Source organism: Dehalococcoides mccartyi 195, assembly GCF_000011905.1.
Classification (GTDB): domain Bacteria; phylum Chloroflexota; class Dehalococcoidia; order Dehalococcoidales; family Dehalococcoidaceae; genus Dehalococcoides; species Dehalococcoides mccartyi.
In genome coordinates this window covers 230,687-460,767 of record NC_002936.3, presented here as the reverse complement: position 1 = coordinate 460,767, position 230,081 = coordinate 230,687, and the positions used below count along the sequence as shown (strand labels likewise).

Genomic DNA, 230,081 nt, shown 5'->3' with positions numbered 1-230,081 from the left:
TTTAACCCGCCCTTTATCTTGTCCAATCCCAGTGAAGATTCCGAGAGGTAGCTGACTACCTGGTAAGCCGCGTGTACCCCGGCATCAGTTCTTCCGGAACCGCTCACTCTGGTCTGTTCACTTGTTAATTTCCGGATAGCTGTTTCCAGCTCTCCCTGTATAGTGGCCCCTTTATCCTGAACCTGAAAGCCTGAATACCGGGTACCCTCGTATTCAATTACCAATAACACTCTGGGTGAGATAATACCCCTCCCAAAAGTTACTTGACAAGTTCCAGCTTAACCATCTCCGCACCGTCACCCTGACGGGGACCCAGCTTGGTCATTCGGGTATAACCACCGGGACGCTCGGCATACCGCTTTGACAGGTCTTCAAAAACCTTATCTACAATACCGGGTATGTATACAAAAGCCAAAGCACGGCGGCGGGAAGCCAAAGTACCCTTTTTGCCCAGAGTAATCATCTTTTCGGCCATGCTCCGTATTTCCTTTGCCCGGGGCTCGGAGATAGTAATCTCCTCATAATTTAAAAGATCCGTTACCAGATTGCGGTAAAGTGACATCCTCTGGCCAGTGGGTCTATCAAATTTTCTACCTGATACGTTGTGTCTCATATTTCCTCACCTTATGTGCAAGTACAAGTTTTAGGCTTCGTCCATGCCCTTGTTTTTCTTCTTGCTGTTTTCAGCATCCTCAAACAACTCTTCTTCGGGGTTCAACGACAGACCGATAGTCTTAAGCCTGTCTTCAAGCTCGGTCAGAGATTTAAGACCAAAATTCCGCAGAGTCAGCAGCTCTTTGGTACCCCTGTTTATAACTTCACCCACCGTTGTTATACCGGCATGCCGCAAACAATTGACAGCCCTGACGGACAAATCCAGCTGCTCAATGGGCATATTATATTTTTCTTCGGGTATAGCATATTTAACCGGTTCGCTGGCCTCTACTTCAGCCACTACCTTGTTATGGCTGACCAGAGCCGCAAACTGTTTAACCAGAATATCCGCTGAGCGGCTGACGGCAGTAGCCGGTTCTATAGTTCCATCAGTCCAGACCTCAAGCACCAAACGCTCAAGGCTGGTTTCACGGCCTACGTGCATAGGCTCAGTGGTAAAGTTCACCTTGCGGATGGGAGTGAAAATGGCATCTACCGGAATAGTGCCTATAGGCGTATTCTCGGTGCTCTCAGGAGCCCGATAGCCCCGGCCAAGTTCCACCTCAAGTTCCACATTCAAAACTGCATCATCTGAATCAAGGGTAAGCAGGTACAGCTCCGGGTTTACTACCTCAAAATCATTTGAGGGTTCAATATCAGCTGCTGTAACTACCTTTGCACCTGAAGCCTTCAGGTATAAAATACCCTCAAGCCCGGACAGGCTTTCCACCCTTATATTTTTAAGGTTCAGCAAAAAATCCAGTGTATCTTCCTTGGCTTTCGGCAGAGCGCTAAACTCATGCTGAATGCCGTCTATCCTGACGCGGGTAATGGCAACCCCGTCCAGATAGCTAAGAAGTATACGGCGAAGTGAATTACCCATAGTAGTCCCGAAACCTTTTTCCAAAGGTTCTACCACAAAGCGCCCGTATTTACCGTCGCTTTCGGTGCAACTAATTGTGGGTATAGCTAGATCAGACACGAAATACCTCCTTATACTAGTTACCTGGAGTAGTACTCAACTACGGTCTGAGCATCGAATCTAGCGTCTATATCACCGGCAGCGGGCAGACTAATAACCTTGCCGGAAAGGGTTTTTCGATCCAAGCTTAACCAACCAGGAATTGCCTTGGCTTCAATATTTTCAGCTAAAGTCTTGAAATATGCAGTAGCTTTACTGGTTTCGCGGACAGTTATTTCCTGACCCTCTTTAACCAGATAGGACGGGATATCGGTTTTCTGACCGTTTACCAGTATATGTCCGTGCATAACAATCTGTCTGGCCTGAGCCCGCGAAGTGCCGAAACCCAAGCGGAATAAAACGTTATCCAGACGGCGTTCCAAAAGAATCATCATGTTGTCACCGGTAACACCGGGCTGAGCAGTAGCCAAGCCAAAGAAACGGCGGAACTGACGTTCAGTCATACCATAACTCCAGCGGATACTCTGCTTATGCCGCAGCTGCTGACCACGGTCAGACAAACGGCGGGGTCTGCCCAGCTGCGGGCCGGGTGCTTTGGGGCGTTTTTCAAACACACACTTGGTAACACATTTATCGCCCTTTAAAAATAGCTTATCGCCGCTACGGCGGCACATTCTGCAAACTGCACCTGTTTCTCTAGACATATTCTACCTCTATACCCTCCTTCTCTTGGGAGGACGGCAACCATTATGCGGAATGGGAGTTACGTCCCTGATTGCGGTCACATTGATACCTGACGCCTGAAGAGAGCGGATAGCAGCTTCACGGCCACTGCCCGGCCCCTTTACCAATACCTCCACCTGCCTGAGGCCGCTTTCAGCAGCCTTGCGGGCGGCAGCCTGAGCAGCCATCTGGGCGGCATAGGGAGTACCTTTGCGTGAGCCCTTGAAACCGGCAGTACCGCAGCTGGCCCAGGCAATTACATTGCCCTGCAGGTCAGTCAGAGTTACGATAGTATTATTAAAGGTAGCCTGTACGAAGGCTTTACCTACAGGTATAACTTTCTTCTCTTTTTTCTTGGCACCGGCACGTTTTTTAACTGCCATTATATCCTCCTACGCTACTTAGCGTTTATTTCTTAGTTGCACCGCGTTTTTGTCCACGCCCGGCCACAGTCTTGCGCGGGCCACGACGAGTACGCGCGTTAGTTTTAGTGCGCTGGCCACGTACCGGCAAATTGTGCTTATGGCGATTACCACGGTAACAGCCAATATCAATAAGCCTCTTGATATTGAGGGCGATTTCTTTGCGAAGATCCCCTTCTACCCGATACTCTTTATCAATAATTTCCCTAAGGCGGTTGATTTCCTCATCGGTCAGTTTATTGACCCGAATCGCTTTATCCACACCCGCCTGAACAAGTACTTTCTCACTGCGAGCAGGGCCTATGCCGAATATATACTGCAAAGAGAAATAAACCTGCTTGTTATCGGGTATATCTGTACCCGCTATGCGAACCATAATGCCTCCTTAACCCTGCCTCTGTTTATGTTTGGGGTTGGTGCAAATATTTCTAACCACCCCGTTACGTTTCACTATTTTGCACTTTTCGCACATTGTCTTTACCGAAGCTCTAACCTTCATTTGCTGTTCTCCTGTATCCTTCCCAAACCTATGACTTGAATCGGTATGTAACCCGGCCGCGGGTCAAGTCATAGGGAGATAACTCCACCAGTACTCTGTCTCCGGGCAAAATCCTTATGTAATGTACCCGCATCTTGCCCGAAATATGCGCCAGGACTTCATGCCCGTTTGAAAGCTGAACACGAAAAGCGGCACTGGGCAAAGCCTCCAGCACTGTCGCTTCAACTTCTATTGCATCTTTTTTAGGCATAAATCCCCGCTATCCTTCTATCACGGTGAGTATTTCCGGCTCACCATCGGTAATGGCAACTGTATGTTCAAAATGAGCCGACAAACTGCCATCCGCAGTATACACTGTCCAGCAGTCAGGGGCTACTCTTGTCTTTTCAGTGCCCAGATTTAACATTGGCTCTATAGCCAGTGTCATACCCTTTTTTAATTCCGGGCCTTTACCCCGGCGGCCAAAGTTCGGTATCTGGGGGTCTTCGTGCATATCCCGGCCTATACCGTGTCCGGTATAATCCCTGACTACCCCATACCCTCTGCTTTGGGCATATTCCTCAACTACCGCACCTATGTCACCCAGATGCCCGCCTGCCCTGGCTTGAGCAATCCCGGCCACCAGTGAGGCCTGAGTAGCAGATAAAAGCCGCGTGGCCGCGGGAGATATTTCACCCACCCCCACTGTCACAGCCATATCCGCCTGGAATCCTTCTAATATATTGCCTATATCCAGCGATATTATGTCGCCTTCTTTTAATACCCGGCCACCGGGTATGCCGTGAACAATCTCTTCGTTTACAGACGCACAAAGACTGGCCGGGAAGCCCTGGTAACCTTTGAACGAAGGAGTTGTCCCCCTGCGCCGCAGTTCCCTCTCGGCTATCTCGTCCAGCTCCCGGGTAGTTACCCCCGGTCTGACATTCTTCTTAACTTCTTCTAAAGCAGCTGCCAGTATATGACCGGCCCGCCGCATTATAGCAATCTCTTTTTCGGTTTTCAGTATTATGGTCATAAACCGGTTATTTACCGCACTTTATAGCTGATACAATCCGCTTGGTCACCTCTGTTATCTCAGCCATACCATCAATCTCACTCAGCTTGCCCTTTGAGCGATAGTACTCAATAAGCGGTGCCGTTTTGCTAAAATACACCTTGAGCCTTTCCTTTACGGTTTCGGGTGTGTCATCAGGGCGCTGATACAGCTCACCCTGACAGCGGCTGCACTTCCCCTCGGCTACCTCAGCACAGCCACACTGATAAGGTGACTGACAGCTCCGGCAAACCCAGCGTCCGCTTAAGCGCCGGACCAGCTCATCTTCCGGCACATTTATATATATTACTCTGCCGATTCCCTCTCCCTGCTTTACCAGCGCCTCATCCAGCGCCTCGGCCTGACGCAGGCTCCGGGGGAATCCGTCCAGAATAATCCCGCTAACATCTTTCAAGCCAGCAAGGTGCTTAAGGACTACACTAATGGTAATCTCATCCGGCACCAGCTCGCCCCGTTCCATATAGGACTTAACCGTATCACCCAGCTCATCACCGCGCTCTATAGCCTTACGAAATAAATCACCGGTGGCCATATGCGCCAGCCTAAGCTCTTTAGCGACTACTTCACCTTGTGTGCCTTTACCCGAACCCGGGGCGCCAAGGAAAATAACATTATACACTATTCTTGCCTACTTAATAAAGCCCTCGTAACGCCGCATTACAAGCTGCGCCTCGAGCTGTTTCATAGTATCCAGAGCTACACCGACCACAATCAGCATACCGAAGCTGGATAGCTGAATAACCTGTATGCCGGTAACCTCACGGGCAATGAAAGGCATAATAGCTACAAACCCCAGGAATAACGCACCAGCCCAGGTAATCCGGCCGATAACGCCGCTTAAGTACTGGTCAGTCATCTTGCCGGGACGAATGCCGGGTACAAAACCGCCCTGCCTCTGAAGAGTGCCGGGTATATCCTGCTGTTCAAAGGTCACCATAGTATAGAAGAAGGCAAAGATTATAGTCATAAAGAAGTAAAGACCCCAGTATACCAACCCTCCAGGCATGGAGGCGCTGGAACTGAAGATATTATAAATAGTATTCCAGAAGTTAGGGTCTTCAGTTGAGCCTGCCATGAAATAACTGGCCACCAGACCGGGCAGCATCACCAGAGCAGACGCAAAGATAAGGGGTATCATACCGGCAGAGTTAACCCGCAGGGGTATATGGCTCTCACCGCCGCGGCGGTACATCTTGCCGCTGCGGATAACAGTCTGGGCATACTGAACAGGTATCCTGCGGTGTGCCTCAGTAAAGATAACTATTAGAACTGTGGTCAGAAGAGCCATAATAGCATATACAGCCAAACCGGCAAACTGGTCAGAGGCCATCAGGCCACGCCCAATCGTATCCGGCAGACCGGCTACGATACCGGCAAATATAATCAGCGAAATACCGTTGCCAATACCATAATTGGTAATCTGTTCACCCAGCCAGACCATAAACATTGTGCCGGCCACAATGGACAAAACTATGGCAACTGCCGCCAAAGGTTCAGTCTGAGCTACCGCCCCTTCTCTTTGCAGAAGAAGCAACTGGCTGTAACCGGCTAAGGCCGCTGTCGGCACTGCCAGCCAGTGAGTAATAGTATTGATTTTATTGCGCCCGGCTTCCCCCTCTTTTGAAAGGGCGGTAAGCTTGGGGATAACGGGCGTAAGCAAAGTCATGATGATGGATGCGGTAATGTAGGGATAAACACCCAGAGCCGCCACGCTGAAGTACCGCATAGCACCGCCGGAAAACAAATCCAGCATACCCAAAGCTCCGTTCTGGTCGAACAAATCCTGCAGGGCAGCTGAATCAACACCAGGAAGCGGCACATGAGCAATAAAACGTGCCGCAACCAATATTCCCAAAGTAATAAGTAACCGACGCCTTAAATCAGGCAAGCTGAAAGCGTCAATCATCGCCTGCAAGAGGCGTGGTCTACTCGATTTCTGCCGCATAATCTATTTCCTGTACCTTACCGCCAGCAGCTTCAATCTGAGCTTTGGCTGCCTGCGAAAATTTATGGGCGCTTACTTCCAGAGCCCGGTCAATATGCCCGGCTGCAAGTATTTTTACCGGCTTTACAAAATTCCTTATTAAGCCTGCCGCCAGCATGGTCTCAGGAGTGACCTCGGTGCCAGCTTCAAATATGTTCAGTTGTTCAATATTTACTACAGTGTATTCAATCCGGAAAGGATTAAAGAAACCGCGTTTCCGGGGAAGACGCAGATATATGGGCAACTGGCCGCCTTCAAAACCGGGGCGGGTCGCTCCGCCTGAACGGGCTTTTTGCCCTTTCATTCCGCGTCCCGAATAGTTACCCCTTCCGGCGTCACCGCGGCCTACCCGCTTGCGGTCTTTTTTAGAACCGGGGGCTGGAGAAAGTTCATTCAATCTCACTTAGGTCACCTCTTCCAGAACAACAAGATGCCTTACCTTGAGTATCATGCCGCGTATAGCAGCAGAATCATCCTGTATAACACTCTGATTTAATTTTTTAAAACCAAGCGCCTTGATAGTGGCCGCCTGATCAAATTTATAACCGATAGCACTTTTTACCCAGGTAATCTTAATCTTAGCCACCAGCAGCCTCCTCTTTCAAAGAAGAGCGCCGTTTGGTAACCGTAGTTTTGGGATCCCGCATGGCAGTCAGCCCGCCCAGAGTAGCCTTGGCAACATTGGCCTTGTTACTGCAACCCATAGACTTGGTCAGAATATCCTTAATGCCGGTGGATTCCAATACTGCCCTGACACTGCCGCCGGCAATGATACCGGTACCGGGAGCAGCCGGCTTCAGCAAAACCTGAGCGGCGCCGTATTTAAAAACTATTTCGTGGGGGACGGTAGTCCCGTTTAGAAGTATACGGGAAAGATTGCGCTTGGCATTGGCACTGGCTTTGGATATAGCCGAAGGAACTTCCTTGGCCTTGCCTACGCCGATACCTACATGATTTTTACCGTCTCCGGTTACCACCAGAGCCGCAAAACCCATGCGCTTACCGCCTTTAACCACCTTGGTCACGCGGTTAATAAATATAAGCTTGTCATTCAGTTCAAGCTCAGAAGGATCGATTCTTTCTACCTTAGCTAACACGTCTTTTCCATCCTCCTTAGAATTTCAGGCCGCCGGAGCGGGCAGCCTCAGCCAAAGCTTTAACCCGGCCATGATATTTGTAACCGCCGCGGTCAAAAACTACTTCTGAAATGCCGGCTTCAAGAGACCGTTTCGCAATCAAGTTGCCTATAACAACTGCCTGTTCGGTTTTAGTTTTACCGTCCAGCTCAGCCTTCAGCTCGGCATCCTTGGTGGAGGCCTGAACAAGGGTTGAACCACAGTTATCATTAATTACCTGAGTATAAATGTTTTCGATACTCCGGAAAACGCACAGTCTGGGGCGGGCTTCAGTGCCGCTTACCTTTTTGCGTAACCGTTCGTGCCGTACAATTCGCGCTTCTCTGGCATTTACTTTAGCCATTACTTAGCACCCTTTCCGATAGCCTTGCCGGGCTTGATGCGTACATATTCACCGGCATATCTGATACCCTTGCCCATATAATGGTCAGGCTTTCTGATAGACCTGATTTCAGCAGCCATCTGGCTCACTTCTTCTTTATTTATACCGGATACCTTGACTTTGGTGGTACCGTCTACACTCAAAGTGATGCCCGCCGGAGGGGCTACCGTAACAGTGTGCGAATAACCTACTTTAAAGATGATATTGTTGCCATCTTTGTCAGCACGCATACCCACGCCCACTATTTCAAGGTTCTTGTCAAAGCCGTCTTTGACACCCACAATCATATTATCCAAAAGGGTACGGCTAAGGCCGAAGAAAGACCTGGCGGCCTTGTCTGTACCTACCGGAGCGACAACCAGATAATCCCCGTCACGGGTAATGGTTACTTCCGGTCTGAAGGTCCTGTTAAGAGTGCCTTTAGGCCCTTTAACAGTTACATCATTCCCTTTTATGTCCACCGTTACGCCGGGTGGAACCTTTATCGGCATTTTACCTATTCTAGACATATCAAAACCTCTAGTTTACCAGACTTTGCAAAGCAGCTCGCCGCCGAGCCCCTGGCGCCAGGCCTGCGAACCGGTCATCACACCCTTTGAGGTGGAGACAATGGCAATACCCAAACCGCCGTAAACACGGGGTATTTCGCCCCGCTGTACGTAAACCCGAAGACCGGGTTTGCTGATTCTTTCCAGCCCGCTGACAAAGGAAGCACCACCTTCGTCATAACGGAGGACTATTTTCAGCTGACGTTTGGGCTTAGCGCCAATTACTTCATAACCGGCAATAAAGCCTTCCTGTTTCATGACCTTGGCAAGGTATTGTTTCATCCGGGAAGCCGGCATGATTACTACCTCGTGTTTGGCCATTACGCCATTCCGTATTCTTGTTAACATATCTGCAATCGGATCAGAGATCATCGTAAACCCCCGTTATTAAACCTCAATTATACCCTACCAACTGGACTTTCGGACACCGGGTATCTGCCCCTGTAATGCCAGCTCGCGGAAACAGATGCGGCATAAACCAAACCTGTTAATATAGCCCCGGGGACGACCACACCGGCTACAACGGTTATGGTGCTGCACCTTGAACTTGGATGCGCGCTGGGATTGAACAATTTTAGATGTTTTAGCCATAGTCTCCTCTAATCCTTACTGAAAGGCATGCCCAAGAGTTCCAGGAGCTTCTTGCCTTCTTCAGGTGTGTTGGCGGTAGTTACAATACAAACTTCAAGACCGCGCGGTTTCTCAATCTTGTTAAAGTCAATCTCAGGGAAAACCGAATGGTCTTTAAAACCTAAAGTATAGTTGCCGTGTTCGTCAAAAGCGGTATTTGAAACACCCTGAAAATCACGTACCCGGGGCAGCGTAATGAAGAAGAGTTTATTCAGGAAATCATACATTCTCTGTCCGCGCAGGGTGACCTTTAAACCGATGGGCATACCGGCTCTCAGCTTAAAGTTAGCCACAGAACGCTTGGCACGGGTGATTACCGGGTGCTGGCCGGCTATAGCTACAATGTCCGCTTCCGCAGTTTCCAGTGCCTTGGAGTTGGACACAGCCTCACCTACACCGGTGTTTATAACTACTTTGACCAGCTTGGGCACCTGCATAATATTTTCGTACTTGAAAGCCTTCTGAAGTTCAGGTACGGCGTTAGTGTAACGTTCCTCTACCTTAAGCATTAGTCAATTACCTCATTGCAGGATTTGCAGTAGCGTACACTTTTACCGTCCGCCAGTTCCCGGCTGCCGATGCGAGCCGGTTTGTTGCATTTACTGCAAAGCAACATCAAATTTGAAACATGCAAAGGAGCTTCACGTTCAATAATCCCGGCCTGTTTGGCCTGACCCCTGGCACGCGAATGCCTTTTTATCATGTTCACGCCTTCCACCAGCACCCTGTCGGTGCGGGGAAAGGCATAACGAACCTTACCGGTTTTACCCTTGTCTTTACCGGCAATTACCAGCACGTTATCGTTTTTCTTCAGTCTCATCTAAGTACCTCTACAATACCTCAGGCGCCAGCGACAAAATCTTGGTGAATTTTTTATCACGAAGCTCGCGGGCCACCGGGCCAAAAATACGGGTGCCTTTGGGCTCCATTTTGTCATTCAGAATAACAGCAGCGTTATCATCAAACTTTATATAAGAGCCATCCGGGCGGGCATAAGGCTTGGTAATGCGTACCACAACGGCCTTTACCACAGTGCCGGATTTAGCCTGGGCATCAGGGCTGGATTTTTTTACCGCAGCTACTATAACATCACCAACTTTGGCCTGCAGCTTGCGGCTGCCGCCCAAAACGTTGATGCACATTATTTTCTTAGCGCCGGTATTATCTGCTACGTTTAACCTGGTATACTGCTGAACCATCTCTTCTCTCCAGAACTATGCTTCCTAAGCCGCAACAATGTGGCCCTTGGTGATTATCCGGTTGAGCCGCCAGTATTTCCCCTTGGAGATGGGGCGGCATTTAACTATTTCAATCATATCACCAATTTTAGCTTCGTTTTTTTCATCATGAACCAGATATTTCATAGTCCGGCGATAAGTCTTTTTGTAAAGGGGATGGCGCTTGGCAACATCAATACCCACTACAATGGTTTTTTCCATCCTATCGCTGATCACATGACCGATTCGGGTTTTATTTTTTTCCATATCAGTCCTACCTTATCTGCAGTTCGCGCTCACGCATTACGGTTAGAATGCGGGCAATATCATTTTTTACCCTGGGAAGCTCTCGGTGATTCACTAACTGCCTGGTAGAAAGCTTCAGTCTAAGCTCAAAAAGTTCCTTGTGGGCATCTTCAAGCTTTTTCTTTATTTCAGTATCAGAAAGGCCGCGAATATCATTTATATTCATCTTATTCAGCCTCCGCTACTTCAGTTTCTTCTGCAGCCGCAGGTACATCCCGGGCTACAAACCGGGTCTTAACCGGCATTTTATAAGACGCAAGCCGCATAGCCTCTTTGGCAGCTTCGGGGGTTACCCCGCCGATTTCAAACATTATCCGGCCGCGCCTTACTACCGCTACCCATTCTTCCGGAGCACCTTTACCGCCACCCTGACGGGTTTCAGCCGGTTTCTTGGTAATGGGTTTATCAGGGAAAATCCGTATCCATACCTGCCCGCCGCGGCGGATATAACGGGTGATTGCCCGGCGTGTAGCCTCTATCTGGCGGGCGGTAATCCAGCCGGCCTCAAGAGACTGCAAAGCGAATTCACCAAAAGCAACTGTGTTGCCTTTATGGGCAGCCCCGTCACGACGCCCGCGCTGTACCTTTCTAAACTTAACACGCTTGGGTTGGAGCATATTATTCCTCTTCCTTGGTTATGTTCTCAGCCTTTTTGGCTGCGCGCTTCGGTTTTTCCTCAGCGGAAGCCTCAGCTTCGGCCTTTTTTGTAACCCTCTTGGGTTTGGCCACAGTATCAGCAACCTTGGCTTCGGCAACAGCGGCAGCAGGAGCATCAGCCATAACAGCAGCCATTTCCGTTACTTCGGGTTCAGATTGTTCTTTTGCTTCAGGCAGGATATCACCGCGGTATACCCATACCTTTATGCCTATATCTCCAAGGGCGGTGTGAGCCCTGGTGCAGCCGTAATCAATGTCAGCCCGAAGAGTATGCAAAGGAACACGCCCTTCGTGCATTACCTCACGCCGGGCAATTTCAACGCCGCCCAAACGTCCTGAGGCACATACTTTAATACCCTTGGCACCAGCCTGCATACTGCGGAAGATAGCCTGCTTCATGGCACGCCGGTAAGCAACACGGCGTTCAATCTGCTCTGCCACACTCCGGGCAACCAGGAAGGCGTCAAGCTCAGCCTGAGATATTTCAACAATATTCAGCTGTACCTTTTTGCCGATAAGCTCCTCAAGGAAATGGCGCATTTCATCAACACGCTGACCGCCCCGTCCGATAACAATACCCGGCCGGGCTGTCCGGACAGAAACAGTCACCTTGTTGGACTGGCGCTCAATATCTACCTGAGAGATAGCGGCATCTACATACTTCTTGGCAATAGCCTTGCGAAGCTTAAGGTCTTCGGTGAGGCATTCGGCAAAACCCTTATCACTGGCATGCCATTTGGCACTCCAGTCTTTAATAATGCCAAGTCTAAACCCGATTGGATGAACTTTGCGTCCCATTAACCCTCCTAGTCAGCCACGACAACAGTTATATGGCTGGAGCGCTTTAATATTGGCGAAACCCGGCCTCTGGCCTGAGGACGCATCCGCTTAAGCATTCGCGCTTCATCTGCATAAATCTGTGATATTTTTAAGTCAGCCGGATTCATCTGGAAATTATTTTCCGCATTAGCCGCGGCTGATTTTATAACCTTGGATACAACCTTGGCCGTAGGCGAGGTCATAAAGCGAAGCATGGTAATAGCTTCACTTACTTTCTTGCCGCGAACCATATCAACGCACAGCCTTACCTTGAGCGCTGAATATCCCGTGTCCTTTACTATTGCTTTTACTTCCATTTTATAACCTACCCTAACCGGTTAACTTCACTATTTTACCTGAGATACTTTTTCCGCTTTGGCATGACCGCGGAAATTTCTGGTGGTGGTAAACTCTCCCAGTCTGTGCCCGACCATGTTTTCGGTGATGTAGATGGGCACGTGACGCCTGCCGTCATGCACACCCACATTCAAACCAACCATCAGCGGGGTGATAGTAGACCAGCGAGCCCAAGTCTTGATGATGGATTTCTGGTTGGTAGCACTGGCTACCTCTACCTTTTTCATAAGTTTAGGGCAAAGAGCCGGCCCTTTTTTAACGGAACGTGACATTATTCCTTACCCCCTCCGCTTCACAATAAGTTTGTCAGAGTATTTGGCCTTGCGGGTACGATAACCCAGAGCCGGTTTACCCCAGGGGGTTTTCGGCCCGGTCATACCAATAGGACTGCGGCACTCACCACCGCCATGGGGATGGTTGTTAGGTGACATGGCCGAACCTCTGACAGTCGGTCTCCAACCCAGGTGGCGGTTGCGTCCGGCCTTACCTATTTCAAGAGTGCCATGCTCTATATTGCCAATCTGGCCTACGGTAGCAGAGCAGTCACTCCGCACCTTGCGCATTTCACCGGAAGGCAAACGCACCAGAGCATAATCACCCTCTTTAGCCATCAGCTGAGCGGCAGCACCGGCACTGCGTACCATTATGCCGCCACGGCCTTTGATAAGCTCAATATTATGGATAAATGTACCGGTGGGTATAGCACTGAGGGGCAAAGCGTTACCGCTCTTGGGCTCAGCATTCTCACCCGCCATAATTACATCACCAATCTTCAAATCTGAAGGAGCTAAAATATAGCGTTTCTCACCGTCAGTGTAGAAGACCAGAGCTATACGGGCAGTCCGGTTAGGATCATACTCTATAGCCGCTATTCTTCCGGGCACATCCAGCTTATTACGTTTGAAATCTATAACGCGAATCTGTGTTTTGCTACCACCACCCCTATGGCGAACGGTTACGCGCCCCTGATTATTCCGGCCTGAATCATTCTTGACCGAAACCAGCAGCGCTTTTTCCGGCCGGCTCTTGGTAATTTCCTCAAAAGAGGAAACACTGTGATGCCGGCGGCCCGGGGAAGTAGGGCGATATATCTTTATTGCCACTTTATATCAACCACCCTTTCCTTGACTAAACACCCTCAAATAGAGTTATTTTATCACCCTCTTTGAGAGTGATGATGGCTTTACGCAACCCTGCGGTCTGGACCAGATTGCGCCCCATCCGCTTTTGTTTGCCCGGTATGTGAAGCATGTTTACATCTTCAACAGTTACATTAAAAGCCTGTTCCACTGCCAGCTTTACCATACGTTTGTTGGCACCTTTGGCTATTTCAAAAACGTATTTATTCTGGACAGCTTGAACACTGTTCTTTTCAGATATTAACGGCCGGCGCAATACTTCGTATAAATTCATTGTTCTTTCTCCTTAGCGTGAGCGCTGACCCCAGAGTTCTTCAACCTGACGTACCGCTTCTTCAGTCATAACCAGCTGCTTGTTCCTGAGCATATCAGATATATTCAGAAGATTAGCCGGAGTGGTTTTGACTGCCGGTATATTGCGGGCAGACTTTATAAAATTGGTATCAGGATTATCTACCGCTATAAGCGTGGGAGACATTACCTGAAGAGCCGCAAGTATCTTGGCCATATCTCTGGTCTTGGGTTCATCAAAGCTAAGCTGATCAACAACCTTCAGTTCGCCGCTTTCCAGTTTGAAGGACAGCACGCACCTGATGGCCTGACGGCGCATCTTCTTGGGCAAATCCTTGCTGAAGTCCCTGGGGCGGGGGCCAAAGGCTACGCCGCCATGCCGCCTGACGGGTGAGCGGTTGGTACCCATACGGGCATTACCGGTACCCTTCTGGCGATATATCTTGCGGCTTGAACCCTGTACTTCACCTCTGGTCTTGGTGGACTGAGTACCCTGGCGGGCATTCGCCTGCTGGGCTACAAAAGCCTGATGAACCAGAGCTTCATTGAAGGGCACGCCAAAGACGTCTTCGCTGATGCTGATATTCTTAATGATTTCTCCGGATGCGTTATAAACAGGAATTTCCACGTTTATTTACCCGTTTTCTTAATTAATATTATTGTATTCTTGCCGCCGGGGATAGCACCCTTTACCATCAGCAGATTTTTCTCTGCATCAGTTTTGAGCACAACCAGATTGCGGATAGTCACCGCATCATTCCCCATGTGGCCTGCCATGCGCTTGCCCTTATAAATACGGCCGGGAGTGGTGGTGGAGCTGATGGAACCCGGAGCCCGGTGACGGTCAGACTGACCGTGGGTCTTGGGACCACCGGCAAAATGCCAGCGTTTAACTACACCGGCAAAACCACGCCCTCTGGAGACGCCGCTGGCGTCTATCTTTTCGCCGTCCTTAAAGTCACTGACCGTAATCTGGTCACCGACATTAACCGCCGCAATATCATCCACGTCTACTTCGCGCAGCACTTTGAATTCACCGAATCCTCTGCACTGACCTTTGACAGCCGAAGTGATATGCTTGGCCTTGCCGTAACCCAACTGAACAGCCTCATAGCCGTCCTGCTTTTCGGTCTTGACCTGGACCACTACACACGGACCAGCTTCTACCAGAGTGACCGGCTGAGCCTTGCCGTCCTCCTGGAATATCTGGGTCATACCGATTTTTTTACCGATAATACCTTGAATCATATTCGTTCCTAAAGTTTAATATCTATGCTTACGCCAGCCGGGAGGTTCAGGTTGGTCAGGGCGTCAATGGTCTTGGATGTAGTTTCCACTATATCAATAAGACGTTTGTGAGTCCTGATTTCAAACTGCTCCTGTGAATCCTTATCAATGAAGGATGAGCGTATGACGCTGTAACGCTGGATACGGGTAGGCAGAGGAACCGGCCCAGATATGGTAGCCCCTGTCCGTTCCAGAGCCTCTACAATCTGCAGCGCAGACTGGTCAAGTATCTTGTGGTCAAAGCCCTTTAGTTTTATCCTGATTTTTTGTTTAGTCATACAATATCACCCTAACCAGTATACTTATTTCTTGCCGGCAGCTTCAACGACCTGATTGGCCAATTCACCCGGCATTTCACGGTAAGATTCAAACTCCATAGAGAAAGTTGCCCGTCCCTTGGTTACTGACCGAAGGTCAGTAGTATAACCGAAGCTTTCAGCCAGCGGCACATTGCCGGTGATAACCGTAGTCTCCGGGTTAGGCTCAACCGAGATAATCTGGCCGCGGCGTGAGTTAAAGTCACCGATAACATCACCCATGTATTCTTCGGGGGTAACCGCTTCCAGTTTCATAATAGGCTCAAGGAGTATAGGCTTGGCCTTGGCAACAGCGGCTTTGATAGCCATGGAGCCGGCCATTTTAAACGCATTTTCGTTAGAGTCTACATCATGGTAGCTGCCGTCAACAGCGGTTACCTTTACGTCAACCATGGGGTAACCGGCATATACGCCCGTCTCCAGGGTTTCCCTGATACCGGCTTCGGCCGCCATCAGGAAGTTACGGGGTACAGCACCGCCCTTAACATTATCAACGAATTCATAACCGGCACCGCGTTCACGGGGCTCAACCTCAATGGTAACATCGCCATACTGACCGCGGCCGCCGGACTGGCGGACAAACTTGCCCTGAGCCTTGGCATGGGCGGTAATAGCTTCCCGATATGCAACGCGGGGTTTACCCACGCTGGCATTAACCTTGAACTCAGACAGCAAACGGCTGACCAGTACGTCCAGGTGAAGCTCACCCATACCGTATATAACCGTCTGGCCGGTTTCATCATCAAACTTAACCTTGAAAGTAGGATCTTCCTCAGCCAGTTTCTGGAGACCTTCGGTCATTTTATCCTGATCAGAACGGGTCTTAGGCTCAATGGCCAGATTGATAACCGGCTCAGGGAATTTTATGCTTTCAAGCAAGATAGGCGCACTCTGGTCACACAAAGTGTCACCGGTAAAGGTATTGCGCAGGCCTAAACTGGCCACAATTTCGCCCGCATCAGCATATTCTATCTCTTCGCGGTCATTGGCATGCATGCGGATAAGGCGGCCGATACGTTCCCGTTCGCCGCGGGTGCTGTTATACACACCCGAACCGGCTGAAACATTACCGGAATAAATGCGGAAATATACCAAACGTCCCACAAAGGGGTCAGATACAATCTTGAAAGCCAGAGCCGAAAACGGCTCGGTGTCGCTGGCATGGCGTTCCATAGGTTCACCGGTTTTAGGGGCAGTCCCCTTGATAGCCGGGATATCCACAGGAGAAGGAAGATAGTCACAGACCGCATCCAGCAGCCTTTTTACACCCTTGTTACGAAGTGAAGTGCCGCAGAATATGGGGATGGCCTTGTTAGCCAGACATACCCGGCGGATAGCGGCTTTCAGCTTTTCTACCGGCAGTTCTTCACCGGCCAGATAGGCTTCCATAACTTCGTCATCTTCTTCGGCCAGGCGTTCTATCATTGTATTGCGGAATTTTACTGCCCGTTCTTTGTCAGCATCGGGCAAATCAAATGTCTCAGCGGGTTCTTCAGGGCTGTTATCCATACCGTAACACTGGAAGTCAAGCAGGTCACAGCTGCCGCGGAAGGTTTCAGCACAACCAATGGGTATCTGAAGAGGCAGGCACTTAGCCTTGAGGCGCTGGGTAATCATACCCAAAGTACGCTCGTAGTTAGCACCGGTGCGGTCCATCTTATTGATGAAACAAATGCGGGGTACACCGTAGCGGCTGGCCTGACGCCAGACTGTTTCAGACTGGGCTTCAACACCGGCCACACCGTCAAATACCACCACACCGCCGTCAAGCACCCGCAGACTGCGCTCTACTTCTACCGTAAAGTCAACATGTCCGGGAGTGTCAATAACATTCAGGTGATGCCCGTTCCAGTAAGCAGAAGTAGCGACAGAAGTAATGGTAATACCTCTGGCCTTTTCCTGCTCCATCCAGTCCATTACGGTAGTACCATCGTCAATATTGCCGATTTTATGGGTACGTTTGGTAAGGTAAAGGATACGCTCGGTAGTAGTCGTCTTTCCGGCGTCTATGTGGGCAATGATGCCTATATTCCGAACCCTCTCCAGAGGGTATTTCCTGTCGCTCATATTATCTAAAATCTGGCTAACCCGTCAGGGCTATCCAATTCCCCCTATTTTCTCTCTACCACCTGTAATGGACGAAAGCACGGTTGGCCTCGGCCATCTTGTGGGTCTCTTCCCTTTTCTTAACAGCAGCACCCTGCTCGCGTGAGGCTTCCAGCATCTCAGCTGCCAGCCGCTCAGCCATGGACTTGCCGGTCCGTTTGCGGGCAGCTTTGATAATCCAGCGCATAGCCATAGTCTGGGCGCGGTCAGGGCGAACCTCAATAGGCACCTGATAAGTAGCACCGCCTACACGGCGGGGTTTAACCTCAATAAAAGGAGTGGCATTTTTGAGACCCTGCTCAAACACAGCCAAACCTTCTTTATTTTCCTGTTTACCCATTATGTCAATTGCATCATAAACAATCCTCTGGGCGGTGGCCTTCTGGCCGTGCATCATAAGCTTGTTTATAAAATTGGAAAGCATCAGGCTGTTATACCTGGAATCCGGGGCAACTGCTCTTTTAAATTTTCGTGCTCTTCTAGGCATATCTTATCTCCGGTTATTTCTTCTTGGCAGGAGCGGCTTTGCCCTTTTTGGCGCCGTATCTGCTGCGGCCCTGCTGCCGATTTGCCACACCTGCGGTATCAAGGGTACCGCGAATGATGTGATAACGAACACCCGGTAAGTCAGGAACGCGGCCACCACGTATCAGAACCACAGAGTGTTCCTGAAGGTTATGGCCTTCACCGGGGATATATGCGGTAACTTCCATATGGTTGCTCAGCCTTACTCTGGCAATCTTGCGCAAAGCCGAATTCGGCTTTTTGGGGGTAGTGGTCTTTACCTGGGTGCAGACGCCCCTCTTCTGGGGGGAACCGTCACCGAAGGCTACCTTGTTGCGCAGAGAATTGAAACTGTAATGCAGCGCAGGTGCTTTGTACTTCTTGGCCGCACTTGAGCGCCCTTTTCTTACTAGCTGATTAACCGTTGGCATAATGTACCTTCCTGTTAACAATTGCTGTTTTAATAAATTTCCCGTTTTCAATCAATAAGGATGAGCCAGGCCCATCCTTAAAACCCATAAGGCGACCATAACGGATATGGTCAAACCTGAAATCTAACCACAAACAGAAAGTTAGTCTAGCACAGCAATATATGGATGTCAACTCCACCCATCACTGAAAACCCGCTGGTTTAAAGCTGGGGGATATCCCCCGTCTGCCTCAGGGCACTTATCCGCTGCCCGACCGATAACAACCACCAGGAAAAAAGACCCCATATAATAGCACTAAATAGTTTTCTTGACAAACCCTTTTCAGCTATGCTATTGTCATGCAAGTATGTTAAACGTTAAATCCTTTAAGAACTATTATTACTTTACCAAGACAAGTTTGCTTGGGAGATAACGTTTTACTAAAAAATCAATAACCCTCAGTTAGTAAGTTAGAAATCCTCCCAGGCAACGGGAGGATTTTTGATTTATACGGGTATAAAAAGCAAAGGAGAAAGCAAACAATGATTATCATGAAAAAGGATGCCACCCCGGAAGAACTAGAAAACGTAATTGCCGAAGTTCGCCGCTGCGGTCTCAAGACCGACATCTCAAAGGGAGAGTTCCGGACTATTATCGGCCTGATAGGAGATGAAAAATCAATCCCGTTTGCTTACTTTTCCAGCTTGCCCGGCGTCAAGGAAGCCCGTATGGTAGAAACCCCTTACAAGCTTATCAGCCGCGAGTACTCAAACCTGTGGCAGGCTGAGGGGCTGACCCGTGAAATAAAAGTAAAAGATATAACTATCGGCGGGGACGAGCCGGTCTTCATTGCCGGGCCTTGTGCAGTGGAAAGTAAGGAAGCCCTGATGAAGATAGCTGAAGGGGCAAAGATGGCAGGTGCCCAGATACTCAGAGGCGGCGTTTACAAACCCCGTTCATCTGTCCACTCTTTCCAGGGGCTGGGCTCTGCCGGCAAGGATGAAGCCACCGAAGCCCTGTCCTGGCTGAAAGAGGCCGGTGAACGCTTTGAGATGGCGGTAATGACCGAGATACGGGGCGAATCCCAGGCGGATTTGGTTGCCGAATATGTAGATATACTCCAGGTGGGTTCACGCAATATGTATGACCAGGACCTGCTGGCCACAGTGGCCAGAAAAGGCAAACCGGTGATGTACAAACGCCACTTCGGGGCCAGCATGGAAGAATTCCTTTCTTTTGCCGAATATATAGCCGCAGAGGGAAATAAGGATATAATATTATGCGAAAGAGGCATAGTGCCGGTGGGCAAAGGCAAAAACTTCACCCGCTACAACCTGGATTTGGCAGCCGTGCCGGTAGCCCTGAAGGAAACCTATTTGCCCATAATGGTTGACCCCAGCCATGCCACCGGGCGGCGTGACCTGATATACAGCATGAGCTGTGCCGCCATGGCCGCCGGGGCTAACGGACTGATGATTGAGGTACATACCAACCCGGCAGAGGCTCTGGTGGATGCTTCGCAGATGATTACTCCGCCGGAACTGAAAGAGCTTATAAATACCTGCCGCCAGATAAACAAACTGGTGAAAAAACACTAATATATATAAGGAAAGAACCTTGAAAAGTATAGGGCTTAATCTAAGCGGGCGTGAATACAAGATACTCATAGGAAGTGATTTGCTGGCTGAAACAGCAGACCTGCTGAAGCAGGCCATACCCTGTGACCGGGTAGTGGTCATAACCAATATAGATATAAACAGGCTTTACGGCAAAAAGCTGAAAAAGCACCTTGAATCAAAGGGCATAGGCAGCCTGTTTCTGGAACTGCCTGAGGGCGAAATACATAAGTCACTGGATATGGCTTCCCATATATATCCCCAGCTGATAAACCACTTTGCCGAAAGGAATACTCCCATACTGGCTTTGGGCGGCGGGGTCATAGGCGACCTGAGCGGGTTTGTGGCGGCCACCTACCAGCGGGGCGTTCCGCTGGTACACCTGCCTACCAGTTTGCTGTCACAGGTAGATTCCAGTATCGGCGGCAAAGTGGCAGTCAACCACGGCGGAATCAAAAATATTGTGGGCAGTTTTTATCAGCCGAGGCTGGTTATTTCAGATATAAGCTGCCTGAAAACCCTGCCCGAAAAAGAGTTTGCCTGCGGCATGGCGGAAATAATAAAGAGTGCGGCTATTGGCAGCAGTGAACTGTTCAAGCAGCTTGAGACAAACACCCCGGCTATCAAAGACCGCTCTCCGGAGATAATGGAAGATATAATAAGCCAGACTGCCGCCATCAAAGCCGGTATAGTCTGCCAGGACGAAACTGACCGCGGCATCAGAAACATACTGAATTTCGGTCACACTTTGGGGCATGCTTTGGAAAGCACTTCTTCTTTCAGCCAGAGCCACGGGGCAGCGGTAGCTATAGGTATGTGCTTTGCCTCAAGGCTTTCGGTAAAACTGGGTTTATGTGAAAATGAGACTGTACTGCGGCTGGAAAAACTGATAGCTGATTTCGGTCTGCCCACCCGCCCCCAAGATATAGACCCCGAAAAAATTATAGATGCCATGCACCATGATAAAAAGGTATCTGACGGACGTATCCGTTTCATCCTCCTGAAAAGGCCGGGAGAACCTTTGATAGCTGAAAACATTTTGAGGGCAGACGTCATTTCCATACTGGAGGAGATGAAATGAAAAACCCGCCCGTCTGCTGCGTAATCACCCGGCTGCCGGAGGCCGAAAGCCTGAAAAAAAGCGAAGGTGCGGCCTTTTATGAACTAAGGCTGGACCTGCTGGGTGAAAGCTGGCGGGAAGCTGCGGCTATGCTTGATAAACCATTTATGGCCACCTGCCGCAGGTCTGCCGAAGGGGGCAGTTTTAGCGGCAGCGAAGAAGAACGGATAGGGCTGCTTGAAAAAGCCGCCGCAGCCGGTGCATTTATGCTGGATATTGAGTACTCCACCCCCCATCTGGGTGAAGTACTTAAGCGGCTCAGAACGCAATCAAAGTGTCTGGTGTCCCACCATAATTTTGCTGACACTCCCTCCGCCGGTGATTTGAAGACACTGGTAAAGGATATGCTCAACTACCCGGCGGATATATATAAGGTAATTACCACTGCTACCTCAATAAATGATAATATAAAGCTGCTTAATCTGATAAAGGAGATACCGGATAAAAAGATTGTCGCTTTTGCTATGGGGAATCTGGGCATTCTGAGCCGCATACTCTGCCCGCTGGCCGGAAGCCCTTTTACCTACGCCAGCCTGAATGACAGCAATCAGTCAGCATCAGGTCAGATGACCCTGGCGCAGATGATTGAAATCTACCGGTCAGTGAACTATGAAAACCATACCTGATGCATTATTCGGGCTTATTGGTTTCCCGGTAAGTCACTCCGTCTCACCTGCCATGCAGAATGCAGCCTTTAAACACTGCAAGCTGGATTACCTGTATCTGACCATTGCGGCCAAACCTGAGGAACTGCAAAACGTAATTGCCAGCATGGGGCCTTTAAATATACGCGGCTTAAATGTGACCATACCCCATAAAATAGAAGTCATAAAGTATATTGACAGCCTTGACCCGGCCGCCGAAAAGATAGGTGCGGTAAATACCATTGTGAATGAAAACGGCCGGCTGAAGGGGTATAACACCGACTTCGGCGGGTTTGTGCGCTTGCTGGAGCATAACCGTATAGCCCCCGCCAAGCAGCGTTTTACCCTGCTGGGGGCAGGAGGCAGCGCCCATGCTATTGCCCTGGCTGTTTGCAATCTGGGCGGACACCTGACTGTACTTGCCCGCCAGGAGGAAAAAGCCAAAGATTTGGCTGGTAAAATGTGCCTGCGTCTCAGCGGCAAAACCCAGGGGCTGGAACTGAACGATACAAATCTGGAAGAAGCCTTAGCCGATACTGATGTTATCGTGAACTGCACGCCGGTGGGCATGGGAAATCTGGCAGGCCAGAGCCTTGTACCCCCCCGCCTCCTCCGCCCTGACCTGACCGTCATAGATGCTATTTATAATCCCTGCAAAACCCGCCTGCTGGAAGATGCCGAAAAGAGAGGCGCCAGAATAATAAACGGGCTGGAAATGCTGGTCTGGCAGGGGGCTATGTCATTTGAAATCTGGACAAACCAGAAAGCCCCTTTCCGGTTAATGATGAAAGAAGCAGAGCTGGCCTTAGATGAAAATAAAAAATAATATTGCCCTGATAGGCTTTATGGGTGCCGGCAAAAGCAGCGTATCCAAACTGCTTTCTGAAAGGCTGGGTAAAACGCTGGTCAGTACTGATGCCTGCATAGAAACACGCGAAGGCTTAAGCATAATCAGCATATTCAAAGAAAAAGGCGAAGACTATTTCCGCCAGATGGAAAGCCGGGTACTGGAAGACCTCTGCCGGCAATCAGGCCAGATTATAGACTGCGGCGGCGGTATAGTAATGCGCCCCCCTAATCTCAGCCTTATGCGTCTAAACTGTCTGGTAATCTATCTGGAAAGCCGGCCTGAAGATTTGGAGGCCAGGCTGAAAAACCATACCAACCGCCCTTTGTACAATGCCGAACGATTGGATAAAATGTTAAAATTGCTGGAAAGCCGGTTGCCTTTATACCGGGCGGCAGCTAATATTACTATTTCCACCCATAACAAATCATGCCATGAAGTCTGCGAAGAAATAGAAGACAAACTGAGGGAATATGAAAATACGTCTGGATAAAAGCCTGCCCGGCGGAGAAATTGCCGTGCCTTCTTCAAAAAGCTACACCATACGCGGCTTGATAGCGGCTGCCCAGGCAAACGGCCAAAGCCGCATTATAAGCCCGCTGGCTGCAGACGATACCCTGGCAAGCAGACAGGTTCTTTCAGGGCTGGGCATAGATATAAATACTGATGCAGAGGCTGAAAGCTGGCAGCTTACCGGCAATACCTTTAAAAAACCGGCCGGCAACCTCTTCTGCCGCGAATCTGCCGCCACCCTGCGCTTTATGTCAGCTGTATGTGCCAGACTGCCCTTTGAGTGCCGCCTGCTGGCGGGGCATTCCCTTATGAGACGCCCTATGCTGCCCCTTATTCAAGCCCTGCACCAGCTTGGCATAGAAATAGAAACCCGCGGCAATACCACTGTCATCAAGGGCGGTGAAATAACCCGTTCAAAGGTCAGCCTGCCCGGCAATATAAGCTCCCAATATGTTTCGGCCCTTATGCTTATGGCGCCTGCCTGTAAAAGCGGGCTTGAAATTCATCTGGCCACCCCGCCGGCTTCACTGCCCTATTTGAAAATGACCAAACAAACGCTGGAAAGCTTTGGTATAAAAGCCTATACATCTATAGACTGGCAGGAAATAAGTATTCCCCCTCAACCCTACCTGCCTGCCAGATACCGGGTAGAGGGAGACTGGTCTTCGGCCTCCAGCTTTCTGGCACTGGGGGCTATTGCAGCCCCGCTGTTTATATCCAACCTGGATACAGAAAGTTTTCAGGCTGACCGCATAATGATAAAATTCCTCAGTGAGATGGGAGCGGAAGTAGAAAGCGGACAAAACTGGGTAAAGGTAAGCCCCAAACCGCTCACCGCCATACAGGCAGACCTTACCCACTCTATAGACCTGCTGCCCGCTCTGGCCATAACCGCTGCCTGTGCCAAAGGACAAAGTATTTTAAGCGGAGTCCGTCAGGCACGTATTAAAGAATCTAACCGTATCCGGGCGGTAAGCCAGGGGCTAAGCGCCATGGGGATAAACGTTACCGAAGAAGATGACCGCCTGATTATAGAAGGCGGAATGCCCAGAGGCGCGGAGATTGACAGCTTGGGAGACCACCGCATTGCCATGGCTTTCGGCGCACTGGGTGCAGTTACCGGGGAAACCTGTATTTCAGAGGCTGAGTGTGTATCCAAGACTTATCCTGATTTCTGGCAGAAACTGGAAAGCCTCGGCGGAAAGGTAATAAAAGATGTCTAACAGTCTGGGAAAACTGTTTCAGATTACCAGTTTCGGTGAAAGCCACGGAGACTGCGTGGGAGTAGTTATTGACGGCGTGCCGGCAGGCCTGGCCATAAATGTAGATGAAATCCAGGTGGAAGTAGACAAACGTAAATCCAGAGCCAAAGCCCATGCCACCCCCCGCTGCGAAGATGACCGGATAGAAATTTTTTCCGGGATACTCAACAACTTCACCACCGGCGCACCTATCTGCTTGGTTATCTGGAATAAAAATATAGACTCAAGCGAATATGAACGCACCCGCAGCAAAATCAGGCCGGGGCATGCGGATTTTACCGGTTTTGTAAAATACGGCGGGTTCAATGATTTCCGGGGCGGAGGGCGTTTCTCCGGGCGGATTACCGCCGGACACGTTATGGCCGGGGCTATTGCCCGCAAACTTATTTCCACTATCGGTATTGAGGTGATTGGCTATACCGCCGAACTGGGCGGCATAGTGGCTAAACTGCCCAAAACCAAAGATATCCGCCAGAATATCAGCCAGAGTGATGTAAACTGCCCTGACCTTACAGCCACCAAGAAAATGCTGGCACTTATCCAGCAAGCCGCCGAAGAGGGTGACAGTCTGGGCGGGGTGGTAGAGTGCTTAGGGCTTAATCTGCCGGTTGGTCTGGGAGAGCCGGTGTTTGATACTCTGGAAGGCGAACTGGCCAAAGCCATGTTTGCCATTCCGGCGGTAAAAGGGGTGGAATTCGGGGCAGGTTTTGAAGCTTCACGCCTGCGCGGTTCAAAAAACAACGACCCTTTTAGTATTCAGGCTAACCACATACGCACCACCAGCAACAAATGCGGCGGTGTACTGGGCGGAATCTCAGACGGTATGCCGCTTCAGTTCAGGGTAGCCGTAAAACCCACCCCCTCCATATCTTTATCCCAGCCTACCGTAAATATTGATACCATGACCAATACCAGTCTGGAAATACGCGGCCGCCATGATACCTGCATTGTACCCAGGGCAGTTTCCGTAGTGGAAGCTATGACCTGTATAGTGCTGGCTGATCTGGCGCTGAGAGCCGGAATGATACCGAGGGTAATAAAACAATGAACCTTTCAGACCTGCGCAAACAGATAGATGAACTGGATGCCGAGCTGGTCAAGCTGATGGCAAAGAGGCTTGAGGTATCCGACCAGATAGGCAAAGTCAAAGAAGAAACTAACTCCCCTGTTCAGGACCTCTCACGTGAATCAGAGGTTTTAAACAGGGTTCAGTCACTGGCCCGGTCTCTGGGTCTTGACCCGCAGGATATTGAATCCCTGTACCAGGAAATACTGTTTATATCCAAGAAACAGCAGCGGTTCACCGTAGCCTTTCAGGGAGCGGCCGGTGCTTACAGTGAGGAAACTGCCCTGAAAATATTCGGCCCCAACACCCTCGCCCTGCCTTACGAACAGCTGGACGGGGCTTTTGAGGCAGTGGAAAAAGGAATGGCCCGCTTTGCGGTAGTGCCGGTGGAAAACTCACTTGAGGGCTCTATTTCCCGCACCTATGACCTGCTGTTTGATTCTAACCTTATGGTTGCCGCCGAACATGAGCTAAGGGTTTCCCACTGTCTGATAGCCAACCCCGAAACCACTCTGGAAGGGGTAAAAACCATTTATTCCCACCCCCAGGCACTGGGGCAATGCCAGTCATTTTTAAAACACCTGCGGGCAGAGCTGATACCGGCCTACGATACCGCCGGCAGTGTCAAAATGATTAAAGAAAAACACCTTTTAGACGGGGCGGCCATCGCCTCTGAAAGAGCGGCCGTAATTTATAATATGAAAGTGCTGGAACGGGAAATAGAGGATAATATAAACAACTACACCCGTTTCTTCGTCCTTGCCAAGCAGGATTCCGCACCCAGCGGCAATGATAAAACTTCGGTGGTCTTCGCCGTCAAACATGAGGCCGGGGCGCTGTATGACTTCATAAAGGAACTGGCCTCCAGAAAAATAAATATGACCAAGCTGGAATCCCGTCCCACCCGCCTTAAACCCTGGGAGTACAACTTTTACCTGGATATAGAAGGCCACCGCCAGGACGAAAACATTAAACAGGCGCTGGCAAAAGCCGAAGACCATGTTATATTTATGAAAGTGCTTGGGTCTTACCCCAAAATGAAAAAACGAATATGAAAATAGGCATACTGGGCGGCAGCGGCAAGATGGGACAGTGGTTCAGCCGCTTCCTTACGGAAAACGGACATCAGGTTTGGCTTTGGGGGCGAAACCCCTCCAAACTTGCACCCGTAGCCAGCCGCTTAGGCTCTCAGGTGATTACCCAGCCTGACCAGCTGACCGAAATGGACTGTCTGGTGATATCCGTACCTATTGACGCATTTGAAGACACCCTGAAGGAGATTGCCCCGTTTACCAAACCGGAGCAGATGGTTTTTGACCTGTGTTCGGTAAAAGAACGCCCGGTGGAGCTGATGCACCAGTATTTGCCCCACTGCCGCACACTGGGCACCCACCCGGTATTCGGGCCGGGGGCAAAATCACTTAAAGGCTATAACTTTATACTGACACCCACTACCGGGGCAGAAACTGAACTTGCCGAAAAGGTAAAAATCTGGCTGGAAAAACACGGCAGCACTGTCAGCTTAATTAGCCCGGAAGAACATGACCGGCTGATGTCAGTGGTGCTGGGGCTGGCTCATTTTATAGCTATAGTGTCAGCTGATACCCTGCTGGGGCAGAACCTGCCCGGTATAGCCGGTGCCGGCGGCACTACTTTCCGCCTGCTGGACACCCTGACCAAGAGCGTTTTAACCGAAGACCCGAATCTGTATGCCTCACTCCAGGTAAATATGCCAAAGCTGCCGGGGCTGGAAGCCGACTTTATAAAGAGAGCAACCGACTGGGCTGAGCTGGTAAAAAACGGAGACAAAACCGGGTTTGCCCACCGTATGCAAGCCATTAAGGATAAGCTTGCCCAAACAGAGCCCGGGTTTGAAAAAGCCTATCAGGATATGTATCACTTAAAACAGCCCTGATAAATGCACTCCGTACAGAATATGATTTGAACTTTCGGTATTTTATGGTATTCTATATACTTAGTATTTGATTTTGAACCTGCAGGAGCATTATGAAAGTTGGCCCTATAGAAATACTCTTGATAGGCGGCCTGATAGCTATTGTCTGGGCAGTCAGCAAATTCGGCAAGCTAGGCAAAAAGTCAGATACCACTGAAGATGACAAACCCAAGCCGGTGCGGACCGCTCCCAAAGCGCCCCCCCGCAGCCATGTATCATATCGCCTGCAGTACTTGGGTATTATTGTATTATTCATTGGCCTCCTTCTGGGTGCCATTACGTTCCTGCTGGTAAAACAGCTGGCCTACGGAATTGTCTGGGGTGCAGCCATTGCCTGTGTCGGCCTTTTGCTGCTGTTTTTCTCCAGGCGCAGGTAAACTTTCCTCTGTTTGACACCCGCACTTAGGGTTGTTACACTCATTTTGTCTTTACTTAAGGATTTTCTGTTATGTACAAAAAGATTGGCATTATATATCACCCCTTAAACCCGGCTGCCTGTGAGCTGGCTGTCAGGCTGGCCGCCAAGCTGGACTCACTGGGAATTGAAAACTGGTCAGACTCCGCCTGGCAGGCAGACAAGCTGGCCTCCAAAATACAAAACACCCAGCTTATTGTGACTACCGGCGGTGACGGCACTATTTTACGTACCGCCCATGCCATTTTGCCCCACGAGATACCCATTTTAAGTATAAACCTGGGCAAAGTGGGCTTTATGACCGAGCTTTCACCTGAAGATGCCATTTTGGGGCTGGAAAAGGTACTGGCCGGTAATGGCTGGATAGATGAACGCAACCTGCTTGAGGCAGAGTATCTGCCCCACAACTCCGCACCCGCCCGCCAGTTTTTTATTATGAATGACGCTGTAGTAGCCCGCGGGCAGATTGCCCGGGTTATCTGCGTTTCGGTAGATATAAACTCACATCCGTTCACTACCTATAAAGCTGACGGGGCTATTGTTTCCACCGCCACCGGCAGCACCGGCTATTCGTATGCCGCCGGAGGGCCTGTCCTCCAGCCAAACTCAGCTGATATTATTCTTACCCCTATTCTTCCCCACTTGGGGCGAGGCTATAGTCTGGTACTTCCGGCAGACAGTACTATAGATTTAAAGGTAAATACCTGGCACGAAGCCACCCTGAGTATAGACGGCTTTATCAATATGCCGGTATCAAGCGGAGATATCCTTCGTCTCAGGCGAAGTGCAAAGAAGATAAACTTCATAAGGCTGAGGCCGGATAATTATTTCTATAAAGAGCTTGATACCAAACTGAAAGGTAATAACGAAAGTGTATACGATAGATAAAGCCACCATAAAAGACGCCACCACTATTCACAAGCTGGTAAACAATTTTGCCGACCATGGCCAGATGCTGGCCCGCTCTCTGGCTGAAATATATGAAAATCTGCGGGATTTTTATGTAATCCGGGGTGATAACGGTGAGGTAATTGCCTGTGCCGCCCTGCATATCAGCTGGGCAGATTTGGCGGAGGTAAAATCTCTGGCTGTTTCCGAAGAACGCCACCGCCAGGGGCTGGGTGAAATGGTGGTCAAAGCCTGTCTGGAAGATGCCAAATCCCTGCAGATACCCACCGTATTTTGCCTGACCTATAAACCGGCTTTCTTTGCAAAATGCGGCTTCCACCAGGTGGAAAAGAATGCTTTGCCCCACAAAATATGGGGGGAATGCTACCGATGCCCCAAATTCCCCAACTGTGATGAAACTGCTATGATGCTATCCCTAACCGAAGCAAATATTGCCTAAACTCAGGAGACCTGTAACATGGTAGAAAAGATACTTTCAAGCCAGTATATATACTGCGGCAACCTGATTAAAGTCCGCAAAGCGGCGGTGGAACTGCCTTCGGGCAAAGTTGCCCCGCGTGAGCTGGTGGAACATAACCCCTGCGTGGTAGTAATAGCAGAAGATGCGGACGGCAAACTGCTGATGGTAAAACAATACCGTTTGGCCGCTTCCCAAGATATGCTGGAACTGGTGGCAGGCAGCATGGATGCCGGGGAAACACCGGAAGAAAGTGCCAGCCGCGAACTGCGGGAAGAAGCCGGCTATAAACCGCACAAACTCAAGCGGCTGGGCGGATTTTATTCATCACCGGGCTTTCTGACCGAGTATCTGCACGTTCTGGTGGCAAGTGACCTGGAATACGCCCCCCTCACTGCCGAAGATACCGAGGATATAGAGGTTTTCCGCTATACCCCGGCGGAAGTAAAAGCCATGATTGCGGGGGGGCAAATAACAGACTCCAAGACACTGGCCGGGCTGATGCTGTATTTCAGCCGGACTTCTGTCTAACCCAGCTGTCCGCCAAGCTGGCGGCCGCCTAAAAGGTGTAAATGAAGGTGATTAACTACCTGCCCGCCTTCACGCCCGCTGTTAATCACCAGCCGGTAACCGCTTTCGGCAATATCCATCTCACGGGCAAGCTTGCCGGCCAGTAAAATCATTTTACCCGCCAGTTCGGTATCAGCTTCGTCCAGCTCAGTCAGATTGGTAATATGCCTGCGGGGGATAATAAGTATATGCACCGGTGACTGGGGATTTATATCTTTGAAAGCCACCAAATCTTCATCTTTGTAAACTATCTGGGCAGGTATCTCCCCTTTGACAATCTGGCAAAATATACAACTCATATCAGGCCTCCTTAGCCGTGCGGTAAATGGACTGACCAAGAGTAAAAGCGTTGTTCCCCTGAGAGTCAATAGCCACTATAGCCGGAAAATCCTCCACCTTTAGCGCCAGTATAGCTTCCGCCCCAAGTTCAGGGTAAGCCACCATCCGGCTTTCTTTGATACGCTGTGAGAGAAGTGCCCCTGCCCCTCCTATAGATATGAAATAAACCGCCTTTTTGCCTACAATAGCCCGGCTGACCTCAGCCGAACGGTTGCCCTTGCCGATAATAGCCAGCAACCCGGCATCCAGCAGTTCCGGGGTATAGCGGTCCATCCGGCTACTGGTGGTAGGGCCAGCTGAACCTATAACCTCACCCGGTTTGGCAGGCGAAGGCCCCATGTAGTAAACAGTCTGGCCTTTAAGGTCAAAAGGAAGCGGTTTGCCCTGATTAAGAGCTTCCACCAGCCGCTTATGGGCGGCATCACGGGCGGCATATATAACACCGGATATCAGCACCCTATCTCCGGCTTGCAGCTTTTCCAGTTCAGCAGGGTTAAACGGGGAATTCAGTTTTATACCGGATATCACAGCACCACCTCACCATGGCGGGCGCTATGGCACTGCAGGTTTACCGCCACCGGCAAACTGGCAATATGGGTGGGTGCGGCTTCTGCCATCACTCCCAGGGCAGTCACCCTACCGCCTAAGCCAAGCGGACCTATACCCAGGCCATTTACCCGTTTCAGCACCTCGGCTTCCAGAGCCGCCACCTCAGCCTCAGGGCTGGATACGCCCAGCGGCCGAAGCAAAGCCTTTTTAGCCATAAACATGGCCTTTTCGGCAGTTGCCCCTACCCCCAACCCGATAATAATAGGCGGACAGGGACTGCCGCCGGCATTTTCCACTGTTTCCAGCACCGCCTCTATCACCCCTTCATGCCCCACCCCGGGCTTAAGCATGAAAAGGCGGCTCATATTCTCCGCTCCGCTTCCCTTAGCCATAAAACTGAGCTTCAGACGGTCACCGGGAACTATTTCAGTATGAATAACCGCCGGAGTATTGTCTTGGGTATTTACACGTTCGGAAAACGGCTGGGAGACAATAGATTTCCTGAGGTAAGCCTGCTCGTACCCCTGCCTGACACCCAAATTTATAGCATCAACAAGATTGCCATTTATATGCACATCCTGCCCTGCTTCGGCAAAGACAATGGCCGTACCGGTATCCTGACAGAGGGGTATTTTTTTCTCCCCGGCAATACAGGCATTTTCAAGCAAACTCAGAAGTATATCCCGCCCGGCAGGAGACACTTCAGCTTCATATGCTTTATGTAAAGCTGTTAAAATGTCATCACCCAAGCTGGTACTGGTTTTTACAATAAGCTCCGAGAGAGCCGCACTTATTTGGGATGAATCTATCTCCCGCACTTATTTACCCTCTAAATACTCGCTGGCCTTTACAAACAGGTCTCCGGCCTGTTTCATTTTGTAAGCACCATCTTTACCCTCTTCGCGGTTCTGCTCGGTCAGGAGTTTCACGTAATGCCCGCAGGCCTGCTGATAAAGCTGCATGGCTTTTTTATATGAATCCCGTGCATTCTTGACACTTTCAGCTTCGGGTTCGGGCAGGGTATCAAATCTTTCAAGGGAGGGAAGCAAAGTTTCTTCCGCTTCCTTCAAAGCGGCAACTTTCTCTTCCAGATTGCCGTTTATGACCACATCTTCAAGCTTGTAAACCGTATCATCCAGCTCGGTTTTGAGCTTTAAAAAAGCATCCAGAAATTCTTTATCATTACTCACTGCATTGTCTCCTTTAAACTTATTAAAGCGAAAGGGCGGCTATCTGCCCTTTCACTACTTCGGCAGATGCTAAAAGGCGGGCGTTTTCCGTCCCATCCAGCGGCAAGGTGATAATTTCCTGTAGGCCGCCTTTGCCCAGCTTTACCGGCACGCCCAGCACAATATTTTTCAGGCCGTATTCGCCATCCAGCACCGCGGCACAGTTCATAACCTTTCCGCTGCCCGTAAAAATAGCCTCCGCCATGGCAGCTATGGAAGCAGACGGGGCATAAAAAGCGCTGCCGGTTTTAAGGAAAGCCACTATCTCGGCACCGCCGTTGACTGCCCGTTTGGCCAGTTCATCTGCTTTTTCAGCCGAAACCAGTTCGGACAGGGGTTTGCCGCTTACCAGGGTAAAACGGGGCATGACCACCATGCTGCCGCCGTGTTCGCCCATTACGCAGGGCGTAACAGCCGAAGGTTTTACCCCAAGCTCACGGGCTACAAAGGTAGCCAGACGCCCTCCGTCCAGCACGCCTGAAAGACCCACCACCCGTTTCCGGGGCAGGCCTGAAAGTTTCCAGGCCAGATAGGTCATGGTATCCACCGGGTTGGAGACGACCACCAAGGTGGCTTCGGGGGAGTATTTAAGGCAGTTTGAAACCACATCGGTCATAATCTTCTGGTTTATAGCCAGCAGTTCCTCACGGGTCATGCCCGGTTTGCGGGCAATACCGGCGGTTATCACCACTATTTCAGAGCCGGCTGTTTCGGCATAATCATTGCTGCCGGTAATGGTATGGCTGAAACCAAGTACATTGGCAGACTGGGAAATGTCCAGAGCCTTACCCTGGGGAATACCCTCCACCACGTCCAGCATGACCACATCTGCAAAGTCTTTTTCTATAAGGCGCTGGGCAAGTGTTGCCCCCACATTGCCGGCACCTATGACACTAATTTTGGGCATTTATTTTCTTCCTCACCTGTTATCAATTCAGGCAGCTAAGCCTGAGGGTACAATACCCATAAGACTAGCCGCACTTTTATTTCATTTTGGCTATTATGGCGTCTGCCACCTGCGAAGTGCCTACCGCCGCCGCCTGTTTGTCAGGTGAAAGCATATCATAGGTAACACTCTTGCCTTCGGCAATAACAGCTGCAATAGCATTTTCCAGCTTATCAGCGGCCTTTTCCTCTTTCAGGTAGCGAAGCATCAGCACCCCGGAAAGCATCATGGCCATGGGGTTTACCTTATTCATCCCCTTGTACTTGGGGGCAGAGCCATGGGTAGGCTCAAACAGGGCATACTCATCACCGATATTAGCACCCGGTGCAACCCCCAGGCCGCCCACCAACCCGGCACACAAATCAGACAGAATGTCCCCGTACAGATTTGGGCAGACCAGAATATCAAACTGGGAGGGGTTTTTGACCAGCTGCATAGTCATATTGTCTACAATACGGTCTTCAAACTCTATCTCCGGGTATTCCTCGGCCACTTTGCGGCCTATAGCCAGGAAAAGCCCGTCAGAATATTTCATGATATTAGCTTTGTGGACAGCCGTAACCCTTTTGCGTTTGTTGTCCCGGGCATATTTAAAAGCCCAGCGGAATATGCGTTCGGTGCCGAACACGCTGATAGGCTTTATGCTGATACCCGAATCCGCCCGTATTTCAACCTTTTTATTCTCTTTGATAAACTCTATAAGCCTTAGGGCTTCGGGGCTGCCCTTTTCAAACTCAATACCGGCATACAGGTCTTCCATGTTTTCCCGCACGATAACAATATCCACATTGTCATAGCGGGAGGGAACACCGGGATAGGTCTTGCAGGGGCGCAGGCAGGTATAAAGATTAAGAGCCTTGCGCATACCCACATTTACACTTCTAAACCCTGAGCCGACCGGGGTAGTCACCGGCCCTTTGATGGCAACCTTGTTTTTACGAATGGATTCAAGCACCATATCCGGTAGAGGCGTGCCATATTCGGCTACCACATCCGCACCGGCATTTACTATCTCCCAGTTAAACTTTACACCGGTAGCTTCCAGTACCCGGCGGGTTGCCTCAGATATTTCAGGGCCAATCCCGTCACCGGGTATAAGGGTTACGTTATGAGACATCAGAATAAAACTCCTTAAACTTCGTTAAGCTTGAAATCACCGTATTTCTTTATATAGGGCATGACACCTCCCTCATCAAGTATCTTCAGCATGGCGGGGGGTATCTTGCCAAATGTCAGCTCTGCCCCGTTAGTACGGTCATATATTTTGCCGCCCGTAAGGTCTACTTCCAGTTCATCCCCTTCGGCAATTTTATCGGTATCACATATAAGTACGGGCAGACCCAGATTTATGGCGTTGCGGAAGAAAATGCGGGCTACCGACTTTGCCAGTACCGCACTCACCCCGGACATTTTAATAATCAGCGGGGCGTGTTCACGCGAAGAACCCAAGCCGAAGTTGTTGCCGGCTACCACAAAATCACCCGGTTTTACCCTTTGGGCAAAAGTGGGGTCTGCATCTTCCAGCACGTGCTTGGCCAGTTCCGGCAGATTGCTCCGCAGGTGCACCAGACGGCCGGGTGCAATATGGTCAGTGGATATGCTATCACCAAACTTAAAAGCTTTGCCCTTAAGCATTACATTACCTCTCTGGGGTCTGAAATTTCACCCTTGATGGCTGATGCCGCAGCCGTTGCCGCACTTGCCAGATAAATAAACCCTTCGGGGTTGCCCATCCGGCCTTTGAAATTGCGGTTGGCAGTGGAAAGACAGACTTCGCCGTCTCCCAAAACACCCTGATGGACACCCAGACAGGCACCGCAGCCGGGCGGCATAACATTCGCCCCGGCCTGCACCAGTATTTCTATATATCCCAGGCGGATAGCTTCCAGATATACTTTCTGAGAAGCAGGCGTGACTATCAGGCGGGTTTGGGGATGGTGTCTGCGGTTCTTAAATATAGCCGCTGCCACCGCCAAATCATCCAGACGCCCCCCGGTACAGGTACCGATAAACACCTGGTCTAATTTAGTACCTTTCAGCTCGCGGGCAGTAGCGGTATTGTCTACAGTGTGGGGTTTGGCAACCATAGGTTCAAGGGCGGTTGCGTCTATTTCTATCACCCGTTCATACACTGCATCTTCATCAGCCGCCAAAGGCTGGTAGTCAGCCTCACGCCCTACCGAACGCAGGTATTCAAGTGTCTGGCGGTCAGATGGGAAAAGCCCTACTTTAGCCCCGGCCTCAACCGCCATATTGGCGATAGTCAGCCTTTCAGCTATCGTCATATTATTCACCACATTACCGGAGAACTCCAGAGCTTTATAGGTAGCCCCGTCCGCCCCGATAAGCCCGATAAGATACAAAATAAGGTCTTTGGCATAAATCCCGTGCTTAAAACGCCCGCTGACTACTACTTTAATAGTCTCCGGCACCCGGAACCAGGTCTTGCCCAGGGCAAAGGCCACCGCAATATCAGATGACCCCATGCCGGTGGAAAAAGCGCCCAGACCGCCGGCGGTAACCGTATGGGAATCCGCCCCGACAATCACATCACCCGGTCTGGCCAGCTTTTCGGCTACCAGCTGGTGACAGACACCCTCGCCTACATCAAAAATGAGCGCCCCGGTATCCCGGGCAAACTTGCGAAGCAGGATATGGTCTGTTGAAAGCTGTCTTTGGGGGCTGGGTGCGGCATGGTCCAGAAAAAGGGCTGTCCGTGACGGATTAGCCAGTTTGGTAAAGCCGTTGTCCCAAAATTCCCTGACAGTCAGAGGACCGGTGGTATCCTGAACAAAGGCCAGGTCCACCTTGGAGACTACTATGTCTCCGGCGCTGGCATCACTGCCAGACTTCAGGCTGAGTATTTTTTCTGCTAGTGTTTTCCCCATGTTTTGTTTATGCAACCTTCCTTTACAAAGGTATATTCCCGTGTTTCTTAGGAGGATTTGCCAGCACCTTGTTTTCCAGAGAGCGCAGGGCTTTTATTATTTTGCTTCTGGTATCCGCCGGGTCAATTACGTCGTCTATATAGCCCAGCTGAGCCGCCTGATAGGGGTTGGCAAAGTGTTCCCGGTATTCGTCAAGCAGTTTCTGGCGGGTTTCTTCGGGATTAGCTGCCTCAGCTATAGCTTTGCGGGATATGATATTTACCGCCCCTTCCGCCCCCATGACCGCCACTTCACTGGCCGGCCAGGCATAGTTTATATCCCCCCTGAGGTGCTTGCTGCTCATAACAATATACGCACCCCCGTAAGCCTTGCGGGTGATAACCGTTATCTTGGGCACAGTTGCTTCCGCATAAGCATAAATCAGCTTGGCACCGTGCTTGATAATACCGCTGTGCTCCTGGTCTGTACCCGGCATAAAACCCGGCACGTCTACAAAACTTACCAGCGGTATCTCAAATGCATCACAAAAGCGGATAAACCGGGCTGCTTTGAGTGATGCATTTATATCTATAACCCCGGCCATATGCGAAGGCTGCTGGGCGACAATACCCGCAGGCTGCCCGCCCATCCTCACAAAGCCGACTATTATATTCTGGGCAAAATGCTTGTGAACCTCAAAAAACTCCTTCTCGTCCGCTACTTCGGTAATCACTTTTTTCATATCGTAAGCCCGTTTGGGATTATCCGGTATAATATCCCTGAGGTCACGGGTTTTGCGTTCTTCATTATCCTTGTTTTTGCCGCGGGGAGGTTTGTGGCGGTTGCTCTGGGGCAGGAAACCCATCAGCTCCCTTATTTGCTCAAAACACTCCTTTTCATTTTCGCACAGGAAATGGGCTACCCCGCTTTTCTTAGCGTGGATTTCCGCTCCCCCCAGCGCCTCATGGCTGATATCTTCACCGGTGACCGCTTTGATAACATCCGGCCCGGTAATATACATCTGGCTTATGCCCTTAACCGCAAAGATAAAGTCTGTCAGAGCCGGGGCATAAACCGCCCCCCCGGCACTTGGGCCTACCACTACCGATATCTGGGGAATAACCCCGCTGGCAATGGTATTCCTAAGGAGTATATCCCCCACCCCGCTCAGACTGGCAACCCCCTCCTGTATACGGGCACCGCCTGAGTCATTTATGGCAATAAGGGGCGCACCCGCCCTGATAGCCATATCTATAACCTGGGCTACTTTCTGGCCTACCACTTCGGAGATAGAGCCGCCTAGGACAGTAAAATCCTGTGAGTAGGCAAAAACCAGCCGTCCGTTCACCAGACCGCTGCCGGTTACCACCGCATCCCCCGCATTCCGCTGTTTTTCCAGCCCGAAATCACGGCAGCGGTGGGCAGCAAAAGCCCCCAGTTCGTTAAATGTTCCTTTGTCAAAGAGCAAATCTATACGTTCACGGGCAGTTAACTTGCCCCGTTTATGCTGAGCATCTATCTTGGCTTCCCCGCCACCCATTTCCGCCTGTTTTTTAAGACGGTTCAGGTTATCCAGTTGTTCCTGTACAGCCACGCACTTCCTCCACCCAAAACTCCCGTAATGATAACACAGCCCACTACCAAGGGCAACTTAACTCACGTTTGCATTGTACGTAGATACAGGTGCAAACTGCCCTTAAGTACATCTCTATATATCATAAGTATTAGTACTTATTTTTATCAAATCCATTGCTAATCAAGATTTATCTGGGATATAATTTTTTTCAGTAAGGGTAATTTGTGCCGGCCAAGTAAATCTTGCGGAGGTGCATTATGGACAAACCCGTAAACCAGGCATACACCCCCGTACTCTCCCTGTACGAAGCAAAAAAGGAAAACCTTATCCCCATTCTGCTGGCTTTCCAGCGCAAGTTTTCGTATCTTTCCCGTGACATGATGCAATCGGTATCTGTTTACGTAGGCGTACCCGAAAGCTCTGTTTACAATATAGCCACTTTTTACAGCCAGTTCCGGCTGGAACCGCCGGGAATTCACAAGGTGCATGTTTGCCGGGGAACAGCCTGCCACGTAATGGGGGCGGAAAGACTGCTTAGGAATATTGAAAAACGGCTGGGCATCAAAGCCGGCGAGACCACCCCTGATAATGAAATCAGCCTGGATACTATAAACTGTGCCGGTATCTGCGGTCTGGCACCTACCCTGGAGGTAGACGGCAAACTTTATACCCGCCTTGACGGCAGCAGCTTAAACCGCATACTGGGCAAAAAGAAAAAATAGACCTCGCCAAGTGCGCTGACAGCCGTTATAATAAAGCCGTTATGCTTTATACAGGTACGGATATTATTGAAATCCGCCGCATCAAAGCGGCCCAAGCCCGCTGGGGCAAGCGCTTTTTAAACCGCATATTCACCCCGGCCGAACTGTCTTTATGTAAAGACCGTCTGCCTTCACTGGCAGCCCGTTTTGCGGCTAAAGAAGCGGTCATAAAAGCCCTCAGCCTGCCTAAAAACCAAAGCTACTCAGAGATAGAAACCCTGAACCTGCCTGACGGACAGCCGTCAGTAAATCTGTACGGGCAGGCACTGGCAAAAGCCATCACACTTGGTATCAAACAGATATCTGTCAGTCTATCCCACTGCCGCGAATACGCCATTGCAATGGTAGTTGCCCAGGACTGAAAAACCCCCACCTTCCGCCTGACAAATTTTGCTTTTTACATTTTCCCCAAACACTTTATCCCAAATTGTAAAAAGTGCTAGAATGGTAGCAGCTAGACAACAGGAGAGATAATATATGTCCGGACATTCCAAGTGGGCTACCATCAAACACGCCAAGGGTGCGGCTGACGCCAAACGGGGACAGCTGTTTACCAAGCTTTCACGTGAAATCATCTTCGCTGCCAAACAGGGCGGCCCCAGCCCCGAAGGAAATGCCCGCCTCCGCCTGGCTATACAAAAAGCCAAAGACAACCGCATGCCTTCAGACAATATTGAACGGGCTATCAAAAAAGGCTCAGGTGAACTGGAGGGGGCGACAGTTATTGAAATAATTCTGGAAGGTTATGGGCCGGGAGGCGTTGCCGTACTGGTAAACGGTATGAGTGACAACCGCAACCGCACCGTTTCAGATGTCCGCCATATGTTCTCCAAAAGCGGCGGCAGTTTAGCCGAATCCGGGGCAGTATCCTGGATATTTGAAACTAAAGGGGTTATAGGGGTGGAAACGGTGGGGCTTGATACCGATGAACTTTCCTTAAAAGCCATAGATATGGGAGCAGAAGACGTAAATATAGAAGAAGACTATATGGAAATCTATACTGCCATGCCGGATATGGAAAAAGTCCGCCAGCAGCTGGAAGCCCAAGGCGTAACTGTAGATTCAGCCGAAATAAATATGATACCCAAAAATACTGTCAAGCTGGACGAAGAAACCTCTCTGCAGGTTTTAAAGCTGCTGGACAAGCTTGAGGAACTGGATGATGTCCAGACCGTTTCTTCCAATGCAGATTTTGACCCCGAAGTAGTGGAGAAATACCACTCTCAGGCTTAGTTTATGAGAATATTGGGAATAGACCCCGGCACAATGGTAGTGGGATACGGCGTTATTGAAGCCGCAGATGATGAGCTGTCACTGATAGGTTTTTCCAGCCTTACCCCCCCTGCCAGCGCACCCATACCCCAGCGTCTGGCTTACATATATAAAGGACTGGTAGAAGTGATTGAGCTATACCAGCCGGACGAAGTAGCGGTGGAAAGCCCGTTTGCAGATAAAAATATCAAGAGCGCCCTGGCCATTGGCAAAGCTCAGGCCGTAGCCCTGCTTGCGGCTGCCAACCACAGCCTGTCAGTTACCGAATACAGCCCCGCTTGCATAAAAAGCCGGGTAAGCGGCTCAGGCACTGCCTCCAAAGAACAGATACAGGAAATGGTGCGCCTGCTGTTAAATCTGGCTGAAATACCCCAGCCCAATGACGCCGCTGATGCCCTGGCAGTAGCTATCTGCCACCACAGCCACAGGGCTTTTGCAAATATAACATCACAGGGAGACTGAAATGATTTCAAGTCTGAGCGGTATTCTGGAAGCCAGCGGCAAAGACTGGGCGGTAATAAATGTATCCGGAGTGGGTTTCCGCACCTATATGCCGGCTTCCTCGCCTGCCCTTATCGGCGAACTGGGGCAGAGAGTACGGGTATTTACCCACCTCCATGTCCGCGAAGACGCCCTGAACTTGTTTGGTTTCGGCACAGCCGAAGAGCTCTCCCTGTTTGAAACCCTTATAGACGTAAGCGGCATAGGCCCCAAGCTGGGTTTAGCCATGCTTTCCGCCATGAATGCCGAAGCTCTGGCCTCCGCCATTATAAGCGGTAATACAGAGCTTCTTTCCACTATACCGGGTGTGGGCAAAAAAACCGCCAGCCGTATTGTGCTGGAACTTAAAGACAAGATAACTAAAAGCTGGGAGGCAGGTGTACTCATCCAGGTTACCGAAGCCAATTCCGACATATTAGCCACCCTGACCGCCCTGGGATACTCTGCAGGCGAAGCCGCCAAAGCTATTGCCAGTCTGGAAGATATCACCGGCATGCCTCTGGAAGAACGGATAAAACTGGCGCTTAACTATTTCAACAATAAGTGACCTCCCCGGATTGCCCCTATCCCCCCAAACGTTTATAATTTTAATATGCCTGATTTCAAAATAGTCTCGGATTTTGCACTTACCGGTGACCAGCCCCAGGCGGTGGAAAAACTCTCTGAGGGGCTGGCACATGGCCTTACAGACCAGACCCTGCTGGGGGTTACCGGCTCCGGTAAAACATTTACCATGGCAAATGTAATTGCCAGAGTAAACCGCCCCACCCTGATAATCAGCCACAATAAAACTCTGGCTGCCCAGCTTTACTCCGAAATGAAAGAATTCCTGCCCGAAAATTCGGTGGAATACTTTGTAAGTTATTATGATTATTACCAGCCTGAAGCTTATGTCCCCCAAAAGGACATGTATATTGAAAAAGACGCTGACATAAACGAGGAAATTGATAAACTCCGCCATGCGGCCACCCGCGCCCTGTTTGAACGGCGGGATGTGGTTATAGTAGCCTCGGTTTCCTGCATTTACGGTTTGGGTGAACCCGAAGAATACCGCAGTTTTGTACTCCCTTTGAAAAAGGGCCAGTCCCTGAGGCGTGACCTTATACTGCGGCGGCTGGTGGATATGCAGTATGAGCGGAATGACATAGATTTCTCCCGCGGCAAGTTCCGCCTGCGGGGAGACACCCTTGAAATCCAGCCTGCCTACGAAGAACTGGCTCTCAGAGTGGAGTTTTTCGGTGATGAGATAGAACGGATAGTCAGCCTTGACCCGGTAAGCGGCGAACTGCTGGCTGACATAGATGAGATAAATATCTACCCCGCCAAGCATTTTGTAACCTCAGCCGAAAAAATGGCCGAAGCTATAAAGGGCATTCAGGCCGAGCTTGAAGACCGCCTGAAGGAACTGGAAGCCGAGGGCAAAATGCTGGAGGCCGCCCGCCTGAAGCAGCGCACCAATTATGACCTTGAAATGATGCAGCAGGCGGGGTATTGCTCCGGGGTGGAAAACTATTCCCGCCACCTGGCAGGACGGAAAGCAGGCAGCGCCCCCTGGACACTGCTGGATTACTTTCCGGAAGATTTCCTGCTGATAGTAGATGAATCCCATATGAGCCTGCCCCAAATACGGGGTATGTATGCCGGAGATGCCGCCCGCAAGAAAACCCTGGTGGACTACGGCTTCCGCCTGCCCTCAGCCATGGATAACCGCCCCTTAAGCTTTGATGAATTTAAAGCCAGAGTCAAACAGGCTATTTACGTATCAGCCACACCCGGCCCATATGAAAAAGAACACTCCCAGCAGGTAGTTGAGCAACTGGTACGCCCCACCGGGCTGCTTGAACCGGTTATAACCGTAAAACCCACCGGCGGCCAGATAGATGACCTGCTGGAAGAAGTAAAGAAACGGGTAGATAAAAAAGAACGGGTGCTTATCACTACCCTTACCAAAAAGATGTCTGAAAAACTGGCAGATTATCTGGTGGAAATGGGAATAAAAACCCATTATCTGCATTCGGAAGTAGACACGCTGGAACGGGTGGAAATCCTGCGTGATTTGCGGCTGGGGGTTTATGACGTTATAGTAGGTATAAACCTGCTCCGCGAAGGGCTTGACCTGCCTGAAGTCAGCCTGGTGGCCATACTGGATGCCGACAAAGAGGGTTATCTGCGGAGCGAACAGGCCCTTATCCAAACTATGGGGCGGGCTGCCCGCCATGTGGACGGGCAGGTTATCATGTATGCAGATAAAATCACCGGGTCTATGCAGCGGGCTATGGACGAAATCAGCCGCCGCCGCAAAATACAGGAAGACTATAACCGCCTGCACAATATTACCCCGCAGGGTATCCGCAAGGCTATCAAGGATATAAATGAACGTATCCGCTCAGTCACCGCCGAAGTCAGCGGCCCTGAATTCAGGCCTGCCCCCACTCTCAGGGAAGACATTGTCCGTTTGATAAAAGAACTGGAAAGCCAGATGAAAAAAGCGGCCAAAAATCTGGAATTTGAACGGGCTGCCCTTATCCGTGACCGGGTGGTAGAACTGCGGGCGGCACTTGAAACAGACCCCGTAAATAAAAATGAAAGAACCAAGTAAAAACCCCTTAACCCGTCAGGAACGGCGCGAAGAAAAGCTGGAAAGCCGCCGCCGCAAGATGACCCAGCACGGCAAAGGTCTGGCCAGAGTTTACAAAGACGCTGTTGAAAAAAAGACCAAATAAAAGCCCTGATTTAAGTCAGGGCTTTTTTAATACAGAGTAAGCTGTTTATTTAATACTCATCTTTAGGCACTTCGGCTTTGCCGTCATCACCCTCAATAGCTTCCCGCAGTTCATCTGCCAAACGGGCGGCTCTGGGGTAACCGATATGCATCTTCCTCTGTAAAAACGAGGCTGAAATAATATTGTTATGCTCTGATATAAGTGCCATAGCCTCATCAAACAAAGGGTCTTTGCTTTTACTTTTTGGGGCGGGCGGCGGCGCGGTAATCTCCTCAACCTTCAAAGCCTCAGACGGAGAAATATCTTTCTGGTTGGTCCAGAAATATATCAGGCGTTCACTCTCGGCATCCGAAACATAACAGCCCTGCAGGCGTTTGGGTTTGGCTGCCTCGGTGGGCATATAAAGCATATCGCCCCGCCCCAGCAGTTTTTCCGCCCCCACCATATCCAGAATAGTCCGCGAATCCACCTGAGAGGTAACCGCAAAACTGATACGGGTGGGGAAGTTAGCCTTAATAAGCCCGGTGATAACATCTACTGACGGGCGCTGGGTGGCCACCACCAGGTGAATACCCACTGCTCTGGCCATTTGGGCCAAACGGCAGAGGATATGCTCAACCTCATCAAAACCGGCCATCATCAGGTCAGCCAGCTCATCTATTATCAGCACAATAAACGCCATCCGGTCAGAACCCATGCGGGTCTTGTTGTAACCCTCTATATTACGCGAACCGGCGGCGGCCAGTGTCTGGTAGCGGCGGTCCATTTCGGCCGCCAGCCAGCGCAGGGCGGAAAGGGCTTTTTCCACGTCTACAATCACCGGGGTAGCCAGATGCGGCAAGCCGTTAAAGGGGGTCAGCTCTACCCGTTTGGGGTCTATCATAATAAACTTCACGCTGGAAGGCGTATTGTTAAGCAGCATACAGCAGATAATAGAGTTTAAACAGACTGTCTTACCCGAACCGGTAGCACCGGCAATAAGCAGATGGGGCATCTTGGTAAGGTCTCCCGAAACAGCCTCACCGCCTGCACCTTTGCCCAAAGCCAGAGCCAGGGGTGAACGGGCCAGTATCTTCTGAAAAGTATTGGTCTCCATGACGCTCCGCATAGATACCACCCCGAATGAAGTGTTGGGCACTTCTATACCCACTATGGATTTACCCGGCACCGGGGCTTCTATGCGTAAACTGGGGGCGGCCAAAGCCAGAGCCAGGTCATTTGCCAGAGAGGCAATCCTGTCAACCTTGACCCTTGTCTTGGAAACCTCCACCTGGCGAGAAACAGTCTCCCCGTCTTTGTCACGCTCTTTAACTTCTTTAAACTTGCGGTCCCAGCCCGGTTCAACCCCGAATTGGGTAACGGTAGGACCGGCATTTATCTGGATAACCTTGCCCTCCACCCCGTAGCTGGCCAGGGCTTCTTCAATAGCCCTTGCCCGCTGCAGATTATCCGCTTCCGAAAAACCTATTTCGGTAGTTTTATCCAGCATTTCTATAGGCGGCAGTTTCCAGCCATCCACCTCGGCTATCCCCTCAGCCTCACCATATTTCTTCCAGACTTCGGAAGCTATCTGTTTGCGGTCTGCATCAGTGCGCTCATCAACCGATTTAGGTTCTTTAGCGGCAGTCTCCGGCGGCATATTGGGAAGCTCGGTCTGGGGAGTACTTTTAGCCGCCAGCGGGTTTTTTACTTCTACTACCCGTGATTCAGCTTTGCCGAAAGACGGCAGCTTTATAGAGGGTAGTTCTATCTTCGGGGCAGCTTTTTCAGGCAGAGGCCTGCGGGCCTCTTCACCCATATCAATACGGTCTTCATCACCGCCGAATACAGGGCGGCTGACTACCGTACGGTCAAGGCGGGCCACTTCGGGCATATTAGAGCGGCGGGAGGGGCTGAAAATACCCCTGAAAAGCCCGCTGAGGCTTCGCCAGACTGCACCCGGAGCTATAAGGATAACCCCCAGTACAATCAGGGCCAGCACCCGCATAAACCCGTTTATATCAGCGTTACCGCCAAGTATGCTTAGACCTATATCACCGCCGGCATCCATCATGCCCAGCATACCCCAGGCCGCCAGAATCAGCACCACCCCGCCCAGCCATTTGTTCCAGAGATTTAAGCGGTAGCGGTGAGCCCATTCGGACATCTGGTCAAACCTGAGAGCCACAATAGCTATGATAATACCCAAAAGAATAAGCAGCAGCCCCCAGCCGAACAATCCGGCCGTACCGCTGCCGAAATTGGCAAAAAAGTCCATTACGCCTTCCCACTGCCAGACCACAAAGGCCATAGCCGAGGCTATCAGCATAACCCAAAGCCAGGAAGCCCCGCCTCTGACCGGGGTATTTGAAAAAGCCTTCTTAGCAGCTGTTTTTTTAGCCTTGCTGCGTACCGGAGCGGTTTTCTTAAACGGACGGGCAGTTACCTTAACCGCAGATTTAGCTCTGGGGCGGGCATTCCGCAGGGTGTCTCTGGGGTCTTCTTTTTTAGGCATATTAACCTCGTCTGCAAACCTACACTTTTACCATAACCGGGATAACCATGGGACGCCGTTTAGTCTGCTCGTAGTAAAACTTGTTCAGCGTTTCTTTGACGTCATTATACATAGCCCCTTCGGGAATATCCTTACCGTCATGGTCAAGCAGCTTGATTATAAGATCACGGCTGGCATCAAGCATGGCTTTAGATTCATCAGGATCAACAAAACCTCTGGAAACAATATCCGGCCTGCCTACCAGCATACCGGTTTGCTTGTTGATAGCTACAATCGCCACCACAATACCGTCCTGCGAAAGCATACGGCGGTTGCGGAGTACCACCCCGCCCACATCACCCACGCTCAGGCCGTCTACATAAACATTGCCGGAAGGAACTTTGCCGGTAATACGGCCGGACTTGGTATTGAGTTCCAGTATATCCCCGTCTTCCATGATAAAAGTATTCTCCGGGGCAACGCCCATAGTCCGGGCCAGCTCCGCATGCATGGTCAGGTGGCGGTATTCGCCATGTACGGGTACAAAATACTTGGGCTTAACCAGATTAAGCACCAGCTTCAGTTCTTCCTGGCTGGCATGCCCGTGCACATGCACCTTGGCTATGCGGTCATAAAATACCTTAGCCCCCTGGCGGAACAAACTGTCTATAGTACGGCTCACCAGTGACTCGTTGCCGGGTATGGGCGAAGCCGAAATAATTACGGTGTCACCTTTCATTATATGGACATGGCGGAAATCACGGTTGGCTATCCGCACCAGAGCGGAAGTAGGCTCACCCTGAGAACCGGTGGTCATCAAAACCACTTTTTCCGGAGGCACACGCTGAAGCTGGTCTATATTGCAGACCAGACCTTCGGGCACTTTAAGGTAACCCAAATCAGCCGCCATTTTATGAATCTCAGTCATGCTGCGGCCGGCAAAAAAGAGCTTCCGCCCGTATTTGGCGGCGGCATCAATCACCTGCTGCTGGCGGGAAATAAGCGAAGCAAAAGTGGTTACCAGTACCCGCCCCGTAGCCGCCCCGATAATGCGGTCAATATTTTCACCCACCACAGTTTCCGAAGGGGTATAACCCGGCAGCTCCACATGGGTGGAATCTGACATCAAAAGCAGTACTCCACGCGAGCCCAGCATAGCCAGACGTGACAGATTGGTGGGCTTGCCGTCTACCGGCGTATAGTCCAGTTTGAAATCCCCGCTGTGGACTACCGCCCCGATAGGCGTCTGAATAACCAGCCCCACCGAATCCGGCAGGCTGTGGCAGACCGGGTAAAAGTCCACTTTGAGTTTACCCAGCTTGAAAGTGCCGTCAGACGGGATAACATTTATCTTAGTCTGGTGCAGCAGCTTGGCTTCTTTCAGTTTTACCGAAATAAGCCCCTGTGTTAGTTTGGTGCAATAAATAGGCACATTTATCTGGGGAAGTATATAAGGTAACGCCCCTATATGGTCTTCATGCCCGTGGGTGATTACAATACCCCGTACTTTCTCGCGGTTTTCCAGCACGTATGAAATGTCAGGTATAACCAAATCTATACCCAGCATTTCTTCTTCGGGGAACATCAGCCCGCAGTCTATGAGGATAATATCCTCCCCATATTCTACAGACATCATATTCTTGCCTATCTCACCCAGGCCACCCAGAGGTACAATCTTAAGTTTAGGTTTTGCCATAGTTCGTCAGAACAGGCCTAGCTGGCGGGCAGGAGGTTCTTTGGGGACTAAAGGCGCTTCAGCGCGGTTCAGTTCTTCAAGCAACCCCGGTATCCGGAGCATATCCTGCTCAATCTCCTTACGTAAGCCTCCCTGGTGCAGGGCTGCGGCCGGGTGGTACATAGGATAATAAATTACCCCGTCCCGTCTCATCGGCTTACCATGAATTCTGCTGATGGTGCTGCCGGTGAAATACCTGGCCATAGAATACCTGCCCAGAGTGACTATGATTTTTGGTTTTATTATTTCTATCTGGCGGTCCAGAAAATTGCGACAGGCAGAAATCTCGTCCGGCAGGGGGTCACGATTGCCCGGCGGACGGTCTTTGACTACATTAGTAATATATACATCTTCCCGCCTGAGCCCTATGGAGTGAATAAGCTCAGTCAGGAATTTGCCGGCTGCCCCTACAAAAGGACGCCCCTGCTGGTCTTCGTTAAAACCCGGGGCTTCGCCAATAAACATAATTTTGGCATCGGCATTTCCTTCGCCGGGGACAGCATGAGTGCGGGTGGTATGAAGGTTAAACGTACACACTGGGCTATTTCCGAATATATACCCTTGAGTAATTCTTCTTTATCGTGCATTATATTATTTATCTGACATCTAGCTGCCTAATAGAGCTATGATAACACTGTCAATATGTCAAGTCAATTTGATATAATATTCCTTGCGTTGTAGACTTAGCCTGATTGTTTTTTTACACCTGAAAGGAGAGCCATGAGCTTTTTAAAGACCTCGGACCCGGCAGTTTATAATGCCATAATGCAGGAAACCACCCGCTTAAAAGAAACAATTGACCTCATTGCTTCGGAAAACTATACCAGCAAAGCTGTTTTAGAAGCTCAGGGTTCCGTTTTCACCAATAAATACGCCGAAGGTTACCCCGGTAAAAGATACTACGCCGGATGTGAATATGCAGATGCCATAGAAGAGCTGGCTATAGACAGGGCCAAGACCCTGTTCCATGCCGAACACGCCAACGTCCAGCCCCATTCCGGGGCTCAGGCTAACATGGCTGCCTATTTCGCCATGGTAAAACCCGGTGATACCATAATGGGTCTTACCCTTTCCCATGGGGGACACCTGACCCATGGTTCAAAGGCCAATTTCACCGGTAAACTTTATCACGTAATTGAATACGGGCTGAATGCCGAAACCGAACGGATTGATTATGACAATCTGGAGAAACTGGCTTTGGAGCATCGCCCCCGCCTGATTGTTACCGGCGCTTCGGCCTATCCCCGGATACTGGATTTTGAACGTTTCAGAGCTATCTGTGACAAGGTAGACGCCAAGCTGATGGTGGATATTGCCCATATTGCCGGTCTGGTAGCCGCCGGGCTTCATCCTTCACCCGTACCTTACGCTGACGTGGTTACCTCTACCAGCCACAAAACCCTGCGCGGCCCGCGGGGCGGCTTTATCCTCTGCAAAGAGCAATACGCCAAAGCTATTGACCAGGCAGTATTCCCGGTAATACAGGGCGGACCCCTCATGCAGGTAGTTGCCGCCAAAGCAGTGGCTTTTCAGGAAGCTATGCAGCCCGGTTTTGTTACTTACCAGAAGAAAATCCTTGAAAATACCCAGGTAATGGCTGAGGAACTCCGCAAACTGGGGCTTCGCCTGGTTTCAGGCGGCACTGACAACCATTTGGTGCTGGTGGACCTTAGTCCCATCGGGGTAAACGGTTATGATGCCCAGCTGGCACTGCGCAGAGCCGGTATTGTAATCAACCGCAATACCGTACCCTTTGCCGAAAACCAGACCGCCAATGTTCCGGCTGGTATACGCCTGGGCTGTCCGGCGGCCACCAGCCGCGGATTCGGTCCGGCTGAAATCCGCCAGACGGTAAGCTGGATTGGCAAGATACTCAAAAATATAGGCAACGAAGATATAGAGAAACAGGTGCTGGCTGAGGTAATTCACCTATGCCGCAAATTCCCTGTTCCCGGCATAGACGCATAAAAAGGGGGACATACGTGTTGGCTAACGGTAATTTGACAGACGAATTGAAAATCTTCACCGGTAATGCAAACCCTGACCTGGCCAAGGCGGTAGCAGACTACCTGAAGGTGCAGATGGGCAAATGCGAAGTTTTCCAGTTTTCAAACGAAAACATATTCGTCCGCATACAGGAAAGCGTCCGCAAGAAAGATGTCTACGTTATCCAGCCGACCTGCTCACCCGTAAACCAGAGCATAATGGAGCTGCTTATCATGATGGATGCCCTGAAGCGGGCTTCATCAGAGAGGATAACAGCCGTACTTCCGTATTACGGTTATGGACGCACTGACAAGAAAGACCAGCCGAGGGTACCCATTACCGCCCGTCTGATTGCTGATCTTTTAACTGCCGCCGGTGCCAGCCGTATCCTCACTTTAGACCTGCACGCCCCCCAGATACAGGGATTCTTTGATATGCCGGTAGACGAACTGACCGCCGAAAACCTGCTGGCTAACTATTTCAAGAAAAAGAAGCTGGAAGACCTGGTGGTGGTAGCCACCGACGTGGGCATTTCCAAAAAAGCCCGTGACTTTGCCGCCAAGCTGGATGCCCCTTTGGCCATTATAGAAAAACGGCGGATGGGCAATAACGACATAACCCGCACTATAAATATCATAGGTGATGTAGAGGGCAAAAACGCCCTGACCTTTGATGATGAAATAGATACTGCCGGCTCGCTGGTGGGCAACGTAAACATACTTATAAACAAAGGGGTAAAGGAAGTATATTCCTGCGCCACTCACCCGGTGCTTTCCGGCCCGGCCATCCAGCGCATTGCCGCCTCCCCCATAAAGGAACTGGTGGTAACTGACTCAATACCCCTCACTCCCCCCAAGAAAATAGATAAAATAACTGTTCTTTCCATCGCGCCTCTCATCGGTGAGGCTATTTACCGGATACATACCGGTAATTCCATCGGCGAGATGTACGATCAGATGCAAATGGAGTAAACCATGTTTAAATTTTTTTCCGGCTTCGGAGACTCAAACGAAAAAGAGATCCGGGCACTTGAACCGCTGGTAGACAAAATAAACCAGCTGGAAAGCTCTTTTTCCGCCCTCAGTGATGAAGCCCTGAAGGCCAAAACTGCCGAATTTAAGGAACGGCTGAAAGAAACTTTTGAAACTACCGCCTCCGCTATCCTGAAAGATATCGCCGGTACTACCGCCGAACTTGAAGAAGCCCAGAAAACGGCTGACAACAGCAAACAAAGCCGCCTCAAGGCTAAGCTTGAGTCTTTAAATAAAGACCTTTCCGTTAAAGAAAACGCCGCTCTTAACGCCATTCTGCCCGAAGCCTTTGCCGCTGTCAGGGAAGCCTCCCGCCGGACTATCGGCCTCAGGCACTATGACGTTCAGCTTATCGGCGGTATGGTGCTTCACCACGGCAAAATAGCCGAGATGCGCACCGGTGAAGGTAAGACCCTGGTAGCCACTCTGCCCCTTTACCTTAATTCCCTGCTGGGAAAGGGTGTCCATCTGGTAACAGTTAATGATTATCTGGCCAGACGTGACGCTTACTGGATGGGGCCGGTCTACCATGCGCTGGGGGTCAGCGTTTCCAGTATTTACCCCATGCAGACACCCACCGAAGAACTGCCTTCACGGCTGTTTGACCCCACTTATACCTCTGAAACACCTAATGACCCCTGGATGCATTTCCGCCCTATATCCCGGCAGGAAGCCTATAAAGCAGATATTACCTACGGCACTTCCACCGAATTCGGCTTTGATTACCTGCGGGATAATCTGCGGCCTGACCTTGCCCAGTGTGTCCAGCGGGAAATGAACTATGCCATAGTAGACGAAATTGACAACCTGCTTATAGATGAAGCCCGCACCCCTCTTATCATATCCGCTCCGGATACCGAGGCAGGTAAACTGTACGAGGTCTTTGCCCGGCTGGCTCCCCGTTTGGCGGCAGGGAAAGACTACGAGATAAACGAAAAAGACCGTAATGCCGAACTGACCGAAGACGGCTGGGCAAATGTGGAAAAACTGCTTTCACGCGAAGGAGTTATGAAGGGCAGCAGCCTGTATGACCCCCAGAATGCCCCCCTTATCCGCCATCTGCGTAATGCCCTCTCCGCCAAGGAGTTTTATAAAAAAGACCACCAGTATGTAGTCAAGGAAAATGAAGTTATCATAATTGACGAATTCACCGGCCGCATGATGCTGGGACGGCGTTATTCCGAGGGCTTGCACCAGGCTATCGAAGCCAAAGAACACGTAAAAATCCAGCAGGAAAGCAAGACCTATGCCACCGTGACCATCCAGAATCTGTTCCGCATGTACCGCAAACTCTGTGGCATGACAGGTACGGCGGCCACCGAGGCAGAGGAATTTTCCAAGATTTATAAACTGGAAGTAGTTATTATCCCTACCAACAAACCTGCCATCCGCGAAGATTACGGTGACCAGATATATAAAGACCAGTCCGCCAAGTTTAAGGCAGTGGTCAATGAAATAAACGAGATGCGGAATCTGGGACGCCCGGTGCTGGTGGGTACAGTTTCCATTGAAAACTCTGAAATGCTCTCAAACATGCTTAAACGGCAGGGTATTGAGCACAAGGTACTTAATGCCAAACAGCATGAAAAAGAGGCTCAGGTGGTAGCCGAAGCCGGCAAACCGGGGGCGGTAACCGTAGCTACCAACATGGCCGGACGCGGTGTGGACATACTGCTGGGCGGCAAAGAACCGCCTAAAGATGATGACAAAGCCTATAGCCAGTGGCAGGTCCACCACCAGCAGGTGCTGGAAGCCGGCGGCTTACACGTAATAGGTACAGAACGCCACGAATCCAGACGGATTGATAACCAGCTTCGGGGACGCTCAGGCCGCCAGGGAGACCCCGGTTCTTCCCGTTTCTACGTAGCACTGGATGATGATATTATGCGCCGTTTCGGCAGTGAACGCATACAGGGCATTATGGAATGGGCCGGCATGGACGAAAACACCCCCATAGAAAACGGGCTGGTCAGCCGTACTCTGGAAAACGCCCAGAAACGGGTGGAGGGTTACCATTTTGATGTGCGCAAACACCTGGTGGAATATGATGACGTAGTTAACAAGCACCGCGAGGTTATCTATGCGGAACGCCGCAAGATACTCCTGGGGGCAGACCTGAAATCAAACATACTGGATATGATTCGGGAAGAGATAATGACCCAGACTGCCGAACATACCCAGGGATATGACTCTTCCGAATGGAATCTGGAAGGGTTAGTCACCCATATAGGCGGCATTTTTGCCCTGCCCGCCGAAATAAATGCAGAGGCACTGGCAAAACTTTCCCAGGAGGAAATAACCGAACTCCTTACCCGTACCGCCGAAGAGCTTTACCAGAAGAAAGAAGCTGAAATCGGGGCAGGCTCCATGAGGCTGCTTGAACGGATTATTATGCTCCACACCCTGGATTCCCTGTGGGTGGAACACCTGACAATCATGGAAAACTTAAGACGGGAAATAGGACTTCAGGCATTTGCTCAGCGTGACCCGCTGATAGCTTACAAAAACGAAGGCCACGTCCGTTTTCAGGAATTGCTGGAAACTATCAAACATGATGTAGTGCATAATATTTACCGGGTGAATATCCAGATTCAGCACCAGACTGAATCTGCCACCGCCAAGGCTGCCTCCCGCCCGGTGCAGCAGCAAAAACCCCTGCCAGCCGCACCCGCCGCCGCTATACCCGGTGTCTCCGCCAAAGCCGCTACCCAACCGGCCGCACCTGCTGCTAAAGAAGTAGGCCGGAATGACCCCTGTCCCTGCGGCAGCGGCAAAAAATACAAAAAATGCTGCGGCAAATAGCCACCCGGCTAGTGGGTAAATAATTGACTGAAGTACTAAGCGGACAAACCCCTGAACTGGTCATTGCCCGCCTCAGGGCGGCTATAGAAAACGGACAGGCGTGGTATCCGGCTATGCTGGAAGCGGCCGCCGCCTGGCCGCTGGAAAGTGAAGAATACGCCGGACGTCACTACCAGTACCTGATTGGCAGTGAAGCACTGGATTTGATACTCCTGTTTGAACGCTTCAGCCGCGAACTGGAAGACCTGATACCTGCCCAGGAAAGGGATAACCTTCTTTTCAGGGGAATTGCCCCCCAGGAACTCACCTCTGACGAACTGCTGGCATTTCTGGGGGAAGTGCGTTACCGCCAGTACCTGAACTATTTTTACGGTATTACGGTAGAAGAAGCATTGCTGGTAGTCACCCAGAGTGAAGTCCGCAAAGAGCACCGTTCTCTGGGGGTACGCAGAGAAGGCACAGTTATAGACGAGGCTTTCGTCCAGCTGTATGAACGCACCCATGACGAAATGCTGGACCAGTTCCGCCGCGAAAAACGTTACTCTAAAACCAGTACTATAAAAATCCATCAGCTGAAAGAATTTACCTACTGGCTTTTTAAATACCGCCTACTCCACAGTGAAAAAGCCAGAGTTGCTTCTGATACCAATAAATCCCTGAACTATCTCAAAAAATATGCCCGGCGGCTTCAGCAAAAATCGGGCTAAGCCGGCCATTTCGGGCATTTAACCAAATGATGTATTGCCATAGTCCCAAAGATATAATACAATCATTTAACAGTACTAATTCCCCGCTCACGGAGGCTTAACATGGCAAAAACCAAAGTCCTGATAGCTGATGATCATGCAGTCCTTAGAGAAGGTATGAGCCGATTGTTAAGCCAGGAAAAAGACATTGAAGTAGTCGGCGAAGCCGGAGACGGGCAGGAAGCCGTTGATATGGTAGGCCAGTTCAAACCGGACGTAGTCCTTATGGACATAGTCATGCCCAGACTAACCGGGGTGGAAGCAACCAAGCTTATCAAAAAAAATAACCCTTCCACCTGTATCCTAATACTTACGGCATATAGCGATATCCGTTATATACTGGGCCTGCTTGAGGCCGGGGCCAGCGGTTACCTGCTGAAAAGCGCCAAAAGCGACGAGATTGTAGGGGCTATCAGAGCTATAAAAGCGGGTGAATCCGTACTGGATTCCATAGCCACCAGGAAACTGCTGGAACGGGTGGTAAACGTAAGCAAGGAAACTGATGAAGATAAAGTCCGCGGTCAGCTCTCCCCCCGGGAGATTGAAATACTCCAGCTGGCATCTAAAGGCCTTAGCAACCGCGAAATAGCCGATAAACTAGAACTGTCCATGCGGACTGTAAAAGCCCACCTTTCAAATATATTTAACAAAATGCGCTGCAGCTGCCGTACCGAAGCTATTGTCAAAGGTTTTCGCGAAGGTTATGTAATGCTGGAAGACGTACCTCAGGGGATAGACGGATATGACCGAAACACGCTTTAAACCACCGGCCCTCTGCCACCGCTGTTTATTTGAAAATGCCTCTGATGCTATCTGGTTTTACGACCGGAACGGGCATATTGTGTACGCCAACCGGGCTTCTGCCGAACTGACCGGCTACACCCGGACTGAACTTAAACAGAAAAACCTGAAAGACCTGCTGACTACCGCCTCCGAATATGACCAGATAATGGACATCAATTCCCGTATAGCCTCCGGTGAAGAGGTAAAGATGCCTTACGAACAAAAAATCCGCCGCCATGACGGTTCGATAGCGGTGCTGCGTATGGCAACCACTCTGGTAAAATCAGCTGACGAGGTACTGGGTTTTCAAAATATAGCCCGGGATATCACCGAAGAAATACGCCGCCAGCAAAACATGAAATCATTCGTGCAGGACGTTATACGGGCACAGGAAGCCGAACGCAAACGTATTTCCCGTGAACTCCATGACGAAGTAGCCCCCCTGCTCTTGCTGCTGATGCAGAAAATAGACAACCTGAGTAAACAGTCTGAACGGGATATTGCAGACTGCAAGCCCCAGCTTGATGCCCTGCGCAGCCAGTCTGAAGAAGCACTGGAAAGCTTACGACGGATAGCCCAAGACCTGCGTCCGCGTATACTGGATGACCTGGGCTTAATACCTGCCCTGGAGTGGCTAACCGAGAAACTGGCACAGGACGGGCAGATACATGCCGAATCAAGTATAAAAGGACGGGAAGTAGAGCTGACGGCTGAAATCCAGCTGCTTGTTTTCCGTATTGCTCAGGAAGCCTTTAACAATATCCGCAAACATTCGCTGGCTACCTGGGTAAGGCTGGAACTGGAGTTCAAACCCAAGACCATTTTACTGACTATCCAGGATAACGGCAAAGGGTTTAACCTTTCGGAACAGACTGACAATCTGGCTCAAAACGGCAAACTAGGACTGGCAGGTATGCACGAACGTGCCCAGCTGATTGGCGGGCATATACATATACTCACCCACCCCGGACAGGGAACTACCGTAATTGCCGAAGTGCCCACCGTCAGTACAGACATAAAGCAGGCCTCCTAGACCGCTTTCAGGCGGCTTACTTTCTCAATATAGCCTTCCAGCTTGGTGCGTTCTTTGTCTACCACCGCCTGGGGTGCTTTGGCAAGGAACTGGGTATCTGACAGCCGGGCAGAAAGCCGCTCTATTTGGGTTTCCAGTTCAGCAATTTCAGCTTCTACCCGCTTGGCCTCTGCCTCAAGGTCTACCATGGTAGACATGGGCACCACCACTTCAATTCCATTAAGCACCAGAACCACCTCAGTGGCAGTAGACGCACCGCTATAGTGGCCGGGCAGGATATTCACCGGGCGGGAGCGGGAAAGGGTTTCTACCGCCCCTAAGTAATTACTGAGAACCTCTGCCATATCTCCGGCATATATGTTGGCCTGTATGTAACGGGAAATCTCCACGTTATGTTCCGCCCGCAGATTACGCAACGAACGGACTACTTCAACCAGACTGCCCATAATACTTTCGGCCTGTTCATCAAAACAGGTCTCGTCAGCCTGAGGGAAAGGGGCAACAATAATATCAGTTTCGCCGAGTGATTTCGGCAGGTACGGTCTCAAATAGCTCCAGAGCTCTTCGGTAATAAAAGGCATGTAGGGGTGAAGCAACCGCAAAATGGTGGAAAGCACCTTAACCAGCACCGGGCGGGGGGATACAGACGCTTCGTCACGCAGCCGCACTTTGGCAAGCTCAATATACCAGTCACAAAATTCACCCCAGACAAAATCCTGTAAAACCCTCTGGGCTTCGCCAAACTGAAACTCCTCCATCAGGCGGATTACATCTGCCGTAACCCTGTTCATACGGCTAAGTATCCAACGGTCTTCAAGGGGCAGTCCGGCCTCCGGCAAAAGTTCCTTTTCTTCACCCAGATTCATGATTACAAAACGGCTGGCATTCCAGAGTTTGTTGACAAAGTTACGGGCGGCCTCAAGCTTGGTCTGCCCCAGTTTGGAGTCATTCCCCGGTGAAGTGCCAAAGGTAACCGCAAACCGCAGGGCATCTGTACCGTACTGGTCAATAACCTTAAGCGGGTCTATTACATTCCCCTTGGTTTTGCTCATTTTTTCGCCCTTATCATCCCGTATCAGGCCATGCAGGTAAACAGTGCGGAAAGGGACTTCTTTCATGTCCTCTATACCCATGACAATCATCCGGGCCACCCAGAAAAAGATAATGTCATAGGCTGTTTCCAGAACCGAACCGGGGTAAAAGCGTTTTAAATCTTCGGTTTGGTCAGGCCAGCCCAAAGTAGAGTGCGGCCACAAACCCGAAGAAAACCAGGTATCCAGCACATCCGGATCCTGCTCCAGCTTGGTGCTGCCGCATTTGGGGCAAGCAGTCGGGTCTTCCTTGGAAACTATCATCTCGCCGCAGGGGCAGTACCAGACAGGTATGCGGTGCCCCCACCAAAGCTGGCGGGAAATGCACCAGTCACGTATATTTTCCATCCAGTTCTGGTAAACTTTGGTAAATCTTTCGGGCAGTATCTGGATACGCCCGCTGTTTACCGCCTCCAGAGCCGGTTTGGCCAAAGGTTCCATCTTAACAAACCACTGCTTGCTGACCATAGGTTCAATAACCGCACTGCAGCGCTGGCAATGCCCCACCGAATGGGTATAATCCTCTATCTTAAGCAGCAAACCCAGTGACTTCAGCTCCGAGACCACGTACTCACGGCAGGCTTTGGCTGTCATGCCGCTGCAGGGGCCGGCATTTTCATTCATGGTAGTATCACGGTTCTGAATGGTAATCATGGGCAGGCTATGGCGAAGCCCCATTTCAAAGTCATTGGGGTCATGGGCAGGCGTAACCTTGACCGCACCCGTACCGAACGCCATATCTACCGCTTCGTCAGCAATAACAGGTATGCGGCGGTTCATAATGGGCAAAAGAACATTCTTACCCACCATGCCTGTATATCTGGCATCGTCAGGGTGAACAGCCACCGCCGTATCCCCCAGCATGGTTTCAGGACGGGTGGTCGCCACGGTGACAAACCCGCTTCCATCTTCCAGAGGGTAACGCAAGTGCCAGATATGCCCGGCTAAATCCTTATGGTCTACCTCAAGGTCTGACACAGCCGTAGCACAGCGGGGACACCAGTTTATTATCCGCTCTCCCCGGTAGATGAGGCCTTTTTGGTAAAGGTTGGTGAATATCTCCCGCACCGCTTTGACAGGGCCGGGGTCCAGAGTAAAGGTCTCCCTGTCCCAGTCACACGAAGCACCCAGCCGCATATGCTGGTGGCGGATTCTTTCCCGGCAGGGATTAACCCACTCCCACATCTTCTCCAGAAAAAGTTCCCGTCCCAGCTCCTGGCGGGTTTTGCCCTGTTTGGCCAGCATCCTTTCCACCACTACCTGAGCGGCAATACCGGCATGGTCAGCACCCGGCAGCCACAAAGCCGGCTCACCCAGCATGCGGTGCCAGCGAATCATAATGTCTTCCAGCGTAGCCGTCAGGGCATGCCCAAGGTGGAGCTCCCCGGTAACATTGGGCGGGGGCATTATTATAACAAACGGTTTCTTGTCTGAATCAGGGTTTGGCTTAAAATAGCCCTTTTCCATCCAGTACTGATACCATTTTTTCTCAACCTCGGCGGCTTCATAAGCCTTGGCCATTTCAGGCAAACCGGAACACTGAGCCATACTAATTAACCTCACAAACTGCGGCCGGGTAAACACCCCGCATCTGACTTGAACAATATAATCTTATTTTGAGCGTATTAAATCAAATTTTAAAGCAAAGCTGAAAGTTCATCAAGAAGTCTCACGGCCGCTTCCTGTTTGGACATAAGCGGCATTTCCTCTATCCGCCCGTTTTTAAAGAAGAGGGTCAGGCGGGTGGTATCTGAACCAAAGGTGCTGTCCGGCTGGCTGATATCGTTAGCCGCAATAATATCCAGATTTTTGTCAGCCATTTTTTTGACGGCATTTATCATAAGGTCACGGCTTTCAGCCGCAAAACCCACCTTTACAAAATCACCCTGCAGCGAGGCCAAAATATCAGGGTTGGCTACCAGGTGCAGGTCAAGCTCCCCGTCCCCTTTTTTAATCTTATCCGCCGCCGGTTTTTCCGGGCGGTAATCTGCCACAGCCGCTGTCATAATGAGGGCATCTGCCCCTTTGACCGCTTCTCTGAGGGAGATAAACATTTCCATAGCGGTTTCTGTATACTTTATGTCAACCCCAAAAGGGGCAGGTTTATCAACAGCCCCTGAAACCAGCCTTACGCTGGCACCCCGTCTGACAGCTTCCTCGGCCAGAGCATAGCCCATTTTGCCAGAACTGCGGTTACCCAGATAACGCACCGGGTCAACCGGCTCACGGGTGCCCCCGGCGCTGATAACCAGTTTTTTCCCGGCCAAAGGTCCGTTTTTACCTAAAACCTGGGTAACCGAACCCAGTATTGTATCTACGGAAGCTAAGCGCCCCTGCCCTGTTTTGCCTGAGGCCAGGCGGCCTGATTCGGGTTCTACAAATACAAAACCCCGTTCCTTCAGCTTTGCAATATTCTGCTGGGTGGCAGGATTGGAATACATATTGTCGTTCATGGCCGGGGCTATTATAACCGGGGCTTTGCTGGCTAAAATAGTTGATGAAATCATATCGCCTGCCAGCCCGCAGGCCAATTCGGCAATTATATTGGCGGTAGCCGGAGCAACCAGAATAACAGCCGCTTCCTCTGCCAGAGAGACATGCTCCACGCTGTATTCGGAATTCATATCCCACATACCGGTCACTACCTGCTGACGGCTAAGCGTCCGGATAGTCAGGGGAGATATAAAACGGCAGGCGTTTTCAGTCATGACCGCTTTAACCGTATACCCTGCGGCAACCAGTTTGGAGGCAATATCTGCCGCTTTATAGGCAGAAATACTGCCGGTTATGCCCAGAACCACTGTCTTTTTCTTATCCATATCCGTCTGCACTCCCCCCGGCAAGTCTTTTCAGCTAGTATCCCTTAAGCAGTAAGGCTCTTACCGCAGCCTACATTCCTGCTTTTAATATACACCGATAACTAAGCCTGATTCATCTGGTAAATAATCCTGAGTCCCTGAAGGGTAAGGTCAGGGCGGACAATATCAAAAATACGGCTGCCTTCGGCTATAAGCGCGGCATAACCGCCGGTAGCCACAACTCTGGTTTTCTGCCCCAATTCAGTTTGAATCCGCCTGACCAGCTCTTCCACCAGCCCGATATAACCGAAGTATATACCTGACTGCATAGCCGACACAGTATTAGAGCCGATAACTTTGGCAGGACGGATTATCTCAATCTTGGGCAGTTTTGAAGTCTTTTCCGCAATAGCCTGGGCTGAGGTGGCAATACCGGGTGCAATCGCCCCGCCTATATATGCCCCACCCTCGGAAAGGGTATCAAAGGTAGTGGCCGTACCCATGTCCACTATTATGCACGCCCCCGGATAAAGCACCCTGGCGGCAGCGGCATTTACTATGCGGTCAGCCCCAACCTCACGGGGGTTATCCATGCGCACCTTAACCCCGCTCTTTATACCTGCACCCACTACCAGAGGAGCAGCCTTGAAATAGCTTTTAAATACCTCTTCAAAAGTAGTGGTCAGGGGCGGCACAACACTGCACATGATTACCCTGTTTAGCTCTTCCGGGTGTATACCGGCGTGCTGCAACAGGCCTAAGAGCAGACTGGCATATTCATCAGCCATACGCTGGGCAACCGAACCCAGATGCCAGTTTGCCAGCAGTTTTTCGCCCTCAAATATACCTATATTTACGCTGGTATTGCCGATATCTACCGCCACCAGTTTTTCAGACATTTGTTTATCCATCTCTCAGCTCTGTTTCAATTCTTTTATAACCGCAGGCAATTTTAACAGCAGATCCGAAGCCAGTACACCGGCATCACCCATTTCACTCCGCAGAGTTGCCCCAGCTAGCGAGTGCAGATAAACGCCTAAACCCGCCGCCTCAAACAGGTTCAAACCCTGCCCCAAAAGACCGCTTATTATTCCGGCCAGTACGTCACCCGTTCCGGCCGAAGCCAGTACCGGGTTAGCCGCCGGGTTGCACAGGGTTTCACCCTCTGGTGATGAAACTATTGTTCCGGCACCTTTAAGAATAATGGTCTTACCCCATTTGCGGGCAGATTCACGGCAAATGCCGAAGCGGTCAGACTGGACAGCCTCAGCTGTGGTTTTGGCTAGGCGGGCCATTTCACCCGGATGCGGAGTGAGTATAGCATCAAAACTATATTCCAGCCACCACCGGGGTATAGCGGCAAGTATATTTAAAGCATCAGCGTCTATTACCACTTTAAGCTCCTCAGGCAGGTTAGACAGCACTTCGGTAACCAGCCTGGCGGCATATGGACTTTGCCCCAGGCCCGGCCCTATCAGAAGCACGTCATATTTGACCAGTTCACTCAGGATAAGGCGTGAAGCAAAGCTATCCGCAGTGCCGCAAGATACTTCGGGCAACGGCAGATAGGTAGCTTCGGGTATTTTGGCGGCTACCGCCCCGGTTAAACTTTGAGGCAGCGCCAGGGTAACCAAGCCCGCACCAATACGCATGGCGGCACTTCCGGCAAGCATGGCCGCCCCGATGTAAGGGTCACTCCCCGCCACAATCATCACCCGGCCGAAACTGCCCTTGTTGGCATGAGGGGAACGGACAGGCAAAACACCCTTTGCCCAGTCTTTTTCAATCAGACGGGTATGGATATCAGCTGTAAGTCCCAGCGGTATGCCGATATCCGCCACCGAAACCGCCCCGCTTAATTCCAGCCCGAGGTGGGTAAAAAGCCCCTGCTTGGCAATACCCAGTGACAGGGTAAAATCAGCTTTCAAACAGGCTTCGTCCGCCTGCCCGGTATCGGCATTCAGGCCGGAGGATAAATCTAAGGCCAGTATTTGCATTTCGGGTCTGGTATTTTTGACATCAGCCGTCATCTGCAGGGCTTGCCTGTACACCCCTTCCAAGGGGCGGTTTACGCCTGTACCCAGCAAAGCATCTATTACCAAATCTGCTTCCCTAAGATGATCCTTAAGTCCGGTTAAATCCGTAAATATGTTTTCAGGGGTTTTTAAACCACCCGAAGCAGTTTTATTTTTTGAAGCACCCGCAAAGGGTTCGAATATGCTCACCTTTTTATCCCAGGCCGCCAGATAACGCCCGGCAACCAGCCCGTCACCCCCGTTATTGCCCGCACCCGCAAGTATCACCACCCGGCAGCCGTTTTGCTTTTCCAGCAGGTGGCGGGCCAATACAGCAACCGCCCTGCCGGCATTGTCCATCAGGGTTTCGGTGGTGATACCCTGTTTCACGCAGGCCTCTTCTATTTGCCGCATCTGGGTAGTTGAGACTATATACATTTATTACCGGCTTTCGCTAAGCTTAAGACGAGTTTATCAGCAAGAGGGGTTATTATCAACACCCGGCCTTTTTCATGCTTCCCTGATAGCCTGCCCGCATTCTGGCCCGCCGGAAAACCCGGCAGCTCAGAGGCAGCCAAAGTACCTTACTCTCCCAGCCGGAGTTTAAGCCCCTCACTGGCCATAAGTATATCGGTATGCAGTCTTTCAGCCACTGCCTGTATCTCGGTTTTGATTTCAGCCTCAAACAAGGGTGTGGTATGCAGGGTGACTATCCTGGGCAGATAGCCTTTTAGCTCCCGAAAGAGCCTAAGCTCTGCCTCCAACAGTTCAGACGAAAGGTGCTTGGAACTTAAAGCCAGCTCAGTAAGCCTGTTCGGCATGGTCAGCTCAATAATCAGCAGCTCCGGATTAATCTGCTGCCAGACATCCCCCAGGCCTGAGCCGGTATCCGAGGTATAAAAAAACGAATGGCCGCCTGCATCTTTTACCAGAAACCCGGTGGTATCTCTGGAATGGGGTACAGACAAAGGCAGTATCTGGTAGTTTTCACAGCTAAATTCCAGACCGGGGGTTATTTCATGAAAGCGCAAGGCCGGGGCAGATGGGGGGCGGGTGAAAAAATCGGGGTAGAAACCGCCGGAAAAAGGCGGCTGGGTAACTACTTCCTGAACTGCTTGGCTTCCGTATATATCCACGCTTTTCAGCCCGTAAGCCAGGTTCATAGCCAGCAGCGGTACGTCTTTTATATGGTCATAATGGGCATGGCTCAGTATAACCGCCCTAAGCTCATAAAGCTCGTCCAGAGTCAGGCTTGAGGTAATAGCCCCGGCATCCAGCACCACCCCGCCGGAGAGCATCAGGCAGCTGGGACGGGTGGTTTTAGTTTCGCAGTTGTGAGCGCCTAAAAATACTATCTCCACCTTTACCCCTTAAACATTATCTAGAGCCGGAAAGGGCTGAAATTGGTAGATGTATCAAAGTAGTCACTTTTTTCAGCTTTTTTCAGATAATTCACCAGCTTGTAAGTAAGAGGTGTAGCCGCTGCTTCAATAATAACCTTTGAACCCCAGTGATAGAGTATCATCATCGGCACAAATGCCGGCGTACCCAGAAAAGCCACCAGAATAAATATGGAAGTATCCAGCCCCTGCCCGGCCAGAGTAGAGCCTATAGTACGCACCCAAAGGTAACGCCCTTGTGTCCGCAGCTTCAGCTTGGCCATTATAAATGAGTTTACAAACTCACCCACCAGATACCCCAGGAAAGATGCCAGCAAAATCCGCGGGGTATAACCCAGTATGGTCTCATAGGCCCCCTGCCCTTCCCAGAAGGGCGCACCCGGCAGTACCTGACCCAAAGCCACAAAGACCACAAAAATAAGGTTGCAGATAAAGCCCAGCCAGATAATCCGCCTTGCCCAGTGGAAACCGTAAACCTCGGTCAGGACATCCCCGAAGATATAGCTGAACGGAAAGACTATAACCGCCGCCGGCAGAAATATATCCCCCAGGGCAATAATTTTCACCGCTATAAGGTTAGCGGTGATAAGGCAGGTAATATACAAACCACTGACAACAAGCAGACGGCTGGAAACATTCATAATAACTTTTCTCCGGCAGAATTAAATAAGGCGTATCCGGCGGAACATATACAGCATAAAACCCACAATAATAGCCGTAATAACCGCCACAAAGTAAATGGCATTTTCCGAATTCTGGAAAGGCAAGGGAATATTCATGCCGAAGATGCTGGCTACCATAGTGAACGGGAGTAAAATGGTAGCCACAATGGTTAAAATCCGCATGGCACGGTTAGTCCGGTGGGAAGACATGGAGTCAAAAGTAGAGCTTAGACCCTCAATAACTTCTTTGGTTTCGTCCAGAGTATCCCATACTTTATCCATATGGTCTGTCATATCTCCGAAATAAACAGACATATCCTGATTGATAAATTTCCTGAGCTTATTCTCCAGACAGCCGATAACTGCCCTCATCGGCCAGATAATCCGGCGGTTGGCAATAATATCCCTGCGCAGCAGGGCAATATCTTTGACAATGTTAAGGTCACTGCCGGAGCCGGTAAAAATGGTATCTTCCACTTCTTCCAGGTTGTCCAGCAGCTTTACGGTAATAGGCAGACAGTAGTCTACCAGCCGGTCTACAATGCGGTACATCAAAAAGCCTGAACCGTGGCTGAAATATTCGGGGCGGGCATCCTCATCCAGCTCCATCTCCCGGTACAGCTTGACCAGCGGTTTCAGGTTACCGGAATGCAGGGTGATAATATAATTCTCCCCGATAAATACCGAAAGCTGAGCCGGCACGGTTGTCCGCAGTTCCTTATTGTAAAAAGGAAAGTGAAGCACAAAGAAAAGGTATTCTTTGTATTCGTCAATCTTGGGCCGCTGACGGCGTGAGAGCACATCATCAAGGTCCAGCGGGTGGAAAGGATAGTTCGCCGCCAGATACTCGGTGTCAGGCTCTTGGGGATTCTCAATATTTATCCAGGTAAGTTTGCCATAGGTAATGGATTCTATATTGGAAGTATTATTTTTAACTTGAGTCAGCGCCATGCTACGCCCCCAAAGTTTATTCGCAACGCTGCTATTTTAGCATAAAACGCTAAAACAACACCAAAATCTAACACTTTTCGGTACATTTTAAAAGCCCTATGCTTTTCCAGCTTACGTATTTGCCAGATTTTGACCGCAAATACCCTTAAACACCTTTGCCCGCTGTTTAGCCCTGCCTTATGCTTTACTTTGGGTTATTTGACAAATACTCCTTGCAGATTTTACAATACCTTTTTAGTGGCAGCGTAGCTCAGTGGCAGAGCAGGGGACTCATAAGCCCTTGGTCGGTAGTTCAAATTCTACCCGCTGCCACCAATTATTTTCCCCCCAGGCTTATTTTCATTCTGCCATTTCATCACTTCATATTTCAGTCATACCCTGTTTACCCGACATCTGGACTGCCCTTTTCATTTTGGCATATCCCTGCCGTCATAATACACAGCCATTTTTTCCGGCAGCATCTTCCAAACTTGTGTGTTTTTTCAAAAACCCGCCTGCAAGGGCCTGATTATGTCTAAATTTGACTTTTTTTATATTTTATAAGAAACTGTAAACATTATAAAATTTACCCCGTTATTACAGCTGCCAGGCAGATACAGTAAGCACCCCAAGGAGGTCAGATGGTCTAAGGCGGGTACACTCCCCGGGGATTTTCCGGAATATACCAGACAGCATCAGGGTAATTATCGGAGGAAGATTTAATATGGCAATCAAGATTGTAACAGACAGCACAGCAGATATACCTCCCCAACTGGCAGAATCTCTGGGAATAACCATAGTCCCCCTGTATGTACGCTTCGGAGAAAAAGCCCTGAAAGACGGGGTGGAAATAACCCAGGACCAGTTTTTTGAAAAACTCCAGACCTCAACAGTTCACCCCAATACTTCACAACCCTCACCCCAGGACTTTATAGATGTATACCAGAAACTGGCACAGGACTGTGATGGAATTGTCTCGGTACATATCTCTTCCAAACTTTCCGGCACATATGACTCCGCTGTCCAGGCCAAAAAACTGCTGGGCAATGATGCCCCACCTATAGAAGTTATAGATTCCCGCTCGGTCTCCATGGGGCTGGGACTGCTGGGTCTGCTGGCAGCAGAAGAAGCTTCTTCCGGCAAAAGCCTGAACGAAGTAGCCGATACCGTACGCAGCGCCGTAGACAAAGTCCAGATGATGGGCTTTTTTGATACTCTCAAATACCTGGCTCTGGGCGGGCGTATAGGCAAATCCAAAGCCCTGCTGGGGGCGCTCCTTTCGGTAAAGCCGGTGCTGGTTGTGGGTGAAGGCGAGCTTTTGCCTGCCGGACAGGTACGCAGCCGGAGTAAAGGTATGGACAAACTGGCTGAATTTACGGCCGGGGTAAAAAATCTGGCCGCCCTGTCAGTGGTTTATACTACTACCCCGGATGAAGCCGTTGCCTTGGCAGACCGTCTGGCAGAGTTTTTCCCGCGTAAACAGATAATAATATCCAGACTGGGAGCGGCCTTAGGTGTACACGCCGGTCCGGGTACCCTCTTTGTGGCTACCCGTTCAAAATAAAGGCCACTAAAATTTAATCACAAATGCCCTCTGCCGGGCGGTTTTCAGATGCAAATAACTCCCGGCCGGGCATTATTTTTTCAAATCAAACTCCAAAAACATGGACACACGGACATAAATATTGTAGACTTTGTTCGCAATCTTTTTAATCTGCGTTAATTGTAAAGCTCTAAATCAGGCTTTAATAAATCTAGGAGGAAAGATGAAGCGCTTAAGTACTATCCTTATGTCCCTTATCCTGTCGGGCGCATTGCTGTTTTCAGGCTGCCAAAGCTCCACTGACGACACCGATGACAATGATGACAGCACTGCCAAAATACAGGTTACGGTAGTAACCGATGCCACCTGGCCGCCTTTTGAGTATGTTAATGAACAAACTCACGCCATAGAAGGTTTTGACATAGACCTGATGAAAGCCATTGCCGAAAAGGGCAACCTGGAAGTTACTTTCCAGAATGTGGCTTGGGATGCTCTGCTGGCAGGTCTGGCTACCGGCCAGTACAAAGTAGCCATTTCTTCAATTACCATAAACGCCGAACGGGCTGAAAAATGGCTCTTTTCAGACCCCTATTTCAACGCCGGCCAGATGGTCTGTGTACAGAAAAACAATACCACTATCCTGAGCCATAACGACCTCACCGGTAAAAAGGTTGCAGCCCAGACCGGAACCACCGGGTTTATAGAAGCCCAGAAAATAGAGGGTGCCACCGTTAAATCGTACGATGAAATCGGCCTGGCTTTCCAGGACCTTATGAACGGCCAGATTGACGCCGTTATCTGTGATACCCCCGTTGCCATAGATTATGTAAATGCCAACCCTGACAAAATCAAAAAAGTGGGCACGGCTTTCACTGACGAATTTTACGGAATCTCGGTAGCCAAAGGCCAAACAGAAATACTGGCCAGAATTAACCAGGGTCTGGCAGCCGTCATAGCTGACGGCACCTTTGACCAACTGGTAGCTAAGTGGAACTTAAATCCCTAAGCAGTAAAGAACACCGAGGGGGGCTTTTCTAAAAGCCCCCCTCTCTTGTATGGAGCAATGGCAGAAGACAAGCTTAAACAATCTGAAAAAATGAATTTGATACCGGGGGCTGAACCGTCCAGCCGGATGGACCCCTGGTGGTGGCTGGTAGCCGGTGTTTTTGTCCTGACCGGCGGCCTTATGCTGTTTCAGCCTGACCCTTTTCTGGATATTTTCAAATACGTATGGGTAGGTATCGGCATAACGGTCCTGGTGGCTGTTGTATCTTATTTCCTGATGCTTATCCTGGGCATGTTCGGCGCTTTAGGGCGTTTATCCAAAAACACCATTTTGCGCGGACTGGCTACATTTTATGTTGAAATAGTACGCGGCATTCCTTTGCTGGTGCAGCTAATCTGGTGGTATTTCGCCTTCCCGGTCATAATTCAAAGCATAGGGCAAGGCCTGAATTTCGGGCCGATGATGAATTATCAGGCAAACCCCATTGTGATGGCTATCTGGGGTATGACCTTCTGCTACGGGGCATACATGAGCGAAATTTACCGGGCGGGTATCCAGAGCATACCCAAAGGGCAAATGGAAGCGGCCCGCAGCCTTGGTATGAGCCATACCCAGGCCATGAGGTATGTGATACTGCCGCAGGCACTCAGGGTGGTTCTGCCCCCTATGGGCAATGAATTTATCGCCCTGCTCAAGGATACTTCTTTGGTATCCACTGTAGCCGTAGCTGACATGGTAAGGCTGGGGCGTGAATTTACCGCAACCAATTTCAATCCTATTGAAGTCTGGACTATGATTGGCCTGCTCTACCTGATACTGACACTCCTGTCCAGCCGTCTGATAAACTACATAGAAAAGAAAACTGCGTTTTCAAGATAATGAATAAAAAACAGACCGCAGCCGAACAACCTATTATCAAGATTGAAAACGTCCAGAAGCATTTTGGACGGGTAAAGGCCCTGCGCGGGGTCAGCCTTGATATCAAACGGGGCGAAGTAGTGGTGATTATCGGCCCTTCGGGTTCGGGTAAATCTACCCTGCTCAGATGCATAAACCGGCTGGAAGAATATGACTCCGGCAAAATAACCGTAGACGGCATCCCCCTGGACAGCACCGAAAATATCAATCATGTCCGCCGTGAGGTAGGCATGGTTTTCCAGTCATTCAACCTCTTTTCCCACCTGAAGGTCATTGATAATATCACCCTTGCCCAGTGCCAGGTGCGCAAACGCACTAAAGAGGAAGCGGCCGAGATTGCGGCAGATTTGCTTAAAAAAGTGGGCATACCGGACAAGGCCCATGCCTTCCCCGTTCAGCTTTCAGGCGGCCAGCAGCAGCGGGTCGCCATAGCCAGAGCCTTAGCCATGAACCCCCAGATAATGCTCTTTGACGAGCCTACTTCCGCCCTTGACCCGGAGATGATAAAAGAAGTCCTGGACGTGATGACCACTCTGGCCAAAGAGGGTATGACTATGGTGGTGGTATCTCACGAAATGGGCTTTGCCAGAGCGGCGGCTGACAGGGTGATTTTTATGGACGAAGGCCTGATAGTGGAGAGTGCCGCACCGGACGAATTTTTCACCAACCCCAAGCACGAAAGAACCAAGCTCTTCCTGTCTAAAATCCTGCACAACTCCTAGATATAAAAAAACACAGACTCACACTTGTAAGAAACCCTTGCAAGCATGAGTCTGATTTAATTTTACCGGGATAAAAGGGAGACTATTCGCTTTCTTTTGTTTTAGCGTAACAGTCTTTGCAATAAACCGGGCGGCCCTCAGTAGGCTCAAAAGGAACGGTTGTCTGAACGCCACACGCGGCACACACTACTTCATATGTCCTTCTTTCACCACCTTCACCCCTGTTTTCAGAGCGGCGGGCGGAACGACATGCGGGACAGCGTTTGGGTTCATTTTTCAGGCCGCGGGAAGCATAAAACTCCTGCTCACCGGCGGTAAAAATGAACTCATTGCCGCAATCACGACAGACCAAAGTTTTGTCCTGTGCCATGACTGCACCTCCTTGATATAAATTGCTTTGTTTCCAGCGCAGTCTATGGACACAGACTCCCAATTAACCGCCTCGGAACCAAGCTAGCTTTAATACGTATACAATAAATAGTAGCGCAGTGTCAAGTGCTTTTTTATGTTAACGCCAAAATAAATTTGCCGAAGTGCCTGTATTGTGTTAAATTCACTTAAAAAAATATACGGGAGAAACGCCAATGACGGCCTTAGCCAGAGAAGAAATACTCCGTCTTATAAAGTCAGCCAAACCCCTGCTGGAAAATTACCCTGATTTGGAAAACCAGCTGCAGCCGAACGGATTTGACCTGAGCCTGAAACAGGTACGCACTCTGGAAGGCGAAGGCGTTTTGCCCACAGACAATGCCCGCCGTAAACTGCCCTCAAATAATCCCCTTGAATTTGACTGCAATAACCAGATAAAGCTGATGCCCGGCATCTACTCTGTGGTATACAACGAAGTAGTAAACATTCCCAAAGACGTGATGGCCCTGGCTACTCCCCGCTCATCACTTTTGCGCAGCGGCTGCACCGTCAATACAGCGGTATGGGATGCCGGTTATTCCGGCCGGAGTGAGTCTTTGCTGGTGGTCTATAATCCAGCCGGGCTGATACTGGAACGGAATACCCGCCTGATTCAGCTGGTATTTTTCAAGCTGAATGCCGAAACCGGCGGCTACTGCGGCATTTATCAGAACGAAAATAAAAGCTAGCATAAACAGAGAACAAGACAGATAGTCCCGGTTTTTAGTGAAAGAGAAAAACAGCAGGGGCGAATCTAGAAAACCATGGTAAGTGCCTGAGGCAAGACCTCAAAGGTTGCCGGGGTTTTACCTAAAAGCTCCCCATCTGCCTGAAGATACAGCCCCTCTTCAGAACTAATACTCACAAAACGGGCGTGTTCGGTTTTTACCTTGGGATGGGTAATATGAGTACCCTTGTAGATTTTGGGGAAGGTTTGCAGGATTTCCAGCTTGTTTACGTCACCCAGAGTGATAACATCAAACCGGCTGTCAGTAATAAGGGCGGACGGGGCTACCTTCATGCCGCCGCCGAAATAACTGCCGTTGGCTACAATCACGCTTAAAACACGCCGGGTATAGTTATCTTCATCCAGCCCTATATCTACAGTTTTATTACGGTATCCAAGCAGGGTTTTTGCCAGAGCCATGACAAAGGGGATAGTGCCGCCCAGAGCTTTAGGCATATGTTCGGTCGTAGCTGCCACCTCGGCATCAAAGCCCACCCCTGCTCCGTTTACAAAGAAGCGGCTGACCTGACGGCCGTCTTTTTGAAACGTTACCAGACCGGCATCCACCAAAGTGTGCTTGGGGCTGAGCAAATGCTGGCAGGAATGGAGATAATTACCGTCAAGGCCCAGCGAACGCACAAAATCATTGCCGGTGCCGGTATCCACCACCCCCATCAGGGTTTTTTGGTCATGGCTGGCGGTCAGAATACCGTTAACTACTTCGTTAATAGTGCCGTCACCGCCCACCGCTACCAGATAAGGATAACCGTTTAAGGCGGCATCACGGGCAATCTCAATAGCGTGCCCCTGGCTTTCGGTGTACTGAAAATCATAAGAAAAGCCCATATCACACATAAGCCTGCTGATATGCGGCCATTTTTGTTCAGTGGACTTTGCCCCCGCCACCGGGTTAACTATTACTTTTGCTACCAAATACTTTAACTCACATTGATATGCACTAATTATAACACTGCAATACCGTTTTGGCTATTCCGAATTTTTGACCATTTTTGATACTTCTTAGTCCAGATATTCTACTATGCCGGGGGGGCGGTCTTTTATAACTACCTCTATCCCCGCCTGTTTGAACATATCTATAAATGAATCATCTGCGTATTTGCCGTAGCTGACGTAGCGTTTGATACGGGCATTGGTCAGCATTTTGGCACACAGCACACAGGGGGTATGGGTGGCATATACTGTTGCCCCTTCCAGACTGGTGCCATGCAAAGCCGCCTGGATAATAACATTTTGTTCGGCATGGACTGCCCGGCAAATCTCATGGCGGGTACCCGATGGTATGCCGTTCTGATTACGCAGGCAGCCCAGTTCCAGACAGTCTGTCAGACCGGCCGGTGCCCCGTTGTAACCGGTGGAGAGAATATGTTTATCCTTTACGGCTACCGCCCCGACATGATGGCGGACACAGGTAGAACGTTCGGCAACCACCGCCGCTATCTTAAGGAAATATTCGTCTGCATTCGGGCGGCTCATACGTCTGCCCGCAGTTCCAAGCTAAGCTTCTTTACCTGTTTTTCCATATCTTTTAAATCCAGTTCGTTAAGAAGGGTAATATCCGCCATGACAATCGGCCCGGCCTTGTTTATATTTTCTATTTCAGAGTAATCACGGGAAACGGCATTTTCATAATTCAAAGGGCGGTCTGCCCTTTCGCACAAACGGGAATACCGGGTGGCGGGTGAAGAAGAAATGGCAAGGACTATCAGCTTGTCTTTATAGTAGCTCTTTAAAAACTTGTACTCTTCCCACGAATACAGCCCGTCTACCACCACGTTGTCTTTCTTCAGGTTTTCATCAATACGGCTAAGGTTCAGCACCGCATAAGCCTCCATGCCGTACTGCTTACGGAGCGATTCCCGCACCTTGCGTTCATTTTCCTCGTTCAGGGGCAGCCCAAGCTCCCGAAGTTTCTCATCAGTAATGTCTCCGAAACGTATCCGTATAAAACCGTTTTTACTGAACATACGCGAGGCCTCGGTCTTACCCGCCCCCGGCATGCCCACCAGGGCAATTACCTTCATCTACCGCTCCTTTGTATATTATCCAAAAACTCCAGACTACCTAAAGGGTTATTCCATAACCCGGCGTTTCATGCTGAACAGGGTAGCTATATAAAAGGCGGCTGACACCCCGATAACCGCCAGCAACGAGATTACCACATTTACCCCCGCAAAGTCACCACTGACCGCCCCCCGTATAAGGCTGACCGCCGGGGTAAGAGGCACAATATTTGAAATAACCTGAACCGTCTCCGGAAAGCTGGAGACCGGGAAAAAAGCCCCGCTGAAAAAAGTCATCGGGCCGATAAACAGGGTAAAATAATAATTAAAACTGTAAACAGAGGGGACTATAGAAGCAAAGAAAACACCCATACTGGCAAACATGATACCTTCCAGCACCGCAAAAACAGGCGCCAGCAGAGCCAGCGGCGAATGGATGACACCGAACAGGGCCGCCACCAGCAGGATAATGCAGGCTGTTATGATGGAGCGGGTAGCTCCCCATAAAACCTCCCCGGTTACCACGTCACTTATATTCATAGGGGTAGCCAGTATGGAGTCATAGGTTTTTCGGAAGTCCATACGGAAAAAGACGTTATAGGTACATTCAAAGGTAGCGCTGGTCATGGCGTAGCTGGCAATAACACCCGGTATTATAAACTCCATATACGGCTGGCCGTTTATATCCCCTATAAATGACCCGAAGCCAAACCCCAAAGCCACCAGCAGCACTACCGGCTCAATAATAAACCCCGGAGCTATAGACCAGAACAAACGGATAAAAACATCGTAGTTCCGAAGCCACATATAAAAGGCGCGGTAGGTAGGCCAGTTCATTCCACCAGCCCCTTCCCGGTCAGACGCAAAAATACGTCTTCCAGTGTGCCTATCCGCTGCCATACATTCCAGCCAAGGGCCTTAAGTTCATCAAGCAGGCTATCCTCGCCGCAGCGGAACACCTGGATAATAAGGCCGGAATCTTCAAAATCCAGCCTCCGCCGCATACACTCAGCTGTGATGGCCTCATGTTCACCCGGGCGGACTTCTATCTCCATAAGGCAGTGACCTACATGATTGTCCACCAGCCCCTTGGGGGTATCCATGTCCAGCACTCTGCCCTGATGCATTATGGCTATCCGGTCACACAGCACCGCCGCTTCATCCATATTCTGGGTGGTAAGGAGCTGGGTTATTCCGCCGGCTTTTAATTCCTTCAGCTTCTGCCAGACCAGATATTTGGACTGGGGGTCAAGACCAACCGAAGGTTCGTCCAGAATAATAATGCCGGGGTTATTCATAAGCCCCCTGGCCAGCAGCAAACGCCGCCGCATACCGCCCGAAAGGGCCTTCACCTCGGAATTAGCCTTTTGTTCCAATTTAAAAAGATGCAGTATCTCAGAGGCTCTTCGGCGGGCATCAGCTGCTTTTATATCAAAGAAACGGGCGAAGGTAACCAGATTTTCAGTTACCGAAAGCTCAGAATCCAGATTGTCCAGCTGGGGTATTACCCCGAACATGGCCTTTATCTGCCTCAGGTGGTCTGCCAGGTCAAGCCCCATCACCTCCACTTTACCCGAATCTGAGGGAGTAAGTGAAGTCAGTATGCGTACCAGAGTGGTTTTACCCGCTCCGTTCGGCCCTAAAAGGCCAAAGCACTCTCCCTGCTCTATCTCCAGGTTCAGCCCGTCCAGAGCAGTGCAGTCTTTGTACCTTTTAACCAGATTGGAAACTTTGATAGCAGGAGTACTCATAAAATTACTTAAAATGATACCAGTAACTGCTCATCTCGGCAATAAAATCAGGCAGGAAGCTGTGCTATAATTGGCTTTAAATGAACACTGAAAAACTGAGAAGTTTTTTAAAAAACCGCCTGCCGCCGGAAATAAACCGGCTTATCCTGGCGGCAGCTGAACTGGCCGCCAGCCAAGAGGCATCTCTTTATCTGGTGGGCGGGCTGGTACGGGACTGCCTGCTGGACAAAACCCCCAAAGATGCAGACCTGGTAATTACCGCAAACGCTATCCGGTTCGGACAAGACCTGCTTCAGGGCACTTCATACAAAACCACCCTGCACCACCGCTTCGGTAACCTTTCGGCAGATATAAACGGCTTCAAACTGGATATTACTACCGCCCGAAGCGAAGTTTACCCCGCTCCCGGCAAACTGCCGGAAGTAGGCGCAGGCGATATCAAGGCAGATTTGTTTCGCCGGGATTTCAAAATAAACGCCATGGCCATAAGCCTTAGCCAACAGAATTCCGGCTGCCTTGTAGACCCCTATGACGGGCTTACAGACCTGAAACAGGGTAAACTTAGCGTACTCCATCCGAAGAGCTTCCAGGATGACCCCAGCCGCATCTGGCGGGCTTTGCGTTACTCGGAGCGGCTCGGTTTTGATATTTCGGCTGAGACTCTTGCCCTGCTTAAGCGTGATATGCAGCTAATTCCGCTGATAGGTGCTGACAGATTGCGTTATGAGATAGAATGTGTTTTGGAAGAAGCCAAACCTGAAAATATCTTCCTGAAAGCAGAGGAAACAGGCGTCCTCAGATACAGCCTGCCGGGTGTAAAGGCTGATGGCTGGCTGGTGGGAAAATTTGCCGAAGCCAGAAAAATATACGGCACATGTATACCCAGGGTAATATATTACTGCCTGCTCTCTGCCCGTCTGAATAAACTTCAGGCAGAAAACCTGGTAACCGGGCTTAACCCCGGTAAATATATTACCGGCTGTCTGGGTGATTACCGGTATCTGGCTGAAAATCTACCCGAACTGGAAAAAACCGGCCTTAGACCCAGCCATTTGTACAAGATACTGGTAAAGTGCCGGAAAGAAGCCCGGCAGAGTTTTTATATAGCGTCAGACAACCCTCTGGTCAGGCAAAATATCTCACTTTTTGAGGAAGAACTTTCAAATATAAAGCCGCATTTAAAAGGAGCAGACCTGATTGCCCTCGGATTTACACCCGGCCCGGCTATCCAAACTATACTAAGAGAACTGCTCTTTTTGAAGCTTGACGGCCAGCTAACCAGCCGGGCAGATGAAATAGATTATGTAAAACGGAGACAAGCAGATGACCAGTCATGATACTATGAAAAAGGTGCACGACCTGCTGACCTTTGGCTTTGAAAGCCAGCCCCGCAAGTTTATCAGCTGGTTTATCATCAGCCTTATCTGTTTAAATGTGCTGGCGGTTATACTCGGTTCGGTAGATACCATTGCACGTGATTATCATACCCTGCTTCATAGTTTTGAAATATTTTCAGTGACAGTATTCAGCCTGGAATATATTTTGCGGGTGTGGAGCTGTACCGTTGAGCCGAAGTATTCGCACCCTTTTACCGGACGGATACGCTTTGCCTTATCCCCGCTGGTGCTGATGGATTTACTGGCTATCCTGCCCTTCTACCTGCCGTTCCTTATACGCGTAGACCTGCGTTTCTTGAGAACCCTGCGGCTCCTGCGGTTATTCCGCTTAAGCCATCTGAAGCGCTTCAACGAAACCTCCCACATGATTCTAAACGTACTCCGCGAACGCAGAGAAGCCCTGATAATATCTTTTTCCATTATTTTGCTGCTGGTTATTATTACTTCCAGCCTGATGTACTTCGTGGAAAACCCGGCTCAGCCGGAAGTGTTTAAAAATATACCTGATGCCATGTGGTGGTCTGTTATGACCATGACTACGGTAGGTTACGGTGATATTTACCCCATCACCGCACTGGGGAAATTTCTGGGGAGTGTTATCGCTGTACTGGGGCTGGCTGTCTTCGCTTTGCCGACCGCCATTTTATCCGCTGGGCTGCTGGAAGAATTCCGCAGGAAAAAGGAACTGAACGAACACATCTGCCCCGTCTGCGGGCAGGAAATACCAAAACACTAAAAGCCCTTAGTCTAATTCCGGGGATACCCTAAATGTCTCTAGGAGTATATACTAAATGAACAAACAAAGAGGGGAAACTATGATATGCAGATAAAAAAGGATTTGGCGCTAACCAACAAGCTTTTATCCCAGGGACTGGTCTCCAGCCGTGACCCCGAAACCGGGTTCAGATATATACTCTGTGCCACCTGCCCCAAGGACGGCGGAGACGGAACAGTAGCCCGCATTGACCGCAAAGATAACGAAGTAGAGCGGGTACTTTTCTGCTGCAGTATCTGCGGGCAGGAATTTGCAGCCAAACCGGAGGATATTTTTCTTACCTGACCTTAGCACAAAAGCAGTCCTGAAAATACAAAAGGGGGCAGATATCTGCCCCCCTGGTTTTGTAAGAAAGATTTTCCTAGACAGCCTTGAAACTGGAGGCGGGTGCCCCGCAGATGGGACAGCGGGCAGGAGCCTCACCCAGCACGGTATTACCGCAAACCTGACATACATAGTATACCTGGTCCGGGGCTTTGACACCGGACTTTACTTCTTCCAGTGCTTTTTCAAAAAGCCCGTGATGAATTTTCTCTACCTTGTTGGCGTGGTTAAAACTAAGCAAGGCTGCTGAATTTCCTTCGGCCTCAGCTTCTTTGATAAAAGGCGGATACATACTGGTAAATTCATAACTCTCACCCTCAACCGCCGCTGAGAGATTAGCCGCAGTATCACCCACCCCTTTCAGAGCATTAAGGTGGTTTCGGGCATGGACAGTTTCTGCCTCGGCTGCAGCCCTGAATAAACGGGCTACGTGAGCAAAACCCTCTTTCTCAGCTTTATCAGCAAAAAACAGATATTTACGGTTGGCCTGGCTTTCACCGGCAAAAGCAGCCGACAGATTTTCGGAACTGGACATCAAAACACCTCCCTGATATTTGAATGATATTTATATGATACCTCTATGCCACCCATCAATCCAGTGGCCCTAAAGTGGATACCAGATAAGCCTGATGCCCCTTCTGGCACAGATTATGGTATATCTTCTCAGCCATATTTTTATCTTTAAGCAGGGTAAAGAGGGTCGGGCCTGCTCCGGCTAAAAATATCTGGTAAGCCCCGGCTTCCAGAAATTGCCAGCGGTATTTGGCCAAATCAGGGAAAAGGGTGAAGGCTATTTTTTCAAATACATTGAAACACGAACTGTAGCTTAGCTTACCCTGACATATATCTTCCAGCAGTTTATCGCTTATTTCCCCGCTGCTAAAGCTATCTGCATGCAGATTACGGTAGAGAGCGGCAGTTTTATCCGGCGGCATTTCTATTTCAGGAACCAGCAAAACCGCCCACATTTGATTGAGAGTGGGCAGGGGGGTTACGGTTTCTCCACGTCCTTCCATCATAGCCGTACCGCCCATCATGAAAAACGGCACGTCAGAACCCAGCTCTGCCCCCAGTTCCATAAGCCGCCAGCGCGGATAACCGCACCCCCACAGCTTGTTAAGCCCTTTTAAAACAGCCGCCGCACAGGAACTGTCTCCCCCCAACCCCGAAACCAGGGGAATACGCTTGGCTATAGTCAGGTTTACCCCGCGTCCCTGCCCGCACTTTTCACTAAATAAGGCCACAGCTTTGGAAACCAAGCTATGTTCAGCCTGCCAATCCGGGCTGTCTGAGCTTATTTGCACTGTTTTGGCCGGGCTGAAAGACAGGCGGTCACATAAGCTGAGTGACTGAATAATACTCCGCAGCTCATGGTACCCGTCATTCCGGCGGTAGAGGACTTCCAGACTAAGGTTGACTTTGGCCGGAGCCAGCAGTGTCAGCATGGGTTCTCCGTGTACACCAGGCATAACATTTTCCACTCCTCCATACTCAAGGTCTCTGCCCGGCGGGCGGGTTCTATGCCTGCCCTGTTCAGCAGTGCCAGTACACTCTGCTTGGATACACCCAGTCCCTGTGCCAGAGCGTTAAGAAGGGTTTTACGGCGGGTGCCGAAACCGGCTCTGGCCAGTTTAAAAAAATCAGCCTCAGACACCCCCTGCATAATGGCTGCCTGGGGGATAGCTACCTTTACAATAGCCGAATCCACTTCCGGCGGAGGATAAAAAGCCCCGCCCGGCACTACTGATACCAGCGAAGGGTTGCCGTAAAAACGCACACTCAGGGTTAAAAGACCCATGTCCCCTGTTTGGGCGACCATATTTTTGGCCACCTCTTTTTGTACCATGACCACCATAAGTTCCGGCTTGGCCTCAGCTTCCAGAAACTGGCGAAGTACGGCTGAGGTTATGTAATACGGAAGATTGGCCACCAGCTTATAGGGAATATTTTGACCCAGTATTTCCGCCGGGCTGGTTTTAAGTATATCTGAATGGATAATCCTGAAATTAGGATAGGCTTTAAATTTTTCGGTCAAGGCAGTTACCAGCTTGTCATCCAGTTCTACCGCTATAACCTGCCCGGCCCTTTTAATGAGTTCTTCGGTAAGCACTCCAAGCCCCGGCCCCACTTCAATAACCGTATCCGTGGGTTTCAAATCTGCAGCCAGTAGTATTTTGTTAAGCACGCCCTGGCTTATCAGGAAATGCTGCCCCAGCCCTTTGCGGGCCCTGAGGGTATAGCCCTCCATCATCTCTTTGGCCTGAGCCATAAGTGAAGGGGTACCAGTAGCTGCCAGAGGTGCGTCTTTCTCCATGTACCCCTATTATAGGGATTTAGCTCCCTTTGCTCAATCGTGCTGACAAAAACTGGGGCAATTTGGCTTTTTGCATCTTTTTCTGGGTAGCCGTTATGTTATAAGACACCCTGTACAGACAAAAAGTACGGGCTTCTTCGTTGTAAATACCGTAACTGGCCTGCGGGTTGCCGTCCCGGGGCTGGCCGACACTGCCGGGGTTGATTATCAGACTGGTCTGGCGGAGCGGCTGCATACTGCCTGCCATAAGCGGCATACCCCGGCAAATACCCCTTTGGCCGGGGGTAAAGACATAAGGCATATGGGTATGCCCCACCAGACAATAAGGGGTACTCATAAGCCCGAAATTTTCAGCCGCAATCTGGGGGGTACTTATATACTCCCAGTCCGGGCGGCGAAGACTGCCATGCACCAGGGTAAAATCACCCTCAACTACAACCTCTGGCAAAGAGGCCAGATAATCAATCATCGCGCTGGACAGCTGGTTTCTGGTCCAAACCAGAGCGCGGGCAGCTTCCAGCGCAAACAGAGAATGGTTTATCTTACCGGCAACCGCCAGGTCATGATTACCGGCTACAGCCAGATGTTTGCGGCTTTTCAGTATTTCCAGACAGGCCACCGGGTCAGGGCCATAATTTACAATATCCCCCAAACACCATATCCCGGCAGCACCCCTTTTATCGGCATCTTCCAGAACGGCATTTAAAGCTTCCAGATTAGCATGTATGTCCGCCATAACAGCATAACGCATACCTAATGATACCATAAGGTACTATTTTGTTAAGTGCCCACTGTCCATTTTTAGCTATACCTGTTGCGGAAAAATAAAACAGGCCTTGCATAAGGCCTGTTTGTAATATATCTATAACTTTTTACTGTTTAAACAGGTTTACGGGCCCGCACAAATACAAATACCCCCCGCACAGCTTCCAGCTCCTCTACCTCAAAACCGGCTTCGGTCAAAAGCTTGCGCCATTCCTCCAGCGTATGCACCCACATAATATTATGCTCAACAGGATAACGGTATATAGTATTGACTATCAGGGAATAAAACTTGTTTTTGGGCTGGTAAATATCATAAACAGCCACCTTACCGCCGGGCTTCAGGGTACGGAAGCATTCCGCCAGTACTTTACCGAAGAGTTTAAACTCGTGGCTGGCACTGGAGCAATAAATACGCTCAAACTCCCCGTCTTCAAACGGCAGATGGTAAGCATTTCCCCGTACCAGAGTTTTGTTGGGGCGTTTGGTGCGGTCATTAAGGGCCATCATCTGGACAGACTGGTCTAAACCTACAATCCGCTTTGCTTCTATCTTGTTGGCAATATACCCGGTACCGGTACACAGGTCAAGAACACTGAAAGCCGAGGTATCTTCATTCAGCATTCTGTCACGGGCACTTTCAAATGTACCCAGCATAAACATACGGGTTAAAAATTCGTATACCGGGGCAACTTTTTCAAAAAAACTGGGGGCTACCATTATGTCAACATCCCTATGGCCACCGTAGCAGTTGTGACCGAATATATTATGACCATCAATTTATTGGCCATGGCTACCTTTATGGGGTCATTATAATAGCGGTGGGCAATCCTGACAGCCATAACTGCCAGAGGGATACCGCCTAAGGATATGGCTGAAAGCGGGGGCATCACCCCGGTAAATACAAGTGCCAGTATATAGGTGTAAAGGCCTGCCAAAGAGATACTGAAAAGATTTTTGGCATTTTTAGGCCCCAGGCGATAAGTCAGGTTACGTTTACCGGCGGCCCGGTCTTCCTGATAATCAGGTATCTCATTTATAAGTATCATTGCCCACATGCACAAACCCGGTATAACACCTATCAGCAGCACATCCCGGTTAACCATACCGGTATGCACAAAATACCCCCAGGCTGTCAGCACCGGCCCGTAACCGATAAGCATCATCAGCTCACCCAGGCCATGGTAAGCCAGACGCATGGGTTTAGCAGAATAGAGTATGGAAATAGCCGCCCCGATAACGGCAATCCACATAACCCCCCAGCCCATATCCAGCGCCATATAAATGGCACACAGCAGGGCGAAGAAATACAGAGAGAAGATAACCAGGAGGGACTGGCGGGGCTTTATAACCCCACAGGTAAAAACCCCGCTCCCGCCGGAAAAAGGGTTTTTGGCATCAGCATGTTTGCAATCAGTGCCATAAACATAATCAAGGGTGTCATTAAACATGGTAAGGCCAATCTGAACAGCGGCAGCGGCTGAAAAGGCCACTACAAAGTTGACTACGTCAAAGGTATCTTCAGAAAAAGCCAAAGCGCCGGCTATTACCACCGGCATTACACCCTGGGGCAGGAACTTGAGACGGGCAGCCTGTATCCAGTCCTGAAAATCCGGACGTTCGCTAGTAAGCGCTTTCAAGAACTTTCTTCAAAACCTCTTCAGAAACCTTGGTACCTATTTTACCATTTTCCTTGTGGAAACGGGTAAAATCCTCAAGCAAAAAGAAGTCTGTACGGGCAGTACGGCGTTTGTTATCATAGCGCAGGGCTTCCAGCACCCCTTCCAGAGGAACATCCGCCGGAATACGGGTGGGCAAACCCAGCTTCTTGAAAATACGCTCTATTTTAGCGGCCAGTTCGGGCTTCATATAGCCCATCTCACAGGAAAGGGCGGCCTCAGCCACCATGCCGATAGCAATGGACTCACCATGCAAAAGCTGGCCGTTTTTAATAATCTCTACCGCATGGCCTATGGTATGCCCAAGCTCCAGCTGGGGGTCAAGCTTGCCCTCAAAGGGGTCAATCTTAAGCAGCTCCAGCTTAAGCTCTATGGTATGGCGGGAGATATAATCTATAACTTCCGGCGAATAATCACCGGCGTGTTCTTCTATATAGTCAAAAAAGGAGGATTCCTGGCACAAGCCGTGTTTTACAGATTCGGCCAAACCCGCCCGTATCTGGCGTTCGGGCAGAGTCCGCAGGAAATTAAAATCTATAAAGACAAACTCAGGGGCATAATACTGTCCGAACAGGTTTTTACCCATTTTGTAGTTAACGGCCTGTTTCTGGCCAATGGCACTGTCTATCTGGGCAACCATGGTGGTAGGAATATGGAAAAAGCGCAAACCCCTGAAAAGGAGTGCGGCGGTAAGACCGCCCAGATTCCCTACTACCCCACCCCCCAAACAGACGATAACGCTTGATTTGGTAGCCCTGAGGTCAAGGATTTTTGAGCCTATGTCTTCCAGAGTAGACAGAGTTTTTGAGGCTTCACCGGCCGGGAAAGCCAGCAGGTGGGTTTCGGTCACCCCGGAAAGCAAATCTTTTATTTTATCTTTTAGAATATTTTCCAGATTGGAATCAGTTATTATAAAAAATTTGTCCGCATTTAGCTGTTTTGCATATTCGGGCAGACTACCCAGTATGTCACTGCCTATATATACGTGGCGGGTACGGTTATTCCCAATGTCATAAGCCAGTGTATCCACTTTACCCATTTTAATTCTCCGGCTTATAGGCCACGGTCAGTGTACCCATACCACCGCTCTGATAGCGGGATTTGATATTTATAAAACCCTGATTCTGGAGGATAGACATTATTTCCGCGTTACTGGGCATGGCCAGCACCGAATTTGCCAGATACCGGGCTGATTTGCGTTCTGTGCCTATTATCCGAGCCATGATGGGCATCAAGTTTTTCAAGGCAAACAGGTAAATACCGCGGAAGGGCTGTTTTTCGGGTTTGGTCATATCCTGCAAAACCAGCAGACCGCCCGGTTTAAGTGCTTTAAAAATATTAGAGGCCGCCAGATTTTTGTTGGCAAAATTGCGGAAGGCAAAGCAGGTGCCGATAACATCGTACTTGGCATCCCCGTAGGGTACCTCGGCATCACCCACCCAGAACTTTACATTGCGGTCAGGGTAGTTTTTCTTGAGCCGCCCCTTGGCTACTTCCACCATTTCGGGGGTAATATCAAAGGCGTCTATATCCACATTATTCATGTAACGCAGAGTGTTAAAGGTAACAAAACCGGTCCCGCAGGCCAAATCCAGCATTTTCACCTGGGGCATATTGCGGGTATAGGTCAGTATCTCTAAAACCATCTCTTTGCCCCAGCGGCGGTGAATACCCATACCTATAATATCATCGTGCAAATCATAGTGTTTGGCCTGAAAGCCAAACAGCTGGAGCATATAACGCTTGCGGGCCTGAGCCTCTTCAGACTCAAAACCGGGGTCTTTTACGCTTACATTCACACTGCTCATCTTATTCTGATTTCTCCGGCTTGAAACCCCAGATTACGCAGGCAATACCCAGTGACAGGCTCTTGTACTGGCATTTCTCAAAGCCTTTACTTTCCATCAGTTTTACAATCTGCCCGTTAGTGGGCATCATCATGGCAGACTTGTAAAGCCAGCGGGCAGCGGATTTTTCGGTGCCCAGAATGCCGGTAAGCACCGGCAGGATATACTTCATGTAGAATATATACAGCCCGCGCATGGGGTGGCGTTCGGGTTTGGTAAGGTCCTGAATAATAAACAGACCGCCCGGCTTCAGGGCATTGAAAACGTTTTCGGTGGCAATGCCTTTGTTGGCAAAGTTGCGGTAAGCAAAACTGGTAGTTACCAGGTCATATTTCTCTTCGCCAAAGGGAACTTCGGCATCACCCCGCCAGAACTTGATGTTCCGCCCTTTGAAATACTTTTCGTAGCGTTCTTTAGCAACGGCCAGCATATCCGGGCTGATATCAAAGGCCTCTATGTCAACATTGTCAAAGTTTCTGGCTGTATTGAAGGTAACAAAGCCGGTGCCGCAGGCCAAATCCAGCATATCAACATGCTTCCGGTCTTTCAGAAACCGCCCCATTATCTTAAGAACGGTCCGCATCCAGAAACGGTGGGCATAAAGCCCGAAAACATCATCATGGAAATCGTAGTTTTTTGCTTGGACTACGAACAAGTCAACCATATACTGTTTACGTTTATGCGCCTCTTCAGAGTCAAATCCGGGGTCATGGATAGGCGCTTCGGCCAAACTACTCATCAGCTATCACCTTTTGAAGCATTTATTTAGACATATTCCATATCTGAAGTCATTGAAACGGGGAACCCACCAATGACAAAACTCAGCTTTTTTGAGTAAGTGCCAAACAAAAACGCCACACTAATGGCGATTTCAAAAATCAATAATATTCCTCAATGTACTAATTGTCAAGGTTAATTCCCATCGCAGCCCATACGTAAGCCAAAGCTAAAAAATCCCCTCCTTGAATTTTAGAAAACGCTTGTTTTAGACCCTGCAGGCGATAGCTGAAAATGGTATAATCCTTGCATTATGAAGGTTTCTGACATAGGCGAATGCCAGCTGATAGACCAGCTGAACAAACTTCTGCACCAGGGAACAGATGAAACCACCCCTGCCCGTCAAAACCTGATACTGGATATTGGTGACGATGCGGCTGTTTTCCGGCCTCAGGGATACCAGCTGGTCACGGTGGACAGCCTTATTGAAAACGTACATTTCAACCGCAGTATGCTTAACTGGGCAGACTTAGGTTACAAAGCCCTGGCGATAAACCTAAGCGATATTGCCGCCATGGGGGGAGTCCCCCAATATGCTATTGTGAATATTGACCTGCCGCCGGATACGCTCGTTTCCAGCGTGACAGACTGCTATAACGCCATGCGAAGCCTGGCTGACAAATACCAGACGGCCATAATAGCCGGGGATACCAACCAGTCCTCCTTAATAAATCTGGCGGTTACCCTGCTGGGTTCGGCAGAAAACCCGGACAAGCTGCTTACCCGGAACACGGCTTTGCCAGGGCAAAAAATAGCTGTTACCGGTTATCTGGGCAATGCCGCCGCCGGGTTGGATATGCTTTTAAACCAAACCAAAGTTCCAGACGAAAGCCGGGAGATATTTTGCCGCTCTTTTTACCGCCCCGAACCGCGGATAAATGAAGCCCGGCTGCTGGTAAAAGAGGGGGCTCGCTGCTGTATAGATATCAGTGACGGGCTGGCGGCTGACCTTTTGCATATACTAAGGCAGAGCCGGGTGAGTGCCCGAATTGAGCTTGAGAGGCTGCCTGTCCACCCCAGCCTGCGTCTTTGCTACCCTCTCCAAGCCCAACACATGGCACTTTACGGGGGGGAAGATTACGAGCTGCTATTTACCGCCCCGGCCAAAGTGATAGAGCAGATATCAGCCCAAAGCGGAATACCGGTTACTATTATAGGTGAGATTATTCCGGGTAAACCGGATGAACTGAAATTAGTGGATAAAGATGGGAGGGCCCTTCAGCCGGAAAAGAACGGCTGGGAGCATTTTAAAAAACCGAAATGAACCAACTTGAACTGGTGAGTCACAGTACCCGGCAAACCCAAGACCTGGGCAAGATAATAGGCGGACTGGCATCAGCCGGGGATATTATCTTCCTGGTGGGGAACCTTGGAGCAGGCAAAACGAACCTGACCCAGGGAATAGCCAAGGGGCTGGATGTTACCGAAAATGCCCTGAGCCCTTCGTTTGTACTGGTGCGTGAGATGTACGGGCGGTTACCTTTGTATCACATAGATTTATACCGTTTGGACCTGAGCGAAGAAATAGAGGAACTGGGACTGGATGACTATTTTTACGGCAGCAGAGTAACGGTGGTTGAGTGGGCTGACAAAGCCGATGAGCTGCTGCCTACGGAAAACCTGCGGATAGAAATAGCCTATCTGGATGAAAATAAGCGGAAACTGACCCTGTCTGCCTGGGGTATCCGCTATGAAGAGCTGCTAAATGAGATTGCACAGAGGGTAAAGGATGCCGGTTTTAATAGCCATTGATACAGCCACCCCGGACACCGGGCTGGCTGTCCTTAAAGATGATGAAATAGTGGCCCAGTACAACTGGCTAAGCCACCAAAACCAGACGGTAGAGCTGCTGCCCCGTTTGGAGTGGCTGCTTGAGTCAGCCGGGCTAAGCCTTAAAGATGCCTCAGCCATTGCGGTTTCCATAGGGCCGGGCAGTTTTAACGGCTTAAGAGTAGGCCTGAGCACCGCCAAAAGCCTGGCTTTTGCTCTGGATATCCCCCTGTGCGGTATCGGCACACTGGAACTGGCCGCCTACCCCTATCTGGCAAGCGGCCTTAAGGTGTGGGCATTACTGCCCTCAGGACAGCAGGAATATGCCGCAGCGATCTACCAAAAGAACGGAGACGGCTTAAAAGAAGAGGTTAAACCCTATATCACCAATCTGGCTGATTTAGCCGCTGAAGTCAGTGAACCCTGTGTTATCTGCGGGCCGATAAGCCAAACCAGCCAAACCGAGCTTAAAGCCCTGCTTGGAGATAAAAAAGCAGTATTTGCCCCGGCTGATATACGCCCTTCAAGGGCAGCCTCGCTGGCACGGCTGGCTAAAAAGAGGATTGAAGACGGCCTGACTGACAGCCCTGCCGGTTTGCAACCGCTTTACCTGCGCCGCCCCCAGATATCCCCCCGCAAACACCGCACCGGCCTGCCGCTCTCCCAAAACAAAGCCGTTATCTGGGATATGGACGGGGTAATTGCAGATTCCGCCCCCTTTCATATGCGGGCATGGCAGACTACTTTTGCGGAGATAGGTTATACTTTTTCCGAAGCAGATTTTTACCGTACCTTCGGCCTGCGGAATGACATGATAATTTATTCGGTGCTGGGTGAGAAGTCAGACGCGGATACTATCCACACTCTGGCTGACCGCAAGGAACACCTTTTCCGTGAATACGCCGGGCAGGAGATACAGCTGTTTCCCGGTGTGATAGAACTTTTAAAATCCCTGAAAACAGCCGGTTACCGCATGGCCATTGCATCTTCGGCACCGCTGGCCAATATCAAGCTGGTTATGACTAAACTGGGTATAGGGGACTACTTCCTGGCTACAGTCAGCGAAAAAGATGTCACCAAGGGCAAGCCCAACCCCCAGATATTCTTACTCTCGGCCGCCAGACTGTGCGCCAGCCCGGAAGAGTGCCTGGTAATAGAAGACGCACCCGCCGGAGTGGAAGCCGCCAAGAAAGCCGGTATGAAATGCATAGCTGTTACCAACAGCCAGCAACCCCAGGCCCTGAGCGAAGCTGATATGATAGTTGACACCCTGGGCAAGATTAGTGTAGAAGATATAGCCGGTTTTATAGGTTTGGCCGGCGCTAAATAAAGGAGAAATATGGAAAGAACACTTTTACTGGTTAAGCCTGACGGCGTTAACCGCGGCCTGTCCGGCGAAATACTGGGCAGAATGGAAAAACTGGGGCTGAAAATGATTGGCCTGCGGATGCTCCAGATGGATGCCGTTTTAGCTGACAAGCACTATGCCCCCCACCGGGAACGCCCCTTTTTCAAGGATTTGGTCACTTACATTACCTCCGGCCCTATTGTAGCCGCTGTTTTTGAGGGCGAAAATGCCGTTGAGAAAATGCGCAAGGCTATGGGCGCCACTGACCCTGCCAAATCTGAAAAGGGTACGGTACGGGGAGATTTGGGTATAAATATAGAGCAGAATACCGTTCACGGCTCAGACTCGGCTGAAAACGCCAAACATGAAATAAGCCTGTTTTTCAGCGAAAGCGAACTGGTAAACTACGACCGCCGTTAGTTACTGGACAGAAACCAGTTTGGGGGCATTCTCCCAGAGACGGTCAAGCTTATAATAAGAGCGTATTTCGGGGGTGAATATATGGGCAATCACCCCGCCGAAATCAAGCAGTATCCAGCCTGAATCCGCGTCACCTTCACGGTGGCGCGGCCCTATTTTAAGAGGTTTAAAGGTCTTTTCAACCGTATCCGCAATAGCCGAAAGCTGACGGCCGGAAGCGCCGCTCATCAGCACGAAATAATCACAGTAACTAACCAACTCCCTGACATCCAAAAGGACTATATCTTCAGCCTGTTTCTCACTGGCTATACTTACCATCTGCCGGGCAATATCTATTGATTCCAAGTGCACCCTCCCCAAAAATCTGTTTTTAGTATAGCATACAACCCGCTGCGGGCTGTAATAAGGCTAAAACAGGCCTTAGGTTTTTTAAATGCCGAACACATCTGATATACTTATACCCTATGGCAGGTTTACTTTTCGGCACCGCCGGCATTCCCTATTCCACCCCCAAACACACCACCCAGAACGGTATCCACCGGGTGGCAGAGCTGGGGCTGGATGGCATGGAAATAGAGTTTGTCCGCGGGGTATATATGAAAGCCCCGGATACCAATCCGGTACGCATACTTTCAGAGCTTCTCCGCATAAAGCTGTCCGCCCATGCCCCGTACTACCTGAACTTTAATGCAGTGGAAGAAAACAAGGTTAAAATGAGCCAGCACCTGCTCTACCAGTCCGCCAAAACGGCATCTCTGTGCGGGGCGGGGTCACTGGTATTTCACCCAGGTTTTTACCTGACGGATTCGCCTTCTGCCGCCTACGAAGCCATACGGGATAATATCCGCCCGGTGGCTGAACGTCTTCAGAAAGAGGGCTTTCCGATAAGCCTCCGCCCCGAAGTAAGCGGCAAAGTCACCCAGTTCGGAGACCTTAAGGAGACTATGGCACTTTGCAGCGAGATACCCGGCCTGCTGCCGACTATAGATTTTTCCCATTACCATGCCCGCACCGGCAAATTCAACTCTTATTCCGAGTTTAGTTTTATGTTAACCACTATGGCTGATTACCTGGGTGAAAGCGCCCTTAAAAATATGCATATACACATTTCCGGTATAGATTACTCACCCCGCGGCGAAAGACAGCACCTGAACCTGGCTGAGTCAGATTTCAATTATAAAGAACTGCTGCTTTGCCTTCGTGACAAAGGCTGTGCCGGGCTGGTAATCTGCGAAAGCCCTAATCTGGAGGAAGATGCCCTGCTTCTTAAAGAGACCTACTTCTCTCTGGCCTGAAGACGACGCAATCCTTATATGCTATAATTTACTTAATATGTCCCATATTACATGAAATTTTGAGGTACCAAATGAATTCAAATTGGAAACGCAGCACCATTATTTATATCGTGATGCTGGTGGCTATCATAGCAATCTTTTCGTTTCTGGTGCCGAACTCCCAGAAACCGGAGGAAGTGCCTCTGAGCCAGATAATAACCCTGTCTCAGGAACACAAGATTGCCGAAATTACAGTTGACAGTGAAAATATAGAGGTAACTACCACTGACGGCACAAAACTGTCCACCGTAAAGGAATACATTGCCAGTATTTACGACATTGAAGGCCTGGACCTGACTGATGTCAAGGTAAATATCCAGCCGGCAGGCGGACTGGACTGGGGCACTATGATTCTTACCTATCTGCCCTTCCTGATATTCGGCGGCCTGCTCATCTTCATCTTTACCCAGGCCAGGGGCGCCAACAATCAGGCCGTCTCTTTCGGCCGCTCCAAGGCCAAGCTCTTTAATATGGACAAGCCCACCATTACCTTTGCCAACGTGGCCGGGGTAGACGAAGCCAAACAGGAAGTAGGCGAAGTAGTAGAGTTCCTGAAATCCCGTGAAAAGTTTCAGGCGCTGGGTGCCCGCATTCCCAAAGGTATTTTGCTGATAGGCCCCCCCGGTACGGGTAAAACTTTGCTGGCCAAGGCTATTGCCGGAGAAGCCGGAGTTCCCTTCTTCTCTATAAGCGGCTCCGAGTTTGTAGAAATGTTTGTGGGCGTGGGTGCTTCCAGGGTGCGTGATTTGTTTGACCAGGCTAAAAAGAATGCCCCCTGCATTATCTTTATAGACGAAATAGATGCTGTCGGACGCCAGCGCGGTGCCGGACTGGGCGGCGGGCATGACGAACGCGAACAGACCCTTAACCAGATACTGGTGGAAATGGACGGGTTTGATACCGATACCAGCGTAATAGTTATTGCGGCTACCAACCGCCCTGATATCCTTGACCCCGCCCTGCTCCGCCCCGGCCGTTTTGACCGCAGAGTAGTGCTGGACAAACCGGATATAACCGGGCGTGAAGCCATACTGAAAATACATGCCAAGGGCAAACCCCTGGCAGATACGGTTAATCTGGAAAATCTGGCTAAGCAAACAGTCGGCTTTTCGGGTGCGGACCTGGCTAACCTTCTTAACGAGGCCGCCATACTGGCTGCCCGCAAGAACCGCAAAGTGGTTGAGACCGAAGACCTTGAAGAGTCCATTGACCGGGTTATTGCCGGGCCGGAACGCAAGAGCCGCCGCATAAGCACCCAGGAAAAAGAGGTCACCGCCTACCACGAAACCGGACACGGGCTGGTGCTTCGGCTGGTACAGGGGGCTGACCCTGTTCACAAAATATCCATTGTGGCCAGAGGCATGACCCTGGGGCATACCCGCCAGCTACCCAACGAAGACCGCTACCTGATGACCCGCTCCCAGTTCAAGGCCATGATGGCCGGGCTGCTGGCCGGGTATGTAGCGGAGGAGCTGACCTTTAAAGAACTTTCCACCGGTGCTTCAGATGACCTGCGCCGGGCTACCGATATTGCCCACAAGATGGTCACCAGCTATGGTATGAGTGACAAACTGGGGCCGCGCACCTTTGGCAACAAAGAAGAAATGGTTTTTTTGGGGCGTGAGATATCCGAACAGAAAGACTACGGCGAAAAAGTAGCCGATATGATTGACGAAGAAGTCCGCGGGCTGATTGAAGAAGCCCATCAAAAGGCTAAAACTATACTCACCGAAAATAAAAACCGTCTTAAGTTCATTGCCGAGAAGTTGTTTGAAAAAGAAACCCTGGAAGGGGCTGAACTGGAAAACCTGTTTGTAGGTGAGTTTCCCGTATCTGAATCCGCCTGATATCCTGCCTGAATAATCAAAAAGCCACCCCTAAAAAGGTGGCTTTTTTGTTTGCGGTAAAAAACCTGCCTGCCTTATCAGGCGAAAATACCTTCCAGCCAAGACCATATTTCGCTCAAATGGGTAAGGACAAAGACAATCACAATAAGAGCCAGAATACTCCCCAGACAACCCATCAGTTTCATCTTCTATCTCCTTGTCAAATTTTGCGTTTAAAAATACCTTCCAGCCAGTGCCAGACTTCACGCAAATGGGTAAGGACAAAAATAACCAGAATAATGCCGATAATATTTATAAAAAGTTTCACGTTGAACCTCCTTGTCAGTTCTTGCGTTCAACTATAAATTCAGCCAGCTGGTAGAGAGATTCGCGGGCAGCCGTTTTGGGGAGCTTTGACAAATCTTGGCAGGCTAAATCAGCATAGCGTTTAGCTTCTTTGTAGCTAAGGTCTATGATGTCTGACGAATTTATCATCTCCACCGCTCTGGCCACATGAGCGGAACGGTCTGTAGCCCCCAGCATGTCTTTGATAGGGTTATTTTCCGGATAACGGTCCATCAGGAGAAGCGCCGGCAGGGTAACTGTGCCGTTATTCAGGTCTGAACCTACCGGTTTGCCCATATCTTTGGCGTTGCCCACAAAATCCAGTATATCATCTACTATCTGGAAACTTAAACCCAGATTATAGCCGTAAGAACGCATTATTTCCTCATCAGAGGGCGAAGCGTCTGCCAGTATAGCCCCGCCCTTGGTAGCCATTACAAAAAGGGCGGCCGTCTTGCCGGATATCCTTTCAAGATAATTTTCATAGCTCTGGTCAGGGTTGAAACTGGCATAAGCCTGTTTCAGCTCCCCTGAGGCAATTATCTGCAGAGTCTGGGCAAACAGGGTAACTATACGCATATTGTCGGTCTCTGCCGCTACTTCGGCGGCATGGGCAAACAGGAAATCACCCAGGAGTATAGCCTTTTCCAGCCCCCATACGGAATTGACAGTGCGGCGGCTGCGGCGGGTATCAGCCTTGTCAATGGCATCATCATGCACCAGGGTTGCTATGTGCAGCATTTCGGAAGAAGTGGCCAAAGGCAACACTTTTTTTATACCCGTACCGAAACACATGGCCGACAACATGGAAAGGGCCGGTCTGAGTACCTTGCCCCCCACCAGAATATAATCCAGCATTTCCGCCATTTCGGGAAAAGACTGCTTCCGGCTTTCGGATACCAGCTTAAACTCGTCCTCAACCCCTTTGAGGCCCTCATTTATAGGTGCGTAGATAGAGCTAAGTTTCAACAAGACCTTGCCTCCTGGTAAATACTAAAGCCCCATGCGGGCGGTTTCTTCTTCTACAACCGAATCTTCCAGTTTCTTGAAAAGCGGCTCCGGCGGTATCATTTCCTGCCCGGCTACCGGCATTTTAAGCACCCAGCCGTCTTTTTCTATTTCAGAGCCGAAACCCAGGTAAGTACTGAGCCTGCTTGAACTTTCCGGCAAAAACGGATAAAAAGCCACCCGAAGCCCGGAAAGAGCCGCCATGGCCACGTATAAACTGCGGGCAGCGGCAGCTTTGTCCACCTTTATTTCTTTCCAGGGGGCTTTTTCATCCAGATAGCGGTTTGCCTCCTGGGCCAGTGACATAGCCAGTTTAATAGCCTCACGGAAATTACAGCCGTGCAAAGCCTTGTCTGTTTCAAACAGCATGGCGCTGGTTTTCTCAATAAGGTTCAGGGAACGTTCGTCCAGCTCACCGTATTCGGGTACTTTGTTGTCAAAATTACGGCAGACCATAGTCAAAACGCGCTGGGCCAGATTGCCGTAAGTGGCTACCAGTTCGTCATTATTGCGGCGGACAAATTCCCTCCAGGAGAAATCCATATCAGAACTTTCAGGCATATTAGCCGAAAGAAGGTAACGCAGGGTATCCACACTGTAGCGTGAAAGAACATCATCCACCCAGATTGCTTTATTACGGCTCTTGGAAAACTTCTGGGCTTCTATAGTAAGGTATTCGTTTGAGGGGACGTCATACGGCAAATCAAGCCCGCCCCTACCCATCAGCATAGCCGGCCAGATAATAGTATGGAACGGGATATTGTCCTTGCCTATAAAATAGTAGCTTTTGGTATCTCCGCCCCAGTATTTCTGCCATTCATCCGGCTGGCCTTTAGATGCCGCCCACTCTATACTGGCAGACAGATAACCGATTACCGCTTCAAACCAGACATACAGCCGTTTGCCCTCATAACCCGGAAGCGGCAACGGCACGCCCCAGTCCAAATCACGGGTAATAGCCCGGTCTTTAAGCCCCTCTTTTAAATAACGCAGGGTGAAATTCAGCACATTGGTACGCCAGTAGGTCTTAGTTTCCACCCAGTGGGTAAGTTCTTCTTCAAATGCCGAAAGTTTCAGGAAAAAATGCTCGGTCTCACGGAATTCAGGAGGATTGCCGCAGTTTTTACAGCGGAAATTTAACAGTTCGGCCGCATTTAAGGGTTTGCCGCAGTTGTCACACTGGTCACCGCGGGCGCCTTCATATTTGCAGTGGGGGCAAGTCCCCTCTACATAGCGGTCAGGCAAAAAGCGGTTGCAGTGGGGGCAAAACGGCTGGCAAACCGTATCTTTATAAATATAACCCTTTTCATACAGGCTGAGGAACATCTGCTGAGCGGTGCGGGCGTGGTTGGCAGTGGCGGTTGAGGTATAGCAATCCCAGCTTATACCCAGCTTCGGCCACGAGGCCATAAACAGCCGGTGATAACGCTCTGCCACCTCGGCAGCCGTAATGCCCTCCTGCTCCGCCCTTATGGTAATGGGAGTGCCATGCATATCCGAACCGGATACCATAAGCACTTCATCCCCGCGGGTGCGGTGGTAACGGGCAAAAATATCTGCCGGCAGATAAGCGCCGGCAACATGACCCAGATGCAACTGGCTGTTGGCGTAAGGCCAGGCCACACCTATAAATATTCGTTCGCTCATTTATATCCTCAGGGCAGAAAGGTTAGAATTCTCTCGCCTTTTTCTTCTTTGTAGCTGGCATACCCTTTCTTCAGGGCGCATTCCACACAGTAATGAACGGTAGTGCCTTTGTCTACTTCTTTGCCGTCTTCTTCGTCTACAGCCAAATAACGCTCAGGATAGGGAATATTATTGTTGCAGCCAGTGCAAACCACATCCCCCAGTGAAATACATCCTCTCCTCATGAAACACCTCGCAAATTTTACCTATTATAAGGTTTTGTTAATTTTAAGCCAAGCCCGGTAGATTTCTTTTTTGGGCAGACCGCTTTTTTGGCTCACCAGAGCCACCGCTTCTTTAGCCGGTTTGCCCTGTTTTTTGAGCATGCCCAGTTCCTTTATTATATCATCCGTCAGCTCCGGCTGAGACACGGGCACTTTACAGCCCTCCACCACCAGCACAAATTCACCCCGCGGCTGGTCAAAATGGCTGATAGCCTGGCTGATACTGCCCCGGAATATTTCTTCATATATTTTGGTAAGCTCACGGCAGACGGCTATCTCACGGTCTCCCAGCACATCTTTTATGTCAAGCAAACAGCCCTGCAAACGGTGGGGTGCTTCCAGTATAACAATGCTTGCACCAAGTGATGCCGCTTCCGAAAGGGCTTTCCGGCGTTCAGTTTTCTGGCGGGGCAGAAACCCCAGATAGCTGAAACTGGCACAGTCCAGCCCGGATACCGCCACCGCTGTTATCACGGCCGAAGCCCCCGGCACCGGCACAACCTTTATGCCGTGCTCATGAGCAGCCTTTATAAGCTCGTAACCGGGGTCTGAAATACCGGGCATACCGGCATCTGAAACCAAAGCCACATCCCCCTCCCCCAGCACCTCCAGAATATAATCCAGCTTTGACAGGCGGTTATGCTCAAAGTAACTGGTCAGGGGGGTCTTTATATTATGGGCGGAAAGCAGTTTACGGGTACGGCGGGTATCCTCCGCTGCAATCAGCTTTACCTCTGAAAGCACACGCAGTGCCCGGAGGGTTATATCCTCCAGATTACCTATAGGCGTTGCCACCACATATAAAGCCATAACCTTATTATTGTAGCAGAATAAGCCTGAAGGCTAAACTGGCTAAGAAAAAAACCAAATCCCGAAATACTGTATAATAAAAGGGTGATAACACCCCGCCCTGACTGCCATGGTATTTCGGGCCGGAAACTATCCCCATTTCTATATATTTTTTGGCCTTATGCAAGGTTATAATAGAGCTAAATAACTTGCCTTGACTTGACTTTGCCGGCTCTGATATAGTTCATGTTTAATAGTAAGGAGAGCTGAGATGACAGTACCAGAATTTAAAACCCTCAGGCGTACCTACGGCTTTGACGAGGTAGCCATTGTCCCCGGCGGGTTAACCGTTAACCCCGAACAGGTAGAAATTGATTTCAAAATCGGCAATATTAACTTCTCCATCCCCTTTATTGCCTCGGCCATGGACGCCGTAACCAACGTGGATACTGCGGTTGCCATGAGCAAAATGGGCGGTTTGTCCGTTTTGCATCTGGAGGGTATTTATACCCGTTATGAAAACCCCCAGGAAATTCTTGACCAGATTATATCCAAACCCATTGACGAAGTAACTGCTTTCATGCAGAAGGTTTATACCGCCGAACCTATAAAAGAACATTTGATTGCCAAACGGGTAAGCGAAATAAAAGCCAAAGGTGGCATCTGTGCCGTCTCCATTATGCCTGCCAACGCCAAAAAACTGGCTCCCGTAGCAGTAGAAGCCGGAGCGGATATTATCTCCGTTGCTTCCACCGTCACTTCAGCCCGCCACGTCTCCAAGAGCAGCCACGGGCTTATCTTTGAAGAATTTGTAAAAATGATTAAAGTACCGGTGCTGGTTGGCAACTGCGTCAGTTATCAGGCCTGCCTTGAGCTTATGCGTACCGGTGTTCACGGTGTAATAATAGGCGTAGGCCCGGGTGCCGCCTGCACCTCACGCGAGGTTTTGGGTATCGGCGTTCCCCAGATAACCGCCAGCATGGATTGTGCCGCTGCCCGTGAAACTTATTATAAAGAAACCGGCCGCTATGTACCCATCATTACCGACGGCGGCTTTAAAAAGGGCGGCGATGTCTGCAAGGCTATCTGTGCCGGTGCTGATGCCGTCATGCTGGGGTCACCGTTTGCCAAGGCTGCCGAAGCTCCCGGACGGGGTTATCACTGGGGTATGTCTCATCCCCACCCCTCCCTGCCCAGAGGTACCCGCATCAAAGTGGGAACTACCGGCAGTCTGGAGCAAATACTGTTCGGCCCCACTTCCGTTACTGACGGCACTCAAAATATGGTGGGCGCACTTAAGACATCCATGGGTGTTTGCGGTGCTTCCAACATCCGCGAAATGCAGCAGGTTGAAATGGTTATTGCCCCGGCTATTACCACCGAAGGCAAAAGCTACCAGCTCTCCAAGTGCCAATAAAGTATTTGGTCTAAACTATAAAACAAAAAGCCGGTTTAAACCGGCTTTTTTTATTGGCTGAAATTCAAATCTGAAAAGAAGCGCCTACTCCTCGTCACCTTCGTCAGGTTCTTCCGGCTCTTCAGGGGCAACTGATTCGGACGCAGGCATTTTCAGAGACGGCACAATGGCACTCATGTGCCCGCGTTTGCGTTTAGGAGTCCACTCCGCCTTGTCTATCAGTGTGTGCAGTTCTTTCAAACCTGCGCTCCCGCTTACCAGTACCCCGTCTATACCCAAAGCCCAGAGTGACTGAAGCTCCGAAAGCGTGATATTTGAACTTACCCTTACCAGAAAGGGTTTTGACAATATATCCGCAAAACGCTGGTAGAGCATAATCTTCCGCCAGCTAAGAGTAGCCGTATCTGCCTGCTCACCCACGATAACCGCCCCTACGGACAAACAGTCCGCCGCCCTTATCATGAAATCAGTCAGATTGGTTTCAAGAATTATTATCTTGCCGGTTTTTTCAAGAGCGGTCAGGGGTGATACTTCGGCATCCGGGCTGAAGACCACAAAATCTGCCCCGGCCTTGGCCATTTTTGCGGCATCGGCTGCTTTATCACCCAGCATAACACCCCAAACAGTCTCTCCCAGCAAATCAGCCGCTTCTTTCAGCTTTTTGGCACTGGCTTTACTGGCAGAGACAAGCACCACGTCTGCCCCGCCAAATGCTTCTTTATCCGTCAGGTTTTCAATATCCAGCTCGGCTGCCAGCAGCATTTTGGGCGGGGGAGCAGAGGCAACCGCGTTAAAGCCCATGGGACGCACATAGCCTTTGGAAACATTTTTAAGCCTGTCTACAAATTTGCTCATTTAGTCTTATACCTCGTCATAAATAAATGGAGCCAGCGAGAGGATTCGAACCTCCGACCGGCGGTTTACGAAACCGCTGCTCTACCTCTGAGCCACGCTGGCGCAGGCAACAGTATAGCATAACGGATATTTCCGTCACTACCGATAGCAGTTCCGCAGAGTTTTTTAAACCCGGATATTAAAGGCTGATAAGGAGTTTCCCGTCAGCCTGGCTGGTCAGCAAACGCCTTAGTTCATGCTTATGCTGGGCAGGCCCGGAAAGAACCTTGCCGTTATAATCAAAGGTAGAGTGGTTTACACTGCAGCAGCGGAGTCTGGCTTCGCCCTGTACGGGGTCAATTTTGCGTCCGCCATGGGGGCAGGCATTTTCATAAGCATAAAGGTTATTATCCTGACCGCGTACCACCAGCACCGGCTTGGCAAGGCCTTTGCCCGCCATATAACCAGCCCCGCCCTTTAAAGACAGCCCCGGCAGCTTTTCCAAATCAAGGGTAATCTGGCTGTCCATCACACTCCAGACATCGTCAGCTAAGGGTGCGGTATCACATTTACCCATGATAGCTTTAAAAATATTCACCAAAGCCTCCCTGTTTTTACTTTAAAAACTTCCCGTTTGACTACAAAAGTATAGCACAAAGATCAGGCCGGATCAACAGATACCTGCCGTAATAATATACAATTATGTTTGCCCCGAAGGGGCATAAATAGTAGAATATAGCCGAATAGGACAGGAGGGAGAACCCTCAGGGGAGATTAGATATGGAAACCGGTACTTTCAAAGTAAAATCTGGCCTGGCTCAAATGCTCAAAGGCGGGGTGATTATGGATGTGACCACCCCCGAACAGGCTAAAATAGCGGAGGAAGCAGGCGCCTGTGCCGTTATGGCGCTGGAGCGCGTACCTTCGGATATAAGGGCGGCCGGCGGCGTTGCCCGCATGGCAGACCCCACTATTATTGAAAAGATTATGAAAGTAGTCAGCATACCCGTTATGGCCAAGTGCCGCATAGGTCACTTTGTAGAAGCCCAGATACTGGAATCCATGGGGGTTGATTACATTGATGAGTCCGAGGTGCTTACCCCGGCGGACGAAAGTTTTCACGTCTGGAAACATGATTTTAAAGTCCCCTTCGTTTGCGGCTGCCGTGATTTGGGTGAAGCCTTAAGGCGGATTGGCGAAGGTGCAGCTATGATACGCACCAAGGGTGAGGCCGGTACCGGCAACATTGTGGAAGCGGTACGCCATATGCGTTCCGTTATGGGCTCTGTCAGACGGGTACAGTCTATGTCCGCTGACGAACTTTCCGCTTATGCCAAAGAGATAAATGCACCTTTGGAACTGGTGCTTGAACTTCACAAGACCGGTAAACTGCCGGTAGTAAACTTTGCCGCCGGCGGGGTGGCTACCCCGGCTGATGCAGCCCTGATGATGCAGCTTGGGGCGGACGGGGTATTTGTAGGTTCAGGTATATTTAAATCATCTGACCCCGCCGCCATGGCCAAAGCCGTAGTCAAAGCGGTAACCCACTATAAAGATGCCAAAGTACTGGCCGAAATATCCAAGGGTCTGGGTGATGCCATGCCCGGTCTGGATATAAAACAAATAGAACCCGATAAACTGATTTCCCGCAGGGGCTGGTAAAAAGTGCACAGGATAGAAGTCTCCCTGAAACCGGAGTGGCCAGACCCGAAAGGCAACAGCATTTGCCGTGATATACAAGACCTTGGCATTACCTCAGTTAGCGAAGTGCGGGTAATAGACGTTTTCTGGCTGGAGGGACAGCTTTCAGACAGTGAAGTCCTGACCATTTCCGGGGAGCTTCTTTCAGACAAGATAATCCAGACCTTTAAATATGACGCCAACTGCCCGCAGGCGGAAGCTGACGGCTTTTCGGCTATAGAAGTCACCTATAACGCCGGGGTAACCGACCCGGTTCAGGAAACTATCCTCAAAGCCATTTCTGATTTGGGCATAAAGGGCGTAACTGCCGCCAAAACGGCCAAACGCTATCTGCTTAAGGGGGAAATTTCGGCTGACGAACTGGATACCATCGGCAGTAAGCTTCTTATAAACCCCATTGTCCAGCATGTGGTTAAGAGCGGTTCAAACCCCTTCCCCCCTAACCCGAAGTATACTTTTAAACTGAGGAAGATTGACCTGCTGGCCGAAAAGCTGAAGGACAACATGGCCTCGCTGGGCAAGGAGTTCAGCCTGAGCCACCAGGAACTTTCGGCTATTTATGAACATTACCTGAAACTGGGGCGGGCACCCACTGATGCCGAACTGGAAACCCTGGCCCAGACCTGGAGCGAACACTGCTGCCATAAAACATTTAAGGCTATGCTGGATTATGACGGCCAGATTATAAATAACCTGCTGAAGCAGACTATAGCCAAAGCCACTGCTGAACTTAACAAACCCTGGTGCTTATCTGTTTTTGTAGATAACTCCGGCGTAATAGAGTTTGATGATAAATGGGGGGTCTGCTTTAAGGCTGAAACCCATAATCACCCGTCAGCGGTTGAGCCATACGGCGGGGCGGCTACCGGCATTGGCGGGGTAATCCGTGACATACTGGGCACGGGACTTGCCGCCAAACCCATTGCCAATACAGATGTATTCTGTTTCGGCCAACCTGACCTGCCAGAAAATGAACTGCCCCCGGGAGTGCTTCATCCCCGCCGTGTTTTCAAAGGGGTACGCTCCGGCGTGGCAGATTACGGCAACCGTATGGGCATACCCACAGTTAACGGGGCAGTCCTTTTTGATGAACGCTATACCGCCAACCCGCTGGTTTACTGCGGTACTATAGGCCTGATACCCAAAAAATACGCCCTGCCGGGCAAGCAATCTGCCGGTGATTTGGTGGTGCTGATTGGCGGGCGTACCGGGCGTGACGGCATACACGGGGTAACCTTTGCCTCCGGCGAACTGAATGACCGCTCTACCGAGCTGTCTTTTACCGCCGTCCAGATAGGCAACCCCATTGTGGAAAAGCGGATGCTGGATACTTTGCTTGCCGCCCGTGACCGTGAGCTGTTTGTACGCATTACAGACTGCGGCGGCGGGGGTTTAAGCTCTGCCATAGGCGAAATGGCTGAATCTACCGGGGTAAAAGTCTATCTGGATAAAGTACCCTTGAAATACTCCGGCCTGACCTACTCTGAAATATGGATATCCGAAAGCCAGGAACGGATGCTGCTGGCAGTTAAAAAAGAAAAACTGAGTGAGATTATGGCACTCTTTGAAAGCGAAGGGGTAGAAGCGTCGGTCATAGGCGAATTCAGCAATGACCGCCACCTCAAGCTTTTTTACGAAGACAATCCGGTAGCTGACTTGCAGATGGACTTCCTGCATAACGGGCGGCCTCAGCTGGAATTAACTGCCACCCGCCACAAACACCGCCACCCCGAAGCTGACTTTGACTGCCCGGAAGATTTGGAAACCGAGCTTAAAAATATACTTTCCCACTGGAATGTGTGCAGCCGGGAGTGGATAATCCGCCAGTATGACCATGAAGTACAGGGCGGGAGCGTCCTCAAACCCATGGCGGGGGCTGAAAATGACGGGCCGGGTGATGCCGCCGTTATCCGCCCGGTGCTTGGCTCAAAGAAAGCGGTAGTAATATCAAACGGCATTAACCCCAGCTACGCTGACGTAGATGCCTACAATATGGCCGCATCGGCTATAGACGAAGCCCTGCGGCAGATTATTGCGGTAGGCGGCAACCTGGACAGGGTAGCCCTGCTGGATAACTTCAGCTGGGGCAATGCCAGCCGCCCCGAAAGCCTGGGGGATTTGGTACGTGCCTGTCAGGCCTGCCATGACCTTTCCCTGGTCTTTGAAACCCCCTTTATTTCAGGCAAAGACAGCCTGAATAACGAATTCCGTTATAATGACAAGCTGATTACCATTCCCCACACCCTGCTTATTTCCGCCATAGGGGTAATGGAAGACGGTGAGAAGGCCGTCAGTATGGATTTCAAAAAAGCCGGAAACCTTATTTATCTTGTGGGCAAAACCGCCGAAGAACTGGGCGGTTCCCATTACTTCAAAAACCACAGCTTTATAGGCAACCGGGCACCCGCCGTAAATGCAGAGCGCGCCAAAGAAAACATGCAGGCCCTTTCTTCCGCTACCGCCAAAGGGCTGGTGGCTGCCTGCCATGACCTGTCCGAAGGCGGGCTGGGAGTTGCGGCGGCCGAAATGGCCTTCAGCGGCAAACTGGGGGCAAACATACGTCTGGCAGATGTACCTCTTTCTGAAAAGATAGAGCGGGAAGATTACATACTCTTTTCAGAGTCCAACAGCCGTTTTCTGGCAGAAGTATCACCCGAACATAAGGCCGAATTTGAAAAGCTGATGCAGGCGGGAGACTTCGGGCTTATAGGTGAGGTCACCGCCGAACCCCGTCTGAAAATAAGCGGGCTGGGCGGCAGGGAGATTATTATAAACACCCCGGTTAGCGAACTGAAAGAGGCCTGGCAAAGGCCGATGCGCTGGTAGGTAGAGATGAGCAAAGTAAAAACCCTGATACTCCGCACACCCGGTACTAACTGTGATATTGAAACGTCTTATGCCTTTGAGCTGGCCGGCTCCGAAACAGAGATGGTGCATATAAACGAACTCCTGGCCAAGCCTTCGCGCTTAGCCGAATTTCAGATAATGGCTTTCCCCGGCGGCTTCGGCTACGGTGATGACCTGGGGGCGGGACGGGTACTGGCTAATGAAGTACGCCTGAAACTGGGTGAAAAAATAAACCGTTTCCACGAAAGCGGCGGGCTTATTATAGGTATCTGCAACGGCTTTCAGGCACTGGTCAAAACCGGCATACTGCCCGGCCCTATGAAAGACGGGCAGAAAATAACCCTGACAGAAAACAACTCCGGCCGTTTTGAATGCCGCTGGACATACCTTGCGGTAAACCCCTTTTCCACCTGCGTGTTCACCCAGGGTATAGACCGCCTGTATCTGCCGGTAGCCCACGGCGAAGGTAAACTGCTGGGCAGCCCGGAAGTAATAAACAAGCTTAATTCAGTGGTTTATTATACCGACAAAGACGGCAAACGCAACTCCCCCTACCCAGCTAATCCGGCCGGCACCCTGATGGATATTGCCGGTATTGCAGACGAAAGCGGGCGGATATTTGCCCTTATGCCCCACCCGGAGCGGTTTGTCCGGGGCAGCCAGCACCCGCGCTGGCCGGCGGAAGGCCTTAAAGAAGAAGGCGACGGGCTGAAAATATTTACCAATGCCGTAAAATGGGCACGCCAGGTCTGAGACCGGAAAATATAGCTGGTGCGCTCCATTTTTGTAATAAATACATGACATCAGCCGCAGCTTTTAGCCGCTTCGGCACCGGAAGCGGTGTTGCTGGCTAATTGGGCTTGTGTTATACTTCTGTGTTATCATCATGCAAATATTGCTATTAAACGGTTTTTAACTAACTAGGAGGGGATAGAGCTTGCCAACTACAAACATCAAAGAGCTTCTGGAAGCCGGGGCGCATTTTGGTCACCAGACCAGCCGCTGGCATCCGCGGATGAAGAAATATATCTTCACCAAACGCAACGGTATTCACATTATTGACCTTGAAAAGACCGTAGTCATGCTGGACAAAGCCTGCAATTACATTAATCAGGTTGTCAGTGAAGGCGGTAAGGTTCTTTTTGTCGGTACCAAAAAACAGGCCCAGGAAATTTTGGCTGAAGAAGCCAAGAGATGCGGCATGTATTTTATCAATCAGCGCTGGACCGGTGGCATTTTAACCAATTTCCATTCCATCCAGTCACGGATTGATTATCTGGTACGGCTGGAAGACCAGCAGGCCAGGGGTGATTTTAACCGTCTGCCCAAGAAAGAAGCTCAGAAACTGGCAGAAGAGATTGCCCGTCTGAACCGCACTATGGGCGGCTTCAAAGAAATGACCCGCCTGCCGGATGTAATCTTTGTGGTAGACCCCACTAAAGAAAAGATTGCTATGGCCGAAGCCAAACGGATGGGTGTCCCGCTGGTGGCTATGGTTGATACCAACTGCAATCCTGACGAAGTTGACTATCCTATTCCTTCTAACGATGACGCTATGCGGGCTATCAAACTCATCTGCTCCAAAATGGCTGATTCCGTTATCGAAGCCCAGAACGCCCTGAAGGTTACCGAAGTTGAAACCACCGGCGAAGCTCAGGCTGAAACTGCCGGTTAAATAATAAACACTGGAGTTAATAAATTGGCTATCAATGCTGAACAGATAAAGGAACTCCGCGAGAAATGCGGCGCAGGCGTTATGGAATGCCGCAACGCTCTGATGGATTCAAATGGCAATGTTGAAAAAGCCCAGGAGATTCTCCGGGAGAAAGGCCTGGTAAAAGCCGCCAAGAAGGCTGAACGTGAAACTGTCCAGGGTATTGTGGAATCCTATATTCATACCCAGGGACGGATAGGTGCGCTGGTTGAGCTTAACTGCGAAACTGACTTTGTTGCCCGCACTGATGCCTTTAAGGAACTGGCCCACAATCTGGCCATGCAGGTTGCGGCCATGTGTCCGCTTTACCTGTCTGAAGAAGACCGCCCGGCCGAATGTGAAGTTGAAGCCGAAAACGCCTGCCTGCTGCTTCAGCCTTACATCAAAGACCTCTCCAAAACCATCAACGGTCTCATTATTGAGACTGTTGCCAAGGTTGGAGAGAATATCCGCCTGAAGCGGTTTGCCCGATTTGAGCTTGGAGGCTAGTACCGGTATTTTTTATGGCTGAAATAAAATATAAACGTATCCTGTTAAAACTCAGTGGAGAGGCTTTCAAAGGAGCCACCGGATACGGTATTGATATCCCTACCGTAAGAAGTATTGCCCACGAGATTAAGCATATCTGCCTTATGGGCGTGGAAGTGGCCATTGTGGTAGGGGGAGGCAATATTTGGCGGGGGGCAACCGCCGCCAAAGAGGGAATTGACCGGGTTTCAGCCGATTATGCTGGTATGCTGGCCACTATTATAAACGCCCTTACCCTGCAGGATGCCCTGGAACGTGAGGGCATCGTAACCCGCACCCAATCCGCTCTGGCAGTACAGCAGGTAGCCGAGCCGTATATCTGCAGACGGGCTATCCGCCACCTGGAAAAAGGGCGGGTAGTAATATTTGCCGGAGGCACCGGCAACCCCTATATGACCACCGACACTGCCGCCGCTTTACGGGCCATAGAGATAGAAGCCGATGTGCTTCTTATGGCCAAAAATAAGGTGGACGGCGTTTATACCGCTGACCCCAAAAAACACCCCGAAGCTACCCTTTTCCAGCACCTTACTCATATGGAAGCTATAAATAAGCGCCTCCAGGTTATGGATGCAACGGCCCTTTCACTTTGTCTGGATAATAAATTGCCGATTATTGTGTTTGACCTCCAATCCTCCGAAAGCCTGGTGAGCGCCATTTCCGGTCAGCCGATAGGTACATTAATATCCAGCGAGAGTTAAAATGATAAACGAAATTTTACAAAAATCTGAAAAAAAGATGGCTGCTTCGCTTGATGTGCTTTCGCAGGAACTCTCCGGCATACGCACCGGGCGTTCGTCCCCGGCCCTGGTTGAACATATCAAAGTGGAATATGCCGGCGTACCCACCCCTATTAACCATCTGGCCAGCATTGCCGCTCCTGACCCGCGTTATATTACTATTCAGCCCTGGGACAGAAGCTGCCTTTCCGCTATTGAGAAGGCCATTATGAAATCTGATTTGGGTCTTATGCCCAATAATGACGGCAATATTATCCGCCTGAATATACCCCCCCTGTCTGAAGAACGCCGCCAGGAAATGATTAAAATGGTCAGCAAAAGGCTGGAAGAAGACAAAATAGCCATGAGAAATGTCCGCCGTGATGCAATGGACGAAATGAAAAAACTGGAAAAGTCCAAGGAAATCTCCCAGGACGACCTGAAACGCGGCTCTGACCAGCTTCAGAAGATAACAGACAGCTTTATTGCCAAGGCTGACAAGCTGGGAGCGGATAAAGAAACTGAACTAAAGCAAGTTTAACCCCCTATTCTCCGTCAAACTCAAAGGATAGTCCGGCAACCCCCTGTTGCGATAGAGGTTTTTATCTTGGACACAACAGTTAGAATAAATAATACCCCCCCGAACCACATCGCAATAATAATGGATGGAAATGGCCGCTGGGCGGAACGCCGCGGCCTTAGCCGTTTAGATGGGCATAAAGCCGGCCTTGAAAACGCCAGACAAATTATCCGCCACTTAAATTCGCTGGGGGTCAAATACGTTACCCTCTACAGTTTTTCCACTGAGAACTGGAAACGCCCGGATACCGAGATAAAAGGGCTTTTCGGGCTGATAAATGACATTATGTCATCTTATATCCCGGAGCTGGTGGAAAACAACGTCCGTTTAAAACATCTGGGGCATCTGGATAAACTGCCATCTGTACTAAAAGATAAACTGGCAGACCTGCTGTCCCGTACCAGCCGGAATACCGGCCTGACCCTGTGTCTGGCCTTTGATTACGGCGGGCGGGATGAAATTATTCAGGCGGTAAAAAAGCTGGTTAAAGACGGATTAGCCGCTGATAAAATAACCGAAAATGTATTTGACGGCTATTTGTATACCGCAGGCATACCGGAAGCTGATTTAGTAATCCGCACCGGCGGCGAAATGCGGCTTTCCAATTTTCTCCTGTGGCAGTCAGCCTACAGCGAGTTGTATTTTTCGGAAGTAATGTGGCCGGATTTCGGTGAAAAAGAAATTGATAACGCTATCTCTGCCTTTAATCAGCGGCAGAGACGTTTTGGTGGTTTGTAAATTATGCTTAAAAAACGCGTTTTAAGCGGCTGCCTGCTGGCCATTATTGCTCTGGCAGTTATCTGGATTGACCAGCCCATAGCCTGGCTGACCCTGGCTATGGCGGTGGTAGTCGCCCTGGCCCTAAATGAATTTTACAATGCCGTTACCGTTTACCTTAAATCCCAGCCCTTCAAGGCGCTGGGCATTTTCTGGGGTATGCTTATCGTAATCAGCCCCCATCTGCAAATAGAAAGCGTCTTGCCGTTCTTACTGGGGTCTTTCAGCCTGACCTCACTCATATACCTGCTGACCCTGAAAGACCGCACAGATGCCTTTCCCCGCTGGGCTTGGACACTCTCCGGGGTAATTTATATCGGTCTGCTCTCCAGTTTCTGGGTGGCCCTGCGCGAACTGCCCATGGGACGCGAATGGGTGCTCTGGACGCTGATTCTTACCGCCGCTACCGATACAATGGCTTTTTTCATAGGCAGCCGTTTCGGCAAACAGAAAATGGCACCCTCCATCAGCCCCAACAAAAGCTGGCAGGGAGCTATAGGCGGGGCGGTATTCAGTATTATAGTCGCCCCCATTTTTGCTGACTTGCTGGGACTGCCTATAAATGTATTTGTGGCCATGCTGATAGGTCTTTTGGTCAGCGTAGCCGGACAAACCGGGGATATCGCCGAATCTCTGTTTAAACGCAATATGCACTGTAAAGATTCCGGGAATCTGATACCCGGACACGGCGGAATTATGGACCGCCTGGACAGCCTGCTTTTTACCGGCATAGTGGTATACTACTACGTGATATGGTTCATTCAATAAAAAACATTGTCATACTGGGGTCTACCGGTTCTATTGGCCGCCAGACTCTGGAGGTTATCCATTCACTGCCGGACCGGTTCAAGGTACTGGGACTGGCTGGCGGAACGAATGCAAATCTGCTTAAAGAACAAACCGAGCAGTTCCGCCCCAAATACATCTACTGCCAAAACTGCCATGATACTAACGCCTGTACCGCCCGTTTTATCCCCATGGAGGAAATGGCCGCCCTGCCCGAAGCCGACATAGTGGTAGTGGCCACCCCCGGCAGTGCCGGTTTGCAGCCGGTGCTTGCCGCTGCCAGAGCCGGCAAGGTAATAGCTTTGGCCAACAAGGAATCCCTGGTTTCAGCCGGGGAGATAGTAACCGCCACCGCACAGGAAAACAGAGCTAAAATACTGCCGGTGGACAGTGAACACAGTGCCATCTGGCAGTGTTTGTCAGGTGAGGTCACACCCCCCGCCCGGATTATCCTGACCGCCTCAGGCGGACCTTTCCGTTCCTTAACTAAAGACGAAATAGCCAAAGTCACCCCTGAACAGGCACTTAAGCACCCCTCCTGGAAAATGGGAACCAAGGTTACCATAGACTCAGCCAGTCTCATGAATAAAGGGCTGGAGATAATAGAAGCCCGCTGGCTGTTTGATATGCCGGTACGGAATATTCAAGTGGTTATCCATCCCCAGAGCATTATTCACTCCATGGTGGAGTTTGCAGACGGCAGCCTTAAAGCCCAGCTGTCACGGCCGGATATGCGTTTCCCCATTCAGTGTGCTCTCACCTACCCCGAAAGGCTGACCAACCTCACCCTACCCCGCCTAAACTGGGCGGAAATAGGCAAGCTGGACTTTGAAATGCCGGACATGGACAGATTTCCCTGCCTGAAGTTAGCCATATCCGCCGGAGAAGAAGGCAAAACCTTTCCGGCAGCACTGTGCGCCGCAGACGAATTGGCTGTTGAGATGTTCCTGAAGGGTGAGATAGGATTCGGGCAGATACCCCAACTGATAGCCAAAGTACTGGATGCCCATCAGGCTGTTGCCAGCCCATCTCTGGATGATATTCTGGCCGCAGATGCCTGGGCACGCCGCAAAGTAACCGAACTGGCAGGTAAACTATAAATGCTGTTAACCATTGTTTCTTTTCTGATTATATTTTCCATAGTAGTTATCTCCCATGAGCTTGGCCATTTCTTTTCCGCCAAAGCTATAGGGGTAAAGGTGGAGGAATTCGGGTTTGGCTATCCGCCTAAAATATTCGGCCGCAAATTCGGACAGACTGAGTACAGCCTTAACTGGCTGCCGCTGGGCGGTTTTGTAAAAGTAGAGGATGACCCCGTAAATAATAAAGGCCTTTCCTCAAAAAGTGCCGGGAAGCGTCTGCTCTTTTTCAGTGCCGGAGCTTTGGTAAACGCTGTTTTACCCATTATTCTGTTTGCCTTTGCCCTGATGGTGCCGCATGACGTGCTGGTGGGCAGGGTAAACGTGGAAGAAGTAGTGCCGGATTCACCTGCCGCTTTAGCCGGGCTGGTAGCGGGTGATACTATTTTAAGTGTAAACGGCACTGAAATACGGAACACCTCCGAATTTTCCCGTATTTCCCAGCTGAATCTGGGGCAAACCATAGAAATAACCGTACTCCATGCTGACCAGACCCAAAGTACTGTCAGTTTGTCTCCCCGCTGGCAGCCGCCGGCCGGTGAAGGCCCGGTGGGTATTTCACTGCAAACTCTGGACTACCAGATAATAAGCGAAAGCGAGTCTGTTCTGGCTTCCATTCCCCTGTCTATACAGCAAAATTTTGAAACCCTGGTGCTTTTTAAAAACTCCATACTGGGCCTTATCATGGGCAGTGTACCCTTTGACGTAGTGGGGCCGGTGGGGCTTGCCCAGATGACCGGGGATGTGGCACGTGCCGGGATTGGCCCTCTGCTGGAGTTTACCGCTTTCCTCAGCCTGAATCTGGCTATTATCAATTTGCTGCCCCTGCCCGCCCTTGACGGCGGACGGATATTGTTTGTATTTATTGAGTGGATACGGGGCGGCAGACGCATCTCTCCCAGAGTGGAAAACCTTATCCATATGACCGGGTTTTTCCTGCTGATAGGGCTTATGCTGGCGGTAACCTTTCAGGATATTATACGCATTGCCCAAGGCTAGTTTCTGATATACTCTCTACGAAGAGGCTTTTAAAATATGATTATGCGGCGTAAAAGTACTGAAATCCGGCTGGGGAATATAACTATCGGGGGGAATGCCCCGGTATCAGTCCAGTCCATGACCAAAACAGATACCCGCAATATCCCGGCTACAATTTCCCAAATAAAAGAGCTGGAAGAATGCGGCTGTGAAATAATCCGGCTGGCTATACCGGATATGGAAGCCGCCACTGCCCTGAAATCTATCCGCAAAGAAGTCAGGATACCTATTGTGGCGGATATTCATTTTGATTACCGCCTGGCACTAGCAGCACTCTTAGCCGGGGCAGACGGCCTCAGGCTCAATCCCGGCAATATCGGTGACCCGGAACGGGTTAAAGCGGTGGTCAGGGCGGCAAAAGAACGGGAAATCCCAATCCGTATCGGGGTAAATGCCGGCAGCCTGCCCAAAGACCTGCCCCCAGAGCTCACCACTGCCCAAAAGATGGTCAAAGCCGCCATGGGGCATATAAAGATACTGGAAGCCCTGGATTTCAGCCTGATTAAGGTTTCACTGAAGGCTTTTGACGTGCCTACCACCGTTGAAGCCTACCGCCAGATAGCTTCCCTTATACCCTACCCGCTTCATGTGGGCATTACCGAAACAGGCACCCCCAAAACCGGTCTGGTGCGAAGTGCGGTGGGCATAGGCAACCTGCTGTATATGGGTATCGGGGATACTATCCGGGTTTCCCTGACTTCCCCGCCCCAGGAAGAAGTATTTGCCGCTTATGAAATACTGAAAAGCCTGAACTTAAGGCAGCGCGGCCCGGTGCTGGTCAGCTGCCCTACCTGCTCCCGGACCGAAGTGGATATTGTGGGTATTGCCGCCAGGGTGCAGGAAGCCCTGAACAAAATAGATAAACCGATCAGGGTGGCCGTAATGGGCTGTGCCGTAAACGGCCCCGGCGAAGCCAAAGAGGCTGATTTGGGCATAGCCTGCGGCAAGGGACAGGGGCTGCTATTCCGCAAGGGTGAAAAGATAGCCTCCTTTCCCGAAGATGAGCTGGTAAATGCCCTGCTGCGGGAAATAGCTTCCCTGTAGTTTATATGCCCCCGCTTTCAGGCTTCTTTGGCAGATGATTTTAGGGTATAATCCTTCTTGGCAAGCCGTTATTTACAAGGAGCTTTTAATATGCGTTATTCCAGGTTATTTGGCAAGACCCAGCGTGAAATCCCGTCAGATGCCGAAACTATAAGCCACCAGCTGCTGCTGCGTTCGGGTATGATAGCCCAGCTGACCGCCGGAGTATATTCGTTTATGCCTCTGGCCTGGCGGTCTATCCAGAAAATTGAAAACATTATCCGGCAGGAAATGAATAAATCAGGCTGCCAGGAACTGGCCATGCCGGTACTCCAGCCGGTGGAAATATGGCAGCAAAGCGGACGCGAAGCCCCCTTCGGGCAGACCCTTTTCCATTTGAAAGACCGCAAAGACCGTAATCTGGTGCTTGGCCCTACCCACGAGGAGGTTATAACCGACCTTGCCAGCCGCTATATCCAGAGCTACCGTGACCTGCCCCAGCGGCTTTACCAGATACAGACCAAATTCCGTGATGAGCCACGCCCCCGCGGCGGGCTGATACGGGTACGCGAATTTATTATGAAAGATATGTACAGCTTTGATGCCAGCCCCGAAGGGCTGGACGAAAGCTACCAGACTATGAAACAGGCCTATGAAAACGTATACCGCCGCTGCGGTCTGGAATCTATGGTAATAGATGCGGACAGCGGGGCAATAGGCGGAAAGGCCTCACACGAATTTATGATTGTGGCCGAAAGCGGCGAGGACAGTATTATCTACTGCCCGAAGTGCAATTATGCCGCCAATGCCGAAAAAGCAGTGTTCAAAAAGAAAACCCTGCCCAAAGAACCCCCGAAAGACTTAGAAGAAGTAGCCACCCCCGGCCAGAAGACTATTTCAGAGGTAGCCGCTTTTCTTTCGCTCAAACCGGAAAATACCCTCAAAGCAGTCTTTTACATGGCAGACGGAAAGTTTGTGATGGCGGTCATACGGGGAGATTTGGATATAAACGAAATAAAGCTGAAAAATCTGCTGAAATGCAATGATTTGCGTCTTGCGGAAGACAGCGAAGTAAAAGCCGCCGGGATAGCAGCCGGATTTGCATCACCCGTGGGGCTGAAAAATAGCCTGACAGTGGCTGATGACTCTGTTGAAAACGGCTCTAACTTTGTAGCCGGGGCTAACAAAGACGGCTTTCACCTGAAAAACGTCAACTTCGGGCGGGATTTCAAGGCAGATAAAATGGCGGATATTGCCCTGGCGGCAGAAGGTGCTGCCTGCCCCTTCTGTGACGGCACTTTTGCCTCCAAACGGGGGGTGGAAGTGGGGCATATTTTTAAACTGGGAACATTCCTTTCAGAACGTTTCGGGGCAAACTTCACAGATGCCGAGGGCATCAGCCACCCGATAATAATGGGGTGCTACGGCATGGGGGTAGGACGGCTGCTGGCCGCCGCCATAGAGCAAAACCATGACGAAAAAGGCATTATCTGGCCTATGCCTATTGCCCCTTATCAGATATATATCTGCGGGCTTTTCCTGGATAACCCGGCAGTCAGCCAGGCGGCTGAAAAAATATATACCGAACTGGAAGCCCAAGGGGTGGAAGTGCTGTTTGACGACCGCGAACTTACAGCCGGGGTCAAATTTAACGATGCAGACCTCTTAGGTATCCCCCTGAGGCTGACTATAAGCCCCCGCAATCTGGATAAAGGCGGAGTGGAACTCAAGCTCCGCCGGAACAAAGAATCCGAACTTGTTCCGCTTGAAAGCATAATGGAAAGGGTAATCACCTGCATCAAGAGCCAGAGTGATTTATAACTGCCTGTTTTGCCCAAGAGCTGTCTAAAGGTAAAAAATCAGGGGGGCTAATAGCCCCCCTGATTTTTTATTTCTGTTCCGGCTTGTTTTTAAGTGAATCCAGATATCTCTGGTGAGATTCCCAGTAAGTCTTAATGGCTGACTCACGGTCTTCCCAGCCTTCAACACCGGTTTTCTTGGCTTCCAGTTCTTTATAGATGTTAAAGAAATGGAATATTTCTTTAAGCAGGTGGGGAGGCACGTCCGAAAGGTCACGGATAAAATTAAAGTGGGGGTCACCAATGGGTACGCACAGCAGCTTGGCATCCGGGCCTTTTTCATCGTACATTTTGAAAAGACCTACCGGCTTGGTCTCTATCAGACAGCCGGGGAAGGTGGGCTCCCAAACCAAAACCAAAGCATCAAGCGGGTCACCGTCTTCGGCCAGAGTATCCTCAATAAAACCGTAGTCACTGGGATAATGAACGGCCGAGAAAAGCATACGGTCAAACTTGATTACCTTGCGTTCTTTATCATATTCGTATTTATTTTGGCTACCCTTAGGTATTTCTATCATAACCTTAAGGATAATATCCGGGGTACTTGCCAGTTTCAGTCTTTTAAGTTTGGGGCATTTTGACTCACCGCAACCCACTATTGTCTTAAAATCTGAATTGATGGCTTCAACTTCTTTTTTAATCTGCTTTGAACTATCGCTTAACATTTTTCCTCCGCATTTATAATACCTCATTCGGGCTTAAAAACCAAAAGGGGCTTCTACCCAAAAGCCCCTTTTGCAATAACCGGATAAATACACTCAGGAACGCAGAACCGCCCCCGTTTCAGTATTAAGCCGTTTAAGTATCTGGTTCATTACACTGTCTACATCCGCATCTTTCAGGGTATGGGTATCAGACTGAAACAGCAGATGATAAGCCAGTGATTTTTTGTCCTCGGCTACCTGCTTGCCCTGATACATATCAAACAGCTCTACATTTTTAACCAAATCAAACTCGGAAATTATATCTGTAACCTGCCGGTTGGTAATACTGCGGTCAAGCACCAAAGCCAAATCACGTTCCACTGAGGGGAAGCGGTTAATCTGGGTAAATTTGCGCCGAACCGTAGCCCGGGTAATGAGCTTGGAAAGATTGATTTCAAACATATATACCGGCTCTGTTATGCCGAATTTATCTGCAGTCTGGGGGCTTAGCTGCCCCAAAACACCCACCGGCATGTCTCCCACCAGTATACCGGCCTGATACCCCGGAGTCAGACCCGGTTCATCAGATACCGCAAAATCAGCTGCAATACCCAACCGGCTGACCAAAGATTCCACAATGCCTTTGGCATCAAAGAAGTCAAAACCAGCGGTATTTCTCTGCCACCAGGCTTCAGAGGCACTGCCCGCTATAAGGGCGCACAGCATTTCGGGCTCATCTTGCTTATTATTCTCTTTCGGCAGGTAGATGCGCCCAAGCTCATACAGCCTGAGGCCGTTTTTTTCAAAACGGCGGTTTGCCGCTAAAGATGCATACAGGGCAGGACGCAAGCTGGTACGCATAACTTCCTGCTCACTGCTCATGGGGTTGCTGATAGCCAGACATTCGGGCTCAGCCCCTGAAAAAACACGGGAAAGCATTTCGCGGCTGGTGAATGAATATGATATAAGTTCCTGAAAACCATACCCTGATAATATCTGCCGTAAGAAACGCTTTATGCCCGGCAGAGGGGGTGTTTCTATTTTAGGAATGGCTTTATCCAGAGGCAGACAGGGTATAGTATCGTAGCCGGCTATCCTGGCCACCTCCTCAATCATATCAATATCACTTTCAATATCCATCCGCCAGTAACCGGGGAAAAACCGCATTTTATCATCAACGGAACCGTAGCCGAATTCTTCCATACCGGGTACATATTCGGGCATCCAGGCAAAACCCAGCCTTTTGGCTATTTTACAGCTGTCAAATTTCTCTCCCTCAAGCCCTAATACCCGGTTGACCTTTGAAAGAGATAATACAACGCTGTTTCTGTCTTTTTTAACCGGCATGACATCCATTAAGCCCGAAGCCGCCTGCCCGCCGGCTATTTCCAGTATCAGCTGGGTGGCGCGTTTCAGGGCAACAGGCGCAAGCTCAAAGCTAAGCCCTTTTTCAAAACGGGCTGAAGCCTCACTCTGGAGTTTCAAAGCTTTAGCAGTCCTGCGGATGCTGTGCTTGTCAAAGGTAGCCGACTCCAGCAGTACGCTGGCAGTTTTCTCAGTAACCTCGGTATTTTCACCGCCCATTACCCCGGCCAGGGCAATTATTTTGTCCGGTTCGGTAATAAGGAGCATATCCGGGCTGAGTTTGCGTTCAACCCCGTCCAGAGTAGTTAAAACCTCACCCTCCGCTGCGGGGCGGACAATAATATGTTTTGACTTAATCTGGTCATAATCAAAGGAGTGCAGGGGCTGGCCGAATTCCAGCATAACGTAATTGGTAGCATCTACCACGTTGTTTATCGGGCGCATACCGCAGGCAATCAGCCGCTCTTTAAGCCAGTCCGGTGATTCGCCGATTTTTATTCCCTCTATCAGGCTGGCGGTATAACGGGTGCAGAGTTTAGTGTTTTTTATCTCTATATTTATTTTGTCCTTGATATCCTTACCGGTGGCCTTGAAATCCGGCGTGCTTATAGAAGGCAAACGGTCTATTAAAGCGCCCAGTTCTCTGGCCACACCGGTTACACACATCAAATCACCCCGGTTAGGTGTAAGCTCAAGGTCAAGTATTATCTCACCCAGATATTCACTGGCCAGCATACCCACCGGAGCATCAGCCGGCAGTATCAAAATACCCTCATGTTCGTCAGACAGTCCCAATTCCCTTTCGGAACAAACCATTCCGCAGGATTCCACCCCCCGCAAAACAGCCGGCTTAAGTACCATTTCTTTGCCGTTGTGGCCATCTATCAAAACTGCACCGGTACGGGCAAAAACGACCTTGTCACCGGCTTTGCAGTTAGGCGCGCCGGTAACCACTGTCTCCTGCCCCTGCCCCCAATCCACCTTAACCAGTACCAAACGGTCAGCGTTGGGGTGACGGTTTACTTCCATTATCTGGCCTACATATACGTTCGGCCATTTATCTTTGCGGGAATTCAGTACTGTCACCTCAGTACCGGCCATAGTCATCCGTTCGGCCAGTTCGGCCGGCGACATATCTGTGGGAAGATATTCTTTAAGCCACTTCAAAGGTATTTTCATATTAAAACTGCCTCAAGAATCTAGTATCGTTAGAGTAGAACAGACGGATATCATCAATCCCGTATCTCAGCATGGGCAATCTTTCCAGCCCCATGCCAAAGGCAAAGCCGGTATATTTTTCCGAATCTATACCTACCCTCTCCAGCACCCTGGGGTGTACCATGCCCGCCCCCAGTATTTCCAGCCAGCCGGAACCATGGCAGACGCTGCATTCTTTTTTGCCCCCGCAAGTACAGCTTACCGCTACCTCCACACCCGGCTCTACAAAGGGGAAGTAGTCACAGCGGAAACGCACCTTGCGGTTAGCCCCGAAAAAGCGGCGGCAAAACTCCATCAAAGTGCCTTTCAGGTGAGCCATGGAAATGCCTTCGTCCACCACCAACCCTTCCACCTGGGTAAACATGGGAATATGGGTGGCATCGGTAGCTTCATACCTGTAAACCTTGCCCGGAACAACTATCCGTATGGGGGGTTTGTTTTTCTCCATATAGCGCACCTGCATGGGAGAGGTATGGGTGCGAAGCAAAGTATCCAGCCTGCCGTCTTCATTAGGCCGGTCTATCCAGAAGGTCTGCATATTTTCTCTGGCAGGGTGGTCTTCCGGAATATTAAGAGCCTCAAAATTATGATAGTCATCTTCTATTTCCGGCCCTTCCAGTACGGAAAAACCCAGAGTGGAGAAGATAGCAGTCACTTCATTGGTAACCTGGGTCAAGGGGTGTATCCGGCCGATAGGCCAGGGTCTGCCGGGCAAAGTAATATCCAGCCCCTCACTGCGGCTGGCAAACTGTTTTTCTTTAGATAGCTGCTCTTTCTCTAAAAAAGCAGCTTCAAGTGCGGCTTTGGCCTCGTTGGCTGCCGCTCCGGCCGCTTTGCGTTCTTCTATAGGCAAACTGGCCAGATTCCGGAGTGCCCCGGTCAGCAGGCTTTTCTTGCCCAGATACCGGACACGCCACGCTTCAAGGTCTTTAAGTTCCGTTATGGCTTCCAGTTCGGCAAGGGCACTTTGGGTAATTTCGGTGATATTCTTAATTTCTTCCATAGCCCAGCTTCACATCAAAATTTTTATAAAAATTATATGCTATTAGCTTTGAATGGTCAACACAAACTAACATTATGTCAGGTATATCCGCCTTAATCAGCTTTCCGGAATAATTCAGGTGTCCCCATGCAGGAAACCTAATGCCCAGCTGACAGCCTCATCCCCGGTCAGCTCCAGCTCTATATCCGGGGTAATACCCTGCCCTTCTATCATCCGCCCGTTGGGTGTATACCAGCGGCCTATAGTCAGGTAGATACCCGTATCCGGCGTTACATTGAAGGTGCGGTTTACGCTGCCTTTGCCATAGGTGGTTTTTCCCGCAATAGTTGCCCGCCCGTAGTCCTGCAAAGCACCGGAAAGGGCTTCCGAGCCGCTGGCGCTGTACTGGTCTACCAAAACTACCATGGGCAAACTGGTCGTTACCGTTTTAGGCACTACACTATATTCAGAGGAGTTTCCTTCATTGTCCACCGTAGTCAAAACCACCCCGCTGCTTACAAAGCGGCTGGTTACGTTTATAACCGAGCTTACCAGACCGCCGGGATTACCCCGCAAATCCAGCACAATACCTTCCGCACTGCCCAGGTTTTTAAGCACCTGCTCCAGTTCCTCATCTGTTCTTTCGCTGAAACGGCTGATACGTATATATGCTATATCACCCATCATCTCGGAGGTAACGCTGGAAATCAGTATTTCATCACGGGTGACTTCAAACAGCAGCGGCTGGTCAGAGGAGCTTCTTTCCACCAGCAGGGTTAACGAAGTCCCCTTTTCTCCCCTTACCAGCGGGGACAGGTCTGCCAAACTGAACCCGGCCACTGACTGCCCGTCCACTTCCAGCAAAATATCACCGGCCTGTATACCGGCCAGAGCTGCCGGAGAACCATCATAAGGAACCAGGACAATAGCTTCATCTTCTATCTGGACAGTAGCACCTATGCCCACATACTTTCCGTCATCATATTCCAGGCTGGACTGGTAGTCTTCGGCATTCAGATAAACGGAATGAGGGTCATCCAGTTCATCCATCATGCCCTTTATGGCCGCTTCAGCCAGAGCTGCCTGGTCAATACTATCCGGCTCTACGTATTCGGTAGTGATAATCTGCCAGGCATTTACAATGCTGGACAGGTTTTCATCGCTATTTAAGGCGGCTATCCCGCCGCTTAGATAACCCACCCCGAAAGAAACCAGCAAACCGACCATAGCCAGAATAGTACCCAGCAATACTTTTATTCTCAAAGTCATAGACATCTCCCTGTAAAATATCCTGTCCTAATCATAAAACAAAAGGCACGGAAGTACTACTTTCGTGCCTGCGGATAACGCTTGATATAAAGTGCCGCTAAGAGCACTTCTGATTTGATTTATACTGATCCACCAGAGCCAGCGTACTGTCCAGATTAGCCAGGTCCAGCGGAATGCCCAAGTTATTCAGTTCGTAATAACCCATTCCCCGGTAGAGCCGTCTCCCAGCTACCCGGCACATTTCATCATAAAGTTCAGGCCATTCCTGCCCGCAACGGCGGTGGCAGAAACTGACAAAATCCAGAGCAGAAACATTCAGGTCTTCCATAACTGCACCCATTATAACCCAGCGCCACCTAGAAAGCGGCAAACCGCCTGAGGAGGGTTGCGGGGGATAATTTATAACCAGTCAAACCCTTTGGCTAACCTCAATAATGGCTGATATCTTTATATTTTGAGCCTCTTAAGCCTTGAAAACAGGCCTGTTTGAAGCCTTAAGAGCAGCTGATTTTATTACTAAAGAAAACCATTTAGCGCAGCCAAAATCCGGATAAACTGATATTGATTGCTATATTTGTCTTTTTATTATACATTTATATATATGTTTCCAAACAAACAGGCACTGACTTGCTGAATACCGGCCAACATAAAAAACTTACCCGGCTAAAAATACTGGGCTGGCTCTTGCCGGTGCTGCTGGGGTTATGTGTATTAAGCAGCATATATCTGGCTGCCCAGCAAGCAAACTTAAGCAGCTATCTGGACGATATCAGCCGGACTGGTTTTGTTATTCCGTCTTATGTGCATCTCTGTGAGGAGGCAATAGACCAAGCTATTATAGGCTTAGACATACTGCTGGCCGCCAGCTTTGTATGCGGTATGTTTTACCTGCATCTGAGCCACGCCTATTATGTAAACTTGTACCTTATCACCCCCAGATACAGATCCAACCGCGCATTTTCAGGATTTTTGATACCAGTGGTAAATGTGGTATTTCCGCTGCTGTTTACTGCCGAGACATGGCAGCTAAGCAAGCTAACGCCCGAAGCCCAAAACGCCCTGCCTGAATATAAAATAAATTTGCTGCTTAAAATCTGGTGGATACTCTGCCTGCTGGCAGTTACCTTTTTTATTTTACCCCAGGTATTATCTCTGGTACTGCCTGACTCCGCTCCGGCCAGAGAATACGTAGCCAACCTGTTTACGGCAATGACGGTAATGGCCGCAAGCGGAAGCAGCCTTTTGCTGTTTTCCTATCTAAACACCCGGCTTAAATATACCAGCTGAATCCGGCCTGGATAGTTTTTAAATAACAAAACCACCCCTTAAAAAGGAGTGATTTACTAATAAAATTTAAGCCAAGCAGACCTGTAAGCCGAGTTCTGTACCCTTGCCCGAAGGCAAAGGCGATGACCATCTATCTAGACCAGCTGTTACCAACTGGTTCATGCGGCCAACCCGGGAACAGGCCAGACTGCCTTAAGTTCCCCTATTTGGCCTTGCTCCGGACGGGGTTTACCCGGCCAGCCGGTCACCCGGACTGCCGGTGAGCTCTTACCTCACCATTTCGCCCTTACCTGTTTGCACAGGCGGTATGTTTCTGTTGCACTTTCCGTAGGGTCGCCCCCCCTGGGTGTTACCCAGCATCCTGTCTGGAGGAGCTCGGACTTTCCTCCCGCCATAAAAGCGGGCAGCCATCCGGTCTGCTTGGCAAGCTTAGTATAGCAGAGATATACCCCGGCCGCACAAAACATATACCCCAAAAAAAAGGGGCAGCGCCCCCCTTAACTGTAGCTGATTCTTAACTCCCGCCGTCCAGAGCCTTGTTTGCCAGAGCATCTGCCTCGGAGTTTTGGGCGCGGGGTATATACTTTATGTGGTAGCTCTCAAACCGCCCCAGCAATGACACCGCCTTGCTGAACAGGGGTTTAAGCCCCTCGTTCTTCATGCGGTATTCACCTTTTATCTGTTTTACCAGAAGCTCGGAATCAGACCGTATTTCCAGTTCCTTTGCGTCCAGTGAAGCCGCCTTTTCCAGCCCGGCCAGCAGGGCCTGATATTCGGCCTGATTGTTGGTGGTATGGCCGATAGCCCTGGATATACAGGCAACCAGATTATATTTTTCGTCTTTAAGGGTTACGCCAATGGAAGCCGGGCCGGGATTACCCCTTGATGCCCCGTCTGTGTTTATAATGATTTTGCTAATCTTTCAGATACCTTTCTTTCAGTCCAGATATAGTATGCGCTGGCAGCCGCTGCACTGCACCAGAGTACCGGCTCTGGCACGCTGTATCCAGGCTGGCGTAAGCTTCAAGCCGCAGCCGCGGCAATTACCCTGCTCTACCCTTGAAACGGCTTTGCCCTTACTCTTCCGCAGAGCCTGAAAAAGCTCTAAATCCGAAGGGTTAAAGCGGGATATAAATTCCTGCCGCTCACTTTTAAGTTTTTCTATCTCCGAAAGGATAGCGTTTAAGGCTTGAGTATTTTGAGACTGGCTCTGCTGCCAGAGAGTGCGGACAGATTCCAGGTTTTCCATCATCTGGTCACATCTTGCCTGCAATTCCTCCAGATTATCCATCCCCTGAAGTGCCTGGTCATCTATCTGGGCACGCTTGGCCTCAAGGAGCTCCTGCTCCTTACTCAGATTGGAAAGCTCCTTGGGGTTGCTGATACGCCCGGAATAAAGGCTTTTTTTGACCTCATTTACCTTGGCATCCAAATCAGCAGATTGGTCTTCAAGCGCGCGCAGTGAAGCCTGCTGGTCTTTCAAGTGCAAAGCGGCTTCTGCCAGACTATTTTCCGCCTGCCGGAGAGCAGAATCATCCTTAAGGGTTGCCTGTAATTTGGAGGCCTGTAGCAGGTGAGACTCCAAATCCAGTTCCAGTTCTTGCAGTTGATAAAGCTCTTTCGCTAGTTGCATACTTGCCCACTATTGTAAGTCCTTAGTAACACTTTGGCAATAACTACCTGAAGGAGTGACAGATAGTCATAGCTAATATTAGAACATTTGTGCTATTATTTTGCCACTATGACACAAGAATTTGTTGAACGGAAAAAAGGCGCTCCCTACGGCAACCAGAATGCCCGCAAACACGGCTTCTATTCACGTGTGCTGGATACTGCTGAACTGGAAGACTATGAGCAGGCCACTTTGGCGGAAGGCATTGACGAAGAAATTGCCCTGCTGCGGGTAAAGATAAAATCTGTCCTCCGCCATGACCCGGATAACTTAAAACTGCTCATGCAGGCCATAACCACCCTCTCACGCCTGCTTTCTGCCCGCTATAACATCAGCCGTCAGGACAAGGGAGGGTTAAAGGAAGCTATTTTCAATGTCCTGCGGGACGTGGCAGTACCGCTGGGCATTATAAAGGCTACCTTTGATAAATAAACTGCGCCCCTACCAGCAGGATATTGCCAAAGCGGTATTGCAGAGTATATTTAACCGGCAGGGACAAACCTTCAGCGTGGAAATAGCCCGGCAGGGAGGGAAAAATGAGCTTTCGTCTCAGCTGGAGCTTCTGCTGCTGACTCTTTTCATGTTTGAGCCCAAAAATCTGGTTAAATGTGCCCCTACCTTCAAACCTCAACTGAATATCTCCATGATGAGACTGAAAGACCGCCTGAACGAGGCCGGTTTTGGAGACATATACCAGACCGAAGGCGGGTATATCATCAGGCTTAATCAGGCCAGAGCGGTTTTTCTTTCCGCCGAACCCAGTGCCAATGTGGTGGGCAATACCGCCCACCTGCTGCTTGAAGTAGACGAAGCCCAGGACGTAAACCAGGAAAAGTACAGCAAGGAATTTAAACCTATGGGTGCCACCACCAATGTAACCACCGTTCTGTACGGCACTACCTGGGACAGCTCCAGCCTGCTGGAAGAGATAAAAAGGCAGAATATAGAAAAAGAACACAAGGACGGTCTGAAACGGCATTTCCGTTATGACTGGGAAGAAGTTGCCGCCCACAACCCGGCTTATCTGGCTTATGCCCTGTCTGAAAAAGACCGGCTGGGAGAAAATCACCCCCTGTTCCTCACCCAGTACCGCTTGCTTCCGGTAAGCGGCGGCGGGGGCATGTTCAGCAGCGAACAGCTTGGCTTGCTTAAGGGCAGCCACCCCTGCCAGTTATACCCGGAGAATGGCAAGGTGTACGTAGCCGGGCTGGACCTGGCAGGTGAGGACGTACAATCAGCCGCTGATTTGCCCACAGCCGTAAACCTGCGGCGGGACTCAATCGTGCTTACCATTGCGGAGCTGGACTATACATTTGCCAAAGCACCCTTTAACCTGCCTCAGGTCAGGCTGGTCTGCCACTGTAGCTGGCAGGGAGCGCGCCATGCCTTGCTTTATGAAAAACTAGTGGAACTGCTGGGCAAGGTCTGGAAATGCCGCAAAGTGGCCGTGGATGCCACCGGTTTAGGGCAGCCGGTAGCCTCATTCCTGAGGGAATCACTGGGCAGCCGTATTCTGCCGTTTGTTTTCCAGCCGTCTTCAAAATCACGGCTGGGCTTTAATTTGCTTTCGGCTGTAAATTCAGGCAGATTGAAGATGTATGCGGCCAACGGCAGTGCCGAATATGCCCTGTTCTGGCAGGAAATGGAGCTGGCACGGGCAGACTACCGCCAAAGCCAGCAGATGAATTTTTATGTGGAAACCGCCCGCGGGCACGATGACTACCTGATGAGTCTGGCACTCTGCCTGGAGGCAGCCGAAGCTTATCACCCCAGAAGCGCCAAAGGCTCAAGCTGAGATAAAACACACCCCTAAAACCCTTTTATCCTGATAATAAAGAGGTGCAAGCCAAAAACCAGCCTGCACCTCTTAAAAAACGGATTCAATCAACCCGTGCCTATCCCATTTTAGGAATAAACTGCAATTACCAGCGTATCTTTGGTATTGTGGTCATCAAAAAACCAGACCCCCAGATTCCGCCCGGCCAGCATTTCGGCGGCAGGTATATTCCGGGCCACTTTTACTTCTTCCAGCATAGATTTATAATCACCCGCCAGCTGGATAGAGGCGGTATAAGCTACAGAATTAAAAACCTTCAGGACTGCCCGTTTTATCTCCATTTTATATTTAATTACACCTTTCCCAAACTTAATTCCTGGCGGTATATTCCTTTGCCCGGCTCGTAAACCACACGGATACCGTTAATGCGCCGGACCAGCCCTTCCAGACCGCTTTCCGGCTGGCTGATTCTTACCACGTCAAAAAGCTGCTGCCCGCAATTTACGGGCGTCACTATCCGCCCCGTTTGCTGTTTCAATGCCGCTTTTCTGAAATAGCTATCCAGCCTTTCCCTTGCCTGGGCAAGTGTGTTTATGTTGCGGTCATAAATCCTTAGAGTACGGTCATGGTTCTGGTAAATCTCATCCCAGAGGAAGCCCTGAACCATAAAGATACGGGAAGAAGAATCCACCCCTTCCAGCACCACCCGGTTTACTTCGGAAAAAGTATCCGCATAAACTCCGCTGAATACAGGGTGATTAAGCCCGTAACTGTACACCGGGCTGTCTGTTTCCCGGGGATAAACGCAGTAAATGCAGTGGCCCTGCAAAAAGACCAAATCAGGCACAAAACTAAGCAGCTTCTCCAGCAGCTCATACCCGTCATCACCTACGTGTATAGTAAAATCCGGGTAAAAACTATCCAGCTGGGCGGATGCGCTCAGCACTTCCATGCGGATACCCGCTTTGCTTAAGACATACCCCAGTATCCCTCTGACCGAAAGCTGAGAGGAACTGCGGTTCCAGCGCATCTGGTTGGTTGCCCGCCACCTTTTCAAACGGCAAAAAGTATCCTCCGCCCGTATCAACAGGCTTGATTTACCGCCCGAAATACGCTTTTCCAAACTTTGGATAACATATAACTGACCCGGCCCGTATTCGTTACCGTTGTCTGTCCCGCAGCCGGGGGAAAACTGGATTTCACTGCCGGGGGTAAGCATATCCAGCTCGCCACTGCCCGCCCGGTTATAACGGCCGCTTGAGTTATCCAGCTCTACTGTCAAACTGCCGCTCAGGCTGTCGCAGACAGTTTCAAACTTAAGTATATCTGCCCCTATTTCCAAACTGCTCTGGGCAATTTTGGCACGGTAAATACGGTTCACCCCGTCCAGATATACATACTGCCCGTCATGTTCCATAGCAAAGCCAAATTCACTGCTCATGCTGGTAGGCACGCTTTCGCACCAGATATTATCACTAAAACTGTTATCCGCTACCAGATGGCTCAGGAATGCCCGTTTATCTGCCACACTGCCGGTATAGCTTTCCAGATAACACACCCGGAATACATCCGGGCAGTCCATAGAAACCGCACTGTAGCTGTAAAGCCCCCCGGCCGCACCGCAATATCCTCAGACTGTTCCACATTTTCCAGCACTGCAATCGGGTTACCCGAAAGCTCCAGAATACGGGAAAGCTGGCTTAAGGCGCGGTTAAGCTCACGCTGGGGTTCCATAATCTCATCCAGATCAGACACCCCCCAGAAACGCTTGGGTTCACGCAGATTAGGGTAAATAACAAACGGGATAAAGCCGTAAGGATTGGGTTTGCTCTCAAGCAGCTTTTCATCCTGCCAGAGTTCAAAGGTTTCTTCTGTCCAGACCTCTGTCAGGAATGACTGCCTGGACGGAAGCTCCAGCCCGTAGCTCACCTCCGCTTCTTCACTGTTTAAGGCATAACGGGAAGCCACCCGGTAGATGCGGGACATATCATCCGGTGACCACCAGGCGTAAATACCCTGTATATCAGGCGCACTTACCCTAACCCTGCCCGAAGCTGCATCCCAGATAACCTTGAAACAGCCGTCTCCCAGTACCGCGCAATCTATCTCAGTCTCAAGGTCCAGCTGTTCCAGATTATTCTGCTGGTAAACTTCGTTAAGCATAGAGCGGGCAGTCACCGCTTTCTCAATATCTTCTTCATTCAAAGCTTCCGCCCCGAAATTGACCCCGCTCATCAGGTATGAACACAGCTTGTCCACTATCACTCTGGCATAGTTGAAGGTAAGCTGTTTTTCATTTCGGGACGGGCGGCCATCCCACTGTTTACCCTGATAAAAATCCAGCAGATTTACATACCTTTTTAACCTGTCCAAATCACGGCTTTTCAGTTCATTCGGGTTAAAAATCTGTACCATTACTATTTTCTAAAACCTCCGTTTTTCTATTTATATTTACCCCGGCCAGACTCTTCTTAAGCACCCTCTGGATAGTACGGATACTCAGCCGGAATCTGTCTGCCAGTTCCCTCTCGTCCTGACCGCCCTGAAACAGGCTTACTATTTCCTTATCCCTTTGCCTTTTCAGCCACCTCTGGCGGCCGCGCGGCTGGTCAAAGACACACACCGGCAGAGGACAGTCCAAACAGGTTTTTGAAAACTCACAACCCTGGTCAGGGTATGAGGTAAGTTCAGGCAGCAAATCTGTTTCTTCCGTTTTCAAATCATGGTCTGATAGCGTCATCTCTCCAATCCTTTTTAGCAAAATCTGCGCTTAGCGTGGTTAAATTTAGCACATATGTTCTAATATCTTCAAGACCTTTTTGTCGTTTTAGTAGATAGATATAATCAGCTTGCAAATTGTTTGAATAGGAGGGCTTCTGTGGTATAATTGCCCCAAGTTTAGAGGGTACGTTATTTTCAAATAAGGAGGCTTGAAAGAACTCAGATAATGAAACACAAATTTTTACTTCGCGTATTAGGGGTGTTTTCCACCCTGGCCTTGCTGATTGCGGCCTTGCCGCTTGCCCCGGTTTCGGCAGCCACTCTCACTCTCTCCCCCACTTCCGGCCCGGCCGGTTCAATGGTAAGCGTTACAGGCACTTCTGTTGCTTCGTCAGGTTCACTTGTATATATTTTATTCAATGGCGCTAATGTAGCCACCGCCACTGTAGGTGGCAGCGGCGTAGTCAGCGGCACCTTTACCGTACCTACCAACCTTACCCGGGGTACTTACACCGTATCTTTCCTCTTCACCGGGGGAGACAGTGCCGCATCTCAAGCATTTACCATTACCCCCAGCATAACTCTTGCCAGCGGCACCGGTTATGTGGGTGACAGTGTAGCCGTAACCGGCAGCGGGTTTACCCCCAGCACCACTGTCAATTTCTATCTGTCCGGCAGCACCACTCCCTTTGCCACCACCTCTTCAAGCAGCACCGGCACAATCTCCACCACTATCACCATCCCGGCTGCCAAAAAGGGCACTCTGAGCATAACCGCTAATGACGGCGGCGCTACCGGCACCGCACCGGTTAACTTCATTATCAACCCCAAGATAACCCTCTCGTCCAGCAGTCCCGGTGTAGGTGACAGCATAACCATAACCGGCACCGGTTTTTATGACGGAGCTGTTCAGATAGCTATAGATTCAGGTGCGGCTGTTAATGCCGGCGTATCCGTAGGTTCAAACGGAAGTTTCACCGCAACTTACGAAATACCCGCACTCACCCGCGGTTCACACACTCTGAAAGTTAATGATGCCTGGAACAACAACGCTCAGGTCACTTTTGATATAGCTCAGAAAATCACTTTAACCCCCAACACCGGCAATGTGGGTACCAGTGTTACCGTAAGGGGCAGCGGTTTTAACACCACCGGCACCATTACCCTGACCTACTTCGGCCAGAGTGTTACCGTCACCCTGTCTAACGGCACTTTTACCACCACCTTTGTAATACCCGGTGTTCAGGCTGGCGCTTACACTATCTCCGCCACTGACGGCAGTGTTACTTCCACCGCCACCCTGACAGTAACTACCAATATCACCATGTCCCCCACCAACAATGCCTCCACCCCCGGAAACGTGGGGCAGGAAATAACCATAAACGGCTCGGGGCTTAAGGCCAATGATACCGTACTGGTCACCTTTGACAGCGCCCAGGTCACCATAACCCCCAGCCCCATAGTTGATTCTAACGGGGATTTCAGTCTGAAATTCAATGTCCCCGCCACCACTGCCGGACCTCACACCATTACCGTTATCTCCGGCACTACCAGCAAGACCTTTACCTTCTTTGTTGAAGGCACTGCTCCGGCCACCCCCGCCCCCCTTACCCCCGAAATGGGGCTTAAGGCTAAGCAACCGGTGGTCTTTGACTAGGATGACGTAACTGACCCCAGCGGTGTTACCTATGTACTGGAAATTGCCGCTGACCAGAACTTTACCAACATTCTCTACCAGATAAAGGACCTCACCGAATCCGGCTACACCATGACTGACGCCCAAAAACTGGAGAGCGTATCTTCAGACAGCCCTTACTGGTGGAGAGTCAAGGCGGTTGACGGTGCCGGAAATGCAAGTGCATATACCGGTGCCGGCAGTTTCACCGTTGGCTTCAGCCTGGACCTGCCCACCTGGGCTACCTACGTCTTGATTGGTATCGGTGGTCTCTTGCTGCTGGCTCTGGGCTTCTGGCTCGGCCGCCGCAATGCTGACTACTAAAAAACCCCTGTTTTAAAAGTATTCTTAAGAAGCCCTCTCCCTGAAAAGAGAGGGCTTCTTCTTTGTTTTTCTATTCTCCGAAGCCGCTTCAGATTGCACATCTTGACTTAGACACTCTATCCAAGTAGAATAATCCTCCAGGTCATTTTTTCAAAGTAAGGGGGTGATATACAAATGGCAGACGTTAGACCCGAAAATAACGAGAGCTTTGAGAGTATGCTCAAACGCTTTAACCGCAAGGTACAGCAGGACGGCATTCTTTCTGAAGCGCGTCGCCGCACCCGCTTTGAACGCCCCCCGACCCGCCGCAAGCGTAAGGATGCCGCAAAAAGGCGTTTGGCAATAAAAGCCGCCAGAAAGGCTACCTAAAAATGCCCAATTTGAAAGAAAAGCTTGGCGAAGAGGTCAAGCTTTCTCTGCGACAAGGTGAAAAACTGAAGTGCTCTGTCCTCCGGATGCTGGTTTCAGCCATCAGCTATGCTGAAATAGCCAAGCAGAAGACCTTTACAGATGAGGAAATCTTCGGGGTAATAGCCAAGGAGATAAAGCAGCGGCGTGAAAGCATAGAAGCATATAAGCTGGCAAACCGGCCTGAGCTGGTTGAAAAAGAACAGCAGGAAATGGAAATCCTCCAGTCCTATATGCCGGAACAGATGGGCGAAGCCGAACTGACCCTGATTATTAAAAAAGTAATCTCGGAAACAGGTGCCAGCACCCCTCAGGATAAGGGGAAAGTAATGGGCAAGCTGATGCCGCTGGTAAAAGGTAAAGCGGACGGGCAAATGGTGAATAACCTGGTCACCGCACTTCTGAATAATTAAACTTAATACCCTCTAAACTAAAAAGGGAGACTTTTAAAAGTCTCCCTTTTATATTTCCTTAGTAGCCGCTTTATACTCCGCTTCCAGTCTTTGTCTCTGCTTCGGGTTTTCCAGCATATGCCAGGGCAGTTTATCTGCCAAATCAAACCTTGTTTTAGCCAAAGATGGGCTGTCCACCTCAAGTAACTTGGCTGCCCGCTTCCAGCAGGCCAGAGAGTCACCCCCCGCAGCCGCCAGCAGTTTTGAAAGACTAACATCACCCCGGGAAAGCACCGCCTGTATCTGGGACATCTCCGGGCTTTCAGCCCTGACCTCTATCCCCTGACCCTCCAGACGGAGGCGTATTATATCCAGCCGCCTTTTTACCAGCACGGCATCTTCCATACCCAGCCACTGAAACGGGGTGGAGGGCTTGGGCACAAACGGGGCAATATTCAGGCTTAATCTTACTCCCCGCCCCGCAGCAGACATAACCTGCTGGGCTTTCTCGGCCAGCTTTATCATCTCTTCTATATCTTCATCGGTCTCACCCGGCAGCCCCAGCATGAAATAAAACTTCAGCTGACGGAAGCCTTTTTCCGCCACCAAAGCCGCTGCCCGTATTATGTCATCTTCGGTTATCCCCTTGCGGATAATCCGCCGCAGCCTCTCTGAACCGGCCTCAGGTGCCATAGCCAGACTGGAAACACCCGAAAGTGCCAGTTCGCCAAGCATTTTTTCAGGCAACGGCTTTATCCGAAGTGAACTGATGCTTAAACCTACACCCATGCCCCGCAAACGGGAAATCAACTCCGTCGCCTGAGGGTGATCACTCACTACCGGCCCTACCAGGCCTATCCTCTTTCGCTCAAGCATGCCCTCTTCTGCCTGCTTCAAAAGAAGTTCCAAAGGGTGGTAACGCAGAGGGCAAAACACGCCGGCCACCAGACAGAACCGGCACTGGTGTCCGCAGCCGCGTTCCACCTCCATCAGGTACATCTCCCCCAGTTCGGTTGCTTTGCTGAAAACCGCTGTCCCCGCCCCTTGAGTAAGTTCTGCCGGAAATACCCTTTCCACCGGTTTCTCCGGGGGCACAGACGGTACATATAAACCGGGAATTTTGGCCAGCCGTTCCAGAACCAGCCCTTTGGGTTCGCCTGCTGTTTCGGCAAGCACAGGCAGCAGCTCCGGCAAAATAGCCTCAGCCTCACCTATACAAAACACATCAAAAAAATCAGCTGCCGGTGCGGGGTTAGACATTATGCAGGCCCCCCCGCCGATAACCAGCGGAAAAGTCTCGTCCCGTTCACGGGCATAGAGCGGCATACCGCAATCTGCCAGCATAGAGGGGATATTCAGAAAATCCAGTTCATAGGAAAGGGTGAATAAAACCGCCACATAGTCAGTAAAAGGGCGGCGTGACTCCACACTCAGGGTCGGGCGGCCTTTGGCGGCGCCGCCTTCCCAGAAAAACCTCTCCGCCAGATATTGAGGATAGTTATTTATCAAACGGTAAAGGGTATGAAGCCCCAGGTTTGACATCCCCACGTAATAAGAGTTGGGATAAGCAACTGCCAGCGGCAGTCTACCCCCCCAGTCCTTGATAACAACCCCGCTTTCACCGGCTACCCTCTCCGAGGAGGCATAAGAAACCCGGGTGCGTGAAAGCTCTTTACGATTCTTGAGGCGGTCTTTGCGTGCCATAATTGTTTCTTTGCTGTTTCCAGCAGTTACGCAGCAGACGCCCGTCTATAGTAATAGTTTTATCTGCTACTTTACGAAGTTCCATGGAGGTTGTTTCCTTGCCGAAAAGGGCTACCTCCACATTTTTACCGTTATCCTTGACAGCCTGCAGGGCACTTACAAAATCACTGTCACCTGCCACCAGTATAGCCGTATCAAAGTTGTTCTTGAAGCCGTGGCTCAGCATATCGGTAGACAGCAGTACATCCACCCCTTTTTCATACGGCGGGGTGGACGGCCAACCCGAATATACCAGCCTGCCCAGCCGAAGCTCCATATAGGATATCTTTTCCGGACTGCTAAAAAACTTCTTCTGGTCATTAAAGCGTTCCGGTTCTTCCTTACGGCCTACTTCGGCATTGTAATAGTAAATACGCACTAAACGCCTGCGTCCGGCAATCTTAGAGCAAAAACAGCCAAAATCTATATCAGTCCTTTGAAAATGGGACTTCAGATAATGGTACATATTGCTGCCATCTATAAATATCATCACTCTTTCAAGTGTATCTGTCATCAATCACCACCCATGTGCAATCTTAGTTCTATAATATATTATTTGAGATAAAAAAACACCTATCCTGTTTGTTGGGCAGGAGAGGTGTTTTAATACCAGAACTAATTAAACTAAAGTTAGGCCAGCAGACCGGCTACCATGACTATCATAAGATACATAAATCCAGCAGCCACCAGTACCAGAGCCAGCATATCCTTAACGTTTTCCATTTTATATTCCTCCATTATTTTTTAGCATTTAGTATAACCGCAACCGGGACAAATAAAACACCCTTCCTGATACACCAGAATACTGCCGCATTCCGGACATTGCCCGGCTATATTCCGAACCAGAGCATTAGCGCTTACGGTCTTTGCCGAACCTGCCACCGGCTGGGTATAACCATCCACATGTTTTTCCAGCACGCTGGCAATAGCATCAGCACAGCTTAACACAGCTTTGCTGTCATCCCAGGCAATGGATGGGCAGCGGATACCTCTAAGCTGTTTAACCACCGAAGCCACTTCCATACCGGAACGCAAAGCCAGCGAAATAAGCCGGCAGGTAGATTCCAGCTGGGCAGAGGCACAGCCTCCCGCTTTGCCCAGCGAGGAAAATACCTCACAAATTCCATGCTCGTCAGAGTTTACAGTAACGTAAATATATCCGCAACCCGTCGTGACCCTTTCGGTAATACCCTGGGTTACTTTGGAACGTTTGCGCGGTGCCAAATTGGGGTTAACAACCGCCGCCGGGGTCTCAATTTTATTTTCAGCCTTGCCGGTAGACATAGGCTGGTCTTCACGGCTGCCGTCACGGTAGATGGTAATGCCCTTAAGGTTGCTGTCATGAGCCATCTTGTAAACCTCAGCTACGTCACCTTCAACCGCCTCACGCGAGAAGTTTACTGTCTTGGACACAGCGTTATCAGTGCACTTCTGAAAGGCTGCCTGAATACGAACATGCCACTCCGGCACAATCTGGTGGGCAGTTACGAACAATTCTTTGGCTTCGGCCGGCACATCAGCTTCGTCCAGATGAGCCCCTTCCGCCAAAGATTTAATAAGCTCCTCGGAATAATACCCGCCTTCTTTAGCCGCCCGCTCAAAATACGGGTTAACCTCTATCATCTTGGTACCGTCCAGTATATTGCGGGTGAAGCACAGGGCAAAATGGGGCTCAATACCCGAAGAACAGCCGGCTATAATAGACAAAGTACCGGTGGGTGCAATGGTTGTGCAGGAAGCATTCCGCATGGGGCGGCCGCTCTTTTCATAAATACTCCCGCGATAAGCCGGGAACACCCCCCTCTCCACCGCCAGCTCTGAAGAGAACTTGTGGGCTTCCTCATTTACAAAGCACATTATCTCTTCTGCCAGCTTGATAGAGTTTTCCGAATTGTAAGGTATGCCCAGTTCCAAAAGCATATCCGCAAAACCCATTACCCCCAGACCAATCTTGCGGCTTTTCTTGGTCATCTCCTCAATCTGGGGCAGGGGAAATTTATTAACATCAATAACATTATCCAGGAAACGGACCGCACTCTTTACAACCCGGCTGAGCTTTTTATAATCAACCACCGCTTGGCCGCCGCTTACGGTCACCATGCGGGACAGGTTTATAGACCCCAGATTGCATGACTCATAAGGCAGCAGAGGCTGTTCACCGCAGGGATTAGTGCTTTCAATCCGCCCCAGCTGGGGAGTGGGATTATAAGCATTTATGCGGTCTATAAACACAATACCGGGGTCACCCGTCTTCCAGGCCATGTGGACAATCTTGTTAAACACCTCGGTAGCATTCAGGCGGGAAACCACCTCGCCGTTGTGGGGATTAAGCAAATCATAATCAACCCCGTCTTTGACCGCCTGCATAAATTTATCAGTAATAGCCACCGACAAATTAAAGTTTGTCAGCACCCCGGCCTTATCTTTGGCATGGATAAATTTCATGATGTCCGGGTGGTCAATACTCAAGATAGCCATATTGGCGCCCCGTCTGGTGCCGCCCTGCTTGATAACATCAGTTGCCACGTCAAAGGCACGCATGAAGGATACAGGCCCGCTGGCCACCCCTCCGGTAGTGCCCACCCGGTCCTGTTCGGGACGCAGGCGGGAAAACGAAAAGCCGGTGCCGCCGCCGCTTTTATGTATCATGGCAGTATGCTTTACGGCATCAAAAATAGACTCTATGGAATCATCTACCGGCAGCACGAAACAGGCCGAAAGCTGACCCAGTTCACGTCCGGCATTCATAAGGGTGGGGGAATTGGGCAAAAACTCCAGCCGGGTCATAATATTATAAAACTCATCCTCGCGGCTTCTTACGTCTGCCTTGGGGTTATAAATAAGCTCACCCATGGCAATAGTGCGGGCAACCCTGCGGAACATATCTTCCACTGTTTCAGAGGGTTTCCCCTGCTTGTCTTTTTTCAGATAGCGGCGTTCCAGCACGCACATGGCATTATCTGTAAGCTTCAGCCCCTCAGTTTTGGCATCAGCCTTAATTTCAGATTTAACTTGTACTTTTACCGGCATTGGTTCTTCCTCCTTGGCTTGGGTATTATTTTGGGCTTGCCTGTCCTTGCCGCCTTCCTCCAGCACCTCTTTGACCATTAAATCTATTTCGTCATCGGTGGCCAGTACCGCAGGGGCTTTTAAATCACTGGGCAGCAAATCTTCCATACCAGGTAAACCTACCGGTTTTTCCAGCTTCTTTATAAGCTGGCTGATAAGTGTTTCTATCTGGGTTCTGTCGGAAATACCCATTGAGGCCGCGGCTGCAAACATAGCCCTGGCCACGCGGTTACGATTAACCGGAGTTGGTTTCTTACCGCTTATGTGATTTACCATGTCATCTCCTCTGATATCTGGTCTTGGGGGAGACCCTGTCTTCAGGCAGCAGGCTCAGCTGCCCTTTATGTATGCCCTCATCCTGCCCGCTTACCAGATTGTCCACCACTTTTTTAAGCTGGGTAATATCGGTAAACTCGCGGTAGACACTGGCAAAGCGCACATAGGCAATATTATCCAGTGCCTTAAGCTTTTCCATAACCATATCCCCCAAAAGGGTACTGGGTATTTCAGCCTTACCCATATTGTAAAGTTCGGCCTCTATATCTCCGGCTATCTTATCCACCGCTCCGGCCGGCAAAGGGCGTTTTTCACAGGCACGCCTGAGACCGCTCAGCAATTTTTCTTTATTAAACTCCTCACGCCGCTGGTCTTTTTTCACTACAAAGAGACCGGCCGGCTGAAACCGCTCATAGGTGGTAAAGCGCTGCCCGCAAACTACACATTCGCGTCTTCGTCGTACCCCGTCATCAACATCTCTTGAGTCTATAACCTTGGTATCAGGATGGCTGCAATAAGGACAATTCACTACGCCCTCCAACACTGTATATTGTGTTGCGCAGATAGATTAACACAAGGGATAGTGGTAGTCAATACGTAAATAGTCCTATTTTTTACAAAGAAACAGGGCTGCGGTCAATGACCGCAGCCCTGCAGCAATAACTATGCCTTATTTACCAGGAAATCCTGGATGAAGGCTTGTTAGAATGGGAATCTACCGGAGGAGCAACCGGGCGGGCCCGGTTGAAAAGCGGTCTCCTCAGGAAGGACGGAACGTCCAGCTCGTCTTCTGTTTTTATGCCCTTCAGCTGGCGGGTAATGGCATCATCGCCCTCTTCTTCGGCCATGCCCATCTTGGAGACAAAACCGGTAGCAATCAGGGTGATTTTTACATTGGAACCCATGGAAGCATCAGAGGCCACACCAAAGATAATGTTGGCATCAGGGTCAACGGCCTGTTTAATTACATCCGCCGCTTCGTTAACTTCCATAAGGCTCAGGTCAGGGCCGCCCACTATATTAAAGAGAACACCCTTGGAGCCGGTGATGGAAACATCCAGCAGGGGGCTTGCCAGAGCGCTCTTGGCGGCATCTGAAGCCCTGTTTTTACCGGAACCATAACCTATAGACATCCAGGCCGGGCCGGCATCCTTCATAACGGCACGCACATCAGCAAAGTCCAGGTTAATCAAACCGGGTACGGTGATTACCTCGGAGATAGCCTGTACGCCATGGCGGAGTACATCATCAGCCATCTTAAAGGCGGCATCAACGCCGGTCTTCTGGTCACAAAGGTCCAGCAAACGGTCATTGGGGATAATAATCAGGGTATCTACCTTGCCCAGCAGACGGTTAATGCCTTCTTTGGCGGTAGAAACCCGGTGAGCGCCTTCAAAAGTGAAGGGCTTGGTAACAACGGCAATGGTCAAAGCGCCGCTTTTCTTGGACTCTTCGGCTACTATGGGAGCAGAACCGGTACCGGTACCGCCGCCCATGCCGGCAGTTACAAAAACCATATCCGCCCCGTTGACTATCTCGCGGATTTCATCACGGCTCTCTTCGGCCGCCTTCTGACCCATGTTATGGTCGCCGCCGGCGCCCAAGCCGCGGGTAACCCTTTCGCCTATCTGAAGGCGGATAGGGGCTTCGGTGATAGCCAAAGCCTGAGCATCAGTGTTGATAGCAATAAACTCAACACCCTGTATTTCTTCACGGACCATGCGGGTAACAGCATTGCAACCGCCGCCGCCACAGCCGAATACTTTAATTCTGGCGGGATTGGGAACGAAACTTGTTTTAGCCATTTTTATATTCTCCTTATATCACTCTAAATATTTACTTTACTTAGTTAGACCCGAACAAACCGGCAAAACCCTTGAGCAAGTTACGCATTCGGCCAAAGAAGCCGATATTATCCAGCCAGGATTTTTTAACCGGCTGGTGTTTGGCACCCCAGATGAGCAGGCCCACACCGGTGGCATAAGCCGGGTCATGAAGTGAATCTACAATGCCGTAAACTTTGTCAGGGTTTCCTACCCTTACCGGTATGCGCAGGATATCCCGTCCCAGAGTTTCCATACCCGCCAGATTAGAGCTGCCGCCGGTCAGTACCAGCCCTGCCGGTACCAGGCTGTCATAATCAGAGTTAGGTATCTCCAGCATGATAAGGCGGAGAACTTCCTCAACCCGGGCGCGGATAATGTCACAAAGGTCCTGATAAGAAACGCCATGGCCATCTTCGCAGATAGGGCTGGGAGATTCCATTTTAGTTTCATATACGGGCAGGACGCTGCCGTAGCGTTTCTTCATTTCCTCGGCAACGTCAAAGGGAAGGCCCAGGCCAATAGCCACATCCCGTGTCAGCTGGTAACCAGCCACCGGGATAATAGCCGTGTGCCAGATACTACCGTCTTTGAAGATGCAGATATCAGTGGTGCCGCCGCCAATATCGGCCAGGATAACACCCACCTGCTTTTCGTCTTCAGTCAGCACAGCTTCACTGGAGGCAATAGGTTCAAGCACCAGGTCATCAATATCAATGCCCAGCCCCCGAATGCACTTTACCAGATTCTGTACCGAGGTAGCGGCCGCAGTAATAATATGTGTTTCCACATCCAGCCTGAAACCATGCATACCTACCGGGTTTTTCACCCCGGATTGGCCGTCTACTGCATAAGTTCTGGGGATAACGTGGAGCAGTTTGCGGTCATTGGGGACGCTGATGTTCTGAGCGGTAGCCATAACCCGCTTCAGGTCATCACTTCTTACCAGACGGTCATTCCTGGTAATAGCCACCACACCCCTGTTGTTCATAGAGGCCACGTGGCGTCCGGTTACGCCTACATAGGCGGACTCAACCTTGTATCCGGAAGCCTGCTCCGCTTTACGGATAGACTCCCTGATGGACTCCCGTGCGTCATTGATGTTTACTACCAAGCCTTTATGTAAACCCTGCGAAGGGCCTATGCCAACACCCACTACGTTGACACCGCCCACAGGATTTACTTCGGCAATTATGGTACAGATCTTGGTAGTGCCGACATCAATCGCTGTAACGATTCTGTTTTTCATATATCTCCCTCCATTTGCAAAACCGTGTATCTAAAAATCCCTTACGGGAACGTTATTCCTTTGCGCACATCAGCTGCCTCCCCTCTGGACCACCCCCTTATGTTTAGCCTGTCCGTACCGAACAGAGCCAGTTTCGCTGACATGATTAACTAATCCCTTAGCCCGGCTGTGAAAAAAACGCCCCTCGCCGGGTTGTATAATCCGTTCCGCCACCCGCATCTTGGCACTCCGGCTACGCGGGTTTCGGGATATTTCCTCATCCGAAGGGGTAATTACCCTGCGGTTTATCAGCCTAAGTGAAGGCTTGTGGTTGCAAACACACTGGGGTATATCATCAGGGCAGATACAGCCCTTGGCTTCTTTCTGGAAATACTGCTTTACAATACGGTCTTCAAGCGAATGGTAGCTTATCACTACCAGCCGCCCGCCATGTCCCAAAAGGCTCTGAGCCTGTGCAAGGGCACTCTCAAGGTGCGAAAGCTCTTCGTTTACCGCTATCCGCAAAGCCTGGAAAGTCCGGGTAGCAGGATGAATCCGCCCGTGACGCCCCCCAACCGCTTTTTCTATGACAGACGCCAATTCGGTAGTTGTTTTAAACGGTCTTTTCTCTAAAATAGCCCTGGCAATCCGCCGGCTGAAAGGCTCTTCACCGTATTTCCAGATTAAATCTGACAGCCCGGCAAGGTCATAAGTATTAACGATATCCGCCGCCGATAGCTCCTGGCCGGGTGAAAAACGCATATCCAGCGGGGCTTCGGTCTGAAAACTGAACCCGGATTCCTCCCGGTCAAGCTGCATGGAAGAAAGCCCCAAATCAAATAAAATGCCATGCACCGGCATATATTCATACCGCTGGCATATATCTTTCAGATTGGCAAAGTTGTCATTTACCAGTAAAACCGAACTGCCGAAACACTTAAGCCGTTCGGCAGCCAAAGCAATAGCCTTGGGGTCTGCATCTATAGATAAAAGCTGTCCGCCGGGGTAACTGTGCTCCAAAATAGCTTCTGAGTGACCGCCAGCCCCCAAAGTGCAATCCACATAACGGCCGCCGGGTATAACCCCCAGCCCCTGTATGGACTCCTCCAGCATAACCGGTATGTGAGGATACTCAGTCACTTCCGCCTAGTTCCCCTCAAGCGTTTCTATTATCTGCCAGGCCTGCTCCTGGCTGGCCTTCTTCTCAGACTCCCAGGTCTCTTTATCCCATATCTCTATATAATTGTTGACACCCGCCACAATAACCTCTATATTAACCCCAGCATAGCTTTTTAAGGGTGCAGGCAGGGTCAGGCGGCCTTGGGCATCCAGATTAACATCAAAAGCCAAAGCGAAAAGAGCCCTGTTTAGGCGGCGCATCTTGCTGGGAGCAACTGTAGTACTCTTCAGGCTTTCAGACAGTTTTTTCCATTCACACAGGGGGTAAGCGTAAATGCATTTCTCACCGGTGCCGGGGGCAAGTATCAAGCCGTCCTTCATGCTGGGCCTGATGCCCGGAGGCAAAGGGAAACGCCCCTTTTCGTCCAGCTTGTACTCAAATTCTCCAAAAAACATTCTCTTAAGTACTCTCTCCCCGACTTACCACATTACCCCACTTTTTCCCATTCTATAAGCCAACACCCCCATTGTCAAGCCTTTGAAAATATATTTTTATATACCTTTTTGGCTTTTGGGTCTGGCCAAAAGGGTATGCTAAAATAGAACAGCGTCAAGGGGTAAAAATAGGAGAGAAAAGCTTGAAAATAGACGTGTTAACCCTTTTTCCGGAGATGTTTCAGTCCCCTTTTGAAGAGAGCATTTTCAAGCGGGCAGCGGACAAAAATCTGGTAAGGTTAGAAATACATAACTTCAGGGATTTCAGCCATGACAAGCACCATGCGGTAGATGATACCCCTTACGGAGGCGGTGCCGGCATGCTGCTTAAGCCCGAACCTTTGTTTGAGGCAGTAGAGGCGGTCATGGAAAAAGACCCCACCCCTGCCCCGGTAATTCTCCTTTCCCCGCAGGGACGCACCTTCAACCAATCTGTCGCCCGCGAACTGGCAAACCACCAGCGGCTGATTATAATCTGCGGCCATTACGAGGGCTTTGACGAACGGGTGCGGGAGCATCTGGCCACCGACGAAATAAGCATAGGTGATTTTGTACTGACCGGCGGGGAACTGGCCGCCATGGTAGTTATAGATGCGGTTTCCCGCCTGATACCCGGCGTACTTGGTTCAGACGACTCCTCAGAATCAGACTCGCACTCAAACGGTCTTCTGGAACACCCCCATTACACCCGTCCCCCGGTATTCAGGGGCTGGGATATTCCGGAGGTACTTCTTTCCGGCAATCACGCCCGGATAGACCGCTGGCGGCGTAAAGAATCTCTGCGGCGTACCTTGAAAAGACGCCCGGATATGCTTGAAAAAATAACCCTTTCTAAAGCAGACCGCAAGCTGATAGATGAAATACTGGCCGAAGAAAACCCCAAAGATTAAAACCCGGTATTATATATAAGGTATGCAACCACCCCGCATCCCCCCTGCCAAACCCGCGCACTTGATTATGAAATGGGTTTGTGTTTTAATATTCCGTTGATATTTAAAGGAGTTTTTACCGCCATGGAAGAGACTGTTAATAATCAGGAAACCCCTGAAACCAGTGAAGAAGAAACCGCAGATGAAGAAACAGTTGCTGTAGAAAATACCGCCGCCGGAAAAGTTCTGCCGAGCTTCGGCCCCGGTGATACCATAAAAGTACACGCCCGCATCAAAGAAGGCGACAAAGAGCGCATTCAGATGTTTCAGGGCGTAGTCCTCAAGGTCAAGCAGGCCGCTGACGGCGGCAATTTCACCGTCCGCCGCATCAGCTACGGCGTAGGCGTTGAGCGCACCTTCCCCTTCCTCTCACCCAATGTTACCAAGGTGGAGGTTATTAAAAGAGGCAGAGTACGCCGTGCCCGCCTGTTCTACCTGCGCAAGCTTTCCGGAAAAGCCGCCCGCATTAAAGAAGTTAAACAAACACCCTCTTAAGCTCTCTTAGGGGGTATAAAATTGGCTTTTGCCGAACTGGCCGTACACACTCCGGTACTTAGACCGGGCAGTTTTTCCTACTCTATACCAGCGGGGTTAGAAATAAAACCCGGTCAGGCAGTCTGGGCTCCTTTCGGGCCTAAAATAGTTCAGGGCATAGTCCTTGAAGTAACTGAAGAGCCGGCATTCGGGCAAACACGTGAAATCTGCGGCGTTATCTCTGATACGCCGCTTCTTTCTTTTCACCAGCTGAACCTGGCCAAGTGGATAAGCCAAACCTATTTATCCAGTATTTACGAAGCAGTAGCCCTCATGCTGCCGCCGTCTTTTGAACGCCAAAGCCTGGCCTATATCAGCCTGGAGTCCAGCCCGCCGGCTGCAGCAAAAAACCCGTCTGAAACCCTAAGCCCAAACATGCAAAAAATATTTGACCGGCTAAAGGCCAAAGACATCACCCCCCAAAACGAACTGGAAAAAATATTCGGCAAGAAAACCGCTCAAAGTGCCATACTTAAACTTATAAACCAGGGGCTAGTCAAACGCACCTACCGGATAAGCCCGGTCAGGGCAAAGACCAAATTTGAAAAACATTTCCGCCTTAGCGTGCAGGCACTGGCATTTATTAAAAACCAGACCCTGCCAAAATTACCCCCCCGCCAGACTCAGGTTTTTAATCATATTAAAGAAAACCCCGGGGGCATTTCCAAAAGCGGGTTAAATCTGCTGGTGAAAAATAATTCGGCCGTCTTAAAGACTCTTGAGCAAAAGGGTCTGGTAAGTACCGAGGAACGCCAGATATTCCGCCATCCTGTAGATTACAGCCGGATACCTCCTCTGCCGCACCTTGAGCTAAGCCCACCCCAGAAAAAGTGCCTTGAGTTCATCACCCGTTCACTGAATACCCCGCCCGAAGATGACCAAAATCCCCGTACCTTTTTACTGCATGGCATAACCGGCAGCGGTAAAACCGAAATATACCTGCAGGCACTAGCTGAAAGCCTGCGTCTGGGCAAAAAGGCTATAGTACTGGTACCTGAAATCTCCCTTACCCCCCAGACTATCGCCCGTTTTGCGGGGCGTTTCCCCGGCCAAATAGCCGTTCTTCACAGCCGCCTCAGTCCCGGTGAACAGTTTGACGAATGGCAAAGGATAAAAAACGGTCAGGCTGACATTGTAATCGGACCCAGAAGCGCCCTGTTTGCCCCGCTGGACAAACCGGGCATTATTATCATAGACGAAGAGCACGAATGGACCTATAAACAGCAGGACCCCCAACCCCGTTATCATACCCGTACGGTGGCTAATAAAATGGCTGAAGAGTACGGTGCAGTGCTGGTACTGGGGAGTGCCACCCCGGATGTTGACAGCTATTTCAAAGCCCAAAAAGGAATCTATCAGTTACTGGAACTGCCCGAACGCCTGACCCCCTACCGGGGTGCTTCCCTGCCTAAAACAGAGCTGGTAGATATGCGTACCGAACTCTCCGAAGGCAACCGCAGCATCTTCTCCCGTAACCTGCAGACCTCTATTGAAAAAGTACTGGCAAACCATGAGCAGGCCATTTTATTCATAAACCGCCGGGGCGGTGCCAGTTTTATCCAGTGCCGTGACTGCGGCTATGTAGCTATGTGCAAAAGCTGTGATGCCCCGCTTACATACCACCCCGACCAGGAAAATCTGGTCTGCCACCAGTGCGGCAGGCACTACCCAAACCCCCTCACCTGCCCGGTCTGCGGCAGCCGCCGGATTAAATACCTGGGAATGGGTACCCAGAAACTGGAGGAAGAAACAAGACTGGCTTTCCCCCAGGCAAGGCTGCTTCGCTGGGATAGTGATGTCATAAAAGGCAAAAACACCCACCAGCAAATAATGGATAGATTCAGCTGCCACCAGGCAGATATACTTATCGGCACACAGATGGTAGCCAAAGGGCTGGACCTGCCGGATGTTACTTTAGTAGGGGTAATAAATGCGGATATCAGCCTGAACCTGCCTGATTTCAGGGCAGGCGAACGCACTTTTCAGCTGCTGGCCCAGGTAGCCGGGCGGGCAGGCCGGGGTATATCAGGAGGGAAAGTAGTCATCCAGACCTACAGCCCTGAAAACTATGCCATCCGGTCAGCTGTCTGCCATGACTATCCGGGTTTTTATGCCAAAGAAATAGTCTACCGCCAGGCACTGAATAACCCTCCCTTCCGGAAACTGGCCTGTCTGGTATTCAGCCATTTGAACCATGACTTTTGTCAGCAGCAGGCCAAACTTATGGCTAAAACCCTTCGGGAAAAAGCGGAGGCCGTTGGGCTAGGCAATCTGGAAATTTTAGGACCGGCACCTGCCTTTATCCAGCGTCTGCGGGGACGTTATAGATACCAGCTAATCCTGCGTTCGCCCAACCCGTCAGAGTTCCTCAGAGAGATAAATCCGGGACAGGGCTGGAGTATTGATATTGACCCTTATGGTTTATGTTAAATATTTTAAAGCCCTTTAAAAAAGACAGGGAGGTCTTTTTTGCCATGAAATAAGCCTTAAATACCCTCAAACAGTATGCAATTTGTATAAATATGCAGGTAAAGAATACATATTTTGACACTTGCCTTTCAGTGGTATACATTGTACAAAGCTCATATATTGACATCTGGCATATAAGCGGCCGTTATCGTATAATACTATTGTATCTTTATCATATTCAGTCCTTACCCGAATTATATCTAAGGCAGGAAGATCATGAGTAAAGCCACATCACCAAATGGCTGGGCAGACCTTGGAGAGATAATCCGCCAGCAAAGGGTAAAAATACCGCTTACCCTGCAAGAACTGGCTTCTAAAACCAGCGTCTCCCCCTCGCATCTGGGGCGCATTGAGCGCGGCGAGCGTTTTCCGTCTGCCAGAATACTCAAACGAATTGCCCGTCCGTTGGGTTTTGAAGAGGACGAGTTATTCACTCTGGCCGGATATCTTACCCCCCAGAAGGACAGCATCTCGGAAATGGAAGCGGAATATATCTCTACCCCCAGACAGCTTGACCCTTACGTAGCCAAAGTACTGGCCCAGGAGCCTATTGAACTGCAAAGGGCGGTTATTGCCATTCTGGCCATGCTGAAAAGTATCTCCAAATCCATGACCTAGCCGGATAAATTTGTCCCGCAAAATACAGGTCTGCTGCTATCAGCCAGTAAAGGCTCTTCCCGGCGGCTACCCAAAGCTATCCAAACGTAATTTTCTTGATATTGAAGATACGTTCGGAGTATAGTTTAGTAGATTTTTGGGTGAAGGCCGTGACGAATAAAAACCTGCTGCTCCGTATTGATAAAAAAACCGCCGCCCTGCTTGAAGACCTCCGCCGTTTATTTTCAGAAGAAGCTAGCGAAGTCTATCTGGTAGGCGGTTTTTTGCGTAATCTGATACTTAAAAAACCCACTGCCGATATTGACCTGTGCATCACCGGCAGCGGACAAGCCGCTTCTGCCAAAATCTCCGGTTATTTCAAAGCCCCTCAGGTGGTGCTGGATGCCGGAAATGACGTCTTTAGAGTAATCCTGCCCGCTTTTCAGCTGGATATCTCCGGCACGGCAGATATTACTGCCAACCTCACCCGGCGTGATTTCAAACTTAACGCCATGGCCGCACCCTTGTCGGCGGTACATCAGGGCAGCCTGCCGGTACAGGCCATAATTGACCCCATGCAGGGGCTGCCGGATATTGAAAACCGGGTTATACGGGTAACCTCAGCAGATGTATTCAGTGCTGACCCCATCAGGCTGTTAAGGGCTATCCGCTTATCAGCCGAACTTGGCTTTGCACTTGACGGGCAAACCCAAAGCCTTATCACCACCCATGCCGCCCTGATATCAACCGTTGCCGGTGAGAGAATTCGGGAAGAACTGCTGAAACTGCTTGAAACCAGCCAGCCCGGCATCTGGGAAAAGTGCCTTGAGCTGGGGCTGCTGCTAAACATATTCCCTGAGCTTACTCCCTGCTGCCGCCACCCCCAGCCCTATGAACACACCTGGGATGTGCTGGAACACTCCATAAAAACCATTTATGCACTTGATGCCATACTGGGCAGGTCTGTCTGGCCTTACCAGAACCCTGAAATCATCACCGCAATCTACCGCGAAAGCGGCTTTAAAAAATATTTTGCAGGGAAAATAAGCGGCACTTCCAGTATCCGCACCTTAACCAAACTGGCCGCTCTGCTGCACGATATCGCCAAACCCCAGACCCGCAGCACCGACCCGGACGGGCGGATACGTTTTACCGGACACCCGCTGGAAGGCAGCCGCTTAAGCAGCCAGATACTCACCCGCCTGCGTTTTTCAAAAAAAGAAATTTTAATGGTAGAAAAAATGGTTTGCTACCATCTGCGCCCGGTTCAAATGAACCCTGACGGCCAGTTACCCTCCGCAAAAGCTATTTACCGCTATTTCCGTGACCTAGGGGAAGCCGCCGAATCTACCCTTTATCTGAGTCTGGCAGACCATTTGGCAACAGACGGGCCGAATTTGATGGTGGCAAATTGGCAAGAACATGTTAATATAGTAGCGCATATTTTATCGGAGCAGAAAAAACAGCTTACCAGGCTTGTTCCGAAACGTCTGGTGACCGGCACCGACCTGATAGAGCGTTTTAACCTCAGGCCGGGACCCCGGATAAAAACCCTGCTGGGTGAAATTACCGAGGCCCAGGCGGCCGGTGAAATAAAAAACCGCCAGGAGGCCTTTAAATTTATCAGCCAAAGGCTTGAAGGACAAGCCTGAAAATAATCTAAATTAGCTTGGGGAGAATTATGCGAAGGAAAAACGGGCTCGTGTTTTTGGCCATACTGGCCGCCATGATCCTTGCCTTTACCATAGTGCTGCCAACAGACAAAGGCGCACTTCTGGGCAAGGGAATCCTGTTTGGTCTGGACTTAAAGGGAGGCCTGCACATGGTATATCAGGCTGACTTGTCCAATGTAGATGAAAGCAATATTGACAGCGTAATGGATGGCGTGGTGGAGGTTATCTCCAACCGCATCAACCCTCTTGGTGTCACCGAAGCCTCAATCCAGCGTCAGGGAGATGACCGGATAGTGGTTGAACTGCCGGGGCTGGATATTACAGATGAACAAAAAGCCCGCATCGGCCGTACCGCCCTGCTGGAATTCGGCGAACTGGCGGCTGAAGGCGAAGATTATAAATGGGAAAACAGTCTGGGCAAATGGAAACCGGCCACCGCCACTATTGACGGGGTTGAGTATGCCCTGACCAGTGCCTATTTCAAAGACAGTACTTATGTAAACCGGGACCAGTACGGCAATATTTTACTGGTATTTGAATGGGATGACATCGGGGCCCAGTTATCCAAAGAAATCACCACCCGCCTTTTAAGCCAGCAGCTGGGTATCTTTGAAGGTGATGAAGCCCTGGCCGGTGATGATGGCGTACCAATTGCCCCCTACATAAACAATGTTATTGAAACCAGCGGCGTGATAGAAGGCTTAAGCTACAACGAAGCAGAAATGCTTTCCAACCAGCTGAATGCCGGCCGCCTGCCGGTGCCGCTTGAGCCCATATACGAGCAGACCGTTTCACCTACCTTGGGTCAAAACTTTGTTGACCTGGCCGTAAAAGCCGGTCTGGCAGGCATAATCCTGGTTATGATATTCATGATAGCCTTTTACCGCCTGCCCGGTCTGCTGGCCAGTATAGCTCTGGTATTTTACGGAGTAATTGTACTGGCTCTCTTTAAACTGGTACCGGTTACCCTTACTTTGGCGGGTATCGGCGGTTTCATTGTATCAGCAGGTATGGCAGTAGATGCCAATATCCTGATATTTGCCCGTTTGAAAGAGGAACTGCTGGCTGGCAAGACACTGGGAGCGGCGGTGGAAGCCGGCTTTTCCCGTGCCTGGTCTGCCATCTGGGACTCCAACGTTACCACCTTTATAGCCTGCGGAATCCTGTTCTGGGTGGGCGGTACTATTGCGGCCGGGGCACCGGTCAAAGGTTTTGCCGTAACCCTGTTCCTGGGTGTGGCGGTCAGTATGTTCACCGCTATCTTTGTCACCCGCACCTTGCTCAGGCTTTTTGTAGGTACTAAAACCGCTAAAAAGCTTGCCCTATTCACCACCCAGACAAGAGGCAAAAATGAATAAGATAATCCAGCACCGACCCCTGTTTATATTTATATCAGCCCTGATTATACTTGCCGGGCTGGCTTCGCTGCTGATATTCGGGCTGAAACCCGGCATAGACTTTTCCAGCGGCTCCATTCTGACCATCAAATTTGACCAGACAGTCAGCGTGGATGAGCTTACCCAGGAGCTTAGAAGCCTGGGGCAGAGCGAAGCTATTGTTCAGGTAACCGGTGACGGAGACTTCCTTATCCGCACCAGCGAGCTTGATATCAGCCAGAAGGTCACTCTGGAAACCGCTCTGGAAGAAGCCTTCGGCAACCTAACTGAACGCGGCTTTGAAAATGTAGACCCCCTGATTGCCAAGCAGACCACCCAAATGGCCCTGATAGCTATCGGAGCGGCTCTGGTAGGTATTCTGCTGTATGTTACCTGGGCTTTCCGCCGTATGCCCAAGCCGTTCCACTACGGCACCTGCGCAGTCATAGCCCTGTTCCATGACGCACTGGTAGTGCTGGGCATTTTCGCCCTGCTGGCCGGCATATTTGGCTGGGAAATTAACCTCATGTTTGTTATCGGCATCATGGCGGTTATCGGCTACAGTATAAATAACACCGTGGTAGTCTTTGACCGCATACGGGAAAACCAGCTTAAAGGCATTCACCCCAGCTTTGATGTAGTAGTAAACCAGAGCATTATGGAAACGATAGTCCGTTCTATCAACTCCAGCTTTACGGTTATCATTACCGTAGTAGCCCTTATGCTTTTCCTGGGGGCATCTATCCAGAATCTGAGCGTAGTCCTGCTTATCGGTCTTATTGCCGGTACTTATGACTCACTCTTTGTCGCCCCTTCCCTGCTGGTCACCTGGGAAAACGGTGACTGGGGCAAACTACTTAAGCCCTTTAAGAGAGCTTAACAGATAACAAGGATAAACTATGGCTACCAGAAAAACCAGGGCGGCTTCATTTTCGATAGCTTCTAACTCAACGCTTATAGTTATGAAGGCGGCGGTCGGTTTTGTTACCGGCAGCGTGAGTATACTAGCAGAAGCTATCCACAGCACTCTGGATCTGGTAGCCGCAGTTATCGCCTTTTTCGGCGTCAAAGCCTCTGACAAACCGGCAGATGCTACCCACCCTTACGGACATGGCAAGTGGGAAAACGTAAGTGGCACAGTAGAAGCAGTCCTCATCTTCGTAGCCGCTATCTGGATTATCTACGAGGCAATAAACAGGCTTATAGAGGGCTCTGCCCCTGAGATGCTGGAATGGGGCGTGGTAATTATGGGCGTATCCGTAGTTGCCAATACCTTAGTCTCCAGTTACCTGAAAAAGATAGCCCGCGAGACTGATTCAGTGGCCCTAGAGGCAGACGCCTCACACCTCACCACAGATGTAATCACCTCAGCCGGAGTACTGCTGGGTCTGCTACTGGCAAAACTGACCGGCTGGAGCGTACTTGACCCCATCGTAGCCTTGCTGGTAGCCCTGCTTATCATCAAAGCCGCCTGGGATATACTCAACAAGTCTTTCGGGGCGCTGGTAGATGCCCGTTTGCCCAAAGAAGAAGTAGATGCCATCAGCAGTTTGATAAATGAACATACCTCAAAACTGGTGGAGTTTCACAACCTGCGCACCCGCAAAGCCGGCAGTTACCGGTATGTAGACCTGCATCTGGTTATGCCCAAAACGCTTTCGGTGGAAAAAGCCCACTCCATATGTGACCATCTGGAAAAAGACCTCAAAGATAAACTGAAAATAGACTACGTGACTATCCACGTAGAACCCTGCACCGAGGAAAACTGCCCCGAATGCCAGATAAACTGTAAGAAACGCCCTTCGGACTTAGCTAATCCCGAAAATACCCCGTAACTCCAGAATCAGCCCGCTGATATCAGGCGTATCCGCAGTCTCTTCGGGGGCTTTGGTATTAGGGGGAGGCAAAGCCTCATCTAATAAAACCGCAAGGCTAGCCCCCACGCTCTCTGCCAGACCCAGATAATGGTAGCCGCCCTCCAGACTGAAAACCATTTTTCCCCCGCAGACCTCATCCGCCGTCTTTTTCAGGGCACGGGTTATACCGGCAAAACCCTGCTGTGAAAGGCACATCTCACCCATATCATCAGCAAAATGGGCATCATAACCGGCACATACCAGTATCAGCTCAGGTGATAGTTTCCGAAGGTACGGGCAAATCAGCTGGTCAAATACTTTCTGGTAATGGCTGTCCCCGCAGCCGGCAGGCAGGGGGATATTTAAAATATTCTGAAACGGGCCGTCTTCACAGCTGTCCCCCGTAAAGGGGAAATGGTGAATCTGGTGGGTGGAAATATAGGTCACCCGCGGGTCATTCAGGCAGACATGCTGAATGCCATTGCCATGGTGAACATCAAAATCCACCACCGCCACCCGCTTGAGTCTATGTTTATTAAGGGCATGCAAAGCCCCTAAAGCCACATTATTAAAAATACAGAAACCCATGGAAGCCTCCGGCAGGGCATGGTGACCCGGCGGGCGGCACATTACAAAAGCACTCTCCAGTTCACCTGAAAGCACCTTGTCCACCCCCTCAAGCACCCCGCCCACCGCGTACAGGGCTGTTTCGTAGCTATCCACCGAAATCACCGTATCCTGGTCCAGCCAGCCGCCGCCGCTGAAACCCACTTCCTCCACCCGGCTGATATACTTGCGGGTATGAAAACCCTCCAGTTCACCCAAACCCACCCGTTTCGGCTCAACATGTACCAGACGGTCTTTCAGCCCATGCGTATTTATGTATTCCATAATCGCCAGCAGGCGGTCAGGGTTTTCCACATGGGTACCCGTTTCGTGGTTCAAATATATATGGTTATAAACCAGCCCCACTGCCATTAAAATACCTTCTCCGTATTAAGATACCGCTAAAGCCACAGCTTCAGCCCGGAAACAATGAAATACACCCCGAAAGCCGCAAGCAACAACCCGCAGCCTATAAAAACTATCTCCCGCACCCTGCTCCCCCACAGGCGGTGGGTGCGGTACACAATAAACGAAACCAGACAAAGCCAGGCTAAATCCACCAGCCAGTGGGTAGCCGCCAAAGCCCCCAGCCCCCCAAGCCCGTAGTCCGATACCTTCATAACCAGCATCGCCCCTACAGTTGCCCACCAGACCAGAAAAAACGGGTTCAGGGCGCTCATGGCCGCACCTGACACCACTGTATTATATTTAAAATTAGCCTTATCCTGAGCGGCTTCACGGCGGGCTTTTATCATACCCAGCCCCATGTAAATAATCATAATTCCGCCTGCCAGACTGAGCAGTATCTGCACCCAGACAAGCTCAAAAAAACCGGCAAAACCGAAATAAATAAGCAGAATAATGGGCAGTTCCACCAGCACATGCCCCAGCACAATCTGGGCACCTGCCCAGGGGGTATGGTAACTCCGTGAAAGAGTCAGAGCAAACATGGGGCCGGGCATCAGCACACCTGAAAAAGATATAACCGTAACACTAAGCAGAGTGGCTAACATAAAATCCATTATAACACTTCTCCCGTTAGGGGCAAAAACCCGGACGCACCCCGGCATAAATGCCATTTGTTGCTTGTGGGAATACATATCTTGTTTTATACTGAAGCAAATGCAGAAACAAGGAGACAAACGGTATTGTCTTTAAACCTGGACAAAACCGCCCTTCAGATACAGAGCATGGTCTCAGACTTAAAAGGCCGTGACCTGGAACACCAAAAACACCTTGAGGCCGGGCTGAACGGCATGAAACGCACTCCGGCTGAATACCAGCATTTGCTGGATAAGGCCGAACGCAGCCAGACCACTTTTCTTTTGGCACACCCGGAAGAAATACCGGATGCCACCCACCCGCCGCCTGCCTTGCCCCAAAGCTACCGCATACTGGCCACAGACGGCTCGCAAATAGACGTAGACCGCCACCAGCTTAGCCGCTGTTACCTGATAAATATCGGCAGGGTTCGGCTGGAGTACGGCCAATCCCCGTCTGCCGCTCTGGAAAGCCTGCCCGCTCTGTATGCCCGCCCCGAAGATATGGTAATCTCCTGCGGCAGCAAAGAAGTAGCCGTAGAAGGCACTCTGCTGGGAATAAAAAGAAGCGTAGAAGAAACCCGCCATCTGGCTGAAATGGCAGATGCCGCCTCCCCCAATCTGCCCACTTTGGCTTTGGCAGACGGCACTTTGATACTCTGGTCACTCCTTTCCAAAGAGTTCCCCGAATACGTGGTTGAAGACCTGCTGGTAAACGGTTACCTGAAATATCTGGGCAAAATACAAAACCTGAACACCAAAGACAGACAGGTGGCTTTAGCCAGCTATATCAGCTACCCCGGAAGCACAGACGTAGTCAATACCCTCCGCCTGCTTTACTGCCCGTACGAACCGGCAGACTGCACCAGCCAGTGTGACCAGCTGCCAAACGGCAAACGCCCTTGTGACATACTTTCCGGCGTCACGGACAGCATGCTGTTTGAGCGCATATTGAAACCGGGTGAACGCTCCGCCCTGTTTGCCAGCTCATCTTCCATACTGGAAAAATATTACGGGGAACACAGGGTCTATTTTTACTACTTGAAAACCAGTGAAGAAATAGCCCGGGTGGAACTGCCCGGCTGGACTGCCCGCTCTGAAGAGCTGTTAAGCTTAAGCCACAGCCTGATACTGGAACAATGCCGCTTGGGGCATGGCTACCCCGTCTCCCTTTCCGAAGCCCACGAACAGGCAGTAGTCAGCGGTCAGGACAGGCGTATTTTCAACCAGCTGGTAGAAGAAATGCTGACCGCAAGCAAAATAAACCCCAGCAGTTCGGCCAAAAGCCTTAGCAAGAAAACCCGCTGGGTATAGTTTATGTAAACTAGCACCGCCAGTCTGTTTAACAGATCGAAATATACCATTAACCGCAGGGGGTAAAAAAATTGGACAACCTAAATACAAACCGTATCGGCGAGGTTATAGATACCAGCACCACTGACTTTACCGCCCAGTCTTACCAGCTTTATAACACACCTGCTCTGGGGGCGCTGGTAAAAACCGGCGAAGGCGAAAATACTATTTATGCCGCCGTCTATCATGCCACCACCTCTTCCATAGAGCCGGGCAGAAAACCCATTGCCCGCGGACAGGACGCCGCAAGCGAAGAAGATATATATGCCCAAAGCCCCCAGCTAAGCAAACTCCTGCGGAGCGAATTTTCCTGCCTGATACTAGGTTACCGGGGACAGGGGCAAATCTGCCACTGGCTGCCGCCCCGCCCTGCCCATATCCACAGTTTTACCGAAACCTGCACCCCTGAAGAAACCGCCGAATTCAGCCGCTCGTTCGGCTTTTTAAACATACTAATAAACTCCGAACTGCCCGTACCGGCAGACGAAGTAACCGCCGCCTGCCTGCGTCAGCTTGCCGCCGCCGCACCTGATAAACAGTCATTTTTAGTAAAAGCAGGCAAAGAGCTGGCCAGAATCCTGCCCGGCCAGTACCAGCGGCTTAAAGTAATCCTGGAGAGGATACAGCTATGACAAGCGAAAACAAACTGGGTATTGTAATAGGGGGTTCACTCTCCGGCGGAATATATGTCCGTCTGGATGGCGAAGCTCTGGTGGAGGACATGGCAGTTGGCCGTTATGTAACTATACAGGGAAAAACCAAACGTTTTCTGGGTATGATAACCGATGTTTCTCTGGGGGTAACCGACCAGCGTCTTACCCTTACACCCCCGGCCGCAGACGAAAAGTTTCTGGCTGAAATACTCAGCGGTACAGCCGCTTACGGAGACCTCAAGGTAATACCCTATCTGGTACTGGGAAATGACGAAAAAAGCCTTCTGGACGGCCCTCAGCCGGTCAAGACCATACCCAGTCACTATGCCCCGGTAGATATTGCCTCCAACGAAGATATAGAAATGGTCTTCGGCAAGGAAGACGCCTCCCATTTTTACGTGGGCAACCCGCTGGATATGGAAACCCGCCTCTGCCTGAACCTGCCCGAACTGGTCAAACGTTCAAACGGCATCTTCGGTAAAAGCGGCACCGGCAAAACCTTCCTCACCCGCACCCTGCTGGTGGGTATGCTCCAGAAAGGGTCTTGCGTAAATCTGGTGTTTGATATGCACTCCGAATACGGCTGGGAAGGCACCAGTGAGAAAAAACACAAAGTCAAAGCCTTAAAACAGCTCTTTCCGGACAGGGTAGCCGTATTTACTTTGGACGGGGAAAGCTCCCGCAAACGCAAAGTCAGCGTGGACTTTGAGGTAAAGATAGGCTATGACGAAATAGAACCGGAAGATATCAGCCTGCTCCGCCAGACCCTGAACCTGACCGAACAGGCAGTAGAAGCCGTTTACCAGTTACGCAAATATTTCAAGAAGAACTGGATAAAAGAAGCCAATAATATCGGTGATGAAGAAGATGATAAAAAACTGCTGGACAGTTTAAGTATCCATGAAAGCACCTTCCAAAACCTGAAACGGGGCTTAAACACCCTTACCCGCCTGCCCTTTATCGTGGAAAACGCCCCGGTCAAAGCGGTAGACCGGGTGCTTGAGTACTTAAACCGGAATATAAATGTAGTGTTGGAGTTCGGGCGGTATACAGATATCACCGCTTACATACTGGTGGCCAATCTGCTCACCCGCCGCATATATACCAGCTACCGTGACCGCATGGAACAGGCCATGGCCGAAGACGCCGCCAAACCCACCCCGCTGGTCATCACCATAGAGGAAGCCCACAAATTTTTAAACCCCGAAGTTGCTTCCCGCACCATCTTCGGCACTATTGCCCGTGAAATGCGCAAGTACAATGTCACCCTGCTTATTATAGACCAGCGGCCTTCGGGCATAGATACAGAGGTTATGTCTCAGCTGGGCACTAAAATAACCGCCCTGCTGGACAATGAAAAAGATATAGACGCCGTACTCTCAGGAATCTCCGGCAAAAACGAACTCAAAGGCGTACTGGCCAAACTGGCTTCACGCCAGCAGGCACTTATATTCGGTGCGGCCGTACCCATGCCGGTAGCCTTTGTCCCCCGTGAGTATGACCAGTCTATATACAACGAAGTCAGCCGTAAAAAAATCAGCACCGAAGAGATAGAGGAACTTTTCTAAATCTATATGGGAAGAAAACCCGGGGCATACTGCCCCGCAAGCAGAGGAGGTTATTCATGCCCGCATCCAAACCGCCTAAAATAGGTATCGCTCTTGGCGGAGGCGCCGCCAGGGGTATTATTCATATCGGGGTGCTGGAAGTACTGGAAAAAGAAGCCATACCGCTGGATTTAGTCACCGGCACCAGCATGGGTGCTATTATAGGTGCTTTATACGCCAGCGGCCATACACCGCCGGAAATGAAAGAAATAGTAAGCAACCTGAGCTGGAAACAGCTTATGCCCCTGCTGGACCTGGCTGCCCCCAGAGCAGGCTTCCTGTCATCCCGCAAGATAAAAGACTATCTCAAAGGACTTATCGGGGATGTTACTTTTGCCGAACTTAAGAAGCCCTTTGCCTGCGTAGCCGCAGACGTTAAAACCGGACAGGAAGTGCTTTTCAGGGAAGGTCCGGTTATTGACGGGGTAATTGCCAGTATGTCCCTGCCCATCATCTTCCATCCGGTAAAAAACAAAAACCGTTTCCTGGTGGACGGCGGTCTTATTACCCCCATTCCGGCCCAGATTGTACGGGATATGGGAGCAGATTTTGTAATTGCGGTAAATGCCATTTATCACCATGATTATATAAAACCAGACAAAGATTCCGCCCCATCCATCTTTGATACCGCTTTCCAGATAGTAAACATTATGTCAATACATATGGCCAAGGAAAATCTCCAGGCCGCAGATATTGCTATAGAACCAGACCTTTCCGGCATAGGACCGGGTGATTTCCTGAAAGCACCGGAAATAGTCCTCCGGGGGGAACTGAGCGCAACTGACGCCATACCTAACTTGAAACACCTGCTGCTTCGAAAATACAGCTATACCCCCACTATTTAACACTTTAACTCAAACTTGGTATAATGGTGCTCCGTGGGGCTGTAGCTTAGTCGGGAGAGCGCCTCCTTTGCAAGGAGGAGGTCAGGGGTTCGAATCCCCTCAGCTCCACCATCCAATGTCCTGTCTCAAATACAAAAGCCCGATTTTCCAAACGTAATGGAAATTCTGGAGGCTCTCTTGGACGAGAAGACAAAACGCCGACTTTCGCATAAAAAATTAACTACTGATGAACTCTTCACCGGCTACTATGACCTGCTAAAAATCCGGATAACGCCAAATCAATACCTCCAGTACAAAGCCTTACTTGATAAATTCCAGGCTTTCTTAGGCGGCATGCCACCATCCCAAGCATTAGCCCTGAAGTTTTTAGGCCTGTACCACCATAGAGCCCAGGCTACCATTTTCCGTTATACCGGTATAATCCGCGGGTTTATGGATTGGTATGGCGAAGGGTTGGATGTTAAAGTGAAAAAACCCAAGCACCTGCCGGAATATGTTGAGCCTGCTGATATTGAAAAACTTGTTGATGCCATTACTTGCAAACACAATCATAAAGATACAATTGCCCGGGATGAGATGTTAATACGTTTCGCCCAAATGACCGGTTTGAGACGGAGTGAATTAGCCAACCTTAAAGTAAGCGATATACAGCTAGAGAAAAGAACTGTGTTTGTTCGTCAAGGTAAAGGGATGAAAGACAGAGCTGTGCCTATACCTTTGGGTTTAATCTCAAAACTTACCAGCTTTTTGGCACATAAACAGCCTTCTGATAGCTTATTTAATCTTACCAGCAGATCTATTACTGATAAACTTTCCACTTGGAGCAAGAAAGCCGGAGTTAAAATTCACCCTCACCAGTTACGCCATTCATATGCTGAGCAATTATTAGAAAAAGGCGCCGCCCTTACTTCTGTACAGGCATTATTAGGACACGAAAGCCTCCAAACAACTTCTGTGTATCTGGGTATAAGACCTAACGCACTCAGAGAAGCTGTGGATAAGTTGGATATGGTAAAGCCAATGCCCGAACAAACATATCTAAAAATTAAAATACATGATAATGATAATAACTTAGCAGATAATATTGAGATCCAGGGAGAAATTCCTATTAATTCTGTCCAAAATTCTGTCCCTAATTTCTTTAAACAACGCATCCAGTTTGAAAAAGATAATCAGGAGAATACTTAAAGTGATTTAAATGCTATAAACAGCCTGTTATCATTCATAACCATATGACAAATATGACAAAAATACAGGAAAACACGTATGTTTTCGGCCTAAAATATATTATTTTATAACACTATTTCGGTAAAATGCCCTAATTTTTCATTAAGCATTTTATATGGACAAAAATACCGAAAAATTCCCGGATTACGATTTCTGGGATTTTACCCAGTTAATCAGATCCTCTTTTATGAATACCCGTTTATTCCCCAGCTTATATGAAGGCAGGCCTTTCTTAATCAGATTATAAATCGTCAATTGAACGTTTCAATCCACGCACCCGCATGGGTGCGATTGGATTTCCTATTTAACCATAAAATCCAATCGCAAATATTCACTTATGCCTATGTAAAGAGCGACCTGATAATTACCCAGCTCAAACCCACCTTCTGGTCTTTCCAAAAAGGCAGTATGCACACAAGTAGATGGATCCATAAGAGAGAGATGCTGTATTTCCTCTCCCTCAAAATACCAGATTACTAGCGTAGCCGCACAGCATACATCCAATGAGCGTGGCTGCCATGTAAAGTAAATAATGGGAGTATCGGTAGTGAATGCGCTGCATTCATCCGCAGGCAAACCATCAGCGTCAATTGAAGAAAAAGTATAGGACCTGAATATTTTAGTATAGTCAACAACGTAAGGAGTATCATCAATTTTTTCTTCACTGCCACTGCAGCCACTGCCGGTGATTAATAGCCCACTCAAAGCCAGTAAGCCAAGCAAAATATTTACGATACGTAAAGCCGGTATCATATTGGCTTCTCTTTTGATTTTCTAAAGTAGTTGGTACTGAAATCCGGTATAAATCTATAAATATCAGTCTGCTTCCAGCCGCTCATACCCCAGAGTTTCTTGTCGCGGCTCTGTCGATCATCCCAACATTTGATTATTTTGGCATCATCCGGCCTAACAGGGTGAATAAAGCAAGTTTTCTTGTCTTTATCAAAAAAGATACAGTACCCGCGGTCATAAGTCCTTCTGGGTGGTATTCGGGCACCAGTGATATCCTCCTGCCCTGCCTTTGCCCACCTGAGAAAAAAGGTCTGGCAGTCCGCCGTATCCACCACCATGTACCTGTCTATTAGCTCCTTGACCGAGATATTCAAGTATTCAGCCACAGGTGAAATTTCATCAGGACGGGGCATGCAGGGGTAACACAGACAGCAATATCCGCAGCACTGGCATTTTTTAAAGTTAAACTTGGAGGCCATAAAGTGCTTACCCGCCTGTTCACGGCAGTAGCTTTCATACTCGGCCGTAAGAGCACGATAATTTGAAATATCACCAGAAGAAAGGTCAGACATAAAAGAACGATATTCTTGCAAGGTTTATCTCCGAACCAATTATAAGTTGCAGAGGGTACATCTTAGATGTACCCTCTGACTCTCCAAAAAGTTATATGGACTGCTTATGCCGTCTTAACAATGTCCAAGTAATTACCAGCAGCAGAACCGACAGGATAAATAACACTAGAAAACCCATCCAGGCAGATTCGGGTTCGTTTTCTACCAGAGACCCAAAATAATGCTGAACAGCACCTATTCCTGACAACAAACCCAGCGCTCCTATCAGCCACTCATACCACCTTACCACTACCTTGGCTCTAAGCCAGTTTACCAGTAAGGTTAAAGCTGCTCCGAAAAGTGCACCTATCCAAAAAATCATTTTATATCATCTCCCATACTAAAGTTGTTTTAGTAACTGGTATCGACCCCATAAGGATAGTCATCCACTTCGTCCCACCAGGTAGCCGGATTTTTCCGCCCGTACTTGAAGGTTTTCTCCATATTTTTGAAGAAGCTGTTAAATATCGGCGTGGTGGAAACAGTGCCCTTGACTACGTCATGTATGAACGAACCGGGGTGGGAATTGAAGGGGCAGGTACCCTGGCAGATAGGACAATGGGGACACTTGGTATAGTCACATCGCCAGCCAAGGAAACCAGGGTTACCAAAGGCATTATCATCCTTCCAGGTAGGTTCACCGGGATTGATAGCCCCGAAGGGACAATTCTCGGCACAAATACCACAAGTTTCGCAGAACTTGCGGGCACCAAAATCAATGGGGCGGCTGGGTGGCAGCGGCATATCAGTCAGGAATCCCCAGGTGACTCTGACCGTAATACCATAGAGCGGGTGGTTTACATAAGAAGCCCGAGATAATTCACCCAAACCGCCCAGAACTGCCCAGGCACCAGCCGGAGAAAGACTATTGTTGCCGGCACTTATCATTTGATAACCCAAACCACGAACAAAATCCTGGAAATGAGCTTTGGTATTGTAAGCACGTTCGTAACTGGTTTCGGTTGCTGCGCCCTCAAACCTGCCGGATTGACGACGGGTCCATTCGTATGGTTGGCGCATGGTCCAGAGGAAAATATATTTACATTTATTTGGAATGGTAACCTGTTTAGGAGTCTCTATACATTCCTCAACATCCCCGAATTCCAATGCTTTACCGTACTGGTCAACAGTAAAGATGAGTTTTTTAAGCTTATCATCAAGCTCAAGTGCTCCCACATCTTCACCACCGAAGTATCGGATACCGGCTTTCAGAGTCCTCAGATTATCTTCGGGAGTACCCTGATACTTAGTGCCGCCCATCTCTTCCGGTGTGTGCACCATTTTAGGTCCGGCATAGCTATCCGTACTCCCCAGATAGCCACCAGCCGCCCTGACCGCTGCTACTAAATCCACCATATTACCGCCCAGATTCATCCTAGTAGGGAAGTTTCCGAATGAAAACATTTCTGATGCATGAGTAAGAGCGGTAGTTCTAATATCCCCGAACCCATCTAGACCTGGTTCCCATCCGGGAAAATCCTCACGGGCTTTGGCATACAGGATTTCATCTTCGGCTTTTTTATCTTCCCAATCCAGCCACCTGGATACCGGTGCACCAATAGACTTTAGATTATCATAAACTGGTAGAGTAGGATCCATACGCACCCAAGTGTAAGGGCGTCTTTGAATCATATCCCAGTCTATAGGAGTAGTGGGATCTCCGTGTTCCCTTTCTTTTACAAACCAGGGTAGATTGCGGGTACTGGGTGTTGAAGCTACGAGTTCATCAAGGTCATGGAACATAGGGGCTACAGCTGAGGCGGCACCCAATCCAGCTCCGGCCATACCTATTCCTTTCAGGAAATCCTTACGGGTAAGTGTACTGTGAAAATTCAGCATGTTAACCTCCTCTAATGATTACTTGGACATAAACTGTATTCAATTCTGCTTTTGCTTTCTGTCACCTCTTTTCAGTCTTTAAACCACATAATAGGTGAAGATATTTTTGACATGGGCAAAGACATAAGTTTCGCTCTGAATGACAGTTTAATGATAAGTGAAGACAGGTAAGCATTCGCATAAACGAATACCCGAAATAATAAGGATTTTCTTATAAACGCATTAGAGTTTACTTATGAAGAGGGGAAACCGAGCATAAAGCATAAAAACGAAGGATTTTTCTGAAAAAGGAGGCTAACACGGGTATTTACCAGTTGCCAAGATAATAACCCAAACCATACTTAGTCAGTATCAAATCAGGCTGGTTCAATGATGAATCAAGCTTCTCTCTCAACTGATTAACCATCACCCGTATTGCTTTATGGCAACCCGGATATTCATCACCCCAGATGGCCAAGGCAAGGCTTCGGTAGGTAACATAATTCGGCCGCTGATTAGCCAGATAAAGGAAGATGATATTTTCAGTAGGTGAAAGCTTAAGTTCAAGACCTTTAGAATCTATTTTGTTCAGGGCGGGATAGTAGGTCAGGTTACCTATAGCGTATACTTCACCCTCCGAAGGATGTGACCGCTTTAAGACATTTTTTACCCTGGAGATTAGTTCCATTTGGCGGAAAGGTTTGCTGATAAACTCGTCAGCTCCCTTGCTGAGTGCCACTACCACATCCATCTCATCTTTTTTTACAGTCAGCACTAAAACGGGCACCTTGGAAAAACTGCGTATTTCCTGAAGTACTTCTATACCGCTCATATCCGGCAGACCAAGGTCAAGTATAATAAAATCTGGCGCTTCGGTTTCAGCTAGCTCTATGCCCTCTTTGCCAAGCTGGGTTCTAACTATCTGGATATCTGGCCAGGCTACCGAAAGGGTAAGCACTACCAGATCAATTATGGATAAATCATCCTCTATTATCAGGGTCTTCATCCCATTCGCTCCTTATCGGTAGTGTAAAGTAAAAGGTACTGCCATGGCCGTATTCACTGGTAAACCATATCTCACCCCTGTGCAGTTCAATAATCATCTTAGAAAGAGCTAGTCCCAAACCCAACCCACCGTACCTGTCCCGCTTGGTCTTGATACGATAATAAGGAGTAAAAATTCCCTGCTGCTTGTTCTTGGGTATACCAGTACCCTGGTCTTTGACCGAAACTTTGATTTTATCCCCTGATTTCACGGCCTCAATACAAATTTCACTGCCGGTACGGGAAAACTTAAGTGAGTTGCTGAGCAGATTAAGCACCACCTGATAAATCATTTTTTTATCAAATAATGTCAAGGGAATATCCACGCTAACATTCAGTGCTATCCGTTTTTGCATCTTCTGGGCCTGAGGCTGGAGGTAATCTACACAATCCCCGATAACTTTTCTGATACTGGCATACTCAGGGTCTGTTTGCAGCTGGCCTATTTCCCCCTTGGCCAAGTTCATAAGGTCATCAATCTTGTTATTCAGATTAATAGCCCCATTCTGCATGTTTCGTGCATAACCTAATAAAGCACTGTCCGAAAGTTCAGATACCAAATACTCACTAGCGGCAAGCAGCGGAGTAAGAGATGTTTTAAGCTCATGCACCAGTGCCCGCATAAAATAATTGCGCTGGTTTAGCTGATCTTCAACCTCCGCATGGGCCTGAAGTTCCCGCTCATAGGCTTCACGAAGACTTTGTTCCAAGCGCTTGGTTTCCGAAATATCCCGATATACTACTACCGCCACTTCCCGTCCAGATAAATAAACAAAACTGGCATTTATTTCGCAATCCAGCCGCCTGCCATCTTTGGTAATATATACATTCGGGAAACGGAGTACCGCATATTCAGACTCCAACACCAGTTTTGTATTTCCCAGCGCATAATCTTTCATCTCCGAAGCGGTAAGGTCAATCGGGGTCAACTGAAGAAGCTCTTCCCGTGAATAATTAACCATCTGGCAAAACGCCTTGTTTACTTCAATATATTTACCGGGCGGTGTTCCACCTGAAAAATCAATCAAAGTTAACCCGTCATTGCAGTTGTTGAAAAACATTGAATAACGGGTAAACAGTTCGTTTAATTTACGTTCGGTTTTCTCATGGTTTTTTATCTCCTGAACGAGTTTGCTGTTTATTTCGGCCAGCTCTTTGGTACGCTCCGCCACCTGTATCTGAAGCTGTTTACGGAGATTAACCGGGTCAGTCACATCCTGAAGGACTTCATACAGAAAATCCCTGCCATTTATGGTAACCTTGCTTGCAGTTTTTAAAATAGTAATCAGCTTGCTACTGCTGGTCAGCAGCTGCCTTTCAGCATTGTCTATTGATTGCCCCATATCAAGTATCGGGCATTTACCCTCTTCCGCCGGGCAAATGAACTTATGGCAGGAATGGCCTATAATCTCGGATGCCTCTGCCCCGATAAGATTCTGGGCCGCCTGATTTATATTCATGATTTTTCTGGACAAAACATCTATCACTACAATACCTACAGGCAAGGTATCGATCTGAATCGTATCCAAGTTATCAATCATGGCTAGAGTCCCCCACAACAATCCGCTACTTATAGCCATACTAATATTACCATACAAAAAAAACAAGTACAATTGAATAATACGGCTAACATTTGTGTAAGATTTTATAGACAATGGGGTTACATTCTATATTCCGGCAGTTAAAGCCTTGCTGAAGGTAATAAAAGAGTTTATAAGAGTATAAGAATATTAAATAATGAAGAATCGGATATTTTATTTGGTAAACTGGCACGGGATTTACCGTATAATTAACATCAATTTATTTTATAAGATCACCCTCCTGATATTATAAGTTGTCTTAATAGACCTGCCAAGGTATACAACGACTACCTAATCCATACCAGACCGGCTATGACATTAGCTTGATAATTGAGGGCGTTTGAGAATAAATAACTATAAAACGAATTCAAGATATTAATAAGTAATCTGGAATCTATATTAACATTACTAACTATTCGGCTATGAATATTTAATAAATAGCGACTATCTAGTATCCCCGGCAGTTTCTGACGGCCTGTTTGACTGCCTGAGTTGCAGCTTTGGCCATCATCTCCCCCAGTTTGGTATGACCACCCACATAAGTATATTTATCATCCCCGCCTGATACGCTGATTATCTGGTCTGTTCCCGTTCCGGTTGCCTGCCATTCGGGGTGTACCGCACTCCGTATATCCAGTTCCTGTAAAGCTACATTCTTAGCCTCGGTCAGTGTGATATACGACGAAGCAAGCGTGGGTGTCTCCAGAGTAGAGCCGGTAAGCAGGATAATATTTATCGTGCCTATCTTCTCAAACTTGCCATTTCGCTCTATACCGCTTGCGGCATCACAGCCTATCCGCATGGCGTTGGTCTTGACCCCGGCAGTAGCAAAGGCAAGTACCCAAAACTCTTCATAACTTTCTTCCGCCCAGGCTATTTTGTCCTGGTCTACTCCAGTAGATAAAAATGAGACTTTATCCAGGTCTGTGCCGTATCTCTCAAGGACTTCTTCCAGCACTACCGAATAGGCTGTCTGCCAGTCTGATGAGTTGTCGTGCATGAAATCCCAGAGTTCAGGGGGTATGTGGGTGTTTAAGATATATCTGGCCTTACCCAGCCCGGTGCGGGTGGAGAGTATATTCCTTTCCTCCGGCAGTTCTATTACCAAAGTATTGGTGGACGCACCCAGTGCCTTATGATAGACAATGCCTGCTTTTACCCCGTGAAAACTGCCCAGTTCTTTATAACAGGTATCTGTTTTCAGTTCAGATATCACCTTTGTTCCCTCCATATCAGCCTTATTCCCTTTCCCCGTAAAATATGCCCCCTCCGGAATACAGGAGGGGGCTAATTATCTTTAACTCCGCACCTGCTCTTTCCGTAGTCACCGGAAGGGCAGTACCTGAATCCGGGCGCTTTGCTGGCTTGCTCTTTTCCCCGCTCACAGTAGGCGCTACTGCTCCGGATTTTCACCGGCTTTCTTTCCCGTTTCCCCCTTTGAATCCAAGGGGATTTCAGGTAATACTTATATTAACTTTGGGCCTTGATACGTCTGGTAACTAACTGCCAGCTGACCAGCATAAGGATTATCGCCGGTAAACCGGTAACCAGCAGGAACATATAGGCTGCCTGAGAATAAAACTCTTGGAAAGCTGTATAGAAATTCTGAATAGTAAATAGGAATAGTATCAGCCCGGCTATACCTATAATCCATTCATAAAGGCGCAAAGATATCCCTTTCTGGCCAAGTTTATTAATCAGAAATGTAAAACCTACGCCTAAAGCGATACCTATGAGCATCCATATGAGAGTATACAGAGACCACATATTTCTAACTTCCTTTCTAGAAAATAAGGCTATTGCCAGTCTTTATAAATTGGTTTCAATACCTTCAAGCGGCCAGTATTTATCAGGTTCAAACCAGAAGTTGTCCCACATATTCTGGTCTTTGACTATGCCGTAACCAAAGGCATGGTCCATATTGGCAAAAAAGCCGTTGAAGATACCTGTCTGAGAAACTACGCCTTTAACTACTTCGTGGATACTGGACTTGATATCCTTGCTAAATACGCAAGAAGCTACGCAAGCCGCACACCCATGTTTACCAGAAGTCACCCAGAAATTGTGGCAGGCAAAGTCGTTGTTAGGCCAGACCTTTTTACCGGATAGATTAAAGTATTCCGGTATAAGCTTGGTCGGATTGGAATTAGCATCATCAGCGGGAGTAATCTCATAGGTCGGTTCACGGAAAGTCGGTATAGCTGAAGCAGGGCAAGCTTTGGCACATAATCCGCAATCCCTGCAGAAACGATTAGCCCCGAAGTCTATGGGATTAGTAGTGGGTAACGGGAGATCAGTGAAAAACACCTCCACCTTACGAATTAATGGACCACAAGATGGGGTTATTTGCCCTCTCATACGCCCCAACTCACCTATCCCAGATAGTACTCCGAACGGCACGTTATTCCAGGGGCCCCAGCCTGAACCTGCAGTAGTATAGCCAATGGCATGAATAAATCCTCTGAAATGGATATCAAATGCAATTGAACGAGCATAAGATTTGGCAGTGGTAGCATCCGCCCTATAGCTCGGCGCCATCAAAGCCGGATTTCTAGCCTCGCGTATTACAACTACTATTATGTTGTTGCACTTTTCTGGGATAACCATTTTTTTATCTGTTTCGTATGGCTGATCAACATCTTCCCAAACTACTTCTTTGCCATTCTTATCTGCCAGAATCGGTAAAACGCCGCATGTCTTATGTACAAGTTTCTTGGTATATTCATCTGCCTTCAAGTAGCCCACTTCAGCCCCGCCGCACCATCTAGCAGCCATGCGGATTAAAGCTGCATTCTGTTCGGGTGTGCCTTCCCACCGGGGCACTCCCATATTATCAGGTGTGATTATCCCAAAAAGATCGGTAGCCCATACAGGGCTGATAACGCAATGCCCTGACTCAGGATCAAAACCCATTTCAAAACCAGGCGGAGTATCCTGCTGAATACCCTCCACCCCAAAAAAATAATCCATGTTACGCCGGACAGCTGTCCAAGCCGGGTGACGTATAGCAACATCAAACATAGTATTACCTGGATTATTTTCCAAAACCATCTGCTTTGTGTTGTCATAATACATGTGCGCGCGTTTATCTTTTTCAGCCTGGTCTAGATGATCTTCCCAGTTGTTATAATGAGTTTGGCGCTGAATGACATTCCAATCTATTTCCACTGTGGGTTTGGCATATTCCAACTCACGCACATACCAGGGGCGTTTTTCAGTTACTCCACCAATCTGAGAAACTTCGTCCAGATCATGAAACACAGGTGATGCGGCAGTTACCGCACCGACCCCAGCACCGGCCAATCCAACCGCCTTCATAAAATCACGCCGGCTGAGTGTTGAATGAAATTTATCCATAATAGTCTCCTCCTTTACCTTAGTTAAAATCCAAATGGGGTTATCCGGTCTCTCCCGAAAGTCAGTCCCAGTTACACCTCCTCTACTATAGTTTTATTGAAGAGCAGAACTCCTATTGATACTTAGAAACCAATGAGTAATCCTCTATATCCAAATACCAATTGGAGCCCCATTCATCTCTTCTAAAAACAGCCGATACCTTTTCAAGGTTTAATCTCTTTTGGAAGATAGGCCCATCGACAACCAGAGTATGATAATAACCAACTCTCCCATCCTCTGATTTCTCAAATCTGTTTTTCAATTCGGCTAAGACATCCAAATCTAGCTTTTTCCCCAGCCATTCTTTGCCCAGTTTAGAGTCATCCGTTACTATCATCAGAACTTCAAACCCATAATAAATAAGCATCTTAAGAATATCTTCCCGATTGATGTTCCATAGCGGCAAATGAGCCTGTATACCAGTAGAATGGCAAATATTCTTCACCCAACTTTCATGCAGACTGGCCTCTTCATTACCAATGCTTACATCTCCAAAAACGCCACCTTCAATATCTACTTGGTTCTTGAGGTGATTTACAACCCTGCAATAGTCAGAGTCGTACCTGGAAACTTGGACTTGCCTTTTAATCAGGGGTATACCAATTGTATTCCATAAATCCCTCCCTTTACGCCTAACTATAAGGACTATATCCATAAAAGCTCCCACCGGACAAACATAAAAACACCACGCATTATAAATAAAAAATCCACTAGCTACGGATATGCCTAATAATACCCATTGATCAAAAGACCCTTTCATACTGAAAAGTGTACCCCAAGGCTCAAAGACTGTTATAGATACACTCCCTAACAGAATAGTAAAAAATAAGGCAAACCAAAGTATAAAGTACCGAACATTCCTTAAACGTTTATGCCACTTGGCACTGGGTCTTAATCCTACCTGTCCAAGTTTATAGGCAATTTCCTGCACTGCTGAGTAAGGGCACAACCAGTAACAATAAAAGTTTTTGCCGAATATTAAAGCCAGTAACACCACCCCGATTACCAGTATGTACAGAAACAAATTAGTGTTTAGATGGGGGGGTGAACCCATTATCCAGACAGCAAAATTAGTCAGACTTAATGGCCTTGCTAACCAGATACCCAGTACACCAAGCCCGAAAAATAAAGTAACGTAACGAACCCATCGAAATCTAGCTAAAACTGAAAGCATCCTAAATAAAACTACAGTGCATAAGCCCCCAATTAGCAACGCTTCACTTAAGCCAAATTTGATTTTTTCTTCAGGAATCGGATACGGCTTAGCCAGTTGCTCAGCTACCAAAGCCCGCCCAGCGTGCACCCCCAAAGCTACCCCGTTACATGATATTGTAGAACCACTGATTGCATTTATATCTGCCCCCAATACCAATGCGTCATCAAATTTACGCCCTATGTATTGGTCAAAGAAATCCCCTGTTATCAACTGATCCCACCAGGCTTTGTCATCACTATTCTGAGGTATAGAGATTGATTGAATTTCCCCATCCAGTGACCAATTTAAGACAACAGTCAGAAGTCCTCCATAGCCTTGTCCAGTAGTGATAGTGACATATCCGGCAAGCAGATCGTCATTATCTTCCACCGCATATATGTAACCTAAATTTGTGGGATCAACTTTCAGAAGAGAATAATCAGCAATGCCTGTAAATGCATCTGCCAAATAGTTTTCATATAACGCAGATTTATCTTCACCGTGAGATTCTGATAAATGCCCCACTAAACCTGCTATTAGCAAGCTCAAGCCTGCTAATAAAATAAGCACACGCTTCAGATTAAATTTAAATAACATCGTATTTCCTTGCAGAACATAATAGCTGGTCTATACCCGGTTTTATGTCTGAATAAAATCACGGGTATAGACCGCCAGAATCACCAAAAAGGCAACCACTAGTACAAAAATGTAAAAACAGCAGATAGTGAGGCGTTTCCCCCCTCATCCTCTGTTAAATGCTATAAGTTAGATTCTCCTTTAAAAATCAAACTACTTGTATTTAATTTAGCGTTCCTGAAGTATTTAGGATCAAAATCAGGCAAAAAAGCGAATATATCATCTTTCCCCCAACCGCTCATGCCCCAAAGCTTTTTATCCCGGCTTTGGCGGTTATCCCAACACTTTATCAGCTTAGCTTCAGAAGGGCGGACAGGGTGTATCCGGCAGGATTTCTTTTCCTTGTCAAACAATACACAGTAACCTCTGTCATAAGTTCTCCATGGAGGAATTCTGGCACCGGTTATATCTTCTTGCCCCTCCTTAGCCCAACGAAGAAAAAATATTTGACAGTCAGCTGTATCTGCCACCATATATTTATTAACAAAGTCGGATATAGTCATCTCAAGATATCGGGCAGCAGGCGCAATTTCATCCGGTCGGGGGATACAAGGATAACATAGGCAGCAATATCCACATCGCTGGCAGCTTTTAAAATTAAACTTAGCGGCCATAAAGTGATTATCCATTTGTTGCTGGCAATAAGCTTCGTATTCAGCAGTTAACCGTCGATAGTAAGAAATGCTCTCTGGAGACATCGACTGGGAAAACGGCCTAAGCGCGTCCATGTCTGGTCACCTCCTAATAAAACAGGGGCATAGGGTGATTTCTCAACCCTAGCCCCTACTGATTAATTTATCTTGTGCGGTTATGGCTTCTAACTAACTGCAAGGATACCCCAAGCATAATCAAAGCTAATAACCCAAAAACCAAAGCTCCCAGCCAAGCCGAAGTATGCTCATACTCTCTGACCGAAGCGAAATAATGCTGAACCGCTGCAAAAGCTGATGTAAACCCAAGGGCAGCTAGAACCACTTCGTACCAGCGGAATTTAAACTGCTTCTGCATCACCAGCCATCCTATCCAGACAGCTAGAGCAATACCGACAATCAGACCAACCCAATACAACATTAGTATCTCTCCTTTCTAAATATGGATTCTTCTTAGTAACTTGTATCAATACCAAACGGGAAATCTTCTTCCTTCCACCAGTCACGTTGGTCTTTACGCCCGTAATCAAAGTTAAGGTCCATATTACGGAAGAAAGTGTTAAAGACAGTGGTATGACTGGCTGAAATACGGACTAATTCATGGATAAATGACTTGTCATCCCGTATAGTATTAAAAGGACAAGTACCCTGGCAGACAGGACAATGGGGGCACAAATCATAATTGCAATGCCAACCCAAAAATCCGGGATTGCCATAAATCGTATCATCTTCCCAAGTGGGGTCACCGGTTTTTATCGCTCCAAACGGGCAGGCTTCGGCACAGATTTTGCAAGTCTTACAGAATTCACGGCTGCCGAAATCTATTGGTTTGGTAGGTACAATTGGGAAATTTGTTATATGCATCCACATAGCGCGGTTAGTCAAACCATACTTGGGATGAATAACATAAGAAGCCCGGCCAAGTTCACCCAAGCCTGATAAAGCGGCAAAGCCGCCAGTAGGTCCGATACAACCTATACCGGTACCTCCAGCTCCTACCATTGTATAGCCTAAACCCCGGACAAAGTCTTTGATATAGCAGGATAGGAAATGACCCCGCATATAAGCAATGTATGTAGGCGCATTTTCCTTACGCCCGGCCTGATGTCTGGTCATGTTAGGGGGCTGGCGCATACTCCAGGTGAAGACGTATTTGCAGTTATTCGGTATAACTCTCTTGGTCGCAGTTTCGTAGGCTGCGTCAACATCTTCAAATACATACTTCTTACCATCCATCTCGGAATCAAAGACCATCTTCTTGATATCATCATCTAATTCTATGCAACCCACATCTTCTGCCCCAAAAAGTCTGGCTACCGACCGCAGAGTCATTAAATTTTCTTCAGGTGTACCCTGCCACTTGGGGATACCCATTTCTTCAGGGCTTTTTACTCCTTCATACATCGGGGGTAAAAAGCCGTCAATCCGGTCACCCCCGCCTGCATCCGCCACCAATTGGGCTAAGTTGATAATTTTGCCATTAGTTTGAAAACGGCGAGGGAAACGGGTAAAACCAAAGAACTCACTTACTTGGGCCAAGGCTGTATTTCTTAAATCCCCAAAACCATCTGGACCAGGCTCCCAACCCGGAAATTCATTCTTGCAATAATCAATAACAACCTGATTTCTTGTTTCCAGTTCTTCAGCCGTCAATATCCGCTGTACCTGATAAGGCAGGTCTTCAGGTTTCATTAGACCCTGAATTATAGCTTCCTGATGAGCAGTCATAGGATAAGCCCAGAAGTAAGGACGCCTTTGCACAGCAGACCACTCAATGGGAGTGGTAGCATCTTTAATATTTCGTTCCTTAACCCACCATGGTCTTTTGTTTATGGGGCCAGAGGAAGCCAATAATTCATCCATATCATGAAAAACTGGGGAAGCTGCACTAGCTAAGCCAATTCCAGCCCCCGTCAAACCCAAACCATTTAAGAAATCCCGACGGGAAACTGTAGAGTGCTGTTTGCTCATTTTAATCTCCTTCTAATAAATTTATGAAAAACCCATTGCCAAGTTATAAATTCAAAATTACACATCACCTCCTTAAACCTCAGAAAACCAATGACGCTTCTGCAACCCATCAGCTAATTCTAAAATCCCGTAGTTAAAAAATAATAAGAATAGTTAATAAAAAGCATTGGGATAAGTGAACAGATTAAAAATGAAGAAAAATACCCTTAAGCAGATAAATCTGTTGTATAATTATCCAGCTTAAGCACACATTAGTTGGACTGGAATTACTTTATATGCACGTCTGGGGATAGAGCCATGAGAATATCAAAACTCAATACGAGCCCTGGATCAACAGCTGAGAGGCATCAAACTCGACCTGTTTCCAGATTGAATTCTTTAGCAACTAAATACAAAATGACTCGCCGGATGATAAATCTAAATCTTTACCGCCAGAATAAAGAGCAAAAATCACAAAAACTTAACTGTCAGAAACTTTATCGTAAGTACAAGACCATTTTTGATTTAAGCAGCGACCCAATTGTTATCGCTGAAGTTAAAGGCACCGGGCCACATGACAGAATGATAGTGGAAATAAATGAAGCCGCTATTAAACATTTTGGATATTCTAGAAGCGAATTGCTAATGCATGATACTTCATTCCTGCACCCCCCGGAGGAAGTAGATGCGCTTTTATCCTGGGTTGGCACAGAAATGAATAAGAACCACCACGTTTTTTTTGAGGCTAAGCATCTTAGAAAAGACGGCAATGTATTGGATGTGGAAATTCACGCTACCCAGATAGCCATAGACAATTCGCCTATTTCGATTGCTGTAATACGTGACATATCCGAACGGAAAAGCCTCGAAAAGCGAGCTATAAAGTTACACCAAGCGGAACAAAAATTCCGTATAGAACTTGAAAGTCAAATATACCAAAGAACCGAATTTTATAAAGCCTTAGTACATGAACTAAAAACCCCGCTTACACCCATAGTACTAAATAGCGAAATGCTGGAAGACAACTTGGAGGGTAAGCACAAGAAATTAGCCGATAACATTAAACTATCCAGCTTAGAACTCTTAGCCCGTATAAATGAACTTTACGATATGGCTAAAGGGGAAGTGGGTACTTTACAAATAAACCGCACATGGATTTCATTATTTGACTTGATAAATGAGATAGCTTCTGTGCTTAGCCCCAGCCTTAACTCTAAACAGTTAAGGCTTCATCTTTTCTTCAGGCCTCACTTACCCCCAGTATACGCAGATCAAAACCGGCTTAAACAGGTCCTTGTAAATTTGCTGAATAACGCAATAACATTCAGTCTGCCCAAGAATAAAATCACAATGATATGCGGTTTCAATCAAAAATACGTAACCATTGAGATAATGGACGAAGGCACAGGTATTTCAGAAGATGACCTGCATAAACTATTTAAACCGTATGTACTTACCAAATCAGATGGACTGGGCTTAGGTTTGGCCTTATCCAAGAAGATTATTGAACTCCATAGCGGTAAAATACGGGTTAAAAGCATCAAAGATACAGGCAGCAAATTTTCAATCATACTGCCTGCCAATAATACGGACTGACAAATGGAACGAATACTTATTGTTGAAGATGACTTTAAAACCGCTGATGCGTTTGTCTCTATTTTCAAGTTAACATGGCCAAACGCTGAAATCTTTACAGCTCAGACTGGCTGGGAGGGAATTAGATTATTAGAAGAATACTCCCCTCATATAATTATTCTGGATATCGGGTTGCCAGATATCAACGGATTTGAAGTAATTTCAGAAATAAGGCATTTTACTGATATTCCTATAATGGTTATTACCGCCCGCACCGATGAACTAGATGTTGTAAAAGCCCTAGAATTAGGAGCAAATGATTTTATTAGCAAACCACCCCGTAAAATGGAACTCATTGCCAGAATAAAAGCTTTAATCCGCAAGAAAAGTGTTGATGATCTTAGCTTTGGCAATATCAATTTTGATAAAATTCAAAGAACAATCCATATTAATAACAGCAAAGTTGACCTGAGTGTTTACGAAAGCCTCCTATTTGAAAAACTTATCCTTGCAGCACCTAATACAGCCACTTATACTCAACTCACTGAACACCTATGGGGAGAAGACAACGAAGAAAATATAAAGAAATTGAAGGTCCATATACAATACCTTAGAACTAAGATAGAGAAATCTACAGGTAATTCCTCAGTTATAATAAACAGATCTGGCTTAGGTTATTTTCTAAGAAATCCGTAGCTAAGAGTACGCTAGAAAAATAAAAGGGGAGAAACCGGCGGTTTCTCCCCTTACGAATATATTCAGTTGCTTACACTAAGACTGTTTAGCTCTTCTGGCTAATAGTTGCCAGACAACTGCCAGCAGGATAACGGCAGGTAAACCTGTAACCAACAAAAACATATAGGATGCCTTAGGCTCTCCTTCGGCTACAGATGCAAAATAATTCTGAACAGTAAAAAGTAACATAGCCAAACCTGCAAGACCAATGACCCAGTCATACCATTGCAAGCTTGTATTACTCTTTTTAGACCACCAGACTAATCCCAAAGCGATTATACCTAGCAGAATACCCAGTAATAACCACATATCAAACTCTCCTTTCGTCTTTCTTAATACCCACCGTAGTAAGAACCTATGGTGCTATCCTGACCGAGTACCGGATAATCTTTATCCCACCATTCTTCCCATTTCTCCGGAGGCACCAGCCCATAACCAAACGCTTTATCCGCATTCCAGAGAAAACCGTTAAAGAGACCGGTGGTACCCACAGTAGCCCGAACCACGTCATGCACCATGGCTTTCATATTGGTATTAAACACACAAGTACCCATACACCGGGCACAACCATGCAGGCCTATCCATCTTGAATAACAGGCAGGTGAATCTGTGTGGAATACTTTCTTACCTGGAGTAGAGTATTTAGTTTCCTTAGCCGGGTCTACAGAAGACGGGGGTATTTCCCAACTAGGCTCACTATCAAAAGAGATAGCCTGAGAGGGACAGGCTTCCGCGCATTTACGGCAGGTATGACAAAAACGGAAATAGCCCGCATCTATAGGTTTATCTGGAGCCAGCGGCAGGTCAGTAAGAATACTGTAGTAGCCAACCACCGTTCCGAATTCCGGGCTTATGCAATAGTTGTTATTCCGGGCCATTTCGGCAAAACCGGTGAGAATAGCATCCGCCTGAGATGGCATCATACCATGGAAAAGTGATTCGGAAGGATAGCCAATACCCTGATAACCGATACCCTTCAAAAACGACTGGGTAGCCACCTGTACCACATTGTTAAGACGATAACGCATATTATTGGCGGCAAAACGGATGCCGGCATTACCCTGGCGGTACATTTCTTTGCTCATTTGAATGGCAACGCTGATTATATAGAGCGGTTTATCTGGCAGGACAAATTTCTGACCGGCAACTTCGTATGCCCGGTCCACATCTTCAAATACGATAGGCGTATTATGAACATGGTGGGTGAAAATAAGCTTCTTGGTTTTCTCATTCAGCTCGGCAAACCGCACTTCGGAAGCCCCAAAGAAACGCATGGCCGAACGTAGCATACGGGAATTTTCTTCAGGTGTACCCTGCCACTTTGATACTCCCCAAAAGTCCGGCGGAGCAGAAGCTACCCAGAAAGACGAGGCATTAGGCCAAGCGGCGGCGGTAAAACCAAACTGGGCCAGCACCTCATTCTGGTCTATTTCAGGCAACACAAAATTAACTACCTTGTTTAAGCCCATAAGTAATGGAGATGCGCCGCCCTCAAGTGCCATATCCCTAAGGGTAAGACCAGGTTCATTATTCTTCACCCCGTTAAAAGCCAGGTCAGAACCTTCTTTCTGCCAGTCAAGGTATTTCTGGCCGGCAAAGAGATAGCCGCCTTTTACCCCGTTCCTTACACCGTGCATAGTCCACGAATTATCAGACCGCTCTATCTGATTCCAATCTACTTCACAAGTAGGATCTTCATATTCGCGTTCCTTAACCCACCACGGGCGTCTAAAACCGCCGGCTACAGGTGCAGAGGCCGCTTCATCCAAATCATGGAAAACCGGTGCTGCCGCCGCTGCTGCTCCCAACCCCGCCCCGGCTAAACCTAGTCCTTTCATGAAATCACGCCGGCTTACAATTGAATGGAATTTATTCATTTTTCCTCTCCTTATATTCAGACAACAAATACCAGTGAATTGCCAGTCAGATAAAGTTTTTTACTCTGTTCTCACCTCCACTTTATTTACTTGAAAGGTTGCCTGGGAATCAGGGCAATAGATAATACAGGCAACCGAAAAAGTACGGTTTAGTGGAGTTTACCAACCAGGCAGTGACAGGAGAATTCAATTATGGTTATAAATAATGAAGTTGCGGTAAAAAATTGTAACAGCCGTTGTCCTTCGAAAATAAGGGGTATAAAATTAAATTCAAGGAGCACCGGATGAAAATGCCTTCTTCAGAACGGATCGGGACAGCGGACTATTGCAGCCAGATTGTCAAGATAATGCAGCGCAACACTCTGGTCGGAATGGCTATTGTCGATCAGAAGATGCACCAGATAATCCACGTTAATCAAGCTTTATGTAAAATGCTTGGTTACCGTAAAAAAGAACTCATTGGTAAAACCATGTTCGATCTTACTCACCCGGATGATTTGGAAATCAGCTATCAGCACGCCATGAGAATCTGGGATGACGAACACTGCTATTCAAAGATTGTTAAACGTTATTCTAAAAAGGATGGCGGGTTCATTTGGGCAGAATCAGAGGGTTTCCTTTTGAAGGACAACTCCGATAACGGAATACTGAGTATCACTTTTATAAAAGATGTAACCAGAGAAATCTCCTTTTCGGCTGCAGCACCTGTCAACATTTCCGGCAACCCGGCCTTATCCGGCCAGGAAAACCTCGCCATTGACGTAAAAAAGCTACTATCAGACGAAATCAATAAACGCAAACTGGTCTATAACCAACTACTGGCATCTTATGAGAATGAAAAGAAACTCCGGAAGTGCATACAAACAGAAATGAAAAGCCGGCTGGAATTTACCCGAATAGTAGTCCATGATTTGAAAACACCCCTTACTTCCATAATCTCATCCAGCGGAGTACTCTCCAATATAGCGGCTGACGGTAAATATAAAGCGCTGGCTGCAAACATTTACGAGAGCACCATGAATTTAAATACCCGCCTTGACGAACTACTGGATATGGCCCAGTGTGAAGTCAGAGACCCCAAACTGAACCGAAGCCGCTTTAATATTAAAGAAATGCTTGACCATATCATCTCCATACAGCATGGTATGTACAATACCAACCATATTGATTTCAAGATAATTATCGCCCCGGAAGTAAGTTTTATAATTGCTGATGAGGACCGTTTAAGGCAAATCCTGGACAATCTGATAGATAACGCTATAAAGTACTCCCCAGATTCCGGACTGATATCCATTAATATCAGCCGTGACCAGAATAACGTTCTTTTCTCTGTTTCAGACAGCGGCATTGGGATAGAACCGGGAGAGATTAAAAATATATTCAAACCTTATTACCGGGTGGAGAGCAGACAGAAAAAGCTGCAAGGGCTGGGACTGGGGCTCAGCATTGTACGAACATACGTCAAACTGCATGGCGGACGTATCTGGGTAGAAAGCGAATACGGGAAAGGCACTACCTTCCTGTTTACCATACCTCAACCGCCTTTAAAGGTATCTTCGACATGAAACTTCTATTTATAGAAGATGATAAAAAGATAGTTGAATCCGTTTTCTTACTCTTCAAGTCTTTTTGGCCGGATATGGAAACCAAGGCTGTACATCTGGGTAAAACAGGCATTGAGGCTGTCTATAAAGACGATTTTGACATTGCTATTATAGATTTGGGTCTGCCGGATATTGATGGCATAAACGTCCTTAAGCAAATACGGGCATTTTCCAGTCTGCCCATACTTATTCTAACTGCCAGAAACAACGAACAGGAAATTTTTACGGCTTTTGAACTAGGTGCAGATGATTACATTACCAAACCCTTTCAGCCGCTGGAACTGATAGCCAGAGTAAAATCTCTACTGAAACGGCTCAATAAAACAAGTCAGGACCTGGGAATCAAGTACGGACATTGGAGATTTGGTAACAGTCTGAAGGAAATATCCTACAAAAACAACCGCGTAAATTTAACCGTTACGGAGGGACAGCTACTGCATATACTACTGAGCAAAACCGGAAGTACTGTAAGTTACGCTGATATATCCAAATCAATTTGGGGACGCAATGAATATTATGCCAAAGAAACTATTAAAACCCATATTATGCGAATAAGACAAAAATTAAGCAGGATTGACGGTGCGAAAGAATTCATCATTAACATACCCGGAGTAGGCTATCAGATTACCGAATAAACCGCTATATAGTTATAACAAAAAGACCTGAAGCGCCTCTTCCCCCTGAAAGATGCATTAAACATTTACTGCTAAGATACTTATTCGCCGGGTTTCGGGAAACACTTGCAGGCGCTTGAATCTTTTCTGATAAATTTGGGCATTTCATCAGAAAAATCATTCAGAAACCACTGGCTGACCACCAGCTTATGGTCAATATCATCTTTGATTATGCCGGATTTTTTCAGGGATTTTATAACATTAGTCACCATCACCCGGGATGCCCCCACTAAAGAACCAAGGTCATCGTGGGTTAAACGGAAATTTAGGCGTCTGCCATCACCTACATCTTCGCCGTGTTCTTTAGCCAGCCTGGCCAGAGTGCGCGCCAGCCGGTTTTGGATATCGTAAATAGCCATATCCGCCAGAGTTTCGGTAATGTTATTTATTTTTTCACTGAGGGTGCGGATAACTTTAACCGCTATCTGCGAATTTTGCGAAAGCAAATTTTCAAAGTCACTTTTATAACAGGCACACAGCCGGGTATCTTCCATGGCCACGGCGGTAATAGTCCGGATAGCATCATTAAACAAAATCTCTTCCCCGAAGAGCTGGTTCTGAGTCAAATAAGCCAGAATAATCTCCCGCCCATTTTCAGCCGTTTTAAAGAGCTTCACCCGGCCTTTAGCCACCACAAAAACGGCACTGGCCGGTTCGCCTTCGCTGAAAAGATACTCATTCTTTAAATATTCCGGACGCCTGAAAAGGCGGCTTATCTCGGTCTTCTCCTGCGGGTTAAGGGAGTCAAACAGCCACAAATCCATCATGCAGTTCAAATATTTCACCTGAGTCCTCCCCGTTTTCGGTTTATACCTAGATTATACAAAAAACCGGACGCTGAATATGTAATAAATTTTACAGACTAAGCCGCCCTGAGTATGCAAATATTAAGCTGCACAAAAACTAAAAGGAGGCTATTTTATGTCTACCTGGGCACTTATCTTCATTCTGGCAACCGGGATTTGCGGCTTTACCCTGAAAACCCCCCATAACCCGCTTAAGGGCTTTATTACCATAAAGCTGTTCTGGGTGCACCTGCTGCTGGGTATAACCGCCATCGTGCTGGCTGTTCTGGTCCTGCTAAGCTAAGACAGCACACAGGAACCTTACCGTGAATTTAATACCTTTAGCCACCAGTTTTTAACCCTGTGTCACCAAAATAGACACCGCCGCTTGGTATTATTAATAGGAGGAGTATATACGGACTAAATATTTTCAGACGTAATCTTCTTAGAAATTTATTTTTATTCAAAAAGGACGGAAATCTAACATGGGCAAAATGTCACAAGAAGTAATCAACCTTTTTCAGGACCCCAGTGTCCCCAAAATGGTAGCCACTATAGATAAAAAGGGTGAACTGAACGTTACCCCCAAAACCAGCATGACCGCAGTGGACGCAGAAACACTGGCCTTTGCTGATTTATACGGCCGCACCACCCGCACTTTTAAGAACCTTGAAGAAACCAAGAAAGTGGCTATTGTAGCCGTGAAAGTACCGGTTGCCCCTCCCTTCACCACTTATCAGGTAAAAGGCACTTTCCTCAAATACCACACCTCCGGCCCCCTCTTTGACCAGTTCGCCAAGGCACTCAAAGAAGCCATGGGGGTGGATATCACCGGGGTAGGCACAGTCAAAGTAGATGCGGTCTATTCCCAGGCACCCCAGGACAAAGGTAAACTCATTTCCTGATTAAGCAGCCACAGGTACTAGCTAAAGGCCGGCTTTGACCGGCCTTTATTATTTTAGTCAGGTTTATTAAAAACAACCATAACTGAAAACCAGCCAAATCTCTGGGAGCTTACATCAGCAAGGGAACAGCTGGTGATTTTTTCGTCAGGACAGGCCGGGTTTTCAATAACCATTACTCTGGAATCCGGCGCTATACCCCTATCCAGCAGGCAGCGGGCAGTAGCATTGGGCATCTGGCGAACCCCGGTTAGGACTATTAAATGCAAGCCCCAGCTTAGAGCATCAAGCATCCGGCGGCGTTTTTTCCGCAGGTCTTTGCCCCCGTCATGCGGCAAAGGGTGGTAGGTAATAATAGCGGCATCATACAAAGATATGCCGGCTTTGGCTGCTGCCAGCTGAACTGAGCTTATACCAGGAATAATCTCCACCTCAAAGCCGTTAAAAGTGCTTGTTATCCCGTCCAAGCCAGCCGGGGCTACCAGAGGGTCACCGGTTTTAAGCACCACTACGGTGTCACCGTTTTTTTGAGCTTCCAGAGCAGCCAGTTTGGGCACTTCAAGGTAATTGCCGGGCTCCTGTAAGAATATCCGCTGATTTTTAATCAGAGGGTCACAGGTTCGAGACCTGTACGGCCTACTTTAAAGCTAAATACACCGGCGGCTGTCCAAAAAGTGCGGTGAAAGATACCCTGATTGCACCCCAAGCTCACGATAGAACTATACGTAAACTTGATACCCTGATTGTATCCACTGGTCTTAGACGTCACCTTGAAGCATTTCTTTTGGCATGCCGTGTTGAAGATTTATCCCGCAGGACTATTTTTGATTATCGGCAGAAGATTGGTCAGATAATCGATTACATGGTAGCTCTTGGTCTTACAGATCCAAAAGAAGTTACTGCCTCACATATAAGAGGATTTTTACTTACCAAACAGGAAACTTGTCAGCCGGTAAGTGTCCACGGTTATTATCGCTCTATTAAAGTTTTTTTCAATTGGCTAACACGAGAAGGTGTTATCAGTTTTAGCCCGATGGCTCCTATCCGTCCGCCAAAAGTTCCCAAAAAAATAATTCGGCCTTACTATCCGGATGAACTAAGGTCGTTGCTTTTAGCGTGTGAAGGGCGAGGTATTTTGAGTTTACGTGACCGGGCTATTATGCTGGTGTTAATTGATAATGGGATTAGGTTAGGGGAGCTTGCGAACATCAATATTTCAGATATTGATGTAGATAGAGAAACAATCAGCGTCTGGGGTAAGGGACGTAAACAGCGTGTTGTGGGAATTTCTAAACGCACCCAGATGGCAGTTTATAAATATCTACATGCCCGAGTTGATAATAATCCGTCTCTTTGGGTTACTACTGACAGTAAGACTCTCACGCCTAAAGGTATATATTTGGCTATTCATAGATTAGGCGAAAGAGCCGGGCTGAAGGATGTCCGTAACTCGCCGCATACCTTTCGCCATACGGCCGCGACATTGTCGATAAAGAATGGCGGGGATTTATTCCAAGTGCAATCAATGCTTGGACATACTACATTGGCCATGACCAGACGTTATGCGGCTTCGTTACAATCAGAAGCAGCAGCTGAAGCGCATAAGAAGTTTAGCCCGGTTGATAATCTAAAGCTGTAAAAATATTTTGCATACTTTGTTATAATTAAATAAGAGGTAAAAGATATTTAAGGAGACTTGAATTTTAAAAAGAAAGAATGGAGATAATCATGAGTAATTCAGCAAAGAATAATGGTAAACGATGGGATGATAACGATACCAAAATATTGCGCGAATTGGCCGCAGGGAATACACCGACCAGATTGATAGCTTTAAAGCTAGGAAGAACTCCAGATGCAATATATAGTGCAGCAGGAGAGATGGGTATTTCTTTAAGGCCCAACAATCAGTCGCCTTATAATAGGCAAACAAAGTAATAATCCCTGCAAATACAATCACTATTATCTTTTACCTTTAGAACAAAGAGACCGGGTATTTTACCCGGCCTCTTTCTATATCTGGGAATATTTGTGACACTTTGTCACTGGCTAATTATTGATATTGGGCGGGCGAGTTAACTCATATAATTGGGCGTATTTAGCCCCATTAGAAATCTGATTTGCTGCTGTTGTGACATCTAAGGTTTTTAATTTGTACTGGAAAGCATATGCGATATATGGCTTACCTATAACAAATTCTAAGGACTCTTCAGATGTTTCATAAGGACCAGATACTATCATTTTAGAATTATCAACAATATTGTGGTAACCGATATAGTAGTATCTCCGTCGCAGATTATCTATATGGCCTTGTAAAGAACCAAATAAATATGCTAGAGCGAATAAGAACCCAACTCCTACTGCCCCTATAATGAGAGCCAATACAATATCCATAGCTCATATTAATTCCGCTTTATAACATCTGTCAATAGTACTTTAGTTGGTCACATACCAATTGAGCGGCGAATATGCCTGGGAATACTCTGCTTAATCTTTGGTGCTTTTGCCTGAACAAACCTTATCTCCGGATTACGTTCAATATCAATTTTAGCAGTGGTAACACCCATTTCCTGAGTAAGATTAGTGGGTGGCTTTTTGCCACGAGTAAAGAATGTTTCTTCCGGAGTACCTTCAAGCCTGGGGGCATCTTCAGGCGGTTGGAATACTATTTCAACATGACCATCAGCACGTTTTATATACCAGACCGGGCGCTGATCGCCACCACTGCCCAAAGCCCCCTGTCTCCATGCTACATCTCCGTTTTTCAGTTTAGGGCGTGTTATTTCAGTAGTCACTTGCCTTTTTTTATCAGGCTCTTTTGGCGTATAAGTACCTATTGGGGGACGTGGCGGCGGATTACTGACAGGAGGATTAACTCTTGTCTCAGGAGGATTTACACGCCCTTCACTGGGCACCCTGGTTGCAGAGGTACTTATTCGCTGGCTGGTATTAGTATAACGCGATAGATTATCAGTGACCCTTATACCAGTTCCACCGCGGCGAGGGAGGGTATCTATTCTTCTATTATTTGGTATAGGGCGTCTTAGCTCAGATGTTGCACGGGCTTCTTTTGATGTAGCTATCCTGCGGCTCGATTGTTGAGGGCGTGCCGATATTGCTACAGCTTTCCCTACGAAACCTCCTACTGTATAAGGCACCGTATAGCCACGTCTGACGGCCATGTCCCGCATCCTGAATTCTTCCATAGCACGAGCATATTCAGCTTCCATCTCGGCGCGTGTTATAGCCCGGGCTTTATTACGAACTAATTTGATATTCTGTTCACCTATATGATGTATTTTGGATACGCCGTTGGTACCGGATCCTGAGTCAATATTCGTCACTAATCCGTCATACTTGGAAGTTATGCGGCCACCTTGAGGTGTATGCCCATGAACGAGTCTTTCAGCATCAAATGTTTTCAGCATTTCCATTGCTGATTCTTTAGTCATCTGATAGCGGTTTTTGACCATCAAGTCATAAAAATGCTTAGATCCTTCGGTGGTCTTAGCCAGTTCTTTAGTGTATTTGTTTACGATCTCAAGATTGCTGCCTTTAAACCCTTTGATTTTAGCTTCTTTTAAGAGCTGCATATATACATTAGGGCTATCTGCATGGACATATAGAACCCCATCCTTTACGTACATTGCAGGGCGATCTTTGAGCCATTCCAGAGTTTTACTATCAGCTGATAAGGCCTCAGCCACATGCCCGCGGCCATCAGCAAAGAGTTCCATTAATTTAGCTGAAGTTTCATTACCTGTACTTCTAAAATATTCGGCGTATTTACCAAGCAACTCTTTCGAACGTACCTTGCCTGCCTGGCTAAGCAGTTCCGGAGGCAGAGTTTTCAGCTCTCTTGCTACTGCTCCGAATACTATATCATGGTTACCCATGAGAGTAGTTATACGGCTGCCCATTTTACTAGCCTGTGCGTCAAGAACCTGCATCTTATTAATCAGTTTAGTGCCGCCATAACCTCGGTCTACAATATCACCGGCCTGTACAAGGGTTGTATCTTTGGCTATCCAGTTGCCGGCCTCATCTACGAAGCCTTCTCTGGTGAGCGTATGCATTACCTGGTTATATTTGCCGTGCAAATCACCCAGGGCGTATGTTCCTTCTGATAGAGGGCTGATTCGACCTGTCTTCTTAAGCTGTTCCAGCTGCTTTTTGATCTGAGTTACATTTTTTTGAGCTTCAACTAACTCATCGTAAGGAGTAGTTTTACCTGCTTTTTTGCTGACCTTGGCTTTTGTACCCGGATTAAATATATTCTTTAGAGTATCAGCTGAACCGATAATCTTCATCTGGTTTATTTCTGTCTGCGTAAGCGGAGAGGCCTTGCCGTTAATTACCAGTATATGTAAGAGATCTCCATAAGCATCACGGGAATATAAAAGCTGGTCTGGTTTTGGCAATACCGTACCGGCGGGCAGACGCATCTCTATTTCGGCTGTGCCGGCCCATGTTTTGCCGGAGATTTTCAGCTTTGAAAGTAATTCCGGGTCTCTGATAATAATTGCGCCTTTGAGAGCGCCTTTAGAACCTGAAACGCCAGCGGCTGTAGACATAGAAAACTTGGTATGCAAAGAAGGAGATACAAATAAATCTCTACCTTTACCTACAGAAGCAGCTCCTTTTACATCATCCTTGACTACGCCCACAGTCAGGCCGTCTAAAAAGGGGCGGACATCCGGAGTAGCGCTGATTACGGCCGGAGCTATGGTTTTGTTCAGAGCGGTTGTTTGTATTTCCGCTGTTACACCCTCTTTTGTAGCTTTGGCTGTTTTACCCGCGATGGCCTTTTTAGTTATTTCATCCCGTAGGGCCATTGCAAGCGCTTTTTTACCGCCGACATCAACAACGGGCAGACGGACGGTATGGAAGCTCAATTCAGCTGAGCTTAGAGGGATCTTACGGGGCATAATCATGGTTTCAAACGGGGATAGAGCCACCTTAGCAGTTGCCAATGGGTGTAGGACACTGGTCAGAGGCGCTTTAACTTCTGCCAATATTGCTTTACCCAATGCCGCGGCGGGTCTAGCTCCAGCTCTGGCTATTGCAGCTGCTTGTCCGATAAATGGGATAAAGGTAGCCACATCAATAGCAGCTGACAGGGCTATTTGACCGCCGGAATCGCCCTTACCGATTGAATACAATGTGCCGACTATGGGAATCATATAGATCGTAAAATCTTTGAGAACTTCCCCGGTGTTTTGCTGCTTGATTATCCGGGTAATGAATTCCTCTTTACTCTCGGCCATTTCCATGCCTTTGATTCCGGCTTGCCAGGCGGCCTTATCGTATTCTTTGGATAGATCATCTCTGTTGAATGTCTTGGTTTGGGCTTGCCCAAAGGTAAAGATCTCTTTAATAATATCACGGGCTAATCCTGAATCCTGGTCTGCTGATTTTCTGAGGACGTCATCAATCGTCTTGTAGTCACTGGGTTGGCCACCTAGAATTGTAGCTATTCTGGCAGAATTCAGGCTGCCGTCTTTGTTATAGATATCAGACGGTTTCATACCTAACAGGTCAGCCATTCTTAGTTGCCCGGATAGTTTCTGCTTCGCAATATTTTCCAGTACCGCGTCTGATATAGACTTTGAGCTGGCCTGTAGGTTCTGCCTGGTTACAATTTCATTTGCTTCACGCATAGCTTGTTTGAGGTTATCAGAGCTAACATCATAACCCACAATCTCTTTAAGTTCAGCAAAATACTTATCAGCTTCATTTTTGGGCATATACGCCCAGTCAAAATTGGGGGCGTTATATTCAATCTGTTCATTTGATGGCAGTAGCCCCAGGCTTACAGCCACGTCATCAGGCATTCCGGGCGGTGCGTTTTGGCCTACGTTATATCCGGAATCAGGCGGTACATAGACCGAATCAGCCGGTATCAAACCGTATTCAATCGCCTTTTTAAACTGCTCTTCAGGCGAAAGGGATGAAAAACCCTTGGCATCAATAAAAGCTGCCAGAGCCTTAGCGGTGGCGGTAGATTTATCCATGCCGGCCAGGGTATTTTTGAGCTCGTCTATATCATCAGTCCGGAGCTGGGCATTTTGAAGTACATCTGGTGTTCTTTCCACAGCCGCTAGGATGACATTTGCGGGCGCGCCGATGCTGGCGAGGTACTCTGTTATATATTCGTGCATTTTGGCGGGGTCTGACCAGGCTAAGCCCGCCATAGGCACGGTGTAGACTGTGCCATTGGGGGTAGTAAACGTCCAAGCGGTAGAATTATCCACTGTGACCTTAACATTGTTATCGGTACCTGTGGTATCAGAGCTGTTATCGGTGCCGGCATCAGAATCATTTACCGGCTCATATGTGTACGTTTTGCCACTGCCGGCCGCTAAACTCTCTTCAGTTATGGCAGTGAATTTCTTATCTCCTACTTTAGGTTCTTGCTCAGCTACTCCTTTGCTGCTGCCTGCCGCTTCACTCTCTACTGTTATAGCTCTGCCACTGGATTTTATCACGGGGACTTGCTCCGCCGCGCCCTGGATAATATTATCCGGAGCCTGAGCGTTGACCAGAAAGTTATTTATATACTGGGCAACATCTCCTTCCGCGTTCTTGGTATTGATTTCGTACTTTAACCCGCCGGGAGCGGTTATAGTCCAGATATCATTAGCTACTTTGACCGATACATCAGACTGACCGGTAGTGTTTTTTTGGATAGCCTGTCCATTGCGCTGTTTTTCGGCCGCTTTGATAATAACTGCATCACGGCCTGAGACATTTTCAATCAGTTTTGCCCGGCTGGAAGACCCGCTTACAGGATTTGAAGGATCATATAATATGGACATATCATACCTCTCTTCTGTTAGTAGCGTAGATGGCTGCCCGGATTATCATGTAAACACTCATCAGGATAATAGGCAGAGCCTGTATAATGGCATTTCCGCCAATATCCGGATCTATAATGCCGTAGCCTAAGAGCAGCAGGGATATCCCGGCGATAATAGTCATAATGATATCCCGCTTTATATAGGCAATAGCTATCAGTCCCAGGGTAATGATAACTCCAATCATGATTCCCTCCGTTCTGTCCTGGCTGTATCCGTCCGAATATCCCCAGCCGGAATATCCCCAGGCTCTGTAGTAGTGAGTGCTTAGTTCTCCGGCAGCACCGGTATCGGTGAAGCTTTCAGCCGGGCCGTCATATACTACCAGGCCATCATCTGGTGATTCCGGATAATGCAGACTGCCCCGTACAATGACCGTAGACAGGGACAGGTCACCTTTTACCCAGGTCAGTTCAATATTATTTCCTGAGATATCAGCTGAGAGGTTAGCCGGATCTGCCGGCTTTCCCTCTTCTGTGCCGAAAATGAGGAAAGTATCCGGAGACATAAGGTTTAAATTAGTAGCAGCCAACCAGGCAGCCGAGCGGACAACACCCGAGATACGCAGTTCATCAATCAGACCGTCAAAATAGGTGCTGCCGCTGCTGCCGCCCATCCGGTTGCCAATATATAACCCGTCAGTATTAGTGTCCGGGTCAGAGCTCAGGGTCTGTGATCCGGCGGCAGTGCCGTTATGGTAGAAGCTGATAGCCCGGCCATTGCAGGTAAACGAAATATATGTCCAGTCAGTATCGGTAAAAACATTATTACTCTGGACAGCTGATGGTCCCGCCCATTCTATCCGGTTTATGCTGCCAATATAGCGGGTATTGCAGTAGTAGCCCAGGGCAGGGTTGCCCTTAGCAAAGATATAGCCGTCTGTACCGGCGCTGTCAGGCAGGATAATCGCTTCTACGCTGCCGCTGGTAATATCCAGAATGGCATTATAGGCAACGATTATCTGGTCATTTATTCCGTCAAAGTACTGGGCATACCCCAGCAGTCCGGCGGTTTGTGCGGCCATATCGCCGGATTTAGTACCTGGCAGGCTGCCTACGGAGCTATTTATTAGGGTAGAGCTGGCATCAGACATATGGTACACAGCCACATATCCGTTTGACCAGACACCGGCGGGATTCTGTCCATCACTGACGGCCTTATTCCCGTAGTACATATATATGCCATCAGTAGCCACATTGGCCAGCTGAACAGGATTCTTGACATAAATCTCAGCTGTTTCAGATACAGAATCCCAGCTGACAATCTCATAATCCAGGTTACTCACCCCATCTGTAAAACGGATATCCTCTCCATTATCCTGTGCCCGGCTAAAATCAAAATTGGTGGAATCCAGTTTGATATACACCGGGAAATTGGTCAGAGTTTCGGAGATTGTGGTCATATCCAGGGCGATAAAACGGCGGTACAGCCAGTTATTATTCCACCAGCTGGAGTTAGTATCATCATAGTAGATTGTGCCGGCTAAATCCCATTTCATCAGTCCCTGACTGCCCCATCCGCTATCAGTAGTCAGCAGGGGAAGAGATAAGGTGACGTCCCATACCCGGGTACCGCTGCCCCAGCCGGTATCACCTTTAGGGTTCTTTTCCAGGCTCTTTTCAGGTAAAGATATAGAGGTCTTAAGTTTATTGTCCTTAAGAGACTTGGATTTTGCTGTCCAGTCAGCCAATTCTATAGGGATAATCTCCTGTATAGTACTGGTTTGCCAGGCAACCGGGATATCCGTAAACCAGTACACCGTACCTGTTTTCTGATCTATCCTATCATAGGCACCTGATTTGATAATTTCCCCTCCGGATGAAACCAGGTTACCTGATTTATCCATAACCGGAAGTGAAACATCCTGGTATAGGGTCTGGCCGCTGGCATCTATACTGAGTACCAATTTACCGGTAGCAGTATAACTCTCTTCAATAGTTTCAAACTGGGTAGGGTAACTGACCTGATATTCATTTATGGTCAGCTCTGTAATAGTAAGACGAGATAGGTCTGAGACATTCAATCCGTCAAATAGGACTTCAAGCGGCAGGTCGGGCAGGGCTTTACCCTCATTGGTGATAGTGACACGGAAGGTCACACTGACCGGGCTTTCGTAGATACGCTCGAAGTGGACGGTCAGCTGGTCAGCTGCTGTTACCGAAGCAGCCGGCTGAATAATCAGGCCAGCCAGCAGGACTATAACAGATATAAATTTAACTAACCGCCGCAGCATCTATTGCCCGTTCCCTCTCCGCCCATCCTTTTACACTCTCATATAACATTGGATTAGACGGCAGCCGTTCACCCCGCGACCAGTAAAGTTCAGTCATTTTACTGACACCCAAACTTCTGGCCAGGGAGCGCGGTCCCACCTTTTTTCTGAGGTACTTGATATCGTCAACAAACGAGAGCACCTCGTGTGATGATTCTTTCAGCCCCAGTACTGCATGGGTCTTGCCCGGCATTCTCTGCCTCTCCGGCTTTTCTGCATTCATAGTTACAGTGTACATGTCCAAATCCCTCAGTAAAGATTTTCTTAATTTTATTAAAGATTTATCTGATTAACGCCTACTTGAGTAGACCTTAAATAAAAAAATACCCTCTACAATCGCAAATAACAGAAAAATATTTTGTTATGGAAGGGGGTGAGAAGGCTTTGCAGAAGATATTTGGGGTAGTCATCGGAATTATTGGCATTGCAGTCGTTTTCATTATTTTCCCCATGGTTATGGACAGTACCCATGACGTCCAGACTGACAGGTATGTTGAGACCGAAGCGGCTGTGGCCACCGGAGCGGGTGAAACCTCAGCGGGCGTTGTACTTACGTATGAGCTTTATAACAACGTCAATACTTCGGTTATATCCATTACCTCAGATGAGGTTACTGATGTTCCTGTTGCCGGCACATGGACTCAAGCTACCAAAACTTTAACCGTGACTGGTCTAGCAGCTGAGGATTCACGGACTCTGACTATTACCTACGAACACGATGCCTTGACCGGCTTTACCGGTATGGGAGCATTCGCGGGCATTATTCCTCTGTTGATATTGGTTGCGATTATTTCAGTCTTAGTTGCCGGAATCTGGTCAAGCGTCAAAGGCCGCGGGTGATGGCCTGAAACTTTAGCTGATTGTCCATTTTTTAAATACACAGTAATGAGAGGAGGTGAATAAAGTGGGAAATATTTGGAAGGTCGTCCTGGGTGTTGCTGCTATAGCGGTTTCATTGGTAATTTATCCGATCATCCTGGACGGGGTGGCCGCTATTACCGGGGATGCCAACATAGCCGATTACACCGGCCTCGAGCCGTTTGCTAACGTGCTGCCTCTTCTGATCCTGGTTGCCATGATCTTCGGCGGCGGTCTGCTCACATTCCAGGGTGTGCGTGGCGCTAGAAGCTCCAGCAAAAGCAAATCCGGCAAGAAATATTCTTAGTCCCCACTCTTTACTATGAGCATGCCCTGGCAGAAAACAAAGCGGATACAACCGTCACTCAAACTTACCGAAGACTCTCGTATCTTGGAACCAGATCTGCCGGTATATAAGGGCGTGGCTGTAGATGAAGATACCCGGGAGGCATGGGTGCTTTTCCCTGACGCTCTAATCCCAGGGGAAAACGGTATCGGACCGTCAACTCTGGTAATAAACGAACGGGATACAGCCCCCGTGCTTCTCGGCGGGACAAAAGAAAATATACGTGATGCCAAATCCATACGTGAACTAGTTAATGCAATCTCTCATGAGTGCAGGGAAGAGGCTCATGTCAGCCTGGATAAAGAGCACAAGCAATCATGGCTGAATAACTGGCTTCCTATAACAATTTTATCCATAACCCTGCTGTTTATTCTGATGGTCATAGTGGGGCTTATCTCTAACGGCACACTCCATTTACCGGGGTAATAATTATGAAGAATAAAAATAATAACAATCTTAAACCGAATACTCTGGTGCTGGACCGTGAAAACGGTTTCAGCCTTCAGCATATAGAAAATGCCGCCGGCCGGCGCTGGCGCTTCAGGGGGCAGACAGTATTTTTGTATCAGTCTGTAAATGGTGTTCTCAGTGAATACCGGGTACCGGCTGAAATGAAAGAGCCGCCTGAACGGACATATCGATATCTGGACTGGACTTACCTAGTGAAAGAGCTATTTTCCCGTACCAATCCATGGCCTGAACGCATAAAAATAGGTTTGCAGGTAGCGATTGTGCTGGCTCTCCTGTTTTTTATCTACCTCATTTATAGCTCTTTTACAGGAACGGGGGCATAAATGGCTAGGAAAACTCCATTTGGCACTGAAAACGGATTTACCCCTTTCCAGTCATCGTCTAACCACAATGGCAACGGCAGTGGCATAAATGTCGATGACGTCCAAAATTTGATAGGTGACGCTCAAGTCCCGTCAGTTATTAAGGAGTTGGTAGACCCCGGTGAAACGCCTCTCAAACTGCTTATGCGAACCTGTTTCAAGAATGAGGGGCAGGTAAATTCCGCGGTCGAATACCTGTCACGCTGTAAAGCCACCAATGACAAAGAAGGAGAAGAAAAACTTCTTTTCAAAATGGCCGCCAATGTCTCCATAGACGGGATGGCCCGCAAGGAAGTCGTGATGGCGCTATCACAGCGGATTGCACCTGAGCTTTATACCTCAAAGAAACTGGCGGCAAACCGTGACGCCAAAGATGATCGGGGACCGTAAGGGGGAAAGATGCCGTTTAACTGGGGATTTATCGGTCCAGAAGGCTCCGGAAAAAGTATAGGTATGACCTATCTTGATGTATTACATCTTGCCAAGGATGGACAGGTTGCTACTTTCCCGGGCTACAATATTTATCTGCGGCAAGAGAGGGATTCTGAAGGCCAGCGAATCCTGCTCTCCCATCCGGTCACCATGGAACAGATGATTATGACCCCGATAGAGAATTTCAGGGGGCATATAGTCTCTATTGATGAAATAGACAACTTCATGGATTCGTCACGTTCTATGTCAATGTTCAATCTGCTTATGTCGTATATCGCCAAACAGCGGCGCAAAAGTGGCATGGGCTTTAACTATACCATTCAGGAATGGGGCGATCTGTATTACCGGATGCGTAATAAGACCCATCTCTTAACCCTATGCTGGGACTTATACTGGTCGCCTTGGGGAAAAGACCGCAAGCTGGAAAGAGGCGAAATAATCCGCTGGGTGACCTTTGACTGCCTGGGTTTTTTTACCGGTAAACCCTGGTCTCAGCTGAAGACGAAATTGCTGACTGCCAAGCCTATTCGCGAATACTATGATACTTTCGCGGCTGTAGATATATTTGAGGGTATGAAAAAGTTTGAAATAATCAAACCGACAACCCGAATTGACCTGCGGCCGGGACAATTGGAAGAAGAGCCGTTGTCGCCCAAAGATGAGGTAGAACACCGGGAAATGGACCGCCGGATTATGGATGATTTAATCGAACAGGGTGTTAGTCCCAAAACAATGGGAGTGTTGCATAAACGCCTGGCCAGGGATAAATCACTATGAAAAAGGTGCTTTGCGGCTTATTACTGGCGGTAGTCTTGGTACTGGGAAGTCCTGCTGCCCAGGTAATGGCGGCTGATCCCACTACTCCTACCACCTTCTCAATAGACGATGTGCAAGTGGTTCATAATATCGTTGAGGCCGGCGATAGTCTGTATGCATTTAAATACACTATTGCTTATGATTCTGGACAGCCTACTACTCCGGCTAACAAGTTGTTCCACTTCCGCTTAATGGATACTGACGGAGTAACCCAGCTGGGAGCGGTAGAACCCTACGCTTATGCTGACTCCGGCTATGGCATGGGATATTCAGCCTTCTATTTTACAGCTGATAATTCACCCGTATGGGAAGCTGCTCTGATAGTAAAAATGGTTGGCTCTCCACAATACTGGGGGAGCCCGCCGGAGGTTAATTATACCCTGACCGGCTCTGATTACAGTCAGCTTGATACTAAATCAGAGAATCAGGTGCTGATGGGCAACTGGGTTATAGAGGTATGCCGTACCCTGGAAATCAACTGGGCGGTCAAACTCCTTACTGAAACTAATCAGGGCACGATCTTAAACGATACCGGCGCGGCCTATGGCAAGGGCACAATCCCTGGATTACAGACAATGTGCCCCAAAATATTCTCGGTGCAAAACCAGACTATTGATACTTCAGACCGTGACTGGAACCCGATTAAAATTGATGAATGGAAACTGCAATGGGACGGAACAGTAGTAGGAGCGTTTCTAGCCGGATTGGCCGAACTGTTCTCCATGGACTGGCAGATAGTGACCAGCTTCGGGGTGGGAGTACTGGTTATTCTATTGTTTGTCTGGGGACAGAGCAAATGGTCAGACAACCAGGCGGCTATGATTGCGGGCATCCATGTGTTGAATGGCTCAACTCTGATGGGTTTTTTGCATCCGGCTATTCTGGCCATTCTGACGCTGCTTAATGCTCTGTATCTGGGATATTTATTGATGGGTAAACACGCATGAAAAAATTTATTATCGCAGTCAGTATGTTTGTCATGTCCGTGCTGATTGGGCCGGGCACTATCTTAGCGTCTGATATAACAGATGCTATATACCGGGCGGATATCCGGGCTACCAATAGCAGTTATACGGCCATGAAAGTGTCAGCGCCGTTTACCTGGTCGACCCAAAGCCTGCTGGACGGGTATTACATTAATTCGGGCTTTACTAATCTGGCCCTGCGTGATTCCATCGGTAATGACATACCTTTTATGCCCGGGCAAGGATCTGATCCGTGGATTATGTGGATTGACCAGATAGCGCAGAATTCCGTTCTTAATTACAGCCTGTATACAGGCGGTGAAACTGCTATGGGCGGTAAACTGGCCTATTTCCCTGACACAGCCGGTATGAGCGTTGTTGATTCTGCGTCTTTGGAGCTGGGGAGTGATTTTGAGATTGAGTTGAGTGGGTATATAAATACATCCAGCGGGACCAGCAAATTAATAATCGACAAAGGCGGTGCTTATATTTGCTACCCGAATAATGCAGGCGAAATTGTTGCGCTAATCGGATCAGCAGCAAATATTAGCCAAGCCACATATTATTCAGCCACCACATCCAGAGTCTACGGAGCAAATTGGTATGGACAAACTTTTATCCCTATTAGCGATATATATGTCAACAGTATTACATTATGGTGTCAGAAAATATTAGCGCCAAGCGGAAATTTTAATGTATATATCTACGCCGTATCTGGAGGAGTGCCAACTGGTACTGCGCTTGCAACTGGATCAATTAGCGCATCTACTATCAGTGGGTCAGCTGGCGCCCAAACATTTTACTTAAGTCAGTCAGCAAAATTAAGTTCCGGAACTTCTTATGCCTTGGCTTTCTCTTGCCCGACTGGAGACGCTTCTAATTATATTAAGGTGTGGTCAGAAAATTCGGATGCTTATGCCAGTGGAACTAAGTGTTCGTCATCGGACAGCGGCGTAACTTGGTCAGCAGACAGTTATGATTATTATTTTGTTGTAGGTGGCTATACTCCTGCTGTAACACTAACAGCTACCGGAATAATATCTAGCGACCATACAGTAAAAACTGTTTTATCCGGGGGAACATTTTCTTTATACGTTGACAATATATTGGCTGATTCTGCCGCTTATGCTGGCTCTATTACTGATAATGCCAATAACTGGGTTATCGGGGCTAACGGATCCATGCCTTACCTGTACTACGCTAAAATAACGATTGGTGGGGTATTAAAAGGCTCGTGGGAATGGCAATACGCCACTACATTTACGGATCTATCCGGGAATAGTAATGATGCCACGCCCTCATTCCGGACAACAACCACCGATGCGGATGTCTCGGCAGCTATAATCAGCTACAACGCCTACAATTTGAGCGCATTAGTAGTTTCTGGAGATGACAAAGGTATTCAGATTATAGATGATGATGAAATTTCTGATACGCCTGCCGGATTTTTCGGAGCGCTGGATCCTGACCGGCTTGAATTCCTGTCCCCTATAAATGAGATTATATCCGAAGCAGGTATCCCGCTTGAATTTGTCTGGTATCCGTTTATATTCGGCGGCGGAGCTGCTATTACCATGATATCGTTCGGAGTAACCCGTAAATTATTGCCATGTATCATCGCAGGTGGTATCTGGACAGGGTTCTTGTCTGCCGCTTTGGGAGCTGATTTATGGACAGTCCTGCCATTTGTAGTCGTAGCGGCTACTGAACTGGTAAACAGAAAGACGGTGAGTCTCTGATGCGTCCTCAATGGCTGGTATGGGTAGTATTTGCCTTCGTAATCGGCAATGCTATGTGTCTGATACTTGACGGTGTTTGGATAGGTACTGCCGAGCAGAATTTTTTTAATGCCTTACTGGGGTTCCAGGTAATGAGTTATACCGATAGCACGATGGCCAATATTGGCATTACAATTGCGAATTTCACAAACGGTTTAATCGGGTTTTTCACCCACGCTTTACCGAAACTGGTAGCATGGGATTATTCATTTCTGGATGGCGGATGGTCTGTAATCAAGTGGTTTTTACTCTGGCCTATATCAGCCGGTACTGTTTTAGGCGTAATCCTGTCATTCAGGCGATAATCAACGGCAAATACTGGCGGCAGTATCTTGCCGCCCGAAGCTCTTTAAACTTCCGGCTGTAATCAAAATACTCATCCACTGACAGCATATTATCTCTGGCGGGCTTTATTGACGCCCATAAACGGTCACAGAGGCGCTGGCATGAACACCCTTCACAGCCAGCGCTTCCCATTTCCTCGGCGCAGATATCCAGTTCATTCTGAAGCATTCGTAGGTTAAAATCATCCTCTCCCCGTTCAACAACACCTGTCCTGCTCATAAATTCACCTCTCTATTTAGTCCCCATAAAGTTGAATATGATTGTTTTTACTCCCATGGTTGATGAAGCGATTCGGGGTTCCTGATAGTTCTCGGGCACGTTTGCGCTAAACGATACCCGCATGATTGGCTTAATATTTCCATGGATTAAGGCACTTAGCATCGAGCCTGGATTATTCTGCCCACGCCCAGGTACGTTTACAGATGGTTTCATCTGAACGTCGTCTATCTCTTCAAACGTAACTACTCTGTGAGGGGTATTTTCATCCGTTCCAGCAAATGAAACCGCTATGAAATCAATCGGATATCTCATTTTATTGATATCCAGCAGCAGTTTTAGTTCATACTGCTCTAAAAATGCCTCGAACTCTATATCCAGCCAGACCGGTTCACCTTCTTCTATAATCTGCTTGGATTTAAATGACCGTATCTGGCCGAACGTTACGACCTTAGGACAATTTACAATTGCTTTTTCCATGCTGTTCACTCCTCTTTTTTGTGTTTATTCCATAACCACCCAATACTGAGGTCCGCAAATCGGAATAGCGACTCGCTTACCTATTAAATTTTGTTTATCAAGATTCGTTTCGGTAACTATTAAATGATGCGTGCCGGGGCTCTCGAATAGTCTATTCTTGGGACGAATGCCTTCAATAAAAGAACCATCCGGCCAGACTGCTTTAAGATGTCTCATTTTTATCATCTCCTCACTTTTTAAAACCTTACCCTGCCCTGCCTTACCCCTCCCCGCCCGGTCCGTCCTAGCCCCACCGTGCCTTACCAGACCATGCCCCGCCCTACCCTGTATGCTGCATTATTGCTCAATAAATTTTGTAACTATGAATTTACCGAATTTACCCCCACGTCCTGGGCGAAAATCACCTATCCCTACGTATAGTCCGGCATGATCTAAGGCCTGTTTAACAACCTCAATAGGAATTTGTTCATCTCCAATATTGATTTCAAATTCTAATTCCCACTCCTTAAATATTGGTCTGTAACGTACTATCCGTGCTTTCTGTATGACAACAGGACGACTATCGGTTTCATAATTCTGTATCAAATGAGTGATAGCATCAGGGGAAACAGAGACAGCGGAACCAATGAGTTTTGAATAGGTTGCCCCTCGTTTGCCTGGTATTTTTAGTGTTTTACTGGCCTCTTTAAGCGAGGCTTCAATATGGCTCGCTGGCTGATAAATTTGTCCATGATCATCCTTGTATAACGATAGTTCAGCCTCTGCCTTCCAATCTGGTACGCCGGTGCGTCTTTTTGACGTATCGTCTGCCCCCGCCATCGGGAATCTGTGCATCAATAATGGGGTGATACCTTTGATTTTAGTTAAAACAGTTTTCATTGATTTTCTTTCCTTTCCCTTAGCACAATTTTTATTAAGATAGGCCATCATTTTTTACAATTGTGAATTTTGATGTCTTATCTCTTTACAAAGGAGCTCTTTAATTGCTGTCATCTCTTACACTCCTATTGCCTGTTGCTGGTTACTAATGGCAGCTCTATTTGGTTACGGCTAAGCCACGTCAGTACACGCACTGAATGAAATCCACCAGGCAACAATAACCATAATTTTTCTCGCTTAAATCCTTTAATTATTGGCGCACACTGGTCTAGCCATATTACGTTATCAGCATGTTGACGCAACCAGCTAATTAACGGACGCCTCTTTTGGACACAAGACGAAACGGCCCCCTTTATTCCATACCCATTTAGCTTTGCATCAGTGCGTGTAATTTGGTAAGGGGGGTCAAGAATAACCCAATCCCAGTGACGTTTATCCTGTGCAATAAATTCCTCAACAGTACAATTTGCCGTAGCATTTTGATGTGCAATATCTACTCGCTCACTTCCTATCGTGCTGGAGCCAGAGAATAAGTGCAGGATATTACCGCTAATGAGGGATTTGATTATGCTTACAACCACAGGTGTAAATGCTCCGGGATAACCGGTATTATTAAACCCCATTCCGCAGGCTTCTATTTTGAACCCTTTGGCTGTCATGCCGTCACCTCAACTATTCCTTCAAAAATCATTTGTTTTTTGAAGCCTCCCATCCGATAAGATTTTTGGCTTTAAAATTTATGCAAAAATGGGGGTGGGTTTTTTGAAGCATTTTAATTGCCGGCCTTTATCCGGTTATAGACCCAACCGGCTGTAATTCTTAGCCCGGTCTGCTCGCTCAATATCCTCGCCGTCTCGGAATAACCCTGATTTTCTTTAGTAATCCGGTTAACCCGTGAGCAGGCTATCTCGTGGGCTTCCAAAACCTTATTGAAGTCTATTGCCTTTCTTGGGCGACCGAATGCCTTACCCTTAGCCTTTGCTCTTGAAAGTCCGGCGTTAACTCTTTCAATAATGGTGTCCTTTTCAAACTGGGCAAAAGCGGCATAGATGTTAAACATCAGGTCTCCAGCTGGACCTTGGACTGAAAGAACAGGGACAGTGGTAACAATAAAATCTATGCCGGCATTGCGCAGCATTTTAACGGACGAGGTGGCCACCGTAATGTCGCGGAATGCCCGGTCAAGTTTCCACACCAGTAACCCCCGAAACTTTCGGGCAGATGCATCCACTAACAACTGTTTCCATGCCGTCCTGCGGACGAAATCATTGGCCGAGGCATGATCTATATATTCCCTGGTTATTTCCATGCCGTTTTCCTGGCAATATTTCCGCAGCTCCATCAGTTGGACTTCCGGATCCTGATTTTTATCCCGAGTGCTTACCCTGGCATATAACGCGACTTTCATTTATCCGAGCCCTTTGAGAATGATTTAACAATCTTCATGTCAGCTAACTCCTATTCTTTTGGAAACATGGAAACAATAAAGGAATCTCAAAGCTAAGTTACGTTGTTTCCAAAATGTTTCCATTTTATTATTGTTAAGTAGTTTATTTGTTCGTATATCAATCGTGTTACCAAAATGTTTCCAGCTAACATTATGTCTGTTTCCAATGTTTCCAAAATTTAGGGCTTGTTTCCAGGTCTTGGAAACAACGTAAGCCACGATTGGAAAAAGTGGTTTGTTTCCATGTTTCCAAAATTTTGATATACCCCCCGCCGGTAAAAAATATTTACACATTTTCCATGCCTTCCAGCGGCAGGGATGTTGTTTTAGCCAATCCGATAGCCTCATTTTTAACCTTGACTACCCGGAATGACTTCGGGATAGCCGTTACTCTGGCCATGACCGTAGGCCTGCCGTCATTGGAGGCCTCAGTAAATCCCATGCGGTTTAAATCCCGCCATGTTTCCAGCTCGTTGATGGTATATGGATTGTTGGACTTTGCGCAGTGCTGGACTATTACCTGGTAAGTGGCGGCCGGATCCAGCAGGGTATGCCCGTTCATATAATCCCGCCAGCCGATAGCGGTCTTACCTGATGGCAACTCAGTCAGCGCGGCATCATTTTTATTGCGTAATACTGCCGTACCGATACGCAGCGATGCCTGGATAGCCTCAATAGCTCTCTGACCTGGGCGTTGTTCCTCAACCATTTCGCCCTGCTCCTTGGCCATGTCCATGAAATAACGGCGGCCCTCATTCATGAATAAATCGTATTCGTCTGCCTTAAGCTCTCCAGTAGATTTAGCAAACTCTAAAGCGGTAGACAGCGCAATCAGAAGGATGGCTACTACATCCGGCAGGCGGGAATGTATTTTGCAGTCGCTTAATTCATTGGTAATCTCAGCCCGCAGCTGGGTAAATTTCTGCCGGAGTTCACATTTGCGCTCAAGCCAGTTCGGTTGTAACCAGGCGATATAGTTGGCCATGGCCTGGCGGTATAGGTGGCGGTCCTTAGTCTGAGCCTCGGTCATTAAGCCGAGGTCAACCATTTCCTTTTCCAACCGCACGCTGATAATACGGGCGGTATGGGAATGGCCGGAGGGTGTATGCTCACCTGATGTAACCAACATACCGCGGGGATAATAACTCAGGCGTGAGGTTGTGTCTGAGCGCATCCGGCCGCGCCCCTGGTGATTGCCCTGGGCACGAATGATATGCTCAGCTTTAGCTTCCAACTCGCGTTTCTTATTGTTATCCTGACCAGGTGCCCAGTCATCTATAACCAGCGGCAGGTCCTTAGCGGTGAACAACAGTTTTTCCAGCTGGTTACCGGTATCCCGCCAAGACGCCGGCAGATGGTTATTGTCAAAATCTCCGAAATGGCAGAGTGCCAACGCAGACAGAGTTGATTTATAACTGCCGGACACAGCCACCAGCCATAAGGTAAAAGCCGGTTCAAGGGCTTCGGCCAGCGGAGACAGATACATCGTTGTCCAAAGCGGCAGGGTAACGGACAAGTCAGCGATATAGAGAAAGTTCAGGCTGGCCCGGACAGATTCCCTTAATTTCTCCGGGTCCGGTGTGCCCAGGAAATACCTCTGCAGCTGGGGTTCCAGGTCTACATCCACTCCATCACAGCCTATAGCCCCGCCCTGGGAGAGGAATATATCTTGCCCGTTAATATGACGCCAGCCGGTATGGGTATATATATGACGGGATTGGGCGTTTTGGGAGAGCAGCTGCATAGCCTCTCTGAGGCAGTCTTTAACGCTCTGACCGGCGCCTATGATGGCCCGCATTCCCCATTCTGATACTACCCAGTTTAATCCAGGGAAAGATGATGCAGACACCTCAATAGCGGGCAGATTATTACCGGCGTAATCATGGCCAAGTATCCGGAAAAACTTGGATACTTCTACCCCGTTGTCTCTGGTTATTTCTTCTGTTACCCTGGCTGTAAAATTACACAGGGGGAGAGTCAGCGATCCATCTCTGCCGCCTTTTATTAGACAGACCCTGCCGTTTTCCACACAATACCGCTCTCCGGATATCTCACGGAGGGAGTCCTGTATTAGCGGCGGTACATAGACCGGTGCCTCGGCTACCAGTTTTTCCAGCTGGGAGGCAGTTCCGCCGGCATTCAGCCAGTCGGAAAAGTCCTTAACCCCTGTATAGCCGTCCTCAGTCTTCTGGAATTCACCCGGCATCTCTATAATTTTTACCGGTACGCCTCTGTTATGTACGGATAGGGCGACCTCGGAGGCATGTTTGCGGCCGGGTTCGTCTTTATCGGCGATAATGATCACTTGAGGCGCACCTTTTAATTCATCAGAATATTTGTCTTCCCACTTGCCGGCGCCACAATCATTACACGTTGCGACCAAGTTTAAGCCTCGTATGTTATCAACGTCCTTTTCACCTTCAGCAATGTAGACTGATTTACCTTCAGCTATCCCGCGTACCAGATTAGGCAGCCGGTACAAAATATGGTCTATCCCATCCATATTATTGATGTAGTACCCGTTCTGATCCGGGCGTCTAAATCTGAAGGTTTTTGGCTGGTAGCGTACATGCTCGTAGTATATGGATCCGTCTTTTTGCTCATACGGGTATGCCATAACTATCCGACCCAGCGGTGAATTTTTCTTGGATGACTTGGCAGTTTTGGGCATTGCATCATTAACAGGCATATCCAACGCGGACATGATCGTCTCATAGCTACATCCGGCAAAGCATTTGATCAAAATCTTGCCACTCTTTTCGCATACTGATAGTGACGGGTTTTTATCGGCATGCGCAGGGCAGCAGGCCATCCAGCCGGAGCCGTTCTTTTTGACGCCCTGGAGTTTGGCCAGTATATCGTCTATCGTATATTTACGTGTTGCTGTTGTCATATTGGACCTCATTTCAGACTAGTTAAATGGAAATAGCCGAACTTAGGGTTTCTGACCGGGAATTCATTGCCGGCTTTCCGCATGGCATCTATCGGGCTATCAGCCTTTCCCTCCCACCATTGACCGGTGCGTTCATTCTTGATACGATAAGCCACTTGTTGTTGAGGCATTGCCTCATTCCCCTTTCTGGGACGAAGCTCACACTTCGCCCCAAAGTATTTCAGCCTTATAAGCCGTTTAAGTTGCCCCAGGTTTTCAGACCGGCGGCTGTCCATTCCTCCTATCTGATTAAAAGTCAAAAGCTAAAAAACCAGGCGGAGCCACTCTCCTTTGCATTATGTTATGTATATTAGAATCTTTTGATAGAAGCAATAACTCTTCCCAATATATCAGCGTTAGTCATAACTAAATCTTTATAATCTCCATTTGAGGACCGCAGAATAATCTGTCCATTATTCAAATATAGATGTTTTGCAGTCACTTCATTATGCGCTGTACGAACGGCATAAATTTTACCTTCAAACATCTCTGAATCTTTATCAACAATGATTATATCGCCGTTTTCAATCCCATCCCCTTTGAGGCTCTCACCGCTCACTCTCAACGCATACACTCTCTTACTCGCATTTTTTAATAATTCCTTTGGGACAGGAACATAATCAGATGCTGCCTCTTCATCTACTAATTCCGGATATCCTGCGGGTATATAACCAATTACTGGGATGAATTCAATATCATCCATTCTTCTGGATATTGCTTGTGCGCGGCTTAATAAATTACCAAGAGATTCTTCTTTCTCACCCAATAATGCTGATGTCGAAATATCAAGTCCACGCGCTAACTTCTGCGCAATTCCAAGTGTAGCACTATATGTTTTCCCGCTTTCCAATTGGGATATGTAGGCACGATCTACACCTGATCTCCGGGCTAATTCACTCTGCGTCATACCTATTTTTTTGCGTAACTCTTTGAGCGTTATACCTATTGATGACTTATCTTCCATAGCACCTATTTTCACTTGCCTGTTGAATATTTACAAGTTGTAGATATATTTAACAAAAGTGTCAATTATATATTGACTTAAGTCAATGGTAGTGGTATCCTCATGTAGAAATGAGCAACAAAATAGTTGATATTATCAAACAATACCTTGGCAAAAACAGCATCTCGGGAAACCAATTTTCCCGGACAATAGGATTTGACCCAGCAATATGGTGCAGAATTAAGCACAAAAAAATGCAACCCTCACCTGCATTTTTGACAAGTGTCGCTCGGACTTATCCGGAACTGCGTCTCCAAATTCAAGAGTCGATGTTTGGTACAGAGGAGAACGATGGAAACTAATAAATCAGAAATAGAACTATATCCCATGACTCCATCTCAAATTCGGCAACGTAAAAATGCCGGAGCACTCGGAGGTCAAGCTATTCTGGAACGATACGGAGTCGAGTGGTTACAGAAAATCGGTAAGCTTGGTGGGAGACCTAGATTAGCAAATATTGAACTATTAAGACAGCAAAAAGCCCTTAAGGCTGCTAATAAAGAAAATCAGAGGGTCACAGGTTCGAGACCTGTACGGCCTACTTTAAAGCTAAATACACCGGCGGCTGTCCAAAAAGTGCGGTGAAAGATACCCTGATTGCACCCCAAGCTCACGATAGAACTATACGTAAACTTGATACCCTGATTGTATCCACTGGTCTTAGACGTCACCTTGAAGCATTTCTTTTGGCATGCCGTGTTGAAGATTTATCCCGCAGGACTATTTTTGATTATCGGCAGAAGATTGGTCAGATAATCGATTACATGGTAGCTCTTGGTCTTACAGATCCAAAAGAAGTTACTGCCTCACATATAAGAGGATTTTTACTTACCAAACAGGAAACTTGTCAGCCGGTAAGTGTCCACGGTTATTATCGCTCTATTAAAGTTTTTTTCAATTGGCTAACACGAGAAGGTGTTATCAGTTTTAGCCCGATGGCTCCTATCCGTCCGCCAAAAGTTCCCAAAAAAATAATTCGGCCTTACTATCCGGATGAACTAAGGTCGTTGCTTTTAGCGTGTGAAGGGCGAGGTATTTTGAGTTTACGTGACCGGGCTATTATGCTGGTGTTAATTGATAATGGGATTAGGTTAGGGGAGCTTGCGAACATCAATATTTCAGATATTGATGTAGATAGAGAAACAATCAGCGTCTGGGGTAAGGGACGTAAACAGCGTGTTGTGGGAATTTCTAAACGCACCCAGATGGCAGTTTATAAATATCTACATGCCCGAGTTGATAATAATCCGTCTCTTTGGGTTACTACTGACAGTAAGACTCTCACGCCTAAAGGTATATATTTGGCTATTCATAGATTAGGCGAAAGAGCCGGGCTGAAGGATGTCCGTAACTCGCCGCATACCTTTCGCCATACGGCCGCGACATTGTCGATAAAGAATGGCGGGGATTTATTCCAAGTGCAATCAATGCTTGGACATACTACATTGGCCATGACCAGACGTTATGCGGCTTCGTTACAATCAGAAGCAGCAGCTGAAGCGCATAAGAAGTTTAGCCCGGTTGATAATCTAAAGCTGTAAAAATATTTTGCATACTTTGTTATAATTAAATAAGAGGTAAAAGATATTTAAGGAGACTTGAATTTTAAAAAGAAAGAATGGAGATAATCATGAGTAATTCAGCAAAGAATAATGGTAAACGATGGGATGATAACGATACCAAAATATTGCGCGAATTGGCCGCAGGGAATACACCGACCAGATTGATAGCTTTAAAGCTAGGAAGAACTCCAGATGCAATATATAGTGCAGCAGGAGAGATGGGTATTTCTTTAAGGCCCAACAATCAGTCGCCTTATAATAGGCAAACAAAGTAATAATCCCTGCAAATACAATCACTATTATCTTTTACCTTTAGAACAAAGAGACCGGGTATTTTACCCGGCCTCTTTCTATATCTGGGAATATTTGTGACACTTTGTCACTGGCTAATTATTGATATTGGGCGGGCGAGTTAACTCATATAATTGGGCGTATTTAGCCCCATTAGAAATCTGATTTGCTGCTGTTGTGACATCTAAGGTTTTTAATTTGTACTGGAAAGCATATGCGATATATGGCTTACCTATAACAAATTCTAAGGACTCTTCAGATGTTTCATAAGGACCAGATACTATCATTTTAGAATTATCAACAATATTGTGGTAACCGATATAGTAGTATCTCCGTCGCAGATTATCTATATGGCCTTGTAAAGAACCAAATAAATATGCTAGAGCGAATAAGAACCCAACTCCTACTGCCCCTATAATGAGAGCCAATACAATATCCATAGCTCATATTAATTCCGCTTTATAACATCTGTCAATAGTACTTTAGTTGGTCACATACCAATTGAGCGGCGAATATGCCTGGGAATACTCTGCTTAATCTTTGGTGCTTTTGCCTGAACAAACCTTATCTCCGGATTACGTTCAATATCAATTTTAGCAGTGGTAACACCCATTTCCTGAGTAAGATTAGTGGGTGGCTTTTTGCCACGAGTAAAGAATGTTTCTTCCGGAGTACCTTCAAGCCTGGGGGCATCTTCAGGCGGTTGGAATACTATTTCAACATGACCATCAGCACGTTTTATATACCAGACCGGGCGCTGATCGCCACCACTGCCCAAAGCCCCCTGTCTCCATGCTACATCTCCGTTTTTCAGTTTAGGGCGTGTTATTTCAGTAGTCACTTGCCTTTTTTTATCAGGCTCTTTTGGCGTATAAGTACCTATTGGGGGACGTGGCGGCGGATTACTGACAGGAGGATTAACTCTTGTCTCAGGAGGATTTACACGCCCTTCACTGGGCACCCTGGTTGCAGAGGTACTTATTCGCTGGCTGGTATTAGTATAACGCGATAGATTATCAGTGACCCTTATACCAGTTCCACCGCGGCGAGGGAGGGTATCTATTCTTCTATTATTTGGTATAGGGCGTCTTAGCTCAGATGTTGCACGGGCTTCTTTTGATGTAGCTATCCTGCGGCTCGATTGTTGAGGGCGTGCCGATATTGCTACAGCTTTCCCTACGAAACCTCCTACTGTATAAGGCACCGTATAGCCACGTCTGACGGCCATGTCCCGCATCCTGAATTCTTCCATAGCACGAGCATATTCAGCTTCCATCTCGGCGCGTGTTATAGCCCGGGCTTTATTACGAACTAATTTGATATTCTGTTCACCTATATGATGTATTTTGGATACGCCGTTGGTACCGGATCCTGAGTCAATATTCGTCACTAATCCGTCATACTTGGAAGTTATGCGGCCACCTTGAGGTGTATGCCCATGAACGAGTCTTTCAGCATCAAATGTTTTCAGCATTTCCATTGCTGATTCTTTAGTCATCTGATAGCGGTTTTTGACCATCAAGTCATAAAAATGCTTAGATCCTTCGGTGGTCTTAGCCAGTTCTTTAGTGTATTTGTTTACGATCTCAAGATTGCTGCCTTTAAACCCTTTGATTTTAGCTTCTTTTAAGAGCTGCATATATACATTAGGGCTATCTGCATGGACATATAGAACCCCATCCTTTACGTACATTGCAGGGCGATCTTTGAGCCATTCCAGAGTTTTACTATCAGCTGATAAGGCCTCAGCCACATGCCCGCGGCCATCAGCAAAGAGTTCCATTAATTTAGCTGAAGTTTCATTACCTGTACTTCTAAAATATTCGGCGTATTTACCAAGCAACTCTTTCGAACGTACCTTGCCTGCCTGGCTAAGCAGTTCCGGAGGCAGAGTTTTCAGCTCTCTTGCTACTGCTCCGAATACTATATCATGGTTACCCATGAGAGTAGTTATACGGCTGCCCATTTTACTAGCCTGTGCGTCAAGAACCTGCATCTTATTAATCAGTTTAGTGCCGCCATAACCTCGGTCTACAATATCACCGGCCTGTACAAGGGTTGTATCTTTGGCTATCCAGTTGCCGGCCTCATCTACGAAGCCTTCTCTGGTGAGCGTATGCATTACCTGGTTATATTTGCCGTGCAAATCACCCAGGGCGTATGTTCCTTCTGATAGAGGGCTGATTCGACCTGTCTTCTTAAGCTGTTCCAGCTGCTTTTTGATCTGAGTTACATTTTTTTGAGCTTCAACTAACTCATCGTAAGGAGTAGTTTTACCTGCTTTTTTGCTGACCTTGGCTTTTGTACCCGGATTAAATATATTCTTTAGAGTATCAGCTGAACCGATAATCTTCATCTGGTTTATTTCTGTCTGCGTAAGCGGAGAGGCCTTGCCGTTAATTACCAGTATATGTAAGAGATCTCCATAAGCATCACGGGAATATAAAAGCTGGTCTGGTTTTGGCAATACCGTACCGGCGGGCAGACGCATCTCTATTTCGGCTGTGCCGGCCCATGTTTTGCCGGAGATTTTCAGCTTTGAAAGTAATTCCGGGTCTCTGATAATAATTGCGCCTTTGAGAGCGCCTTTAGAACCTGAAACGCCAGCGGCTGTAGACATAGAAAACTTGGTATGCAAAGAAGGAGATACAAATAAATCTCTACCTTTACCTACAGAAGCAGCTCCTTTTACATCATCCTTGACTACGCCCACAGTCAGGCCGTCTAAAAAGGGGCGGACATCCGGAGTAGCGCTGATTACGGCCGGAGCTATGGTTTTGTTCAGAGCGGTTGTTTGTATTTCCGCTGTTACACCCTCTTTTGTAGCTTTGGCTGTTTTACCCGCGATGGCCTTTTTAGTTATTTCATCCCGTAGGGCCATTGCAAGCGCTTTTTTACCGCCGACATCAACAACGGGCAGACGGACGGTATGGAAGCTCAATTCAGCTGAGCTTAGAGGGATCTTACGGGGCATAATCATGGTTTCAAACGGGGATAGAGCCACCTTAGCAGTTGCCAATGGGTGTAGGACACTGGTCAGAGGCGCTTTAACTTCTGCCAATATTGCTTTACCCAATGCCGCGGCGGGTCTAGCTCCAGCTCTGGCTATTGCAGCTGCTTGTCCGATAAATGGGATAAAGGTAGCCACATCAATAGCAGCTGACAGGGCTATTTGACCGCCGGAATCGCCCTTACCGATTGAATACAATGTGCCGACTATGGGAATCATATAGATCGTAAAATCTTTGAGAACTTCCCCGGTGTTTTGCTGCTTGATTATCCGGGTAATGAATTCCTCTTTACTCTCGGCCATTTCCATGCCTTTGATTCCGGCTTGCCAGGCGGCCTTATCGTATTCTTTGGATAGATCATCTCTGTTGAATGTCTTGGTTTGGGCTTGCCCAAAGGTAAAGATCTCTTTAATAATATCACGGGCTAATCCTGAATCCTGGTCTGCTGATTTTCTGAGGACGTCATCAATCGTCTTGTAGTCACTGGGTTGGCCACCTAGAATTGTAGCTATTCTGGCAGAATTCAGGCTGCCGTCTTTGTTATAGATATCAGACGGTTTCATACCTAACAGGTCAGCCATTCTTAGTTGCCCGGATAGTTTCTGCTTCGCAATATTTTCCAGTACCGCGTCTGATATAGACTTTGAGCTGGCCTGTAGGTTCTGCCTGGTTACAATTTCATTTGCTTCACGCATAGCTTGTTTGAGGTTATCAGAGCTAACATCATAACCCACAATCTCTTTAAGTTCAGCAAAATACTTATCAGCTTCATTTTTGGGCATATACGCCCAGTCAAAATTGGGGGCGTTATATTCAATCTGTTCATTTGATGGCAGTAGCCCCAGGCTTACAGCCACGTCATCAGGCATTCCGGGCGGTGCGTTTTGGCCTACGTTATATCCGGAATCAGGCGGTACATAGACCGAATCAGCCGGTATCAAACCGTATTCAATCGCCTTTTTAAACTGCTCTTCAGGCGAAAGGGATGAAAAACCCTTGGCATCAATAAAAGCTGCCAGAGCCTTAGCGGTGGCGGTAGATTTATCCATGCCGGCCAGGGTATTTTTGAGCTCGTCTATATCATCAGTCCGGAGCTGGGCATTTTGAAGTACATCTGGTGTTCTTTCCACAGCCGCTAGGATGACATTTGCGGGCGCGCCGATGCTGGCGAGGTACTCTGTTATATATTCGTGCATTTTGGCGGGGTCTGACCAGGCTAAGCCCGCCATAGGCACGGTGTAGACTGTGCCATTGGGGGTAGTAAACGTCCAAGCGGTAGAATTATCCACTGTGACCTTAACATTGTTATCGGTACCTGTGGTATCAGAGCTGTTATCGGTGCCGGCATCAGAATCATTTACCGGCTCATATGTGTACGTTTTGCCACTGCCGGCCGCTAAACTCTCTTCAGTTATGGCAGTGAATTTCTTATCTCCTACTTTAGGTTCTTGCTCAGCTACTCCTTTGCTGCTGCCTGCCGCTTCACTCTCTACTGTTATAGCTCTGCCACTGGATTTTATCACGGGGACTTGCTCCGCCGCGCCCTGGATAATATTATCCGGAGCCTGAGCGTTGACCAGAAAGTTATTTATATACTGGGCAACATCTCCTTCCGCGTTCTTGGTATTGATTTCGTACTTTAACCCGCCGGGAGCGGTTATAGTCCAGATATCATTAGCTACTTTGACCGATACATCAGACTGACCGGTAGTGTTTTTTTGGATAGCCTGTCCATTGCGCTGTTTTTCGGCCGCTTTGATAATAACTGCATCACGGCCTGAGACATTTTCAATCAGTTTTGCCCGGCTGGAAGACCCGCTTACAGGATTTGAAGGATCATATAATATGGACATATCATACCTCTCTTCTGTTAGTAGCGTAGATGGCTGCCCGGATTATCATGTAAACACTCATCAGGATAATAGGCAGAGCCTGTATAATGGCATTTCCGCCAATATCCGGATCTATAATGCCGTAGCCTAAGAGCAGCAGGGATATCCCGGCGATAATAGTCATAATGATATCCCGCTTTATATAGGCAATAGCTATCAGTCCCAGGGTAATGATAACTCCAATCATGATTCCCTCCGTTCTGTCCTGGCTGTATCCGTCCGAATATCCCCAGCCGGAATATCCCCAGGCTCTGTAGTAGTGAGTGCTTAGTTCTCCGGCAGCACCGGTATCGGTGAAGCTTTCAGCCGGGCCGTCATATACTACCAGGCCATCATCTGGTGATTCCGGATAATGCAGACTGCCCCGTACAATGACCGTAGACAGGGACAGGTCACCTTTTACCCAGGTCAGTTCAATATTATTTCCTGAGATATCAGCTGAGAGGTTAGCCGGATCTGCCGGCTTTCCCTCTTCTGTGCCGAAAATGAGGAAAGTATCCGGAGACATAAGGTTTAAATTAGTAGCAGCCAACCAGGCAGCCGAGCGGACAACACCCGAGATACGCAGTTCATCAATCAGACCGTCAAAATAGGTGCTGCCGCTGCTGCCGCCCATCCGGTTGCCAATATATAACCCGTCAGTATTAGTGTCCGGGTCAGAGCTCAGGGTCTGTGATCCGGCGGCAGTGCCGTTATGGTAGAAGCTGATAGCCCGGCCATTGCAGGTAAACGAAATATATGTCCAGTCAGTATCGGTAAAAACATTATTACTCTGGACAGCTGATGGTCCCGCCCATTCTATCCGGTTTATGCTGCCAATATAGCGGGTATTGCAGTAGTAGCCCAGGGCAGGGTTGCCCTTAGCAAAGATATAGCCGTCTGTACCGGCGCTGTCAGGCAGGATAATCGCTTCTACGCTGCCGCTGGTAATATCCAGAATGGCATTATAGGCAACGATTATCTGGTCATTTATTCCGTCAAAGTACTGGGCATACCCCAGCAGTCCGGCGGTTTGTGCGGCCATATCGCCGGATTTAGTACCTGGCAGGCTGCCTACGGAGCTATTTATTAGGGTAGAGCTGGCATCAGACATATGGTACACAGCCACATATCCGTTTGACCAGACACCGGCGGGATTCTGTCCATCACTGACGGCCTTATTCCCGTAGTACATATATATGCCATCAGTAGCCACATTGGCCAGCTGAACAGGATTCTTGACATAAATCTCAGCTGTTTCAGATACAGAATCCCAGCTGACAATCTCATAATCCAGGTTACTCACCCCATCTGTAAAACGGATATCCTCTCCATTATCCTGTGCCCGGCTAAAATCAAAATTGGTGGAATCCAGTTTGATATACACCGGGAAATTGGTCAGAGTTTCGGAGATTGTGGTCATATCCAGGGCGATAAAACGGCGGTACAGCCAGTTATTATTCCACCAGCTGGAGTTAGTATCATCATAGTAGATTGTGCCGGCTAAATCCCATTTCATCAGTCCCTGACTGCCCCATCCGCTATCAGTAGTCAGCAGGGGAAGAGATAAGGTGACGTCCCATACCCGGGTACCGCTGCCCCAGCCGGTATCACCTTTAGGGTTCTTTTCCAGGCTCTTTTCAGGTAAAGATATAGAGGTCTTAAGTTTATTGTCCTTAAGAGACTTGGATTTTGCTGTCCAGTCAGCCAATTCTATAGGGATAATCTCCTGTATAGTACTGGTTTGCCAGGCAACCGGGATATCCGTAAACCAGTACACCGTACCTGTTTTCTGATCTATCCTATCATAGGCACCTGATTTGATAATTTCCCCTCCGGATGAAACCAGGTTACCTGATTTATCCATAACCGGAAGTGAAACATCCTGGTATAGGGTCTGGCCGCTGGCATCTATACTGAGTACCAATTTACCGGTAGCAGTATAACTCTCTTCAATAGTTTCAAACTGGGTAGGGTAACTGACCTGATATTCATTTATGGTCAGCTCTGTAATAGTAAGACGAGATAGGTCTGAGACATTCAATCCGTCAAATAGGACTTCAAGCGGCAGGTCGGGCAGGGCTTTACCCTCATTGGTGATAGTGACACGGAAGGTCACACTGACCGGGCTTTCGTAGATACGCTCGAAGTGGACGGTCAGCTGGTCAGCTGCTGTTACCGAAGCAGCCGGCTGAATAATCAGGCCAGCCAGCAGGACTATAACAGATATAAATTTAACTAACCGCCGCAGCATCTATTGCCCGTTCCCTCTCCGCCCATCCTTTTACACTCTCATATAACATTGGATTAGACGGCAGCCGTTCACCCCGCGACCAGTAAAGTTCAGTCATTTTACTGACACCCAAACTTCTGGCCAGGGAGCGCGGTCCCACCTTTTTTCTGAGGTACTTGATATCGTCAACAAACGAGAGCACCTCGTGTGATGATTCTTTCAGCCCCAGTACTGCATGGGTCTTGCCCGGCATTCTCTGCCTCTCCGGCTTTTCTGCATTCATAGTTACAGTGTACATGTCCAAATCCCTCAGTAAAGATTTTCTTAATTTTATTAAAGATTTATCTGATTAACGCCTACTTGAGTAGACCTTAAATAAAAAAATACCCTCTACAATCGCAAATAACAGAAAAATATTTTGTTATGGAAGGGGGTGAGAAGGCTTTGCAGAAGATATTTGGGGTAGTCATCGGAATTATTGGCATTGCAGTCGTTTTCATTATTTTCCCCATGGTTATGGACAGTACCCATGACGTCCAGACTGACAGGTATGTTGAGACCGAAGCGGCTGTGGCCACCGGAGCGGGTGAAACCTCAGCGGGCGTTGTACTTACGTATGAGCTTTATAACAACGTCAATACTTCGGTTATATCCATTACCTCAGATGAGGTTACTGATGTTCCTGTTGCCGGCACATGGACTCAAGCTACCAAAACTTTAACCGTGACTGGTCTAGCAGCTGAGGATTCACGGACTCTGACTATTACCTACGAACACGATGCCTTGACCGGCTTTACCGGTATGGGAGCATTCGCGGGCATTATTCCTCTGTTGATATTGGTTGCGATTATTTCAGTCTTAGTTGCCGGAATCTGGTCAAGCGTCAAAGGCCGCGGGTGATGGCCTGAAACTTTAGCTGATTGTCCATTTTTTAAATACACAGTAATGAGAGGAGGTGAATAAAGTGGGAAATATTTGGAAGGTCGTCCTGGGTGTTGCTGCTATAGCGGTTTCATTGGTAATTTATCCGATCATCCTGGACGGGGTGGCCGCTATTACCGGGGATGCCAACATAGCCGATTACACCGGCCTCGAGCCGTTTGCTAACGTGCTGCCTCTTCTGATCCTGGTTGCCATGATCTTCGGCGGCGGTCTGCTCACATTCCAGGGTGTGCGTGGCGCTAGAAGCTCCAGCAAAAGCAAATCCGGCAAGAAATATTCTTAGTCCCCACTCTTTACTATGAGCATGCCCTGGCAGAAAACAAAGCGGATACAACCGTCACTCAAACTTACCGAAGACTCTCGTATCTTGGAACCAGATCTGCCGGTATATAAGGGCGTGGCTGTAGATGAAGATACCCGGGAGGCATGGGTGCTTTTCCCTGACGCTCTAATCCCAGGGGAAAACGGTATCGGACCGTCAACTCTGGTAATAAACGAACGGGATACAGCCCCCGTGCTTCTCGGCGGGACAAAAGAAAATATACGTGATGCCAAATCCATACGTGAACTAGTTAATGCAATCTCTCATGAGTGCAGGGAAGAGGCTCATGTCAGCCTGGATAAAGAGCACAAGCAATCATGGCTGAATAACTGGCTTCCTATAACAATTTTATCCATAACCCTGCTGTTTATTCTGATGGTCATAGTGGGGCTTATCTCTAACGGCACACTCCATTTACCGGGGTAATAATTATGAAGAATAAAAATAATAACAATCTTAAACCGAATACTCTGGTGCTGGACCGTGAAAACGGTTTCAGCCTTCAGCATATAGAAAATGCCGCCGGCCGGCGCTGGCGCTTCAGGGGGCAGACAGTATTTTTGTATCAGTCTGTAAATGGTGTTCTCAGTGAATACCGGGTACCGGCTGAAATGAAAGAGCCGCCTGAACGGACATATCGATATCTGGACTGGACTTACCTAGTGAAAGAGCTATTTTCCCGTACCAATCCATGGCCTGAACGCATAAAAATAGGTTTGCAGGTAGCGATTGTGCTGGCTCTCCTGTTTTTTATCTACCTCATTTATAGCTCTTTTACAGGAACGGGGGCATAAATGGCTAGGAAAACTCCATTTGGCACTGAAAACGGATTTACCCCTTTCCAGTCATCGTCTAACCACAATGGCAACGGCAGTGGCATAAATGTCGATGACGTCCAAAATTTGATAGGTGACGCTCAAGTCCCGTCAGTTATTAAGGAGTTGGTAGACCCCGGTGAAACGCCTCTCAAACTGCTTATGCGAACCTGTTTCAAGAATGAGGGGCAGGTAAATTCCGCGGTCGAATACCTGTCACGCTGTAAAGCCACCAATGACAAAGAAGGAGAAGAAAAACTTCTTTTCAAAATGGCCGCCAATGTCTCCATAGACGGGATGGCCCGCAAGGAAGTCGTGATGGCGCTATCACAGCGGATTGCACCTGAGCTTTATACCTCAAAGAAACTGGCGGCAAACCGTGACGCCAAAGATGATCGGGGACCGTAAGGGGGAAAGATGCCGTTTAACTGGGGATTTATCGGTCCAGAAGGCTCCGGAAAAAGTATAGGTATGACCTATCTTGATGTATTACATCTTGCCAAGGATGGACAGGTTGCTACTTTCCCGGGCTACAATATTTATCTGCGGCAAGAGAGGGATTCTGAAGGCCAGCGAATCCTGCTCTCCCATCCGGTCACCATGGAACAGATGATTATGACCCCGATAGAGAATTTCAGGGGGCATATAGTCTCTATTGATGAAATAGACAACTTCATGGATTCGTCACGTTCTATGTCAATGTTCAATCTGCTTATGTCGTATATCGCCAAACAGCGGCGCAAAAGTGGCATGGGCTTTAACTATACCATTCAGGAATGGGGCGATCTGTATTACCGGATGCGTAATAAGACCCATCTCTTAACCCTATGCTGGGACTTATACTGGTCGCCTTGGGGAAAAGACCGCAAGCTGGAAAGAGGCGAAATAATCCGCTGGGTGACCTTTGACTGCCTGGGTTTTTTTACCGGTAAACCCTGGTCTCAGCTGAAGACGAAATTGCTGACTGCCAAGCCTATTCGCGAATACTATGATACTTTCGCGGCTGTAGATATATTTGAGGGTATGAAAAAGTTTGAAATAATCAAACCGACAACCCGAATTGACCTGCGGCCGGGACAATTGGAAGAAGAGCCGTTGTCGCCCAAAGATGAGGTAGAACACCGGGAAATGGACCGCCGGATTATGGATGATTTAATCGAACAGGGTGTTAGTCCCAAAACAATGGGAGTGTTGCATAAACGCCTGGCCAGGGATAAATCACTATGAAAAAGGTGCTTTGCGGCTTATTACTGGCGGTAGTCTTGGTACTGGGAAGTCCTGCTGCCCAGGTAATGGCGGCTGATCCCACTACTCCTACCACCTTCTCAATAGACGATGTGCAAGTGGTTCATAATATCGTTGAGGCCGGCGATAGTCTGTATGCATTTAAATACACTATTGCTTATGATTCTGGACAGCCTACTACTCCGGCTAACAAGTTGTTCCACTTCCGCTTAATGGATACTGACGGAGTAACCCAGCTGGGAGCGGTAGAACCCTACGCTTATGCTGACTCCGGCTATGGCATGGGATATTCAGCCTTCTATTTTACAGCTGATAATTCACCCGTATGGGAAGCTGCTCTGATAGTAAAAATGGTTGGCTCTCCACAATACTGGGGGAGCCCGCCGGAGGTTAATTATACCCTGACCGGCTCTGATTACAGTCAGCTTGATACTAAATCAGAGAATCAGGTGCTGATGGGCAACTGGGTTATAGAGGTATGCCGTACCCTGGAAATCAACTGGGCGGTCAAACTCCTTACTGAAACTAATCAGGGCACGATCTTAAACGATACCGGCGCGGCCTATGGCAAGGGCACAATCCCTGGATTACAGACAATGTGCCCCAAAATATTCTCGGTGCAAAACCAGACTATTGATACTTCAGACCGTGACTGGAACCCGATTAAAATTGATGAATGGAAACTGCAATGGGACGGAACAGTAGTAGGAGCGTTTCTAGCCGGATTGGCCGAACTGTTCTCCATGGACTGGCAGATAGTGACCAGCTTCGGGGTGGGAGTACTGGTTATTCTATTGTTTGTCTGGGGACAGAGCAAATGGTCAGACAACCAGGCGGCTATGATTGCGGGCATCCATGTGTTGAATGGCTCAACTCTGATGGGTTTTTTGCATCCGGCTATTCTGGCCATTCTGACGCTGCTTAATGCTCTGTATCTGGGATATTTATTGATGGGTAAACACGCATGAAAAAATTTATTATCGCAGTCAGTATGTTTGTCATGTCCGTGCTGATTGGGCCGGGCACTATCTTAGCGTCTGATATAACAGATGCTATATACCGGGCGGATATCCGGGCTACCAATAGCAGTTATACGGCCATGAAAGTGTCAGCGCCGTTTACCTGGTCGACCCAAAGCCTGCTGGACGGGTATTACATTAATTCGGGCTTTACTAATCTGGCCCTGCGTGATTCCATCGGTAATGACATACCTTTTATGCCCGGGCAAGGATCTGATCCGTGGATTATGTGGATTGACCAGATAGCGCAGAATTCCGTTCTTAATTACAGCCTGTATACAGGCGGTGAAACTGCTATGGGCGGTAAACTGGCCTATTTCCCTGACACAGCCGGTATGAGCGTTGTTGATTCTGCGTCTTTGGAGCTGGGGAGTGATTTTGAGATTGAGTTGAGTGGGTATATAAATACATCCAGCGGGACCAGCAAATTAATAATCGACAAAGGCGGTGCTTATATTTGCTACCCGAATAATGCAGGCGAAATTGTTGCGCTAATCGGATCAGCAGCAAATATTAGCCAAGCCACATATTATTCAGCCACCACATCCAGAGTCTACGGAGCAAATTGGTATGGACAAACTTTTATCCCTATTAGCGATATATATGTCAACAGTATTACATTATGGTGTCAGAAAATATTAGCGCCAAGCGGAAATTTTAATGTATATATCTACGCCGTATCTGGAGGAGTGCCAACTGGTACTGCGCTTGCAACTGGATCAATTAGCGCATCTACTATCAGTGGGTCAGCTGGCGCCCAAACATTTTACTTAAGTCAGTCAGCAAAATTAAGTTCCGGAACTTCTTATGCCTTGGCTTTCTCTTGCCCGACTGGAGACGCTTCTAATTATATTAAGGTGTGGTCAGAAAATTCGGATGCTTATGCCAGTGGAACTAAGTGTTCGTCATCGGACAGCGGCGTAACTTGGTCAGCAGACAGTTATGATTATTATTTTGTTGTAGGTGGCTATACTCCTGCTGTAACACTAACAGCTACCGGAATAATATCTAGCGACCATACAGTAAAAACTGTTTTATCCGGGGGAACATTTTCTTTATACGTTGACAATATATTGGCTGATTCTGCCGCTTATGCTGGCTCTATTACTGATAATGCCAATAACTGGGTTATCGGGGCTAACGGATCCATGCCTTACCTGTACTACGCTAAAATAACGATTGGTGGGGTATTAAAAGGCTCGTGGGAATGGCAATACGCCACTACATTTACGGATCTATCCGGGAATAGTAATGATGCCACGCCCTCATTCCGGACAACAACCACCGATGCGGATGTCTCGGCAGCTATAATCAGCTACAACGCCTACAATTTGAGCGCATTAGTAGTTTCTGGAGATGACAAAGGTATTCAGATTATAGATGATGATGAAATTTCTGATACGCCTGCCGGATTTTTCGGAGCGCTGGATCCTGACCGGCTTGAATTCCTGTCCCCTATAAATGAGATTATATCCGAAGCAGGTATCCCGCTTGAATTTGTCTGGTATCCGTTTATATTCGGCGGCGGAGCTGCTATTACCATGATATCGTTCGGAGTAACCCGTAAATTATTGCCATGTATCATCGCAGGTGGTATCTGGACAGGGTTCTTGTCTGCCGCTTTGGGAGCTGATTTATGGACAGTCCTGCCATTTGTAGTCGTAGCGGCTACTGAACTGGTAAACAGAAAGACGGTGAGTCTCTGATGCGTCCTCAATGGCTGGTATGGGTAGTATTTGCCTTCGTAATCGGCAATGCTATGTGTCTGATACTTGACGGTGTTTGGATAGGTACTGCCGAGCAGAATTTTTTTAATGCCTTACTGGGGTTCCAGGTAATGAGTTATACCGATAGCACGATGGCCAATATTGGCATTACAATTGCGAATTTCACAAACGGTTTAATCGGGTTTTTCACCCACGCTTTACCGAAACTGGTAGCATGGGATTATTCATTTCTGGATGGCGGATGGTCTGTAATCAAGTGGTTTTTACTCTGGCCTATATCAGCCGGTACTGTTTTAGGCGTAATCCTGTCATTCAGGCGATAATCAACGGCAAATACTGGCGGCAGTATCTTGCCGCCCGAAGCTCTTTAAACTTCCGGCTGTAATCAAAATACTCATCCACTGACAGCATATTATCTCTGGCGGGCTTTATTGACGCCCATAAACGGTCACAGAGGCGCTGGCATGAACACCCTTCACAGCCAGCGCTTCCCATTTCCTCGGCGCAGATATCCAGTTCATTCTGAAGCATTCGTAGGTTAAAATCATCCTCTCCCCGTTCAACAACACCTGTCCTGCTCATAAATTCACCTCTCTATTTAGTCCCCATAAAGTTGAATATGATTGTTTTTACTCCCATGGTTGATGAAGCGATTCGGGGTTCCTGATAGTTCTCGGGCACGTTTGCGCTAAACGATACCCGCATGATTGGCTTAATATTTCCATGGATTAAGGCACTTAGCATCGAGCCTGGATTATTCTGCCCACGCCCAGGTACGTTTACAGATGGTTTCATCTGAACGTCGTCTATCTCTTCAAACGTAACTACTCTGTGAGGGGTATTTTCATCCGTTCCAGCAAATGAAACCGCTATGAAATCAATCGGATATCTCATTTTATTGATATCCAGCAGCAGTTTTAGTTCATACTGCTCTAAAAATGCCTCGAACTCTATATCCAGCCAGACCGGTTCACCTTCTTCTATAATCTGCTTGGATTTAAATGACCGTATCTGGCCGAACGTTACGACCTTAGGACAATTTACAATTGCTTTTTCCATGCTGTTCACTCCTCTTTTTTGTGTTTATTCCATAACCACCCAATACTGAGGTCCACAAATCGGAATAGCGACTCGCTTACCTATTAAATTTTGTTTATCAAGATTCGTTTCGGTAACTATTAAATGATGCGTGCCGGGGCTCTCGAATAGTCTATTCTTGGGACGAATGCCTTCAATAAAAGAACCATCCGGCCAGACTGCTTTAAGATGTCTCATTTTTATCATCTCCTCACTTTTTAAAACCTTACCCTGCCCTGCCTTACCCCTCCCCGCCCGGTCCGTCCTAGCCCCACCGTGCCTTACCAGACCATGCCCCGCCCTACCCTGTATGCTGCATTATTGCTCAATAAATTTTGTAACTATGAATTTACCGAATTTACCCCCACGTCCTGGGCGAAAATCACCTATCCCTACGTATAGTCCGGCATGATCTAAGGCCTGTTTAACAACCTCAATAGGAATTTGTTCATCTCCAATATTGATTTCAAATTCTAATTCCCACTCCTTAAATATTGGTCTGTAACGTACTATCCGTGCTTTCTGTATGACAACAGGACGACTATCGGTTTCATAATTCTGTATCAAATGAGTGATAGCATCAGGGGAAACAGAGACAGCGGAACCAATGAGTTTTGAATAGGTTGCCCCTCGTTTGCCTGGTATTTTTAGTGTTTTACTGGCCTCTTTAAGCGAGGCTTCAATATGGCTCGCTGGCTGATAAATTTGTCCATGATCATCCTTGTATAACGATAGTTCAGCCTCTGCCTTCCAATCTGGTACGCCGGTGCGTCTTTTTGACGTATCGTCTGCCCCCGCCATCGGGAATCTGTGCATCAATAATGGGGTGATACCTTTGATTTTAGTTAAAACAGTTTTCATTGATTTTCTTTCCTTTCCCTTAGCACAATTTTTATTAAGATAGGCCATCATTTTTTACAATTGTGAATTTTGATGTCTTATCTCTTTACAAAGGAGCTCTTTAATTGCTGTCATCTCTTACACTCCTATTGCCTGTTGCTGGTTACTAATGGCAGCTCTATTTGGTTACGGCTAAGCCACGTCAGTACACGCACTGAATGAAATCCACCAGGCAACAATAACCATAATTTTTCTCGCTTAAATCCTTTAATTATTGGCGCACACTGGTCTAGCCATATTACGTTATCAGCATGTTGACGCAACCAGCTAATTAACGGACGCCTCTTTTGGACACAAGACGAAACGGCCCCCTTTATTCCATACCCATTTAGCTTTGCATCAGTGCGTGTAATTTGGTAAGGGGGGTCAAGAATAACCCAATCCCAGTGACGTTTATCCTGTGCAATAAATTCCTCAACAGTACAATTTGCCGTAGCATTTTGATGTGCAATATCTACTCGCTCACTTCCTATCGTGCTGGAGCCAGAGAATAAGTGCAGGATATTACCGCTAATGAGGGATTTGATTATGCTTACAACCACAGGTGTAAATGCTCCGGGATAACCGGTATTATTAAACCCCATTCCGCAGGCTTCTATTTTGAACCCTTTGGCTGTCATGCCGTCACCTCAACTATTCCTTCAAAAATCATTTGTTTTTTGAAGCCTCCCATCCGATAAGATTTTTGGCTTTAAAATTTATGCAAAAATGGGGGTGGGTTTTTTGAAGCATTTTAATTGCCGGCCTTTATCCGGTTATAGACCCAACCGGCTGTAATTCTTAGCCCGGTCTGCTCGCTCAATATCCTCGCCGTCTCGGAATAACCCTGATTTTCTTTAGTAATCCGGTTAACCCGTGAGCAGGCTATCTCGTGGGCTTCCAAAACCTTATTGAAGTCTATTGCCTTTCTTGGGCGACCGAATGCCTTACCCTTAGCCTTTGCTCTTGAAAGTCCGGCGTTAACTCTTTCAATAATGGTGTCCTTTTCAAACTGGGCAAAAGCGGCATAGATGTTAAACATCAGGTCTCCAGCTGGACCTTGGACTGAAAGAACAGGGACAGTGGTAACAATAAAATCTATGCCGGCATTGCGCAGCATTTTAACGGACGAGGTGGCCACCGTAATGTCGCGGAATGCCCGGTCAAGTTTCCACACCAGTAACCCCCGAAACTTTCGGGCAGATGCATCCACTAACAACTGTTTCCATGCCGTCCTGCGGACGAAATCATTGGCCGAGGCATGATCTATATATTCCCTGGTTATTTCCATGCCGTTTTCCTGGCAATATTTCCGCAGCTCCATCAGTTGGACTTCCGGATCCTGATTTTTATCCCGAGTGCTTACCCTGGCATATAACGCGACTTTCATTTATCCGAGCCCTTTGAGAATGATTTAACAATCTTCATGTCAGCTAACTCCTATTCTTTTGGAAACATGGAAACAATAAAGGAATCTCAAAGCTAAGTTACGTTGTTTCCAAAATGTTTCCATTTTATTATTGTTAAGTAGTTTATTTGTTCGTATATCAATCGTGTTACCAAAATGTTTCCAGCTAACATTATGTCTGTTTCCAATGTTTCCAAAATTTAGGGCTTGTTTCCAGGTCTTGGAAACAACGTAAGCCACGATTGGAAAAAGTGGTTTGTTTCCATGTTTCCAAAATTTTGATATACCCCCCGCCGGTAAAAAATATTTACACATTTTCCATGCCTTCCAGCGGCAGGGATGTTGTTTTAGCCAATCCGATAGCCTCATTTTTAACCTTGACTACCCGGAATGACTTCGGGATAGCCGTTACTCTGGCCATGACCGTAGGCCTGCCGTCATTGGAGGCCTCAGTAAATCCCATGCGGTTTAAATCCCGCCATGTTTCCAGCTCGTTGATGGTATATGGATTGTTGGACTTTGCGCAGTGCTGGACTATTACCTGGTAAGTGGCGGCCGGATCCAGCAGGGTATGCCCGTTCATATAATCCCGCCAGCCGATAGCGGTCTTACCTGATGGCAACTCAGTCAGCGCGGCATCATTTTTATTGCGTAATACTGCCGTACCGATACGCAGCGATGCCTGGATAGCCTCAATAGCTCTCTGACCTGGGCGTTGTTCCTCAACCATTTCGCCCTGCTCCTTGGCCATGTCCATGAAATAACGGCGGCCCTCATTCATGAATAAATCGTATTCGTCTGCCTTAAGCTCTCCAGTAGATTTAGCAAACTCTAAAGCGGTAGACAGCGCAATCAGAAGGATGGCTACTACATCCGGCAGGCGGGAATGTATTTTGCAGTCGCTTAATTCATTGGTAATCTCAGCCCGCAGCTGGGTAAATTTCTGCCGGAGTTCACATTTGCGCTCAAGCCAGTTCGGTTGTAACCAGGCGATATAGTTGGCCATGGCCTGGCGGTATAGGTGGCGGTCCTTAGTCTGAGCCTCGGTCATTAAGCCGAGGTCAACCATTTCCTTTTCCAACCGCACGCTGATAATACGGGCGGTATGGGAATGGCCGGAGGGTGTATGCTCACCTGATGTAACCAACATACCGCGGGGATAATAACTCAGGCGTGAGGTTGTGTCTGAGCGCATCCGGCCGCGCCCCTGGTGATTGCCCTGGGCACGAATGATATGCTCAGCTTTAGCTTCCAACTCGCGTTTCTTATTGTTATCCTGACCAGGTGCCCAGTCATCTATAACCAGCGGCAGGTCCTTAGCGGTGAACAACAGTTTTTCCAGCTGGTTACCGGTATCCCGCCAAGACGCCGGCAGATGGTTATTGTCAAAATCTCCGAAATGGCAGAGTGCCAACGCAGACAGAGTTGATTTATAACTGCCGGACACAGCCACCAGCCATAAGGTAAAAGCCGGTTCAAGGGCTTCGGCCAGCGGAGACAGATACATCGTTGTCCAAAGCGGCAGGGTAACGGACAAGTCAGCGATATAGAGAAAGTTCAGGCTGGCCCGGACAGATTCCCTTAATTTCTCCGGGTCCGGTGTGCCCAGGAAATACCTCTGCAGCTGGGGTTCCAGGTCTACATCCACTCCATCACAGCCTATAGCCCCGCCCTGGGAGAGGAATATATCTTGCCCGTTAATATGACGCCAGCCGGTATGGGTATATATATGACGGGATTGGGCGTTTTGGGAGAGCAGCTGCATAGCCTCTCTGAGGCAGTCTTTAACGCTCTGACCGGCGCCTATGATGGCCCGCATTCCCCATTCTGATACTACCCAGTTTAATCCAGGGAAAGATGATGCAGACACCTCAATAGCGGGCAGATTATTACCGGCGTAATCATGGCCAAGTATCCGGAAAAACTTGGATACTTCTACCCCGTTGTCTCTGGTTATTTCTTCTGTTACCCTGGCTGTAAAATTACACAGGGGGAGAGTCAGCGATCCATCTCTGCCGCCTTTTATTAGACAGACCCTGCCGTTTTCCACACAATACCGCTCTCCGGATATCTCACGGAGGGAGTCCTGTATTAGCGGCGGTACATAGACCGGTGCCTCGGCTACCAGTTTTTCCAGCTGGGAGGCAGTTCCGCCGGCATTCAGCCAGTCGGAAAAGTCCTTAACCCCTGTATAGCCGTCCTCAGTCTTCTGGAATTCACCCGGCATCTCTATAATTTTTACCGGTACGCCTCTGTTATGTACGGATAGGGCGACCTCGGAGGCATGTTTGCGGCCGGGTTCGTCTTTATCGGCGATAATGATCACTTGAGGCGCACCTTTTAATTCATCAGAATATTTGTCTTCCCACTTGCCGGCGCCACAATCATTACACGTTGCGACCAAGTTTAAGCCTCGTATGTTATCAACGTCCTTTTCACCTTCAGCAATGTAGACTGATTTACCTTCAGCTATCCCGCGTACCAGATTAGGCAGCCGGTACAAAATATGGTCTATCCCATCCATATTATTGATGTAGTACCCGTTCTGATCCGGGCGTCTAAATCTGAAGGTTTTTGGCTGGTAGCGTACATGCTCGTAGTATATGGATCCGTCTTTTTGCTCATACGGGTATGCCATAACTATCCGACCCAGCGGTGAATTTTTCTTGGATGACTTGGCAGTTTTGGGCATTGCATCATTAACAGGCATATCCAACGCGGACATGATCGTCTCATAGCTACATCCGGCAAAGCATTTGATCAAAATCTTGCCACTCTTTTCGCATACTGATAGTGACGGGTTTTTATCGGCATGCGCAGGGCAGCAGGCCATCCAGCCGGAGCCGTTCTTTTTGACGCCCTGGAGTTTGGCCAGTATATCGTCTATCGTATATTTACGTGTTGCTGTTGTCATATTGGACCTCATTTCAGACTAGTTAAATGGAAATAGCCGAACTTAGGGTTTCTGACCGGGAATTCATTGCCGGCTTTCCGCATGGCATCTATCGGGCTATCAGCCTTTCCCTCCCACCATTGACCGGTGCGTTCATTCTTGATACGATAAGCCACTTGTTGTTGAGGCATTGCCTCATTCCCCTTTCTGGGACGAAGCTCACACTTCGCCCCAAAGTATTTCAGCCTTATAAGCCGTTTAAGTTGCCCCAGGTTTTCAGACCGGCGGCTGTCCATTCCTCCTATCTGATTTTCTTTATTAGCAGCCTTAAGGGCTTTTTGCTGTCTTAATAGTTCAATATTTGCTAATCTAGGTCTCCCACCAAGCTTACCGATTTTCTGTAACCACTCGACTCCGTATCGTTCCAGAATAGCTTGACCTCCGAGTGCTCCGGCATTTTTACGTTGCCGAATTTGAGATGGAGTCATGGGATATAGTTCTATTTCTGATTTATTAGTTTCCATCGTTCTCCTCTGTACCAAACATCGACTCTTGAATTTGGAGACGCAGTTCCGGATAAGTCCGAGCGACACTTGTCAAAAATGCAGGTGAGGGTTGCATTTTTTTGTGCTTAATTCTGCACCATATTGCTGGGTCAAATCCTATTGTCCGGGAAAATTGGTTTCCCGAGATGCTGTTTTTGCCAAGGTATTGTTTGATAATATCAACTATTTTGTTGCTCATTTCTACATGAGGATACCACTACCATTGACTTAAGTCAATATATAATTGACACTTTTGTTAAATATATCTACAACTTGTAAATATTCAACAGGCAAGTGAAAATAGGTGCTATGGAAGATAAGTCATCAATAGGTATAACGCTCAAAGAGTTACGCAAAAAAATAGGTATGACGCAGAGTGAATTAGCCCGGAGATCAGGTGTAGATCGTGCCTACATATCCCAATTGGAAAGCGGGAAAACATATAGTGCTACACTTGGAATTGCGCAGAAGTTAGCGCGTGGACTTGATATTTCGACATCAGCATTATTGGGTGAGAAAGAAGAATCTCTTGGTAATTTATTAAGCCGCGCACAAGCAATATCCAGAAGAATGGATGATATTGAATTCATCCCAGTAATTGGTTATATACCCGCAGGATATCCGGAATTAGTAGATGAAGAGGCAGCATCTGATTATGTTCCTGTCCCAAAGGAATTATTAAAAAATGCGAGTAAGAGAGTGTATGCGTTGAGAGTGAGCGGTGAGAGCCTCAAAGGGGATGGGATTGAAAACGGCGATATAATCATTGTTGATAAAGATTCAGAGATGTTTGAAGGTAAAATTTATGCCGTTCGTACAGCGCATAATGAAGTGACTGCAAAACATCTATATTTGAATAATGGACAGATTATTCTGCGGTCCTCAAATGGAGATTATAAAGATTTAGTTATGACTAACGCTGATATATTGGGAAGAGTTATTGCTTCTATCAAAAGATTCTAATATACATAACATAATGCAAAGGAGAGTGGCTCCGCCTGGTTTTTTAGCTTTTGACTTTTAATCAGACCCTTTACAGGTTGCAAGTCCTGTTTCCAACCCACCAGTATATCCGCCTCGGCCACCAGCTCTTTCACTCTGGGTGAAACCCACTTAGCCAAACCCGGCCCTACCCCGGCTATATAGACCCGGCCGCAGCAAACGGCAGGTTTGGCCGGAAATAACTCCGGGTGAATAAGGTGAGCCAGACACTCCAGCCCGTCCACCATCCGGGGGCCTGCCCGGCTGACCAGGTCACTGTGGATACCAAAGACCCGCCCGGTCCGGCGGGCGGTTACCTCTGCCAGAACAGGCTCGCCAAGGGCGATATTAAGCGGTTCCCGGGGGTTATCCCCGTAACCGGTTTCGGCAATAATAATATCCGGGTTTTTGAGTTTAATATCCTCTTTGGCAGGATACGGATAATAACGGCCGAAATCCCGCCCGATATTATACCCCCCGGCCATCTCAATCAGGGTATCCCCTATGGTATCCGAACCAAAGGTTTTCCAGGTCTGGCATTCATGCAAAACATAAACCAGGGGGCGGTTTTCCGGTGACAGGGAAGCGATTTTGGCGGTTATAAAGTCTGTCCGCCTGCCCAGTGACTCCGCCAGCAGTTCAGCGGCCTTAGCCCGCCCGGTACACTTGCCCACTATCCGGATAGTTTCCAGCAAACCTTCTACCGTGCTTGGTTCAAGCACCAGCACCGGATAACCCAGCGCCTCCAGCCGGGGGACAATATCTTTTAAGTGTATCTGCCCGGCCAGTATCAAATCCGGCTGTATTTTGCCAATCTGGTCGACGTCAACTGTACTGTAACCGCCAGCCCTGGGCTTGTTTTTGGCTTCGGGAGGGTAATCACAGTAGTCAGTCACGCCCTTTAAAAGGTCTTCCGCTCCCAGGGCATACACTATTTCGGTCAGGCTGGGGGCAAGGGATATAATCCGCTGGGGCAAGCAGCCGAAATGAACCTGGCGTCCGGCCTGGTCAGTTATCTGGCGGGTGGCGTATTTGGCAGCTGTACTCATTTTTTACCCCCGGAGTGATAATTGGGGTCTTTGGCCAGCTGGATGCTGAGGGCTTTCCGGCAGGCGGAGGTAACCGCTCTGGCCGTCATTTCCCCCAGCCGGGTATGCCCGCCGACATAGCGGCAGCCAAAATCCCAGCCGGAAACCGCTACTATCTGGTCAGTACCAGTGCCAGTTGCCTGCAAGGCCGGATTAAATGAACTGTGGATATTAAGGTCCTGCAGGGCCACCACCTTGGCTTCGGTAACAGTCACAAAGCTGGAAGCCAGAGCGGCAGAGTCCAGCCGGGCATTAGTGGCGGTAATGATATTTATAGTTCCGCAGGGCTGGCATTCCCCTTCAACCTCCAGTCCTGCGCCTTTATCCACCCCTATCCGCATGGCATTATGCTTAAAACCGGCCGTAACCCAGGCGCAGACCCAGAGCTTATCCCCGGATTCAAGAGTATAACAAACTTCGTCCATGCTGACCCCGGTGGACAGCATGAAGATTTCCTGGGTTTCAAGACTGTAAAATGAGGCCATCTCTTGCTTCAGGTCTTTTAAATAATCATCGTAATCTTTGTGGTTGAAATGAAGGTAATCACACAAATCTTTTGGCAGGTAGCAGTTGCAGACCAGCCGGATGCTGCCGTAGCCGTCTGTACCTGAAAGGGCGGCATGGTCTTCATCAAAAAAGACCGCCAGCAGATTAGCCGGGGCATCCCAGACACGAGTGGAAAACACTTCGGCTTTTACACCCGGCAAAGAACAGACCTCCCTTTCCAAAGTTACCGGTGAATACCCTGTATTTTTCAGTTGCATAAGCTTTTTCCTCCTACCAGACCGGGGTTTGCCGGCGGATTTGGCTGACTACCGCACTCAAAGTATCTGCGGTTTTTTGAATATGCTCCGGGGTGGTCATTTTACCCAGAGAAAGGCGGATAGAGCAGTTAGCCAGATCACGCTCAAGGCCGGTCGCCAGAAGCACATAAGGGGCTTCGTGGCTTGCCGAACTGCAGGCCGAACCGGTAGATACGCAGATACCCTGCTTGGCTAGTTCCTTGCTCAGGTATTCTCCCTCCACTCCTTCAAAACTGATATTCAGATTACCGGGCAGACGCTTTTGGGGGTGGCCGTTAAGGCGGCTGCCGGGAATAGACCCCAGTATGGCTTCGGCCAGTTTTTTACGAAGGGAGGAAACCCTGCCCGCCTCTTCTTGCATTTCCAGTGCGGCTATCCCGGCTGCCAGCCCCAGTCCCGCAATACCGGGCACATTTTCCGTACCCGAACGCAGGCCGCTTTCCTGCCCACCGCCCAGAATAAGCGGGGCTAAAGGCACATCGCCCTTGGCATAGAGTATTCCCACCCCTTTGGGGCCGTTAAACTTGTGGGCAGACAGGGATAAAAGGTCTATGTTATCCCGCTTTACATCCAGCGGCAGGTGACCGGCCATCTGGACGGCATCGGTATGGAAAATAACTCCCTGACGGCGGCAGACAGCCCCTATTTCAGCTACAGGCTGAAGGGTGCCGATTACATTATTGGCCGCCATAATGCTTACCAAAGCCGTTTGGGGAGTAATGGCCGCCTCCACGTCCTTAGGAGAAACCTGCCCGAAGGAGTCCACCGGCAGATAGGTAACCTCAAAGCCCTTCTTTTCCAGGGCATGACAGGCTAAGAGCACGGCATGGTGCTCAATCTCCGAGGTAATAATGTGTCTGCCCCGGCCAGCCATCGCCGCACCGCTGATAGCCAGATTGTCTGATTCGGTGCCGCCGCTGGTAAAGATAACCTCTTCCGGCTGGCAGTTAATCAGGGCGGCCACCTGCTCACGGGCGGTTTCCAGAGCCTCGTCCGCCCTGCGACCCATGGGGTGAATAGCCGAGGGGTTTCCGTAGTGCCAGGTAAAGTAAGGCAGCATAGCCGTAACTACCCTCGGGTCAACCGGGGTACTGGCGGCATTATCCAGGTAAATCAGCTCATCCATAGTATTTCCCCCTATATCCTGCAGGACTGCCCGGCAGGGCGGGCGGTTTTACCCCGGGAGTAAGCCACAATAGAGGCATCCAGTTCCGCCCCCAGCTTATCCAGCTCAGCCAATTCTTCAGCGGATAACCTGGCATATTCGTCACTGCGGGCACTGAAAGCTATCAAGGGCAGACCCAGCTTCTGCTCCAGCTGGCGCAGTTTTTCCATAGCAGTATCATCCAGCGGTTTAACCGGTATTTTAACGTAACAATGTGTCATTTCTCTGGCCATAAAAGCCACCTCCCATCAGTTCAAGCTTATTAAATATACCGCCAGCAGTATGCCCGTACTGATGGCAATGCTGATAGCGGACATCACCCCGAACAGCCTTACGGCCTGACCAATGTGACCGGGGCTGAGGGGTTTTGCCGCATCCCCCAGCGCATAGTGGCCAGCCCGCTCCAGCCTTACCCCCAGTGCTCCGGCAACAGATGCCATCGGCCAGCCGGCATTGGGGCTTTCGGTTTTGGACTGGTCCCTGAGGGCAATCCTCCAGGCGTTTTGGCCATCCATCCCCGAAACAAAAGCCGCCAGTATAAACATCAGCCCGGTAAGTCTGGACGGCAGATAGTTAATGATATCATCCAGGCAGGCGGCAAACTTACCCAGGTATTCGTACTCACCGCGGTGTCCCAGCATACCGTCCAGGGTGTTGCAAACCCGGTAGGCCACCGCCCCCGGCACACCCAGAATCAGAAAATAGAACAGAGGGGCTACCAGAAAATCCGAAGCGTTTTCCGCCAGCGAACGGATGGTGGAGGATATCATGGGCGGAGCAAATCCGTCCTCCTTGTCACGTTCAACCGTTGTCAGAAGATAGCGGATTTCCGGGGCGGCACTCTCTATCCGGTAGTCCCCGCCTTTCAGGTATTTCTCCACCAGTAAAGACATGCGGGCGTTAAAGCGTAAACAGAACGTGGTCTTCAGGATTAAAAAGGCGGCTATCAGGTATAAGGCAAAGCTTAGGCCGCCCAGATAATCAAGCAGCAGATAAGTCAGCCAGCCGAATAAAGCTATCAGGAACAAAGAGGCCGCCATGCCGAAGATATACTGCAGGGCGCGACTGCGTATCTTAAGCCCTGCCTTCTCCACCAGCGAAATCACCCGCCCTATCCAGACAGTCAGGTGGATAGCCGCCGGAGGCTCAGCCAGAGCCAAATCCCAAAGGACAGCCAGAATAAGTATCAGGATATATTCGTTCATTGTGTTTTATTCACCTAATAGTCTATACCCGCCCGGGCTAAAATACCCCGGTCATACGGGTGCTTCAGTTTGCGAAATTCAGCCACCAGGTCTGCTTTTGCCGCTACCTCTTTGTCCGCCGTTTTGCCGGTAAGCACCAGTGAGGTACGGGCCGGTTTGACGGAAAGCAGTTTTAAAATATCCTCTGTTTCTATAAAGCCGTAGTAACGGGCATTGTTTATTTCGTCCAGCACCACCAAATCCCATTTACCCGAACTTATCTGCCCTTCGGCAAACTTAAGAGCCTGACGGCAAAGTCTGGCATCTTCTGCCCGGGCGTCTGCACCGCTTAAAAAACTGCTCCGGCCAAAAACAGCGTATTCCACCCCCAGAGCTTTTAAGGAACTATATTCGGCATTCCGGCGTTCGCCTTTCATAAAGAACACTACCGTAACCCTGAGCCCGGCAGAAACAGCCCGCACAATCTCACCCATAGCGGCCGAGGTCTTGCCCCGCCCGTCACCGTAAAAGACCTGTACAAGACCGGGCTGGGGCTTCCCAGATACCTTAAACACAGCAATCCTCAAAATACTTTCTGGCTATATCCCGGCAGTCCGCACCGGTGCAAAGCACCTGCAATTCCCGGCTGCTGTCACGGTAAGCCGTAACCCCTTTAAGACCCAGCTCGTGGGCTTTAAGGAATAAATCTGCGATATCCTCAACCGAGGCATCGGCAGGGAAATTGACCGTTTGGGAAATAGCATTGTCAGTATATTTCTGGAAAGCTGCCTGCACCCTGATACACCATTCCGGCTGAATATCCCGGGCGGTAACCAGCAACCGGCGGTAATCCTCCGGTATCTCCGGGCAGTTACAGGGACTTTCCCCAGTAAGCAGTTTTTCTATAAGCGCCGGGCTGAAAAAGCCCCTCTCTCTGGCGGTTTCTTCAAAAGCATGGTTTATATCCAGCAGCCGCTGCCCGTCCAGTATGTTGCGGACCATAACCAGCGAATATATGGGGTGAATACCGACCGAGGTATCGGCAATAATGCTGGTAGTGCCGGTATTGGTAAAGGTAAGGCAGGTGGCATTCCGTCTGGGTTTGGCACCCTTTTGGGCATATATACTGCCTGCAAAAGCCGGAAAAGCCCCCCGTTCCAGAGCCAGCTCTTCGGTGGCCTGGCAGGCAGCTTCTTTTACAAAAGCCATAAGCTCATCTGCTGCGGATACCGCTTCCGCTGAATCATAGCGGATACCCAGCTTTATCAGCATCTCGGCAAAGCCCATAAACCCCAGACCTATTTTGCGGGTGGCCCTAGCCGCTTTTTCAACCTCGGCTGACGGATAGCGGTTTACCTCCAGTACGTCATCCAGAAAGCGGACAGCTTTGGCAATCAGCCCGCCAAGCCGCGGGTAATCCACCCGGCAGCAGTTGCCTTCTTTCAAGAGCATACCGGACAGGTTTATTGTCCCCAAAGTGGCTGATTCGTACGGTAGCAAAGGCTGTCCACCGCAGGGGTCGGTAGTTATAAATTCCCCAAGCCGGGGGGTGGGGTTATCTTTATTTATGCGGTCAATAAACATTATCCCCGGGTCACCCGTTTCCCAAGAGCTTCGGGCTATGCGGTAAAAGACCTCGGCGGCGGATAAACTGCCGCTGACCCTTCCGGTGCGCGGGTTAACCAGCTCATAATCTTCTCCGCGCCGGACTTTCCGGATAAAATCATCCGTCAGGGCAATATTGATGCCGAAGTTGGCGGAGTGACTGCCTTCATCTTTAGCCCGGATAAATTTTAAAATGTCCGGGTGATTTACCGGCAGACTGGCCGAATTGCAGCCGCAGCGCACCCCGGCCTGCTTTATGTAGTTGACCGCTTCCGAAAAGACCCCCACCAGCCTGACCGGCCCGCCGGCCACCTTATGGCCGCTTTTTACCGGGTCATCTTCCGGCCGTATGGCATCAAAAGCAAAGCCGGTACCGCCCCCGTACTGGTGGATAACCATGGCTTCGCCGACAGCTTTCGCTATCCCCGCAACCGAATCTGCCACCGGCAATACAAAACAGGAGGATAAAAGCCCCAGTTCCCGCCCGGCATTCAGAAGGGTGGGCGAATTGGGCAGGAACTCAAATCCGGTCATCATGCCGTAAAACTCTTCTGCCATACAGGCAGCCTTACCAGGCGGGTTATAGGCATTTTCAGCCGCCGCCACCGTGTCCGCTACCCTGCGGAACATATCCTCCGAGGATTCGGCAATATTCCCGTCCCCGTCCCGTTTGAGGTAACGTTTCTCAAGCACAATCCTGGCATTTTGGCTTAGTTTCATATTTATTCCTAAAAAATTACTTCCGGCTTCCAGCCGTTATCCCGGCTGTCAGAGGCCATAGTAACCACGTTATCAAGGTATCTGCGGGCAACTGAAGCGGCATCTTCCACCTGCTCCCGGCAGGCCGAAGGCCACGGAGCTCCCGGTACAGCAAAATAGGCCGTAACCCGGAAAAGAAGCCGGCGGTCTATTTCAGAGATAGTCTTAGCCAGCGCCCCAATCTCTTCCTCTTCCACCAGGTCGGGAATGAAAGCTATTTCAGCCTGAACCTTTTTACCGCTCTGGTAAACCTTCTTGAAATTAGCCAGTATGCCCGTATTGGACAGCCCGGTATATTCCCGGTGGACAGATTCGCTGGCAGATTTAAAGCCGAAAACCGCTTCGTCTATATCTGAAAGGTCGGTAAGTTTACGCCCGTTGGTCAGCAGGGTGTGGAAGCTCTTGTGCCGGGCATGAAGCCGGGCTGCCAGCAGAGGCAGTTCGAGGTCAAGCGAGGCTTCCTTGCCCATAAAGAATATATCTCTGGGGGTCAGGCCTTCAGTCTTTTCCAGCACTTCCTCAAGGGTTAAAAATCTGGCAGGATTTTTGGCTCTGGGAGCATCTTTAAGCTGTTCTACCGAACTGCCCGGCAGACTAAGGTCGTCAATCCGGTAGTTTTTATAACAGCCGCGGCAAAAAAGGTTGCAGCCCCAGAAGTGAAGCCCCAGCACCCGGTAATTCGGCTCATAGGTAATCTGGTAAATATTCATCTTGGCTAGTCAGGCTGTCCGGCCGTATCCCGGATACAGTTAGCCACCGCTTCTTTGGTAGATTTTATAACCGCATCAGCCATCATTTTACCTATTACAGTGTGCCCCTGAACATACTTGCACTTCTCTCCAAAGCCGGAGGCTACAATCACCTGGTCTGTACCGGTGCCGGTAGCCAGCCAGTCAGGATTATGGGAACTGCGTATATCCATTTCCTGCAAGGCTACATTCTTGGCCTCGGTAACGGTTATGATTGATGAAACCAGTGCCCCGTGGTCAAAAGAGGCATTGGTCACCACCACATGGCAGATAGTGCCGAAACCTTTGAATTCCCCGTTACGCTCTATACCCACTGCCGCATCTTTGCCTATACGCACCGCATTGTGGCGGACGCCGGCAGTGGTAAAGCAGACTACCCAGAGTTCTTCATACCTTTCCACCGCAAAAGCCAGATTACGCATCTGGACACCGGTGGAGAGAAAAGCGGTGTTTTCAATTTCAACGTCATATTCTTTAAGCACATCTGCCAGAAGCTGCCCGTAATAATAGAAATGGCTCTTGCTCTGGTCATGCATATAAAGGCCCAGCTCATCCGGTATATGGCAGATAGTTAAAAAGTCTGACTTCATAATACCGTGACGGCTGCTTATGACATCCCGCATTTCATTAAAACGCAGGGCAAAAACATTATTGGGATAGCCGATAGCCGTATAATAAACCGTATCGGCCGTAAAACCTTCAAACGAACCCAGAGATATCTTTTTAAGTTCACTCTTAGTAGTCAATTTTCTAGCCTCCTTAATCTATCCGGCTGTCTAATACAGCCGCACCACTTCGTACAGCAGGTCTGCTTTGCTTAAGTTTTGCTTGGTCTGCTGGGTGCAATAAACATTCTTCAGGTGCTTGCGGGCCACTTCCAGTGCCGTCTGCATCTCCTCAGGCGTAGGCGGCCGCCAGGGATTATCCCCGGATTCAAAATAAGCATCCATCCGGTAGGGTATATTTTCATCTACCGAAGCAATAAACCTGGCTATTTTTTCGGTTTCTTCAAGGTCAATATAGCCCGGTATAAACACGCTTTCAGCCTTCAGGTTAACCCCGGCCTGATAGTATTCCTTAAAATTTTCAAGCAGGCTTGAGTTGGAACGGCAGGTATAGCCGGCATATATTTCAGGGGTAATAGCCTTCAGGCTGACAATAACGTCATCTATATGGCTGGCATCCGCCATAGCTACCCCGTTGGTATGCAGGATTACCTTGCAGCCCCGCTCCTTCAGCCAGCGGCAGATATCCGGCAGCATCGGGTCAAGCGAGGCTTCCTGCCCTTCAAAGGCCACCTCGGTAAGTTCTATATCCTGAAGCAGGGAAATGAGCTTACCGAAGGAAAGCGGGGCAGACGGGGTCTGGGGGGGACAGAAACGGGGGTCACGGAAGACCACGTCCAGATTCTCCTCCAGCGCCATGCAGTTTATTTCCTTCTTGCACAAACAGCCCCTGCATTCCAGGTTGCATCCCCAGTGGAAAAGGTAAGCCTTTTTGATAGCCGGGGCATAGGCAACATGATAAACATTGGTCTGCCTGTCCATTTTATCTGCCCAAAGCTCCGGGTTATTCTGATATTTAAGGTTGGAGATAGTCATAAATTCCCTCGCAATTTACTTCTTTAAAATTTTGCCCTGTCTGACCGCCATGCAGGACATCCAGTGGCTGGTATCCCGGGAAACTTCCAGGATACTTTTTTCGGTTATTTTCTGGCTGTCAGTGCCCATCTGCTCACCCACTATTACCCCGGTCTCAACAGCCAGCCCTTTCTCAATCAAAAAACAGGCGGTCTGGGCAAGTGTCTGTTCCAGGTCACTAAGTACCAGTATATGATAGCCAGCCTTCAGGGCTTTGAGCATCCGCTCCCGTTTTAAGGCTAAATCAGATTGGTCAATATTGCCGGAGGCATCCGGTCTATAGACCACCTGCAGACAGTCTTCCAGTGAAAGCCGGGCGGAAGCAGCCAGTAACTGCAGGCTGGAAACAGCCGGTATAAATTCAATCCGGAAGTCTTTAAAGATGTCACTATAGCCGCCAAGTCCGGCCGAATATACCAGCGGGTCATCCATAACCAAAAGGGCAACGTCTTCCAGTTTAGCCCTGGCCAAACCGGCCGCCTCAGCCAGTAATTGCTGGTAATTAAGGCAGTTCTGCTCTAAAACCAGCTTGTTTTCCAGCCCGAATCCCAGGTTTTTTATAACTTCCGGCCAGCCCACAATAATACCGCAGCTTTTTACAGTCTCTTCGGCTGCCGGCGTCAGGAAAGCCCGGCCGCCGGTACCGACTCCGGTAACAAACACTCTGGGATAATATATTCTGGAAACAGTCCCGGCCATAGCCTTAGACTACCCGTTCCACTTCGTGGAGTATTTCCTGCTCAACTCCCTGACAGCCGGATACATTCGTCAGATAGCGGCTTACTCTTTCCACCGCTTCGGCCACCTCATAAGGGCTGGTTTTACGCCAGCTATTATTGCCGGCCGGGAAATACGGCAGCACAAAATACGGTATATCCGGGTTGACACCGGCTATAAATTGGGCTATCCGCTCAATTTCATCTATTTCCACCAGCCCGGGTATAAGTATGGAAGCGGCAGTCAGCTTTACCTCCGAATGGGCATAACGGATAAAGTTTTGCTTTATCGGCTCAACCGAACGTTCGGTGTACCACTGGTGCAGTTCCTCGGAAATAGCCTTTATACCCACCTCAACCGCATCGGTGTCTCCCAGGGCAGGCATTTTAAACCCGTTGGTATATAAAACA

Annotated in this window: 252 protein-coding genes, 3 tRNA genes, 1 other RNA gene, 1 pseudogene and 1 riboswitch (2 of these 258 running past the window's edge); of the genes and pseudogenes, 106 read left to right on the top strand and 151 right to left on the bottom strand. The window is 48.8% G+C overall.

Features of this window, described 5'->3' with window-relative positions; all coding sequences use genetic code 11:
• The 35 genes in view from truA to rpsL are tightly spaced (at most 55 nt apart) and all read right to left on the bottom strand, a layout consistent with a single transcriptional unit that may run on beyond the window.
• Positions 1-230 carry the beginning of a tRNA pseudouridine(38-40) synthase TruA gene (truA, locus tag DET_RS02700; RefSeq protein ID WP_010936281.1) on the bottom strand. Its footprint begins 517 nt before the window's first position, so only the first 230 of its 747 coding nucleotides appear in the window; it begins with the start codon at positions 228-230; its stop codon lies off the left edge, out of view.
• A gap of 29 nt (positions 231-259) precedes the next feature.
• Complete coding sequence (rplQ, locus tag DET_RS02695) at positions 260-613, bottom strand: 50S ribosomal protein L17 (protein ID WP_010936280.1); 354 nt, start codon at positions 611-613, stop codon at positions 260-262.
• Positions 614-643: 30 nt separating this feature from the next.
• Positions 644-1,636, bottom strand: a complete 993-nt coding sequence (locus DET_RS02690; RefSeq protein ID WP_010936279.1) for a DNA-directed RNA polymerase subunit alpha — start codon at positions 1,634-1,636, stop codon at positions 644-646.
• A 20-nt stretch (positions 1,637-1,656) separates the two neighbouring features.
• Positions 1,657-2,280: a 30S ribosomal protein S4 gene (rpsD, locus tag DET_RS02685; protein ID WP_010936278.1), complete on the bottom strand. Its 624-nt coding sequence runs from the start codon at positions 2,278-2,280 to the stop codon at positions 1,657-1,659.
• A gap of 9 nt (positions 2,281-2,289) precedes the next feature.
• Positions 2,290-2,682, bottom strand: a complete 393-nt coding sequence (gene rpsK / locus DET_RS02680; RefSeq protein ID WP_010936277.1) for a 30S ribosomal protein S11 — start codon at positions 2,680-2,682, stop codon at positions 2,290-2,292.
• A gap of 25 nt (positions 2,683-2,707) precedes the next feature.
• Positions 2,708-3,097, bottom strand: coding sequence for a 30S ribosomal protein S13 (gene rpsM, locus DET_RS02675; RefSeq protein WP_010936276.1), 390 nt, complete (start codon positions 3,095-3,097; stop codon positions 2,708-2,710).
• 9 nt (positions 3,098-3,106) lie between these two features.
• A complete protein-coding gene (gene rpmJ, locus DET_RS08525; protein WP_010936275.1) occupies positions 3,107-3,220 on the bottom strand; it encodes a 50S ribosomal protein L36 in 114 nt (37 codons plus the stop codon).
• A gap of 28 nt (positions 3,221-3,248) precedes the next feature.
• Entirely contained in the window at positions 3,249-3,470 is a 222-nt protein-coding gene (gene infA / locus DET_RS02670) for a translation initiation factor IF-1 (RefSeq protein WP_010936274.1), read from the bottom strand.
• A gap of 9 nt (positions 3,471-3,479) precedes the next feature.
• Positions 3,480-4,235 carry a type I methionyl aminopeptidase gene (gene map, locus DET_RS02665; protein WP_010936273.1) on the bottom strand — a complete coding sequence of 252 codons (756 nt, stop codon included), beginning with the start codon at positions 4,233-4,235 and terminating at the stop codon, positions 3,480-3,482.
• Positions 4,236-4,242: 7 nt separating this feature from the next.
• On the bottom strand, positions 4,243-4,893 hold the full coding sequence (locus DET_RS02660) for an adenylate kinase (protein ID WP_010936272.1): 651 nt from the start codon (positions 4,891-4,893) through the stop codon (positions 4,243-4,245).
• Between the two features lie 9 nt (positions 4,894-4,902).
• The gene (secY, locus tag DET_RS02655; RefSeq protein ID WP_202967956.1) at positions 4,903-6,180 is read right to left on the bottom strand and encodes a preprotein translocase subunit SecY; all 1,278 of its coding nucleotides are present in this window, start codon (positions 6,178-6,180) and stop codon (positions 4,903-4,905) included.
• Positions 6,181-6,199: 19 nt separating this feature from the next.
• Complete coding sequence (gene rplO / locus DET_RS02650) at positions 6,200-6,661, bottom strand: 50S ribosomal protein L15 (protein WP_010936270.1); 462 nt, start codon at positions 6,659-6,661, stop codon at positions 6,200-6,202.
• A complete protein-coding gene (rpmD, locus tag DET_RS02645; protein ID WP_010936269.1) occupies positions 6,662-6,844 on the bottom strand; it encodes a 50S ribosomal protein L30 in 183 nt (60 codons plus the stop codon).
• Complete coding sequence (gene rpsE / locus DET_RS02640; protein WP_010936268.1) at positions 6,837-7,355, bottom strand: 30S ribosomal protein S5; 519 nt, start codon at positions 7,353-7,355, stop codon at positions 6,837-6,839. Before rpsE ends, rpmD begins: the two co-directional genes overlap by 8 nt.
• Before the next feature lie 16 nt (positions 7,356-7,371).
• Positions 7,372-7,737 (bottom strand): 50S ribosomal protein L18, encoded by a 366-nt coding sequence (rplR, locus tag DET_RS02635; RefSeq protein WP_010936267.1) that lies wholly within the window; start codon positions 7,735-7,737, stop codon positions 7,372-7,374.
• The gene (gene rplF / locus DET_RS02630) at positions 7,737-8,285 is read right to left on the bottom strand and encodes a 50S ribosomal protein L6 (protein ID WP_010936266.1); all 549 of its coding nucleotides are present in this window, start codon (positions 8,283-8,285) and stop codon (positions 7,737-7,739) included. Before rplF ends, rplR begins: the two co-directional genes overlap by 1 nt.
• A 15-nt stretch (positions 8,286-8,300) precedes the next feature.
• Positions 8,301-8,696, bottom strand: coding sequence for a 30S ribosomal protein S8 (rpsH, locus tag DET_RS02625; protein WP_010936265.1), 396 nt, complete (start codon positions 8,694-8,696; stop codon positions 8,301-8,303).
• A 33-nt stretch (positions 8,697-8,729) separates the two neighbouring features.
• Positions 8,730-8,915, bottom strand: a complete 186-nt coding sequence (locus tag DET_RS08520) for a type Z 30S ribosomal protein S14 (RefSeq protein WP_010936264.1) — start codon at positions 8,913-8,915, stop codon at positions 8,730-8,732.
• Positions 8,916-8,923: 8 nt separating this feature from the next.
• The gene (gene rplE, locus DET_RS02620) at positions 8,924-9,463 is read right to left on the bottom strand and encodes a 50S ribosomal protein L5 (protein ID WP_010936263.1); all 540 of its coding nucleotides are present in this window, start codon (positions 9,461-9,463) and stop codon (positions 8,924-8,926) included.
• The gene (rplX, locus tag DET_RS02615; RefSeq protein WP_010936262.1) at positions 9,463-9,774 is read right to left on the bottom strand and encodes a 50S ribosomal protein L24; all 312 of its coding nucleotides are present in this window, start codon (positions 9,772-9,774) and stop codon (positions 9,463-9,465) included. The genes rplE and rplX overlap by 1 nt, the downstream gene beginning before the upstream one ends.
• Before the next feature lie 10 nt (positions 9,775-9,784).
• Positions 9,785-10,153, bottom strand: coding sequence for a 50S ribosomal protein L14 (rplN, locus tag DET_RS02610; RefSeq protein ID WP_010936261.1), 369 nt, complete (start codon positions 10,151-10,153; stop codon positions 9,785-9,787).
• A 24-nt stretch (positions 10,154-10,177) separates the two neighbouring features.
• Positions 10,178-10,438 carry a 30S ribosomal protein S17 gene (gene rpsQ, locus DET_RS02605; RefSeq protein WP_010936260.1) on the bottom strand — a complete coding sequence of 87 codons (261 nt, stop codon included), beginning with the start codon at positions 10,436-10,438 and terminating at the stop codon, positions 10,178-10,180.
• Between the two features lie 7 nt (positions 10,439-10,445).
• On the bottom strand, positions 10,446-10,643 hold the full coding sequence (gene rpmC, locus DET_RS02600; RefSeq protein ID WP_010936259.1) for a 50S ribosomal protein L29: 198 nt from the start codon (positions 10,641-10,643) through the stop codon (positions 10,446-10,448).
• A 1-nt stretch (position 10,644) separates the two neighbouring features.
• A complete protein-coding gene (gene rplP / locus DET_RS02595; RefSeq protein ID WP_010936258.1) occupies positions 10,645-11,094 on the bottom strand; it encodes a 50S ribosomal protein L16 in 450 nt (149 codons plus the stop codon).
• Between the two features lies 1 nt (position 11,095).
• Positions 11,096-11,932 (bottom strand): 30S ribosomal protein S3, encoded by an 837-nt coding sequence (rpsC, locus tag DET_RS02590; protein WP_010936257.1) that lies wholly within the window; start codon positions 11,930-11,932, stop codon positions 11,096-11,098.
• Positions 11,933-11,940: 8 nt separating this feature from the next.
• Positions 11,941-12,270: a 50S ribosomal protein L22 gene (rplV, locus tag DET_RS02585; protein ID WP_010936256.1), complete on the bottom strand. Its 330-nt coding sequence runs from the start codon at positions 12,268-12,270 to the stop codon at positions 11,941-11,943.
• A gap of 30 nt (positions 12,271-12,300) precedes the next feature.
• Positions 12,301-12,582, bottom strand: coding sequence for a 30S ribosomal protein S19 (rpsS, locus tag DET_RS02580; RefSeq protein WP_010936255.1), 282 nt, complete (start codon positions 12,580-12,582; stop codon positions 12,301-12,303).
• 6 nt (positions 12,583-12,588) lie between these two features.
• Entirely contained in the window at positions 12,589-13,413 is an 825-nt protein-coding gene (gene rplB, locus DET_RS02575) for a 50S ribosomal protein L2 (RefSeq protein WP_010936254.1), read from the bottom strand.
• A 25-nt stretch (positions 13,414-13,438) separates the two neighbouring features.
• Complete coding sequence (rplW, locus tag DET_RS02570) at positions 13,439-13,723, bottom strand: 50S ribosomal protein L23 (protein WP_010936253.1); 285 nt, start codon at positions 13,721-13,723, stop codon at positions 13,439-13,441.
• A gap of 12 nt (positions 13,724-13,735) precedes the next feature.
• The gene (gene rplD, locus DET_RS02565) at positions 13,736-14,368 is read right to left on the bottom strand and encodes a 50S ribosomal protein L4 (RefSeq protein ID WP_010936252.1); all 633 of its coding nucleotides are present in this window, start codon (positions 14,366-14,368) and stop codon (positions 13,736-13,738) included.
• A gap of 2 nt (positions 14,369-14,370) precedes the next feature.
• Positions 14,371-14,988 (bottom strand): 50S ribosomal protein L3, encoded by a 618-nt coding sequence (rplC, locus tag DET_RS02560; RefSeq protein WP_010936251.1) that lies wholly within the window; start codon positions 14,986-14,988, stop codon positions 14,371-14,373.
• 8 nt (positions 14,989-14,996) lie between these two features.
• On the bottom strand, positions 14,997-15,305 hold the full coding sequence (rpsJ, locus tag DET_RS02555) for a 30S ribosomal protein S10 (protein ID WP_010936250.1): 309 nt from the start codon (positions 15,303-15,305) through the stop codon (positions 14,997-14,999).
• Positions 15,306-15,329: 24 nt separating this feature from the next.
• The gene (gene fusA / locus DET_RS02550) at positions 15,330-17,411 is read right to left on the bottom strand and encodes an elongation factor G (protein WP_010936249.1); all 2,082 of its coding nucleotides are present in this window, start codon (positions 17,409-17,411) and stop codon (positions 15,330-15,332) included.
• A gap of 55 nt (positions 17,412-17,466) precedes the next feature.
• Positions 17,467-17,937, bottom strand: coding sequence for a 30S ribosomal protein S7 (gene rpsG, locus DET_RS02545; RefSeq protein ID WP_010936248.1), 471 nt, complete (start codon positions 17,935-17,937; stop codon positions 17,467-17,469).
• A gap of 13 nt (positions 17,938-17,950) precedes the next feature.
• Entirely contained in the window at positions 17,951-18,385 is a 435-nt protein-coding gene (gene rpsL / locus DET_RS02540; RefSeq protein ID WP_010936247.1) for a 30S ribosomal protein S12, read from the bottom strand.
• A gap of 521 nt (positions 18,386-18,906) precedes the next feature.
• Here rpsL and aroF point away from each other — a divergent pair.
• The 13 genes from aroF to DET_RS02475 all read left to right on the top strand — a co-directional run bounded on the left by aroF (position 18,907) and on the right by DET_RS02475 (position 29,698).
• Positions 18,907-19,962 carry a 3-deoxy-7-phosphoheptulonate synthase gene (gene aroF, locus DET_RS02535; protein WP_010936245.1) on the top strand — a complete coding sequence of 352 codons (1,056 nt, stop codon included), beginning with the start codon at positions 18,907-18,909 and terminating at the stop codon, positions 19,960-19,962.
• A gap of 19 nt (positions 19,963-19,981) precedes the next feature.
• Positions 19,982-21,061: a 3-dehydroquinate synthase gene (gene aroB / locus DET_RS02530; protein ID WP_010936244.1), complete on the top strand. Its 1,080-nt coding sequence runs from the start codon at positions 19,982-19,984 to the stop codon at positions 21,059-21,061.
• Entirely contained in the window at positions 21,058-21,726 is a 669-nt protein-coding gene (gene aroD, locus DET_RS02525; protein ID WP_010936243.1) for a type I 3-dehydroquinate dehydratase, read from the top strand. Before aroB ends, aroD begins: the two co-directional genes overlap by 4 nt.
• The gene (locus DET_RS02520) at positions 21,710-22,570 is read left to right on the top strand and encodes a shikimate dehydrogenase (RefSeq protein ID WP_010936242.1); all 861 of its coding nucleotides are present in this window, start codon (positions 21,710-21,712) and stop codon (positions 22,568-22,570) included. Before aroD ends, DET_RS02520 begins: the two co-directional genes overlap by 17 nt.
• The gene (locus DET_RS02515) at positions 22,554-23,084 is read left to right on the top strand and encodes a shikimate kinase (protein WP_010936241.1); all 531 of its coding nucleotides are present in this window, start codon (positions 22,554-22,556) and stop codon (positions 23,082-23,084) included. Before DET_RS02520 ends, DET_RS02515 begins: the two co-directional genes overlap by 17 nt.
• Positions 23,065-24,327, top strand: a complete 1,263-nt coding sequence (gene aroA, locus DET_RS02510) for a 3-phosphoshikimate 1-carboxyvinyltransferase (RefSeq protein WP_010936240.1) — start codon at positions 23,065-23,067, stop codon at positions 24,325-24,327. The genes DET_RS02515 and aroA overlap by 20 nt, the downstream gene beginning before the upstream one ends.
• Positions 24,320-25,414: a chorismate synthase gene (gene aroC, locus DET_RS02505; RefSeq protein ID WP_010936239.1), complete on the top strand. Its 1,095-nt coding sequence runs from the start codon at positions 24,320-24,322 to the stop codon at positions 25,412-25,414. The genes aroA and aroC overlap by 8 nt, the downstream gene beginning before the upstream one ends.
• On the top strand, positions 25,411-26,487 hold the full coding sequence (gene pheA / locus DET_RS02500) for a prephenate dehydratase (RefSeq protein WP_010936238.1): 1,077 nt from the start codon (positions 25,411-25,413) through the stop codon (positions 26,485-26,487). The genes aroC and pheA overlap by 4 nt, the downstream gene beginning before the upstream one ends.
• Positions 26,484-27,347, top strand: coding sequence for a prephenate dehydrogenase (locus tag DET_RS02495; RefSeq protein ID WP_010936237.1), 864 nt, complete (start codon positions 26,484-26,486; stop codon positions 27,345-27,347). The genes pheA and DET_RS02495 overlap by 4 nt, the downstream gene beginning before the upstream one ends.
• A 92-nt stretch (positions 27,348-27,439) precedes the next feature.
• Positions 27,440-27,763 carry a hypothetical protein gene (locus DET_RS02490; protein ID WP_010936236.1) on the top strand — a complete coding sequence of 108 codons (324 nt, stop codon included), beginning with the start codon at positions 27,440-27,442 and terminating at the stop codon, positions 27,761-27,763.
• A 71-nt stretch (positions 27,764-27,834) separates the two neighbouring features.
• Positions 27,835-28,689, top strand: a complete 855-nt coding sequence (locus tag DET_RS02485; protein ID WP_010936235.1) for an NAD(+)/NADH kinase — start codon at positions 27,835-27,837, stop codon at positions 28,687-28,689.
• Entirely contained in the window at positions 28,673-29,149 is a 477-nt protein-coding gene (locus DET_RS02480) for an N-acetyltransferase (protein WP_010936234.1), read from the top strand. The genes DET_RS02485 and DET_RS02480 overlap by 17 nt, the downstream gene beginning before the upstream one ends.
• An 18-nt stretch (positions 29,150-29,167) precedes the next feature.
• Positions 29,168-29,698 carry an NUDIX hydrolase gene (locus DET_RS02475; protein WP_010936233.1) on the top strand — a complete coding sequence of 177 codons (531 nt, stop codon included), beginning with the start codon at positions 29,168-29,170 and terminating at the stop codon, positions 29,696-29,698.
• On the opposite strand, the gene DET_RS02470 is transcribed toward DET_RS02475, so the two are convergent.
• The 9 genes from DET_RS02470 to DET_RS02430 form a co-directional block, all read right to left on the bottom strand.
• Complete coding sequence (locus DET_RS02470; protein ID WP_010936232.1) at positions 29,695-30,036, bottom strand: histidine triad nucleotide-binding protein; 342 nt, start codon at positions 30,034-30,036, stop codon at positions 29,695-29,697. The two genes, DET_RS02475 and DET_RS02470, sit on opposite strands and share 4 nt — an antisense overlap.
• 1 nt (position 30,037) lies before the next feature.
• A complete protein-coding gene (locus DET_RS02465) occupies positions 30,038-30,601 on the bottom strand; it encodes a Fe-S-containing hydro-lyase (RefSeq protein ID WP_044026239.1) in 564 nt (187 codons plus the stop codon).
• Positions 30,601-31,443 carry a fumarate hydratase gene (locus DET_RS02460; protein ID WP_010936230.1) on the bottom strand — a complete coding sequence of 281 codons (843 nt, stop codon included), beginning with the start codon at positions 31,441-31,443 and terminating at the stop codon, positions 30,601-30,603. The genes DET_RS02465 and DET_RS02460 overlap by 1 nt, the downstream gene beginning before the upstream one ends.
• On the bottom strand, positions 31,444-31,815 hold the full coding sequence (locus tag DET_RS02455; RefSeq protein WP_010936229.1) for a hypothetical protein: 372 nt from the start codon (positions 31,813-31,815) through the stop codon (positions 31,444-31,446).
• A gap of 22 nt (positions 31,816-31,837) precedes the next feature.
• Positions 31,838-32,761: a malate dehydrogenase gene (gene mdh / locus DET_RS02450; RefSeq protein WP_010936228.1), complete on the bottom strand. Its 924-nt coding sequence runs from the start codon at positions 32,759-32,761 to the stop codon at positions 31,838-31,840.
• A gap of 76 nt (positions 32,762-32,837) precedes the next feature.
• Positions 32,838-33,917: an isocitrate/isopropylmalate dehydrogenase family protein gene (locus DET_RS02445; protein ID WP_010936227.1), complete on the bottom strand. Its 1,080-nt coding sequence runs from the start codon at positions 33,915-33,917 to the stop codon at positions 32,838-32,840.
• Between the two features lie 14 nt (positions 33,918-33,931).
• Entirely contained in the window at positions 33,932-34,435 is a 504-nt protein-coding gene (locus DET_RS02440) for a 3-isopropylmalate dehydratase small subunit (protein ID WP_010936226.1), read from the bottom strand.
• Positions 34,435-35,688 (bottom strand): 3-isopropylmalate dehydratase large subunit, encoded by a 1,254-nt coding sequence (locus tag DET_RS02435; protein WP_010936225.1) that lies wholly within the window; start codon positions 35,686-35,688, stop codon positions 34,435-34,437. Before DET_RS02435 ends, DET_RS02440 begins: the two co-directional genes overlap by 1 nt.
• Positions 35,689-35,710: 22 nt before the next feature.
• Positions 35,711-37,261: an acyl-CoA carboxylase subunit beta gene (locus DET_RS02430; RefSeq protein WP_010936224.1), complete on the bottom strand. Its 1,551-nt coding sequence runs from the start codon at positions 37,259-37,261 to the stop codon at positions 35,711-35,713.
• Positions 37,262-37,500: 239 nt separating this feature from the next.
• On the opposite strand from DET_RS02430, the gene DET_RS02425 reads away from it, so the two are divergent.
• The 7 genes from DET_RS02425 (at position 37,501) to DET_RS08695 (ending at position 42,500) form a co-directional block, all read left to right on the top strand.
• Positions 37,501-37,965 (top strand): complex I 24 kDa subunit family protein, encoded by a 465-nt coding sequence (locus DET_RS02425; RefSeq protein WP_010936223.1) that lies wholly within the window; start codon positions 37,501-37,503, stop codon positions 37,963-37,965.
• A 41-nt stretch (positions 37,966-38,006) separates the two neighbouring features.
• Positions 38,007-38,366, top strand: coding sequence for a holo-ACP synthase (acpS, locus tag DET_RS02420; RefSeq protein WP_010936222.1), 360 nt, complete (start codon positions 38,007-38,009; stop codon positions 38,364-38,366).
• Between the two features lie 115 nt (positions 38,367-38,481).
• On the top strand, positions 38,482-39,237 hold the full coding sequence (locus tag DET_RS02415; protein ID WP_010936221.1) for a YebC/PmpR family DNA-binding transcriptional regulator: 756 nt from the start codon (positions 38,482-38,484) through the stop codon (positions 39,235-39,237).
• Between the two features lie 3 nt (positions 39,238-39,240).
• The gene (ruvC, locus tag DET_RS02410; RefSeq protein ID WP_010936220.1) at positions 39,241-39,738 is read left to right on the top strand and encodes a crossover junction endodeoxyribonuclease RuvC; all 498 of its coding nucleotides are present in this window, start codon (positions 39,241-39,243) and stop codon (positions 39,736-39,738) included.
• Position 39,739: 1 nt separating this feature from the next.
• Complete coding sequence (gene ruvA / locus DET_RS02405; RefSeq protein WP_010936219.1) at positions 39,740-40,324, top strand: Holliday junction branch migration protein RuvA; 585 nt, start codon at positions 39,740-39,742, stop codon at positions 40,322-40,324.
• Between the two features lie 45 nt (positions 40,325-40,369).
• A complete protein-coding gene (uvrB, locus tag DET_RS02400; protein ID WP_010936218.1) occupies positions 40,370-42,376 on the top strand; it encodes an excinuclease ABC subunit UvrB in 2,007 nt (668 codons plus the stop codon).
• Positions 42,360-42,500 (top strand): hypothetical protein, encoded by a 141-nt coding sequence (locus DET_RS08695; protein WP_010936217.1) that lies wholly within the window; start codon positions 42,360-42,362, stop codon positions 42,498-42,500. The genes uvrB and DET_RS08695 overlap by 17 nt, the downstream gene beginning before the upstream one ends.
• A 49-nt stretch (positions 42,501-42,549) precedes the next feature.
• Here DET_RS08695 and DET_RS02395 read toward each other — a convergent pair whose 3' ends face one another.
• The 3 genes and pseudogenes from DET_RS02395 to DET_RS02385 all read right to left on the bottom strand — a co-directional run bounded on the left by DET_RS02395 (position 42,550) and on the right by DET_RS02385 (position 47,295).
• A complete protein-coding gene (locus tag DET_RS02395; RefSeq protein ID WP_010936216.1) occupies positions 42,550-44,994 on the bottom strand; it encodes a DNA translocase FtsK in 2,445 nt (814 codons plus the stop codon).
• A gap of 19 nt (positions 44,995-45,013) precedes the next feature.
• Complete coding sequence (locus tag DET_RS02390; protein ID WP_010936215.1) at positions 45,014-46,669, bottom strand: ribonuclease J; 1,656 nt, start codon at positions 46,667-46,669, stop codon at positions 45,014-45,016.
• A gap of 6 nt (positions 46,670-46,675) precedes the next feature.
• Positions 46,676-47,295: pseudogene (locus tag DET_RS02385) on the bottom strand (uracil-DNA glycosylase family protein).
• 133 nt (positions 47,296-47,428) lie between these two features.
• Between DET_RS02385 and glyA the strand changes: the two are divergent.
• From glyA to DET_RS02355, 6 genes are all read left to right on the top strand, one after another.
• Positions 47,429-48,676 carry a serine hydroxymethyltransferase gene (glyA, locus tag DET_RS02380; RefSeq protein WP_010936213.1) on the top strand — a complete coding sequence of 416 codons (1,248 nt, stop codon included), beginning with the start codon at positions 47,429-47,431 and terminating at the stop codon, positions 48,674-48,676.
• Positions 48,677-48,690: 14 nt separating this feature from the next.
• On the top strand, positions 48,691-49,665 hold the full coding sequence (locus DET_RS02375; protein ID WP_010936212.1) for a ribose-phosphate diphosphokinase: 975 nt from the start codon (positions 48,691-48,693) through the stop codon (positions 49,663-49,665).
• Positions 49,666-49,668: 3 nt separating this feature from the next.
• On the top strand, positions 49,669-52,527 hold the full coding sequence (gene secA / locus DET_RS02370; protein ID WP_010936211.1) for a preprotein translocase subunit SecA: 2,859 nt from the start codon (positions 49,669-49,671) through the stop codon (positions 52,525-52,527).
• A gap of 23 nt (positions 52,528-52,550) precedes the next feature.
• On the top strand, positions 52,551-53,234 hold the full coding sequence (locus tag DET_RS02365) for a hypothetical protein (protein WP_010936210.1): 684 nt from the start codon (positions 52,551-52,553) through the stop codon (positions 53,232-53,234).
• A gap of 102 nt (positions 53,235-53,336) precedes the next feature.
• Positions 53,337-54,035 (top strand): response regulator transcription factor, encoded by a 699-nt coding sequence (locus tag DET_RS02360; RefSeq protein WP_010936209.1) that lies wholly within the window; start codon positions 53,337-53,339, stop codon positions 54,033-54,035.
• Positions 54,016-55,089, top strand: coding sequence for a PAS domain S-box protein (locus DET_RS02355; protein ID WP_010936208.1), 1,074 nt, complete (start codon positions 54,016-54,018; stop codon positions 55,087-55,089). Before DET_RS02360 ends, DET_RS02355 begins: the two co-directional genes overlap by 20 nt.
• Here the strand turns inward: DET_RS02355 and DET_RS02350 are convergent.
• The 7 genes from DET_RS02350 to DET_RS02320 all read right to left on the bottom strand — a co-directional run bounded on the left by DET_RS02350 (position 55,086) and on the right by DET_RS02320 (position 64,006).
• Positions 55,086-57,728 carry a valine--tRNA ligase gene (locus DET_RS02350; RefSeq protein ID WP_010936207.1) on the bottom strand — a complete coding sequence of 881 codons (2,643 nt, stop codon included), beginning with the start codon at positions 57,726-57,728 and terminating at the stop codon, positions 55,086-55,088. The two genes, DET_RS02355 and DET_RS02350, sit on opposite strands and share 4 nt — an antisense overlap.
• A gap of 89 nt (positions 57,729-57,817) precedes the next feature.
• Positions 57,818-58,999, bottom strand: a complete 1,182-nt coding sequence (gene coaBC / locus DET_RS02345; protein WP_010936206.1) for a bifunctional phosphopantothenoylcysteine decarboxylase/phosphopantothenate--cysteine ligase CoaBC — start codon at positions 58,997-58,999, stop codon at positions 57,818-57,820.
• 101 nt (positions 59,000-59,100) lie between these two features.
• Complete coding sequence (locus DET_RS02340) at positions 59,101-59,889, bottom strand: type III pantothenate kinase (protein WP_041223334.1); 789 nt, start codon at positions 59,887-59,889, stop codon at positions 59,101-59,103.
• Positions 59,890-59,892: 3 nt separating this feature from the next.
• Positions 59,893-61,431, bottom strand: a complete 1,539-nt coding sequence (locus tag DET_RS02335; RefSeq protein WP_010936204.1) for a bifunctional ADP-dependent NAD(P)H-hydrate dehydratase/NAD(P)H-hydrate epimerase — start codon at positions 61,429-61,431, stop codon at positions 59,893-59,895.
• Between the two features lie 146 nt (positions 61,432-61,577).
• Complete coding sequence (locus DET_RS02330) at positions 61,578-62,354, bottom strand: MBL fold metallo-hydrolase (RefSeq protein WP_010936203.1); 777 nt, start codon at positions 62,352-62,354, stop codon at positions 61,578-61,580.
• 20 nt (positions 62,355-62,374) lie between these two features.
• Positions 62,375-63,034 (bottom strand): queuosine precursor transporter, encoded by a 660-nt coding sequence (locus DET_RS02325; protein WP_010936202.1) that lies wholly within the window; start codon positions 63,032-63,034, stop codon positions 62,375-62,377.
• Between the two features lie 21 nt (positions 63,035-63,055).
• On the bottom strand, positions 63,056-64,006 hold the full coding sequence (locus DET_RS02320; RefSeq protein ID WP_010936201.1) for a magnesium transporter CorA family protein: 951 nt from the start codon (positions 64,004-64,006) through the stop codon (positions 63,056-63,058).
• A 239-nt stretch (positions 64,007-64,245) separates the two neighbouring features.
• On the opposite strand from DET_RS02320, the gene DET_RS02315 reads away from it, so the two are divergent.
• The 5 genes from DET_RS02315 (at position 64,246) to DET_RS02290 (ending at position 68,174) form a co-directional block, all read left to right on the top strand.
• Positions 64,246-64,321 (top strand) — tRNA-Met (locus tag DET_RS02315).
• A 388-nt stretch (positions 64,322-64,709) separates the two neighbouring features.
• Positions 64,710-65,549 (top strand): DegV family protein, encoded by an 840-nt coding sequence (locus tag DET_RS02305; protein WP_010936199.1) that lies wholly within the window; start codon positions 64,710-64,712, stop codon positions 65,547-65,549.
• A gap of 202 nt (positions 65,550-65,751) precedes the next feature.
• On the top strand, positions 65,752-66,534 hold the full coding sequence (locus DET_RS02300; protein WP_010936197.1) for a basic amino acid ABC transporter substrate-binding protein: 783 nt from the start codon (positions 65,752-65,754) through the stop codon (positions 66,532-66,534).
• A gap of 57 nt (positions 66,535-66,591) precedes the next feature.
• A complete protein-coding gene (locus DET_RS02295) occupies positions 66,592-67,413 on the top strand; it encodes an amino acid ABC transporter permease (RefSeq protein WP_010936196.1) in 822 nt (273 codons plus the stop codon).
• Positions 67,413-68,174, top strand: a complete 762-nt coding sequence (locus DET_RS02290) for an amino acid ABC transporter ATP-binding protein (RefSeq protein ID WP_010936195.1) — start codon at positions 67,413-67,415, stop codon at positions 68,172-68,174. The genes DET_RS02295 and DET_RS02290 overlap by 1 nt, the downstream gene beginning before the upstream one ends.
• 82 nt (positions 68,175-68,256) lie before the next feature.
• Here the strand turns inward: DET_RS02290 and DET_RS02285 are convergent, their stop codons facing one another.
• Complete coding sequence (locus DET_RS02285) at positions 68,257-68,544, bottom strand: zinc-ribbon domain containing protein (protein WP_010936194.1); 288 nt, start codon at positions 68,542-68,544, stop codon at positions 68,257-68,259.
• Positions 68,545-68,758: 214 nt separating this feature from the next.
• Between DET_RS02285 and DET_RS02280 the strand changes: the two genes are divergently transcribed.
• Positions 68,759-69,271, top strand: coding sequence for a deoxyuridine 5'-triphosphate nucleotidohydrolase (locus DET_RS02280; protein ID WP_010936193.1), 513 nt, complete (start codon positions 68,759-68,761; stop codon positions 69,269-69,271).
• Between the two features lie 65 nt (positions 69,272-69,336).
• Here DET_RS02280 and DET_RS02275 read toward each other — a convergent pair whose 3' ends face one another.
• The 5 genes from DET_RS02275 to DET_RS02255 all read right to left on the bottom strand — a co-directional run bounded on the left by DET_RS02275 (position 69,337) and on the right by DET_RS02255 (position 73,081).
• Entirely contained in the window at positions 69,337-70,242 is a 906-nt protein-coding gene (locus DET_RS02275) for a diacylglycerol/lipid kinase family protein (protein ID WP_010936192.1), read from the bottom strand.
• Positions 70,243-70,329: 87 nt separating this feature from the next.
• Positions 70,330-70,803: a deoxycytidylate deaminase gene (locus tag DET_RS02270; protein ID WP_010936191.1), complete on the bottom strand. Its 474-nt coding sequence runs from the start codon at positions 70,801-70,803 to the stop codon at positions 70,330-70,332.
• Entirely contained in the window at positions 70,800-71,351 is a 552-nt protein-coding gene (locus tag DET_RS02265; RefSeq protein WP_010936190.1) for an AAA family ATPase, read from the bottom strand. Before DET_RS02265 ends, DET_RS02270 begins: the two co-directional genes overlap by 4 nt.
• A 48-nt stretch (positions 71,352-71,399) precedes the next feature.
• Complete coding sequence (locus tag DET_RS02260; RefSeq protein WP_010936189.1) at positions 71,400-72,167, bottom strand: ABC transporter permease; 768 nt, start codon at positions 72,165-72,167, stop codon at positions 71,400-71,402.
• Positions 72,164-73,081, bottom strand: coding sequence for an ABC transporter ATP-binding protein (locus DET_RS02255; RefSeq protein WP_010936188.1), 918 nt, complete (start codon positions 73,079-73,081; stop codon positions 72,164-72,166). The genes DET_RS02260 and DET_RS02255 overlap by 4 nt, the downstream gene beginning before the upstream one ends.
• Positions 73,082-73,161: 80 nt before the next feature.
• On the opposite strand from DET_RS02255, the gene DET_RS02250 reads away from it, so the two are divergent.
• The 3 genes from DET_RS02250 to DET_RS02240 all read left to right on the top strand — a co-directional run bounded on the left by DET_RS02250 (position 73,162) and on the right by DET_RS02240 (position 75,538).
• Positions 73,162-74,418 (top strand): CCA tRNA nucleotidyltransferase, encoded by a 1,257-nt coding sequence (locus DET_RS02250; RefSeq protein WP_010936187.1) that lies wholly within the window; start codon positions 73,162-73,164, stop codon positions 74,416-74,418.
• Positions 74,405-75,214: a potassium channel family protein gene (locus DET_RS02245; RefSeq protein ID WP_010936186.1), complete on the top strand. Its 810-nt coding sequence runs from the start codon at positions 74,405-74,407 to the stop codon at positions 75,212-75,214. The genes DET_RS02250 and DET_RS02245 overlap by 14 nt, the downstream gene beginning before the upstream one ends.
• Positions 75,215-75,298: 84 nt before the next feature.
• Positions 75,299-75,538, top strand: coding sequence for a hypothetical protein (locus DET_RS02240; RefSeq protein ID WP_010936185.1), 240 nt, complete (start codon positions 75,299-75,301; stop codon positions 75,536-75,538).
• 76 nt (positions 75,539-75,614) lie between these two features.
• Here DET_RS02240 and DET_RS02235 read toward each other — a convergent pair whose 3' ends face one another.
• The 9 genes from DET_RS02235 to DET_RS02195 all read right to left on the bottom strand — a co-directional run bounded on the left by DET_RS02235 (position 75,615) and on the right by DET_RS02195 (position 82,918).
• Positions 75,615-76,112, bottom strand: coding sequence for a rubrerythrin family protein (locus DET_RS02235; RefSeq protein WP_010936184.1), 498 nt, complete (start codon positions 76,110-76,112; stop codon positions 75,615-75,617).
• A gap of 55 nt (positions 76,113-76,167) precedes the next feature.
• Entirely contained in the window at positions 76,168-77,022 is an 855-nt protein-coding gene (ispE, locus tag DET_RS02230) for a 4-(cytidine 5'-diphospho)-2-C-methyl-D-erythritol kinase (protein WP_010936183.1), read from the bottom strand.
• Positions 77,016-77,891 carry a 16S rRNA (adenine(1518)-N(6)/adenine(1519)-N(6))-dimethyltransferase RsmA gene (rsmA, locus tag DET_RS02225; protein ID WP_010936182.1) on the bottom strand — a complete coding sequence of 292 codons (876 nt, stop codon included), beginning with the start codon at positions 77,889-77,891 and terminating at the stop codon, positions 77,016-77,018. The genes ispE and rsmA overlap by 7 nt, the downstream gene beginning before the upstream one ends.
• Before the next feature lie 19 nt (positions 77,892-77,910).
• The gene (locus DET_RS02220; RefSeq protein ID WP_234943833.1) at positions 77,911-78,657 is read right to left on the bottom strand and encodes a metallophosphoesterase family protein; all 747 of its coding nucleotides are present in this window, start codon (positions 78,655-78,657) and stop codon (positions 77,911-77,913) included.
• A gap of 113 nt (positions 78,658-78,770) precedes the next feature.
• Complete coding sequence (locus tag DET_RS02215) at positions 78,771-79,373, bottom strand: class I SAM-dependent methyltransferase (protein WP_010936180.1); 603 nt, start codon at positions 79,371-79,373, stop codon at positions 78,771-78,773.
• Positions 79,373-80,293 (bottom strand): prenyltransferase, encoded by a 921-nt coding sequence (locus DET_RS02210; protein ID WP_010936179.1) that lies wholly within the window; start codon positions 80,291-80,293, stop codon positions 79,373-79,375. Before DET_RS02210 ends, DET_RS02215 begins: the two co-directional genes overlap by 1 nt.
• Entirely contained in the window at positions 80,277-81,371 is a 1,095-nt protein-coding gene (locus tag DET_RS02205) for an iron-containing alcohol dehydrogenase (RefSeq protein WP_010936178.1), read from the bottom strand. Before DET_RS02205 ends, DET_RS02210 begins: the two co-directional genes overlap by 17 nt.
• Position 81,372: 1 nt before the next feature.
• Entirely contained in the window at positions 81,373-82,140 is a 768-nt protein-coding gene (locus DET_RS02200) for a class I SAM-dependent methyltransferase (protein ID WP_010936177.1), read from the bottom strand.
• A gap of 1 nt (position 82,141) precedes the next feature.
• Positions 82,142-82,918, bottom strand: coding sequence for a class I SAM-dependent methyltransferase (locus tag DET_RS02195; protein WP_010936176.1), 777 nt, complete (start codon positions 82,916-82,918; stop codon positions 82,142-82,144).
• 291 nt (positions 82,919-83,209) lie between these two features.
• On the opposite strand from DET_RS02195, the gene thiL reads away from it, so the two are divergent.
• The 4 genes from thiL to ndk are packed head-to-tail and all read left to right on the top strand — an operon-like array spanning position 83,210 to position 86,494.
• Positions 83,210-84,220 (top strand): thiamine-phosphate kinase, encoded by a 1,011-nt coding sequence (gene thiL, locus DET_RS02190; protein WP_010936175.1) that lies wholly within the window; start codon positions 83,210-83,212, stop codon positions 84,218-84,220.
• The gene (gene tsaE, locus DET_RS02185; RefSeq protein WP_010936174.1) at positions 84,217-84,708 is read left to right on the top strand and encodes a tRNA (adenosine(37)-N6)-threonylcarbamoyltransferase complex ATPase subunit type 1 TsaE; all 492 of its coding nucleotides are present in this window, start codon (positions 84,217-84,219) and stop codon (positions 84,706-84,708) included. The genes thiL and tsaE overlap by 4 nt, the downstream gene beginning before the upstream one ends.
• The gene (locus DET_RS02180; RefSeq protein ID WP_010936173.1) at positions 84,686-86,056 is read left to right on the top strand and encodes a bifunctional tRNA (adenosine(37)-N6)-threonylcarbamoyltransferase complex dimerization subunit type 1 TsaB/HAD family hydrolase; all 1,371 of its coding nucleotides are present in this window, start codon (positions 84,686-84,688) and stop codon (positions 86,054-86,056) included. Before tsaE ends, DET_RS02180 begins: the two co-directional genes overlap by 23 nt.
• A gap of 9 nt (positions 86,057-86,065) precedes the next feature.
• Positions 86,066-86,494, top strand: a complete 429-nt coding sequence (gene ndk, locus DET_RS02175) for a nucleoside-diphosphate kinase (RefSeq protein ID WP_010936172.1) — start codon at positions 86,066-86,068, stop codon at positions 86,492-86,494.
• Here ndk and rsfS read toward each other — a convergent pair whose 3' ends face one another.
• Positions 86,495-86,845 (bottom strand): ribosome silencing factor, encoded by a 351-nt coding sequence (rsfS, locus tag DET_RS02170; protein ID WP_233417659.1) that lies wholly within the window; start codon positions 86,843-86,845, stop codon positions 86,495-86,497.
• Positions 86,846-86,958: 113 nt separating this feature from the next.
• On the opposite strand from rsfS, the gene DET_RS02165 reads away from it, so the two are divergent.
• A complete protein-coding gene (locus DET_RS02165) occupies positions 86,959-87,789 on the top strand; it encodes a TIM barrel protein (RefSeq protein ID WP_010936170.1) in 831 nt (276 codons plus the stop codon).
• Between the two features lie 71 nt (positions 87,790-87,860).
• Positions 87,861-89,675 carry an ATP-dependent zinc metalloprotease FtsH gene (gene ftsH / locus DET_RS02160; RefSeq protein ID WP_041223332.1) on the top strand — a complete coding sequence of 605 codons (1,815 nt, stop codon included), beginning with the start codon at positions 87,861-87,863 and terminating at the stop codon, positions 89,673-89,675.
• A gap of 321 nt (positions 89,676-89,996) precedes the next feature.
• On the opposite strand, the gene DET_RS02155 is transcribed toward ftsH, so the two are convergent.
• Genes DET_RS02155 through rsmI form a run of 4 tightly spaced genes read right to left on the bottom strand, consistent with a single transcriptional unit; the run spans position 89,997 to position 93,727 of the window.
• Positions 89,997-90,968 carry a polyprenyl synthetase family protein gene (locus DET_RS02155; RefSeq protein ID WP_234943832.1) on the bottom strand — a complete coding sequence of 324 codons (972 nt, stop codon included), beginning with the start codon at positions 90,966-90,968 and terminating at the stop codon, positions 89,997-89,999.
• A 24-nt stretch (positions 90,969-90,992) separates the two neighbouring features.
• Positions 90,993-92,654: a methionine--tRNA ligase gene (gene metG, locus DET_RS02150; RefSeq protein WP_010936166.1), complete on the bottom strand. Its 1,662-nt coding sequence runs from the start codon at positions 92,652-92,654 to the stop codon at positions 90,993-90,995.
• Between the two features lie 8 nt (positions 92,655-92,662).
• Positions 92,663-92,878, bottom strand: coding sequence for a hypothetical protein (locus DET_RS02145; RefSeq protein WP_010936165.1), 216 nt, complete (start codon positions 92,876-92,878; stop codon positions 92,663-92,665).
• Between the two features lie 24 nt (positions 92,879-92,902).
• The gene (rsmI, locus tag DET_RS02140; RefSeq protein WP_010936164.1) at positions 92,903-93,727 is read right to left on the bottom strand and encodes a 16S rRNA (cytidine(1402)-2'-O)-methyltransferase; all 825 of its coding nucleotides are present in this window, start codon (positions 93,725-93,727) and stop codon (positions 92,903-92,905) included.
• A 250-nt stretch (positions 93,728-93,977) separates the two neighbouring features.
• Between rsmI and DET_RS02135 the strand changes: the two genes are divergently transcribed.
• Positions 93,978-95,123, top strand: a complete 1,146-nt coding sequence (locus tag DET_RS02135; RefSeq protein WP_010936162.1) for a GuaB3 family IMP dehydrogenase-related protein — start codon at positions 93,978-93,980, stop codon at positions 95,121-95,123.
• Positions 95,124-95,207: 84 nt separating this feature from the next.
• Here DET_RS02135 and DET_RS02130 read toward each other — a convergent pair whose 3' ends face one another.
• The 3 genes from DET_RS02130 to DET_RS02120 all read right to left on the bottom strand — a co-directional run bounded on the left by DET_RS02130 (position 95,208) and on the right by DET_RS02120 (position 96,555).
• Positions 95,208-95,978 (bottom strand): hypothetical protein, encoded by a 771-nt coding sequence (locus DET_RS02130; RefSeq protein WP_010936161.1) that lies wholly within the window; start codon positions 95,976-95,978, stop codon positions 95,208-95,210.
• A gap of 27 nt (positions 95,979-96,005) precedes the next feature.
• A tRNA-Thr gene (locus tag DET_RS02125) sits at positions 96,006-96,080 on the bottom strand.
• A 76-nt stretch (positions 96,081-96,156) separates the two neighbouring features.
• Positions 96,157-96,555 (bottom strand): ubiquinol-cytochrome c reductase iron-sulfur subunit, encoded by a 399-nt coding sequence (locus DET_RS02120; RefSeq protein WP_041223331.1) that lies wholly within the window; start codon positions 96,553-96,555, stop codon positions 96,157-96,159.
• A gap of 182 nt (positions 96,556-96,737) precedes the next feature.
• Here DET_RS02120 and pdxS point away from each other — a divergent pair, with 182 nt between their 5' ends.
• The 13 genes from pdxS (at position 96,738) to DET_RS02050 (ending at position 110,630) form a co-directional block, all read left to right on the top strand.
• Entirely contained in the window at positions 96,738-97,619 is an 882-nt protein-coding gene (gene pdxS, locus DET_RS02115; protein ID WP_010936159.1) for a pyridoxal 5'-phosphate synthase lyase subunit PdxS, read from the top strand.
• A 3-nt stretch (positions 97,620-97,622) separates the two neighbouring features.
• Complete coding sequence (gene purL / locus DET_RS02110; protein WP_010936158.1) at positions 97,623-100,484, top strand: phosphoribosylformylglycinamidine synthase subunit PurL; 2,862 nt, start codon at positions 97,623-97,625, stop codon at positions 100,482-100,484.
• A 6-nt stretch (positions 100,485-100,490) separates the two neighbouring features.
• On the top strand, positions 100,491-101,258 hold the full coding sequence (purQ, locus tag DET_RS02105; protein ID WP_010936157.1) for a phosphoribosylformylglycinamidine synthase I: 768 nt from the start codon (positions 100,491-100,493) through the stop codon (positions 101,256-101,258).
• Between the two features lie 184 nt (positions 101,259-101,442).
• Positions 101,443-102,180, top strand: a complete 738-nt coding sequence (rpsB, locus tag DET_RS02100; protein ID WP_010936156.1) for a 30S ribosomal protein S2 — start codon at positions 101,443-101,445, stop codon at positions 102,178-102,180.
• A 24-nt stretch (positions 102,181-102,204) separates the two neighbouring features.
• A complete protein-coding gene (gene tsf / locus DET_RS02095) occupies positions 102,205-102,708 on the top strand; it encodes a translation elongation factor Ts (protein ID WP_010936155.1) in 504 nt (167 codons plus the stop codon).
• A gap of 14 nt (positions 102,709-102,722) precedes the next feature.
• A complete protein-coding gene (gene pyrH / locus DET_RS02090) occupies positions 102,723-103,448 on the top strand; it encodes a UMP kinase (RefSeq protein WP_010936154.1) in 726 nt (241 codons plus the stop codon).
• Position 103,449: 1 nt separating this feature from the next.
• The gene (frr, locus tag DET_RS02080; protein ID WP_010936153.1) at positions 103,450-104,007 is read left to right on the top strand and encodes a ribosome recycling factor; all 558 of its coding nucleotides are present in this window, start codon (positions 103,450-103,452) and stop codon (positions 104,005-104,007) included.
• A gap of 66 nt (positions 104,008-104,073) precedes the next feature.
• Positions 104,074-104,784 (top strand): isoprenyl transferase, encoded by a 711-nt coding sequence (locus DET_RS02075; protein WP_010936152.1) that lies wholly within the window; start codon positions 104,074-104,076, stop codon positions 104,782-104,784.
• Positions 104,785-104,787: 3 nt separating this feature from the next.
• Entirely contained in the window at positions 104,788-105,591 is an 804-nt protein-coding gene (locus tag DET_RS02070; RefSeq protein ID WP_010936151.1) for a phosphatidate cytidylyltransferase, read from the top strand.
• Positions 105,576-106,709, top strand: coding sequence for a 1-deoxy-D-xylulose-5-phosphate reductoisomerase (locus DET_RS02065; protein WP_010936150.1), 1,134 nt, complete (start codon positions 105,576-105,578; stop codon positions 106,707-106,709). The genes DET_RS02070 and DET_RS02065 overlap by 16 nt, the downstream gene beginning before the upstream one ends.
• Positions 106,710-107,747, top strand: coding sequence for a M50 family metallopeptidase (locus DET_RS02060; protein ID WP_010936149.1), 1,038 nt, complete (start codon positions 106,710-106,712; stop codon positions 107,745-107,747).
• A gap of 36 nt (positions 107,748-107,783) precedes the next feature.
• The gene (ispG, locus tag DET_RS02055; RefSeq protein WP_041223330.1) at positions 107,784-108,830 is read left to right on the top strand and encodes a flavodoxin-dependent (E)-4-hydroxy-3-methylbut-2-enyl-diphosphate synthase; all 1,047 of its coding nucleotides are present in this window, start codon (positions 107,784-107,786) and stop codon (positions 108,828-108,830) included.
• 90 nt (positions 108,831-108,920) lie between these two features.
• Entirely contained in the window at positions 108,921-110,630 is a 1,710-nt protein-coding gene (locus DET_RS02050; protein ID WP_010936147.1) for a proline--tRNA ligase, read from the top strand.
• 67 nt (positions 110,631-110,697) lie between these two features.
• On the opposite strand, the gene DET_RS02045 is transcribed toward DET_RS02050, so the two are convergent.
• From DET_RS02045 to DET_RS02025, 5 genes are all read right to left on the bottom strand, one after another.
• Complete coding sequence (locus DET_RS02045) at positions 110,698-111,333, bottom strand: inorganic diphosphatase (protein ID WP_010936146.1); 636 nt, start codon at positions 111,331-111,333, stop codon at positions 110,698-110,700.
• Between the two features lie 93 nt (positions 111,334-111,426).
• Complete coding sequence (pheT, locus tag DET_RS02040) at positions 111,427-113,856, bottom strand: phenylalanine--tRNA ligase subunit beta (RefSeq protein ID WP_010936145.1); 2,430 nt, start codon at positions 113,854-113,856, stop codon at positions 111,427-111,429.
• 1 nt (position 113,857) lies between these two features.
• A complete protein-coding gene (pheS, locus tag DET_RS02035) occupies positions 113,858-114,898 on the bottom strand; it encodes a phenylalanine--tRNA ligase subunit alpha (protein WP_010936144.1) in 1,041 nt (346 codons plus the stop codon).
• Positions 114,899-115,012: 114 nt separating this feature from the next.
• Positions 115,013-116,146 (bottom strand): S41 family peptidase, encoded by a 1,134-nt coding sequence (locus DET_RS02030; RefSeq protein ID WP_010936143.1) that lies wholly within the window; start codon positions 116,144-116,146, stop codon positions 115,013-115,015.
• A gap of 97 nt (positions 116,147-116,243) precedes the next feature.
• Positions 116,244-116,474: a hypothetical protein gene (locus DET_RS02025; RefSeq protein WP_041223443.1), complete on the bottom strand. Its 231-nt coding sequence runs from the start codon at positions 116,472-116,474 to the stop codon at positions 116,244-116,246.
• Positions 116,475-116,773: 299 nt separating this feature from the next.
• On the opposite strand from DET_RS02025, the gene DET_RS02020 reads away from it, so the two are divergent.
• Complete coding sequence (locus DET_RS02020; protein ID WP_234943831.1) at positions 116,774-117,433, top strand: DUF4328 domain-containing protein; 660 nt, start codon at positions 116,774-116,776, stop codon at positions 117,431-117,433.
• A gap of 68 nt (positions 117,434-117,501) precedes the next feature.
• Here the strand turns inward: DET_RS02020 and rnpB are convergent.
• From rnpB to DET_RS02005, 3 genes are all read right to left on the bottom strand, one after another.
• An RNA gene (gene rnpB, locus DET_RS08445) (RNase P RNA component class A) lies at positions 117,502-117,856 on the bottom strand.
• 91 nt (positions 117,857-117,947) lie between these two features.
• On the bottom strand, positions 117,948-118,337 hold the full coding sequence (locus tag DET_RS08515) for a ribonuclease HI family protein (RefSeq protein ID WP_268741271.1): 390 nt from the start codon (positions 118,335-118,337) through the stop codon (positions 117,948-117,950).
• A 33-nt stretch (positions 118,338-118,370) separates the two neighbouring features.
• A complete protein-coding gene (locus tag DET_RS02005; RefSeq protein WP_010936139.1) occupies positions 118,371-119,066 on the bottom strand; it encodes a zinc ribbon domain-containing protein in 696 nt (231 codons plus the stop codon).
• A gap of 108 nt (positions 119,067-119,174) precedes the next feature.
• Between DET_RS02005 and DET_RS02000 the strand changes: the two genes are divergently transcribed.
• Together DET_RS02000 and DET_RS01995 are read left to right on the top strand one after the other, a co-directional pair.
• Entirely contained in the window at positions 119,175-119,537 is a 363-nt protein-coding gene (locus DET_RS02000) for a hypothetical protein (protein ID WP_041223440.1), read from the top strand.
• Positions 119,527-120,900, top strand: coding sequence for a hypothetical protein (locus tag DET_RS01995; protein ID WP_041223328.1), 1,374 nt, complete (start codon positions 119,527-119,529; stop codon positions 120,898-120,900). Before DET_RS02000 ends, DET_RS01995 begins: the two co-directional genes overlap by 11 nt.
• 110 nt (positions 120,901-121,010) lie before the next feature.
• Here the strand turns inward: DET_RS01995 and DET_RS01990 are convergent, their stop codons facing one another.
• Genes DET_RS01990 through DET_RS01975 form a run of 4 tightly spaced genes read right to left on the bottom strand, consistent with a single transcriptional unit; the run spans position 121,011 to position 123,622 of the window.
• Positions 121,011-121,223, bottom strand: a complete 213-nt coding sequence (locus DET_RS01990; protein ID WP_010936136.1) for a hypothetical protein — start codon at positions 121,221-121,223, stop codon at positions 121,011-121,013.
• Between the two features lie 11 nt (positions 121,224-121,234).
• The gene (locus DET_RS01985; RefSeq protein WP_234943830.1) at positions 121,235-122,464 is read right to left on the bottom strand and encodes a hypothetical protein; all 1,230 of its coding nucleotides are present in this window, start codon (positions 122,462-122,464) and stop codon (positions 121,235-121,237) included.
• Positions 122,386-123,297, bottom strand: coding sequence for a phage portal protein (locus DET_RS01980; RefSeq protein ID WP_010936134.1), 912 nt, complete (start codon positions 123,295-123,297; stop codon positions 122,386-122,388). Before DET_RS01980 ends, DET_RS01985 begins: the two co-directional genes overlap by 79 nt.
• On the bottom strand, positions 123,281-123,622 hold the full coding sequence (locus tag DET_RS01975) for a hypothetical protein (RefSeq protein WP_010936133.1): 342 nt from the start codon (positions 123,620-123,622) through the stop codon (positions 123,281-123,283). The genes DET_RS01980 and DET_RS01975 overlap by 17 nt, the downstream gene beginning before the upstream one ends.
• A gap of 207 nt (positions 123,623-123,829) precedes the next feature.
• Between DET_RS01975 and DET_RS01970 the strand changes: the two genes are divergently transcribed.
• The 4 genes from DET_RS01970 to DET_RS01960 all read left to right on the top strand — a co-directional run bounded on the left by DET_RS01970 (position 123,830) and on the right by DET_RS01960 (position 126,423).
• A complete protein-coding gene (locus DET_RS01970; protein ID WP_010936132.1) occupies positions 123,830-125,260 on the top strand; it encodes an IPT/TIG domain-containing protein in 1,431 nt (476 codons plus the stop codon).
• Between the two features lie 111 nt (positions 125,261-125,371).
• Entirely contained in the window at positions 125,372-125,602 is a 231-nt protein-coding gene (locus DET_RS08755; protein WP_010936131.1) for a hypothetical protein, read from the top strand.
• Between the two features lie 174 nt (positions 125,603-125,776).
• Entirely contained in the window at positions 125,777-125,971 is a 195-nt protein-coding gene (gene rpsU, locus DET_RS01965) for a 30S ribosomal protein S21 (RefSeq protein ID WP_010936130.1), read from the top strand.
• A 2-nt stretch (positions 125,972-125,973) separates the two neighbouring features.
• On the top strand, positions 125,974-126,423 hold the full coding sequence (locus DET_RS01960; RefSeq protein ID WP_010936129.1) for a GatB/YqeY domain-containing protein: 450 nt from the start codon (positions 125,974-125,976) through the stop codon (positions 126,421-126,423).
• A 48-nt stretch (positions 126,424-126,471) separates the two neighbouring features.
• On the opposite strand, the gene DET_RS01955 is transcribed toward DET_RS01960, so the two are convergent.
• From DET_RS01955 to mraZ, 8 genes are all read right to left on the bottom strand, one after another.
• Positions 126,472-128,106, bottom strand: a complete 1,635-nt coding sequence (locus DET_RS01955) for a radical SAM protein (RefSeq protein WP_010936128.1) — start codon at positions 128,104-128,106, stop codon at positions 126,472-126,474.
• Entirely contained in the window at positions 128,075-128,659 is a 585-nt protein-coding gene (locus DET_RS01950) for an NYN domain-containing protein (RefSeq protein ID WP_010936127.1), read from the bottom strand. Before DET_RS01950 ends, DET_RS01955 begins: the two co-directional genes overlap by 32 nt.
• A gap of 230 nt (positions 128,660-128,889) precedes the next feature.
• Positions 128,890-131,175, bottom strand: a complete 2,286-nt coding sequence (locus tag DET_RS01945) for a vitamin B12-dependent ribonucleotide reductase (protein WP_010936125.1) — start codon at positions 131,173-131,175, stop codon at positions 128,890-128,892.
• Between the two features lie 316 nt (positions 131,176-131,491).
• Complete coding sequence (gene nrdR, locus DET_RS01940; RefSeq protein WP_010936124.1) at positions 131,492-132,019, bottom strand: transcriptional regulator NrdR; 528 nt, start codon at positions 132,017-132,019, stop codon at positions 131,492-131,494.
• 145 nt (positions 132,020-132,164) lie between these two features.
• Positions 132,165-133,295: a cell division protein FtsZ gene (gene ftsZ, locus DET_RS01935; RefSeq protein ID WP_010936123.1), complete on the bottom strand. Its 1,131-nt coding sequence runs from the start codon at positions 133,293-133,295 to the stop codon at positions 132,165-132,167.
• Between the two features lie 40 nt (positions 133,296-133,335).
• A complete protein-coding gene (gene ftsA, locus DET_RS01930; protein WP_010936122.1) occupies positions 133,336-134,562 on the bottom strand; it encodes a cell division protein FtsA in 1,227 nt (408 codons plus the stop codon).
• 69 nt (positions 134,563-134,631) lie between these two features.
• On the bottom strand, positions 134,632-135,681 hold the full coding sequence (gene rsmH / locus DET_RS01925) for a 16S rRNA (cytosine(1402)-N(4))-methyltransferase RsmH (RefSeq protein WP_010936121.1): 1,050 nt from the start codon (positions 135,679-135,681) through the stop codon (positions 134,632-134,634).
• 6 nt (positions 135,682-135,687) lie between these two features.
• A complete protein-coding gene (gene mraZ, locus DET_RS01920) occupies positions 135,688-136,116 on the bottom strand; it encodes a division/cell wall cluster transcriptional repressor MraZ (RefSeq protein WP_010936120.1) in 429 nt (142 codons plus the stop codon).
• 182 nt (positions 136,117-136,298) lie between these two features.
• Between mraZ and trmD the strand changes: the two genes are divergently transcribed.
• The 8 genes from trmD (at position 136,299) to DET_RS01880 (ending at position 145,568) form a co-directional block, all read left to right on the top strand.
• Positions 136,299-137,045 carry a tRNA (guanosine(37)-N1)-methyltransferase TrmD gene (trmD, locus tag DET_RS01915; protein ID WP_010936119.1) on the top strand — a complete coding sequence of 249 codons (747 nt, stop codon included), beginning with the start codon at positions 136,299-136,301 and terminating at the stop codon, positions 137,043-137,045.
• 123 nt (positions 137,046-137,168) lie between these two features.
• The gene (rplS, locus tag DET_RS01910; RefSeq protein WP_010936118.1) at positions 137,169-137,579 is read left to right on the top strand and encodes a 50S ribosomal protein L19; all 411 of its coding nucleotides are present in this window, start codon (positions 137,169-137,171) and stop codon (positions 137,577-137,579) included.
• Positions 137,580-137,600: 21 nt separating this feature from the next.
• Positions 137,601-140,048 carry a primosomal protein N' gene (gene priA / locus DET_RS01905; protein WP_010936117.1) on the top strand — a complete coding sequence of 816 codons (2,448 nt, stop codon included), beginning with the start codon at positions 137,601-137,603 and terminating at the stop codon, positions 140,046-140,048.
• Between the two features lie 255 nt (positions 140,049-140,303).
• Positions 140,304-140,705 carry a helix-turn-helix domain-containing protein gene (locus DET_RS01900; protein WP_010936116.1) on the top strand — a complete coding sequence of 134 codons (402 nt, stop codon included), beginning with the start codon at positions 140,304-140,306 and terminating at the stop codon, positions 140,703-140,705.
• A 149-nt stretch (positions 140,706-140,854) separates the two neighbouring features.
• Positions 140,855-142,336: an HD domain-containing protein gene (locus DET_RS01895; protein WP_010936114.1), complete on the top strand. Its 1,482-nt coding sequence runs from the start codon at positions 140,855-140,857 to the stop codon at positions 142,334-142,336.
• 29 nt (positions 142,337-142,365) lie between these two features.
• The gene (secD, locus tag DET_RS01890; protein ID WP_010936113.1) at positions 142,366-143,715 is read left to right on the top strand and encodes a protein translocase subunit SecD; all 1,350 of its coding nucleotides are present in this window, start codon (positions 142,366-142,368) and stop codon (positions 143,713-143,715) included.
• On the top strand, positions 143,708-144,613 hold the full coding sequence (gene secF, locus DET_RS01885; protein ID WP_010936112.1) for a protein translocase subunit SecF: 906 nt from the start codon (positions 143,708-143,710) through the stop codon (positions 144,611-144,613). The genes secD and secF overlap by 8 nt, the downstream gene beginning before the upstream one ends.
• Positions 144,614-144,632: 19 nt before the next feature.
• Positions 144,633-145,568, top strand: a complete 936-nt coding sequence (locus tag DET_RS01880; protein ID WP_010936111.1) for a cation diffusion facilitator family transporter — start codon at positions 144,633-144,635, stop codon at positions 145,566-145,568.
• Here DET_RS01880 and DET_RS01875 read toward each other — a convergent pair.
• Both DET_RS01875 and DET_RS01870 read right to left on the bottom strand, forming a co-directional pair.
• Entirely contained in the window at positions 145,542-146,567 is a 1,026-nt protein-coding gene (locus DET_RS01875) for a histone deacetylase family protein (RefSeq protein WP_010936110.1), read from the bottom strand. The genes DET_RS01880 and DET_RS01875 overlap by 27 nt on opposite strands.
• Before the next feature lie 29 nt (positions 146,568-146,596).
• Entirely contained in the window at positions 146,597-147,217 is a 621-nt protein-coding gene (locus DET_RS01870) for a LysE family transporter (RefSeq protein WP_010936109.1), read from the bottom strand.
• 126 nt (positions 147,218-147,343) lie between these two features.
• Here DET_RS01870 and DET_RS01865 point away from each other — a divergent pair, with 126 nt between their 5' ends.
• The 6 genes from DET_RS01865 to DET_RS08510 all read left to right on the top strand — a co-directional run bounded on the left by DET_RS01865 (position 147,344) and on the right by DET_RS08510 (position 152,881).
• Positions 147,344-148,549, top strand: coding sequence for a DNA double-strand break repair nuclease NurA (locus DET_RS01865; protein WP_010936108.1), 1,206 nt, complete (start codon positions 147,344-147,346; stop codon positions 148,547-148,549).
• A 71-nt stretch (positions 148,550-148,620) separates the two neighbouring features.
• On the top strand, positions 148,621-149,220 hold the full coding sequence (locus DET_RS01860; protein WP_010936107.1) for a hypothetical protein: 600 nt from the start codon (positions 148,621-148,623) through the stop codon (positions 149,218-149,220).
• Positions 149,217-150,809 (top strand): helicase HerA domain-containing protein, encoded by a 1,593-nt coding sequence (locus DET_RS01855; protein WP_010936106.1) that lies wholly within the window; start codon positions 149,217-149,219, stop codon positions 150,807-150,809. The genes DET_RS01860 and DET_RS01855 overlap by 4 nt, the downstream gene beginning before the upstream one ends.
• Positions 150,810-150,865: 56 nt before the next feature.
• Positions 150,866-151,693: a patatin-like phospholipase family protein gene (locus DET_RS01850; RefSeq protein ID WP_010936105.1), complete on the top strand. Its 828-nt coding sequence runs from the start codon at positions 150,866-150,868 to the stop codon at positions 151,691-151,693.
• A 35-nt stretch (positions 151,694-151,728) separates the two neighbouring features.
• Positions 151,729-151,804, top strand: a tRNA-Ala gene (locus tag DET_RS01845).
• A gap of 66 nt (positions 151,805-151,870) precedes the next feature.
• Positions 151,871-152,881 (top strand): tyrosine-type recombinase/integrase, encoded by a 1,011-nt coding sequence (locus DET_RS08510; protein ID WP_010936104.1) that lies wholly within the window; start codon positions 151,871-151,873, stop codon positions 152,879-152,881.
• 339 nt (positions 152,882-153,220) lie between these two features.
• Here DET_RS08510 and DET_RS01835 read toward each other — a convergent pair whose 3' ends face one another.
• From DET_RS01835 to DET_RS01765, 13 genes are all read right to left on the bottom strand, one after another.
• Positions 153,221-153,673, bottom strand: coding sequence for a hypothetical protein (locus DET_RS01835; RefSeq protein WP_010936102.1), 453 nt, complete (start codon positions 153,671-153,673; stop codon positions 153,221-153,223).
• Positions 153,670-154,245, bottom strand: coding sequence for a YkgJ family cysteine cluster protein (locus tag DET_RS01830; protein WP_080505018.1), 576 nt, complete (start codon positions 154,243-154,245; stop codon positions 153,670-153,672). Before DET_RS01830 ends, DET_RS01835 begins: the two co-directional genes overlap by 4 nt.
• A gap of 70 nt (positions 154,246-154,315) precedes the next feature.
• Positions 154,316-154,585 carry a hypothetical protein gene (locus tag DET_RS01825; RefSeq protein ID WP_010936100.1) on the bottom strand — a complete coding sequence of 90 codons (270 nt, stop codon included), beginning with the start codon at positions 154,583-154,585 and terminating at the stop codon, positions 154,316-154,318.
• Positions 154,586-154,614: 29 nt separating this feature from the next.
• The gene (locus DET_RS01820) at positions 154,615-156,102 is read right to left on the bottom strand and encodes a reductive dehalogenase (protein ID WP_010936099.1); all 1,488 of its coding nucleotides are present in this window, start codon (positions 156,100-156,102) and stop codon (positions 154,615-154,617) included.
• A 307-nt stretch (positions 156,103-156,409) separates the two neighbouring features.
• Positions 156,410-157,087, bottom strand: coding sequence for a response regulator transcription factor (locus DET_RS01815; RefSeq protein ID WP_010936097.1), 678 nt, complete (start codon positions 157,085-157,087; stop codon positions 156,410-156,412).
• Complete coding sequence (locus DET_RS01810; protein ID WP_010936096.1) at positions 157,062-158,666, bottom strand: sensor histidine kinase; 1,605 nt, start codon at positions 158,664-158,666, stop codon at positions 157,062-157,064. The genes DET_RS01815 and DET_RS01810 overlap by 26 nt, the downstream gene beginning before the upstream one ends.
• A gap of 487 nt (positions 158,667-159,153) precedes the next feature.
• On the bottom strand, positions 159,154-159,921 hold the full coding sequence (locus DET_RS01805) for an adenosylcobinamide amidohydrolase (protein WP_041223325.1): 768 nt from the start codon (positions 159,919-159,921) through the stop codon (positions 159,154-159,156).
• A gap of 112 nt (positions 159,922-160,033) precedes the next feature.
• Positions 160,034-160,177: riboswitch (cobalamin riboswitch) on the bottom strand.
• Entirely contained in the window at positions 160,176-160,472 is a 297-nt protein-coding gene (locus tag DET_RS01800) for a hypothetical protein (RefSeq protein WP_010936093.1), read from the bottom strand. It overlaps the preceding riboswitch by 2 nt.
• Positions 160,473-160,514: 42 nt before the next feature.
• Positions 160,515-162,062, bottom strand: a complete 1,548-nt coding sequence (locus DET_RS01785) for a reductive dehalogenase (RefSeq protein WP_010936092.1) — start codon at positions 162,060-162,062, stop codon at positions 160,515-160,517.
• Positions 162,063-162,174: 112 nt separating this feature from the next.
• Positions 162,175-163,893, bottom strand: coding sequence for a 4Fe-4S binding protein (locus DET_RS01780; protein WP_010936091.1), 1,719 nt, complete (start codon positions 163,891-163,893; stop codon positions 162,175-162,177).
• A gap of 161 nt (positions 163,894-164,054) precedes the next feature.
• Positions 164,055-164,660, bottom strand: a complete 606-nt coding sequence (locus DET_RS01775; protein ID WP_010936089.1) for a YkgJ family cysteine cluster protein — start codon at positions 164,658-164,660, stop codon at positions 164,055-164,057.
• 67 nt (positions 164,661-164,727) lie between these two features.
• Complete coding sequence (locus DET_RS01770; protein ID WP_010936088.1) at positions 164,728-165,003, bottom strand: hypothetical protein; 276 nt, start codon at positions 165,001-165,003, stop codon at positions 164,728-164,730.
• Between the two features lie 32 nt (positions 165,004-165,035).
• Positions 165,036-166,445 (bottom strand): reductive dehalogenase, encoded by a 1,410-nt coding sequence (locus tag DET_RS01765; protein WP_234943829.1) that lies wholly within the window; start codon positions 166,443-166,445, stop codon positions 165,036-165,038.
• Positions 166,446-166,850: 405 nt separating this feature from the next.
• Here DET_RS01765 and DET_RS01760 point away from each other — a divergent pair, with 405 nt between their 5' ends.
• The gene (locus DET_RS01760; protein ID WP_010936086.1) at positions 166,851-168,128 is read left to right on the top strand and encodes a PAS domain-containing sensor histidine kinase; all 1,278 of its coding nucleotides are present in this window, start codon (positions 166,851-166,853) and stop codon (positions 168,126-168,128) included.
• Between the two features lie 3 nt (positions 168,129-168,131).
• Positions 168,132-168,803, top strand: a complete 672-nt coding sequence (locus DET_RS01755; RefSeq protein ID WP_010936085.1) for a response regulator transcription factor — start codon at positions 168,132-168,134, stop codon at positions 168,801-168,803.
• 75 nt (positions 168,804-168,878) lie between these two features.
• On the opposite strand, the gene DET_RS01750 is transcribed toward DET_RS01755, so the two are convergent.
• Both DET_RS01750 and DET_RS01745 read right to left on the bottom strand, forming a co-directional pair.
• Positions 168,879-169,151, bottom strand: a complete 273-nt coding sequence (locus DET_RS01750; RefSeq protein WP_010936084.1) for a hypothetical protein — start codon at positions 169,149-169,151, stop codon at positions 168,879-168,881.
• 23 nt (positions 169,152-169,174) lie between these two features.
• On the bottom strand, positions 169,175-170,719 hold the full coding sequence (locus tag DET_RS01745; protein ID WP_010936083.1) for a reductive dehalogenase: 1,545 nt from the start codon (positions 170,717-170,719) through the stop codon (positions 169,175-169,177).
• 284 nt (positions 170,720-171,003) lie between these two features.
• Between DET_RS01745 and DET_RS01740 the strand changes: the two genes are divergently transcribed.
• Complete coding sequence (locus tag DET_RS01740) at positions 171,004-172,284, top strand: PAS domain-containing sensor histidine kinase (RefSeq protein WP_010936082.1); 1,281 nt, start codon at positions 171,004-171,006, stop codon at positions 172,282-172,284.
• Entirely contained in the window at positions 172,281-172,958 is a 678-nt protein-coding gene (locus tag DET_RS01735) for a response regulator transcription factor (RefSeq protein WP_010936081.1), read from the top strand. Before DET_RS01740 ends, DET_RS01735 begins: the two co-directional genes overlap by 4 nt.
• Before the next feature lie 80 nt (positions 172,959-173,038).
• Here the strand turns inward: DET_RS01735 and DET_RS01730 are convergent, their stop codons facing one another.
• Complete coding sequence (locus tag DET_RS01730; RefSeq protein ID WP_010936080.1) at positions 173,039-173,782, bottom strand: Crp/Fnr family transcriptional regulator; 744 nt, start codon at positions 173,780-173,782, stop codon at positions 173,039-173,041.
• A 136-nt stretch (positions 173,783-173,918) separates the two neighbouring features.
• On the opposite strand from DET_RS01730, the gene DET_RS08690 reads away from it, so the two are divergent.
• Positions 173,919-174,086, top strand: a complete 168-nt coding sequence (locus tag DET_RS08690) for a hypothetical protein (RefSeq protein ID WP_010936079.1) — start codon at positions 173,919-173,921, stop codon at positions 174,084-174,086.
• Positions 174,087-174,276: 190 nt separating this feature from the next.
• On the top strand, positions 174,277-174,687 hold the full coding sequence (locus DET_RS01725; protein WP_233417654.1) for a pyridoxamine 5'-phosphate oxidase family protein: 411 nt from the start codon (positions 174,277-174,279) through the stop codon (positions 174,685-174,687).
• Between the two features lie 53 nt (positions 174,688-174,740).
• Here the strand turns inward: DET_RS01725 and DET_RS01720 are convergent, their stop codons facing one another.
• Positions 174,741-175,241: a cobalt-precorrin-7 (C(5))-methyltransferase gene (locus DET_RS01720; protein ID WP_010936077.1), complete on the bottom strand. Its 501-nt coding sequence runs from the start codon at positions 175,239-175,241 to the stop codon at positions 174,741-174,743.
• A gap of 122 nt (positions 175,242-175,363) precedes the next feature.
• Between DET_RS01720 and DET_RS01715 the strand changes: the two genes are divergently transcribed.
• On the top strand, positions 175,364-176,323 hold the full coding sequence (locus DET_RS01715) for a tyrosine-type recombinase/integrase (RefSeq protein WP_010936075.1): 960 nt from the start codon (positions 175,364-175,366) through the stop codon (positions 176,321-176,323).
• A gap of 89 nt (positions 176,324-176,412) precedes the next feature.
• The gene (locus DET_RS01710) at positions 176,413-176,619 is read left to right on the top strand and encodes a hypothetical protein (RefSeq protein ID WP_041223432.1); all 207 of its coding nucleotides are present in this window, start codon (positions 176,413-176,415) and stop codon (positions 176,617-176,619) included.
• A gap of 111 nt (positions 176,620-176,730) precedes the next feature.
• On the opposite strand, the gene DET_RS01705 is transcribed toward DET_RS01710, so the two are convergent.
• From DET_RS01705 to DET_RS01690, 4 genes are read right to left on the bottom strand one after another with little or no spacing between them, the layout of a single operon-like run.
• Positions 176,731-177,075 carry a hypothetical protein gene (locus tag DET_RS01705; RefSeq protein WP_010936074.1) on the bottom strand — a complete coding sequence of 115 codons (345 nt, stop codon included), beginning with the start codon at positions 177,073-177,075 and terminating at the stop codon, positions 176,731-176,733.
• Positions 177,076-177,125: 50 nt separating this feature from the next.
• On the bottom strand, positions 177,126-181,499 hold the full coding sequence (locus DET_RS01700; protein WP_010936073.1) for a metallophosphoesterase: 4,374 nt from the start codon (positions 181,497-181,499) through the stop codon (positions 177,126-177,128).
• 1 nt (position 181,500) lies between these two features.
• The gene (locus DET_RS01695) at positions 181,501-183,771 is read right to left on the bottom strand and encodes a DUF2341 domain-containing protein (protein WP_010936072.1); all 2,271 of its coding nucleotides are present in this window, start codon (positions 183,769-183,771) and stop codon (positions 181,501-181,503) included.
• The gene (locus DET_RS01690; RefSeq protein ID WP_010936071.1) at positions 183,752-184,048 is read right to left on the bottom strand and encodes a hypothetical protein; all 297 of its coding nucleotides are present in this window, start codon (positions 184,046-184,048) and stop codon (positions 183,752-183,754) included. The genes DET_RS01695 and DET_RS01690 overlap by 20 nt, the downstream gene beginning before the upstream one ends.
• A gap of 146 nt (positions 184,049-184,194) precedes the next feature.
• Here DET_RS01690 and DET_RS01685 point away from each other — a divergent pair, with 146 nt between their 5' ends.
• The 9 genes from DET_RS01685 (at position 184,195) to DET_RS01645 (ending at position 190,143) form a co-directional block, all read left to right on the top strand.
• Complete coding sequence (locus DET_RS01685; RefSeq protein ID WP_010936070.1) at positions 184,195-184,650, top strand: hypothetical protein; 456 nt, start codon at positions 184,195-184,197, stop codon at positions 184,648-184,650.
• Positions 184,651-184,714: 64 nt separating this feature from the next.
• Complete coding sequence (locus tag DET_RS01680; protein WP_010936069.1) at positions 184,715-184,975, top strand: hypothetical protein; 261 nt, start codon at positions 184,715-184,717, stop codon at positions 184,973-184,975.
• Positions 184,976-185,059: 84 nt separating this feature from the next.
• The gene (locus tag DET_RS01675; RefSeq protein ID WP_148184965.1) at positions 185,060-185,440 is read left to right on the top strand and encodes a hypothetical protein; all 381 of its coding nucleotides are present in this window, start codon (positions 185,060-185,062) and stop codon (positions 185,438-185,440) included.
• Between the two features lie 5 nt (positions 185,441-185,445).
• Positions 185,446-185,808, top strand: coding sequence for a hypothetical protein (locus DET_RS01670; protein ID WP_010936067.1), 363 nt, complete (start codon positions 185,446-185,448; stop codon positions 185,806-185,808).
• Positions 185,809-186,237 carry a hypothetical protein gene (locus DET_RS01665; RefSeq protein WP_010936066.1) on the top strand — a complete coding sequence of 143 codons (429 nt, stop codon included), beginning with the start codon at positions 185,809-185,811 and terminating at the stop codon, positions 186,235-186,237.
• Positions 186,238-186,246: 9 nt separating this feature from the next.
• On the top strand, positions 186,247-187,056 hold the full coding sequence (locus DET_RS01660) for a hypothetical protein (RefSeq protein WP_010936065.1): 810 nt from the start codon (positions 186,247-186,249) through the stop codon (positions 187,054-187,056).
• Positions 187,053-188,042: a hypothetical protein gene (locus DET_RS01655; RefSeq protein WP_010936064.1), complete on the top strand. Its 990-nt coding sequence runs from the start codon at positions 187,053-187,055 to the stop codon at positions 188,040-188,042. The genes DET_RS01660 and DET_RS01655 overlap by 4 nt, the downstream gene beginning before the upstream one ends.
• On the top strand, positions 188,039-189,799 hold the full coding sequence (locus DET_RS01650; RefSeq protein WP_010936063.1) for a hypothetical protein: 1,761 nt from the start codon (positions 188,039-188,041) through the stop codon (positions 189,797-189,799). Before DET_RS01655 ends, DET_RS01650 begins: the two co-directional genes overlap by 4 nt.
• Entirely contained in the window at positions 189,799-190,143 is a 345-nt protein-coding gene (locus DET_RS01645) for a hypothetical protein (protein WP_010936062.1), read from the top strand. The genes DET_RS01650 and DET_RS01645 overlap by 1 nt, the downstream gene beginning before the upstream one ends.
• Here the strand turns inward: DET_RS01645 and DET_RS01640 are convergent.
• The 8 genes from DET_RS01640 to DET_RS01595 all read right to left on the bottom strand — a co-directional run bounded on the left by DET_RS01640 (position 190,133) and on the right by DET_RS01595 (position 197,116).
• Positions 190,133-190,402 carry a hypothetical protein gene (locus DET_RS01640; RefSeq protein ID WP_010936061.1) on the bottom strand — a complete coding sequence of 90 codons (270 nt, stop codon included), beginning with the start codon at positions 190,400-190,402 and terminating at the stop codon, positions 190,133-190,135. The genes DET_RS01645 and DET_RS01640 overlap by 11 nt on opposite strands.
• A gap of 12 nt (positions 190,403-190,414) precedes the next feature.
• Positions 190,415-190,879 carry a hypothetical protein gene (locus DET_RS08650; RefSeq protein WP_041223320.1) on the bottom strand — a complete coding sequence of 155 codons (465 nt, stop codon included), beginning with the start codon at positions 190,877-190,879 and terminating at the stop codon, positions 190,415-190,417.
• A 336-nt stretch (positions 190,880-191,215) separates the two neighbouring features.
• On the bottom strand, positions 191,216-191,809 hold the full coding sequence (locus tag DET_RS01625; protein WP_010936059.1) for a hypothetical protein: 594 nt from the start codon (positions 191,807-191,809) through the stop codon (positions 191,216-191,218).
• A gap of 74 nt (positions 191,810-191,883) precedes the next feature.
• Complete coding sequence (locus DET_RS08645) at positions 191,884-192,417, bottom strand: hypothetical protein (protein WP_041223318.1); 534 nt, start codon at positions 192,415-192,417, stop codon at positions 191,884-191,886.
• Between the two features lie 113 nt (positions 192,418-192,530).
• The gene (locus DET_RS01615; RefSeq protein WP_010936057.1) at positions 192,531-193,166 is read right to left on the bottom strand and encodes a recombinase family protein; all 636 of its coding nucleotides are present in this window, start codon (positions 193,164-193,166) and stop codon (positions 192,531-192,533) included.
• A gap of 325 nt (positions 193,167-193,491) precedes the next feature.
• The gene (locus tag DET_RS01605) at positions 193,492-196,098 is read right to left on the bottom strand and encodes a CHC2 zinc finger domain-containing protein (protein WP_010936056.1); all 2,607 of its coding nucleotides are present in this window, start codon (positions 196,096-196,098) and stop codon (positions 193,492-193,494) included.
• 8 nt (positions 196,099-196,106) lie between these two features.
• Positions 196,107-196,373, bottom strand: a complete 267-nt coding sequence (locus DET_RS01600; RefSeq protein WP_010936076.1) for a hypothetical protein — start codon at positions 196,371-196,373, stop codon at positions 196,107-196,109.
• Between the two features lie 74 nt (positions 196,374-196,447).
• Positions 196,448-197,116, bottom strand: a complete 669-nt coding sequence (locus DET_RS01595) for a LexA family protein (RefSeq protein WP_041223323.1) — start codon at positions 197,114-197,116, stop codon at positions 196,448-196,450.
• A 315-nt stretch (positions 197,117-197,431) separates the two neighbouring features.
• On the opposite strand from DET_RS01595, the gene DET_RS01585 reads away from it, so the two are divergent.
• The 3 genes from DET_RS01585 (at position 197,432) to DET_RS01575 (ending at position 198,977) form a co-directional block, all read left to right on the top strand.
• Positions 197,432-197,725, top strand: a complete 294-nt coding sequence (locus DET_RS01585) for a hypothetical protein (RefSeq protein ID WP_041223322.1) — start codon at positions 197,432-197,434, stop codon at positions 197,723-197,725.
• Complete coding sequence (locus tag DET_RS01580; RefSeq protein ID WP_010936075.1) at positions 197,722-198,681, top strand: tyrosine-type recombinase/integrase; 960 nt, start codon at positions 197,722-197,724, stop codon at positions 198,679-198,681. The genes DET_RS01585 and DET_RS01580 overlap by 4 nt, the downstream gene beginning before the upstream one ends.
• Before the next feature lie 89 nt (positions 198,682-198,770).
• Entirely contained in the window at positions 198,771-198,977 is a 207-nt protein-coding gene (locus DET_RS01575) for a hypothetical protein (RefSeq protein ID WP_041223432.1), read from the top strand.
• 111 nt (positions 198,978-199,088) lie between these two features.
• On the opposite strand, the gene DET_RS01565 is transcribed toward DET_RS01575, so the two are convergent.
• From DET_RS01565 to DET_RS01550, 4 genes are read right to left on the bottom strand one after another with little or no spacing between them, the layout of a single operon-like run.
• On the bottom strand, positions 199,089-199,433 hold the full coding sequence (locus DET_RS01565) for a hypothetical protein (RefSeq protein ID WP_010936074.1): 345 nt from the start codon (positions 199,431-199,433) through the stop codon (positions 199,089-199,091).
• A 50-nt stretch (positions 199,434-199,483) separates the two neighbouring features.
• Entirely contained in the window at positions 199,484-203,857 is a 4,374-nt protein-coding gene (locus tag DET_RS01560; RefSeq protein ID WP_010936073.1) for a metallophosphoesterase, read from the bottom strand.
• A gap of 1 nt (position 203,858) precedes the next feature.
• Positions 203,859-206,129: a DUF2341 domain-containing protein gene (locus DET_RS01555; protein ID WP_010936072.1), complete on the bottom strand. Its 2,271-nt coding sequence runs from the start codon at positions 206,127-206,129 to the stop codon at positions 203,859-203,861.
• On the bottom strand, positions 206,110-206,406 hold the full coding sequence (locus tag DET_RS01550) for a hypothetical protein (protein ID WP_010936071.1): 297 nt from the start codon (positions 206,404-206,406) through the stop codon (positions 206,110-206,112). Before DET_RS01550 ends, DET_RS01555 begins: the two co-directional genes overlap by 20 nt.
• A gap of 146 nt (positions 206,407-206,552) precedes the next feature.
• Between DET_RS01550 and DET_RS01545 the strand changes: the two genes are divergently transcribed.
• The 9 genes from DET_RS01545 (at position 206,553) to DET_RS01505 (ending at position 212,501) form a co-directional block, all read left to right on the top strand.
• The gene (locus DET_RS01545) at positions 206,553-207,008 is read left to right on the top strand and encodes a hypothetical protein (protein WP_010936070.1); all 456 of its coding nucleotides are present in this window, start codon (positions 206,553-206,555) and stop codon (positions 207,006-207,008) included.
• A gap of 64 nt (positions 207,009-207,072) precedes the next feature.
• A complete protein-coding gene (locus tag DET_RS01540; protein ID WP_010936069.1) occupies positions 207,073-207,333 on the top strand; it encodes a hypothetical protein in 261 nt (86 codons plus the stop codon).
• An 84-nt stretch (positions 207,334-207,417) separates the two neighbouring features.
• Positions 207,418-207,798 carry a hypothetical protein gene (locus tag DET_RS01535; RefSeq protein WP_148184965.1) on the top strand — a complete coding sequence of 127 codons (381 nt, stop codon included), beginning with the start codon at positions 207,418-207,420 and terminating at the stop codon, positions 207,796-207,798.
• Positions 207,799-207,803: 5 nt separating this feature from the next.
• Positions 207,804-208,166 (top strand): hypothetical protein, encoded by a 363-nt coding sequence (locus DET_RS01530; protein ID WP_010936067.1) that lies wholly within the window; start codon positions 207,804-207,806, stop codon positions 208,164-208,166.
• Positions 208,167-208,595, top strand: a complete 429-nt coding sequence (locus DET_RS01525) for a hypothetical protein (protein WP_010936066.1) — start codon at positions 208,167-208,169, stop codon at positions 208,593-208,595. It abuts the gene before it with no gap.
• 9 nt (positions 208,596-208,604) lie between these two features.
• Positions 208,605-209,414: a hypothetical protein gene (locus DET_RS01520; protein WP_010936065.1), complete on the top strand. Its 810-nt coding sequence runs from the start codon at positions 208,605-208,607 to the stop codon at positions 209,412-209,414.
• Positions 209,411-210,400 (top strand): hypothetical protein, encoded by a 990-nt coding sequence (locus DET_RS01515; RefSeq protein WP_010936064.1) that lies wholly within the window; start codon positions 209,411-209,413, stop codon positions 210,398-210,400. The genes DET_RS01520 and DET_RS01515 overlap by 4 nt, the downstream gene beginning before the upstream one ends.
• Complete coding sequence (locus DET_RS01510) at positions 210,397-212,157, top strand: hypothetical protein (protein ID WP_010936063.1); 1,761 nt, start codon at positions 210,397-210,399, stop codon at positions 212,155-212,157. The genes DET_RS01515 and DET_RS01510 overlap by 4 nt, the downstream gene beginning before the upstream one ends.
• The gene (locus tag DET_RS01505; RefSeq protein ID WP_010936062.1) at positions 212,157-212,501 is read left to right on the top strand and encodes a hypothetical protein; all 345 of its coding nucleotides are present in this window, start codon (positions 212,157-212,159) and stop codon (positions 212,499-212,501) included. The genes DET_RS01510 and DET_RS01505 overlap by 1 nt, the downstream gene beginning before the upstream one ends.
• Here DET_RS01505 and DET_RS01495 read toward each other — a convergent pair.
• From DET_RS01495 to DET_RS08685, 7 genes are all read right to left on the bottom strand, one after another.
• The gene (locus tag DET_RS01495; RefSeq protein WP_010936061.1) at positions 212,491-212,760 is read right to left on the bottom strand and encodes a hypothetical protein; all 270 of its coding nucleotides are present in this window, start codon (positions 212,758-212,760) and stop codon (positions 212,491-212,493) included. The two genes, DET_RS01505 and DET_RS01495, sit on opposite strands and share 11 nt — an antisense overlap.
• A gap of 12 nt (positions 212,761-212,772) precedes the next feature.
• Complete coding sequence (locus DET_RS08640) at positions 212,773-213,237, bottom strand: hypothetical protein (RefSeq protein WP_041223320.1); 465 nt, start codon at positions 213,235-213,237, stop codon at positions 212,773-212,775.
• A 336-nt stretch (positions 213,238-213,573) separates the two neighbouring features.
• The gene (locus tag DET_RS01480; protein WP_010936059.1) at positions 213,574-214,167 is read right to left on the bottom strand and encodes a hypothetical protein; all 594 of its coding nucleotides are present in this window, start codon (positions 214,165-214,167) and stop codon (positions 213,574-213,576) included.
• A gap of 74 nt (positions 214,168-214,241) precedes the next feature.
• Positions 214,242-214,775, bottom strand: a complete 534-nt coding sequence (locus DET_RS08635; protein ID WP_041223318.1) for a hypothetical protein — start codon at positions 214,773-214,775, stop codon at positions 214,242-214,244.
• A 113-nt stretch (positions 214,776-214,888) separates the two neighbouring features.
• Entirely contained in the window at positions 214,889-215,524 is a 636-nt protein-coding gene (locus DET_RS01470; RefSeq protein WP_010936057.1) for a recombinase family protein, read from the bottom strand.
• 325 nt (positions 215,525-215,849) lie between these two features.
• Positions 215,850-218,456 (bottom strand): CHC2 zinc finger domain-containing protein, encoded by a 2,607-nt coding sequence (locus tag DET_RS08415; RefSeq protein WP_010936056.1) that lies wholly within the window; start codon positions 218,454-218,456, stop codon positions 215,850-215,852.
• 8 nt (positions 218,457-218,464) lie between these two features.
• Positions 218,465-218,959, bottom strand: coding sequence for a hypothetical protein (locus DET_RS08685; protein ID WP_041223316.1), 495 nt, complete (start codon positions 218,957-218,959; stop codon positions 218,465-218,467).
• A 315-nt stretch (positions 218,960-219,274) separates the two neighbouring features.
• Between DET_RS08685 and DET_RS08410 the strand changes: the two genes are divergently transcribed.
• Positions 219,275-219,943 (top strand): LexA family protein, encoded by a 669-nt coding sequence (locus DET_RS08410; RefSeq protein ID WP_041223323.1) that lies wholly within the window; start codon positions 219,275-219,277, stop codon positions 219,941-219,943.
• Here the strand turns inward: DET_RS08410 and DET_RS01440 are convergent.
• The 12 genes in view from DET_RS01440 to DET_RS01355 are tightly spaced (at most 30 nt apart) and all read right to left on the bottom strand, a layout consistent with a single transcriptional unit that may run on beyond the window.
• Positions 219,940-221,010 carry an ABC transporter substrate-binding protein gene (locus DET_RS01440; RefSeq protein ID WP_010936053.1) on the bottom strand — a complete coding sequence of 357 codons (1,071 nt, stop codon included), beginning with the start codon at positions 221,008-221,010 and terminating at the stop codon, positions 219,940-219,942. The genes DET_RS08410 and DET_RS01440 overlap by 4 nt on opposite strands.
• Positions 221,007-221,813, bottom strand: a complete 807-nt coding sequence (locus DET_RS01435; RefSeq protein WP_010936052.1) for an adenosylcobinamide amidohydrolase — start codon at positions 221,811-221,813, stop codon at positions 221,007-221,009. The genes DET_RS01440 and DET_RS01435 overlap by 4 nt, the downstream gene beginning before the upstream one ends.
• A 13-nt stretch (positions 221,814-221,826) precedes the next feature.
• A complete protein-coding gene (locus DET_RS01430) occupies positions 221,827-222,978 on the bottom strand; it encodes a cysteine desulfurase family protein (RefSeq protein WP_010936051.1) in 1,152 nt (383 codons plus the stop codon).
• Between the two features lie 11 nt (positions 222,979-222,989).
• Positions 222,990-223,250: a hypothetical protein gene (locus DET_RS01415; protein WP_010936050.1), complete on the bottom strand. Its 261-nt coding sequence runs from the start codon at positions 223,248-223,250 to the stop codon at positions 222,990-222,992.
• 15 nt (positions 223,251-223,265) lie between these two features.
• Complete coding sequence (gene cbiB / locus DET_RS01405; RefSeq protein ID WP_010936049.1) at positions 223,266-224,222, bottom strand: adenosylcobinamide-phosphate synthase CbiB; 957 nt, start codon at positions 224,220-224,222, stop codon at positions 223,266-223,268.
• 14 nt (positions 224,223-224,236) lie between these two features.
• Entirely contained in the window at positions 224,237-224,776 is a 540-nt protein-coding gene (locus DET_RS01395) for a cob(I)yrinic acid a,c-diamide adenosyltransferase (protein WP_010936048.1), read from the bottom strand.
• Entirely contained in the window at positions 224,769-226,526 is a 1,758-nt protein-coding gene (locus tag DET_RS01390) for an adenosylcobalamin-dependent ribonucleoside-diphosphate reductase (protein WP_010936047.1), read from the bottom strand. The genes DET_RS01395 and DET_RS01390 overlap by 8 nt, the downstream gene beginning before the upstream one ends.
• An 8-nt stretch (positions 226,527-226,534) precedes the next feature.
• On the bottom strand, positions 226,535-227,275 hold the full coding sequence (locus tag DET_RS01385; protein ID WP_010936046.1) for a radical SAM protein: 741 nt from the start codon (positions 227,273-227,275) through the stop codon (positions 226,535-226,537).
• Positions 227,276-227,280: 5 nt separating this feature from the next.
• Complete coding sequence (locus DET_RS01380; protein ID WP_010936045.1) at positions 227,281-228,060, bottom strand: adenosylcobinamide amidohydrolase; 780 nt, start codon at positions 228,058-228,060, stop codon at positions 227,281-227,283.
• A 30-nt stretch (positions 228,061-228,090) separates the two neighbouring features.
• Entirely contained in the window at positions 228,091-228,915 is an 825-nt protein-coding gene (locus tag DET_RS01370) for a radical SAM protein (RefSeq protein WP_041223315.1), read from the bottom strand.
• Between the two features lie 15 nt (positions 228,916-228,930).
• Positions 228,931-229,653: an SAM-dependent methyltransferase gene (locus tag DET_RS01360; protein ID WP_010936043.1), complete on the bottom strand. Its 723-nt coding sequence runs from the start codon at positions 229,651-229,653 to the stop codon at positions 228,931-228,933.
• A 4-nt stretch (positions 229,654-229,657) separates the two neighbouring features.
• Positions 229,658-230,081, bottom strand: partial view of a radical SAM protein gene (locus DET_RS01355; protein ID WP_041223314.1) — the 3' portion only. The gene runs 323 nt beyond the window's last position; the window shows 424 of its 747 coding nt (coding positions 324-747); the start codon falls outside the window, past its right edge — the gene reads right to left on this strand; the stop codon is at positions 229,658-229,660.

Excerpts from the sequence above, each read along its gene's own strand:
- secD (WP_010936113.1), top strand. The coding sequence starts at position 142,366 with ATGCGAAGGAAAAACGGGCTCGTGTTTTTGGCCATACTGGCCGCCATG.
- DET_RS01755 (WP_010936085.1), top strand. The coding sequence starts at position 168,132 with ATGGAACGAATACTTATTGTTGAAGATGACTTTAAAACCGCTGATGCG.
- DET_RS02200 (WP_010936177.1), bottom strand. The coding sequence starts at position 82,140 with ATGAGCAGTGTGAATGTAAGCGTAAAAGACCCCGGTTTTGAGTCTGAA.
- DET_RS01550 (WP_010936071.1), bottom strand. The coding sequence starts at position 206,406 with ATGTACACTGTAACTATGAATGCAGAAAAGCCGGAGAGGCAGAGAATG.
- DET_RS01670 (WP_010936067.1), top strand. The coding sequence starts at position 185,446 with ATGAAGAATAAAAATAATAACAATCTTAAACCGAATACTCTGGTGCTG.
- DET_RS02065 (WP_010936150.1), top strand. The coding sequence starts at position 105,576 with ATGGTTCATTCAATAAAAAACATTGTCATACTGGGGTCTACCGGTTCT.
- DET_RS01625 (WP_010936059.1), bottom strand. The coding sequence starts at position 191,809 with ATGATGGCCTATCTTAATAAAAATTGTGCTAAGGGAAAGGAAAGAAAA.
- DET_RS02000 (WP_041223440.1), top strand. The coding sequence starts at position 119,175 with ATGACACAAGAATTTGTTGAACGGAAAAAAGGCGCTCCCTACGGCAAC.
- DET_RS02485 (WP_010936235.1), top strand. The coding sequence starts at position 27,835 with ATGTACAAAAAGATTGGCATTATATATCACCCCTTAAACCCGGCTGCC.
- DET_RS01760 (WP_010936086.1), top strand. The coding sequence starts at position 166,851 with ATGAGAATATCAAAACTCAATACGAGCCCTGGATCAACAGCTGAGAGG.
- DET_RS01690 (WP_010936071.1), bottom strand. The coding sequence starts at position 184,048 with ATGTACACTGTAACTATGAATGCAGAAAAGCCGGAGAGGCAGAGAATG.
- aroD (WP_010936243.1), top strand. The coding sequence starts at position 21,058 with ATGAAAAACCCGCCCGTCTGCTGCGTAATCACCCGGCTGCCGGAGGCC.
- DET_RS02475 (WP_010936233.1), top strand. The coding sequence starts at position 29,168 with ATGGTAGAAAAGATACTTTCAAGCCAGTATATATACTGCGGCAACCTG.
- cbiB (WP_010936049.1), bottom strand. The coding sequence starts at position 224,222 with ATGAACGAATATATCCTGATACTTATTCTGGCTGTCCTTTGGGATTTG.
- DET_RS01555 (WP_010936072.1), bottom strand. The coding sequence starts at position 206,129 with ATGCTGCGGCGGTTAGTTAAATTTATATCTGTTATAGTCCTGCTGGCT.
- rpsK (WP_010936277.1), bottom strand. The coding sequence starts at position 2,682 with ATGGCAGTTAAAAAACGTGCCGGTGCCAAGAAAAAAGAGAAGAAAGTT.
- DET_RS02220 (WP_234943833.1), bottom strand. The coding sequence starts at position 78,657 with ATGGTATCATTAGGTATGCGTTATGCTGTTATGGCGGACATACATGCT.
- DET_RS01750 (WP_010936084.1), bottom strand. The coding sequence starts at position 169,151 with ATGTGGTTATTACTGGGTATTCTGCTAGGTATAATCGCTTTGGGATTA.
- DET_RS01745 (WP_010936083.1), bottom strand. The coding sequence starts at position 170,719 with ATGAATAAATTCCATTCAATTGTAAGCCGGCGTGATTTCATGAAAGGA.
- DET_RS01480 (WP_010936059.1), bottom strand. The coding sequence starts at position 214,167 with ATGATGGCCTATCTTAATAAAAATTGTGCTAAGGGAAAGGAAAGAAAA.
- DET_RS02490 (WP_010936236.1), top strand. The coding sequence starts at position 27,440 with ATGAAAGTTGGCCCTATAGAAATACTCTTGATAGGCGGCCTGATAGCT.
- acpS (WP_010936222.1), top strand. The coding sequence starts at position 38,007 with ATGCTTTATACAGGTACGGATATTATTGAAATCCGCCGCATCAAAGCG.
- DET_RS01740 (WP_010936082.1), top strand. The coding sequence starts at position 171,004 with ATGAAAATGCCTTCTTCAGAACGGATCGGGACAGCGGACTATTGCAGC.
- pheS (WP_010936144.1), bottom strand. The coding sequence starts at position 114,898 with ATGGAAGAAATTAAGAATATCACCGAAATTACCCAAAGTGCCCTTGCC.
- thiL (WP_010936175.1), top strand. The coding sequence starts at position 83,210 with ATGAAGGTTTCTGACATAGGCGAATGCCAGCTGATAGACCAGCTGAAC.
- pdxS (WP_010936159.1), top strand. The coding sequence starts at position 96,738 with ATGGAAACCGGTACTTTCAAAGTAAAATCTGGCCTGGCTCAAATGCTC.
- DET_RS02290 (WP_010936195.1), top strand. The coding sequence starts at position 67,413 with ATGAATAAAAAACAGACCGCAGCCGAACAACCTATTATCAAGATTGAA.
- DET_RS01875 (WP_010936110.1), bottom strand. The coding sequence starts at position 146,567 with ATGGCAGTGGGGCTGGTTTATAACCATATATATTTGAACCACGAAACG.
- DET_RS01970 (WP_010936132.1), top strand. The coding sequence starts at position 123,830 with ATGAAACACAAATTTTTACTTCGCGTATTAGGGGTGTTTTCCACCCTG.
- DET_RS02360 (WP_010936209.1), top strand. The coding sequence starts at position 53,337 with ATGGCAAAAACCAAAGTCCTGATAGCTGATGATCATGCAGTCCTTAGA.
- DET_RS02135 (WP_010936162.1), top strand. The coding sequence starts at position 93,978 with ATGACAGTACCAGAATTTAAAACCCTCAGGCGTACCTACGGCTTTGAC.
- DET_RS01700 (WP_010936073.1), bottom strand. The coding sequence starts at position 181,499 with ATGTCCATATTATATGATCCTTCAAATCCTGTAAGCGGGTCTTCCAGC.
- DET_RS01725 (WP_233417654.1), top strand. The coding sequence starts at position 174,277 with ATGTCACAAGAAGTAATCAACCTTTTTCAGGACCCCAGTGTCCCCAAA.
- DET_RS08645 (WP_041223318.1), bottom strand. The coding sequence starts at position 192,417 with ATGACAGCCAAAGGGTTCAAAATAGAAGCCTGCGGAATGGGGTTTAAT.
- rpsQ (WP_010936260.1), bottom strand. The coding sequence starts at position 10,438 with ATGGAAAAAAATAAAACCCGAATCGGTCATGTGATCAGCGATAGGATG.
- DET_RS01870 (WP_010936109.1), bottom strand. The coding sequence starts at position 147,217 with ATGGATTTTATGTTAGCCACTCTGCTTAGTGTTACGGTTATATCTTTT.
- rpsU (WP_010936130.1), top strand. The coding sequence starts at position 125,777 with ATGGCAGACGTTAGACCCGAAAATAACGAGAGCTTTGAGAGTATGCTC.
- DET_RS02395 (WP_010936216.1), bottom strand. The coding sequence starts at position 44,994 with ATGCCTAAAAAAGAAGACCCCAGAGACACCCTGCGGAATGCCCGCCCC.
- rpmC (WP_010936259.1), bottom strand. The coding sequence starts at position 10,643 with ATGAATATAAATGATATTCGCGGCCTTTCTGATACTGAAATAAAGAAA.
- DET_RS02245 (WP_010936186.1), top strand. The coding sequence starts at position 74,405 with ATGACCAGTCATGATACTATGAAAAAGGTGCACGACCTGCTGACCTTT.
- DET_RS02285 (WP_010936194.1), bottom strand. The coding sequence starts at position 68,544 with ATGGCACAGGACAAAACTTTGGTCTGTCGTGATTGCGGCAATGAGTTC.
- DET_RS02235 (WP_010936184.1), bottom strand. The coding sequence starts at position 76,112 with ATGTCCAGTTCCGAAAATCTGTCGGCTGCTTTTGCCGGTGAAAGCCAG.
- DET_RS02030 (WP_010936143.1), bottom strand. The coding sequence starts at position 116,146 with ATGACTTTGAGAATAAAAGTATTGCTGGGTACTATTCTGGCTATGGTC.
- DET_RS08695 (WP_010936217.1), top strand. The coding sequence starts at position 42,360 with ATGAAAGAACCAAGTAAAAACCCCTTAACCCGTCAGGAACGGCGCGAA.
- DET_RS01530 (WP_010936067.1), top strand. The coding sequence starts at position 207,804 with ATGAAGAATAAAAATAATAACAATCTTAAACCGAATACTCTGGTGCTG.
- DET_RS01470 (WP_010936057.1), bottom strand. The coding sequence starts at position 215,524 with ATGAAAGTCGCGTTATATGCCAGGGTAAGCACTCGGGATAAAAATCAG.
- DET_RS02515 (WP_010936241.1), top strand. The coding sequence starts at position 22,554 with ATGAAAATAAAAAATAATATTGCCCTGATAGGCTTTATGGGTGCCGGC.
- aroF (WP_010936245.1), top strand. The coding sequence starts at position 18,907 with ATGATTATCATGAAAAAGGATGCCACCCCGGAAGAACTAGAAAACGTA.
- DET_RS01370 (WP_041223315.1), bottom strand. The coding sequence starts at position 228,915 with ATGACTATCTCCAACCTTAAATATCAGAATAACCCGGAGCTTTGGGCA.
- DET_RS01665 (WP_010936066.1), top strand. The coding sequence starts at position 185,809 with ATGGCTAGGAAAACTCCATTTGGCACTGAAAACGGATTTACCCCTTTC.
- DET_RS01650 (WP_010936063.1), top strand. The coding sequence starts at position 188,039 with ATGAAAAAATTTATTATCGCAGTCAGTATGTTTGTCATGTCCGTGCTG.
- DET_RS02445 (WP_010936227.1), bottom strand. The coding sequence starts at position 33,917 with ATGTCTCATAACGTAACCCTTATACCCGGTGACGGGATTGGCCCTGAA.
- DET_RS02390 (WP_010936215.1), bottom strand. The coding sequence starts at position 46,669 with ATGGCAAAACCTAAACTTAAGATTGTACCTCTGGGTGGCCTGGGTGAG.
- DET_RS01850 (WP_010936105.1), top strand. The coding sequence starts at position 150,866 with ATGCCCGCATCCAAACCGCCTAAAATAGGTATCGCTCTTGGCGGAGGC.
- rplC (WP_010936251.1), bottom strand. The coding sequence starts at position 14,988 with ATGATTCAAGGTATTATCGGTAAAAAAATCGGTATGACCCAGATATTC.
- purQ (WP_010936157.1), top strand. The coding sequence starts at position 100,491 with ATGAGCAAAGTAAAAACCCTGATACTCCGCACACCCGGTACTAACTGT.
- DET_RS08635 (WP_041223318.1), bottom strand. The coding sequence starts at position 214,775 with ATGACAGCCAAAGGGTTCAAAATAGAAGCCTGCGGAATGGGGTTTAAT.
- DET_RS01835 (WP_010936102.1), bottom strand. The coding sequence starts at position 153,673 with ATGATACCGGCTTTACGTATCGTAAATATTTTGCTTGGCTTACTGGCT.
- DET_RS01880 (WP_010936111.1), top strand. The coding sequence starts at position 144,633 with ATGGCTACCAGAAAAACCAGGGCGGCTTCATTTTCGATAGCTTCTAAC.
- mdh (WP_010936228.1), bottom strand. The coding sequence starts at position 32,761 with ATGCCCAAAATTAGTGTCATAGGTGCCGGCAATGTGGGGGCAACACTT.
- map (WP_010936273.1), bottom strand. The coding sequence starts at position 4,235 with ATGACCATAATACTGAAAACCGAAAAAGAGATTGCTATAATGCGGCGG.
- DET_RS01585 (WP_041223322.1), top strand. The coding sequence starts at position 197,432 with ATGGAAACTAATAAATCAGAAATAGAACTATATCCCATGACTCCATCT.
- DET_RS02060 (WP_010936149.1), top strand. The coding sequence starts at position 106,710 with ATGCTGTTAACCATTGTTTCTTTTCTGATTATATTTTCCATAGTAGTT.
- DET_RS01765 (WP_234943829.1), bottom strand. The coding sequence starts at position 166,445 with ATGGATGAATTATTGGCTTCCTCTGGCCCCATAAACAAAAGACCATGG.
- DET_RS02070 (WP_010936151.1), top strand. The coding sequence starts at position 104,788 with ATGCTTAAAAAACGCGTTTTAAGCGGCTGCCTGCTGGCCATTATTGCT.
- DET_RS08415 (WP_010936056.1), bottom strand. The coding sequence starts at position 218,456 with ATGACAACAGCAACACGTAAATATACGATAGACGATATACTGGCCAAA.
- rpsL (WP_010936247.1), bottom strand. The coding sequence starts at position 18,385 with ATGCCAACGGTTAATCAGCTAGTAAGAAAAGGGCGCTCAAGTGCGGCC.
- rplN (WP_010936261.1), bottom strand. The coding sequence starts at position 10,153 with ATGGTTCAGCAGTATACCAGGTTAAACGTAGCAGATAATACCGGCGCT.
- DET_RS01600 (WP_010936076.1), bottom strand. The coding sequence starts at position 196,373 with ATGGACAGCCGCCGGTCTGAAAACCTGGGGCAACTTAAACGGCTTATA.
- DET_RS02250 (WP_010936187.1), top strand. The coding sequence starts at position 73,162 with ATGAACACTGAAAAACTGAGAAGTTTTTTAAAAAACCGCCTGCCGCCG.
- DET_RS02340 (WP_041223334.1), bottom strand. The coding sequence starts at position 59,889 with ATGGATAAACAAATGTCTGAAAAACTGGTGGCGGTAGATATCGGCAAT.
- DET_RS01810 (WP_010936096.1), bottom strand. The coding sequence starts at position 158,666 with ATGATTGATAACTTGGATACGATTCAGATCGATACCTTGCCTGTAGGT.
- DET_RS01990 (WP_010936136.1), bottom strand. The coding sequence starts at position 121,223 with ATGGAGATAAAACGGGCAGTCCTGAAGGTTTTTAATTCTGTAGCTTAT.
- DET_RS01900 (WP_010936116.1), top strand. The coding sequence starts at position 140,304 with ATGAGTAAAGCCACATCACCAAATGGCTGGGCAGACCTTGGAGAGATA.
- ftsA (WP_010936122.1), bottom strand. The coding sequence starts at position 134,562 with ATGAAAAACAGAATCGTTACAGCGATTGATGTCGGCACTACCAAGATC.
- DET_RS01360 (WP_010936043.1), bottom strand. The coding sequence starts at position 229,653 with ATGGCCGGGACTGTTTCCAGAATATATTATCCCAGAGTGTTTGTTACC.
- DET_RS01855 (WP_010936106.1), top strand. The coding sequence starts at position 149,217 with ATGACAAGCGAAAACAAACTGGGTATTGTAATAGGGGGTTCACTCTCC.
- coaBC (WP_010936206.1), bottom strand. The coding sequence starts at position 58,999 with ATGGATAAGAAAAAGACAGTGGTTCTGGGCATAACCGGCAGTATTTCT.
- ftsZ (WP_010936123.1), bottom strand. The coding sequence starts at position 133,295 with ATGGCTAAAACAAGTTTCGTTCCCAATCCCGCCAGAATTAAAGTATTC.
- DET_RS01975 (WP_010936133.1), bottom strand. The coding sequence starts at position 123,622 with ATGACGCTATCAGACCATGATTTGAAAACGGAAGAAACAGATTTGCTG.
- DET_RS01825 (WP_010936100.1), bottom strand. The coding sequence starts at position 154,585 with ATGATTTTTTGGATAGGTGCACTTTTCGGAGCAGCTTTAACCTTACTG.
- DET_RS01515 (WP_010936064.1), top strand. The coding sequence starts at position 209,411 with ATGAAAAAGGTGCTTTGCGGCTTATTACTGGCGGTAGTCTTGGTACTG.
- secA (WP_010936211.1), top strand. The coding sequence starts at position 49,669 with ATGTTTAAATTTTTTTCCGGCTTCGGAGACTCAAACGAAAAAGAGATC.
- DET_RS08685 (WP_041223316.1), bottom strand. The coding sequence starts at position 218,959 with ATGGAAACTAATAAATCAGAAATAGAACTATATCCCATGACTCCATCT.
- DET_RS02280 (WP_010936193.1), top strand. The coding sequence starts at position 68,759 with ATGACGGCCTTAGCCAGAGAAGAAATACTCCGTCTTATAAAGTCAGCC.
- DET_RS02180 (WP_010936173.1), top strand. The coding sequence starts at position 84,686 with ATGCCGGTTTTAATAGCCATTGATACAGCCACCCCGGACACCGGGCTG.
- DET_RS01385 (WP_010936046.1), bottom strand. The coding sequence starts at position 227,275 with ATGAATATTTACCAGATTACCTATGAGCCGAATTACCGGGTGCTGGGG.
- DET_RS02045 (WP_010936146.1), bottom strand. The coding sequence starts at position 111,333 with ATGTTAAGCGATAGTTCAAAGCAGATTAAAAAAGAAGTTGAAGCCATC.
- DET_RS01640 (WP_010936061.1), bottom strand. The coding sequence starts at position 190,402 with ATGAGCAGGACAGGTGTTGTTGAACGGGGAGAGGATGATTTTAACCTA.
- DET_RS01660 (WP_010936065.1), top strand. The coding sequence starts at position 186,247 with ATGCCGTTTAACTGGGGATTTATCGGTCCAGAAGGCTCCGGAAAAAGT.
- DET_RS01390 (WP_010936047.1), bottom strand. The coding sequence starts at position 226,526 with ATGAAACTAAGCCAAAATGCCAGGATTGTGCTTGAGAAACGTTACCTC.
- DET_RS02520 (WP_010936242.1), top strand. The coding sequence starts at position 21,710 with ATGAAAACCATACCTGATGCATTATTCGGGCTTATTGGTTTCCCGGTA.
- DET_RS01415 (WP_010936050.1), bottom strand. The coding sequence starts at position 223,250 with ATGGCCAGAGAAATGACACATTGTTACGTTAAAATACCGGTTAAACCG.
- DET_RS01615 (WP_010936057.1), bottom strand. The coding sequence starts at position 193,166 with ATGAAAGTCGCGTTATATGCCAGGGTAAGCACTCGGGATAAAAATCAG.
- DET_RS02195 (WP_010936176.1), bottom strand. The coding sequence starts at position 82,918 with ATGAGTAGTTTGGCCGAAGCGCCTATCCATGACCCCGGATTTGACTCT.
- rpmJ (WP_010936275.1), bottom strand. The coding sequence starts at position 3,220 with ATGAAGGTTAGAGCTTCGGTAAAGACAATGTGCGAAAAGTGCAAAATA.
- rplE (WP_010936263.1), bottom strand. The coding sequence starts at position 9,463 with ATGCTTAAGGTAGAGGAACGTTACACTAACGCCGTACCTGAACTTCAG.
- rsmI (WP_010936164.1), bottom strand. The coding sequence starts at position 93,727 with ATGGCTTTATATGTGGTGGCAACGCCTATAGGTAATCTGGAGGATATA.
- DET_RS01605 (WP_010936056.1), bottom strand. The coding sequence starts at position 196,098 with ATGACAACAGCAACACGTAAATATACGATAGACGATATACTGGCCAAA.
- secF (WP_010936112.1), top strand. The coding sequence starts at position 143,708 with ATGAATAAGATAATCCAGCACCGACCCCTGTTTATATTTATATCAGCC.
- DET_RS08640 (WP_041223320.1), bottom strand. The coding sequence starts at position 213,237 with ATGGAAAAAGCAATTGTAAATTGTCCTAAGGTCGTAACGTTCGGCCAG.
- DET_RS01645 (WP_010936062.1), top strand. The coding sequence starts at position 189,799 with ATGCGTCCTCAATGGCTGGTATGGGTAGTATTTGCCTTCGTAATCGGC.
- metG (WP_010936166.1), bottom strand. The coding sequence starts at position 92,654 with ATGAGCGAACGAATATTTATAGGTGTGGCCTGGCCTTACGCCAACAGC.
- DET_RS02425 (WP_010936223.1), top strand. The coding sequence starts at position 37,501 with ATGGACAAACCCGTAAACCAGGCATACACCCCCGTACTCTCCCTGTAC.
- DET_RS01575 (WP_041223432.1), top strand. The coding sequence starts at position 198,771 with ATGAGTAATTCAGCAAAGAATAATGGTAAACGATGGGATGATAACGAT.
- ispG (WP_041223330.1), top strand. The coding sequence starts at position 107,784 with ATGATTATGCGGCGTAAAAGTACTGAAATCCGGCTGGGGAATATAACT.
- DET_RS01945 (WP_010936125.1), bottom strand. The coding sequence starts at position 131,175 with ATGCCGGTAAAAGTACAAGTTAAATCTGAAATTAAGGCTGATGCCAAA.
- DET_RS02335 (WP_010936204.1), bottom strand. The coding sequence starts at position 61,431 with ATGTATATAGTCTCAACTACCCAGATGCGGCAAATAGAAGAGGCCTGC.
- aroA (WP_010936240.1), top strand. The coding sequence starts at position 23,065 with ATGAAAATACGTCTGGATAAAAGCCTGCCCGGCGGAGAAATTGCCGTG.
- DET_RS02260 (WP_010936189.1), bottom strand. The coding sequence starts at position 72,167 with ATGAACTGGCCTACCTACCGCGCCTTTTATATGTGGCTTCGGAACTAC.
- rplQ (WP_010936280.1), bottom strand. The coding sequence starts at position 613 with ATGAGACACAACGTATCAGGTAGAAAATTTGATAGACCCACTGGCCAG.
- aroC (WP_010936239.1), top strand. The coding sequence starts at position 24,320 with ATGTCTAACAGTCTGGGAAAACTGTTTCAGATTACCAGTTTCGGTGAA.
- uvrB (WP_010936218.1), top strand. The coding sequence starts at position 40,370 with ATGCCTGATTTCAAAATAGTCTCGGATTTTGCACTTACCGGTGACCAG.
- DET_RS02005 (WP_010936139.1), bottom strand. The coding sequence starts at position 119,066 with ATGCAACTAGCGAAAGAGCTTTATCAACTGCAAGAACTGGAACTGGAT.
- DET_RS01785 (WP_010936092.1), bottom strand. The coding sequence starts at position 162,062 with ATGGATAAATTTCATTCAACACTCAGCCGGCGTGATTTTATGAAGGCG.
- DET_RS02265 (WP_010936190.1), bottom strand. The coding sequence starts at position 71,351 with ATGAAGGTAATTGCCCTGGTGGGCATGCCGGGGGCGGGTAAGACCGAG.
- DET_RS02435 (WP_010936225.1), bottom strand. The coding sequence starts at position 35,688 with ATGGGGAAAACACTAGCAGAAAAAATACTCAGCCTGAAGTCTGGCAGT.
- DET_RS02470 (WP_010936232.1), bottom strand. The coding sequence starts at position 30,036 with ATGAGTTGTATATTTTGCCAGATTGTCAAAGGGGAGATACCTGCCCAG.
- DET_RS01950 (WP_010936127.1), bottom strand. The coding sequence starts at position 128,659 with ATGACAGATACACTTGAAAGAGTGATGATATTTATAGATGGCAGCAAT.
- DET_RS01985 (WP_234943830.1), bottom strand. The coding sequence starts at position 122,464 with ATGGACTGCCCGGATGTATTCCGGGTGTGTTATCTGGAAAGCTATACC.
- DET_RS01775 (WP_010936089.1), bottom strand. The coding sequence starts at position 164,660 with ATGGACGCGCTTAGGCCGTTTTCCCAGTCGATGTCTCCAGAGAGCATT.
- DET_RS01655 (WP_010936064.1), top strand. The coding sequence starts at position 187,053 with ATGAAAAAGGTGCTTTGCGGCTTATTACTGGCGGTAGTCTTGGTACTG.
- DET_RS02320 (WP_010936201.1), bottom strand. The coding sequence starts at position 64,006 with ATGGCGCTGACTCAAGTTAAAAATAATACTTCCAATATAGAATCCATT.
- rplX (WP_010936262.1), bottom strand. The coding sequence starts at position 9,774 with ATGAGACTGAAGAAAAACGATAACGTGCTGGTAATTGCCGGTAAAGAC.
- ruvA (WP_010936219.1), top strand. The coding sequence starts at position 39,740 with ATGATTTCAAGTCTGAGCGGTATTCTGGAAGCCAGCGGCAAAGACTGG.
- rplP (WP_010936258.1), bottom strand. The coding sequence starts at position 11,094 with ATGCTCCAACCCAAGCGTGTTAAGTTTAGAAAGGTACAGCGCGGGCGT.
- DET_RS01430 (WP_010936051.1), bottom strand. The coding sequence starts at position 222,978 with ATGGATGAGCTGATTTACCTGGATAATGCCGCCAGTACCCCGGTTGAC.
- DET_RS01510 (WP_010936063.1), top strand. The coding sequence starts at position 210,397 with ATGAAAAAATTTATTATCGCAGTCAGTATGTTTGTCATGTCCGTGCTG.
- DET_RS01440 (WP_010936053.1), bottom strand. The coding sequence starts at position 221,010 with ATGAGTACAGCTGCCAAATACGCCACCCGCCAGATAACTGACCAGGCC.
- DET_RS02165 (WP_010936170.1), top strand. The coding sequence starts at position 86,959 with ATGGCAGGTTTACTTTTCGGCACCGCCGGCATTCCCTATTCCACCCCC.
- DET_RS02025 (WP_041223443.1), bottom strand. The coding sequence starts at position 116,474 with ATGGAAGACCTGAATGTTTCTGCTCTGGATTTTGTCAGTTTCTGCCAC.
- DET_RS02295 (WP_010936196.1), top strand. The coding sequence starts at position 66,592 with ATGGCAGAAGACAAGCTTAAACAATCTGAAAAAATGAATTTGATACCG.
- ftsH (WP_041223332.1), top strand. The coding sequence starts at position 87,861 with ATGAATTCAAATTGGAAACGCAGCACCATTATTTATATCGTGATGCTG.
- DET_RS01520 (WP_010936065.1), top strand. The coding sequence starts at position 208,605 with ATGCCGTTTAACTGGGGATTTATCGGTCCAGAAGGCTCCGGAAAAAGT.
- DET_RS01960 (WP_010936129.1), top strand. The coding sequence starts at position 125,974 with ATGCCCAATTTGAAAGAAAAGCTTGGCGAAGAGGTCAAGCTTTCTCTG.
- rpsM (WP_010936276.1), bottom strand. The coding sequence starts at position 3,097 with ATGGTTCGCATAGCGGGTACAGATATACCCGATAACAAGCAGGTTTAT.
- DET_RS02145 (WP_010936165.1), bottom strand. The coding sequence starts at position 92,878 with ATGAGGAGAGGATGTATTTCACTGGGGGATGTGGTTTGCACTGGCTGC.
- infA (WP_010936274.1), bottom strand. The coding sequence starts at position 3,470 with ATGCCTAAAAAAGATGCAATAGAAGTTGAAGCGACAGTGCTGGAGGCT.
- DET_RS02205 (WP_010936178.1), bottom strand. The coding sequence starts at position 81,371 with ATGGGTAAAGTGGATACACTGGCTTATGACATTGGGAATAACCGTACC.
- ispE (WP_010936183.1), bottom strand. The coding sequence starts at position 77,022 with ATGCTGACACTGCTGGCTCCGGCCAAAGTCAACCTTAGTCTGGAAGTC.
- rpsS (WP_010936255.1), bottom strand. The coding sequence starts at position 12,582 with ATGTCACGTTCCGTTAAAAAAGGGCCGGCTCTTTGCCCTAAACTTATG.
- DET_RS01800 (WP_010936093.1), bottom strand. The coding sequence starts at position 160,472 with ATGTGGTCTCTGTATACTCTCATATGGATGCTCATAGGTATCGCTTTA.
- DET_RS02350 (WP_010936207.1), bottom strand. The coding sequence starts at position 57,728 with ATGGCTCAGTGTTCCGGTTTGCCTGAAATGGCCAAGGCTTATGAAGCC.
- DET_RS01495 (WP_010936061.1), bottom strand. The coding sequence starts at position 212,760 with ATGAGCAGGACAGGTGTTGTTGAACGGGGAGAGGATGATTTTAACCTA.
- rpsC (WP_010936257.1), bottom strand. The coding sequence starts at position 11,932 with ATGGGACGCAAAGTTCATCCAATCGGGTTTAGACTTGGCATTATTAAA.
- DET_RS02050 (WP_010936147.1), top strand. The coding sequence starts at position 108,921 with ATGCGTTATTCCAGGTTATTTGGCAAGACCCAGCGTGAAATCCCGTCA.
- DET_RS02495 (WP_010936237.1), top strand. The coding sequence starts at position 26,484 with ATGAAAATAGGCATACTGGGCGGCAGCGGCAAGATGGGACAGTGGTTC.
- pheT (WP_010936145.1), bottom strand. The coding sequence starts at position 113,856 with ATGAAAATACCTTTGAAGTGGCTTAAAGAATATCTTCCCACAGATATG.
- rplF (WP_010936266.1), bottom strand. The coding sequence starts at position 8,285 with ATGTCTAGAATAGGTAAAATGCCGATAAAGGTTCCACCCGGCGTAACG.
- mraZ (WP_010936120.1), bottom strand. The coding sequence starts at position 136,116 with ATGTTTTTTGGAGAATTTGAGTACAAGCTGGACGAAAAGGGGCGTTTC.
- DET_RS02415 (WP_010936221.1), top strand. The coding sequence starts at position 38,482 with ATGTCCGGACATTCCAAGTGGGCTACCATCAAACACGCCAAGGGTGCG.
- tsaE (WP_010936174.1), top strand. The coding sequence starts at position 84,217 with ATGAACCAACTTGAACTGGTGAGTCACAGTACCCGGCAAACCCAAGAC.
- rplW (WP_010936253.1), bottom strand. The coding sequence starts at position 13,723 with ATGAATTTATACGAAGTATTGCGCCGGCCGTTAATATCTGAAAAGAAC.
- DET_RS01705 (WP_010936074.1), bottom strand. The coding sequence starts at position 177,075 with ATGGATATTGTATTGGCTCTCATTATAGGGGCAGTAGGAGTTGGGTTC.
- ruvC (WP_010936220.1), top strand. The coding sequence starts at position 39,241 with ATGAGAATATTGGGAATAGACCCCGGCACAATGGTAGTGGGATACGGC.
- DET_RS02255 (WP_010936188.1), bottom strand. The coding sequence starts at position 73,081 with ATGAGTACTCCTGCTATCAAAGTTTCCAATCTGGTTAAAAGGTACAAA.
- rplR (WP_010936267.1), bottom strand. The coding sequence starts at position 7,737 with ATGGCTAAAGTAAATGCCAGAGAAGCGCGAATTGTACGGCACGAACGG.
- DET_RS01435 (WP_010936052.1), bottom strand. The coding sequence starts at position 221,813 with ATGCAACTGAAAAATACAGGGTATTCACCGGTAACTTTGGAAAGGGAG.
- secY (WP_202967956.1), bottom strand. The coding sequence starts at position 6,180 with ATGATTGACGCTTTCAGCTTGCCTGATTTAAGGCGTCGGTTACTTATT.
- DET_RS02240 (WP_010936185.1), top strand. The coding sequence starts at position 75,299 with ATGCAGATAAAAAAGGATTTGGCGCTAACCAACAAGCTTTTATCCCAG.
- DET_RS02325 (WP_010936202.1), bottom strand. The coding sequence starts at position 63,034 with ATGAATGTTTCCAGCCGTCTGCTTGTTGTCAGTGGTTTGTATATTACC.
- DET_RS01735 (WP_010936081.1), top strand. The coding sequence starts at position 172,281 with ATGAAACTTCTATTTATAGAAGATGATAAAAAGATAGTTGAATCCGTT.
- DET_RS01815 (WP_010936097.1), bottom strand. The coding sequence starts at position 157,087 with ATGAAGACCCTGATAATAGAGGATGATTTATCCATAATTGATCTGGTA.
- DET_RS01980 (WP_010936134.1), bottom strand. The coding sequence starts at position 123,297 with ATGGTACAGATTTTTAACCCGAATGAACTGAAAAGCCGTGATTTGGAC.
- ndk (WP_010936172.1), top strand. The coding sequence starts at position 86,066 with ATGGAAAGAACACTTTTACTGGTTAAGCCTGACGGCGTTAACCGCGGC.
- DET_RS01565 (WP_010936074.1), bottom strand. The coding sequence starts at position 199,433 with ATGGATATTGTATTGGCTCTCATTATAGGGGCAGTAGGAGTTGGGTTC.
- DET_RS02215 (WP_010936180.1), bottom strand. The coding sequence starts at position 79,373 with ATGGTAGCCCCCAGTTTTTTTGAAAAAGTTGCCCCGGTATACGAATTT.
- DET_RS02355 (WP_010936208.1), top strand. The coding sequence starts at position 54,016 with ATGACCGAAACACGCTTTAAACCACCGGCCCTCTGCCACCGCTGTTTA.
- DET_RS02130 (WP_010936161.1), bottom strand. The coding sequence starts at position 95,978 with ATGAGCAAATTTGTAGACAGGCTTAAAAATGTTTCCAAAGGCTATGTG.
- rsmA (WP_010936182.1), bottom strand. The coding sequence starts at position 77,891 with ATGGAGAAAGACGCACCTCTGGCAGCTACTGGTACCCCTTCACTTATG.
- glyA (WP_010936213.1), top strand. The coding sequence starts at position 47,429 with ATGAGCTTTTTAAAGACCTCGGACCCGGCAGTTTATAATGCCATAATG.
- DET_RS08520 (WP_010936264.1), bottom strand. The coding sequence starts at position 8,915 with ATGGCTAAAACATCTAAAATTGTTCAATCCCAGCGCGCATCCAAGTTC.
- DET_RS08690 (WP_010936079.1), top strand. The coding sequence starts at position 173,919 with ATGTCTACCTGGGCACTTATCTTCATTCTGGCAACCGGGATTTGCGGC.
- fusA (WP_010936249.1), bottom strand. The coding sequence starts at position 17,411 with ATGAGCGACAGGAAATACCCTCTGGAGAGGGTTCGGAATATAGGCATC.
- DET_RS01955 (WP_010936128.1), bottom strand. The coding sequence starts at position 128,106 with ATGGCACGCAAAGACCGCCTCAAGAATCGTAAAGAGCTTTCACGCACC.
- DET_RS01780 (WP_010936091.1), bottom strand. The coding sequence starts at position 163,893 with ATGTTATTTAAATTTAATCTGAAGCGTGTGCTTATTTTATTAGCAGGC.
- rplV (WP_010936256.1), bottom strand. The coding sequence starts at position 12,270 with ATGGAAGTAAAAGCAATAGTAAAGGACACGGGATATTCAGCGCTCAAG.
- DET_RS01560 (WP_010936073.1), bottom strand. The coding sequence starts at position 203,857 with ATGTCCATATTATATGATCCTTCAAATCCTGTAAGCGGGTCTTCCAGC.
- DET_RS01770 (WP_010936088.1), bottom strand. The coding sequence starts at position 165,003 with ATGTTGTATTGGGTTGGTCTGATTGTCGGTATTGCTCTAGCTGTCTGG.
- pheA (WP_010936238.1), top strand. The coding sequence starts at position 25,411 with ATGAACCTTTCAGACCTGCGCAAACAGATAGATGAACTGGATGCCGAG.
- rpsJ (WP_010936250.1), bottom strand. The coding sequence starts at position 15,305 with ATGACTAAACAAAAAATCAGGATAAAACTAAAGGGCTTTGACCACAAG.
- DET_RS02270 (WP_010936191.1), bottom strand. The coding sequence starts at position 70,803 with ATGAGCCGCCCGAATGCAGACGAATATTTCCTTAAGATAGCGGCGGTG.
- frr (WP_010936153.1), top strand. The coding sequence starts at position 103,450 with ATGATAAACGAAATTTTACAAAAATCTGAAAAAAAGATGGCTGCTTCG.
- DET_RS01505 (WP_010936062.1), top strand. The coding sequence starts at position 212,157 with ATGCGTCCTCAATGGCTGGTATGGGTAGTATTTGCCTTCGTAATCGGC.
- DET_RS08755 (WP_010936131.1), top strand. The coding sequence starts at position 125,372 with ATGACTGACGCCCAAAAACTGGAGAGCGTATCTTCAGACAGCCCTTAC.
- rpsH (WP_010936265.1), bottom strand. The coding sequence starts at position 8,696 with ATGATCTCTGATCCGATTGCAGATATGTTAACAAGAATACGGAATGGC.
- rpsG (WP_010936248.1), bottom strand. The coding sequence starts at position 17,937 with ATGCCTAGAAGAGCACGAAAATTTAAAAGAGCAGTTGCCCCGGATTCC.
- rplS (WP_010936118.1), top strand. The coding sequence starts at position 137,169 with ATGGAAGAGACTGTTAATAATCAGGAAACCCCTGAAACCAGTGAAGAA.
- rpsD (WP_010936278.1), bottom strand. The coding sequence starts at position 2,280 with ATGTCTAGAGAAACAGGTGCAGTTTGCAGAATGTGCCGCCGTAGCGGC.
- pyrH (WP_010936154.1), top strand. The coding sequence starts at position 102,723 with ATGGCTGAAATAAAATATAAACGTATCCTGTTAAAACTCAGTGGAGAG.
- DET_RS02440 (WP_010936226.1), bottom strand. The coding sequence starts at position 34,435 with ATGCTTAAGGGCAAAGCTTTTAAGTTTGGTGATAGCATATCCACTGAC.
- DET_RS01695 (WP_010936072.1), bottom strand. The coding sequence starts at position 183,771 with ATGCTGCGGCGGTTAGTTAAATTTATATCTGTTATAGTCCTGCTGGCT.
- DET_RS02300 (WP_010936197.1), top strand. The coding sequence starts at position 65,752 with ATGAAGCGCTTAAGTACTATCCTTATGTCCCTTATCCTGTCGGGCGCA.
- DET_RS08650 (WP_041223320.1), bottom strand. The coding sequence starts at position 190,879 with ATGGAAAAAGCAATTGTAAATTGTCCTAAGGTCGTAACGTTCGGCCAG.
- DET_RS01820 (WP_010936099.1), bottom strand. The coding sequence starts at position 156,102 with ATGCTGAATTTTCACAGTACACTTACCCGTAAGGATTTCCTGAAAGGA.
- DET_RS01710 (WP_041223432.1), top strand. The coding sequence starts at position 176,413 with ATGAGTAATTCAGCAAAGAATAATGGTAAACGATGGGATGATAACGAT.
- DET_RS01525 (WP_010936066.1), top strand. The coding sequence starts at position 208,167 with ATGGCTAGGAAAACTCCATTTGGCACTGAAAACGGATTTACCCCTTTC.
- DET_RS02305 (WP_010936199.1), top strand. The coding sequence starts at position 64,710 with ATGGCAATCAAGATTGTAACAGACAGCACAGCAGATATACCTCCCCAA.